The 221183-nt window shown below is 70.7% G+C and carries 233 protein-coding genes, 5 tRNA genes, 1 rRNA gene, 4 pseudogenes and 1 riboswitch (1 of these 244 running past the window's edge); of the genes and pseudogenes, 153 read left to right on the top strand and 90 right to left on the bottom strand.

Annotation, left to right across the window (positions count from 1 at the left end; genetic code table 11):
* A 5S ribosomal RNA gene (rrf, locus tag ABZ893_RS18925) occupies positions 1-76 on the top strand; the annotation flags it as partial.
* A gap of 97 nt (positions 77-173) precedes the next feature.
* On the opposite strand, the gene ABZ893_RS18930 is transcribed toward rrf, so the two are convergent.
* Positions 174-1058, bottom strand: coding sequence for an NAD(P)-binding domain-containing protein (locus ABZ893_RS18930; RefSeq protein WP_361404634.1), 885 nt, complete (start codon positions 1056-1058; stop codon positions 174-176).
* A gap of 49 nt (positions 1059-1107) precedes the next feature.
* Here ABZ893_RS18930 and ABZ893_RS18935 point away from each other — a divergent pair, with 49 nt between their 5' ends.
* Positions 1108-1515, top strand: a complete 408-nt coding sequence (locus ABZ893_RS18935) for a MerR family transcriptional regulator (protein WP_361404637.1) — start codon at positions 1108-1110, stop codon at positions 1513-1515.
* 56 nt (positions 1516-1571) lie between these two features.
* Here the strand turns inward: ABZ893_RS18935 and ABZ893_RS18940 are convergent, their stop codons facing one another.
* Positions 1572-3032, bottom strand: a complete 1461-nt coding sequence (locus ABZ893_RS18940; RefSeq protein WP_361404640.1) for an MFS transporter — start codon at positions 3030-3032, stop codon at positions 1572-1574.
* A gap of 102 nt (positions 3033-3134) precedes the next feature.
* On the opposite strand from ABZ893_RS18940, the gene dusB reads away from it, so the two are divergent.
* Positions 3135-4265, top strand: a complete 1131-nt coding sequence (gene dusB / locus ABZ893_RS18945) for a tRNA dihydrouridine synthase DusB (protein ID WP_361404643.1) — start codon at positions 3135-3137, stop codon at positions 4263-4265.
* A gap of 23 nt (positions 4266-4288) precedes the next feature.
* On the opposite strand, the gene ABZ893_RS18950 is transcribed toward dusB, so the two are convergent.
* Both ABZ893_RS18950 and ABZ893_RS18955 read right to left on the bottom strand, forming a co-directional pair.
* Entirely contained in the window at positions 4289-5677 is a 1389-nt protein-coding gene (locus ABZ893_RS18950; protein ID WP_361404646.1) for a hypothetical protein, read from the bottom strand.
* 245 nt (positions 5678-5922) lie between these two features.
* Positions 5923-6231 (bottom strand): antibiotic biosynthesis monooxygenase, encoded by a 309-nt coding sequence (locus ABZ893_RS18955; RefSeq protein WP_361404649.1) that lies wholly within the window; start codon positions 6229-6231, stop codon positions 5923-5925.
* 520 nt (positions 6232-6751) lie between these two features.
* Between ABZ893_RS18955 and ppdK the strand changes: the two genes are divergently transcribed.
* The 3 genes from ppdK (at position 6752) to ABZ893_RS18970 (ending at position 13133) form a co-directional block, all read left to right on the top strand.
* On the top strand, positions 6752-9469 hold the full coding sequence (gene ppdK, locus ABZ893_RS18960; protein ID WP_361404652.1) for a pyruvate, phosphate dikinase: 2718 nt from the start codon (positions 6752-6754) through the stop codon (positions 9467-9469).
* A gap of 270 nt (positions 9470-9739) precedes the next feature.
* Entirely contained in the window at positions 9740-12127 is a 2388-nt protein-coding gene (locus tag ABZ893_RS18965; RefSeq protein ID WP_361404654.1) for a discoidin domain-containing protein, read from the top strand.
* A 91-nt stretch (positions 12128-12218) separates the two neighbouring features.
* Complete coding sequence (locus ABZ893_RS18970) at positions 12219-13133, top strand: oxidoreductase (RefSeq protein ID WP_361404657.1); 915 nt, start codon at positions 12219-12221, stop codon at positions 13131-13133.
* Positions 13134-13241: 108 nt separating this feature from the next.
* Here ABZ893_RS18970 and ABZ893_RS18975 read toward each other — a convergent pair whose 3' ends face one another.
* Positions 13242-13802: a hypothetical protein gene (locus ABZ893_RS18975; RefSeq protein ID WP_361404660.1), complete on the bottom strand. Its 561-nt coding sequence runs from the start codon at positions 13800-13802 to the stop codon at positions 13242-13244.
* Positions 13803-14041: 239 nt separating this feature from the next.
* Here ABZ893_RS18975 and ABZ893_RS18980 point away from each other — a divergent pair, with 239 nt between their 5' ends.
* Genes ABZ893_RS18980 through ABZ893_RS18990 form a run of 3 tightly spaced genes read left to right on the top strand, consistent with a single transcriptional unit; the run spans position 14042 to position 17099 of the window.
* Complete coding sequence (locus ABZ893_RS18980) at positions 14042-15292, top strand: sugar ABC transporter substrate-binding protein (protein WP_361404662.1); 1251 nt, start codon at positions 14042-14044, stop codon at positions 15290-15292.
* Positions 15293-15324: 32 nt separating this feature from the next.
* Entirely contained in the window at positions 15325-16263 is a 939-nt protein-coding gene (locus tag ABZ893_RS18985) for a sugar ABC transporter permease (RefSeq protein WP_361404665.1), read from the top strand.
* A complete protein-coding gene (locus ABZ893_RS18990; protein WP_361404668.1) occupies positions 16260-17099 on the top strand; it encodes a carbohydrate ABC transporter permease in 840 nt (279 codons plus the stop codon). The genes ABZ893_RS18985 and ABZ893_RS18990 overlap by 4 nt, the downstream gene beginning before the upstream one ends.
* A 16-nt stretch (positions 17100-17115) precedes the next feature.
* On the opposite strand, the gene ABZ893_RS18995 is transcribed toward ABZ893_RS18990, so the two are convergent.
* From ABZ893_RS18995 to ABZ893_RS19005, 3 genes are all read right to left on the bottom strand, one after another.
* Complete coding sequence (locus tag ABZ893_RS18995) at positions 17116-17766, bottom strand: class F sortase (RefSeq protein WP_361404671.1); 651 nt, start codon at positions 17764-17766, stop codon at positions 17116-17118.
* Between the two features lie 177 nt (positions 17767-17943).
* Entirely contained in the window at positions 17944-18465 is a 522-nt protein-coding gene (locus tag ABZ893_RS19000; protein WP_361404674.1) for a hypothetical protein, read from the bottom strand.
* A gap of 334 nt (positions 18466-18799) precedes the next feature.
* Positions 18800-20443: a M4 family metallopeptidase gene (locus ABZ893_RS19005; RefSeq protein WP_361404677.1), complete on the bottom strand. Its 1644-nt coding sequence runs from the start codon at positions 20441-20443 to the stop codon at positions 18800-18802.
* A 159-nt stretch (positions 20444-20602) separates the two neighbouring features.
* Between ABZ893_RS19005 and cutA the strand changes: the two genes are divergently transcribed.
* Positions 20603-20923, top strand: coding sequence for a divalent-cation tolerance protein CutA (cutA, locus tag ABZ893_RS19010; RefSeq protein ID WP_361404680.1), 321 nt, complete (start codon positions 20603-20605; stop codon positions 20921-20923).
* A gap of 7 nt (positions 20924-20930) precedes the next feature.
* Here cutA and ABZ893_RS19015 read toward each other — a convergent pair whose 3' ends face one another.
* Entirely contained in the window at positions 20931-21458 is a 528-nt protein-coding gene (locus ABZ893_RS19015; RefSeq protein ID WP_361404683.1) for a DoxX family protein, read from the bottom strand.
* A 264-nt stretch (positions 21459-21722) separates the two neighbouring features.
* Positions 21723-22397: an ElyC/SanA/YdcF family protein gene (locus ABZ893_RS19020; protein ID WP_361405738.1), complete on the bottom strand. Its 675-nt coding sequence runs from the start codon at positions 22395-22397 to the stop codon at positions 21723-21725.
* A gap of 184 nt (positions 22398-22581) precedes the next feature.
* Here ABZ893_RS19020 and ABZ893_RS19025 point away from each other — a divergent pair, with 184 nt between their 5' ends.
* The 4 genes from ABZ893_RS19025 to ABZ893_RS19040 all read left to right on the top strand — a co-directional run bounded on the left by ABZ893_RS19025 (position 22582) and on the right by ABZ893_RS19040 (position 28615).
* Positions 22582-23919, top strand: coding sequence for a deoxyguanosinetriphosphate triphosphohydrolase (locus ABZ893_RS19025; RefSeq protein ID WP_361404686.1), 1338 nt, complete (start codon positions 22582-22584; stop codon positions 23917-23919).
* Between the two features lie 180 nt (positions 23920-24099).
* Positions 24100-25374: an FAD-dependent oxidoreductase gene (locus ABZ893_RS19030; RefSeq protein WP_361404689.1), complete on the top strand. Its 1275-nt coding sequence runs from the start codon at positions 24100-24102 to the stop codon at positions 25372-25374.
* A gap of 34 nt (positions 25375-25408) precedes the next feature.
* Positions 25409-27304, top strand: coding sequence for a DNA primase (gene dnaG, locus ABZ893_RS19035; RefSeq protein ID WP_361404691.1), 1896 nt, complete (start codon positions 25409-25411; stop codon positions 27302-27304).
* Between the two features lie 102 nt (positions 27305-27406).
* Positions 27407-28615 (top strand): RNA polymerase sigma factor, encoded by a 1209-nt coding sequence (locus ABZ893_RS19040; RefSeq protein ID WP_361404694.1) that lies wholly within the window; start codon positions 27407-27409, stop codon positions 28613-28615.
* A 117-nt stretch (positions 28616-28732) separates the two neighbouring features.
* Here the strand turns inward: ABZ893_RS19040 and ABZ893_RS19045 are convergent, their stop codons facing one another.
* The 4 genes from ABZ893_RS19045 to ABZ893_RS19060 all read right to left on the bottom strand — a co-directional run bounded on the left by ABZ893_RS19045 (position 28733) and on the right by ABZ893_RS19060 (position 34344).
* Positions 28733-30661: an ABC transporter ATP-binding protein gene (locus ABZ893_RS19045; protein WP_361404696.1), complete on the bottom strand. Its 1929-nt coding sequence runs from the start codon at positions 30659-30661 to the stop codon at positions 28733-28735.
* On the bottom strand, positions 30661-32394 hold the full coding sequence (locus ABZ893_RS19050; RefSeq protein ID WP_361405741.1) for an ABC transporter ATP-binding protein: 1734 nt from the start codon (positions 32392-32394) through the stop codon (positions 30661-30663). Before ABZ893_RS19050 ends, ABZ893_RS19045 begins: the two co-directional genes overlap by 1 nt.
* Positions 32395-32539: 145 nt before the next feature.
* A complete protein-coding gene (locus ABZ893_RS19055) occupies positions 32540-33979 on the bottom strand; it encodes an FGGY family carbohydrate kinase (protein WP_361404699.1) in 1440 nt (479 codons plus the stop codon).
* Positions 33980-34035: 56 nt separating this feature from the next.
* The gene (locus ABZ893_RS19060) at positions 34036-34344 is read right to left on the bottom strand and encodes a YtxH domain-containing protein (protein ID WP_361404702.1); all 309 of its coding nucleotides are present in this window, start codon (positions 34342-34344) and stop codon (positions 34036-34038) included.
* A 137-nt stretch (positions 34345-34481) separates the two neighbouring features.
* Here ABZ893_RS19060 and ABZ893_RS19065 point away from each other — a divergent pair.
* From ABZ893_RS19065 to ABZ893_RS19075, 3 genes are all read left to right on the top strand, one after another.
* A tRNA-Asn gene (locus tag ABZ893_RS19065) sits at positions 34482-34554 on the top strand.
* Positions 34555-34559: 5 nt separating this feature from the next.
* Positions 34560-34632: transfer RNA gene (locus ABZ893_RS19070), tRNA-Asn, on the top strand.
* A gap of 186 nt (positions 34633-34818) precedes the next feature.
* Positions 34819-34892, top strand: a tRNA-Ile gene (locus ABZ893_RS19075).
* Between the two features lie 822 nt (positions 34893-35714).
* Here the strand turns inward: ABZ893_RS19075 and ABZ893_RS19080 are convergent.
* Positions 35715-36125 (bottom strand): hypothetical protein, encoded by a 411-nt coding sequence (locus ABZ893_RS19080; protein ID WP_361404705.1) that lies wholly within the window; start codon positions 36123-36125, stop codon positions 35715-35717.
* A 521-nt stretch (positions 36126-36646) separates the two neighbouring features.
* Between ABZ893_RS19080 and ABZ893_RS19085 the strand changes: the two are divergent.
* Together ABZ893_RS19085 and ABZ893_RS19090 are read left to right on the top strand one after the other, a co-directional pair.
* Positions 36647-36872 (top strand): annotated as a pseudogene (locus ABZ893_RS19085) (integrase); the annotation flags it as partial.
* Positions 36873-37549: 677 nt separating this feature from the next.
* A pseudogene (locus ABZ893_RS19090) lies at positions 37550-38281 on the top strand (alpha/beta hydrolase-fold protein); the annotation flags it as partial.
* A 453-nt stretch (positions 38282-38734) separates the two neighbouring features.
* On the opposite strand, the gene ABZ893_RS19095 reads toward ABZ893_RS19090, so the two are convergent.
* The gene (locus ABZ893_RS19095; protein WP_361404707.1) at positions 38735-39727 is read right to left on the bottom strand and encodes a helix-turn-helix domain-containing protein; all 993 of its coding nucleotides are present in this window, start codon (positions 39725-39727) and stop codon (positions 38735-38737) included.
* Between the two features lie 129 nt (positions 39728-39856).
* On the opposite strand from ABZ893_RS19095, the gene ABZ893_RS19100 reads away from it, so the two are divergent.
* Entirely contained in the window at positions 39857-40723 is an 867-nt protein-coding gene (locus ABZ893_RS19100; RefSeq protein WP_361404710.1) for an NAD(P)-binding domain-containing protein, read from the top strand.
* Between the two features lie 389 nt (positions 40724-41112).
* On the top strand, positions 41113-42159 hold the full coding sequence (locus tag ABZ893_RS19105; protein WP_361405744.1) for a cytochrome c oxidase assembly protein: 1047 nt from the start codon (positions 41113-41115) through the stop codon (positions 42157-42159).
* Positions 42160-42358: 199 nt separating this feature from the next.
* Here ABZ893_RS19105 and ABZ893_RS19110 read toward each other — a convergent pair whose 3' ends face one another.
* Positions 42359-43837 (bottom strand): GAF domain-containing protein, encoded by a 1479-nt coding sequence (locus ABZ893_RS19110; protein ID WP_361405747.1) that lies wholly within the window; start codon positions 43835-43837, stop codon positions 42359-42361.
* A gap of 134 nt (positions 43838-43971) precedes the next feature.
* Positions 43972-45009, bottom strand: coding sequence for a rod shape-determining protein (locus ABZ893_RS19115; protein WP_361404713.1), 1038 nt, complete (start codon positions 45007-45009; stop codon positions 43972-43974).
* 206 nt (positions 45010-45215) lie between these two features.
* Here ABZ893_RS19115 and ABZ893_RS19120 point away from each other — a divergent pair, with 206 nt between their 5' ends.
* The 5 genes from ABZ893_RS19120 to ABZ893_RS19140 all read left to right on the top strand — a co-directional run bounded on the left by ABZ893_RS19120 (position 45216) and on the right by ABZ893_RS19140 (position 53051).
* Positions 45216-46493: an MFS transporter gene (locus ABZ893_RS19120; protein WP_361405750.1), complete on the top strand. Its 1278-nt coding sequence runs from the start codon at positions 45216-45218 to the stop codon at positions 46491-46493.
* A gap of 178 nt (positions 46494-46671) precedes the next feature.
* On the top strand, positions 46672-47130 hold the full coding sequence (locus ABZ893_RS19125) for a hypothetical protein (protein ID WP_361404716.1): 459 nt from the start codon (positions 46672-46674) through the stop codon (positions 47128-47130).
* A gap of 12 nt (positions 47131-47142) precedes the next feature.
* Positions 47143-48654 (top strand): hypothetical protein, encoded by a 1512-nt coding sequence (locus tag ABZ893_RS19130; RefSeq protein WP_361404718.1) that lies wholly within the window; start codon positions 47143-47145, stop codon positions 48652-48654.
* Positions 48651-49241: a hypothetical protein gene (locus ABZ893_RS19135; protein ID WP_361404721.1), complete on the top strand. Its 591-nt coding sequence runs from the start codon at positions 48651-48653 to the stop codon at positions 49239-49241. The genes ABZ893_RS19130 and ABZ893_RS19135 overlap by 4 nt, the downstream gene beginning before the upstream one ends.
* 138 nt (positions 49242-49379) lie before the next feature.
* A complete protein-coding gene (locus ABZ893_RS19140) occupies positions 49380-53051 on the top strand; it encodes a S8 family serine peptidase (RefSeq protein WP_361404724.1) in 3672 nt (1223 codons plus the stop codon).
* 418 nt (positions 53052-53469) lie between these two features.
* On the opposite strand, the gene ABZ893_RS19145 is transcribed toward ABZ893_RS19140, so the two are convergent.
* Both ABZ893_RS19145 and ABZ893_RS19150 read right to left on the bottom strand, forming a co-directional pair.
* Positions 53470-54822 (bottom strand): carboxyl transferase domain-containing protein, encoded by a 1353-nt coding sequence (locus ABZ893_RS19145; protein ID WP_361404726.1) that lies wholly within the window; start codon positions 54820-54822, stop codon positions 53470-53472.
* Complete coding sequence (locus tag ABZ893_RS19150) at positions 54815-56263, bottom strand: acyl-CoA synthetase (RefSeq protein WP_361404729.1); 1449 nt, start codon at positions 56261-56263, stop codon at positions 54815-54817. Before ABZ893_RS19150 ends, ABZ893_RS19145 begins: the two co-directional genes overlap by 8 nt.
* A gap of 168 nt (positions 56264-56431) precedes the next feature.
* Between ABZ893_RS19150 and ABZ893_RS19155 the strand changes: the two genes are divergently transcribed.
* The gene (locus ABZ893_RS19155) at positions 56432-57142 is read left to right on the top strand and encodes a FadR/GntR family transcriptional regulator (protein ID WP_361404732.1); all 711 of its coding nucleotides are present in this window, start codon (positions 56432-56434) and stop codon (positions 57140-57142) included.
* A 195-nt stretch (positions 57143-57337) separates the two neighbouring features.
* Entirely contained in the window at positions 57338-58180 is an 843-nt protein-coding gene (locus ABZ893_RS19160; protein ID WP_361405753.1) for a hypothetical protein, read from the top strand.
* A 32-nt stretch (positions 58181-58212) separates the two neighbouring features.
* Here the strand turns inward: ABZ893_RS19160 and ABZ893_RS19165 are convergent, their stop codons facing one another.
* The 9 genes from ABZ893_RS19165 to ABZ893_RS19205 all read right to left on the bottom strand — a co-directional run bounded on the left by ABZ893_RS19165 (position 58213) and on the right by ABZ893_RS19205 (position 69566).
* A complete protein-coding gene (locus tag ABZ893_RS19165; RefSeq protein WP_361404735.1) occupies positions 58213-58827 on the bottom strand; it encodes a hypothetical protein in 615 nt (204 codons plus the stop codon).
* 45 nt (positions 58828-58872) lie between these two features.
* Positions 58873-59094, bottom strand: a complete 222-nt coding sequence (locus ABZ893_RS19170) for a Trm112 family protein (protein WP_361404738.1) — start codon at positions 59092-59094, stop codon at positions 58873-58875.
* Positions 59081-60010 carry a hypothetical protein gene (locus ABZ893_RS19175; RefSeq protein ID WP_361405756.1) on the bottom strand — a complete coding sequence of 310 codons (930 nt, stop codon included), beginning with the start codon at positions 60008-60010 and terminating at the stop codon, positions 59081-59083. Before ABZ893_RS19175 ends, ABZ893_RS19170 begins: the two co-directional genes overlap by 14 nt.
* A gap of 14 nt (positions 60011-60024) precedes the next feature.
* Entirely contained in the window at positions 60025-60756 is a 732-nt protein-coding gene (locus ABZ893_RS19180) for a class I SAM-dependent methyltransferase (protein ID WP_361404741.1), read from the bottom strand.
* Complete coding sequence (locus ABZ893_RS19185; RefSeq protein ID WP_361404744.1) at positions 60753-62039, bottom strand: condensation protein; 1287 nt, start codon at positions 62037-62039, stop codon at positions 60753-60755. The genes ABZ893_RS19180 and ABZ893_RS19185 overlap by 4 nt, the downstream gene beginning before the upstream one ends.
* A 187-nt stretch (positions 62040-62226) precedes the next feature.
* On the bottom strand, positions 62227-66411 hold the full coding sequence (locus ABZ893_RS19190; protein ID WP_361405759.1) for an alpha-(1->3)-arabinofuranosyltransferase: 4185 nt from the start codon (positions 66409-66411) through the stop codon (positions 62227-62229).
* On the bottom strand, positions 66408-67154 hold the full coding sequence (locus ABZ893_RS19195; RefSeq protein WP_361404747.1) for a class I SAM-dependent methyltransferase: 747 nt from the start codon (positions 67152-67154) through the stop codon (positions 66408-66410). The genes ABZ893_RS19190 and ABZ893_RS19195 overlap by 4 nt, the downstream gene beginning before the upstream one ends.
* A complete protein-coding gene (locus ABZ893_RS19200) occupies positions 67151-68329 on the bottom strand; it encodes a glycosyltransferase family 4 protein (protein ID WP_361404750.1) in 1179 nt (392 codons plus the stop codon). The genes ABZ893_RS19195 and ABZ893_RS19200 overlap by 4 nt, the downstream gene beginning before the upstream one ends.
* Positions 68330-68555: 226 nt before the next feature.
* Positions 68556-69566, bottom strand: a complete 1011-nt coding sequence (locus ABZ893_RS19205; protein ID WP_361404753.1) for a DUF3068 domain-containing protein — start codon at positions 69564-69566, stop codon at positions 68556-68558.
* 201 nt (positions 69567-69767) lie between these two features.
* Here ABZ893_RS19205 and ABZ893_RS19210 point away from each other — a divergent pair, with 201 nt between their 5' ends.
* Positions 69768-69923: a hypothetical protein gene (locus ABZ893_RS19210; protein WP_361404756.1), complete on the top strand. Its 156-nt coding sequence runs from the start codon at positions 69768-69770 to the stop codon at positions 69921-69923.
* A 156-nt stretch (positions 69924-70079) separates the two neighbouring features.
* Here the strand turns inward: ABZ893_RS19210 and ABZ893_RS19215 are convergent, their stop codons facing one another.
* Entirely contained in the window at positions 70080-70397 is a 318-nt protein-coding gene (locus ABZ893_RS19215) for a hypothetical protein (protein ID WP_361404759.1), read from the bottom strand.
* A 240-nt stretch (positions 70398-70637) separates the two neighbouring features.
* Between ABZ893_RS19215 and ABZ893_RS19220 the strand changes: the two genes are divergently transcribed.
* Complete coding sequence (locus tag ABZ893_RS19220) at positions 70638-71855, top strand: helix-turn-helix domain-containing protein (protein ID WP_361404762.1); 1218 nt, start codon at positions 70638-70640, stop codon at positions 71853-71855.
* 151 nt (positions 71856-72006) lie between these two features.
* Positions 72007-72696, top strand: a complete 690-nt coding sequence (locus ABZ893_RS19225; protein WP_361404765.1) for a hypothetical protein — start codon at positions 72007-72009, stop codon at positions 72694-72696.
* A 19-nt stretch (positions 72697-72715) separates the two neighbouring features.
* Here ABZ893_RS19225 and ABZ893_RS19230 read toward each other — a convergent pair whose 3' ends face one another.
* Entirely contained in the window at positions 72716-73231 is a 516-nt protein-coding gene (locus ABZ893_RS19230) for a MarR family transcriptional regulator (RefSeq protein WP_361404768.1), read from the bottom strand.
* 87 nt (positions 73232-73318) lie between these two features.
* On the opposite strand from ABZ893_RS19230, the gene ABZ893_RS19235 reads away from it, so the two are divergent.
* The 5 genes from ABZ893_RS19235 (at position 73319) to ABZ893_RS19255 (ending at position 77021) form a co-directional block, all read left to right on the top strand.
* Complete coding sequence (locus ABZ893_RS19235; protein ID WP_361404771.1) at positions 73319-74350, top strand: NADP-dependent oxidoreductase; 1032 nt, start codon at positions 73319-73321, stop codon at positions 74348-74350.
* Positions 74351-74484: 134 nt separating this feature from the next.
* Positions 74485-74907, top strand: coding sequence for an organic hydroperoxide resistance protein (locus ABZ893_RS19240; protein WP_361404774.1), 423 nt, complete (start codon positions 74485-74487; stop codon positions 74905-74907).
* A gap of 79 nt (positions 74908-74986) precedes the next feature.
* On the top strand, positions 74987-75766 hold the full coding sequence (locus tag ABZ893_RS19245) for an EI24 domain-containing protein (RefSeq protein WP_361404777.1): 780 nt from the start codon (positions 74987-74989) through the stop codon (positions 75764-75766).
* Positions 75767-75861: 95 nt separating this feature from the next.
* Complete coding sequence (locus ABZ893_RS19250) at positions 75862-76671, top strand: NAD(P)-dependent oxidoreductase (protein WP_361404780.1); 810 nt, start codon at positions 75862-75864, stop codon at positions 76669-76671.
* A gap of 20 nt (positions 76672-76691) precedes the next feature.
* The gene (locus ABZ893_RS19255) at positions 76692-77021 is read left to right on the top strand and encodes a YrdB family protein (protein ID WP_361404783.1); all 330 of its coding nucleotides are present in this window, start codon (positions 76692-76694) and stop codon (positions 77019-77021) included.
* A 111-nt stretch (positions 77022-77132) separates the two neighbouring features.
* Here ABZ893_RS19255 and ABZ893_RS19260 read toward each other — a convergent pair whose 3' ends face one another.
* Both ABZ893_RS19260 and ABZ893_RS19265 read right to left on the bottom strand, forming a co-directional pair.
* Entirely contained in the window at positions 77133-78125 is a 993-nt protein-coding gene (locus ABZ893_RS19260; RefSeq protein ID WP_361404786.1) for an aldose epimerase family protein, read from the bottom strand.
* Between the two features lie 34 nt (positions 78126-78159).
* Entirely contained in the window at positions 78160-79080 is a 921-nt protein-coding gene (locus ABZ893_RS19265) for an SGNH/GDSL hydrolase family protein (protein ID WP_361404789.1), read from the bottom strand.
* 380 nt (positions 79081-79460) lie between these two features.
* On the opposite strand from ABZ893_RS19265, the gene ABZ893_RS19270 reads away from it, so the two are divergent.
* Entirely contained in the window at positions 79461-79955 is a 495-nt protein-coding gene (locus tag ABZ893_RS19270) for a DUF3145 domain-containing protein (protein WP_361404792.1), read from the top strand.
* A gap of 222 nt (positions 79956-80177) precedes the next feature.
* Here ABZ893_RS19270 and ABZ893_RS19275 read toward each other — a convergent pair whose 3' ends face one another.
* The 5 genes from ABZ893_RS19275 to ABZ893_RS19295 all read right to left on the bottom strand — a co-directional run bounded on the left by ABZ893_RS19275 (position 80178) and on the right by ABZ893_RS19295 (position 85153).
* The gene (locus tag ABZ893_RS19275) at positions 80178-81449 is read right to left on the bottom strand and encodes a beta-ketoacyl-[acyl-carrier-protein] synthase family protein (protein ID WP_361404796.1); all 1272 of its coding nucleotides are present in this window, start codon (positions 81447-81449) and stop codon (positions 80178-80180) included.
* Positions 81450-81532: 83 nt separating this feature from the next.
* Positions 81533-81781 carry an acyl carrier protein gene (locus tag ABZ893_RS19280; protein WP_127827902.1) on the bottom strand — a complete coding sequence of 83 codons (249 nt, stop codon included), beginning with the start codon at positions 81779-81781 and terminating at the stop codon, positions 81533-81535.
* Positions 81782-81849: 68 nt separating this feature from the next.
* Positions 81850-82881: a ketoacyl-ACP synthase III gene (locus ABZ893_RS19285; RefSeq protein WP_361404799.1), complete on the bottom strand. Its 1032-nt coding sequence runs from the start codon at positions 82879-82881 to the stop codon at positions 81850-81852.
* Between the two features lie 17 nt (positions 82882-82898).
* Positions 82899-83849 (bottom strand): ACP S-malonyltransferase, encoded by a 951-nt coding sequence (locus ABZ893_RS19290; protein WP_361404802.1) that lies wholly within the window; start codon positions 83847-83849, stop codon positions 82899-82901.
* An 89-nt stretch (positions 83850-83938) separates the two neighbouring features.
* Complete coding sequence (locus ABZ893_RS19295; RefSeq protein ID WP_361404805.1) at positions 83939-85153, bottom strand: helix-turn-helix domain-containing protein; 1215 nt, start codon at positions 85151-85153, stop codon at positions 83939-83941.
* 97 nt (positions 85154-85250) lie between these two features.
* Between ABZ893_RS19295 and ABZ893_RS19300 the strand changes: the two genes are divergently transcribed.
* Positions 85251-85907, top strand: a complete 657-nt coding sequence (locus ABZ893_RS19300; protein WP_361405762.1) for a pirin family protein — start codon at positions 85251-85253, stop codon at positions 85905-85907.
* Positions 85908-86007: 100 nt separating this feature from the next.
* Here the strand turns inward: ABZ893_RS19300 and ABZ893_RS19305 are convergent, their stop codons facing one another.
* The gene (locus ABZ893_RS19305) at positions 86008-86823 is read right to left on the bottom strand and encodes a serine hydrolase domain-containing protein (protein ID WP_361404808.1); all 816 of its coding nucleotides are present in this window, start codon (positions 86821-86823) and stop codon (positions 86008-86010) included.
* A gap of 182 nt (positions 86824-87005) precedes the next feature.
* Between ABZ893_RS19305 and ABZ893_RS19310 the strand changes: the two genes are divergently transcribed.
* On the top strand, positions 87006-88052 hold the full coding sequence (locus tag ABZ893_RS19310) for an aldo/keto reductase (protein WP_361404811.1): 1047 nt from the start codon (positions 87006-87008) through the stop codon (positions 88050-88052).
* A gap of 69 nt (positions 88053-88121) precedes the next feature.
* Here the strand turns inward: ABZ893_RS19310 and ABZ893_RS19315 are convergent, their stop codons facing one another.
* The 7 genes from ABZ893_RS19315 to ABZ893_RS19345 form a co-directional block, all read right to left on the bottom strand.
* Positions 88122-89342 (bottom strand): acyltransferase, encoded by a 1221-nt coding sequence (locus ABZ893_RS19315; RefSeq protein WP_361404813.1) that lies wholly within the window; start codon positions 89340-89342, stop codon positions 88122-88124.
* Entirely contained in the window at positions 89339-90469 is a 1131-nt protein-coding gene (locus ABZ893_RS19320; protein ID WP_361404815.1) for an alpha/beta hydrolase, read from the bottom strand. Before ABZ893_RS19320 ends, ABZ893_RS19315 begins: the two co-directional genes overlap by 4 nt.
* A 185-nt stretch (positions 90470-90654) precedes the next feature.
* Positions 90655-91332 (bottom strand): response regulator transcription factor, encoded by a 678-nt coding sequence (locus ABZ893_RS19325; protein ID WP_361404818.1) that lies wholly within the window; start codon positions 91330-91332, stop codon positions 90655-90657.
* A gap of 16 nt (positions 91333-91348) precedes the next feature.
* Positions 91349-92713 (bottom strand): sensor histidine kinase, encoded by a 1365-nt coding sequence (locus ABZ893_RS19330; protein ID WP_361404821.1) that lies wholly within the window; start codon positions 92711-92713, stop codon positions 91349-91351.
* Between the two features lie 197 nt (positions 92714-92910).
* The gene (locus ABZ893_RS19335; RefSeq protein ID WP_361404823.1) at positions 92911-93768 is read right to left on the bottom strand and encodes a DUF4429 domain-containing protein; all 858 of its coding nucleotides are present in this window, start codon (positions 93766-93768) and stop codon (positions 92911-92913) included.
* Between the two features lie 75 nt (positions 93769-93843).
* Positions 93844-95052 (bottom strand): alpha/beta hydrolase, encoded by a 1209-nt coding sequence (locus ABZ893_RS19340; protein ID WP_361404826.1) that lies wholly within the window; start codon positions 95050-95052, stop codon positions 93844-93846.
* Positions 95053-95212: 160 nt separating this feature from the next.
* A complete protein-coding gene (locus ABZ893_RS19345; protein ID WP_361404829.1) occupies positions 95213-95857 on the bottom strand; it encodes a TetR family transcriptional regulator in 645 nt (214 codons plus the stop codon).
* A gap of 115 nt (positions 95858-95972) precedes the next feature.
* On the opposite strand from ABZ893_RS19345, the gene ABZ893_RS19350 reads away from it, so the two are divergent.
* Together ABZ893_RS19350 and ABZ893_RS19355 are read left to right on the top strand one after the other, a co-directional pair.
* Positions 95973-97577, top strand: a complete 1605-nt coding sequence (locus ABZ893_RS19350; RefSeq protein ID WP_361404832.1) for an MFS transporter — start codon at positions 95973-95975, stop codon at positions 97575-97577.
* Positions 97578-97783: 206 nt separating this feature from the next.
* Positions 97784-98155 carry a peptidase inhibitor family I36 protein gene (locus ABZ893_RS19355; RefSeq protein WP_361405765.1) on the top strand — a complete coding sequence of 124 codons (372 nt, stop codon included), beginning with the start codon at positions 97784-97786 and terminating at the stop codon, positions 98153-98155.
* A gap of 79 nt (positions 98156-98234) precedes the next feature.
* Here the strand turns inward: ABZ893_RS19355 and aceE are convergent, their stop codons facing one another.
* Positions 98235-100982 carry a pyruvate dehydrogenase (acetyl-transferring), homodimeric type gene (aceE, locus tag ABZ893_RS19360; RefSeq protein WP_361404836.1) on the bottom strand — a complete coding sequence of 916 codons (2748 nt, stop codon included), beginning with the start codon at positions 100980-100982 and terminating at the stop codon, positions 98235-98237.
* A 454-nt stretch (positions 100983-101436) separates the two neighbouring features.
* Here aceE and ABZ893_RS19365 point away from each other — a divergent pair, with 454 nt between their 5' ends.
* The 6 genes from ABZ893_RS19365 (at position 101437) to ABZ893_RS19390 (ending at position 106080) form a co-directional block, all read left to right on the top strand.
* The gene (locus ABZ893_RS19365) at positions 101437-101874 is read left to right on the top strand and encodes a DUF3052 domain-containing protein (protein WP_361404839.1); all 438 of its coding nucleotides are present in this window, start codon (positions 101437-101439) and stop codon (positions 101872-101874) included.
* 235 nt (positions 101875-102109) lie between these two features.
* Positions 102110-102568 carry a peroxiredoxin gene (locus tag ABZ893_RS19370; protein ID WP_361404842.1) on the top strand — a complete coding sequence of 153 codons (459 nt, stop codon included), beginning with the start codon at positions 102110-102112 and terminating at the stop codon, positions 102566-102568.
* Positions 102569-102746: 178 nt separating this feature from the next.
* Positions 102747-103322, top strand: a complete 576-nt coding sequence (locus ABZ893_RS19375; RefSeq protein WP_361404845.1) for a TerD family protein — start codon at positions 102747-102749, stop codon at positions 103320-103322.
* A gap of 94 nt (positions 103323-103416) precedes the next feature.
* The gene (locus tag ABZ893_RS19380) at positions 103417-103992 is read left to right on the top strand and encodes a TerD family protein (protein WP_361404848.1); all 576 of its coding nucleotides are present in this window, start codon (positions 103417-103419) and stop codon (positions 103990-103992) included.
* Between the two features lie 72 nt (positions 103993-104064).
* Entirely contained in the window at positions 104065-105213 is a 1149-nt protein-coding gene (locus tag ABZ893_RS19385; protein ID WP_361404851.1) for a DUF475 domain-containing protein, read from the top strand.
* Positions 105214-105339: 126 nt separating this feature from the next.
* A complete protein-coding gene (locus ABZ893_RS19390; protein ID WP_361404854.1) occupies positions 105340-106080 on the top strand; it encodes a Tellurium resistance in 741 nt (246 codons plus the stop codon).
* 42 nt (positions 106081-106122) lie between these two features.
* On the opposite strand, the gene ABZ893_RS19395 is transcribed toward ABZ893_RS19390, so the two are convergent.
* Complete coding sequence (locus tag ABZ893_RS19395; RefSeq protein ID WP_361404857.1) at positions 106123-107052, bottom strand: TerD family protein; 930 nt, start codon at positions 107050-107052, stop codon at positions 106123-106125.
* Positions 107053-107240: 188 nt separating this feature from the next.
* Between ABZ893_RS19395 and ABZ893_RS19400 the strand changes: the two genes are divergently transcribed.
* From ABZ893_RS19400 to ABZ893_RS19410, 3 genes are all read left to right on the top strand, one after another.
* Positions 107241-108407 carry an HpcH/HpaI aldolase/citrate lyase family protein gene (locus tag ABZ893_RS19400; RefSeq protein WP_361404860.1) on the top strand — a complete coding sequence of 389 codons (1167 nt, stop codon included), beginning with the start codon at positions 107241-107243 and terminating at the stop codon, positions 108405-108407.
* Positions 108408-108590: 183 nt separating this feature from the next.
* Complete coding sequence (locus ABZ893_RS19405) at positions 108591-111155, top strand: phosphoribosyltransferase (protein ID WP_361404863.1); 2565 nt, start codon at positions 108591-108593, stop codon at positions 111153-111155.
* Between the two features lie 77 nt (positions 111156-111232).
* Positions 111233-111979, top strand: coding sequence for an HAD family hydrolase (locus ABZ893_RS19410; protein WP_361405768.1), 747 nt, complete (start codon positions 111233-111235; stop codon positions 111977-111979).
* Positions 111980-112438: 459 nt separating this feature from the next.
* On the opposite strand, the gene ABZ893_RS19415 is transcribed toward ABZ893_RS19410, so the two are convergent.
* The 5 genes from ABZ893_RS19415 to ABZ893_RS19435 all read right to left on the bottom strand — a co-directional run bounded on the left by ABZ893_RS19415 (position 112439) and on the right by ABZ893_RS19435 (position 116975).
* Positions 112439-112663, bottom strand: coding sequence for a zinc ribbon domain-containing protein (locus ABZ893_RS19415; protein ID WP_361404866.1), 225 nt, complete (start codon positions 112661-112663; stop codon positions 112439-112441).
* Positions 112664-113069: 406 nt separating this feature from the next.
* The gene (locus tag ABZ893_RS19420) at positions 113070-114026 is read right to left on the bottom strand and encodes a sugar kinase (RefSeq protein ID WP_361404869.1); all 957 of its coding nucleotides are present in this window, start codon (positions 114024-114026) and stop codon (positions 113070-113072) included.
* A gap of 166 nt (positions 114027-114192) precedes the next feature.
* Positions 114193-114813: a bifunctional 4-hydroxy-2-oxoglutarate aldolase/2-dehydro-3-deoxy-phosphogluconate aldolase gene (locus ABZ893_RS19425; protein ID WP_361404872.1), complete on the bottom strand. Its 621-nt coding sequence runs from the start codon at positions 114811-114813 to the stop codon at positions 114193-114195.
* A gap of 11 nt (positions 114814-114824) precedes the next feature.
* Positions 114825-115460, bottom strand: coding sequence for a DUF4383 domain-containing protein (locus ABZ893_RS19430; protein WP_361404875.1), 636 nt, complete (start codon positions 115458-115460; stop codon positions 114825-114827).
* Positions 115461-115547: 87 nt separating this feature from the next.
* Complete coding sequence (locus ABZ893_RS19435; RefSeq protein ID WP_361405771.1) at positions 115548-116975, bottom strand: hypothetical protein; 1428 nt, start codon at positions 116973-116975, stop codon at positions 115548-115550.
* A gap of 205 nt (positions 116976-117180) precedes the next feature.
* Here ABZ893_RS19435 and ABZ893_RS19440 point away from each other — a divergent pair.
* Positions 117181-117252, top strand: a tRNA-Val gene (locus tag ABZ893_RS19440).
* A 97-nt stretch (positions 117253-117349) separates the two neighbouring features.
* Here the strand turns inward: ABZ893_RS19440 and ABZ893_RS19445 are convergent.
* From ABZ893_RS19445 to ABZ893_RS19455, 3 genes are all read right to left on the bottom strand, one after another.
* Positions 117350-118693 (bottom strand): hypothetical protein, encoded by a 1344-nt coding sequence (locus tag ABZ893_RS19445; protein WP_361404878.1) that lies wholly within the window; start codon positions 118691-118693, stop codon positions 117350-117352.
* 22 nt (positions 118694-118715) lie between these two features.
* Positions 118716-119123: a hypothetical protein gene (locus ABZ893_RS19450; RefSeq protein WP_361404881.1), complete on the bottom strand. Its 408-nt coding sequence runs from the start codon at positions 119121-119123 to the stop codon at positions 118716-118718.
* Between the two features lie 91 nt (positions 119124-119214).
* Positions 119215-119733, bottom strand: a complete 519-nt coding sequence (locus tag ABZ893_RS19455; RefSeq protein ID WP_361404884.1) for a helix-turn-helix domain-containing protein — start codon at positions 119731-119733, stop codon at positions 119215-119217.
* A 215-nt stretch (positions 119734-119948) separates the two neighbouring features.
* On the opposite strand from ABZ893_RS19455, the gene ABZ893_RS19460 reads away from it, so the two are divergent.
* The 37 genes from ABZ893_RS19460 to ABZ893_RS19640 all read left to right on the top strand — a co-directional run bounded on the left by ABZ893_RS19460 (position 119949) and on the right by ABZ893_RS19640 (position 136322).
* Complete coding sequence (locus tag ABZ893_RS19460; protein ID WP_361404887.1) at positions 119949-120155, top strand: helix-turn-helix transcriptional regulator; 207 nt, start codon at positions 119949-119951, stop codon at positions 120153-120155.
* A complete protein-coding gene (locus ABZ893_RS19465; RefSeq protein ID WP_361404890.1) occupies positions 120152-120442 on the top strand; it encodes a hypothetical protein in 291 nt (96 codons plus the stop codon). Before ABZ893_RS19460 ends, ABZ893_RS19465 begins: the two co-directional genes overlap by 4 nt.
* Positions 120443-120538: 96 nt before the next feature.
* Positions 120539-121108, top strand: a complete 570-nt coding sequence (locus ABZ893_RS19470) for a hypothetical protein (RefSeq protein WP_361404893.1) — start codon at positions 120539-120541, stop codon at positions 121106-121108.
* On the top strand, positions 121105-121446 hold the full coding sequence (locus ABZ893_RS19475) for a hypothetical protein (protein WP_361404896.1): 342 nt from the start codon (positions 121105-121107) through the stop codon (positions 121444-121446). Before ABZ893_RS19470 ends, ABZ893_RS19475 begins: the two co-directional genes overlap by 4 nt.
* Positions 121430-121621: a hypothetical protein gene (locus tag ABZ893_RS19480; protein WP_361404899.1), complete on the top strand. Its 192-nt coding sequence runs from the start codon at positions 121430-121432 to the stop codon at positions 121619-121621. Before ABZ893_RS19475 ends, ABZ893_RS19480 begins: the two co-directional genes overlap by 17 nt.
* Positions 121615-121905, top strand: coding sequence for a hypothetical protein (locus ABZ893_RS19485; RefSeq protein WP_361404902.1), 291 nt, complete (start codon positions 121615-121617; stop codon positions 121903-121905). Before ABZ893_RS19480 ends, ABZ893_RS19485 begins: the two co-directional genes overlap by 7 nt.
* Entirely contained in the window at positions 121902-122051 is a 150-nt protein-coding gene (locus ABZ893_RS19490) for a hypothetical protein (RefSeq protein ID WP_361404905.1), read from the top strand. Before ABZ893_RS19485 ends, ABZ893_RS19490 begins: the two co-directional genes overlap by 4 nt.
* Positions 122048-122416 (top strand): hypothetical protein, encoded by a 369-nt coding sequence (locus tag ABZ893_RS19495; RefSeq protein ID WP_361404908.1) that lies wholly within the window; start codon positions 122048-122050, stop codon positions 122414-122416. The genes ABZ893_RS19490 and ABZ893_RS19495 overlap by 4 nt, the downstream gene beginning before the upstream one ends.
* Positions 122413-122979, top strand: a complete 567-nt coding sequence (locus ABZ893_RS19500; protein WP_361404911.1) for a hypothetical protein — start codon at positions 122413-122415, stop codon at positions 122977-122979. The genes ABZ893_RS19495 and ABZ893_RS19500 overlap by 4 nt, the downstream gene beginning before the upstream one ends.
* Positions 122976-123317 carry a hypothetical protein gene (locus ABZ893_RS19505; protein WP_361404914.1) on the top strand — a complete coding sequence of 114 codons (342 nt, stop codon included), beginning with the start codon at positions 122976-122978 and terminating at the stop codon, positions 123315-123317. The genes ABZ893_RS19500 and ABZ893_RS19505 overlap by 4 nt, the downstream gene beginning before the upstream one ends.
* Positions 123314-123703 (top strand): hypothetical protein, encoded by a 390-nt coding sequence (locus ABZ893_RS19510; RefSeq protein WP_361404917.1) that lies wholly within the window; start codon positions 123314-123316, stop codon positions 123701-123703. The genes ABZ893_RS19505 and ABZ893_RS19510 overlap by 4 nt, the downstream gene beginning before the upstream one ends.
* A 65-nt stretch (positions 123704-123768) precedes the next feature.
* Positions 123769-124020 carry a hypothetical protein gene (locus tag ABZ893_RS19515; RefSeq protein WP_361404920.1) on the top strand — a complete coding sequence of 84 codons (252 nt, stop codon included), beginning with the start codon at positions 123769-123771 and terminating at the stop codon, positions 124018-124020.
* Positions 124017-124910 carry a lambda-exonuclease family protein gene (locus ABZ893_RS19520; protein WP_361404923.1) on the top strand — a complete coding sequence of 298 codons (894 nt, stop codon included), beginning with the start codon at positions 124017-124019 and terminating at the stop codon, positions 124908-124910. Before ABZ893_RS19515 ends, ABZ893_RS19520 begins: the two co-directional genes overlap by 4 nt.
* The gene (locus ABZ893_RS19525) at positions 124907-125728 is read left to right on the top strand and encodes a recombinase RecT (RefSeq protein WP_361404930.1); all 822 of its coding nucleotides are present in this window, start codon (positions 124907-124909) and stop codon (positions 125726-125728) included. The genes ABZ893_RS19520 and ABZ893_RS19525 overlap by 4 nt, the downstream gene beginning before the upstream one ends.
* 17 nt (positions 125729-125745) lie before the next feature.
* A complete protein-coding gene (locus ABZ893_RS19530; RefSeq protein WP_361404932.1) occupies positions 125746-126177 on the top strand; it encodes a hypothetical protein in 432 nt (143 codons plus the stop codon).
* On the top strand, positions 126174-126545 hold the full coding sequence (locus tag ABZ893_RS19535) for a hypothetical protein (RefSeq protein ID WP_361404935.1): 372 nt from the start codon (positions 126174-126176) through the stop codon (positions 126543-126545). Before ABZ893_RS19530 ends, ABZ893_RS19535 begins: the two co-directional genes overlap by 4 nt.
* Entirely contained in the window at positions 126542-126787 is a 246-nt protein-coding gene (locus ABZ893_RS19540) for a hypothetical protein (protein ID WP_361404938.1), read from the top strand. The genes ABZ893_RS19535 and ABZ893_RS19540 overlap by 4 nt, the downstream gene beginning before the upstream one ends.
* Before the next feature lie 17 nt (positions 126788-126804).
* On the top strand, positions 126805-127029 hold the full coding sequence (locus ABZ893_RS19545; protein ID WP_361405774.1) for a WhiB family transcriptional regulator: 225 nt from the start codon (positions 126805-126807) through the stop codon (positions 127027-127029).
* Positions 127026-127376 carry a WhiB family transcriptional regulator gene (locus ABZ893_RS19550; RefSeq protein WP_361404941.1) on the top strand — a complete coding sequence of 117 codons (351 nt, stop codon included), beginning with the start codon at positions 127026-127028 and terminating at the stop codon, positions 127374-127376. The genes ABZ893_RS19545 and ABZ893_RS19550 overlap by 4 nt, the downstream gene beginning before the upstream one ends.
* Positions 127377-127427: 51 nt before the next feature.
* Positions 127428-128417 (top strand): mucin-2, encoded by a 990-nt coding sequence (locus ABZ893_RS19555; RefSeq protein ID WP_361404944.1) that lies wholly within the window; start codon positions 127428-127430, stop codon positions 128415-128417.
* Positions 128414-129058: a hypothetical protein gene (locus ABZ893_RS19560; protein ID WP_361404947.1), complete on the top strand. Its 645-nt coding sequence runs from the start codon at positions 128414-128416 to the stop codon at positions 129056-129058. The genes ABZ893_RS19555 and ABZ893_RS19560 overlap by 4 nt, the downstream gene beginning before the upstream one ends.
* Complete coding sequence (locus ABZ893_RS19565) at positions 129055-129867, top strand: hypothetical protein (protein ID WP_361404950.1); 813 nt, start codon at positions 129055-129057, stop codon at positions 129865-129867. Before ABZ893_RS19560 ends, ABZ893_RS19565 begins: the two co-directional genes overlap by 4 nt.
* A 20-nt stretch (positions 129868-129887) precedes the next feature.
* The gene (locus ABZ893_RS19570; RefSeq protein ID WP_361404953.1) at positions 129888-130295 is read left to right on the top strand and encodes a hypothetical protein; all 408 of its coding nucleotides are present in this window, start codon (positions 129888-129890) and stop codon (positions 130293-130295) included.
* A gap of 17 nt (positions 130296-130312) precedes the next feature.
* Positions 130313-130513 carry a hypothetical protein gene (locus ABZ893_RS19575; RefSeq protein ID WP_361404956.1) on the top strand — a complete coding sequence of 67 codons (201 nt, stop codon included), beginning with the start codon at positions 130313-130315 and terminating at the stop codon, positions 130511-130513.
* Entirely contained in the window at positions 130510-130716 is a 207-nt protein-coding gene (locus tag ABZ893_RS19580) for a hypothetical protein (RefSeq protein ID WP_361404959.1), read from the top strand. Before ABZ893_RS19575 ends, ABZ893_RS19580 begins: the two co-directional genes overlap by 4 nt.
* Before the next feature lie 29 nt (positions 130717-130745).
* Positions 130746-131219 (top strand): NUDIX hydrolase, encoded by a 474-nt coding sequence (locus ABZ893_RS19585; RefSeq protein ID WP_361404962.1) that lies wholly within the window; start codon positions 130746-130748, stop codon positions 131217-131219.
* Positions 131220-131296: 77 nt separating this feature from the next.
* Entirely contained in the window at positions 131297-132682 is a 1386-nt protein-coding gene (locus tag ABZ893_RS19590) for a hypothetical protein (protein WP_361404964.1), read from the top strand.
* The gene (locus tag ABZ893_RS19595; RefSeq protein ID WP_361404967.1) at positions 132679-132951 is read left to right on the top strand and encodes a hypothetical protein; all 273 of its coding nucleotides are present in this window, start codon (positions 132679-132681) and stop codon (positions 132949-132951) included. Before ABZ893_RS19590 ends, ABZ893_RS19595 begins: the two co-directional genes overlap by 4 nt.
* Before the next feature lie 20 nt (positions 132952-132971).
* Positions 132972-133259, top strand: coding sequence for a hypothetical protein (locus ABZ893_RS19600; RefSeq protein WP_361404970.1), 288 nt, complete (start codon positions 132972-132974; stop codon positions 133257-133259).
* Positions 133256-133447: a hypothetical protein gene (locus ABZ893_RS19605; RefSeq protein ID WP_361404973.1), complete on the top strand. Its 192-nt coding sequence runs from the start codon at positions 133256-133258 to the stop codon at positions 133445-133447. The genes ABZ893_RS19600 and ABZ893_RS19605 overlap by 4 nt, the downstream gene beginning before the upstream one ends.
* A complete protein-coding gene (locus tag ABZ893_RS19610) occupies positions 133447-133755 on the top strand; it encodes a DUF6011 domain-containing protein (protein WP_361404976.1) in 309 nt (102 codons plus the stop codon). The genes ABZ893_RS19605 and ABZ893_RS19610 overlap by 1 nt, the downstream gene beginning before the upstream one ends.
* Entirely contained in the window at positions 133755-134546 is a 792-nt protein-coding gene (locus tag ABZ893_RS19615; RefSeq protein WP_361404979.1) for a hypothetical protein, read from the top strand. The genes ABZ893_RS19610 and ABZ893_RS19615 overlap by 1 nt, the downstream gene beginning before the upstream one ends.
* A complete protein-coding gene (locus tag ABZ893_RS19620) occupies positions 134543-134719 on the top strand; it encodes a hypothetical protein (protein WP_361404982.1) in 177 nt (58 codons plus the stop codon). The genes ABZ893_RS19615 and ABZ893_RS19620 overlap by 4 nt, the downstream gene beginning before the upstream one ends.
* A 54-nt stretch (positions 134720-134773) precedes the next feature.
* A complete protein-coding gene (locus ABZ893_RS19625; RefSeq protein ID WP_361404985.1) occupies positions 134774-134965 on the top strand; it encodes a hypothetical protein in 192 nt (63 codons plus the stop codon).
* Between the two features lie 47 nt (positions 134966-135012).
* Positions 135013-135231 (top strand): hypothetical protein, encoded by a 219-nt coding sequence (locus ABZ893_RS19630; RefSeq protein WP_361404988.1) that lies wholly within the window; start codon positions 135013-135015, stop codon positions 135229-135231.
* Entirely contained in the window at positions 135231-135590 is a 360-nt protein-coding gene (locus tag ABZ893_RS19635; protein ID WP_361404991.1) for a hypothetical protein, read from the top strand. Before ABZ893_RS19630 ends, ABZ893_RS19635 begins: the two co-directional genes overlap by 1 nt.
* 27 nt (positions 135591-135617) lie before the next feature.
* Positions 135618-136322 carry a hypothetical protein gene (locus tag ABZ893_RS19640; RefSeq protein WP_361404994.1) on the top strand — a complete coding sequence of 235 codons (705 nt, stop codon included), beginning with the start codon at positions 135618-135620 and terminating at the stop codon, positions 136320-136322.
* A gap of 88 nt (positions 136323-136410) precedes the next feature.
* Here ABZ893_RS19640 and ABZ893_RS19645 read toward each other — a convergent pair whose 3' ends face one another.
* Positions 136411-136815, bottom strand: a complete 405-nt coding sequence (locus tag ABZ893_RS19645) for a helix-turn-helix domain-containing protein (protein WP_361404996.1) — start codon at positions 136813-136815, stop codon at positions 136411-136413.
* A 181-nt stretch (positions 136816-136996) separates the two neighbouring features.
* Here ABZ893_RS19645 and ABZ893_RS19650 point away from each other — a divergent pair, with 181 nt between their 5' ends.
* The 44 genes from ABZ893_RS19650 to ABZ893_RS19865 all read left to right on the top strand — a co-directional run bounded on the left by ABZ893_RS19650 (position 136997) and on the right by ABZ893_RS19865 (position 171776).
* The gene (locus ABZ893_RS19650; protein WP_361404999.1) at positions 136997-137386 is read left to right on the top strand and encodes a hypothetical protein; all 390 of its coding nucleotides are present in this window, start codon (positions 136997-136999) and stop codon (positions 137384-137386) included.
* Positions 137383-137700 (top strand): hypothetical protein, encoded by a 318-nt coding sequence (locus ABZ893_RS19655; RefSeq protein WP_361405002.1) that lies wholly within the window; start codon positions 137383-137385, stop codon positions 137698-137700. Before ABZ893_RS19650 ends, ABZ893_RS19655 begins: the two co-directional genes overlap by 4 nt.
* Entirely contained in the window at positions 137700-137858 is a 159-nt protein-coding gene (locus ABZ893_RS19660) for a hypothetical protein (protein WP_361405004.1), read from the top strand. Before ABZ893_RS19655 ends, ABZ893_RS19660 begins: the two co-directional genes overlap by 1 nt.
* Before the next feature lie 52 nt (positions 137859-137910).
* Complete coding sequence (locus ABZ893_RS19665; RefSeq protein ID WP_361405007.1) at positions 137911-139284, top strand: hypothetical protein; 1374 nt, start codon at positions 137911-137913, stop codon at positions 139282-139284.
* Positions 139281-139481: a hypothetical protein gene (locus ABZ893_RS19670; RefSeq protein WP_361405010.1), complete on the top strand. Its 201-nt coding sequence runs from the start codon at positions 139281-139283 to the stop codon at positions 139479-139481. The genes ABZ893_RS19665 and ABZ893_RS19670 overlap by 4 nt, the downstream gene beginning before the upstream one ends.
* Positions 139482-139497: 16 nt before the next feature.
* The gene (locus ABZ893_RS19675) at positions 139498-139785 is read left to right on the top strand and encodes a hypothetical protein (RefSeq protein ID WP_361405013.1); all 288 of its coding nucleotides are present in this window, start codon (positions 139498-139500) and stop codon (positions 139783-139785) included.
* Positions 139782-140360 (top strand): hypothetical protein, encoded by a 579-nt coding sequence (locus tag ABZ893_RS19680; protein ID WP_361405016.1) that lies wholly within the window; start codon positions 139782-139784, stop codon positions 140358-140360. Before ABZ893_RS19675 ends, ABZ893_RS19680 begins: the two co-directional genes overlap by 4 nt.
* Positions 140357-140962 carry a hypothetical protein gene (locus ABZ893_RS19685; RefSeq protein ID WP_361405019.1) on the top strand — a complete coding sequence of 202 codons (606 nt, stop codon included), beginning with the start codon at positions 140357-140359 and terminating at the stop codon, positions 140960-140962. Before ABZ893_RS19680 ends, ABZ893_RS19685 begins: the two co-directional genes overlap by 4 nt.
* Positions 140959-141747 (top strand): hypothetical protein, encoded by a 789-nt coding sequence (locus ABZ893_RS19690; RefSeq protein ID WP_361405022.1) that lies wholly within the window; start codon positions 140959-140961, stop codon positions 141745-141747. The genes ABZ893_RS19685 and ABZ893_RS19690 overlap by 4 nt, the downstream gene beginning before the upstream one ends.
* 79 nt (positions 141748-141826) lie before the next feature.
* The gene (locus tag ABZ893_RS19695) at positions 141827-141976 is read left to right on the top strand and encodes a hypothetical protein (RefSeq protein WP_361405025.1); all 150 of its coding nucleotides are present in this window, start codon (positions 141827-141829) and stop codon (positions 141974-141976) included.
* A 168-nt stretch (positions 141977-142144) separates the two neighbouring features.
* Positions 142145-142900, top strand: a complete 756-nt coding sequence (locus ABZ893_RS19700; protein ID WP_361405028.1) for a DNA methyltransferase — start codon at positions 142145-142147, stop codon at positions 142898-142900.
* Positions 142901-143067: 167 nt separating this feature from the next.
* Entirely contained in the window at positions 143068-143319 is a 252-nt protein-coding gene (locus ABZ893_RS19705; RefSeq protein WP_361405031.1) for a MerR family transcriptional regulator, read from the top strand.
* Positions 143320-143331: 12 nt separating this feature from the next.
* On the top strand, positions 143332-143661 hold the full coding sequence (locus ABZ893_RS19710) for a hypothetical protein (RefSeq protein ID WP_361405033.1): 330 nt from the start codon (positions 143332-143334) through the stop codon (positions 143659-143661).
* 989 nt (positions 143662-144650) lie between these two features.
* Positions 144651-145241: a phage terminase small subunit P27 family gene (locus ABZ893_RS19715; protein WP_361405036.1), complete on the top strand. Its 591-nt coding sequence runs from the start codon at positions 144651-144653 to the stop codon at positions 145239-145241.
* Positions 145213-146952 (top strand): terminase TerL endonuclease subunit, encoded by a 1740-nt coding sequence (locus tag ABZ893_RS19720; RefSeq protein WP_361405039.1) that lies wholly within the window; start codon positions 145213-145215, stop codon positions 146950-146952. The genes ABZ893_RS19715 and ABZ893_RS19720 overlap by 29 nt, the downstream gene beginning before the upstream one ends.
* A gap of 15 nt (positions 146953-146967) precedes the next feature.
* Entirely contained in the window at positions 146968-148389 is a 1422-nt protein-coding gene (locus tag ABZ893_RS19725) for a phage portal protein (RefSeq protein ID WP_361405042.1), read from the top strand.
* Complete coding sequence (locus tag ABZ893_RS19730; protein ID WP_361405045.1) at positions 148373-149359, top strand: hypothetical protein; 987 nt, start codon at positions 148373-148375, stop codon at positions 149357-149359. The genes ABZ893_RS19725 and ABZ893_RS19730 overlap by 17 nt, the downstream gene beginning before the upstream one ends.
* 55 nt (positions 149360-149414) lie before the next feature.
* Complete coding sequence (locus ABZ893_RS19735; RefSeq protein ID WP_361405048.1) at positions 149415-149933, top strand: hypothetical protein; 519 nt, start codon at positions 149415-149417, stop codon at positions 149931-149933.
* Between the two features lie 59 nt (positions 149934-149992).
* On the top strand, positions 149993-150937 hold the full coding sequence (locus ABZ893_RS19740) for a phage major capsid protein (RefSeq protein ID WP_361405051.1): 945 nt from the start codon (positions 149993-149995) through the stop codon (positions 150935-150937).
* A gap of 12 nt (positions 150938-150949) precedes the next feature.
* A complete protein-coding gene (locus tag ABZ893_RS19745; RefSeq protein WP_361405054.1) occupies positions 150950-151330 on the top strand; it encodes a hypothetical protein in 381 nt (126 codons plus the stop codon).
* Between the two features lies 1 nt (position 151331).
* Positions 151332-151547, top strand: a complete 216-nt coding sequence (locus ABZ893_RS19750; protein WP_361405057.1) for a hypothetical protein — start codon at positions 151332-151334, stop codon at positions 151545-151547.
* Positions 151548-151561: 14 nt separating this feature from the next.
* A complete protein-coding gene (locus ABZ893_RS19755) occupies positions 151562-152170 on the top strand; it encodes a hypothetical protein (RefSeq protein ID WP_361405060.1) in 609 nt (202 codons plus the stop codon).
* Entirely contained in the window at positions 152170-152508 is a 339-nt protein-coding gene (locus ABZ893_RS19760) for a hypothetical protein (RefSeq protein WP_361405063.1), read from the top strand. The genes ABZ893_RS19755 and ABZ893_RS19760 overlap by 1 nt, the downstream gene beginning before the upstream one ends.
* On the top strand, positions 152508-152885 hold the full coding sequence (locus ABZ893_RS19765; protein WP_361405066.1) for a hypothetical protein: 378 nt from the start codon (positions 152508-152510) through the stop codon (positions 152883-152885). Before ABZ893_RS19760 ends, ABZ893_RS19765 begins: the two co-directional genes overlap by 1 nt.
* Entirely contained in the window at positions 152885-153067 is a 183-nt protein-coding gene (locus ABZ893_RS19770) for a hypothetical protein (protein ID WP_361405069.1), read from the top strand. The genes ABZ893_RS19765 and ABZ893_RS19770 overlap by 1 nt, the downstream gene beginning before the upstream one ends.
* Before the next feature lie 17 nt (positions 153068-153084).
* On the top strand, positions 153085-153474 hold the full coding sequence (locus ABZ893_RS19775) for a hypothetical protein (RefSeq protein WP_361405072.1): 390 nt from the start codon (positions 153085-153087) through the stop codon (positions 153472-153474).
* 82 nt (positions 153475-153556) lie between these two features.
* Positions 153557-154117: a phage tail protein gene (locus ABZ893_RS19780; RefSeq protein ID WP_361405075.1), complete on the top strand. Its 561-nt coding sequence runs from the start codon at positions 153557-153559 to the stop codon at positions 154115-154117.
* Positions 154118-154194: 77 nt separating this feature from the next.
* Positions 154195-154533, top strand: a complete 339-nt coding sequence (locus tag ABZ893_RS19785) for a hypothetical protein (RefSeq protein ID WP_361405078.1) — start codon at positions 154195-154197, stop codon at positions 154531-154533.
* 29 nt (positions 154534-154562) lie between these two features.
* A complete protein-coding gene (locus ABZ893_RS19790) occupies positions 154563-154952 on the top strand; it encodes a hypothetical protein (protein WP_361405081.1) in 390 nt (129 codons plus the stop codon).
* Positions 154953-154964: 12 nt separating this feature from the next.
* Entirely contained in the window at positions 154965-159500 is a 4536-nt protein-coding gene (locus ABZ893_RS19795) for a hypothetical protein (RefSeq protein ID WP_361405084.1), read from the top strand.
* The gene (locus tag ABZ893_RS19800; RefSeq protein ID WP_361405087.1) at positions 159501-160472 is read left to right on the top strand and encodes a phage tail protein; all 972 of its coding nucleotides are present in this window, start codon (positions 159501-159503) and stop codon (positions 160470-160472) included.
* A 2-nt stretch (positions 160473-160474) separates the two neighbouring features.
* Positions 160475-161632, top strand: a complete 1158-nt coding sequence (locus ABZ893_RS19805) for a siphovirus ReqiPepy6 Gp37-like family protein (protein ID WP_361405090.1) — start codon at positions 160475-160477, stop codon at positions 161630-161632.
* 4 nt (positions 161633-161636) lie between these two features.
* Positions 161637-162575 (top strand): hypothetical protein, encoded by a 939-nt coding sequence (locus ABZ893_RS19810; protein WP_361405093.1) that lies wholly within the window; start codon positions 161637-161639, stop codon positions 162573-162575.
* The gene (locus tag ABZ893_RS19815; RefSeq protein WP_361405096.1) at positions 162575-164545 is read left to right on the top strand and encodes a hypothetical protein; all 1971 of its coding nucleotides are present in this window, start codon (positions 162575-162577) and stop codon (positions 164543-164545) included. Before ABZ893_RS19810 ends, ABZ893_RS19815 begins: the two co-directional genes overlap by 1 nt.
* An 8-nt stretch (positions 164546-164553) precedes the next feature.
* A complete protein-coding gene (locus ABZ893_RS19820) occupies positions 164554-165039 on the top strand; it encodes a hypothetical protein (protein ID WP_361405099.1) in 486 nt (161 codons plus the stop codon).
* A 1-nt stretch (position 165040) separates the two neighbouring features.
* On the top strand, positions 165041-165934 hold the full coding sequence (locus ABZ893_RS19825; RefSeq protein ID WP_361405102.1) for a hypothetical protein: 894 nt from the start codon (positions 165041-165043) through the stop codon (positions 165932-165934).
* Positions 165934-166152 (top strand): holin, encoded by a 219-nt coding sequence (locus ABZ893_RS19830; protein WP_361405105.1) that lies wholly within the window; start codon positions 165934-165936, stop codon positions 166150-166152. Before ABZ893_RS19825 ends, ABZ893_RS19830 begins: the two co-directional genes overlap by 1 nt.
* Positions 166153-166166: 14 nt before the next feature.
* Positions 166167-166490, top strand: a complete 324-nt coding sequence (locus ABZ893_RS19835) for a hypothetical protein (protein ID WP_361405108.1) — start codon at positions 166167-166169, stop codon at positions 166488-166490.
* The gene (locus tag ABZ893_RS19840) at positions 166487-167134 is read left to right on the top strand and encodes a collagen-like protein (RefSeq protein ID WP_361405111.1); all 648 of its coding nucleotides are present in this window, start codon (positions 166487-166489) and stop codon (positions 167132-167134) included. The genes ABZ893_RS19835 and ABZ893_RS19840 overlap by 4 nt, the downstream gene beginning before the upstream one ends.
* Positions 167135-167226: 92 nt before the next feature.
* Positions 167227-167288, top strand: a tRNA-Ser gene (locus ABZ893_RS19845).
* Between the two features lie 358 nt (positions 167289-167646).
* A complete protein-coding gene (locus ABZ893_RS19850; protein WP_361405114.1) occupies positions 167647-169311 on the top strand; it encodes a TROVE domain-containing protein in 1665 nt (554 codons plus the stop codon).
* Positions 169312-169560: 249 nt separating this feature from the next.
* Positions 169561-169731: a hypothetical protein gene (locus ABZ893_RS19855; RefSeq protein WP_361405117.1), complete on the top strand. Its 171-nt coding sequence runs from the start codon at positions 169561-169563 to the stop codon at positions 169729-169731.
* Entirely contained in the window at positions 169728-171191 is a 1464-nt protein-coding gene (locus ABZ893_RS19860; protein WP_361405120.1) for a glycosyltransferase, read from the top strand. Before ABZ893_RS19855 ends, ABZ893_RS19860 begins: the two co-directional genes overlap by 4 nt.
* 228 nt (positions 171192-171419) lie before the next feature.
* Positions 171420-171776 (top strand): DUF6221 family protein, encoded by a 357-nt coding sequence (locus ABZ893_RS19865; RefSeq protein ID WP_361405123.1) that lies wholly within the window; start codon positions 171420-171422, stop codon positions 171774-171776.
* 145 nt (positions 171777-171921) lie between these two features.
* Here ABZ893_RS19865 and ABZ893_RS19870 read toward each other — a convergent pair whose 3' ends face one another.
* The 4 genes from ABZ893_RS19870 to ABZ893_RS19885 are packed head-to-tail and all read right to left on the bottom strand — an operon-like array spanning position 171922 to position 173969.
* The gene (locus ABZ893_RS19870) at positions 171922-172128 is read right to left on the bottom strand and encodes a hypothetical protein (RefSeq protein WP_361405126.1); all 207 of its coding nucleotides are present in this window, start codon (positions 172126-172128) and stop codon (positions 171922-171924) included.
* 41 nt (positions 172129-172169) lie between these two features.
* Entirely contained in the window at positions 172170-172349 is a 180-nt protein-coding gene (locus tag ABZ893_RS19875) for a hypothetical protein (protein ID WP_361405129.1), read from the bottom strand.
* Between the two features lie 54 nt (positions 172350-172403).
* The gene (locus tag ABZ893_RS19880) at positions 172404-172724 is read right to left on the bottom strand and encodes a 4a-hydroxytetrahydrobiopterin dehydratase (protein ID WP_361405131.1); all 321 of its coding nucleotides are present in this window, start codon (positions 172722-172724) and stop codon (positions 172404-172406) included.
* A 3-nt stretch (positions 172725-172727) separates the two neighbouring features.
* The gene (locus ABZ893_RS19885; protein WP_361405134.1) at positions 172728-173969 is read right to left on the bottom strand and encodes a Twin-arginine translocation pathway signal; all 1242 of its coding nucleotides are present in this window, start codon (positions 173967-173969) and stop codon (positions 172728-172730) included.
* Positions 173970-174234: 265 nt separating this feature from the next.
* On the opposite strand from ABZ893_RS19885, the gene ABZ893_RS19890 reads away from it, so the two are divergent.
* The 3 genes from ABZ893_RS19890 to ABZ893_RS19900 all read left to right on the top strand — a co-directional run bounded on the left by ABZ893_RS19890 (position 174235) and on the right by ABZ893_RS19900 (position 175381).
* Entirely contained in the window at positions 174235-174543 is a 309-nt protein-coding gene (locus ABZ893_RS19890; RefSeq protein ID WP_361405137.1) for a hypothetical protein, read from the top strand.
* Between the two features lie 163 nt (positions 174544-174706).
* Positions 174707-175240 carry a hypothetical protein gene (locus ABZ893_RS19895; RefSeq protein ID WP_361405140.1) on the top strand — a complete coding sequence of 178 codons (534 nt, stop codon included), beginning with the start codon at positions 174707-174709 and terminating at the stop codon, positions 175238-175240.
* Positions 175241-175255: 15 nt separating this feature from the next.
* Positions 175256-175381 carry a hypothetical protein gene (locus tag ABZ893_RS19900; protein ID WP_361405143.1) on the top strand — a complete coding sequence of 42 codons (126 nt, stop codon included), beginning with the start codon at positions 175256-175258 and terminating at the stop codon, positions 175379-175381.
* An 81-nt stretch (positions 175382-175462) separates the two neighbouring features.
* Here the strand turns inward: ABZ893_RS19900 and ABZ893_RS19905 are convergent, their stop codons facing one another.
* Positions 175463-175825, bottom strand: a complete 363-nt coding sequence (locus ABZ893_RS19905) for a helix-turn-helix transcriptional regulator (protein ID WP_361405146.1) — start codon at positions 175823-175825, stop codon at positions 175463-175465.
* Positions 175826-176516: 691 nt separating this feature from the next.
* Here ABZ893_RS19905 and ABZ893_RS19910 point away from each other — a divergent pair.
* Positions 176517-176681 carry a hypothetical protein gene (locus ABZ893_RS19910; protein WP_361405149.1) on the top strand — a complete coding sequence of 55 codons (165 nt, stop codon included), beginning with the start codon at positions 176517-176519 and terminating at the stop codon, positions 176679-176681.
* Positions 176682-176702: 21 nt separating this feature from the next.
* Here ABZ893_RS19910 and ABZ893_RS19915 read toward each other — a convergent pair whose 3' ends face one another.
* Positions 176703-177047: a hypothetical protein gene (locus ABZ893_RS19915; protein ID WP_361405152.1), complete on the bottom strand. Its 345-nt coding sequence runs from the start codon at positions 177045-177047 to the stop codon at positions 176703-176705.
* 130 nt (positions 177048-177177) lie between these two features.
* On the opposite strand from ABZ893_RS19915, the gene ABZ893_RS19920 reads away from it, so the two are divergent.
* Complete coding sequence (locus tag ABZ893_RS19920; protein ID WP_361405154.1) at positions 177178-177420, top strand: DUF2277 domain-containing protein; 243 nt, start codon at positions 177178-177180, stop codon at positions 177418-177420.
* 24 nt (positions 177421-177444) lie between these two features.
* On the opposite strand, the gene ABZ893_RS19925 is transcribed toward ABZ893_RS19920, so the two are convergent.
* Positions 177445-178089 (bottom strand): VTT domain-containing protein, encoded by a 645-nt coding sequence (locus tag ABZ893_RS19925; protein ID WP_361405157.1) that lies wholly within the window; start codon positions 178087-178089, stop codon positions 177445-177447.
* A gap of 270 nt (positions 178090-178359) precedes the next feature.
* On the opposite strand from ABZ893_RS19925, the gene ABZ893_RS19930 reads away from it, so the two are divergent.
* Positions 178360-178926, top strand: a complete 567-nt coding sequence (locus ABZ893_RS19930; RefSeq protein ID WP_361405160.1) for a superoxide dismutase family protein — start codon at positions 178360-178362, stop codon at positions 178924-178926.
* Between the two features lie 203 nt (positions 178927-179129).
* Here the strand turns inward: ABZ893_RS19930 and ABZ893_RS19935 are convergent, their stop codons facing one another.
* The 4 genes and pseudogenes from ABZ893_RS19935 to ABZ893_RS19950 form a co-directional block, all read right to left on the bottom strand.
* Positions 179130-179582: a DoxX family protein gene (locus ABZ893_RS19935; protein ID WP_361405163.1), complete on the bottom strand. Its 453-nt coding sequence runs from the start codon at positions 179580-179582 to the stop codon at positions 179130-179132.
* Positions 179583-179642: 60 nt separating this feature from the next.
* Positions 179643-179963: pseudogene (locus ABZ893_RS19940) on the bottom strand (FAD-binding protein); the annotation flags it as partial.
* 74 nt (positions 179964-180037) lie between these two features.
* Positions 180038-181744 (bottom strand): alkaline phosphatase D family protein, encoded by a 1707-nt coding sequence (locus ABZ893_RS19945; RefSeq protein WP_361405166.1) that lies wholly within the window; start codon positions 181742-181744, stop codon positions 180038-180040.
* A 101-nt stretch (positions 181745-181845) separates the two neighbouring features.
* Complete coding sequence (locus tag ABZ893_RS19950; protein ID WP_361405169.1) at positions 181846-182493, bottom strand: HNH endonuclease family protein; 648 nt, start codon at positions 182491-182493, stop codon at positions 181846-181848.
* A 492-nt stretch (positions 182494-182985) separates the two neighbouring features.
* Here ABZ893_RS19950 and ABZ893_RS19955 point away from each other — a divergent pair, with 492 nt between their 5' ends.
* From ABZ893_RS19955 to ABZ893_RS19965, 3 genes are all read left to right on the top strand, one after another.
* On the top strand, positions 182986-183567 hold the full coding sequence (locus tag ABZ893_RS19955; protein ID WP_361405172.1) for a TMEM165/GDT1 family protein: 582 nt from the start codon (positions 182986-182988) through the stop codon (positions 183565-183567).
* Between the two features lie 254 nt (positions 183568-183821).
* The gene (locus ABZ893_RS19960) at positions 183822-184487 is read left to right on the top strand and encodes an HAD-IA family hydrolase (RefSeq protein WP_361405175.1); all 666 of its coding nucleotides are present in this window, start codon (positions 183822-183824) and stop codon (positions 184485-184487) included.
* Between the two features lie 133 nt (positions 184488-184620).
* Positions 184621-186726 (top strand): MFS transporter, encoded by a 2106-nt coding sequence (locus ABZ893_RS19965; protein WP_361405178.1) that lies wholly within the window; start codon positions 184621-184623, stop codon positions 186724-186726.
* A 6-nt stretch (positions 186727-186732) separates the two neighbouring features.
* On the opposite strand, the gene ABZ893_RS19970 is transcribed toward ABZ893_RS19965, so the two are convergent.
* The 3 genes from ABZ893_RS19970 to ABZ893_RS19980 form a co-directional block, all read right to left on the bottom strand.
* Positions 186733-187230, bottom strand: a complete 498-nt coding sequence (locus tag ABZ893_RS19970; protein ID WP_361405180.1) for a GNAT family N-acetyltransferase — start codon at positions 187228-187230, stop codon at positions 186733-186735.
* Positions 187231-187344: 114 nt separating this feature from the next.
* On the bottom strand, positions 187345-187668 hold the full coding sequence (locus ABZ893_RS19975) for an antibiotic biosynthesis monooxygenase (RefSeq protein ID WP_361405183.1): 324 nt from the start codon (positions 187666-187668) through the stop codon (positions 187345-187347).
* 37 nt (positions 187669-187705) lie between these two features.
* Positions 187706-188116, bottom strand: coding sequence for a DUF1992 domain-containing protein (locus tag ABZ893_RS19980; protein WP_361405185.1), 411 nt, complete (start codon positions 188114-188116; stop codon positions 187706-187708).
* Positions 188117-188221: 105 nt separating this feature from the next.
* Here ABZ893_RS19980 and ABZ893_RS19985 point away from each other — a divergent pair, with 105 nt between their 5' ends.
* Entirely contained in the window at positions 188222-188620 is a 399-nt protein-coding gene (locus ABZ893_RS19985) for a hypothetical protein (protein WP_361405188.1), read from the top strand.
* A gap of 13 nt (positions 188621-188633) precedes the next feature.
* On the opposite strand, the gene ABZ893_RS19990 is transcribed toward ABZ893_RS19985, so the two are convergent.
* From ABZ893_RS19990 to ABZ893_RS20000, 3 genes and pseudogenes are all read right to left on the bottom strand, one after another.
* On the bottom strand, positions 188634-189314 hold the full coding sequence (locus ABZ893_RS19990) for an O-methyltransferase (protein WP_361405191.1): 681 nt from the start codon (positions 189312-189314) through the stop codon (positions 188634-188636).
* Between the two features lie 70 nt (positions 189315-189384).
* A complete protein-coding gene (locus tag ABZ893_RS19995; protein WP_361405194.1) occupies positions 189385-190185 on the bottom strand; it encodes a DUF2330 domain-containing protein in 801 nt (266 codons plus the stop codon).
* A 46-nt stretch (positions 190186-190231) separates the two neighbouring features.
* Positions 190232-191395: pseudogene (locus ABZ893_RS20000) on the bottom strand (MFS transporter); the annotation flags it as partial.
* Between the two features lie 430 nt (positions 191396-191825).
* Here ABZ893_RS20000 and ABZ893_RS20005 point away from each other — a divergent pair.
* Complete coding sequence (locus tag ABZ893_RS20005) at positions 191826-193793, top strand: bifunctional glycosyltransferase 87/phosphatase PAP2 family protein (protein WP_361405777.1); 1968 nt, start codon at positions 191826-191828, stop codon at positions 193791-193793.
* A 45-nt stretch (positions 193794-193838) separates the two neighbouring features.
* On the opposite strand, the gene ABZ893_RS20010 is transcribed toward ABZ893_RS20005, so the two are convergent.
* Positions 193839-195083: a cytochrome P450 gene (locus ABZ893_RS20010; protein ID WP_361405197.1), complete on the bottom strand. Its 1245-nt coding sequence runs from the start codon at positions 195081-195083 to the stop codon at positions 193839-193841.
* A gap of 219 nt (positions 195084-195302) precedes the next feature.
* Between ABZ893_RS20010 and ABZ893_RS20015 the strand changes: the two genes are divergently transcribed.
* Positions 195303-196472: a steroid 3-ketoacyl-CoA thiolase gene (locus ABZ893_RS20015; RefSeq protein WP_361405200.1), complete on the top strand. Its 1170-nt coding sequence runs from the start codon at positions 195303-195305 to the stop codon at positions 196470-196472.
* Between the two features lie 68 nt (positions 196473-196540).
* On the opposite strand, the gene ABZ893_RS20020 is transcribed toward ABZ893_RS20015, so the two are convergent.
* The 8 genes from ABZ893_RS20020 to ABZ893_RS20055 form a co-directional block, all read right to left on the bottom strand.
* Positions 196541-197377 (bottom strand): ECF transporter S component, encoded by an 837-nt coding sequence (locus tag ABZ893_RS20020; protein WP_361405203.1) that lies wholly within the window; start codon positions 197375-197377, stop codon positions 196541-196543.
* Complete coding sequence (locus ABZ893_RS20025; protein WP_361405206.1) at positions 197374-199164, bottom strand: ATP-binding cassette domain-containing protein; 1791 nt, start codon at positions 199162-199164, stop codon at positions 197374-197376. Before ABZ893_RS20025 ends, ABZ893_RS20020 begins: the two co-directional genes overlap by 4 nt.
* A complete protein-coding gene (locus ABZ893_RS20030; RefSeq protein WP_361405209.1) occupies positions 199161-200324 on the bottom strand; it encodes a CbiQ family ECF transporter T component in 1164 nt (387 codons plus the stop codon). The genes ABZ893_RS20025 and ABZ893_RS20030 overlap by 4 nt, the downstream gene beginning before the upstream one ends.
* A 4-nt stretch (positions 200325-200328) precedes the next feature.
* The gene (locus ABZ893_RS20035) at positions 200329-201021 is read right to left on the bottom strand and encodes an SCO2322 family protein (RefSeq protein ID WP_361405212.1); all 693 of its coding nucleotides are present in this window, start codon (positions 201019-201021) and stop codon (positions 200329-200331) included.
* Positions 201018-202217, bottom strand: coding sequence for a prenyltransferase/squalene oxidase repeat-containing protein (locus ABZ893_RS20040; protein WP_361405215.1), 1200 nt, complete (start codon positions 202215-202217; stop codon positions 201018-201020). The genes ABZ893_RS20035 and ABZ893_RS20040 overlap by 4 nt, the downstream gene beginning before the upstream one ends.
* Positions 202218-202333: 116 nt before the next feature.
* Positions 202334-202453, bottom strand: a riboswitch (cobalamin riboswitch).
* Between the two features lie 130 nt (positions 202454-202583).
* Positions 202584-203789: an SPFH domain-containing protein gene (locus ABZ893_RS20045; RefSeq protein ID WP_361405218.1), complete on the bottom strand. Its 1206-nt coding sequence runs from the start codon at positions 203787-203789 to the stop codon at positions 202584-202586.
* Positions 203790-203801: 12 nt separating this feature from the next.
* On the bottom strand, positions 203802-204065 hold the full coding sequence (locus ABZ893_RS20050; protein WP_361405221.1) for a hypothetical protein: 264 nt from the start codon (positions 204063-204065) through the stop codon (positions 203802-203804).
* Between the two features lie 102 nt (positions 204066-204167).
* A complete protein-coding gene (locus ABZ893_RS20055; protein ID WP_361405224.1) occupies positions 204168-205217 on the bottom strand; it encodes an MBL fold metallo-hydrolase in 1050 nt (349 codons plus the stop codon).
* A 179-nt stretch (positions 205218-205396) separates the two neighbouring features.
* On the opposite strand from ABZ893_RS20055, the gene ABZ893_RS20060 reads away from it, so the two are divergent.
* Together ABZ893_RS20060 and ABZ893_RS20065 are read left to right on the top strand one after the other, a co-directional pair.
* The gene (locus ABZ893_RS20060; protein WP_361405227.1) at positions 205397-206854 is read left to right on the top strand and encodes an aldehyde dehydrogenase; all 1458 of its coding nucleotides are present in this window, start codon (positions 205397-205399) and stop codon (positions 206852-206854) included.
* Positions 206854-207087 carry a ferredoxin gene (locus tag ABZ893_RS20065; protein ID WP_361405230.1) on the top strand — a complete coding sequence of 78 codons (234 nt, stop codon included), beginning with the start codon at positions 206854-206856 and terminating at the stop codon, positions 207085-207087. Before ABZ893_RS20060 ends, ABZ893_RS20065 begins: the two co-directional genes overlap by 1 nt.
* Positions 207088-207171: 84 nt before the next feature.
* Here the strand turns inward: ABZ893_RS20065 and ABZ893_RS20070 are convergent, their stop codons facing one another.
* Entirely contained in the window at positions 207172-207792 is a 621-nt protein-coding gene (locus ABZ893_RS20070) for a TetR family transcriptional regulator (protein ID WP_361405233.1), read from the bottom strand.
* Between the two features lie 248 nt (positions 207793-208040).
* Between ABZ893_RS20070 and ABZ893_RS20075 the strand changes: the two genes are divergently transcribed.
* From ABZ893_RS20075 to ABZ893_RS20090, 4 genes are all read left to right on the top strand, one after another.
* Positions 208041-209435, top strand: a complete 1395-nt coding sequence (locus tag ABZ893_RS20075; protein ID WP_361405236.1) for a glycosyltransferase family 4 protein — start codon at positions 208041-208043, stop codon at positions 209433-209435.
* Positions 209429-210160, top strand: a complete 732-nt coding sequence (locus tag ABZ893_RS20080) for a class I SAM-dependent methyltransferase (RefSeq protein ID WP_361405239.1) — start codon at positions 209429-209431, stop codon at positions 210158-210160. Before ABZ893_RS20075 ends, ABZ893_RS20080 begins: the two co-directional genes overlap by 7 nt.
* Positions 210157-211227 carry a prenyltransferase gene (locus ABZ893_RS20085; RefSeq protein ID WP_361405242.1) on the top strand — a complete coding sequence of 357 codons (1071 nt, stop codon included), beginning with the start codon at positions 210157-210159 and terminating at the stop codon, positions 211225-211227. Before ABZ893_RS20080 ends, ABZ893_RS20085 begins: the two co-directional genes overlap by 4 nt.
* A gap of 181 nt (positions 211228-211408) precedes the next feature.
* Entirely contained in the window at positions 211409-211960 is a 552-nt protein-coding gene (locus ABZ893_RS20090; RefSeq protein WP_361405780.1) for a hypothetical protein, read from the top strand.
* Between the two features lie 23 nt (positions 211961-211983).
* Here the strand turns inward: ABZ893_RS20090 and ABZ893_RS20095 are convergent, their stop codons facing one another.
* From ABZ893_RS20095 to ABZ893_RS20115, 5 genes are all read right to left on the bottom strand, one after another.
* Positions 211984-212994 carry an LLM class F420-dependent oxidoreductase gene (locus ABZ893_RS20095; protein WP_361405245.1) on the bottom strand — a complete coding sequence of 337 codons (1011 nt, stop codon included), beginning with the start codon at positions 212992-212994 and terminating at the stop codon, positions 211984-211986.
* Between the two features lie 112 nt (positions 212995-213106).
* The gene (locus tag ABZ893_RS20100; protein WP_361405247.1) at positions 213107-213970 is read right to left on the bottom strand and encodes a hypothetical protein; all 864 of its coding nucleotides are present in this window, start codon (positions 213968-213970) and stop codon (positions 213107-213109) included.
* A gap of 147 nt (positions 213971-214117) precedes the next feature.
* Positions 214118-215143, bottom strand: a complete 1026-nt coding sequence (locus ABZ893_RS20105; RefSeq protein WP_361405250.1) for an N-acetylmuramoyl-L-alanine amidase — start codon at positions 215141-215143, stop codon at positions 214118-214120.
* Positions 215144-215165: 22 nt separating this feature from the next.
* Positions 215166-215831, bottom strand: coding sequence for a class I SAM-dependent methyltransferase (locus ABZ893_RS20110; RefSeq protein ID WP_361405253.1), 666 nt, complete (start codon positions 215829-215831; stop codon positions 215166-215168).
* A gap of 334 nt (positions 215832-216165) precedes the next feature.
* Complete coding sequence (locus tag ABZ893_RS20115) at positions 216166-217119, bottom strand: DUF1177 domain-containing protein (protein ID WP_361405256.1); 954 nt, start codon at positions 217117-217119, stop codon at positions 216166-216168.
* A gap of 135 nt (positions 217120-217254) precedes the next feature.
* Between ABZ893_RS20115 and ABZ893_RS20120 the strand changes: the two genes are divergently transcribed.
* Together ABZ893_RS20120 and pepE are read left to right on the top strand one after the other, a co-directional pair.
* Positions 217255-218073 (top strand): IclR family transcriptional regulator, encoded by an 819-nt coding sequence (locus ABZ893_RS20120; protein ID WP_361405259.1) that lies wholly within the window; start codon positions 217255-217257, stop codon positions 218071-218073.
* 28 nt (positions 218074-218101) lie between these two features.
* Positions 218102-218830, top strand: coding sequence for a dipeptidase PepE (pepE, locus tag ABZ893_RS20125; RefSeq protein ID WP_361405262.1), 729 nt, complete (start codon positions 218102-218104; stop codon positions 218828-218830).
* Here the strand turns inward: pepE and ABZ893_RS20130 are convergent.
* On the bottom strand, positions 218793-220553 hold the full coding sequence (locus tag ABZ893_RS20130; RefSeq protein WP_361405265.1) for an MFS transporter: 1761 nt from the start codon (positions 220551-220553) through the stop codon (positions 218793-218795). The genes pepE and ABZ893_RS20130 overlap by 38 nt on opposite strands.
* Before the next feature lie 231 nt (positions 220554-220784).
* Between ABZ893_RS20130 and ABZ893_RS20135 the strand changes: the two genes are divergently transcribed.
* Positions 220785-221183, top strand: the 5' end (the start) of a protein-coding gene (locus ABZ893_RS20135; RefSeq protein WP_361405268.1) for an acyl-CoA dehydrogenase. 1788 nt of this gene lie beyond the right edge of the window; the window shows 399 of its 2187 coding nt (coding positions 1-399); the start codon lies at positions 220785-220787; its stop codon lies off the right edge, out of view.

A 221183-nucleotide genomic window follows, 5' to 3' on the forward strand; every position in this document is an offset into this window, starting at 1 on the left:
GAACCCGGAAGCTAAGCCTCACAGCGCCGATGGTACTGCAGGGGGGACCCTGTGGGAGAGTAGGACGCCGCCGAACTAAATTTAGAGAAAAGCCCGGACAGGAAACCGTCCGGGCTTTTCTGTGTTTGGGCCCAGGAATTGCCTCGATCACGAGATCCCGGTGTCGGGATCGGTCACTCGTCGCGCGGTTTGCCGAACTCTTCGATCAGCACGGCGTACTGCTCCCCGCCGTGTCCGGCGGCGACCGCCCGGTCGGCCATCGCCTTGATCAACTTCGGCAGCTCGGCATTGACACCCACCGCCTCGCTCTCCTCGATCAGGTGTGCCATAGACCGGACATGGGTCTCCAGGGACGCCACCTCGGCAGGGAAGGAGCTGCTGTCGATCTCTTCGGCATACCCCGGCAACCATGCGGCCACCCCGGTGGCCATCTGCTGCGCGAATGGCGCATACGTCACGGCGTCCACGCCTGCAGTCCTGAGCAGGGCTGTGCCCTGGAGCCAAGCGTTCAGGACGCTCCACATCATGGCCAGACCCGCCACGTCGAACAGGGACGCCAGCCCGTGATCCGCGCCGAGGTAGGTGACAGTGCCGAGCGCGTCGAGTGTTGTCTTGTGTGCCTCGAAGTCCGCCTGAGGCCCGCTGTGCAGAATCGCCGCGTCAGCGGTTCCGATCGCCGGCGGGACCGCCATGATGGCGCCGTCCAGGTAACGGGCGCCGCGCTGCTCGGCCCATTGGGCGGCCTCCCGGGCCTGGGCCGAGTCACCCGAGGTCAGGTTCACCAACGTCATGCCGTCCAGCTCGATGTCGTCCGCTCCGAGCAGACCGTGCATGGCCTGGTAGTCGGTGACGCAGACGATCGTCAGGGAACCCGCCTTGAGCGCGTCGCCCACCGTTGGCGCCAGCAGGGCACCCTCGGCCACCAACTGGTCGGCCTTGGAGGCCGTACGGTTCCACACGGTGGTGGGATGCCCGGCTCTGAGGAACGCGCCGGCGAGTGCCTGGCCCATTCGTCCGAGGCCGATGACGGTCACAGGTGTTTCGGTTGTGTTGTTCATGGCAGCATCGTCAACGTTGATACCGGTATGAAGGTCAAGCGAGGTTTCGATGCGGATCGGGGAACTGGGGCGCCGGACTGGCGTCAACGCCCATCAGTTGCGCTACTACGAGGCCCAGGGCCTGCTGGAGGCGGACCGCGGCACGAACGGCTACCGCGAATTCGACGAGAGCGCCGTGCTGCGGGTCAGACAGATCCGACATTTACTTGGTGCCGGTTTGTCCTCAGAGGACATCGCATACGTGCTGCCCTGTGCGGTCGGAGAGGCCCCGCAGCTGCCCGGGTGTCCCGAGTTGGTCGCTGCGATGCGGTCACGGCTGCAGCGACTGGACGAGCAGATGAACAACCTTGTCCAATCCCGCGACGCTCTTGCCAAGTACATCGATGCGGCTGAGCGAATGGGCAGTGAGAGCTATCCGCCCTTTGATGATGCCGACCTGGAGCCCGTCCCCACCTGAGCCGTCGACAAGCCCCGTCGTCCCAGGCCGGGAGCACTCTCCACTCAGTTGCTCAGTTAGGCCCGGGTCGTTCCCGCCGTCGCTTCCTGGATTTCCGGCTGTTCCAGACGCTGTGCTGTGCGCTGAGCAGTGGAGCGCGCCCAGCGGCCGCTTGTCAGGATGCCGACGAGGAGAACAGCGACACCGCAGCCCACGATGATCCACCACGCGGGGCGGCTCGCGCCGACGAACGTGGTTGCGTATGAGGATGTGCTGACACCCGACGCGAGGACCGCGCCGATGACGGCGACGCCCAGGGTTCCGCCGATCTGCCGGCTCGTGGAGGCGACCGCGGCGGCGACGCCGGCCTGGGCGCGCGGCATACCGGAGACGGCCGTGTTGGTGATGGGGGCGTTGACGAAGCCGAAGCCGAGGCCGAACAGGATGTAGCCGATGAGCAGGGTCGTGTTCGACGTCTCCGCGTCGAGCGCGGCGAACAGGACGCCGCTCGCCGTCATCGTGACGCCTGCGACGAGCAGGGAGATCCTCGGTCCGCGGCTGCCGACGATGCGTCCGGACAGCGGCGCGCACAGCAGGGTCATCGCGGCCATCGGCAGCATCCACAGGCCGGCGTCCAGGGCTCTGAGTCCGCGTACGTTCTGCAGATACAGCGTCGACAGGAACAGGAAACCGCTCAGGGCGGCGAACGCGCTGACCGCTATCACCGTGGCGCCGCTGAACGGGGCCGAGCGGAAGAACCGCAGGTCGATGAGGGGTTCAGCGCGGCGAGGCTCGTAAGCGAGGAGTCCGGCGAGAGCCGCGAGTGTGATGGCCGCGCACACGATGATCGTGGGGGACTTCCAGCCCTTGTCGGGTGCTTCGATGATCGCGTAGGTGAGGGAGCCGAGCAGGGCGATGACGAGGAGCTGGCCGATGGGGTCGGGGCGGCGCGGCTTGGGGGCGCGGGACTCGGGGACGTAGCGGATGGTCAGGAGGAGGGCGGCGAGGCCCACCGGGACGTTGATCCAGAATATGGAGCGCCAGCCGACCGAGTCGACGAGCAGGCCGCCGACCAGCGGGCCCGCGGCCATGGAGATGCCGACGACACCGCCCCAGACGCCGATCGCCCGCGCGCGCTCGCGCGGCTCGGTGAACGTGTTCGTGATGATCGACATGGCGACAGGATTGAGCATCGAACCGCCCACCGCCTGGACCATGCGGAACGCGATCAGGGATTCCAGGTTCGGCGCGACGGAACAGAGGACCGAGCCGAGCGTGAAGATCACGAGCCCGAGCTTGAAGACCCTGCGGCGCCCGACCCGGTCGGCCGTCGAGCCCGCGAGCATCAGCAGCGAGGCGAGGACCAGGGTGTACGCGTCGATCGTCCACTGCATACCGGAGACGCTCGCGCCGAAGTCCTTCTGCACGCTCGGCAGCGCGATGTTCAGGACGGTGTTGTCGAGGCTCACGAGCAGCAGGCTCATGCAGCAGATCGCGAGGACGAGCAATCGCCGGCGCTGGGTCAGTGGAGAGGCCATGTATCCGACGGTAGACGGAGTGGGGGACGGAGCGCCTGGCAGGTGAGGGACAATGGATAGCTGTTCCTGTCCGCCGCCGTACGTTTCCGGAGACCCCGCCCGATGTCCCAGCAGCTCACCATCGGTCCGCACCTCGTGCAGCCCCCCGTGGTCCTCGCGCCCATGGCGGGTATCACGAACGCGCCGTTCCGCACCCTGTGCCGGGAGTACTCCGGCGGCAAGGGCCTGTTCGTGAGCGAGATGATCACGACGCGGGCGCTGGTCGAGCGCAACGAGAAGACCATGCAGCTCATCCGGTTCGACGAGAGCGAGAAGCCCCGGTCGATCCAGCTGTACGGCGTCGATCCGGCGACCGTCGGCAAGGCCGTCCGGATGATCGCCGAAGAGGATCTCGCAGACCACATCGACCTGAACTTCGGCTGCCCGGTCCCCAAGGTGACGCGCAAGGGCGGCGGCTCCGCGCTCCCGTACAAGCGGAATCTGCTGCGGGCCATCCTGAAGGAGGCCGTCAGCGGGGCCGGGGACCTGCCGGTCACGATGAAGATGCGCAAGGGCATCAACGACGACCACATCACGTTCCTCGACGCCGGCCGGATCGCCGTCGAGGAGGGCGTCACCGCGATCGCCCTGCACGGACGCACCGCGGCTCAGCACTACGGCGGCACGGCCGACTGGGACGCCATCGCGCGCCTCAAGGAGCACGTCCCGGAGATCCCCGTCCTCGGCAACGGCGACATCTGGTGCGCCGACGACGCCGTACGGATGATGCGCGAGACCGGCTGTGACGGTGTCGTCGTGGGCCGTGGCTGCCTGGGGCGGCCGTGGCTGTTCGGGGACCTCGTCGCCGCGTTCGAGGGGACGGGCAAGCCCGCCGCGCCCGACATGCGCCAGGTCGCCGACGCGATGGTGCGGCACGCCGCGCTCCTCGGGGAGTGGATCGGCGACGAGGCACGGGGTGTCATCGACTTCCGCAAGCACGTGGCCTGGTACCTGAAGGGCTTCTCTGTCGGGTCCGAGATGCGTAAGCGGCTCGCTGTGACGTCGTCGCTCGACGAGCTGCGGGCGGGGCTCGACGAGCTGGACCTCGACCAGGCGTGGCCGGTCGGCGCGGACGGCCCGCGCGGGCGGACCTCCGGCAACAACCGCGTCGTCCTCCCGGACGGCTGGCTGAAGGACCCCTACGACAACGCGGGCGTCAGCGAGGACGCTGAGCTGGACACGTCCGGAGGCTGATCAGGCTCCGGGTGCACCAGGCCTCAGGGCTCCGCGTGCAGCAGATCCAGGGTCAGGGCCGCGCTCCACGAGAAGGCGCGGGCGCCCCGGCCCTGTCCCGTGTACGGGTCCACGTACTCGGCGAAGTCCGTTTCGAGGGCCGTGTCCAGCATCGCCGTACGCAGACGGTCGGCCTCTGTCTGCTCGCCGTGCAGCCGTAGCCCGCGTTCGACCAGCCAGTTCGTGTTGAACCAGGCCGGGCCGCGCCAGTAGCGGTGCGGGTCGAAGGACGGGCCTGTGAGGTCGTAACTCGGGACGAGTCGCACCGTCGGCGAGCCGAGGCCGAAGCGGGGGCCGCGGGCCGTGCTCAGAAGAGCGGTGGTCACGTGGTGGGGGAGCGTCGGCAGGATCAGCGGGATCAGGCCGGTGACGCCGTACTCGGGGATCAGGCTTCCGGGGCCGGGCGCCCGTAGGTCACGGCAGAAGAACATGCCCGTCGTCGGGTCCCACAGGCGGTCCACGAGTGCTGCCGTGAGGCGTTCCGCGCGGGCGTGGCGGGCTGTGGTGGGGGCGCCCAGTTCGGTGGCGATGTGCGCGAGGGCGTGTTCCGAGGCGATCAGGAGGGCGTTGAAGGACGGGTCCTCGACGGCGAACCCGTCGTCTCCGGGCAGATGGTCCGCGTACCGGTTGTCCCGGTAGTCCGTCGCCAGGCGTACGTAGCGGCCGTAGTCGAGGTGGGTGGGGCGGTCGGCGGGGGCTCCGTGGTCCAGGTCGGCGCGGCGGAAGGCGCTCGCGGGGGCCGGGGTGATCCGGCTCAGCGGGGCGTCCCAGCAGGGGCTGTTGTCCATGCCCTGCTCCCAGGGGTGGATGACGGCGGCGAGTCCTCCGCCGCCCAGGTCCCTACGGTGCAGCAGGTAGCGGTGCCAGGCCGCGAGGCGCGGGTAGAGCCGCGAGAGGAACGCGCGGGACCGCGAAAGGCCCGGGTCGGCGCGGTGTACGAGCCATGCGGCCAGGGCGTGCACCGGCGGCTGCACGATGCCGGAGGTCTGCACCGTGTGCGGCGCCCCCGCGGCCCGCCCGGCCGTCGTGGAGCGCCAGAAGTCGGGGCTGGGGAAGTACGCGTCGCGGGGGACCGAGGGGTTGAACACGATGTGCGGCACCCGGCCGTCGCCCCATTGGGCGGCGAACAGGGTCTCCAGCTCCAGTTGGGCGCGCAGCGGCGACACATGGCGCAGCCCGACGGCGATGAATGCGGAGTCCCACGACCACTGGTGCGGGTAGAGGGTGCGGGAGGGGACGGTGGACGCGCCGGTCCAGTTGGTGTCCAGGACCGCTGTGGCGCGCTCACGGAGTACGTGGCGACCCGAGGAAGGGGCGCCTGCGTCGGACGAGCGGCGAGCGTCCGCACCGGTCGCCCGGGTCGTGCGGTCCACAGGAACTCCCACGGTCGGTCGGCCTCGTGGTGCCGAGCATAGGGTCCCGCTCACACGCGCCGGCCGGGCGAGGCCGTGCGGGTCAGCTCACGCGCGCGGGCCGGGCATCGCCGTACGGCGCAGCTCACCCGCACCCGGCCGCGCGACGCCGCACGAGTCAGCTCACCCCACCCACCAAGCGACGCCGCACGAGTCAGCTCACCCCACCCGCCAAGCGACGCCGCACGAGTCAGTTCGTACGCGGCTCACACCTCGCTCATCGCGGCGCGGTGGCTCCTGATGTCGAAGACGGCCAGCTCAGGTTCGGCGCCGACCTCGCGGAACAGCCGGGGTGCCGCCGGGCCCTCCGGGGCTGAGCGCACGGCGTCCAGGGCCGCGCGGTCCCGCCACAGCGACTGGATCCGCCACCGCCCGTCCCGTCCCCTCAGCAGCTCCGTCCGTATCAGCCCGTCGGGCAGGGTGCGGGCGACGAGCTCGCCGTAGGCCGCGACGAGGTCGGCCTCGCGCTCGGGGGCGACGACCCCGCTGACCTCGCTCAATATCTGTCCGGTCATGACGCACACCTCCTGGTTCCACGCTACGCGGCGGGCCTCGGGGGCGCCCGGCACACAGAAGGCCGCCCCGCTCATATGTGCGCGCCACCGTACCCACGTAAGCGCGTGCTCCCCGCGGCCGCCAGAACGGCCCTCCACCGTCCGAATGCTGACATCCGGGTGTCCGAAACCAGCGTGATCCTCGCCACCCCTGATACCCCTTGCGCTCAGATGAGCGGTTTTTAGGCGGATGCACATCTCAAAGGCATGGCACTCAGTGCCACGCTCGATCATTTATGAGTTAAACTCAGGTGAGAAATGAGACTGCTCATGTGAGCGGAATCAGGGGTCTACGGGGGTTGTGGGTTCACGAAGTGAACGCAAACCTCAAGGCCCCGCTATCCATTAGTTACTTTCGATCTAGCGGCGGACGGGTGGTTACGGCCGCATGACGCGCAAGTGGACGTACCCAGATGCCTTCGATCTGGGTATGTTCCTGGCCGTCAGGGCACCCCACCGAGTCATCGAGGAGTCGAGACCCGTGTCGGAAAACAAGGAACCTCAGGTAGCGAAGTTCGTTTACGACTTCACCGAGGGCAACAAGGACCTCAAGGACCTCCTCGGCGGAAAGGGCGCGAACCTCGCCGAGATGACCAACCTCGGGCTCCCCGTCCCTCCGGGCTTCACCATCACCACCGAGGCCTGCAAGGTCTACCTCGACAGCGGCTCGGAGCCGGTGGCACTGCGTGACGAGGTGAGTGCACACCTCGACGCCCTCGAGCAGCAGATGGGCAAGAAGGTCGGCCAGGCCGACAACCCCCTGCTGGTGTCGGTCCGTTCGGGCGCGAAGTTCTCCATGCCCGGCATGATGGACACCGTCCTCAACATCGGACTCTCCGACAAGTCCGTGCAGGGTCTGGCCAAGCAGGCCGGCGACGAGCGCTTCGCCTGGGACTCGTACCGCCGCCTCATCCAGATGTTCGGCAAGACCGTCCTGGACGTCGACGGCGAGCTCTTCGAAGAGGAGCTGGACAAGGCCAAGCGCGCCAAGAAGGTCACGGTCGACACCGACCTGGACGCGGCCGACCTCAAGAAGCTCGTCACCAAGTTCAAGAAGATCGTCAAGGCCGAGGCCGGCCGCGACTTCCCGCAGGACCCGCGCGAGCAGCTCGACCTCGCCATCCACGCGGTCTTCGACTCCTGGAACACCGACCGCGCCAAGCTGTACCGCCGCCAGGAGCGCATCCCCGGCGACCTCGGCACCGCGGTCAACATCTGCTCCATGGTCTTCGGCAACCTCGGCCCCGACTCCGGCACCGGCGTCGCCTTCACCCGCGACCCCGCCTCCGGCCACCAGGGCGTCTACGGCGACTACCTGCAGAACGCGCAGGGCGAGGACGTCGTCGCCGGTATCCGCAACACCGTGCCGCTCGCCGAGCTCGAGTCGATCGACAAGAAGTCGTACGACCAGCTCATGGAGATCATGGAGACGCTGGAGACCCACTACAAGGATCTCTGCGACATCGAGTTCACGATCGAGCGCGGCCAGCTGTGGATGCTGCAGACCCGCGTCGGCAAGCGCACCGCCGGTGCCGCCTTCCGTATCGCGACGCAGCTCGTCGACCAGGGCCTCATCGACGAGGCCGAGGCGCTCCAGCGCGTCACGGGCGCCCAGCTCGCGCAGCTGATGTTCCCGCGCTTCGACGACAAGGCCAAGGTCGAGCTGCTCGGCCGCGGTATCGCCGCGTCGCCGGGTGCCGCCGTCGGCAAGGCCGTCTTCGACTCGTACACCGCCGTCAAGTGGTCGCGTTCGGGCGAGAAGGTCATCCTGATCCGCCGCGAGACCAACCCCGACGACCTCGACGGCATGATCGCCGCCGAGGGCATCCTGACCAGCCGTGGCGGCAAGACGTCCCACGCGGCCGTCGTCGCGCGCGGCATGGGCAAGACCTGTGTCTGTGGCGCCGAGGACCTCGAGGTCGACACCAAGCGCCGTCGTATGACGGTCGGCGGGACGGTCATCGAAGAGGGCGACGTCGTCTCCATCGACGGCTCCACCGGCAAGGTGTACCTCGGTGAGGTGCCCGTCGTCCCGTCCCCGGTCGTCGAGTACTTCGAGGGCCGGATGCACGCCGGTGCCGACGATGCCGACGAGCTCGTCGCCGCCGTGCACCGGATCATGGCGTACGCGGACCGGGTCCGCCGCCTGCGGGTGCGTGCCAACGCGGACAACGCCGAGGACGCGCTGCGCGCCCGTCGCTTCGGCGCCCAGGGCATCGGCCTGTGCCGCACCGAGCACATGTTCCTCGGTGAGCGCCGCGAGATGGTCGAGCACCTGATCCTCGCCGACACCGACGAGGAGCGCGAGAACGCCCTCAAGGAGCTGCTGCCGCTCCAGAAGAAGGACTTCGTCGAGCTGTTCGAGGCGATGGACGGGCTGCCGGTGACGGTGCGCCTGCTCGACCCGCCGCTGCACGAGTTCCTGCCCGACATCACCGAGCTGTCGGTGCGCGTCGCCCTCGCCGAGTCCCGCCAGGACGCCAACGAGAACGACCTGCGCCTGCTCCAGGCCGTGCACCGTCTGCACGAGCAGAACCCGATGCTGGGTCTGCGCGGTGTCCGTCTCGGTCTCGTGATCCCCGGTCTGTTCGCCATGCAGGTGCGGGCGATCGCCGAGGCCGCGGCCGAGCGCAAGAACGCCAAGGGCGACCCGCGCGCCGAGATCATGGTCCCGCTCGTCGGCACCGTCCAGGAGCTGGAGATCATCCGCGAGGAGGCGGACCGGATCATCGCCGAGGTGCAGCAGCAGACCGGCGTCGAGCTCAAGCTCGCCGTCGGCACGATGATCGAGCTGCCCCGCGCCGCCCTCACGGCCGACCAGATCGCCGAGGCCGCGGAGTTCTTCTCCTTCGGCACGAACGACCTGACGCAGACCGTCTGGGGCTTCTCCCGTGACGACGTGGAGGCCTCGTTCTTCACGGCGTACCTGGAGAAGGGCATCTTCGGGGTGTCGCCGTTCGAGACGATCGACAAGGACGGCGTCGGCAGCCTCGTGCGCAACGCCGTCGAGGCCGGCCGCAGGACGCGTCCCGACCTCAAGCTCGGTGTCTGCGGTGAGCACGGCGGTGACCCGGAGTCGGTCCACTTCTTCCACGAGGTCGGACTGGACTACGTCTCCTGCTCGCCGTTCCGCATCCCGGTCGCCCGCCTCGAGGCCGGCCGCGCCGCGTCCACCGCGGTGGGCAGCGACCACCGGTAAGCGCCGGTCCCGCCGGCACTGACCGGCGGAAAAACTCCGGAGCCGTCGCTTGGGTGCCCGACCCTCACGAAAGGCGGCGGCTCCGGTGCACCACAGAGAAAGGGCGGTACCCCTGTGCGGGGGTGCCGCCCTTTCGTGCGCCTGCGTTCGTGGGCCTGCGTTCGTGGGCCCGCTTTCGTGTGCCCCGCTTTCGTGTGCCCGCGGGAGTTGGTGGTTCCGTGATGTCCGTTCCCTTGTGAGGCCGGTGAGGCAAGTGGTGTAGTCCACTCCATGCCTACGAGTAACGGAACGACTCCACCCCGTCTGACACGCCGCTCGTTCGTCACCGCGCTCGCCGTCACCACGGCAGCCACCGCCCTGCCGGTCGGGCTCGGAGCCGGCGCCGCCCGAGCCGCCGACGGCAGCGCGGTCAACGAACGCCCCGTCGTCATCCCCGCCCTTCAGGACTGGACCGGGAGCACCGGCCGTCACCGCCTCGAACCCGGCGCCCCGGTGGTCTTCGAAGCGGCCAGACCTGATCAACTCCTGCCGCTCGCCCGCCAGTTCGCCGCCGAGATAGAAGAGGTCACCGGCATCAGACCCGGCGCCCCGCGTGCCGGCCGCGGAGTACGGGGCGGCCTGCACCTCGTCCTCGACCCGGCCGACCGGCACGCGCCCGGCGGCGACCGGTACGCCGAGGAGGGCTACACCCTCACCGTCACCGCGTCCGCCGTCACGGTCACCGCGCCCACCCGCACCGGCCTCTACTACGGCACCCGCTCCGTCCTCCAGATCCTGCTGCGCTCCGACGGCCGCCGCGAACTGCCCACCGGCACCGCGTACGACTGGCCCGACTACAAGCTGCGCGGCTTCATGCTGGACGTCGGCCGCCGCTACTTCACCCCCGGCTACGTCCGCGACCAGCTGCGCCTCATGGGCTGGTTCAAGCTCAACGACCTCCAGCTGCACCTCAACGACAACGAGATCAGCCCGGCCGGCGGCGACTGGTCCAAGGCCTACGACGCGTTCCGGCTGCGCAGCGACAAGCCCGAATGGGCCGGGCTCGCCGCGGCCGACGGTTCGTACTCGCGCGCCGACTGGGACTCCTTCGAGGACACCGCGGCCGCCCACGCCGTCCAGCTCACCCCCGAGATCGACGCGCCCGCGCACGCCCGCTCCTTCGTCCGCTTCCGCCCCGAACTCGGCCTCAAGGGCGGCAACTCCGACCACCTCGACCTGGCCAAGCCCGAGACGACCGACTTCATGAAGAAGGTCTTCGACGAGTTCGCGCCCTGGTTCCGCAGCCCCGAGATCCACTACGGCGCCGACGAGTACACCGGCCCCGAGTCGCAGTACCGCGGCTACTTCAACGCCATGGCCGCCCACCTCCGTACCCTCGGCAAGCACCCGCGCGCCTGGGGCAGCCTCACGCACATGGCACCCCTCGACACCTCCGGCTACGACCGGGACGTCACCATTCACAGCTGGAACAACGGCTGGTACGGGCCCAAGGCCGCCACCGCAGACGGCTACGAGATCGTCAACACGAACGACGGGCTGCTCTACGTCGTCCCGTTCGCTACCTACTACCACCCGAATGGCCTCGACGGCCCGTACCTCTACGAGAGCTGGGCACCGCACGTCTTTCCCGGCGGCCAGAGCCTGGAGCCGCACCACCCGAAGCTGCGCGGCGCCATGTCCGCCGTGTGGAACGACCTCGTGCACGCCACGTACACCCAGCAGGCCGTCCACGGGCTCGTCGAGAAGACGTTCGGCACGCTCGCGCAGAAGATGTGGAGCGGGTCCGGGGCAGGCCTGAGCTACCGCGACTTCACCGCCGAGCTGCGGCGCGGGATCGCCGGACCCGGGCTCACCACCGTCACCCCGACCCTCGCCGAGCCCGACCAGATCTCCTTCGACGCCCCCGCCACCGCCTCCTCCACGGCCGACGGGTCCCGGCCCGCGTACGCCACCGACGGCAGCCCCGTCACGCGGTGGACCAGCGAGCCGGAGCGGAAACCGTGGCTGGCCGTCGACCTCGGCGAGAGTCGCCCCATCGGGAGCGTGCGCGTCGAATGGGGGCAGGAGTACGCCACCGCGTACGCCGTCGAGGTCTCCGACGACGGTGACACCTGGCGCAGCGTCGCCGAGCGCACCGGCCGCGACCGGGCCGGCTGGGACGAACTCACCTTCCCCGCGACCACCGCGCGCCACGTGCGCGTGCGCGGCCAGGAACGCGGCGAGGTGCGTTACTCGGTATGGAGCCTCCAGGTGTACGACCTCCCCGACCTGGCCCTCGGCCGCCCCACCACCGCGTCCTCCGTCGAGACGTCCACGCTCACCGCGCCCAACGCCACCGACGGCGACCCCGCCACCCGCTGGGCGTCCCTCTACACGGACTCCCAGTGGATCGCCGTCGACCTGGAACAGACCCGTACCGTGCGGCGGATCGTCCTCGACTGGGAGACGGCCGCCGGACGGGACTACGACATCCAGGTCTCCGCCGACGCCACCGGCTCGGACTGGCGCACCGTCGCCGAGCGCCGCGGCCGCACCACGGCGGGCGTCGACGCGATCGACCTCGACGGCGGCGTCGAGGCACGGCGCGTACGGATGCTCGGGCTCAAGCGCCAGACGTCGTACGGGTACTCGCTCTACCGGTTCGAAGTGCGGGGCTGAGCGGGTGGGTACGGGGGTCCGGGGTACCGGGTCTACTGCTCGGTAAGTACAGTCGTGCACCCCCGTACCCCCTCTCCCCTGGAGCGCAGCCATGAGCGGCTGGAACGCCAGCGACATCCCCGACCAGAGCGGCCGCACCGCCGTGGTCACCGGCGCCAACAGCGGCATCGGCTACATCACGGCCCGCGAGCTGGCCCGCAAGGGCGCCCACGTCGTCCTCGCCTGCCGCAGCGAGGCGCGGGGCACGGCCGCAGTCGACCGGCTGCGCGCCGAAGTGCCGGGCGCCCAGGCCGAGTTCGCCGAGCTTGACCTGGGCGACCTGTCGTCGGTACGGAAGTTCGCCGGGGCGTACGGCAGCGGGGGCAAGCTCGATCTGCTGATCAACAACGCGGGCGTCATGGCCCTGCCCGAGGGGCGGACCGCCGACGGTTTCGAGACACAGTTCGGCGTCAACCACCTCGGACACTTCGCGCTCACCGGCCTGCTCCTACCGCGCCTCCTGGACACGCCGGGCGCCCGAATCGTCAGCGTCTCCAGCGGCTTCCACGCCCTTTCGAACATCGACATCACCGACCTCAACAGCGAGCACCGCTACCGGCGCTGGATCGCGTACGGCCGCTCCAAGACGGCGAACCTGCTGTTCGTCCACGAACTCGCGCGCAAGCTCGCGGCACGCGGCTCCGACGTCGTCGCGGCGGCCGCGCACCCCGGTTACGCGTCCACGAACCTCCAGACGGCGGGCGCGCGCATGGAGGGACGCAAGGCCGCCGAACGCGTCATGGAACTCGGCAACCGGATCTTCGCCCAGTCCGCCGAGGGCGGCGCCCTGCCCACGCTCTACGCGGCGACGGCGCCCGGAGTCGGGCCCGACTCGTTCACCGGCCCGTCCGTGATGATGATGCGCGGCGCCCCGGCCAAGTCCTGGCGCGCCCGCTGGACCCTGGACGACGCGTCGGGGGAGCGGCTGTGGGCGGCGTCGGAGCAGCTGACGGGGGTGACGTACTAGCGGGGGGCGTAGTAAAAGGGCCGGCCCCGGTGACGTACTTAAAGGGCCGGCCGGGGTGACGTACGGAAATGGCCGGCCCGGGTGACGTACGGAAATGGCCGGCCGGAGTCAGTCCAGCTCCGACGCCTCGAAGACCGCCCGGCTCGTGTCCCTGTCGATGCGGGCCGCCAGGCGGTCCACGGTGTCCGCGCCGCTGACCAGCAGGCCGGTCGCGCGGGCCCGGTGGGCGCCCGTCTCCAGGCGGTGCCACAGGACGGGGTTGTCGGAGAAGACCTTCGGGTCCACCTCCACGCGGCCGCCCAGCGCGTCCCGCAGGACGAGGCGCGGGGTCACGCCGTCGCTGCGGCGCACCGACGTCAGCAGGTCGGTGCACACGCGCCGGGTGCCCCACACCCCGCGTACGGCGAGCCAGCCGGGGCCCGCGCTGACCAGCGGCGGATGCAGCACGCACTGGAGCAGCGCGGCGAGCCCCGCCCACAGGGCGCCGCGCGCCGGGGTGAGCGTGCCGTTGGCGCCGTCGATCAGCAGGATCAGGCAGTACAGCGTGAGCGAGCAGAACACCGCCACCCGCAGATCGGCCGCCCACCGCCGGTCCCGCACCACCGCGTCGTGCGAGGCCGGAGCGGCAGCCGCCGGCCTCCCGGACCCCGCCCTCGTCTCACGTCCCATGCAGCGCACCGTAAGTCCGCCCACCGCCCCGGGTCAGCCCCCTTGACGTGTCGCTGATCCGGCGGGGCCACACGTTGACGCGACCCTGACGACGCGGGCCCGCACATGGCCGGGCACCTCCTGACCGCCCCGGCCGGCAGATGGCTACACATGGCCGTAGTCCGTCTGTCGTAATCCCCACGCATGGTTGATCGTTGGGCGGTCGGAACACGCCGGACGCCGAGACGGGGGAACGAACCATGACCATCAGCCGCAGGGGACTGCTCGGGACGGGCGCGGCGCTGGGGCTGCTCACCGCGTGCGGGTCCAACACAGGCCGCGACGACGGGAGTTCGGGCGGGACGCCCAAGCTGTCGCAGTGGTACCACCAGTACGGCGAGCAGGGCACCGAACAGGCCGTGAAGCGGTACGCGGCCGCGTACGACAAGGCGCGCGTCACCGTCCAGTGGCGGCCGGGCAACTACGACCAGCAGACCGCCGCCGCGCTCCTCACCGACTCGGGCCCCGACGTCTTCGAGGTCAACGGGCCCACCCTCGACCAGATCCGCGGCAAACAGGTCGCCGACCTCACCGACCTCTTCGAGGGCGTCAAGGACGACTTCAACCCGGCGGTTCTCGCCCCGAAGACGTACGACGGCCGGATCTGGGGCATCCCGCAGACCATCGACATGCAGATGCTCTACTACCGCAAGAGCCTGCTCGACGACGCGGGCGTCAGGCCGCCGACCACCCTTGACGGACTCGTCGACGCGGCGAAGAAGCTCACCACGAAGAAGGCCAAGGGCCTCTTCCTCGGCAACGACGGCGGCGCGGGCGTCCTCGGCGGCACCCCGCTCTACGCGGCCGGCCTCCAGCTCGTCACGGACGACGGCAAGGTCGGCTTCGACGACCCGGCCGCCGCCCGCGCCCTCGGCAAGATCCACCAGCTGTACGCCGACAAGTCGCTGCTCCTGGGCGCGCCCGCCGACTGGTCCGACCCGTCGGCGTTCGTCCAGGGCCTCACCGCCATGCAGTGGTCAGGGCTGTGGGCGCTGCCCGCCGTACAGAAGGAGCTGGGCGACGACTTCGGTGTGCTGCCGTTCCCGAAGGACGGCGCGGGCGCGCCCGCCGTACCGGTCGGCGCGTACGGCGCCGCCGTCTCCACCCGCAGCAAGCACCAGCGGGCGGGCAAGGACTTCCTGAAGTGGCTGTGGATCGACCAGACCCAGTACCAGGAGGACTTCGCCCTCGCGTACGGGTTCCACATCCCGGCCCGCATCTCCCTCGCGAAGAAGGCCGCACGGCTCAAGACGGGCGCCGCCGCCGACGCCGTCCGCTTCACCACCGAACACGGCTTCTCCCAGCCACTCCACTGGACCCCGGGCAGCCAGGCCGCGTACCAGGACGCCCTGAGCCGCATCATCAAGGACGGCGCGAGCCCGGACGCCGAGCTGCGCAAGGTGGTCCGGAAGGTCTCGGCCGAACTCGACCGCGTGAAGAAGAAGGCGTGAGTATCCGTCAGGAGGTCATTCAGCGAACAGATATGAGTGACCATCAAGAGCCAAGCCCGCGCCCGAAGTCGAGGGAACGCAACAGAACCCTGTGGTTCTGGATCTTCGTAGGTCCCTTCTTCCTCGGCCTAGGGATCTTCACCTACATCCCCCTCGGCTGGAGCGTCTACCTCAGCTTCTTCGACGCGCACAACACCGTCACCCCCACCGACTTCGTCGGCCTCGGCAACTACACGGCGATGCTGAGCGACGGCGCCTTCACCGACAGCCTGTGGACGTTCCTCGTCTTCTCGCTCTTCATCGTGCCCGCCACCTACGCGCTGTCGCTCGCCCTCGCCCTGATGGTGAACCGGCAGCGCCGCGCCCGGGCCTTCTTCCGCTCGGTCTTCTTCCTGCCCGCCGCGTGCTCCTACGTCGTGGCCGCCCTGATCTGGAAGATGTCGATCTTCAACGGGGTGCGGTTCGGGCTCGCGAACACGGTCCTCGGCTGGTTCGGAGCCGACCAGATCGCCTGGCTCTCGACGACCGACCCGCCCTGGTACTGGGCCGTCATCGTCACCGTACGGCTCTGGCTCCAGGCCGGTTTCTACATGATCCTCTTCCTCGCCGGGCTCCAGCGGATCAGCCCGACGCTCTACGAGGCGGCGGCCGTCGACGGGGCGCGGCCCGGCTGGCAGGTCTTCCGGCACATCACGTTCCCGCAGCTCAGGGCCACCTCCGTGGCGGTCACCCTGCTCCTCGTCATCAACGCCTTCCAGGCCTTCGACGAGTTCTACAACCTGCTCTCGGACGCCCGCGGCTACCCGCCCTACGCCCGGCCCCCGCTCGTCTACCTCTACTACACGGCCCTCGGCCAGGACCAGAACCTCGGGCTCGGCAGCGCGGGCGCGGTGCTGCTCGCCCTGATCATCGCGGTCGTCACCGTCGGGCAGGCCAAGTGGTTCGGCCTCGGCCGGAAGGAGGCGGCGTGAAGGACGACTCCCGCGTCAGGGCCGGCCGCGCCCTGCGCCTGGCCCTGCTGATCGCGCTCGCCCTCGTGTTCCTCATCCCCTTCTACCTCCTCGTACGCAACGGGCTAGCGGCCGAGAGCGACATCACGTCACCGGAGTGGACGTTCTTCCCGGCCGAGCTGCGCTGGGACAACGTCATGGAACTCTTCGGCGACACGTCCGTCCCGTTCGCCCGCTCCCTGCTCAACTCCGCGCTCATCGCCGTCGCTACGACGCTCGGCACCCTGTTCCTGGCCTCGCTCGCCGGGTACGGCCTGGCCCGCATCCCGTACCGCCACGCGGACAAGGTGTTCTACGCGATCCTCGGCACTCTGATGGTCCCGGCCGCCGTCACCTTCGTCCCGAGCTTCGTGCTCGTCTCGTCGCTGGGCTGGATCTCGACGCTGCGCGGGCTGATCATCCCGACGCTGTTCTCGGCGTTCGCGTGCTTTGTTTTCCGGCAGTACTTCCTTGGATTCCCGGGCGAGTTGGAGGACGCGGCGCGGGTCGACGGGCTCGGGTACTGGCGGACGTACTGGCGGGTGGTGGTCCCCAATTCGCGGCCCGTGTTCGCGGCGGTCGGCACGATCGTCTTCATCGGAGCGTGGAACTCCTTCCTGTGGCCGCTCGTCATCGGGCAGGACCGGAACGCGTGGACCGTGCAGGTGGCGCTTTCGTCGTTCACGTCGTCCCAGGTGATCAGGCTGCACGAGCTGTTCATCGCGGCGGCCGTCTCCGTCCTGCCGCTGCTCGTGGTGTTCCTGTTCTTCCAGCGGTGGATCGTGGCGGGGGTGGAACGCTCGGGCATCGACGACTGAAAGGCGCCTCCGCGACTCACCGGCTGCCCGTCAGATGCGCGAACACGACGACATTGCCCTGGTACCCCGTCTTCTGCGAGTAACCGCCCCCGCACGTGATGACGCGCAGCTCGGGCCGGTCGGCGGCGCCGTACACCTTCTTGTCGGGGAAGGAGCGGGCGTCGTAGACCTCGACGGCGTCGACGGTGAACACGGCGACGGAGCCGTCGCGCCGGTCGACCTCGATGGTGTGGCCCCGGGTCAGGGCGCCCAGGTCGTAGAAGACGGCGGGCCCCTCCATGTTGTCGACGTGTCCGGCCATGATCGCGGTGCCGCGCTCGCCGGGGGTGGTCCCGGCCTCGTACCAGCCGGCCAGGTTCTTGTTCTGCGGCGGCGGTACGTCCAGGCTGCCCTGCGGGGTCAGGCCGAGGCCCATGAGCGGTGCGTTCACGCCGATCGAGGGGATGCGGACGCGGTCCGGCGGCGAGGGGGAGAGCGGGGCGGCGCCGGGCGGCCGGTGGCCGGTGCCGGGGTGCGCGGCCTGCGCGGCGGCCGGCTGCGGCGGCTCGTGCGTCTCGGTGCCCTGGCGGAGCAGCCAGGCGCCCAGGCACAGGGCGACGCCGGTGACGGCCGCTATGAGCAGGTTGCAGACCGCGCGTGGGCGGAACTCCGGCATCTCGGTCTCCATGTCGGAGCGGGTGGTCGGTCGGAACGTGCGGGGTCGGTCGGAACGTGCGGGGCCGGTCGGAACGTGCGGGGTCGCCTTCCTCCTCCGGCCGCGCGAGGGGGAGCGCGGCCGGAGGAGGAGAGGACAAGCGGTACCAGGGGCCGGAGGGGCAGCGGAGGTCGTCCGTCCGGCACCCGTTCAGATCCCTTCGCCTCTCGCCCGGCGGTGCAGGAGCCAGGTACCGCCCGCGGCGGCGACGGCAAGAGCTGCCACCCCTGCCGCGGTCTTCACGGGGTCGGTGCCCAGCGCGCCGCCGACCCCCGTCTTCACATGGCCCCTCGGCTGGACCTGCTCGCGGGACGAGCCGAGGCCGACCATCAGATCGCCGGTGACCTGCCCGCCGCCGGAGCACTTCACGACGATCTCGTACGTGCCGGGCTGCGCGGACGAGGGCACCTGGAACCGCCCCACCGCGTCCTCGGCACGGGCACCCGGCGCGAGGGTGAACGCGTCCCCGCCGACGGCGCTCGCGTCCCCGGTGCCGCCGCGGTGCGCCCCGCACGCGGTGGTGTCGACGGTGACGGTGGCACCCGGCGACGCGTTCGCGGGGTACACCTTGAGACCGCCCGCGCCGCCCTCACCGGCGAACACGGGCGCGGTGGTCAGCGCGACGGCGGCCACGGCGAGCGCGGCTGCGGTCTGCGGACGACGTGTGCGCATCGTGACGTGCTCCTCCGAGGGGGGCGCGGCCCGCGGCGCATCCAAGCGCAGCTGTGTCAGTCACGCCCCTGCTCTACCGAGGTAAGTGGCACTCGCCCCCGGCCGCCTTCTGATGCTCCGTCAGAATGCCGGTGAATGGGTGTCACCTGACAACGCGACAGAGAGCATCAGGCCAGGTCACCGCCGTCTTCACGCAAAGTACCCGCGGGGAGGAGGGGGCACCGATGAATGGGTGACCGGGGGTGCTGAGCCGTCCCGAACGCCGAGGTCCCCCCGGCCGACCGGCCGGAGGGACCCCATGGACGAACTCGAAACCCGAACCCGAACCCGGCGATCAGCCCACCGACACGGCCGACCAGGTGGCCGTCACAGCCGCGTACTCCGCGCTGCCGGCCCCGTACAGGTCCTTCGCCGCGCTGAGGGTCGCCGTACGGGCGGCCGCGTAGTTCGTGGAGGACGTCATGTAGACGGTCAGGGCCCGGTACCAGATCTTGCCGAGCTTGTCCTTGCCGATGCCGCCGAGCGTGGCGCCGTTGCACGTCGTGCCGTTGTGCTGGACGCCGCCGATCACCTTGGGCCCGCTGCCCTCGGCGAGCAGATACGCGAAGTGGTTGGCGACACCCGACGAGTAGTGCACGTCGAGATTGCCGACGGACGAGCTCCAGCAGTCGGCGGACTTCCCGTCCTTGCTGGGCTGGTCCATGAAGCGCAGCGCCGCCTTGCCGAAGCCGGGCTTCACGATCTTCTCGCCGATGAGATAGTCGCCGGGGTCGGAGGCGTTGTTCGCGTAGAACTCGACGAGCGTGCCGAAGATGTCGGAGGTGGCCTCGTTCAGGCCGCCGGACTCGCCGGAGTACGTGAGCCCCGCCGTCTTCGAGGTGACACCGTGCGACATCTCGTGCCCGGCGACGTCGAGCGCGACGAGCGGCCCGAAGGTCGACCCGTCACCGTCGCCGTACGTCATGCAGAAGCAGGTGTCGTCCCAGAAGGCGTTGTTGTAGGCGCTCCCGTAGTGGACCCGGTTGTACGAGCCCTTGCCGTCACCGCCGATGCCGTTCCGGCCGTGGACGTTCTTGTAGTAGTCCCACGTCATGTCGGTGCCGTACTGCGCGTCGACGGCGGCGGAGGCGCGGTCGGCGTTGGCGCCGTTGCCCCAGTGGTTGTCGGCGTCGGTGAACACCACCGCGGGAGCCCGGCTCCAGCAGATGGTCAGGATGCAGCTGTCGGTCTTGTTCTGCGCGTCACCCGAATACGTACCGCCGCGCGTCGCGTCCTTGAGCTGGTACGTGGTCCCGGACTGGGTGGTCTCCAGCGGCACGGTGCCCGAGTACAGGGACTGCCCGTCCCCGGTCACGGTCTCGATGCTGTCCCAGGCGTCGATCTGCTTGCCGGTGAGGGCGTTGGTGAGGACGGTACGGGCGACCGGGTTGCCGAGGGAGTCCTGCCCGGCGGCGTCGGTGCGCCAGGCCAGCTTCGGCGCTCCGTGCAGGGCGTCCACGACGAGCGCGGGCTTGGCGACGACCTTGCGCAGCAGCTCGCCAGGATTGGCGGCACGCAGCGCGGAGGTCGCGAGATCGGCGGCGGCCGGAGCGGGAACCGAGGGCGTCACACTCGGCACGGACAGATCGCCGCGCTCCGCCTTGTCAGCAGACCGATAACGGCCATCACGGTTGAGATGGACGACGAAGTCGCCGCCCAGAACCGGCAGTTGACGGAAGGTGCGGTCGTAGCGCACGTGCTGGGTGCCGTCGGGATCGACGACGACGTCACGCACGGAGGTGCCCTGGGCGCCGGTGAGGCCCAGCTCGGCGGCCTCGGAGGTGAGGGCGGCGGCAGCGTTGCGTACGGCGTCGGCCCGGCTGGGCGGGGCGCCGGAGTCGGCGCCGGCGGTGGGGGAGAGGGCGGCGACCAGCAGGGCGGCGGCCGCCGCGGCTATGCCGGCGGTGCTGAGGCGCGATGTGGTCCGGGGAGGTCTCATCGGGCTCCTAGGGACGGCGCGCGAGAGCGCTGAGGGGGGTCACACTGATGACGCCTCAGATTCAAGAGCCCCAGACATGTCATGTCCATAGCGCAACCGTGCCGGTCCCGTGAACGCGCGTTCACGGCAGAATCGGCACAACCCCTGAAAGGCACGGACATGAACGCACTGGCCCTGACGGTCCTCACGACGACCGACGACGAGACGAAGGCCCGCGACCTGGCGGCGGGCGCGATCGAGGCACGCCTCGCGGCCTGCGCACAGATCACGGGCCCGGTCACATCGGTCTACCGCTGGCAGGGAAAAACAGAGACAGCCCAGGAGTGGCAGGTGCTGCTGAAAACAACACCCGACCACTACGAGGCCCTGGAGTCATGGCTGTTGGAGACCCACGACTACGAAACCCCGGAAGTCATCGCGACACCGGTAACGCACGGCAGCACGGCATACCTGACCTGGATCAACGAAGAAACCAACTGAACAAAAACTACTTCCGCAGCAGCAGAGTCACCCCGGCCACGACCACACCCAGAGCAACGGCGGCGATGCCGTGACCGAGCCGGTGGGAACGCAGCCCCGGCAGAACCCGGTCGACGGCGATACGGCCGGGCCCGGTGAGCGCGAGCGCGACGGCGCCGAGCGCGATGAGGATCTCGTACTCGACACCCTGAGGCGCGAAGAAGCCGCCGCCCCACTTCACGGCGATGGCGTTGACAAGGGTGCCGGCGACGGCGGCGCCGGCCAGCGGGGTGAGCAGCCCGAGTACGAGACCGAGCCCGCCCAGGGTCTCGGTGAGCCCGGCGACGACGGCGAAGGCCTTGGGCGACGGATAGCCGGAAGCGGCGAAGAACTGCCCGGTGCCGTCGATCCCACCCCCGCCGAACCACCCGAAGAGCTTCTGCGCGCCGTGCGCGGCGATGGTCAGACCAAGGGCAAGACGCAGCACAAGAAGGCCGACGTCATAGGTATGGGTGGCGTCCGAAGAACGGGGCTCGCGGAGCTGGGTCGCGGTCACGGTGGGGGGATCTCCTGACTGAACGATTGCTTGAAGTTTCAAGCTACAGTCCACCCTCAAGTATTTCAACTTTGAACCACATGGGAACCCCCGTCCCCAACAGCCGCACGGCGGATCAGCCGCGTACGAACAGAAGGGGACGTGTGGGTGTGTCCGCCCGGAGCACGGATGTGCGGACGCAGGCGGAAGATCCACGTGGCGGAGGTACCGCGATGGCGAGGACGGACACACCCGCGCGGCCCCGCCCCACAGCAGACGAGGCGCTCACGAACCGCCCTTCAGCGCCTCCGAAACCCCAGGCTCCCGAGGCCCGAGAAACCGAGGATCGGGCTTAAAAAGAACATCAACAACAGCCTTCCCGGCGGCGAAGATCTCCCGGGCCCCGCCGTAGTACCAGGTCACGTCATGCTTGGCGTCGACACCAACCCCGTAAGACACGACCCCCGCCGCCTCACACAGGGCAACGGCCCGCCGGATATGAAACCCCTGACTGATGAGCACGGCCCGATCGACCCCGAAGACCTTCTTGGCCCGCACACACGAGTCCCACGTGTCGAACCCGGCGTAGTCCCGCACGACGGCCCGCCCCGGCACACCGTGCCGCGTCAGATAGACCCGCATCGCATCAGGCTCGTCGTAGTCGTCACGACTGTTGTCCCCGGTGACAAGCACGACCCGGACGACACCGTCCCGATACAACCGGGCAGCCGCATCGAGCCGATGAGCGAGATACGGCGAGGGCTCGCCACCCCAGAGCCCGGCCCCAAAGACAACAGCGACATCAGTACGAGGCACATGCCCGCCGGACCGAAGCCGATCCCCGGTCGTGACGAACAACCAGGTGACGGGCAACAGCCCAAGCACACACAAGCCGACCCCCACCCGCACAAGAACCCGCCACCCCCGCCGAGTACGAGGCAACCGCAACGGAACACGCACCACCCACCACCGCCCCTCATCAACAGCCCCCGGAGAGACGACGCGAACGCCCCGGGAACGGTTCGCCGGGAAGCACCCCCGAACCCACACACCCCCGAACCCACCCAGCCACCCCCGACCCCTCACCCACCCCCGACTCGCGCAGACCTGACCGTTTGTCACTGCCTGCGCTTACTGTCGATCCATGGAAGGCAAGGACGAAACCCGAAACGCCCCCACGGACGCCCCGCCCGGCTACGACGCCCCCGCCGCGGAGCGCTACGCGCCGGAGCCCGACAAACGCCCCGGCCGCACCGCCTTCCAGCGAGACCGCGCCCGCGTACTCCACTCCTCGGCCCTGCGCCGCCTAGCCGGCAAGACGCAGGTGGTGACCCCGGGCACCACGAACAGAGCGTGGGACGCCAGCCCCCGCACCCGTCTGACGCACTCGCTGGAGTGCGCCCAGGTCGGCCGGGAGCTGGGCGCAGCCCTCGGCTGCGACCCGGACCTGGTCGAGACGGCGTGCCTGAGCCACGACATGGGCCACCCGCCCTTCGGCCACAACGGCGAACAGGCGCTGAACGAGGTGGCGGAGGACTGCGGCGGCTTCGAGGGAAACGCACAGTCCCTGCGCCTACTGACCCGAATCGAACCGAAACGCTTCGTGCAAAGGGCGAGCCCGGACCCGGACAAGACGGCGGACGAACTGGTGCCCGTGGGCCTCAACCTCACCCGGGCAGCCCTGGACGCAGCGACGAAGTACCCCTGGCCAAGAGGCGCCCACCCCACAGACCCGACGTCACCCAAGTTCGGGGTCTACGAGGACGACCGCCCGGTCTTCGACTGGATCCGCAGCGAGTCCCCGGAGAACAGCACGTGCTTCGAGGCCCAGGTCATGGACTGGTCGGACGACGTCGCGTACTCGGTGCACGACCTGGAGGACGGCCTGCACGCCGGCCACCTGGACCCGAACATGCTGCACGCGGAGCCCGAGCGCCAGGACATCTACACGGTGGCCATCGGCAGATACGTCCCGTCGGGCACGGACCCCGAGGAGCTCGCGGCGGCACTCGACCGCCTGCTCGACCAGGAGTGGTGGCCGCACGGCTACGACGGCACGGCGGTCGCGCAGGCCCGCCTGAAGGACGCGACGAGCCAGCTGATCGGCAGGTTCTGCCTGGCGGCCGAGGGCGCGACACGGGCCCGCCACGGCTCGGGCCGCCTCACGAGATACGGCGCCGAACTGGTCGTCCCGCGAGAGGCCCGCTTCGAGTGCGCGGTCCTGAAGGCGGTCGCGGACCGGTACGTGATGCAGCGCCCACAGCAGGAGCGGCTGCGCGCCGACCAGCGCATCGTCGTCGCGGAACTCGCCGAGGCGCTGACCCGACGGGCGCCCGACGGCCTGGACCCCCAGTTCCGCGCGCTGTTCGACACGGCACCCACGGACCGCGCCCGCAAGCGCGTGATCGTCGACCAGATCGCATCACTGACGGACGCCTCGGCCCGCTCACTCCACGCCCGCCTCACGAGCACCCGCCCCTAGCAGGCGCAACACACAACGGAAGGGAAACGGCCGGCCGACCACTGGGGGTGACGAAAAGATGCCCTGTTCGGGCCGCGCCCCCTTCCCGCATCACGCTCCGTGCGGGACGCTCGCTTAGGGAGCCGCAAACGGAGCCACACAGGGAACCGCTATGGAGCCGTGGCACAGAGGAGGAATCACGTGGTCGACGCGGATCAGACGTTCGTCATTGTCGGTGGAGGACTCGCGGGCGCGAAGGCCGCCGAGACGCTCCGCTCCGAGGGCTTCAACGGCAGAGTGATCCTCATCGGTGACGAGAGGGACCACCCCTACGAACGCCCGCCCCTGTCCAAGGGCTACCTCCAGGGCAAGGAGGAACGGGACAGCGTCTTCGTCCACGAACCCGCCTGGTACGCGCAGCAGGACATCGAGCTGCACCTCGGCCAGACCGTCGTCGCGATCGACCGGGCCGCGAAGACGGTCCGCCTCGGCGACGGCACGGCCATCGGCTACGACAAGCTGCTCCTGGTCACCGGCGCCGAGCCGCGCCGCCTGGACATCCCGGGCACGGACCTCGCGGGCGTCCACCACCTGCGCCGCCTCGCCCACTCGGAGCGCCTCAAGGGCGTCCTGTCCTCCCTCGGCCGGGACAACGGCCACCTCGTGATCGCGGGCGCCGGCTGGATCGGCCTGGAGGTCGCCGCCGCGGCCCGCGAGTACGGCGCGGAGGTCACCGTCGTCGAGCCGCTCGGGAGCCCGCTCCACGCGGTGCTCGGCCCGGAAATCGGCCAGATCTTCGCCGACCTGCACGCGGAACACGGCGTCCGCTTCCACTTCGGGGCGATGCTCACCGGGATCACCGGCCAGGACGGCATGGTCCTGGCCGCGCTCACCGACGACGGCGAGGAGCACCCGGCCCACGACGTCCTCGCCGCGATCGGCGCGGCCCCGCGCACCGGCCTCGCCGAGTCCGCCGGGCTCGACATCGCCGACCAGGCGCACGGCGGCGGCATCGCGGTCGACGCCTCGCTGCGCACCTCCGACCCGGACATCTACGCGGCCGGTGACGTGGCCTCCGTACAGCACCCGCTCTTCGGCACCCGGCTGCGCGTCGAGCACTGGGCGAACGCGCTCAACGGCGGCCCGGCCGCCGCCCGCGCCATGCTGGGCCAGGAGGTGTCGTACGACCGAGTGCCGTACTTCTTCTCCGACCAGTACGACCTCGGCCTGGAGTACTCGGGCTGGGCGCCGCCCGGCAGCTACGACCAGGTGGTGATCCGCGGGGACGCGGGCAAGCGGGAGTTCATCGCGTTCTGGCTGAGCGACGGGCGCGTCCTTGCCGGGATGAACGTGAACGTGTGGGACGTCACGGACACCATCCAGGAGCTCATCCGCTCCGGCGCCCGCCCCGGTGCGGACCGCCTTACGGACCCGTCCGTTCCGCTCAGTGCGCTGCTGGAAGGGGCGGACGGGTGACGTGAGGGCCGGCCGGTCACCGTAGAATCCTTGCGTGGCAGGCAGGATCAATGACGAGGACGTGAAGGCGGTCCGGGACGCGGTCCCGATCGACGCCGTGGTGTCCGAGTACCTGCAACTGCGCAACGCCGGCGGCGGAAACCTCAAGGGCCTCTGCCCCTTCCACGACGAGAAGTCGCCCTCCTTCCAGGTCAGCCCCAGCAAGGGCCTGTTCCACTGCTTCGGCTGCCAGGAGGGCGGCGACACCATCACGTTCGTGATGAAGGTCGACCACCTCTCCTTCTCGGAGGCCGTCGAGCGCCTGGCCGGCCAGGCCGGCATCACCCTGCGGTACGAGGAGGGCGGCTACAACCCCTCCCACCAGCGCGGCGAGCGCATCCGACTGGTCGAGGCGCACAAGGTGGCCGCCCAGTTCTACGCCGACCAGCTGGAGAGCCCCGAGGCGGAGATCGGCCGCGCGTTCCTCGCCGAGCGCGGCTTCGACCAGGCCGCCGCCGCGCACTTCGGCGTCGGCTACAGCCCGGCCGGCTGGGACCACCTCACCCGCTTCCTGCGCGGCAAGGGCTTCTCCGACAAGGAACTGATCACCTCCGGGATCTCCCAGGAGGGGCGGCGCGGCCCCATCGACCGCTTCCGCGGACGCCTCATGTGGCCGATCCGCGACATCGGCGGCGAGGTCGTCGGCTTCGGCGCCCGCCGCCTGCGCGAGGACGACAACGGACCGAAGTACCTGAACACCCCCGAGACCCCGATCTACAAGAAGTCCCAGGTCCTCTACGGCATCGACCTCGCGAAGAAGGAGATCGCCAAGTCGAGCCGCGCGGTCGTCGTCGAGGGCTACACGGACGTCATGGCCTGCCATCTCGCCGGCATCACCACCGCCATCGCGACCTGCGGCACCGCGTTCGGCGGCGAGCACATCAAGATCCTGCGCCGCCTCCTCATGGACAACGGCAGCGCCCGCGTGATCTTCACGTTCGACGGCGACGCGGCCGGGCAGAAGGCCGCCCTGCGCGCCTTCGAGGACGACCAGAAGTTCGCCGCCGAGACGTACATCGCCGTCGCCCCCGACGGCATGGACCCCTGCGATCTGCGCCTCGCGAAGGGCGACGACGCGGTCGCCGACCTGGTCGAACCCCGCACCCCGCTCTTCGAGTTCGCGCTGCGCCACATCGTCTCCCGGTACGACCTGGAGACCCCGGCGGGCCGTGCCGCAGCCCTCGACGAGGCCGCGCCCGTCGTGGCCCGCATCAAGAACAGCGGCGCGCAGCACGAGGTCGCCGTCCAGCTCGCCGGAATGCTCGGCATCCTCGACACCCAGTTCGTCGTCAAGCGCGTCGCCCAGCTCGCCCGCTGGGCCCGCGACCGCGGCGGCAAGGGCCCGGCGCCGGTCCGGGGTCCCCAGCCGCACGACCCCGCCCCCCGCCCCGCGTCGTCCGGCCCGGCGCTCAACCTCCGCAATCCCGTCTACGCCACTGAGCGCGAGCTTCTCAAACTTGCCCTCCAGCGCCCGGAGTTGGTGTCCCCGGCCTTCGACGCGTACGGCGTCGACGAGTTCACCGCCGCGTCCTACGCCGCCGTCCGCCAGGCGATCATGGAGGTGGGTGGAGCTGAGTACGGAATGCAGGACTCGCAGGACTACCTCGTCCGGGTGCGCGAGGCGGCGCCTGACGACGCGGTGCGTGCGATGGTCACGGAGCTGGCGGTCGAGGCGATCATGCGCCGCACGGTCGACGAGAACTACGCGGGCGAGCAACTCGTGACCGTGCGCCGCCGCGCCGTGCATCGCCGTATCCAGGAGATCCAGATCACCGTCAGGCGTTTGGAAGCGGGTGGCGATCCGGCTCAACTGGCCACGATGAAGAACGAACTCTGGGTGCTCCAGCAGTACGACCAGGCGCTGAAGGGCCACGGAGCCGCAGCACTCTGAGCCGACCCGGGTGGCACCACTACCACGTGGTCACGGCCCGATTGCAAAAAGTCACCGCACGCCCCTCGTGGCGGCGATGTGTCGTACAGCACACTGGGTCCGGTGCCTGAGTCCTCGGAGCGCGGCCGGAACCCGGGCAACGGGCCCCCCGCCGCACGCCTCAGCAGCGATCACCTTGGAGGTCGCCCCGTGCAGACCCAGACCCTCGGAGAGAACGACAGCACAGCGCGGTCCGAACCGGCCGTCCCGGTGGACGAGGTGCTTCCCGCGGTACCCGCGCAGAGCCGCGCCGCGCACCACCCCGAGTCGGACGCCGCCCGGCCCCCGCAGGACGAACCGGGCGACACCCTGTCCGACGGCCCGCCCGAGCCGGTGCGCGGCGCCCGGGCCGACACCGGCGGCCCCACATCCGACCTGTTCCGCCAGTACCTGCGCGAGATCGGCCGCATCCCCCTGCTGAGCGCCGCCGAGGAGGTGGAGCTCGCCCGGCGCGTCGAGGCGGGCCTGTTCGCCGAGGAGCGCCTGACCTGCGGCATCGACCTCGACTCCCGGCTCGCCGGCGACCTCGACAGACTCGTCGTCATGGGCCGGATGGCCAAGCGCCGCCTCATCGAGGCGAACCTCCGCCTCGTCGTCTCGGTCGCCAAACGCTACGTGGGCCGCGGCCTGACCATGCTGGACCTCGTCCAGGAGGGCAACCTCGGCCTGATCAGGGCGGTCGAGAAGTTCGACTACGCCCGCGGCTACAAGTTCTCGACGTACGCGACCTGGTGGATCCGCCAGGCCATGTCGCGGGCCCTCGCCGACCAGGCGCGCACCATCCGCGTCCCCGTCCACGTGGTCGAGCTGATCAACCGCGTCGTACGCGTCCAGCGCCGGATGCTCCAGGAACGCGGCTACGAACCCACCCCCGAAGAGGTCGCCGCCCACCTCGAACTGTCGCAGGAGCGCGTCAGCGAAGTCCTGCGCCTGGCCCAGGAACCGGTGTCGCTGCACGCGCCGGTCGGCGAGGAGGACGACGTCGCGCTCGGCGACCTCATCGAGGACGGCGACGCGGCGTCCCCCGTGGAGTCCGCCGCGTTCCTCCTGCTGCGCGAACACCTGGAGGCGGTCCTCTCCACCCTCGGCGAACGCGAACGCAAGGTGGTCCAACTCCGCTACGGCCTGGCAGACGGCCGCCCCCGCACTCTCGAAGAGATAGGCCGCATCTTCGGGGTGACGAGGGAACGAATCCGCCAGATCGAATCAAAAACCCTGAACAAGCTCAGGGACCACGCGTTCGCGGACCAGCTGAGGGGCTACCTGGACTGACCTAAGGGGCTATCTGGATGAGGCTCCGGGAGAGGAGCGCCCCGTCAGGGGCGCGGGGAACTGCGCGACAAGCCACAACGAACCGGCACTCGACAACTCCCCGCACCCCAAAGGCGCCTAGTCGACCTCAGCCACGGCCTGCGCGAACTGAGCTTCGTACAACCGCTGATACGCCCCACCAGAGGCGACCAGCACGTCATGCTGCCCCTGCTCCACAATCGCCCCGTTCTCCATCACCAGGATGGTGTCCGCATCCCGAATCGTCGAAAGACGATGCGCGATCACGAACGACGTCCGCCCATGAGCAAGCTGAGCCATAGCCTTCTGGATCAGCACCTCAGTACGCGTATCGACGGAGGACGTCGCCTCGTCGAGAACAAGAATCACCGGGTCGGACAGGAACGCCCGAGCGATGGTGATCAGCTGCTTCTCACCCGCACTGACCCCTGACCCCTCGTCGTCGATCACGGTGTCGTAGCCGTCGGGCAGCGTACGGATGAACCGGTCCGCGTGGGCGGCCCGCGCCGCCTCCTCGATCTCGGCGCGGGTCACGTCCTTCGACGCGCCGTAGGCGATGTTGTCCGCGATCGAGCCGCCGAACAGCCAGGTGTCCTGGAGCACCATGCCTATCCCGGAACGGAGTTCGTCCCGGGACATCTTCGCGATGTCGACGCCGTCGAGCGTGATGCGCCCGCCGGTGACGTCGTAGAACCGCAGCAGCAGGTTGACCAGCGTGGTCTTGCCCGCGCCGGTCGGGCCGACGATGGCGACCGTGTGGCCGGGCTCCACGGCGAGGGACAGGTCCTCGATGAGCGGCTTGTCCTCCTCGTAGCGGAAGGACACGTGCTCGAAGCCGACGAGCCCGCGCACGTTCTCGGGCCGCTCGCCCGGCACCGGGTCCGCCGCCTGCTCGTCCGCGTCGAGCAGTTCGAAGATCCGCTCGGCGGAGGCAACGCCGGACTGGACCAGGTTCGCCATCGAGGCGACCTGCGTCAGCGGCATGGAGAACTGCCGCGAGTACTGGATGAAGGCCTGCACGTCACCGATGGACAGCGCGCCCGAAGCGACCCGCAGACCGCCGACGACGGCCACCAGAACGTAGTTCAGGTTCGACACGAAGAACATCAGGGGCTGCATCATCCCGCTGTTGAACTGCGCCTTGAACCCGGCCTCGTACAGCGCGTCGTTCTGCTCGGCGAAGGCCTTCGCCGACTCCTCCTGACGCCCGAACACCTTCACCAGGGTGTGCCCGGTGTACATCTCCTCGATGTGCGCGTTCAGCTTGCCGGTGGTCTTCCACTGCTGCACGAACTGCGGCTGCGACCGCTTGCCGACCCGCGTCGCGATCACGAACGACAGCGGAACGGTCACGAGCGCCACCACGGCGAGCAGCGGCGAGATCCAGAACATCACCACGAGGACGCCGACGATCGTGAGCAGAGAGTTGATGAGCTGCCCCATCGTCTGCTGGAGCGTCTGCCCGATGTTGTCGATGTCGTTCGTGGCGCGGCTGAGGACCTCACCGCGCTGCCGCTTGTCGAAGTACGACAGGGGCAGGCGTGACAGCTTCGTCTGGATGTCCTCGCGCATCCGGAAGACGGTCTTGTTGACCGCCCGGTTGGACAGCCGCGTCGTGACGGCCATCAGCAGACCGGCGCCCAGGAACGCGCACAGCGCGAGACCGAGGACCGAGCCGACGGCCCCGAAGTCGATGCCCTTGCCCGGGGTGAAGTCGATCCCGGACAGCATGTCGGCCATCCCGGAGTCACCCTTGGCCCGCAGCCCTTCCAGGACCTGCGCCTTGCTGGCCCCGGCCGGCATCTGGCGTCCCACGATGCCCGCGAAGACGAGGTCGGTCGCCCGGCCCAGGATCTTCGGGCCCAATACGGACAGGCCCACACTCAGGACGGCGCACGCGATCATCGCGAGCATCGTCCCCTTCTCGGGCCGGAACTGGGCGATCAGCCGCTTGCCCGAGCCCTTGAAGTCCATCGAACGCTGGTCGGGGCCGCCCCCGGCCATCATCCGCCCGCCTGGCCCCGCCATCAGGCCGCCTCCGCTTCCGTCAGCTGGGAGAGAACGATCTCCCGGTACGTCTCATTGCCGGCCATCAGTTCGTGATGGGTCCCCGTGCCCACGACATGGCCCTCGTCGAGGACCACGATCCGGTCCGCGTCGCGAATGGTGGAGACCCGCTGGGCCACGATCACCACGGTCGCGTCGGCGGTCTCCTGGGCGAGCGCGGCGCGCAGCGCGGAGTCCGTCGCGTAGTCGAGCGCGGAGAACGAGTCGTCGAACAGATAGATCTCGGGCCGCTGCACCAGCGTCCGCGCGATCGCGAGCCGCTGCCGCTGACCGCCCGACACATTGGTGCCGCCCTGCGCGATGGGGGAGTCGAGCCCGCTCTCCAGCTTCTTCACGAAGTCCTTGGCCTGCGCCACTTCGAGCGCGTGCCACAGCTCCTCGTCGGTCGCGTCCGGATTCCCGTACCGCAGATTCGTCGCGACGGTCCCGGCGAAGAGGTACGGCTTCTGCGGCACGAGTCCGACGGTCCGCGCGAGCAGCGCCGGGTCGATGGTGCGTACGTCGACGCCGTTCACCAGGACCTGGCCGTCGGTCGCGTCGAACAGGCGCGGCACCAGGCCGAGGAGGGTGGACTTGCCGCTGCCCGTCGAGCCGATGACGGCGGTCGTCTCGCCGGGGTGCGCGCTGACCTGGATGGCCTTGAGCACGGGCTCCTCGGCTCCCGGGTAGCGGAAGCCCGCGTCCCGGATCTCGAGATTGCCGTGGCCGAGCATCTTCCGTACGGGTTCCCGCGGCGCCTCGACGCTGGACTCCGTACCGAGGATCTCCTGGATGCGCTCGGCGCAGACCTCGGCGCGCGGCACCATCATGAACATGAAGGTGGCCATCATGACGCTCATCACGATCTGCATCAGATAGGCGAGGAACGCGGTCAGCGCGCCGATCTGCATCCCGCCGCTGTCGATGCGGTGCGCGCCGAACCAGACGACGGCGATCGACGACACGTTCACCACGGTCATGACGATGGGGAACATCAGCGCGAGCAGCTTGCCGGTGCCGAGGGACACCTCGGTCAGCTCGCCGTTCGCCCCGCGGAACCGGCCCTCCTCGTACGGGTCACGTACGAAGGCGCGGATCACGCGGTTGCCGGAGATCTGCTCGCGCAGCACGCGGTTGACCGTGTCGAGCCGGGTCTGCATGGTCCGGAACAGCGGCCGCAGGCGCCGCACGATGAGGCTGACGCTGATCCCGAGGACCGGGACCACGGCGAGCAGGACACCCGACAGCGGCACGTCCTGGCCGAGGGCCATCACGATGCCGCCGACGCACATGATCGGCGCCGAGACCATCAGCGTGAACGTCATGAGCGTCAGCATCTGGATCTGCTGCACGTCGTTCGTCGTACGGGTGATCAGGGACGGCGCCCCGAACTGGCCCATCTCGCGAGCGGAGAAGGACTGCACGCGGTCGAACACGGCGGCCCGGACGTCCCGCCCGAGCGCGGACGCGGTGCGGGCGCCGTAGTACACGGCGCCGATGTTGCAGACCATCTGGACCACGGTGACGGCGATCATGATGCCGCCGAAGGCCAGGATGTAGCCGGTGTCCCCCTTCACGACACCGTTGTCAATGATGTCCGCGTTGAGGGTGGGCAGATAGAGCGAGGCGCAGGTCTGCAGGAACTGCAGCAGCACCAGCACCGCGATGGGTTTCTTGTACGGACCGAGATGGGTCCGCAGGAGTCGTATGAGCACGCTCGGTCTCTCGGAGTCGGCTGTCATGAGGGATGAGTGAGGGTCAGTGATGCACGACCCCCATCGTCCGACACTCCACCCGCGTTACTTCAACCGAATAACCCAAGACAGCACCAAAAAACCCACCTGAAATGGGATGAAACGGTCACACTCCCACGGAATCAAACGCTCCCGGGTGAGCCTGTTCGCGTACGGCGCTGAACTGCTGCCGCACCGCCTGCCCGACCGCGAACTCCTCGCCCGGCTCCAGGACCTGAGCCACCGCGCCCTGCCACCGCGGCAGCTGCCCGCTCAGCGCCCACGCCGCCTGACGCGCCGCACCGAGCGCTGCGTAGTCCGCGGGCTGCGGCACCACGATCTGCGTCCCGAACAGCATCGGCGCCGCGGCCCGCACCGCCGGCAGCTCGGCCGCCGCCCCGAGCAGGAACACCCTCCGCACCGCGACCCCGCGCCCGCGCAGCACGTCGAGCGCGTCCGCGAGCCCGCACAGCATCCCCTCGAACGCGGCCCGCGCGAGATGCTCCGGCTTCATCGACTCCCGCCGCAGCCCGCTCAGGGTCCCCGCGGTGTGCGGCAGGTTCGGCGTCTTCTCGCCCTCCAGATACGGCAGCAGCACCAGGCCGTGTGATCCGGGGGTCGACTTCAGCGCCAGGTCGGACAGCTCCTCGATCCCCGACAGGCCGAGCATGTCGGCGGTGCCACGCAGAACCCGTACCGCATTGAGCGTGTGGACGACGGGGAGGTGCATACCGGTCGCGTCGGCGAGCGAGGTGATCATCCCCGACGGGTCGACCAGCGCCTCGTGGTGCACCGCCATGACCGACCCCGAGGCGCCGAGCGACACCACGGCGTCACCCTCCCGCACCCCGAGCCCGAACGCCGCGGCCATCGTGTCGCCGGTGCCGGCCGAGATGACCAGCCCCTCCGGAGTCTTGCCCGCCGCGTCCCCCGGCCCGAGCACGTCGGGCAGCGACACCTGATGCCCGAGCGCCAGCTCCACCAGATCCGGCCGGTACGAACCGCTCGCCGCCGACCAGTAACCCGTGCCCGAGGCGCCGCCCCGGTCGGTGGTCCGGCGCGCGGGCCGGCCGAGCAGCTGCCACACCAGCCAGTCGTGGGCCTGCATCACGGAAGCGATCCGCTGCGCGGCCTCCGGCTCGTGCTTCGACAGCCAGCGCAGCTTCGTCACGGGATGCGCCGCCTGCGGCACACACCCGACGGCCTGCGCCCACGCCTCGCGCCCGCCGAACCGGTCGATCAGATCCGCCGCCGACGCCTGCGTCCGCCTGTCACCACCCGGCATCGCCGCCCGCACGGTGTTCCCCTGCGCGTCCAGCGGCACCAGCGCGTTCTGCTGCGCGGACACGCCGATGGCCTCCACGCCTTCGAGCAGCCCGCCGCCCGCGGCCTCCCCGAGGGAGAGCAGCCAGGCCTGCGGATCCACGTCGGCAGGGCGGCCGCCGCCCTCGGTGGTCTCCAGCGGGTGCGGCGCGTAGCCCTGCTTGATGACGGCACCGGAGTCCGCGTCACAGACGATGATCCGAGTGAAATCGGGCGAACTGTCCAGCCCGGCGACTATCCCCATGGCTGAATTCTGCCGCACTCCGGGCGGCCCCCGTGCCGGGGGCCGGGGCCCGGGGCTCAGCTGTTGCTGGTGCCCCAGTCGTCCTCGAGCGCGTCACCGGCCTGGCCGCGCTCCCGCAGCGAGCGCACCCGGCCGGACACCGAGTCCGGGACCTTGCTCCCCACCTTGTCGGTCACCGCGTGGACCGCCTTGCCCGCGAACTCGCGGGTCTGGTGGGCCGCCGACTCGGCGGTGTTCCGGACTGCGGGGTTCTGCGCGATCTCGCGCGCGGACTTCTTCAGCTGCTCGTAACGCTCGCGCCCGGCCCGGGTCCCGAGCACGTAACCCAGGGCCAGACCGGCGACGAATGTGAGCCGGTAGCGCATGGCTGTCACCCTTCCCTTGCGATCACCGGGGGAACCGATTGGCAAAGCACCCCCCTGCTTGCGCTAATGTATGTGTCGCAGCGAGCGCACGCCGCCTGGCAACAGCCAAGGTAGGTACGTTCGATGCAACGAGACATTCCCCTGTAGCTCAATTGGCAGAGCAGCCGGCTGTTAACCGGCAGGTTACTGGTTCGAGTCCAGTCGGGGGAGCTCGATCTCCTGTAGCTCAATTGGCAGAGCAGCCGGCTGTTAACCGGCAGGTTACTGGTTCGAGTCCAGTCGGGAGAGCAGAAGGAGAAGACCCCCGGGAAACCCCGGGGGTCTTTTTCGTGTGATCTTCGCTTCAGGGCGGAACCGTCCGCCGACGTGCGCAGTCTTCTACGCCGAGCGAAGCCGATCATCTGGAGCAGGAGATCGTATGAGCGGCTATGCTGCGGCAGACGGCGCGCACACATGTACGCGCCACGCCGTGACGGGGCGGTAGCTCAGCCGGTTAGAGCAGCGGACTCATAATCCGTCGGCCGTGGGTTCGAGTCCCACCCGCCCCACCCAAGAAAAACGTTCTGACCTGCGGAAACGCGGCTGAAGAGGTGTTTTCGCGTGTGGCGTTTGCTTCTCATCGGTTAGGTGAAGCGGGCGCCCGGGGTCTGCCTCACGGGCCCTGCCCCTCTGGAGCTGGGGCTTCAGGCGGAACGTGGGTGTGGGCCCGGGATGATGATCCCACGGCGATCCCGCGACTGCGGTGTGTGACGCGCCCCACATCGCCCGAATGTGTGCGGCTTTGCCGACGCTCCGTCAATCAGGGGGCGGGGGCTTGGTGGTGGGGGTTTCGGTTCGGGGGAGCTTGGCCGGTAGGTAGAACCGGCGCCGTTCTTGATGGCCTGATCTGATTGTTTGTTCGGGAACCACCGCACCTACGTCCGCGGTCTGGGCAGGCTTGTCCGTGATCTGGTGGATGCAGGCAGAAGAGCCGCCGCCCTGGCAGCGGCAGATCGGGCGTCAGCTCCCTGGGGGAGGCGAACCTTGACTTCGCGTCCGTGCGGTTCATGTTCCCGCCCGCCGAGCTGGGGCGCGCACTGGACGTCATGGCCAAACAAAACGTGTAGGGGCGCGTCAGCGCAGCGATAGTGGGGTCCCGGAGTGAGGCCCGTCTCGATCGTCAGTCCGGCTGGAAGACCGGCGCCGTCACCACGGGGTGGGGAGCGGCCCCACGTGCGTGGGGAGCACAAGGGCTCCTTCGCGCACCAGGTCGTTTATGCGGGGCTCTGTCGTCCGTGCCCGGCCAAAGGACCGACACGGACTCGGTTTCCGAGGAACATGCGCAGGCTTTCTGAGAAGGCGCGGGGAAACGCGTGACGCGCAGAGATCGCTCAGGGGGTGTGGCCGTCGCCCGGTTCCGGGGTTCCACGTTCTGTGCGGAGCTTCTTGGCCCGGTACTCGTCGCGGGCCAGGCCGAAGGTGTACCACGCGCCCAGGCCGGCGAACGCCGTCACGAACAGGATTCCCCAGGGGGGCGAGCCGCCGGTGACGGGGAGGAGAAGGACCACCAGGGTTCCGAGGGCGATCGCCACCATGACGCAGAAGATGATGCCCATGCCCCACCAGGTGCTCACCTGGGGGGTTCCGCTGCCGGGAGAGAAGCCGATTTCGTCCGAGGCGTAGCTGTGCAACTCCCCGTCCTTGGTGGTCCTCAGGTAGCGCTTTTCGCCACGGGCGAGCGCGGCCTTGTGCTCGCGAACCACCTCGGCATTGCGGCGCTCGCGGTCACTGTCGAAGGCCATGTCTCAGTCCTGCCTGTCGGGCGTCGTCACGTTCTTTGAGGTCGGCGTTGTGGGCTTCCAACTCCACCGCGCCGGAACCGGAGTTCAGACGTATGCACTTGCCCTTGGGGTTCCTGGCTCCGCGATCAGCCTACTGTTCCGTAGGTCGCGGCTGTCATGACGACCAGCGCATCCGGCGCACTGCTGGTGAGCCACTGCGTCGCGAACCTTCATGACGGCTGATCGTGGTCTGATCGCGTCGTCGGCCGGGTCGTGGTGTGGGGCCGCCGGCCGAGAGAACGGCTCGGCGAACGTCCGGCGCGGACAGTTTGCCGCCCAGAACGCCGGACCGTCAGCCGGATCACAAAGCCCTGCCCAGCGAGCGGAAGGTCTCTCGGCCTGCGCTGACAGCGGTCGTGGACTCGGTCCGAGAAGCGGCCGCGGTCCGGACATGCAGGCCCGGCGGTGCGGCCTCTGCCACCACCTCGACCGTGCCGAACGCGGCCAACCAGCACCATCACCGCCCACCGCCGACCACAGCAGCCCCACGCCGCAGCGGTCTGACGTGGCCCGAGTTCCTGACCGCGCAAGCTGAGGGCATCATCGCCCGCGACTTCGTCCATATCGACCTGGTCGATCTGCGCCGCGTGTACGCGCTCGCGTTCCTCGAACACGGCACACGCCGTCTTCGCGGCCGACGACATCCAAGCTGTGAGGAGCGCGCCGCGGGCCCCTCGGATGAACGCACACTGTGAACGGGGCATCGGCAGGACAGGAGAACACCCACGCGGGACGAGCGACCTCATCCGCACGTGCAACGACGACGGACCGCCCTCATCCCGGTCCACCGCCGGCAACCGCCGCACCGCCGCCGCCCGCTCCAGCCACCAAGACCGCGCGGCGCCGAGGGCGACGCACCCGCTCGCCGACGCCGTCGAACTGGCTGTTGCCGATCGTGGTGCGCGGGCCGGATTCCGGTGAGCCGCGGGTGGGGTTTGGCAATTTCTGGGTAAGTGTCCCCCTCGTCCGTAACCTGCGGCCGGTTGATTCCCTCTAAGAAGGCGTACAGATCGATCCGTCCGTTCGCAGGAAGAAACCAACAGTCGATGAGCCTCACAGGAACGCCGTTCCTCTTCACGTCGATCGTCCTGGTGGCGGTTGCCCTCATCCTGCCGCTGCTCCTGTGGTCCCGGATCCGCGGACCGGTAGTCGTGCGCCACGTCGCCCGGATGCTGATGCTGCTGTTCGCGCAGGCCACGGCGGTCACCCTGGTCTTCGTCCTGGTGAACAACTCCAACAACCTGTACGACAACTGGGCCGACCTGCTGGGCACGGGCAACCATGTGCAGCAGGCCGCCAACCTCGGCAAGGACGGCACGGGCGGGATCCAGATAAAGGCCCTGCCGAAGGTCCGCCAGACCTTCACACAGGCCGACGGGCCAGGTATGCACGCGGCCGGCGGGGTGCGCGTCACCCAGCTCAAGGGCCGGGTGTCGGGCGTCGACGCCGAGGTCTACGTCTGGCTGCCGCCGCAGTACAACGACCCCGCCTACAAGAATAAGAAGTTCCCGGTCGTGGAGCTGCTGTCGGGCTACCCGGGGTCGGCGAAGGCATGGTTCGGCTCCATGAAGGCCCACGAGCAACTGCTGCCGCTGATGCGGAGCGGACAGGTGGCACCGTTCATCCTGGTGGCGCCGCGCACCAATCTCATCGCCAAGGTCGACACGGGCTGCGCGAACATCCCGGGCACCGTGAACGCTGACAGCTGGCTCAGTGTCGACGTGCCCAAGATGGTGACGGACAACTTCCGCGCCCAGCCCGCGCCGGACGGCTGGGCAGCCGCCGGCTACTCCGCGGGCGCGCACTGCGCGGCGAAACTCGTGGTCGCCCATCCCGACCGCTACCGGGCCGCGATCGTTCTGTCCGGCTACAACGACCCGGTCGGCGAACGCGGCTCACTCGCCGCGCGGAGCATCCAGCTGCGGCGGCAGAACAACCCCTACTTCCTGCTGAAGGGCGATCGCACCCCGCCCCGGATCTCGCTCTACCTCTCCGGCGAGTCCGGCGACGGCTACCAGGCGGCCGCTGCGCTGCAGCAGATCGCCAGGCCGCCGACGGTGGTGCGCGCAGTGCTTGTCCCCCGCAGCGCCGGCGGCCACAGCATGGCCGTGTGGCGGCCGCAGATCCCGACAGTGTTCACCTGGCTCAGCCAGCAGATGACCGGTCAGGCGTCGGGATCTCTCCCTCAGCCACATTGGAACGCCGGTTCCAAGCATTCGGCGCTCGCCAGAGGAAGCGTCTCGCGAGCAGGCGCAGTACGAAAGCGGTGACGCCCGCGAGCCCCCGTGACCGAATGATCACCCACGGGGGTTAACGGCTACTTCGCTGACTGGAGAACCGTCGAGCATTTCAAGGACAGCGCGGTATCGCTGCTCTGCCAGCCACGTCGCCGACTGATCGACAACCGCTCGCGGCCCGGCTCGCTGAGCGGCCCGGCATCGAGGTCGTCTGCGATCCGTCGCCCGGCAGCTCGGCATGACCCTCAACACCATCCTGCGCTTCTCCCGCGCCACCACCCCGGGGGAGATGTTCACCGGCCAGTGGCAAAACCGCCCAACCAGGCTCGACGACTACAAGCCCTGCATCGGTGGCCCCGGGGGCCTGAACGACTTGCGGTAGTCGGTGGGGGAGACCCCCACCGTCCGGGCGAAGTGGTGGCGCAGGTTCGCCGCCGTGCCCAGGCCGCTGCGGTCGCCGATCTGCTCCACAGGCAGGTCGGTCGACTCCAGCAGGCTCTGTGCCCGGCCGATGCGCTGCTGCAACAGCCACTGCAGCGGCGTCGTGCCGGTCGCCTCCCGCAGCCGCCGGTAGAAGGTGCGCGGGCTCAGCCCGGCCCGGCGCGCCAGGTCGTCGACGGTGAGCGGCTCGTGCAGCCGCTCGGCCGCCCACTGGAGTACGGGAGCCAGGCCCGCGTCGTCGTCGCGGGGCATCGGCGCCTCGATGAACTGGGCCTGGCCGCCCGAGCGGTGGGCCTGCACGACGAGGCGCCGCGCCAGTTGGTTGGCGACCGAGGCCCCCAGGTCGCGGCGGACCAGGTGCAGGCACAGGTCGAGCGCGGCGGTGGCCCCGGCGCTGGTGAGGACCCCGCCCTCGTCGGTGTAGAGGACCGAGTCATCGACGACCACCTCGGGGTGGCGGGCCGCCAGTTGGGCGGCGTGGCTCCAGTGCGCGGTGGCCCGGCGGCCGTCGAGAAGCCCGGCCGCGGCGAGCGCGAAGGCGCCGGTGCACAGGGAGACTATCCGGGCCCCGGAGGCGGCGGCCTCGCGCAGGGCTGCCACGAGATCGGCCGGGACCTCCTGGCCGTCCTCGACGACCGCGTCGGGCACGGACGGAACGATGACCGTGTCGGCGCCCACGAGCGCGTCCAGGCCGTACTCCGTACGCAGGGATATCGCCCCGGCCGTGGCGTTGCCGCAGAGCCTCAACTCATACCAGGGGTCGGCCAGGTCGGGCTGCGCGATACCGAACACCGCGCAGGCGATGGAGAGTTCGTACAGCTCCCAGAGGGAGACCCCCGAGCGAGGGTCGGGGACGACGGCCACGGCGACGACACCTGTGCTCATTCACCGACCCTAACCCGGCCCGTGGCAGGAATTTTGCGCACATGGTCAGCCCTGCCACTGTCACGGCCCTTCCGCCCCTGCGAGTGTGGATCTTGTTCAAGAACCGCCACAGACAGGGAGTTATCACTCATGAGCGCGCAGAACGTCACCGTCATCGGTCTGGGGCAGATGGGCGCGGCGCTCGCCGGTGCCCTCCTCGACGCCGGGCACAGCACGACCGTCTGGAACCGCAGTCCCGAGAAGGCCGGGCCCCTCGTCGCCCGCGGCGCGGTCCGCGCGGAGACGGTCGCCGAGGCCGTCGCCGCGAGCGACCTGGTCCTGGTCTGCGTCCTCGACTACCCGGCCGTACGCGAACTCCTCGCCCCTGTAGGGGAGTCGTTCCACGGCAAGGCCCTGGTCAACCTCACCTCCGGCTCGCCCGAGCAGGCGCGGGAGGAGGCGAAGTGGGCGGCCGGGCAGGGGATCGCGTACCTCGACGGCGGCATCATGACGACACCGCCCGGCGTCGGCGACAGCGACCACATGTTCCTCTACAGCGGCGCCCCCGAGGTCCTGGCCGCGCACCGCGACACCCTGGCGGCCCTCGGCGCCCCGGTCGCCCTCGGGACGGACCCGGGGCTCGCCTCGCTGTACGACTCCGGACTGCTCGGCCTCATGTGGTCCGTCTTCGGCGGCTGGCTGCACGCCACCGCGCTGGCCGGCGCGGACGGGGTCACGGCGAGGGACTTCACGGCAATCGCCTGCCGCTGGCTGAAGACGGTGTCCTGGTTCATGACCGGGTACGCCGAACAGATCGACGCGGGCGAGTACCCCGGCCACGACGCCACCATCGACGTGCAGGTCGCCGCGATCGGCCACCTGCTGCACGCCGGGGCCGACCGGGGCATCGACCCCCGACTGCCCGAACTGCACCTGGAGTTGATGCGTCAGATGGTGACCGCCGGGCACGGAAGCGACAGCTACGCCCGCGTGATCGACGCCTTTCGTACGAGCTAGGTCGCCACCGCCGCTGCGTCAATGGCAAGGCGGGGAGTCGGGGCAGGCCTTTGAGGCATTTGCTGCGTACCGCGATTTCGGCGCGGAGCTCAGTGTCACGAAAGTGGCATGGGAGACACCGGTTGGGCGACCCAGGCGATCGAGTGCCCTGTACAGGTCCAGAGGGTCGGGGCTGATGTATCGGGCGGACGTGGTGCCGTGGATCTGCGAGCGTGAGCGGAGGGGGCCTCGGCCCTGATCGGTGATGGTCGAGACGGCGGCGACGAGGGGCCGGGGCGCGGTGCGGGGAGTGTGTCGGGAGTGCCCCGCCCGTAGATCATCGGGGGGCGGGTCTAGCGTGGTGGGCTGTGACAGTTTTCCCCCTTGCCGCGGCCGTGGGCGCGGCGCACGTGCCCACCGTCCTCGCGGCCGGGTTGCCCGAGCCGACCGCCGGGAACCTGCTCGAGAGTTGGCAGACCGACCCGTACGCGCTGGCGTTGATCCTCGTCTTCGGCGGCCTCTACGCCTGGGGCGTGGTGCGGCTGGCGCGGCGCGGGGAGCGCTGGCCGGTGGCCCGAACGGTGGCGTTCGCCGGGGTCGGGCTGGGCGCGATCGCGGTGGCGACGATGTCTGGGCTGGCGGTCTACGACCATGAGCTGTTCTGGCCGGCCGCCGTGCAGAACATCGTGCTGGACCTGATCGCGCCGCTGGGCCTGGCGCTGGGGGACCCGCTGTCGCTGGCGCTGCGGGCGCTGCCGCCGGAACGGCGCGCGTCCCGTCTGGTGCGTGCCATGCTCTCCGGCCGGCTCCTCCGCTTCCTGACGTTTCCGCTGGTCAGCACGGTTCTGGTGCTCTCCTCGGAGCTGGCGATCTACTTCACTCCGTACTTCCCGACGGCGCTGCGGCACGGCTCGGTGCATGAGCTGATGTATCTGCAGTTGCTGGTCGTCGGGAGCCTCTTCGTGCTGCCGATGCTGACCCGGGAGGAGCTGCTGCCGTCGTGGTGCAGCCACCCGGTGCGGGCGCTGCTGGTGTTTGTGGACGGTCTGGTGGACGCGGTGCCCGGGATCGTGGTGATGACCAGCGGGACGCTGATCGCCGGCGGCTGGTACGCCTCGCAGCACCGGCCGTGGGACCCGAGCCCGCAGCAGGACCAGATGCTGGGCGGCGGGCTGATGCTGACCATCGCGGAGCTGGTGGGGCTGCCGTTCCTGATCGCGGTGTTCGTGGAGTGGGTGCGCGACGAGCGGCAGAAGACGGTGGTGCTGGACGCGCAGCTCGACCGAGAGATGGCGGTGGCCGCCCCGGCGGCGACTGAGGGCGCGGCCGCGCCCACCGCCGTGCAGGACGAGACGAAAAGCTCCCCTGAACCGGACGCCTCCGGGCCTGAGCTGATGCGCCCCTGGTGGGAGACGGATCAGGGCGAGGTGGGCGAGCGGTTCCGGCGGGGGCGTTAGGTGGTGTCTTCAAATGATCTCGGCTGGTGGATCATGGTCCGGTAATACGCCGCCATGAACTGTCCGACGCTGAGTGGGGTTCGTTCGGCCGCTGCTGCCTGTCTGGCTGCGGGGACGGAACGTCCGATCACCGGGCGCCCGGGGGCGCGGTGTCGACGGCGCCGGGGCCGAGGGCGTTCATCCGGATGCCGGAACCCGGTCAGAGCGGGGACTGCCACGTCAGGGTCGTGCCGGTGGCGCCGTTCTCCGTCTCCCCGTCGTCGTGGACCGTGAGGCGGAGGCCCGGTCTGCCGTTCGGCAGGGTGGTGCGGGCGTCCACCGTGACGTCGATGCGGGAGCAGTGCGGGCGGCGTGAGGCGGTGGCCAGGGCGCGGCGGAGGGCCGCGATGAGCTGGGTGTCCACCGGGTCCGTCACGCGGGCGTCCACGGCCCCCGCGAACCGTACCGACGGCTGGAAGCCGAGCACCGCCGAGGCGCCCGCCGTCTCGCGCAGGACCTTGCCGCGGAACGTCGTGGGGGCCTCGGCCGGCGGCTGCTGGAGCGCGAAGATCGCCGTGCGGACCTCCTGGATCGTCGACTCCAGCTCGTCGACGGCCCGGCCGATGGTGTCGCGTACGTCGTTGCGGCGCGCCCGGCGCTGGGTGGACTCGAGCATCATGCCCGTCGCGAAAAGGCGCTGTACGACCAGGTCGTGCAGGTCGCGGGCGATGCGGTCGCGGTCCTCGCACACCGCCAGCCGCTCCCGGCTCTGCTGGGCGTCGGCAAGGACCAGGGCGAGCGCGGCCTGCGACGCGAACTGCATGGCGAGCAGCCGGTCGACCGACGTGTACGGGCGTCCGCCGCGCTCACGGGGGAGCGCGAGCGTGCCGATCAGGCGGCCGCCGGACTGGAGCGGCAGCATCATGCTCGGGCCGAAGCGGGAGCGCACCCGGGTGGTCATGCGGGGGTCCGTGGCCGAGTCCGCGATGAACACCGGTTCGCCACCGAGGAGTTGTTCCAGGACCGCGCTGCCCGGCTCGATCGTCGCGCCGAGCAGGTCCTCGGGGTCGACCGACGCGGACGCGGCGACGATCTCCATGCCGCCGGCCGGGGTGGGCTGGAGGATCACGCCGGCGGAGGCGTCGGCGAGGAGACGGGCCCGTTCGGCGACCGTCATCAGGGCGTCGGACGCGGGCTCGCCCGTGAGCAGGGCCCGGGTCACGGCGGAGGCGCCCTCGATCCAGCGCTCCCGCTGCCGGGCCGCCTCGCACAGCCGGGCGTTGGCGATGGCGATGCCCGCCTGGGTGGCGAGGGCGCGCAGGAGGTCGTGGTCGTCGGCGCCGAAGCGGGCGCCGGGGCGGTGGTGGGAGAGGCTGAGGCGGCCGGACACGTCGCCGTGCACGCCCACGGGGACGGTGAGGGTGGGGTGCTGTGCGGCGGGGAAGGGGGCGGCGGCCATGTGGGGTTCGCCGGGCTCGCCGCGCGTCTGATCTGCGTAACCCGTCCGGTCCTCCTGGCCCTCCTGGCCCTCCTCGGGTGCGGCCGGCAGGGGGCAGCCGGGCGCCCGGAGGGCAGGCGTGCCCGAGGTGACGCGGAGGACCACCGCGCCGTGGCCCGGGTCGACGACGGCGAGGACTCCGTGGTCTGCGCCCGTCAGCTCGGCCGCGCTGTCCACCACGTGCTGGAGGGTGTCGCGCAGCCCGCGGGCGGACCCGGCGGCGGGGGCCGTGTCCCGTGGGACGGGGACGGGCGGCGCCTCGGAGTCGTCGGCTTCTACGGTCGTCACTCGGCCGGCTTCCCGGTCCCGTACCTCTTCGGGATCTGCCGCCCCCTTCAGCCGGCCAGCGGGTTGAGGGTGAGGGGCTGGATCTTGCCCTCCAGCATCGCCCCGAGGCCGAGGACCGCGCACACGTCCGGGCGTTCGGCGATGTGCACCGGCACCCCCGTGGCCTCGCGGAGCATCTGGTCGAAGCCGGGCAGCAGCGCGCTGCCGCCGACCATCATGATCCCGCGGTCGGCGAGGTCGGCCACCAGATCGGGCGGGCAGTCCCGCAGCACCTTGCCGATGCCGTCGAGGACAGCGGTCAGCGGGGTGTGGATGGCGTTCCGCACGGCCGCCGTGTCGACGTGCACCGAGCGCGCCAGGCCGGTCGCCACGTCCCGGCCGTGGATCTCCGTCGACTCCGGGCCGTGCGGGGTGAGGCCGTTGCCGCTGAGGGCGAGTTGCAAGGGGCGTACGGACTGGCTGGGGAGCATCAGTTCGTGGTGCTGGCGCAGGTGCTGGACCACCGCGTGGTCGATGGCGTCGCCGCCGACCGGGATGCGCTCGGCCGTCACGATCGAGCCCAGCGACAGTACGGCGATCTGCGTCGTCGCCGCACCGCACACGATGATCATCGTGGCTTCGGGGCGCTCGACGGGCAGGCCGCAGCCGACGGCGGCCGCGATCAGGGTGTCGACGAGTTCGACGCGGCGGGCACCAAGGCCGACCAGGGTCTCCACCGCCGCGCGCTGCGCCAGCGGGTCCGCGTCGTGCGGGGTGCAGGCGGCGGCGCGCAGCCGGGGCTTGCGGCGCAGAGTTCTGCGCAGCTTCTCGCCGATGAGGTGACGCAACATGCGCTGCGCCATGTCGATGTCGACGACGGTGCCGCCGGAGACGGGGCGCACGACGCGGATGTAGTCCGGGGTGCGGCCGGTCATCTTCTCGGCGAGCTCACCGACGGCGATCAGGGCGCCGGTGCGGGTGTTGACGGCGGCGGCGCTCGGCTCGTCGACGACGAGGCCCGCGCCCTTCACGAACACCCGGGTCCTCGCGGCCCCCAGGTCGACGGCGAGATGGCAGCGGCGCAACTGCTCCAGACTGACGGTCATGGCAGATCCTCCCGAGAGCGCAGACCGTGACGGGACGCCGGGTGGCGGCCCTCTTGGAATCGTGCGGCGGCGGCGGGCGGCGCGCGCGCTGGAATGCGCCGGGCGGGGTTCCGCCGTACGGGTGGTCTTGCGGGCCGTTGTTAGCATCCCCTGTGACCAGCAACCCCGCATCTCCAGGCAAGACGGACGTCCCCGATACCCCCGGCATATCCGACGCCGGCCCGGCGGAGGGGCAACGAGCGGGCGGGCGGCGCCGGATTCTCGCCGATCTGACCCCGCTGCGTATCTCCGTCGACTACCGGCGTCTGTGGGTCGGCAACACGGTGTCCTGGACGGGCCAGGCGATGACCGCGCTGGCGGTGTCGTTGCAGGTCTACGACATCACGCACTCCAGCTTCTCGGTGGGCCTCGTCGGCCTGTTCTCCCTGGTCCCGCTGGTCGTCTTCGGGCTCTACGGGGGTGCGATCGCGGACACGGTGGACCGCCGAAAGCTCGGGCTGTACAGCGCCTGCGGCTCGTGCGCGCTGTCGGTCGCGCTGGCGGTGGCGGCGCTCGCCGGGTACCACCGGGTGTGGCTGCTCTACGGCGTCGTGGCGCTCCAGGCGGTGTGCGGGGCGCTGAACTCCCCGGCGCGTACGTCGATGATCCCGCGCCTGCTCCCGCCGGAACACCTGCCGGCGGCGAACGCGCTGAACTCCATGACCACCACCTCCGGCACCCTCGTCGGCCCCATGCTGGGCGGCCTCGTCGTCGGCGTGTGGGGCTACCAGACGGCGTACCTGATCGACGCGGTCGCCTTCTCGGCGGCGCTGTACGCGATGTGGCGGCTGCCGGCGATGCTCCCGGACACGCCCGACGGGCAGCGGCGGAAGCGCGCCTCGGTCGTGGACGGCCTGCGGTTCCTGGCCGGGCGGCCCAACCTCCGGATGACCTTCTTCACCGACATGTGCGCGATGGTCCTCGCGCACCCGCGCGCGCTGTTCCCGGCTGTCGCGTTGCTCTGGTACGGCGGTGACGCGCGCACCACCGGCCTCCTCGTCGCGGCGCCGGCGGTGGGCGCGCTGCTCGGCGGGGTGTTCTCGGGGTGGCTGGGCCACGTGCACCGGCACGGCCTGGCGATCGTGCTCGCGGTGTGCTCGTGGGGTCTCGCGATCGCCGTGTTCGGCCTGACCCGGAACCTCTGGCTCGGCCTGGTCTTCCTCGCGCTCGCCGGTTGCGCGGACACGGTCTCGATGGTGTTCCGCGGCACGATGCTTCAGGTGGCGGCGCCGGACGAGATGCGGGGCCGCCTCCAGGGCGTGTTCATCGTCGTCGTCGCGGGCGGCCCCCGCCTCGGCGACTTCATCGCGGGCACGGTCGCCGACCTGTCGTCTCCGACGGTGGCGATCACTGGTGGGGGCGTGGCGTGTGTGGCGGGGGTGCTGCTGCTGGCGGCGCGGTCGCGGAGGTTCTTGAGGTACGACGGGCGGGCGCCGGAGGCGTGAGGAGGGGCGGCGGCGCGGCCGTGCCCGGGTGACCCCGGCTCGTATCCCCTGAGTCCTGAGTCCGTAACGAAGTCCCTTGGTTTGTACGGCACTTGGCAAAGAGTGGGTAAGTTGACGCAGGTCGGAGGCGCGCTCGACCGGCGCGCCCGGAACGGGTGACGTGTGTTACGGGGGATACATGGCCTGGGACGAGTGGCAGCAGAGCAAGGACGCCGTGTCGGAACGGCGGACGGTACGGACACAGCTGAACCAGGCGGAACCCGCGGGCGGCGGTGATCTCGTCGTACGGCAGGACGACCTGGGCGCGGTGGGGCACGAGGCGTTCATCCTTCACGGTGAACTGCGGAAGCGGGCCGACATCGCGGGGGCCGGTGCGGACAAGGACGGGGCCGGGTCCACGATGCGGGCCGCCGCCGCGCTGAAGAGTCACCATTTCGCGCTCGGCTCCGAGCTGGCGACGACGGTGGAGATGTGGACCTCGCAGGTGAAGTCCGTTCTCCAGGCGTGCGGGCACATCTCGAACCACCTGGACTACAGCAAGAAGATGCACGCCCACGACGACGCCCGGATCGCCGCCGATGTCCGTGGCCGGACGGGACCGCTGCCCGTGTCGGCGCTCGACGGCTACTTCAGGTAGGGGGCGGTCTCCATGGCACACCTCTCCTACTCGGACCTCATCTCCATGGACCTGGGAAAGCTGGGCACCGCGGCGTCCGACTGGAAGACGATGGCGGGCGAGCTCGCGAAACTCGCGACCGATGTCCGCGACGGCCTGGTCAAGAAGTCCGACGGGGCGCACTGGCAGGGCGCCAACGCCACCGTGACCAAGGACTTCGTCCGCAAGACGGCCAAGGAGTTCACTGACCTGCACGCCGAGGCCCTGAGCATCGCCAGTGTCCTGACCGACGCGCACAGCGAGTTGACGCACTATCAGCACCGGGCCAAGAACCTCACGGAGTCGGCCGGTAAGGGCGACCCGTCCCGCCAGCCGCCGGACCCCGCGTTCATCGTGACCGACGGGCCGAACGGCACCGTGAAGGTCATGGAGGCGATGTGCACGCCCGAGGGGCCCAACCAGCGCACACGGGACCGCCTCCAGTGGTACGCCGACACACTCACCGGCATCGTCACGCACGCCGCCGAGGTCGACGCCGCCGCGCAGCGCGCCCTGCGCAAGAGCCACGGGAACGATCTACACAACGCGGGGCACGCCAAGTACACGTCGCTAGACGAGGAGCAGCTGCCGCGTGCGATGAAACTCGCCGGGCTCGGCGAGGACGCGAATCCGAAGCAGCGGGCCGAACTGCGACGGCTGTGGGAGTCGCTCAGCCCCGGGGCGCGAGGGCAGCTCTGGCTGGCGCACAAGGACGATCTGATGGCGGCGGGGATCATGAGCACGACGGCGCAGCGGGTCGCCATGGACGCGGGGGCCGGAAAGTACGACTCGGAGTCGGCGGGCTTCGACGAATGGGCCACGAAGCGGAAGATGGAACTGCTCGTGCAGGGGGCGGACATGCAAGGCATGACCGACGCGGCCCGGCACATGTCGCACTACCTGGGCAACACCGGCAATGAGATGAAGCTGCCGGTCGACAAGATGATGGAGGACGTGCCCGAGTTCAACCACTACATCGAGGACATCGTGCGGCACCATCAGGGCGACTGGCGTACAGAGGCCCTCGAAGAGTTCAAGCGGAACGGTGGGAAGCCGGTCGCTCTGCCCGTCCAGGTCAAGGCCGAAAGGGGCTTCTACTTCAGCGAAGACCTGGATCCGAACTGGTACTTCGCCGTGGGCGGCACCAACTCGAACGTGACCGGTGTCGTGACTGCCGTGCCCGATGCGAACGGCAACCCGAAGATTTCCGTCGACTACCAGGCCAACGTCTGGGACCGCTACAACTGGGACGAGGGCAAGGGTGTGGACGTAGGACCGCTGAAGATCCCCGACGGCGACATGGCCAAGCTGCACCGGGCCGGTGAAGCCCAGGAGTTCGACATGCGGGGCAGCAGCACGGTCAAGCACTACGACCTGGGCACGTCGGCGCCCAACAGCGACCCGCTGCCCGGACCCGAGCACGATCGAGCGGACGACCGGCTGGACCCTGGTCGAGAACAGCAGGACCGCACGGGGCTCTCGGACGGATGGGCGGGCGACCGATGACCGGACGGCGTCGGACGTTGATCGCGGCCATCGTGGCCTTCGTCGTGCTGCTCGTCGTCGGGGTGACGGGCTTCTTCTGGCTGCTGGACCGCGCGGCGGACGATGTGATGAAGAGTGAGGATGCTCAGTCCAGGTGGGCCGAGGGGATCACTCCGGACTGGATGGCGGACCAGATGGGGCTCGGCGTGCCCGAGGACGCCACCGACCGGCAGGCCGCGTACCGCGTCAAGTCGCGGTGGGACATCGGGCTGCTCACCTTCACGCTGCCGAGGCAAGAGGCGGACGCCTATCTGGATCCGCTGCGACCCAAGGGCACGGAGATGATCCGTAACTTCCATCCGGCCAAGGACGATTCGCGTCAGGAGGCGAGCTTCGAGCACCTCGGACTGCCCGAGCCGGACACCCTGGTGAAGAACATGCTCATCGGCGGCCTCTGCCCCGGTGACACCAAGGACCCCAACGGCGCGCACCTCAAGCGCTGCGTCGACCTCTACGCCCACCAGTACACCCCCGACCGCACCCGCATCTACGTCCGGTCGCATTTCGAGCCCGGGATCAGCCCGTTGCCGGCCGCGCCGGCCGGCTGAGGTTTCCGGATTTCTGGCGGGAAGGCGCCAGGGCGCCTTCCCGCCAAGTCGCCCCAATTTCCCTGTAACTGTGGGCACTTCACACTCTTCGCAGCGCTCGGGTCACACCCCCGACCGGGCCTGAGAAGAGAGGCGACGATGACCAGAGGACCAGCGAGACGGGGCGCCGCCCTGTTGTCGGCCGGGCTCGCGCTCGCACTGCTTCCGGGTGCGCAGGCGATCGCCGGCAGCAGCGACGGCGCCACCCCTCCCGCCACCGCCACCACACCCGCCGCCCGTGCCGCCCACACCGTCACCCTGGTGACCGGCGACAAGGTGACCGTCACCGATGTCGGAGGCGGCAAGAAGACCGTCACCGTCGACCGGGCCAAGGGCGCCACCGGCGCCGTCAGGACCCAGGTCTCCGACGGCAAGATCACCGTCATACCCGACGAAGCCGCGCCCTACCTGGCCGCCGGAACCCTCGACGCGCGCCTCTTCGACGTGAGCGAGCTGATACGTCAGGGGCTGAGCGACACCAAGGCCGACGCCACGCCGCTCATCGTGTCGTACGGAGGCAGGGCCGCACGCACTCCGAAGGGCGCCGAACACACCCACACCCTGAAGAGCATCGACGGCGCCGCTGTCGACGCGCACAAGGGCCGTGCCTTCTGGAAGGGCGCAACTGCCGCCAAGGGCAAGGGATTTGCCGACGGTATCAGCAAGATCTGGCTCGACGGGCGCGTCAAGGCCGACATGGCGCAGAGCAACGAGCAGATCGGCACCCCGAAGGCCTGGGAGGCCGGGCTCACCGGCAAGGGCGTCAAGGTCGCGATCCTCGACACCGGTTACGACGGCACGCACCCCGACCTCGCGTCCCGGGTCACCGAGTCCAAGTCGTTCATCGCCGGCCAGGAGGTCGCGGACCGCAACGGACACGGCACCCACGTCACCTCCACCGTCGGCGGCAGCGGTGCCGCGTCCGACGGCAAGGAGAAGGGCGTCGCGCCCGGCGCCACCCTCGCCGTCGGCAAGGTCCTCAGCGACCAGGGCTTCGGCAGCGAGTCCGAGATCATCGCCGGTATGGAGTGGGCCGCCAAGGACATACACGCCAAGGTCGTCTCCATGAGCCTCGGCTCGACGGAGCCCAGCGACGGCACCGACCCGATGGCCGCCGCCGTGAACTCGCTGTCCAAGGACACCGGCGCCCTCTTCGTCATCGCCGCGGGCAACTCCGGCTACGCCGGCTCCGTCGGCTCGCCCGGCGCCGCCGACTCCGCCCTCACCATCGGCGCCGTCGACTCCAACGACCAGGCCGCGTACTTCACCAGCAAGGGCCCGCGCTACGGCGACAACGCGCTCAAGCCCGACCTGTCCGCCCCGGGCGTGGGCATCCTCGCCGCCCGCTCCTCGCTCATCCCCGGCAGCGGCTCGTACACCAGCCTGAGCGGTACGTCGATGGCGACGCCGCACGTCGCGGGTGTCGCCGCGCTGCTCGCCGAGAAGCACCCCGACTGGACCGGCGCGCAGCTCAAGGACGCGCTGATGTCGACGTCCAAGCAACTCACCGACTCCGTCTACGACTTGGGTGCGGGACGCGTCAGCGTGCCCGACGCCGTCACCGCCGAGGTGACCGCGACCGGCAGCGCCGACCTCGGCTTCTTCAAGTGGCCGTACGAGAGCAACAAGCCGGTCGCGAAGACCATCACGTACTCCAACTCCGGTGACAGCGCGGTGGAGTTGAGCCTGGCTGCTCAAGGCGCTCCCGACGGCGTCGTCTCGCTCGGCGACAGCAAGCTCACCGTGCCCGCGCACGGCACCGCCTCCACGACCGTCACCGGTGACGGCACCAAGGCCGCCGTCGGGAACACCAGCGGGCAGGTCGTGGCGTCCGTCGCCGGGCAGCCCGTCGCGCACACGGCGTTCGGCATGGTCAAGGAGGAGGAGCGGTACACGCTCACCATCCACGTGAAGGACCGCGACGGCGCACCGACCGCCGCGCACCTCGGCGTGCAGCAACTCACCGCGCGGACCGACCCGTTCCCCGCCACCGTCGGTGAGTCCGGCACCCTCAAGCTGCGCCTCGAGCCCGGCTCCTACTACGTCGAGTCCTACCTCGACGTGCGCGGCAGCCTCGGCAAGGACTCGCTCGGCATCGGCTACCTGGCCGACCCCGGCATCAAGCTCGACCGCGACCGTGAGATCACTCTCGACGGGCGCAAGCTGCGCGAGGTCAAGGCCGACGTCGGCCGGACCACCCAGACCCGGCGGCTCATCATGGAGGCCGACCGCAAGAGCGGCGGCGCGAACTACATGAGCGCCGTCATGGTGCCGCTCATGTACGACAGCATCTTCGCGGCGCCCACGGCGCAGGTCGGCGACGGCAGCTTCGAGTACCGCACCGTGTGGCGGCTCGGCAAGCCGCGGCTCCAGGTCGACGGCGTGCGCGAGGCGTTTCCGCAGGTCGGTACCACGCTGGTCGAGGGCCGCAGCAAGCTCGACCTCGTCGACCTGGGCATCGGCGCCCCCGCCGACTACGTGGGCAAGGACGTGCGCGGCAAGGCCGTCCTGGTGCGCATGAGTGCCGCGCTGACCCCGGCGCAGATGGCCCAGGCCGCCCAGGACGCGGGCGTCAAGGCGCTGTTCGTGACCGATGACGAGCCCGGCCGGCTCAGCGAATGGTTCGGCTTCGACGACAGCATGGACGACCGTCCGTTGCAGGTCGCCTCGGTCGACGCCGCCGACGGTGCCAAACTCGCCGCCGACGCCAAGGCGGGCCGCGGCATCGTCATGACCGGCACGAAGAACACCCCCTGGGTGTACGACCTCACGGACCAGCACAAGGGGGCCGTGCCGCAGGGCAGCCTCACCTACCGGCCCAAGGAGAGTGAACTCGCCACCCTGAACGCCAAGTTCCACTCGGTGGAGCCGCAGCCCGGCGGCGAGTTCCGCTTCTCGCTCACCGACGACTTCCCCGTCGGTCTCGGCTACCTGGAGGCGATCGACTTCCCGGCCGAGCGCACCGACTACGTCTCCACCGGCCCCGGCCAGAAGTGGCACGAGTCCGTGACGACCGGCCAGCTCGAACTGGAGGAGCGCAGCGGCCTGGTCACCTACAAGGGCGGCACGCGTCAGCAGCTGAACTGGTTCAAGCCGGTCTGGCACCCGTGGCTGGGCACCGGTCTCGGCTGGGGCCAGCAGCGCGCCGGCAACCAGCTCCGCTTCAACGTGCCCGGCTGGGGCGACTCGGGCCCCGACCACACCGGCTTCGGCGACGTGTGGAACGACCCGTCCATGAACCAGAACTCCGCCGTGTACGTCGACGGGGTGCAGAAGGACAAGCGGAAGAGCTCGGGCGTGTACGTGTGGGACGCCGACCCGGCCGAACACACCTACAAGGTCGTCACCGACACCACGCTCGACCCGGAGCGCTGGAAGCTGTCGACGAAGGGCCACGCCGAGTGGACGTTCAAGTCCTCCGAGACCCCCAATGACCGGTACACGTTCCTGCCGCTGCTGAACCTCGGCTTCGACGTCGACACCGACCTCGCGGGCAACATCCCCGCCGGGCAGTCGATCCCCGTCGGTATTTACTCCGAGTACGTCAAGGGCGCCCCGGACACCGGGAAGATCGGCGGCGGCAAGCTGGAGGTGTCGTACGACGACGGGCAGACCTGGACGAAGGTCGCGCTCGACGGGACCGGCGCGTCCTGGAAGGGGACGCTCGATGTGCCGGGTGACGCGAAGTTCGTGTCGCTGCGGGCCTCCGCGAGCGATGACCGGGGCGGCTCGGTCACGCAGGAGATCATCCGTGCGGTGGGCGTGAAGTAGGCCCGTAGCAGGGATAGTTGATGCAGAAAGCGGCGGCGCCGCCTCCCCGTGGGACCGGGGGAGACGGCGCCGCTGCTGTGACTCCGCGTGGCTTCGCGGGGTTGGCGTCAGATGAGCCAGCCGAGGAAGTGGGCGATGCCGGCGAGGATGTCGGTGATGATGTTCATGGTGCTGCGTTCTCCTTGCGATGTTGCTGAGTGGGACCAACTCACCGGCCACGTATGGGACATGGACCGGGATTCGCAACTACGGTCTGCAGCCCGTCGCTTGCGCACCGTAAGCATCGTTGGTCACCACGGCCTCATGCAATTCCTGGCGGAACGATCACCTGTTCCAGGGAACAACTGCTCGCCTGTTCGTTTTTGCGTTGTCCCACTGGGGTCCCCACCGGGGTCCCCGCCGACCCTCGCCGGATACCTCAGGGCGCCGTCCCCGCGATGCCCCGCACAGCGCCCAGGTCCTCCAAGTCCTGGGGCCTGACGTGCAGTTGGTCGGCCGTCGCGTCCGTTTCCGCCGGGTCGCGCTTGAGGATCGCGGTGGCGAGTTCGGGCGCGATCACGGAGAAGTAGCTGTCCGGCGTCGCCCATGTGCGGTCCGGCGCGGCGAGCGCGAGCGCACCGCCCGAGCCGCCCTCGCCGACGACCAGCGTCGTCACCGGGACCGGCGACGCGGCGAGCGCCGTGAACAGGTCCGCGATCGCGGCACCCTGCCCCGCTCGCTCCGCCTCCGCGTCATTGGCCGCACCCGGCGTGTCCACCAGCGTCAGCACCGGTACGCCGAGCCGCCCGGCCAGCCGCACCAGGCGCGTCGCCGTCCGGTAACCCGCCGGCCGGGTCGCCGTGCCCGTCTGTGCGGCGTACGCGATCGTCCGCCCGTCCCGCGCGCTCTCCCCGAAGCCGCACAGCATCCCGTCGTCGGTACCGCCGCAACGGTCGCCGCTGACGGCCGCCCGGGACGTGAAGTACGCGTCCAAGTAGGCCTCGGCACGCGGCCGTTCGGCTGCACGGGCACGCCGCACGGCTTCCCGTCCCGTCGCGGGCAGGTCACCGCGGCCGAGCGCGTACGGGACCGGGGCGGGATCGGCGGACGGGCGGGTGAGCAGCCGCAGCCACTGGGCGAGGGTGCCCGCCAGGTCGTCCGGGCGCACCACGGCGTCGACCGCACCGGCCGCGAACTGGCCGCGCGCCGTGTACGCCTCCGGGTCCGCGTCCGCGGGCCTGACCCGCGAGCCCGCGAAGCCCACCTGCGCCCCTTCGAGCGCGACGATCACGTCGGCGCCCGCGCCGAGCGTGGCCCAGCCGCCGCCCGTCGTCGGATCCCGCAGGGCCGCGACCTGGGCGAGCCCGGCCTCCCGTGTGAGCACCGACTGCCGTGCCACACGCTGGAGTTGGGTCAGCGCCCGCATCCCCTCCTGCATCCGGCTGCCACCCGTCGCGACCAAGGGCACGACCGGCAGTCGGTGCTCACGGGCGTAGGTGTACGCGGCCTCTATGCGGTCCCCGGTGCGCTCGCCGAGCGAGCCGCCGAGGAAGCCGAACTCGAAGGACACGAGGACGGCCCGGGTCCCGCCGACGGACGCCGTCCCGCACACCACGGACTCGTCCTCGCCGGTGCGTGCGGTGGCCCGCGCCCGCGCGTCGTCGTAGCCCTCCCAGGCGAGCGGCCCGTCGGGGCCGTACTTGCCCTCGGGGGCGGGCAGTTCGCCGAAGGTGCCGGGGTCCGCGACGAGGGCGACGACCTCGCGGGCGGAGAGCCGCGCGGTGTCAGTCACGGGGCAGCGCCCGCTTCATGATCTTGCCCATGTCGTTGCGCGGCAGCGCCTCCAGGTAGCGCACCACGCGCGGACGCTTGTGCGGCGCGAGGCGGTCGGCGACGTGCGAGGCCAGCACGTCGGCGGCCGGGGGCTGCTCCGGGTCGGCGGGCACGATCCAGGCCACGATGCGCTCGCCCAGGTCGTCGTCGGGCTCGCCGGTGACGGCGGCCTCGCGCACGCCCGGGTGCTCCAGGAGCGCGTTCTCGATCTCGCCCGCGCCGATCTTGTAGCCGCCGCTCTTGATCAGGTCGGTCGCCTTGCGGCCCACGATGCGGACGTAGCCGTCCAGGTCGCGGACAGCCATGTCGCCGGTACGGAACCAGCCGCCCTCGGCGAACGCGCCGGCCGTCGCGTCGGGCCGGTTCAGGTACTCCGTGAACAGGTTCGGGCCCCTGACCTGGATCTCGCCGACGGCCTCCGGGTCGCCGGCCGGGATCTCCGTGACGCCGTCGTCCTCCACCAGGCGCACTGAGACGCCGGGCAGCGGCACGCCGACGGTGCCGGCGCGGGCCTCGCCGTCCGCCCGCACGCTGGTGTTCATCAGGGTCTCCGTCATGCCGTACCGCTCGATGACGCGGCGGCCCGTCGCGGCGGCGATCCGCTCGTGGTCGTGCACCGGCAACGCGGCGGACCCGGACACCAGGAGCCGCGCGCCGGACAGCGCCTTCACCAACTCCGGCTCGGTCGGCAGCGACTCCGCGATGCGGTGGTACATCGTCGGCACACCGAACAGCATGGTCGCCCCGCCGGCCAGCTCGCGCGCCACGCCCTCCGTGCTGAAACGGCCCAGGTGGCGCACCGCGCCGCCGCGCCGCAGCGGGCCGAGAATGCCCAGGATCAGTCCGTGCACGTGGAACAGCGGCAGGCCGTGCACCAGGACGTCGTCGCCGGTCCACTCCCAGGCGTCCTGGAGCGCGTCCAGGGTCGAGGTGACCGCGCGGCGCGGCAGGACCGCGCCCTTCGGCGGGCCCGTCGTGCCGGAGGTGTAGATGACGAACGCGGGCGCGCCGAGGTCCGGCTCCGGCCGCTCGACCGCCGGGCCCGACCCGTTCACGTCGATGCCGATGAAGGTCAGGTCGCCGAGCGCCTCGGGGAGTTCGGTGCCGGGGGCGGCGAGGACGACGCTCGGCGCGCTGTCCCGGACGATGTGCGCCAGCTCGCTGCCGCCCGACTTCGGGTTGATCGGCACGGCCGGAACGCCCGCGAGCAGCGCCGCGACGACGCCGACGGCGGTCTCCAGGGAGGGCGTCGCCCACACGGCGGCCCGGGTCGCGCCGTCGAGACGGGCGGCCAGCGCGCCGGCCGCCGACGCCAGCTCCCCGTAGGTGAGGGAGCGGTCGCCGAAGCGCAGGGCCGGGCGGTCGGGATCTTGGGCCAGGGCGGGGAAGAGGGAAGACACGGGTGGCGCTCCTAGCGGCGGTCGACGGGGGCAGCAGTGGCCAAGTGGCTGAACCAATGTGCGCGCGCTCCGGGCCGCGCGTCAAGGATGCGGAGGAAGATTGGTTCAGCCACTGGGCCAGTCACCAGCCCCGCTGTTACGCTGCGCATCCAGCTAGGAGGACCCCCGATGACCGACGCACTGCGGCCCATGACGGCCAGGCCGCGCCTGTACGAGCAGGTCCTCGACCGGCTGCGCGCCTACGTCGCCGACGGCGGCCTGCGCGCCGGCGACCGCCTGCCGCCCGAGCGCGACCTCGCCGCACGCCTCGGTGTCAGCCGCGCCTCCGTGAAGCAGGCCATCGTCGTCCTGGAGGTCCAGGGCCTCGTCGAGAGCCGGCACGGCGGCGGCACGTACCTGCTGCGCGACAGCCTCGACGCCGAGCCCGTCGAGCGCATGGTCGAGCGCAGGCGCCGGCTGCCCGACGTACTGGAGGCGCGCGAGGCCCTGGAGACCAAGCTCGCCGAGCTGGCCGCCGAGCGCCGCACCGACGAGGACCTGGCCGCGCTGCGCACCGCGCTCGACCGCATGGCCGCCGACATCGACGAGGGCGGCCACGGCGTCGAGGGCGACCGCCTGTTCCACGCGGCGGTCACCGCCGCCGCCCACAGCGCGCTGCTCGCCGAGTTCATGCGGTCCATCGCCGAGCAGGTCACCGAGAGCCGCACCGAGTCCCTGCGCCAGCCCCGCCGCCCCGCCCGCTCCCTCGCCCAGCACCGGGCGATCCTCGACGCCATCGAGTCGGGCCGCCCCGCCCAGGCCGCCGCCGCCATGCGCCGCCACGTACGGACAGTCGCGAAGGTACGGCTCCTGGACTGGGATCCGGAAGAGGGCGCGTAAGCGCCGGGCACGGTTGTTAGCCTGCCGCGGCGGCACTCGTACGAATCGTGGGACGAGCAGTACGCGTACGGGCGCCGCAGCACGCGTACGACGAACACGACGCGTACCAGACCGCACCGAACGCGAGGAGTTCCCGTGGCAGGCACGCCCCAGGCAGGCACGAGCCGGACAGCACTGGTCACCAGCCGGATCGGCATGGAGCAGGACCGGGACCTGCCACTGCTCGTGAACGCGCTGCGCGAGCGCGGCGTGCGGGCCGAGATGGTGCTGTGGGACGACCCCTCGGCCGACTGGGCCGCCTTCGATCTCGCCGTCATCCGCTCCACCTGGGACTACAGCTGGCGCCTCGCCGAGTTCGTGGCGTGGGCCGACCGGTGCTCGGCGGTCACCCGGCTCGCCAACCCGGCCGACGTCGTGCGCTGGAACACCGACAAGCGCTACCTCGGTGAGCTGGCCCGGCAGGGGGTGCCCACCGTCCCCACCCGCTACTTCGCCCCCGGTGACACCCCCGAGCTGCCCGAGAACGGCGAGTACGTGATCAAGCCGACGGCGAGCGCCGGTTCACGGTTCGCCGCCCGCTACGGGTCCGGCGAGCGCGACACCGCCCTGCGCCACCTGGCCCGGATGCACGGCGACGGGATGACCGCGATGGTGCAGCCCTACGTCGCGAACATAGACGTGACCGGCGAGCGCGCCCTCCTCTTCTACGGCGGCCGCTACCTGCACGCCATCCGCAAGGCCGCCGTCCTGGAACCGGGCCTCGCCTACGACGCGGACAAGGTGCCGCACCCGTCCCTGGAGCCCTGGGAGCCCACGGCCGCCGAACTCGACGTCGCCGCACGGGCGTTGGCCGCCGTGCCGGGCGCGCCCGAACTGCTCTACGCGCGCGTGGACCTGGTCGACGGGGACGACGGGCAGCCGTGCGTCATGGAACTGGAGCTGGTCGAGCCCCAGTTGTTCCTGAACGAGGTGCACCCCGAGTCCCTGCCGGTCGTGGCGGAGGCGATCGCGAAGGCGGCGGCTGACGTCAGCCGTTGATCGCCCAAGGGGGCAGCGTCAGCCGGTGACCGTCAGGGGACCTGCGTCACCGTCCACCGCTGGAGCAGCCCGTACGTGAACTCCGCCCGGACCTCCCGCAGCGTTCCCGTCGCGTCCGGGGCCATGAAGGCGAGGCCCCAGCGCGTGGGCGCCGATCCCTCCAGCGGGCGGGCCGGCGGGAACGCGTCGGACACCTCGTCGACCGTGTACGCCCATGGGGCCAGGTCGTCGAGCGTACGGAGTACGGGTGCGGGGGCGTCCGGCGCGCGGATCAGCCACTCGTTCCACACCGCGCCGTTCGGCCCGGTCAGCACTTCGAACAGCAGGTCGGGCCAGAGCGGGACTCGCCACCGCAGGGCTTCGCAGGTCAGGTCGCCGATCTGCCGGGTGACTCGCTGGTCGGGGGCGCCGAGGAACGAGCGGTGGAACGAGCGGCCGGTGGCCGGGCCACGGGCGTGACGCCGGGCCTGGAACCGGCGGTTCGCCTCCCGCATCTGGGCCACCGACACACCGAGGTCCCGGCGGGCGTCCTCCACCAGGTCCGGGTTGTGGTCCGCCATGCGCCGCAGCAGGACCAGCTGGAAGTCGAGGACCGTGAACGGCTCACCGGCGGGGGCGGGCCCGCGTCGCGCTGACATACGGCTCATGCTCGCGCAGGGCGACCCGTTTCTCCCGACACTGGGCCCGTACCGTCAGGACGGCATCCGCCCCACAAGGCGTTCGTGCTCGTCGTCCGGGACCGGTTCGCCCGACGAGGGCAGCAGCTGGGGGATGCCGTCGATGATCGGGTAGCGGCGGCGCAGTCTGGGGTTGTACAGGGCGGGCAGGGCGGTGTCGCCGGGCGCGAGGAGATGCAGCGGGCCCTTGTCGAGCGGGCAGGCCAGGATCTTCAGCAGCGGGTCATCGGACTTCACGGGAGGCCAACTCCTTGGCGGGTGAGGGGGGTTGAGGGGGCGAGTTGTCGTGCTTCGGCATGAGGAGGAGTACGGACACGGCGAGCCCCGTACCGGCCAGGCGCAGGACGAGGGCCACCGGTTCGCGCGGCAGCGACTCGCCGAACGCGAGCGTCCCGAGCACGGCCGTGAACAGGCACGTCACCGTCGTGCACACCGGCACGATCAGCGAGGCGCGGCAGCGCTGGAGCGCCGCCTGTGACATCACGAGCCCGAACCCGCCCGTGCAGAGCAGGAGATACGGATAGGGCGAGGTCAGCAGATGCAGCACCGCCGTGACGGGCCGGTCGGTCGTCAGATAGCCGGCCACCCCCTTGATCGCCAGGGAGCTCACGCCGTAGAGCAGGCCCACCGAGACCCCGTACTCGACCCCGGCCGTCGGCAGGCGGTGGCGGCGGCGGGTCCTGCGCTCGGCGCAGCCGTACACGAGCAGGCCCGTCGCGAGGGTCGGCACGCAGACGCCGAGGATCAGGGCCGGGGGAGCGCCTTTGCTGACGTTGTCCTCTCCCTGGCGCAGGGAGAGGACGACCATGAGGAGCGCGGCGAGGATCGCCGCGATCGCGTACCGCTCCCGGCCCGTCGTCCGTTCGCCGAGCAGCGACGACGACAGGAGCAGCAGCAGGACGAGGCCCGAGACGAAGAGGGCCTGCGCGGCGGCGATGGGAAGCGTTCTGTAGACGGCGAGTTGGGCCCCGAACCCGGCCGCGAGCGCCAGGCAGCCGCCGAGCCACAGCGGGCTGCCCGCGACGAGCCGCAGCAGCCGGGCCGGGCGCCGCACGCTCACCTGGGGCAGGGAAGCGAGGGCCCGTTTCTCCAGGACGAACCCGGTGCTGTAGAGGACGTTGGCCACGAGTGCCGCGCCGACACCCCACCACATCGGGGGCATGTCGATCACGTCTTCCTGGCGTGCAGCAGCAGGATCGACGAGAGGGACGGCGCCGCGCACGCGAGCCGGTCCAGTGGGCGCAGTGGGCGCGGCACCCCGTGGAAGGGCGCGCCCGTGACCCGTACGACGTCGAAGCCCGCCGCCGCCACGAACGACCGGAGCGCGCGGGCCGTGTAGAGGCGGAGATGGCCCACGACCTCCGTGCCGGGACGGCCGTGCACCCCGCGCAGGCTGACCTCCGAGAAGACGGGCTGCACGCCGGCGAGCAGCAGCGCGCGGTTGTACCAGGCGGCGAGGTTCGGCGTGGAGAGCATGAGGTGGCCGCCCGGGCGCAGGATCCGGCGGATCTCGTCGAGCGCGGCGTCGGGGTCGACGAGGTGCTCGATGACCTCGCTGAACAGGACGGCGTCGGCCGATCCTGACGCGAACGGCAGCCCGCTCGCGGTGAGTTCACCCCGTACGACGTGCGGGATATGGGTCGCCGCCCGCTTGAGGGCGTCCTGCGACCAGTCGACGCCGATGACGCGGTGGCCCGCGAGGAACGGCGCCGCGACGGCCGCGGCCTGCCCGTCGCCGCAGCCGATGTCGACGACGACGGAGGGGGTGGGCGCGGGTTTGCCGAGTGCGGCGGCGAGGGCGCGGGCCTGGCGGTGCGAGCGCTGTTCGCCGGAGGCGACCGGGGTGGCCGGGTCCTCGTAGAAGTCCCGCAGTCCCGGCGGGGCGGAGGTGGTGGTCATGGCGTCGCCTCCTGGGTCGCGTGCAGGTAGTGCTCGAACAGGCCGAGGAGACGGTCGCCGTCGCCCGCGCCGAGCAGGGAGCCCGACCAGCGCAGGGCGAGGTGCAGCCGGCCCGCGGTGGACGCGGTCGTCACGGTCAGGCCGCGCGGCATCCGCGCGGGGGCCGAGAACCAGACGGCGTGGGCGCGGCCCGCGTCGCCGAAGTCCAGGGGGTAGGGGACGCGGCCGATGTTGCTGAGCAGCGTCGTCGACGTCCAGGGCCCGGCTGCCTTACGCAGCCCCCGGGTGAGGGCGCGGCGCCAGGCGACGGGGGTCAGTGGGGCGGTGAGGAGGGCGGCGCCGTGGCCGAGCTGGGGCCGGTCGAGGGCCTTGAGGGCGCGGGTGCGGACGGCGGTGCGGTGCAGCAGGAGCGGTACGGCGTCCGCGTCCAACTCGCTTGGATCGAAGGTGACTTCGACGAGCCGCGTGCCGTTGCCGATGGGCATGTCGGCGTCCCGGCTCCGGTCGTCCACCGGCATCGTGACGCGCACGGGACGCGGGCGGGCGCCGTGCTCCCCGTTCCAGTGCGTGATCATCAGAGCGGTGGCGGCCATGAGCTGGTCGTTGACGGTGTACGGGGCACCGGCGGGGCGGCGCGGCAGGGGGAGGTCCGCGACGAGGAGCCCGTTGCCGGGGCGTGGGCCGGGGGCGCCGCGGGCGACTCGGGCGGGCGGCACCCAGGGGGAGGGGACGCGCCGGCCGGGCGAGGGAGGACCGGCCGGCGCGCGCTGTGGGGGTGGTGTGGCCGGTGCGTTGTCCTGGCCTCCGTAGAGTTCGGCGGCCGTGGCGAGGACGCGCAGGCAGGCCGGGCCGTCCAGGGCCGTGTGGTTGACGGTGAGGACGAGGACGGCGCCGCTCTCCTCGTCGGCCCGCGTCACCTCGACACGGATGGGCGGCGACGCGGTCAGCGGCGGGGCGTGGGTGAGCGCGCGGGCCCTGGCGTCCGCGAGCGCGTCAGGGCCGGGCGGCGGGAAGGTGACCACGTCCACGTCCGGGCCGTGGGTCAGCTCCCACTCGTAGCGGCGCCGGTACCAGGGGCCCGGCGTCTCCCGCATCAGAACGCGCGGGTGACGCCGCAGGGCCTCGGTGAACGCGGCCGTCAGACGCGCCGGGTCCGGCACGCCGGGCAGGTGCGCCTCGATGTGGACGGTCTCCGGCTCCTCCTCGCTGAGGCAGTGCCGGGTGACCTCGTCGACCACGGGAAAGGGAACGCGCCGCGACGCGACGGGCGTCGGCACACTCATGCCGATCCTTTCTGCGGGGGGACGGTGGGGGGTGGGGTCGGGTGAGCCACGGCGGCGTGGCGCGGACCTCTGCCGGTCGCGGTGTCCCGTGGGCGTCCGGTGGTGGCCGGGTCTCCGAACAGAGCGCTCGGCGGACGGAGTTGGGCCACCCGACGGAAGCTGCCCGCAGGCGCGTGGGCGGGTTCGCTCATGCCGGTCCCTCCTGCGAGGGGATGGAGGCCGGCCGTGACGGGTCGGCCGCGGCGTGGCGCGGGCCTCTGCCGGTCGCGGTGTCGCGCAGGCCTCTGCCGGGCGCCGTGTCACGTGGTCGTCCCGCCGTCGCCAGTGCCGCGAACAGCGCCACCAGCGCGAGGAGTTGGGCCACCGGGCCGAACGCCCCCGAGGACGCGCGGGCCGGTTCGCCCGCGCCCAGGGCGGCAGCGACCCCCGCCCCCGCCATCGCCAGGAACGCGATCGGGACGAGGAGCGCGTGCCGCCGCCACGCCACGTACGCGAGCGCCGGGACGAGGAGCGCGAGCGGGCCCGCGATGACCACGCCCACCAGCGTGAGCGCCACCGTGCCGAGCAGCAGCCCCGGCTCGGGGGCGGGCGGCACCGGGTCGGTGTTCGCCGCGCGTCGCCGGAACAGCGCGATCCCGGCCAGCGCGAGCACCGCAGCGGCCCCGCCGATCAGACCCGTCTCGTACGTCGTCGCCGGCTCGTACGTCAGCTTCACCGTGCCGCCCGCGCCCTTGGGGACGAGGAAGCCCTGCTGCCAGCCGTCGAGACGCAGCGGCGTCAGCTCCTTGCCGTCGAGCGTGGCCTTCCAGCCGTCGTTGACGTTCTCGAACGTCGTCAGATAGACGGCCGGGCCCGCGCCGACGGTGACCTCCTTGCGGTCGCCCGCCCAGTGGCGTACGCGCAGCTCACGAGTGGTGGGCGGGACGGTGGCCGGTACGTCGGTGCGGGTGAGGACCGCGTCGGTGAGGCGCAGGGGGCCCGTGCCCGACGTGTCCAGGGTGTGGGTGCCCGCGGGCAGCGAGACCGTGTGCGTCCCCGGGACGAGTCCGCACACCGCGACCGTGATCGGGCGCCGCTCCACCAGGTCCCTGGCGGTCCCCTCGGCGCTCGTCGCGTACTGCTTCCCGTCCACGGTCACCTCCGGCCCCTTGCCGCAGGGCAGCCGGAACGCGCTGGTCGGGGAGGGCTGCGGGGTGCGGTACTGGTCGAGGGCGGGGATGTACGCCTCCGTCAGGCCGACCGGAAGCTGCAGATCGGCGTCCGCCACCGGGTTGTGGACGGCGAGGGGCGCGGTCTGAGTGACCGTGATGTCCAGGCGGTCCGTGGTGATCGGGTCGAAGCGGGCGACACCGTTCTCGTCGACGCCCGCGACGGCCGCCCCGTCCGGGGAGCTGATCTCGATCTTCTCGGGCCGGGTGGAGAGCCCGCCCGCCGCCGCGAGGACGATCTCGCCGACCGGCTGCTTGTCCGGCCAGCGCAGATGGATCGTGGGCCGGTTGCCGGCGATCCACGCGGTGGTCAGGTCGCCGTCCGTGAGATTGCGGGCCGACAGGTCGCCGCCGAGCGTCGACGTGGAGTCGGCGGTCGCCGTGATCTGGTTCTTAGGCCCGGGCGCCACCTGGTAGAGCAGCTTGTCGAACGCGTCCCCGGGCGCGGGCCGCGCACTCGCCGTCAGGGTGTACGTGCCGCCCTCGCGTGTGGTGAAGCGGCGCCCGAGTCCCGGCTCGCCGGCCGTCGCGTGGAACGCGAACTGCTGGGCGTTCGCCGAGTCCTGCGGCAGCCGCAGCAGCCGCGTCACCCGCACCCCCGGGATGTCGATACCGGAGAAGCCCGCACCCGTCAGACCCGCGTGCGCACGCTGTGCGTCGAGGATGGTGACCCGCAGCCAACTGGTGCTGCCCGCAGGCGACTTGACGCTCTGCGTCTGCCCGTTCGGCTGGAGGGTCGAGGTCTTCGACCCGCGCTCCGTCTCGATACGGATGCGGGTCGGCGCGGACCGCACCCCGTCCTGCGGCAGCGGCGTCACCTGGAGCGTCCCCGGCACCGGCGTCTGCTGCGAGAACGCGATCCGCAGCCACTGCCCGCGGCCCGAGCCGGGACTGCCCTCCGCCCACGCGGTGTCCGGATCCCCGTCGAACGCGTTCACCGGGTCGAACTGCGGCAGATGGAACAGCCAGTTCCCGCTGGACGAGGCCGTGACCTGCGCGGCCCCACGGATCACGGCCGTCGTCTGATGCCCCGGCCCCTCACCGGGCAGGATCTGCCGCGGCTTCGCCCCCGGATCCTGAACGGCACCCGGCGCGTTCCGCTCCGTCGGCGTGTACGTGTACGAGGTGTTGGCGCCGATCAGCCCGAACCGGGTGTCGGCGCGCCGCAGCCCGTCACCGGCCGTGCGCAGCGCGGGCGTACCGATGCCGGGGTGGTTGTCACCGGCGAGGACGGTGGGCCGGTCGCGCAGGCTCGGGTCGGCGGACAGCGGGAGCAGCGACTCGGGCCCGCCGCTGACCTCGGCCGTCGCGGCCACCGAGAGCAGCTCGGCCTGACCTGGCAGGCGCGCGTCCTTCGGCGCGTAGATCTCCACCGCCCGCTGCCGCGGATACAGCCCCTCGACCTGGAGCGGGGTGCCCTCGGCGATCCGCCCGCCGGTCATCACGGGCCCGAACCCGGTGACCCGCTCGTACCCGGACTGCTCCAGGGTGCGCTTGACGGTCGCGGTCGGTACGTAGCCCAGCTGGTCGGGGTCGAGGTCGTTGCGTACGACGACGTAGTGCAGGCCCGCGCGGCTCAAGTAGTCCTGGAGACCCGGGACTTCCTTGCCCGTGGCCAGGGCCTGCTCGACGGCGTCGAGGGCGCGGCGGTTGCCGGGGGTGCCGAACGGGACGTAGTCGCGCTGGGCCCAGGGCGAGTCGGCGAGCACGTCGAGCGGCTGGTCGATGGGGGAGCCCCAGGTGTAGATGCCGTGCGCGGTCTCGGGGACGACGAGGGCGCGTGAGTCGGGCGAGTTCTTCTTCAGCCAGTGCGCCGTCGTGTCCCAGTAGGCGGGCAGGCCCTGGAACGAACCGGGGTTCAGGATCGAGCCGTTGAGGTAGGGCCAGGCGAGTCCCGGGAGGATCAGGATCGCCGCCAGGGCAGGCGCGTACCGGCGCAGGCGCAAGGGACGGGCGCCGCGTGGCTCGGCCGCGACCGCCGTCAGATGCATCAGGCCGAAGGCCAGGGCGAGCCCCAGGCCCGTCTGGAACTTGTAGATGTTGCGGAACGGCACGATCGGCCCGTTCAGCCAGGACTGCACCGTCGAGTGGAACGGCGCCCCGAGCGCGCCCCCGTACCCGGCGAGCGTGACCAGCGCGACCGAGAGGACCGTCAGGACGAGCCAGCGGCGCTCCGGCAGGTCGCGGCGGGCGAGCCCCGCGAGGCCGAGGGCCGCCGCGAGTGCCGAGCCGACGACGGTGACGGCCGCCGTCGCGACCGTCCAGCCGGCCGGCAGCCAGGCCTCACCGAAGTGCAGATACGCCACCCAGTCACCGGCGCCGCGCAGCGACTCGGCGGCGGACATCGTGCCCGTCGTCGTCTGCGAAGTCTCCACGTACGGAAGGAAGTTCTCGCCGTACACACCGAGCAGGAGCAGCGGCAGGATCCACCATGCCGTCGCCAGGATCACCGCCGGGGTCCACCACGCGATCAGCTTGCGGCGGCGCGGGCCGGCCGGGCGGGACAGCAGATAGAGGCCCACCGGGAGGAGCGAGGCGAGCGTGGCCGCCGCGTTCACCCCGCCCATGAACGGGATGAATAGCGCCGAACGCGTCGCCGCGACGCGCGCGCTCGTCCGCTCGTTCGTGAGCGGCAGCAGCACCCACGGCAGGAACGCGCCGGGCAGCGCGGCCGCCGACGTCGACCCGATGACGATCGTGAACGCCGGCCACAGCGCGTACGCCGCCGCGCCGAGCAGACGCGTGCGCGGGCTGCCGATGCGCAGGCGCTCCGCGAGACGCAGCGCGCCCCAGAACGCCACGGTCACGATGACCGAGAGCCACAGCCGCTCGGCCAGCCACACCGGGAGATGGGTCAGCCGCGCCAGCCCGTAGAACGGCAGCATCGGGAACGCGTAGCCCACGTACTGGTCGAAGATCCCGCCGAAGCCCGCCCGGTCGTGCCACAGGCTGCCCAGGTCGGTGAGGAACTTCCACGGGTCGAGCGCCACGCCCAGCTTCGTGTCGAACGTCATGCGCCCCGGCGAGACCGCCAGGAACAGCACGAACGCCGTGGCCCAGAAGGCCGCGAGCCAGCGCCGCGAGCGCGGCCCCCGCCCGTGTCCTGCCGGGCCGGGGGCGGGGCGCGCCGCCGCCGGGGGCGGCGCCTGGACCGTACTCGTCATGGACACCGCCGGAGGATGAGGAGGAGGTTCCAGGTGGCGAACTCGCGCACCCCCGGCACCTTCGCGACGGCCGCCGCGAGGAACGGCCAGTAGCGGGAGCGGGCGGAGACGACCGTGACGTCGTCCCGGGCCCTGACCTGGCGCAGCGTCGGGCCGATGTGGTGCGCGAACAGGTTCTCGCCCAGGGTGTGCTTGGGCGGCTTGCCGGTGCGCCGCCGGTAGCGGGCGTGGGCCCGGTCGGCGCCCAGATAGTGCCAGGGCGCCCACTCGTGGCCGCCCCACGGGGAGTACCAGTTGGTGAACGACAGATAGATCAGCCCGCCGGGCCGGGTCACCCGTACGAGCTCGCTGAGGAAGGTCTGCGGGTCGTCCACGTGCTCCAGGACGTTCGAGGAGAACGTGACATCGGCCGCGCCCTCCACGAGCGGCAGCAGATAGCCGTCCGCGACGACCGCGGGCGCGGCCGGCCGCTCGCCCAGCTCCCGCAGGTCGGGCTCGAAGAGGAAGGCGTGCGCGCCGCGTGTGCGGAACTCCCGGGTGAAGTAGCCGGATCCGCCGCCCACATCGACGACGACCTTTCCGCGTACGCCGCCGATCACCGCCTCGACCTGGTCGGCGGCGTCACGGGCGAGGAGCGAGTAACAGGCCTCGGGGTCCTGCTGTTCGCGCCGGAACGCGCGGAACAGGGCGATCGAGCGCCTGAGGGACGGGTCGCGCGGGGGCGTCCGGGTGGAGAGCGTCATGACGCGGAACTCCTCACCGCCTCGGCGGCCACGGCTCTGAACTGCCGCACGGTGTTGGCCCAGCGGAACGTCGCGGCCCGTTCCTCCGCGGCCTTCCCCATCAGGCGCCGCCGCTCCCCGGAGAGCGCGAGGGAGCACCACGCGGCGGCGAACGAAGACTCGCCGCGCGCGAGGATGCCGGTGACGCCGTCCTCGACCGAGTCGCGCAGACCCGGAACGTCGAAGCCGATCGCCGGGGTCCCCCGGGCACCGGCCTCCGTGACGACGAGCCCCCAGCCCTCGACCGCGGACGGGTGCAGGAGCAGCCACGCCTCGGACAGCAGCCGGTTCTTCTCGTCCTCGGAGACATGACCCTTGAACTCGACGCCGGGGCCCGCGAGTTGTTCGAGACTCGCCCGCTCGGGCCCGTCGCCGACGATCACGAGCCGGCCGCCGGTGACGGGCCGCACCCGCTCCCACAGCCGCAGGAGCAGATCGATCCGCTTGTACTCGACGAGCCGGCCCATCGCGAGGAAGAGCGGCTCACGGGAGCGCTCGGCGCGCGGGCCGGGCTCCTCCACACCGTTGTGGACGACGCGGATGCGCTCGCGTTCGACGCCGAGTGCCCGCAGCGCGGCCGCCGTGGACGGCGAGACCGCGACCAGCAGGCCCTGGCGCTCGGCGCCGGACAGCGCCCAGTGTTCGAGGCGCCGCCCGAGCCGCGCGGCCGGCGCGAGCGGCCCGCCGAAGCGCATCCGCCACAGGTCGGTGTGGACGTGGTTGACCAGGCGGAGCGTCGGCCCGCGGTGCCACAGCGGCGCCAGGTACGGCATTCCGTTGCAGACCTCCACGAGCAGGTCGCAGTCACCGACCTGGCGGGCGAAGGCGGACCGGGCCCGCACGTAGTGGCCGAGCTCGCTGCCGGCCGACACGACGCGGTAGTCGCGGTACGCGGCCGGTCCGCCGCACAGCAGCGTGACCTCGTGACCGAGGCGGGTCAGCCCGTCGGCCAGCCGGTCGACGAGGAGTTCGGAACCGCCCGCGGCCGGATTGCCGAGGTCGCGGTGGGCGAGGAACACGATCCGGCGCGGCGGCGGGGACGACGCCGGAACCGGATGGGGACGAGCGTGTTCGGACTGAGGATGTGCGTGTTCCGGCTGGGGAGCGCGCAGGGGGGTGGGCACGTGCTGGGGCATGGGTGCTCCAACTCGTCTCGGGGTGCGGAACCTGTGGGGGGCTGAGCGGAGTGACGCAGGCTTGCGGAGCGGGGCCGGGCGGCGGTTCTGGAGGTGCTGTGCCGGGGCTGTGCGGGGGCCGTGCGCGAACTGTGCGGGGGGTGGGGTGGGACAGTTTTCGCCGCACTGTGCGCTGCGGCTACTCACCTAGGTGACAAATTCTCAGCTTTCATCAGCTGACGTCTCATCACATCGTGGAGGGTTCCAGCGCTGTTGGGGACGAATCGGGATTCGAGGGCTCGTTCTCGCCCGTCGCGGCCTGTCCGCCACGGCCCCGTACGACGAGTGCGGCACCCAGTGCCGCGAGGACCAGGCCGACCAGGCCCGCCGCGAGGGGCAGGGTGGTGCCGAGCAGGTGGAGGCGGCCGCCGTCGTACTCGGCCAGCGCCACCTGGGCGCGCTGCGTGGCCGGGGTGAACGCGATGCGCTCGCTGTCCAGGAGCACCGCGGCGTCCTTCGTCGCACCGGGGGCGCGCAGCGTCTTGCGCGGGCCGATCGCCGCGTAGAGGATGCGGCCGGTCTTCGGGTCGGCGACGAGTTCGATGCCGTGGTTCGCGTACCACTCCTCGGCCAGGACCTGATTCCGCTTCGGCTCCCCGACGATCGCCCCGGGCACCAGGCGTGACCCGGTCCTGGTGGCGGGGACGGTGCCGGTGAAGCGGTAGCCCTGGTGGCCCTGGACCGTCTTCGTGCCCTGGTAGGAGAGCGTGACGGTCGCGCCGAGCGTGTCGTCCCACCAGCGGTACGCGCGCCGCTGCACGTCGAAGGGGAACTTGAGGTAGGCCTCGCCCGCGAACGTCGGCGTCTCGCCGCAGCAGTGCACGGGCGCGTTCGTCGCGCGGTCGGTGACCCAGCGCTGCTGGGTCCACTGGAGCGCGTCGTGCGGGTCGGACGCGGGCAGGGTCGCGTCGGTGTCGACGGACGTGGCCGCGTCCCACACCGCCCGGCCGCTCTTCTCGCCGGCGGCCACGTCGCCGCGCACCTGGCGAGTGATGGTGATCCTCTTGCCGTGCACGGTCTTCACGGCGTTGGTGTCGAAATAGCTTCCGGTTCCGGTGAACACGGTCGTGGTGCTCACGTCGAGCGGGGTGCGTTCGGCGCGTGGTTCGACGAACCACGCGAGCAGCGGGGCCAGGGCGAGGAGAAACGCGCCGAGACCGAGGGTGAGGAGGGAGAAGGGTGAGGCGGTACGACGCATCCGGCACTCCTGGGATGTGGGGAGGGAGCTCTGGTGCGGGCGCAGTGCGAACTGGGTCCGGGCCCAGGGCCGGGAACCGTAGGCGCACTCTTGACGGAGTGTCAATGCATTGCCGAGACTGGGCACTTGCCGGATCGGGGCCCGGCAAGCGACGCGGTACGGGTGGGGATTCGACCTCCAGAACGAGAGGCTGACCCTGCGATGAACAGACTGCTCGCCGCCGCCCTGACCGTAGCGGCAGGCGCCGCGCTGGCCCTCGGCGCCGCCTTCGGCGTCCTTACCCTCCTCAGCACGACCCCGGCCCAGCCGAACGTCCCACTCGTGACCTATGAGACGCCTCGGGGCGGGGAGGGCTGAGTGGTGCCGGGCGCTCTGACGGGGCGCGGGGTTGTGGCTGGGGGTAGCCCCGATGGCCCGGGGGCTGGTGCCGGTGATCCCGGTGCCGGTGCTGATCCCTGTCCTGGTGGCCTGGGTTCAGGTGCCGGCGCCGGTGCCGGTCGTGGTGGCCTGGATTCAGGTGCTGGCGCCGGTGCCGGTCCTGGCGGTCGGGGGGGTGGTGCTGAGGGTGCCGGTCCCGGTGGTCGGGGGGCGAGTGCTGGTCCCGACGTTGCCGCCGCCCCTGGGGCCAGCGCTCCCGGCGCCGGTGTCCCACGTGCCGGTGGCCGCCGGTCGACGGCGCGCGGTCCGGGTGACCGTAGTGCCGGTGAGCGGGGCTCGGCGGACCGGAGTGTTGCCGCCGACGGCTCCGCTGCTTCCGGCCTGGCCGTTCGTGGCTCCGCCGACCACGAAGTCGCTGACTCCGGCTCCGTCGCCTCCGGCTCGGCTGCTCATGGAGCCACTGCTCGCGGGGCTACCGCTCAGGTCGCCACCGGCCGAGGCTCGGCCGGTGGCGACGGCTCCGGCTTCCACGGCCAGGCCGATCGCGGCTCCGCCGGCCAAGGGCCCACGTCTCCCGGCTCCGCCGACCACGCTTCGGCGGGCCACGGAACCCCCGACGCCGATCACCCCCTCTCCGCCCGCGCCGCCGGCGCCGGCGGCGGCGCACGGACCGAGCGGTCCGCGTGGCGTGACGTGCCGCGGCTTCAGGTGAAGCGGTTCGCCGGGCTCGCCCTCGCCGAGGCGCCCGCCCTCGCGGAGGACATCCTGCGCGAGATCCGCCTCGAATACCCCCACCTGCCCCTCGTACTCGACGAGTCCGGCGAACCCATGGCGCTCGTCGGCATCCGCCGGGCCATCGAGGGCTTCGTACGGCTCCAGCTCGCCGACGCCGAGGACCGGCCCCGCTCCCACCCGGTCGTCTTCCAGGAGTTCGGCCGCGACCAGAGCCTGCACGGCCGCAGCCTCGACTCGCTCCAGGCCATGTACCGGCTCGGCGTCCGCCTCGCCTGGCGCCGCCTCGCCGAACTCGGCCAGCGCGCCCTCATCCCGCCCCCCGCCATGTACGAACTCGCCGAGTCCGGCTTCGAGTACCTCGACGGACTCGTCGACCAGTCCGTACGCGGCTACGCCGAAGCCGCCGCCCGGCAGGCCGGTGAACGCCTGCGCCTCCAGCGGAGGTTCATCGACCTGCTGCTCGCCGAGCGCCCCGACCAGCCCGAACACCCTGCCCGCGCAGGCAGCGCGCCGCCCGACCCCGCGCGGGCCCTCGCCGAACGCGCCACCAGGATCGGCTGGCCGCTGCCCGACCGCGTATCCGTAGGAGTGCTCCAGCGCCCCGCGCGCGAGGCCGTCGCACCCGCCGTAGGGCAGGGCGTACTCCTCGACATGGAGACCGAGCAGCCCCGCATGGTCGTCCCCGACCCCGACGCGGCCGGCCGCCCCGAACTCCTGCGCCGCGCCATGGCCGGCTGGTCGGGCGCCATCGGCCCGCCCGTACCGCTCCGCGACGCGGCCAAGTCGCTGCGCTGGGCCGAGGCCGCCGTCCAGCTCGTGGAGCGCGGGCTGCTCCCCGGCGGCGAGGTGCTGCACTGCACCGAGCACACCCAGTCGCTCGTCCTGCTCCAGCCCGAGGAACTCATCGACGACCTCGCGCGCCGCGCCCTCGCACCGCTCGCCCACTGCGGCCCCACCCACGCGCGCCGGCTCGCCGACACGCTCCTCGCGTGGCTGGAGACCCGCGGCGGCGCGCCGGAAGTGGCCGCCCGGCTCGGCGTCCACCCGCAGACCGTGCGCTACCGGCTGCGCCAGATACGGGAGTTGTGGGGCGACGAGATCGACGACCCGGACCGCCGCTTCGAGCTGGAGCTGGTGCTGAGGGCGCGACGGCTCAAGGACGAGCGCGGGGGGTGAGGGGCAGGGCGGGGAGGAGGTGCGGAGCGAGGTGCGGAGCGAGACGCTGAACGAGGCGCGGAGCGAAGCGCTTCGGAACGCCCGGTTCCGCACAGAACTTTCACGGCACCGGCTCCCCACCTGCCATCGCGGCGCCTAGCCTCCATGCGTCATGGACTACTGCCACCCGTGCCGCAGGCACCTCAACGGCGCCGTCACCTGCCCGGGGTGCGGCACGCCCGCCGACGTGTGCCGCGCGCACGCGGAGAGCGTCGCGGCACAGGAGGCGGCAGAGAACGCGGACGTCGCCGACAGCGGCGTATCCGAGAAGCCCGGTCCCGCCAGAGGCCCCCGCATCTCCCGCAAGGAGCGCCGCGAGCAAGGCGCCCGCAAGGCGAAGCGGCAGCGGCGCCGACGCAACAAGGTTGTGCTGATCGGCGCCGGCCTCGCGCTCGCCGCGGGCGGTCTCGTCCTCGCGGAACTCGGCACCGATTCATCGGGCGCCCCCGGCAGGCACGGCTCGTCCGCGACCGCCGAGGAGGCCGCCACCCGCGAGTCGACCGCCGCCTCCGCGACCGGCACCCCGGCGACCGAAGCGACAACCGAGGCGTCCCGCTCCTCGGCCTCCCCCTCTGTATCAACGTCGGAGAAGGCGAAGGAGCACAAGAAGAAGGGCACGGCGGAGCCAGGCGCGCCGGCGGACGCGGGCGTCGACCGCGCGACGTCCGCCCCCGCTACCACCCCGACCCGCGACAGCCGCGGCGGCACCGGCACACCACCCCACCGCCCCACCACGAAGCCCCACGTGCCGAGCCCCACCCCCACCAAGACGTGCAACCGCTTCCTCTGGTGGTGTTCGTAAGAGACCCGCGCGGGCGGCGTCAGGCCGCCCCGTCGCCCCCCAGCATCTTGCCGAGCAGCGCCCGCAGCACCGCCCGCTCGGCACCGGTCAGCCCGGCGACGGCCCCCCGCGCGAAGCCCAGATTCCCCTGCACGCCGCGCGCCATCCGTACGCCCTCGTCCGTCGGGGCGGCCAGCTTCACGCGGCGGTCGGCCGGGTCAGGGCGGCGCTCGACGAGGCCGCGCGCCTCAAGGCGGTCGACGAGCCCGGTGATGTTCGACGGCTCGCAGTTCACCCGCTGCGCTATGCGCCGCATGGGCATCGGCTCGTGGGACAGCAGATCGAGCACCCGCGCCTGAGCCGTGGTGAGCCCCTGCCCCCCGGCGGCCTGCTCGTACTCCTTGTAGTGGCGCGCGACGAACGTACCGATCAGCTCGACGAGATCACCGAGATCACCGAGATCACCGAGATCACCGAGATCACCGAGATCGCCAAGGTCGGACGGGTTGCCGGGTTCGGCTGTCGCGGGGTCCGGAACGGAGTTGCTTGCGGCCATACCCCCCAGCGTACCCATTTACTTGACACTATGAAATATCGAGGAGCATGGTTGTTTCAGTAAGTGAAGCAACCAGGAGGCCCGCGCATGTCTGTCGACACCCCTCAGCTCCCCGCCACGAGCCGCGAGTGGCACCTGGTCAGCCGTCCGGTCGGCTGGCCGAAGCCGGAGGACTTCGAGCTCCGAGAGGTGGAGATCCAGCAGCCCGGCCCCGGCCAGGTGCTCGTCAGGAACGTCTACGTGTCCGTGGACCCGTACATGCGCGGCCGCATGAGCGCCGCGAAGTCGTATGTCGCGCCGTACGAGCTCGGCAAGGCGATGCAGGGCGGCGCCGTCGGCGTGGTCGTCGCCTCGGCGGACGAGGGCGTGGCCGTGGGTGACCACGTGCTGCACTTCAACGGCTGGCGCGAGTACGCCACGTTCGACGCCAAGCAGGCCGTGAAGGTCGACCCGGCCGCCGCGCCGCTGTCGGCGTACCTCGGCGTCCTCGGTATGACGGGCCTGACGGCGTACGCGGGCCTGCTGCGCACCCTCTCCTTCGAGGAGGGCGACACGGTCTTCGTCTCCGGCGCGGCCGGCGCGGTCGGCAGCCAGGTCGGCCAGATCGCGAAGCTCAAGGGCGCCGCGCGCGTCATCGCCTCGGCAGGCTCCGACGAGAAGGTCAAGCTCCTCGTCGAGGAGTACGGCTTCGACGCGGCGTTCAACTACAAGAACGGCTCCGTCTACGAGCAGCTCAAGCAGGCGGCCCCCGACGGCATCGACGCCTACTTCGACAACGTCGGCGGCGACCACCTCGAAGCGGCGATCGGCCAGCTCAACCGGGACGGGCGCATCGCGATCTGCGGCGCGATCTCCGTCTACAACGCCACTGAGCCGGCCCCCGGCCCGCGGAACCTCTCCCGCCTGATCCAGACGCGCGGCCGCATCGAGGGCTTCCTGGTCGGCGACCACTACGACCTGCAGCCGCAGTTCGTGCAGGAGGTCGGCGGCTGGGTCCGCTCCGGCGAGCTCAAGTACCGCGAGACCGTCGTCGAGGGCATCGAGAACAACCTGGAGGCGTTCCTCGGGGTCCTGCGTGGCGACAACATCGGAAAGATGGTCGTGAAGCTGGGGGAGTGACCCCGTCCCGGCCTCGGTCCACGGCGAGTGGCCCCGAATCGCTGGGGAGTGACCCCCGTCACCCTCGTTTCTTCCGGGATTCGGTAATATTTTTCCGCCTACCGGATCAGCGTGATCGAATGAGGGAGTACGGGATGCCCATCCAGCAGTCGGACGTCGTCTACACCGCCGTTGCCACCGCGGAGAACGGCCGCGACGGCCGTGTCGCCACGGACGACGGCAAGCTCGACGTCGTCGTGAACCCGCCCAAGGAGCAGGGCGGCAGCGGCAACGGCACCAACCCGGAGCAGCTGTTCGCCGCCGGCTACAGCGCCTGCTTCCAGGGCGCCCTCGCCGTCGTCGCCCGCCAGGAGAACGCCGACATCTCCGGCTCGACCGTGACCGCGCACGTGGGCATCGGCAAGAACGACGAGGGCTTCGGCCTCATCGTCGAGATCTCCGCCAAGATCCCGAACGTGGACGAGGCCACCGCCAAGTCCCTGGTCGAGAAGGCCCACCAGGTGTGCCCGTACTCCAAGGCCACCCGCGGCAACATCACGGTCACGCTCTCCGTGTGACCCCTGCTTGACCGCTGTGCCCCGGTCCGGCCCGCACCCCGCGCGAGGGGTGCGGGCCGGACCTCTTAGGGTGGTGGCCATGCGTGATCTCGGGGCGGGCTTCGGCTACTTGATGAAGGGCCAGCGCTGGGTCGCCCAGCACGGCAAGCAGTTCGGCCTGGGGCTCCTGCCCGGCCTGATCACCCTGATCCTCTACGCGGCCGCGCTCGTCGGCCTCGGCGTGTGGGGCGACGACTTCGTCACCTGGGCGACCCCGTTCGCCGACCACTGGACGTCCCCGTGGGCCGGCCTGTTCCGCGGCTTCCTCACCGCCGTCCTCTTCGCCCTCGTCCTGCTGCTCGCCGTCCTCACCTTCACCGCTGTCACCCTCCTCATCGGCCAGCCCTTCTACGAGTCCCTGTCGGAGCACGTCGACCTCGCCGAGGGCGGCCACGCACCCGAGTCGGGCCTGCCGCTCTGGCGCGAGCTGTGGATCTCCGCCCGCGACAGCCTGCGCATCCTGGTACGCGCCACGCTCTGGGGAGTCCTGCTCTTCGCCCTCGGCTTCCTCCCGTTCGTCGGCCAGACGGCCATCCCCGTACTCGGCTTCTTCGTCACCGGCTTCTTCCTGACGGAGGAACTCACCGCGGTCGCACTCCAGCGCCGCAGCGTCGAACTGCGGGAACGCCTCGCCCTGCTGCGCGCCCGCAAGGGTCTCGCCTGGGGCTTCGGTACGCCGCTCGCGGTCGCGTTCCTCGTGCCGTTCGTCGCGGTGTTCCTGATGCCGGGCGCGGTGGCGGGGGCGACGCTGATGGCCCGCGACCTCCTCGGCGAGGAGCCGAACGCTTCGCGGGGTTCGGGGCAGCCCGCGACGCACTGACTCCGTGGGGCGTGGCGGGCGCCCGCGCGCGTGACTCTCTCGCGTGCTGCGTCCGCATCGCCGCCGGCCGGCCGCCGAAGCACTAGCGTCGGACCATGGAACAGATCGCCTTCCTCGGCCTCGGTCACATGGGGGCGCCCATGGCGCGCCACCTCCTCGACGCCGGACACCCGCTGACCGTCTGGAACCGCACCCCCGCGAAGGCCGCCCCCCTCGTCGAACGGGGCGCCGTGCTCGCGGACAGCCCCGCCGACGCCGTACGCGGCGCGGACGTGGTCATCACGATGCTGGCCAGCCCGGACGCCGTGTCCGAGGTCGCCGACGCCATCGTGCCCGTACTGCCGTCCGGCACGTACTGGGTGGAGATGTCGACCATCGGCCCCGACGCCGTACGGCAGTTGGCGGCGCGGGTCGGAGACGGCGTCACCTTCGTCGACGCCCCCGTCATGGGCAGCACCGACAAGGCCGAGGCGGGCGAACTCGGCATCCTCGCCGGGGGCGACGCGGCCGCCGTCGAAGGGGTGCTCGCCCACATCGGTAAGGTCACCCGGACCGGAGCGATCGGCTCCGGCGCCGCCCTCAAACTCGTCGTCAACACCGCCGTCCTCGGCGGCGTGGGCCTGGTCGCCGAGGCCATGGCACTCGCCGACGCGCTCGGCCTGTCCGAGGACGTGGCGAAGGGCGCGCTCGCCGCGGGCCCGCTCGGCGGAGCCGTCGCACGGGCCTTCGCCCAGGACGTCCACTTCGGCTCGGACCTCGCCGTCAAGGACATCGCCCTGGCGACACAGACCACCGAACTCCCGGCCATGGAAGCCATGTTGGCCCACTTCAAGGCCGTCGCCGCGGACCCCGCCCTCGCCCACGAGGACATCGCGCGGGCCGTCACCCGTATCCGGGAACGGTAGGCCCGGCCCATACTGCGGCCATGAAAACGGCGAACCTGGGCGTCCTCTTCCTGATCGAACTGGCCGCCCTCGCGGCCGTCGGCTACTGGGGCTTCACCCGGGCCGTCGCGACGCCGCTCACCTGGCTGCTCGGCCTCGGCGCGATCGCGGTGATGATCACGCTGTGGGGCCTGTTCGGGTCGCAGAAGGCGCCGCACAAGACGAGGGGCGCGGTCCGGGTCGCGTTCGAGCTGCTCTGGTTCGGGGCTGGCGCGACGGCGTTGGTCCTGGCCGGAGCGGTTGGCTGGGCGATCGCGTACGCCCTGGTGTGCGCGGGGAGCAAGACGCTTGCGGTGATCTGGCGTCAGTAGAGCGGGTGTCCGCCGAGATCTGGCGTCGGTAGCGGGCACCCGTCGTGACCTGGCGTCAGTGGCGGACGCTCGCCCCGTGATCCGGTCCCGGCGGCGGGCGCCCGCCTCGATTCACGCGCGGACCCCGAACGCGTACACCGTCTCCGACCGGAACACCTCACCCGGCCGGAGTTCCGTCGTCGGGAAGTGTGGCCGGTTGGGGGAGTCCGGGAAGTGCTGGGTCTCCAGGGCGATCCCGTCGCCGGGCGCGAACGGCAGGCCGTCGCCCAAGTGATCGGCTGTGTACAACTGCAGCCCCGGCTCGGTCGTCGCGACGGTCAGCGTCCGCCCCGACCCCGGATCATGCAGCCCGGCGACCTCCACCGGAGCCTCGGTGACCCCCTTGTCGAGTACGTAGTTGTGGTCGTGGCCGAGCCCAGGCGTGCGCGCCTGCCGGAAATCGAGGCTGGTCCCCGCCACCTCGGCGAACTCACCGGTCGGGATGAGATCCGCGTCCACCGGGGTGTACCGCGAGGCCGCGATCCGCACCTCGTGCGCACCCGCCGCGTCACCGGAGCCGGCCCCGCCCAGATTCCAGTACGAGTGGTTCGTCAGGTTCACGACGGTCGGCGCGTCGGCCACCGCCTCGTACGCGATCCGCAGCGCCCCGCCCTCGTCGAGCGTGTACGTCGCCGAGACGTCGAGGCGCCCCGGGAAGCTCTCCTCGCCGTCCGGGCTCACCCGGCGCAGGCGCACACCGTGCTCGACCGGTTCCGCGTCCCACACATGCTTGTCGAAGCCGCGCTCTCCGCCGTGCAGCGAGTTCGGCCCGTTGTTCCGCGCCAGCTCGTAGGTCCGGCCGTCGAGCCGGAAGCGGCCGCCCGCGATCCGGTTCGCGTACCGGCCGACCAGCGCGCCCAGGTACGGCTCGGGATGCGCCAGATAGCCGTCAAGCGTGGGAAACCCGAGCACCACGTCCGCCGTCGCACCCGCCCGCCCGGGAACCTCCGCCGACTGCACGATCCCGCCGTACGTCAGGACCCGCACCCGCACTCCGCCACGTGCGAGCGTCCAGCGGTGGACGGGGGTACCGTCGGGGAGCGTGCCGAAGAGTTCGCTGCGCATGATCGAGACCCTACGCGCGGCCCGGCCCCGCGTCTCAGGAGATCGGCTGCTCGGCCGTCACCCGGCGGTACGCCAGGGCCGCGAGCCGCGACTGGCCGTCCTTGCTGGGGTGGAACCAGTCCCACTGGCTCAGCTGCCTGCCGTCGAAGCGGTAGTCGAAGACCGCCCCGCCGTCGTACCGGCACAACCGGTCCTTCGCGCACACGTCCTTGAGCACCTCGTTGTACGCCACCACCCGGTCCTGCACCGACGCCCGGCGCTTCGTGGCCGCCTTGGCGAGGTTGTCTGGGTCGGCCAGCATCGACGAGCAGATGCCGAGCTTCCACACCTGCTTGCCCATCGGACTCGTCCGCCCCTCGGACCACAACCGCTTGAGATCCGGCACGCTCGACACATACACCTGCGCCTTGGGCGCCGCGTGCCGCAATGTGCGCATCGCTTCCCTGAAGTCGTCACGGAACGTGTCCACCGGAGTCATCGAGGCGGGCGTCGTCCGGCACGCGTCGTTCGCCCCCGCCATCACCGTGACGAGACCCGGCGACTCGGCGGCCGCCTGCTCCATCTGCGCCGGAAGGTCAGCCATCCGGGCCCCGGTGCGCGCGTAGTTCCAACTGTGGGTGGCCGCTCGCTGCGCCCCCAGCAACCGGACCGCGAGACTCCGTACCTCGGCGTCGGAACCGGTCGCCCACGACACCTCCGGGCAGTCCGTGAGCACCGAGCAGGCGTCGAAGCCCCGCGTGATGGAGTCGCCCACCGCGGCAACCGAGCGTGGACTCGTGTCCCACGTGGGGGTGGGCTTCGGGGACGGCTTGGCACCGGCCGTATTGCCTCTGGAGGCGGGGGAGTTGCCGCTGGTGGCGTCACACGCTGCGAGGCCCGCGGCGCCGAGGGCGATGGCCGTGGCGCCGGCGACGGTGGCCCGGAGCGCGGCTGACCGGTGGCTTCGCATCCGCATCTCCTTGTCCCTTCCCACCGCTCACGGCCGCTGTGGCCGGCTCCGTCGTCGATCGTCACGCTGTGCACACCCCCACGGTTGAGTCCCCGCGGGTGAAACGTCGGTGTGTATGCGCGCCTGGACCGACGGTACGTCACACTCCGCGCGCCGCCACACGGTAGCCTCGGCCCGAGGCGGCCCGACCACTGCTGAACGGCGGAGGCAGGGCGGTCGGACAACCCGGTGAAACCCCGCTGCACAGCTTCCGCTAAGTTACATCACGTCACATCTGTCCCCTTTTTTCCCGATTCCCCTGCTTCACCTAATCTTTGGGGAAAACTGCTCGGCACGGGCGCGAGGCCGCCGGGGAAGGCGAACCTCGTCCCACACTGGAGGTCCCGGTGACGACACGTGGAGTTCTGTACGTGCACTCCGCGCCGCGCGCGCTGTGCCCGCACGTCGAATGGGCAGTCGCGGGCGTGCTCGGCGCGCGTATCAACCTCGACTGGATCAGGCAGCCCGCGGCGCCCGGCACGTGGAGATCCGAGTTCTCCTGGCGCGGAGAGGCGGGCACCGCCTCCAAGCTGGCGTCCGCGCTGCGCGGCTGGCAGCTCCTGCGCTTCGAGGTCACGGCGGAACCCTGCGCGGCGGCCGAGGGCGAGCGCTACAGCGCCACGCCCGAACTGGGCATCTTCCACGCCGTCACCGGCATCCACGGCGACATCCTCATCCCCGAGGACCGCCTGCGCGCCGCCCTCGCCCGCTCCCAGCGCGGCGAGACGGACCTGGAGGCCGAACTCGCCAAACTCCTCGGCAAGCCCTGGGACGACGAACTCGAACCCTTCCGCTACGCGGGCGAGGGCGCCCCGGTGAGATGGCTCCACCAGGTGGTGTGACGCGCCGTGAGATGTGTGTGCGGGGTTGGCCGGCGTACGCGGGGTTAGCTGGCGCTGCGTGAGATGTGCGCCCCTGAAAGGGGCGCGGGGCTGTGACATGTGCGGCTCCGCCGCGCGGGCGCGACAAGCCCCCACCCACCGTCGGACAAAAACGAGCGGGCCCACCCGGAATCTTCCGAGAGGGCCCCGCCCATTTTCAAAGGCTCGCGGAGCGTCGTCGCGTCAGACGCTACGGAACGCCAGCACCACGTTGTGCCCACCGAACCCGAACGAGTCGTTCAGCGCAGCAATCCGCCCCTCAACGGGCAGCTTCCGCGCCTCGCCACGCACGATGTCGGCGTTGGCCTCGGCCTCAGGGTCAAGGTTGTCGACGTTGATCGTCGGCGGAGCCACCCGGTGGTACAGGGCGAGGACGGACGCGACCGACTCGATACCGCCGGCGCCACCGAGCAGGTGCCCCGTCATCGACTTGGTCGCGGACACCGCCATGTGGTCGGTGTCGTCGCCGAACACCGCGCGCAGCGCCTTGAGCTCCGCCACGTCACCCGCGGGCGTCGACGTCGCGTGCGCGTTCACGTGCACGATCTCGGCCGGGTCCAGGTCGGTGTTGTCGAGCAGGCTCCGCAGGGCCTGCGAGATGCCACGGCCGCCCGGCTCGGGCTGGACGATGTCGTGGCTGTCGGCGGAGATGCCCTGGCCGACCGCCTCCGCGTACACGCGGGCACCGCGCTTGGCGGCGTGCTCGGCGGACTCGAGGACCAGAACACCGGCGCCCTCGCCGAGGACAAAGCCGTCCCGGGCGACGTCGTAGGGGCGCGAGGCACCCTGCGGGTCGTCGTTGTTCTTGGACATCGCCATCATGTTGCCGAAGGCGGCGATGGGCAGCGGGTGGATCGCCGCTTCGGTGCCACCGGCGACCACGACGTCGGCACGGCCGCTGCGGATCATCTCGATCGCGTAGCCGATGGCCTCGGCGCCGGACGCGCAGGCGGAGACCGGAGTGTGCACACCCGCGCGGGCGTTCACGGCGAGACCGACGTTGGCCGAGGGGCCGTTCGGCATGAGCATGGGGACGGTGTGCGGGGAGACGCGGCGAACGCCCTTCTCCTTCAGCACGTCGTACTGGTCGAGCAGCGTCGTCACGCCACCGATGCCGGAGGCGATGACCGCGCCCAGCCGGTCGGGTGCGACGGCGGGGTCTTCACCGGCCTTGTCGGTGAAGCCGGCGTCGGCCCAGGCCTCCTTGGCCGCGATCAGCGCGAACTGCGCCGAGCGGTCCAGTCGGCGGGCCTGCGGGCGCGGGATGACCTCGCCCGGTTCCACGGCGATCTGCGCCGCGATACGGACCGCCTGGTCGGCAGCCCACTCCTGCTCGAGGGGGCGGACACCGGAACGACCGGCGACCAGACCCTCCCAGGTGGACGTCACGTCGCCACCCAGCGGTGTGGTTGCGCCGATACCGGTGACGACCACGGTGCGATTGGTCGAGCTCACAGGAATTCTTTCTCCAACGGATACGAGGGATTCAGCGGCGCCACCGCCGGGTGGCGGAGCGACAGCACTAGGCGAACTGGTGATCAGGCCTGGTGCTCGAGGATGTAGGTGGTGGCGTCACCGACGGTCTTGAGGTTCTTGACGTCGTCGTCCGGGATCTTGACGTCGAAGCGCTCTTCGGCGGCGACGACGACCTCGACCATGGACAGCGAGTCGACGTCCAGGTCGTCGGTGAAGGACTTGTCCAGCTGGACGTCCTCGACCGGGATGCCGGCGATCTCGTTCACGATCTCCGCGAGACCGGCGACGATCTCTTCCTGAGTGGCGGCCATGTTGGCGCTCCTTCTATGTATTCAGAGGGTGTGGCGGCGTCGCGACCGGAGTGATCCGGACGGTCTGCCTAGGGGAGGGTAACGACCGTGGCGGCGTACACGAGACCCGCCCCGAAGCCGATGACGAGGGCGGTGTCGCCGCTCTTCGCCTTCCCGGTCGCCAGAAGCCGCTCCATCGCGAGCGGAATCGAGGCGGCCGAGGTGTTGCCGGTGGTCTCGATGTCACGGGCGACCGTGACATGCTCCGGCAGTTTCAGAGTCTTCACCATCGAGTCGATGATCCGCATGTTCGCCTGGTGCGGAATGAAGACGTCCAGGTCGTCCGCGCTGATTCCGGCCGCGTCCAGCGCCTGCTGGGCAACCTTCGCCATCTCGAACACGGCCCAGCGGAACACCGCCTGGCCCTCCTGCGTGATCGCAGGGAACTTGAGCTCGCCCTTGCTGTCGAGGGGCAGCTTGGACACGTCGCCGACGCGGAACTGGTCCCACGGCACGGTCTGCTTGATGGTCTCGGACTTGTCGCCCTCGGAACCCCAGACGCTGGGGCCGATGTGCGGCTCCTGCGAGGGGCCGACGACGACGGCGCCCGCGCCGTCACCGAACAGGAAGGCCGTAGCGCGGTCTTCGAGGTCGGTCAGGTCGCTCAGCCGCTCCACGCCGATCACCAGCACGTAATCGGCGCTGCCCTCGACGACCATGCCCTTGGCGAGGGTCAGGCCGTAGCCGAAGCCCGCGCAGCCGGCGGAGATGTCGAACGCGGCCGCCTTGGCCGTGCCGAGCTTGTCCGCGATCTCGGTCGCGATGGCCGGCGTCTGCTTGAAGTGCGACACGGTCGACACGACGACGGCGCCGATCTGCTCCGCGTTGATCCCGGCGTTCGCGATGGCCTTGCCGGACGCCTCGATCGACATCGCGGCCACGGTCTCCTCGTCGGAGGCCCAGTGGCGCGTCGTGATGCCCGACCGGGAGCGGATCCACTCGTCCGACGAGTCGATCTTCTCGAGGATCACCTCGTTCGGCACGACCCGGGTCGGCCGGTAACCCCCGACGCCCATGATGCGCGCGTACGGGGCGCCCTTACTGGGCTTGATCTTCGACATGCTCTCGGGGCTCCTTGTCAGGCCGTCTGCGTGTCCGCCGTGGCGGCGGAGGAGTGCTCGGCGATCAGGGCGCGGGCTGCGTCGAGGTCGTCGGGGGTCTTGAGCGCGAGGGTCTTCACGCCGGGCAGCGCGCGCTTGGCGATACCGGTGAGGGTGCCGCCCGGGCACACCTCGATGAGCGCGGTCACGCCGAGCTCCTGGAAGGTCTCCATGCACAGGTCCCAGCGCACCGGGTTGGCCACCTGGCCCACCAGACGCGCCACGACGTCGGCACCCGTGGCGACCGTACGGCCGTCCTTGTTCGAGACGTACGTGACCGTGGGGTCGGCCGGCGTCAGTGCCTTCGCGGCCTCTTCCAACGTCGCCACCGCGGGCGCCATGTGACGGGTGTGGAACGCACCCGCCACCTTCAGCGCCACGACCCGGCGCACGCCCTCGGGCTTGTCGGCCTCGAGCGCGGCGAGCTCCTCGAGCGTGCCGGCGGCCACGATCTGGCCCGCGCCGTTCACGTTCGCGGCGGTCAGACCGAGCTTCTCCAGGTGCGGGACGGTGACTTCGGGGTCGCCGCCGAGCAGGGCGGACATACCGGTCTCGGTCACGGCGGCGGCCTCGGCCATGGCCAGGCCGCGCTTGCGCACGAGTTGGAGCGCGGCGGTGTCGTCGAGGACCCCCGCGAACGCCGCGGCGGTGATCTCACCGACGCTGTGGCCCGCGACGGCGCCCGGAGCGATGTCGGCGATGTCGCCGAGCGCGGCGGCCGACAGCAGTCCGGCAGCGACGAGCAGCGGCTGGGCGACGGCTGTGTCGCGGATCGCGTCCGCGTCGGCCTGTGTGCCGTAGTGGGCAAGGTCGAGCCCGATGGCGTCGGACCACGCGGCGACGCGGTCCGCCGCACCGGGGAGGTCGAGCCAGGGAGTCAGGAAGCCGGGCGTCTGGGCGCCTTGGCCGGGAGCGACGAGTACGAGCACTCTCACACTCTCTCTTGTGGACGGCCACGGCCGCCCGTGGGGACAGGGACGAAGAACCGAAGGGGGAATTGTAGGCCCCCGACAAAAGGCTACGACTGAGGTTCGGCGTCGGCGAGGCGCCCCAGGATCAGCGCGATACGCAGCGTGAATGCCGATCTGACATCAGAGGGTGACCAGCCGGTGACGTCGGTCACACGTCGAAGCCGGTAGCGGACGGTGTTCGGGTGAACGAAGAGCATCCGCGCCGCCCCTTCGAGGCTGCTCGCTTGCTCCAGATAGACGCTCAGCGTCTCCAGAAGAGCGGAGCCGGCCTCCTCCAACGGTCTGTAGATCTCCTCCACCAATTGCTCGCGCGCGGCCGGGTCACCCGCGATGGCTCGCTCCGGAAGCAGATCGTCCGCCAGAACCGGGCGCGGCGCGTCCTGCCAGGCCCCGCACGCCTTCAGCCCCGCGGCCGCGGCTTGCGCCGACCTCGTCGCGGCGAGCAGGTCGGGCACCACCGGGCCGGCCACCACGGCACCCGCCGCGTACGGGCCGATCAGCGACTTCGCGACCTGGAGCGGATTGTTGCTGCCACCGGCGATGACCACGAGCCGGTCCCCGAGAACCCCGGTCAGGACCTGCAGCTTGGCGTGTCGCGCGGCCCGCCGGATCGCCTCGACCGTCAACTCGCTGTCCCCGTCGGGAGCGGTGCCGAGCACCACGCACACATGCTCCGGCGAGTTCCACCCGAGTGCCGCGGCCCGGCTCACGGCGCCCTCGTCGGCCTCACCCGAGAGAACCGCGTTGACCACCAGCGACTCGAGGCGGGCGTCCCACGCGCCGCGCGCCTCCGCCGCCTGTGCGTAGACCTGGGCGGTCGCGAAGGCGATCTCCCGCGCGTACACCAGCAGGGCCTCACGCAGGACGGACTCATCGCCGGGCGCCGCCACTTCGTCGATCGCCGACTCCATGACCTCGATGGTCGTGCGGACCATCTCCACGGTCTGGCGCAGGGTGATGGCCCGGGTCAGCTCACGGGGCGCCGTACCGAAGACGTCCGTCGAGATCGCCTGCGGCGCGTCCGGCTGCCGGAACCACTCGGTGAACGCCGCGATACCGGCCTGCGCGACCAGGCCGATCCAGGAGCGGTTCTCCGGTGGCATCGCCCGGTACCACGACAGCGTCTCGTCCATGCGCGTGATCGCCTGCGCGGCGAGGCTCCCGGACGACTTCTCCAGGCGCTTCAGGGTCGCCGAGTGCGGGTGGGTGTCCGCGCGGCGGTCGCGAGGGTCGTGGGCTTCGTTCGCTGAGGGTTCGGGCACGGGGACAAGACTGCCTTATCGGAACGGCTCAGCGGAGGTGAGGGTGCTCGGACCGCCCACGGACCGCCCCGGCCGGGGGTCTACCGTGTACCGCGTGATGGATGTACGTCGCTCAGGCGACCGGTACCCCGGCGGCGAGCCGGACGCCGGAATCGAGTCGTTCCACGCCTTCTCCTTCGGGCCCCACTACGACCCCGACAACCTCCGCTTCGGGGCGCTCCTCGCCTGCAACGAGGAGCGGCTCGCGCCGGGCGCCGGCTTCGACGAGCACCCGCACAGCCACACCGAGATCGTCACCTGGGTCGTCTCCGGCCGGCTCACCCACCGCGACTCGACCGGGCACGAGTCCGTGGTCGGACCCGGCGACGTGCAGCGCCTCAGCGCCGCCGGCGGCGTCCGCCACGTCGAGCGCAACGACGGCCCCGACCCGCTCGTCTTCGTCCAGATGTGGCTCGCCCCCCTGGAACCGGGCGGCGACCCGGTCTACGAGGTCGTGCGCGGCCTCCCCGACTCCACCCCCTACGCCGTGCCCGAGGCCGGATCCCTCCTGCACGTGCGCCGCCTCGCACCGGGGGAGACCACCGCGCTCCCGGACGCACCCCAGGTGTACGTCCATGTCGTCCGCGGTGAAGTGACGCTCGGCGGCGAGAAGTTGGGGCCGGGCGACTCGGTGAGGATCGACGGGGAATCCGGCCTCGAAGCCGTGGCGTCGGCGCCGGCGGAACTCCTCCTGTGGGAGATGGCCGCCCGCTGACACCCCCGGCACGACCGGCCGCGCCCCTCGCACCTTCATCGCGAACGGCCGCGCCCTCTCACCTCTCCATGGCGAACGGCCGCCCGCCCTCACACCTGACTCACACCTCGGCGAGCACCGCGTCCGTGAACGGGGGCCACACCTCGGCCGCCCACGGTCCGAACGCCCGATCGGTCAGCGCCACGCAGGCCACGCCCGCGTCGGGGTCGATCCACAGGAACGTGCCCGACTGCCCGAAGTGCCCGAAGGTCCGCGGCGACGACGAACCGCCCGTCCAATGCGGCGTCTTGGAGCCCCTGATCTCGAACCCGAGCCCCCAGTCGTTCGGGTTCTGGTGCCCGTAACCCGGCAGCACACCCTTGAGCCCCGGATACTGCACGGTCATCGCCTCGGCGACGGTACGCGGATCGAGCAGCCGGGGAGCCTGCACCTCGGCGGCGAACCGCACCAGGTCGTCCACCGTCGACACCCCGTCCTTGGCGGGCGACCCCTCCAAGGTGGTCGAGGTCATCCCGAGCGGCTCCAGCACCGCCTGACGCAGATACTCCGCGAAAGGGATCTCCGTCGCCTTCGCGATGTGGTCCCCGAGCACCTCGAACCCCGCGTTCGAGTACAGCCGGCGCGTACCGGGTGCCGACGTGGCCCGGTGCTCGTCGAAGGCGAGGCCGGAGGTGTGTGCCAGCAGGTGGCGCACCGTGGAGCCCTCGGGCCCGGCCGGGTCGTCGAACTCGATCGCGCCCTCTTCGTAGGCGACGAGCGCCGCGTAGGCGGCGAGCGGCTTGGTGACCGAGGCCAGCCGGAACGGGTGGGCCGTCGGTCCCTGTACCCCGAGGACCGTGCCGTCAGCGCGGACGACGGCTGCGGCGGCGGTCGGGACCGGCCAGTTCTCGATCATCGCAAGGCTCTGCATGACCACGAGCCTAACGGCCCCGCGAGGCCGTTACAGAGGCGGCCACCGTCCGGAAATCGTTCCCGACGCGGTTGCCTGGAGTGCACTTCAGGGGCCTAGCGTGGAGGCACGCCGAACTTGTCCGCGCTCGACCGCAAGACCGACTTCTATACGGGCGCCCGACGGGCGTCGGAGAGGGTCTGGACCACATGAGCAGCACAGAGCAGACGCAGCACTCGGGGGAGCCGCAGCGGATTTCCACTGTGGAGTTGGGAAACAACGGGCCCGTGGTGGGCGTGCAGGGCCTCGGCTGCATGGGCATGAGCTGGGCCTACGGACCGACGGACACCGACGAGGCGCGGGCCACCCTGGAGCGGGCCCTGGAACTCGGCGTCACCTTGTACGACACCGCCGACGCCTATGGGGGCGGCGAGAACGAGAAGTTCCTGGCTCCTTTCCTCAAAGCGCATCGTGACGAGGTGGTCCTGGCCACCAAATTCGCCCTGGGTGTCGACCCGAGCGACCCCACGAAGCGCACCATCAACAACGACCCCGCGTACATCCGCGCCTGCGTCGACGCCAGCCTCCGGCGCCTCGACGTCGACACCATCGACCTGTACTACATGCACCGCCGCGACCCGAACGTGCCCATCGAGGAGACCGTTGGCGTGATGGCCGAACTCGTCGCCGCCGGCAAGGTCAGGCACCTCGGCCTCAGCGAGGTCACCGGCGCCGAACTGCGCACCGCCCAGGCCGTCCACCCCATCGCAGCCGTCCAGTCCGAGTGGTCTCTGTTCAGCCGCGACATCGAGAAGGAGGTCGTGCCGACCGCCGCCGAACTGGGTGTGGCCCTCGTGCCGTACTCACCCCTCGGACGCGGCTTCCTCACTGGCGCTTTCGTCAGCGCCGACAAGGAGCTCGGCGCGGACGACTTCCGCCGCCAGCAACCCCGCTTCACCGGCGACAACGCCGCCACCAACGCCGCCCTCCTCGACGGAGTCAGGCAGGTCGCCGCAGCCCACGACGCCTCCCTCGGCCAGATCGCGCTGGCCTGGGTCCAGCAGCAGGCGCAGGCCTTCGGACTGCCGGTCGTCCCCATCCCCGGCACCCGCAAGCGCAACCGCATCGAGGAGAACACCGAGGCCACCCGCATCACCCTCACCGACGACGAACTCGCCCTGATCGACCCCATCGCCTCCCGCGTGGCCGGTGACCGCTACGCCGACATGTCCTTCACGTCGGCGGGCCGCGAATAGCCCACCGGCGCTTCCGGCCCGGTCCGTCGCCGTGGGCATCCTCTGTCCCGGCGGCGGCCGCCCGGCCCCTCACGCGAGCCCCAGAGCGAACACCGCGAACCCCGCCGCCAGCACCCCGGCCAGCGCCTTCCGCAGATGTGTCTCCTGCTTCCAAGGAGCCTCGAAGCCCCGCGCGTACCGGCCGATCAGCACGAGCAGCCCCGCGAGAACGGGCAGCCACAGCAGCCTTGCCGCTATCCAGCCCGTCGAGTCCGGGCTCGTCGTCAGGCCCGGTATCGCGCCGGCGAAGGAACCCGGTATCGCCGCCACGAGCAGTGCCGTCTGGTGCCAGCACAGGATCGTCATCGCCGACAGATTGATGACGACGACCGGCGCCCACCACGCGGGCCGTAGCAGCAGCCTGCGGATCCGGTCCCGCAGGAGCATCGCCGCACCGCTCTGCGCGGCTGCCAGAGCCGGCACCAGCAAGGACGGCGGATGGGAGTTTGTCCGCGCCTCGCCGGGCACACCGACCATCGACTCCGGATAGCGGAATGCGAGGAGCAGTGTCGCGAACAAGGCCGCACCGCCGATCAGCAGTCCCCACGCGCCTCGCCGGGAAATCCTCTTCTCGCTCCAGCAGACGCCCAGTTGGTAGGCGAACATCCAGCCCGGAAGCAGATTGAGCAGGCTCAGCCAGGACGGCATGACGTCCGCGTAGGGTCCGTAGCGCAGGAAGTCGATCACGGCGACGGAACCGAGAAGCGGCGCCGCCGCCCACACCCCCAGCTTCCGGGCGGCCCGTACGCAGTACGGCGTGAGCGCGGTGATCACCGCGTAGACGCCCACGAACCACAGCGGCTGTATCACCAGCGTCGACCCCGTGTGCAGCGTCGTCGCCGGTACCCCCAGCGCGTACAGCACAAGGATCACCGCGGCGCACACAGCCGTCACCCCGAGGACGGGACGGCCCAGACGCGCCAGCCGGCCGCGCAGCCAGGCCACGGTCGTACCGCCTCTTTCCACAGCTCTGCGGTACGAGAGGGCGGACGCATAGCCGCCCACCAGGAAGAAGATGCCCAGCATCTGCAGTCCCCAGCTGAGCGGGGCGAGGAACCCGAAGGAGGAGAGTGGGCTCGCGTTGTGCAGCGCGCCCTGGTCGTCGAGGGAGAAGCCGCCGAGCAGCCAGTGGCCCAGTGGCACGGCGAGCAGCGCGAGTGCGCGGAGCCCGTCGATCCCCCGGTCCCGGTGGGCCGGTGTCTTCGCGTCGATGGCGGACGCGCTCGTGCGGAGCTTGGCCACGATGGTCATGACGCGTCTCCCGTCGCGATGCGGGCGAAGGCTCGCAGCGAGTCCGTGCCGGGCACGAAATAGCCGGTGTGGCCCTGGGCGAGGTGGGCGGGTACGCGGCGGGCGCCGAAGGACGGGTCGGTCGGATCGGTGCCGTGGCCCAGGCCGAACAGCTCGACGTTCGGCACGCGGCTGATCCAGTCGGTGTCGTCCCGCGCGGCCCACACCCGTGCCGTGGTGCGGAGTTCGGACACCTTGTCCACCCCCATGCCGGGCGAGCCGAGGACCACGAGGTCGGCGGTGGCCAGCCGCGCGGCGGACAGTCCGCACACCACCGACCCGTAGCTGTGGCAGAAGACGCTGGGCCGCGGCGCTCCCGACGCGATCAAGCCCTGAACGAAGCGGGCCAGCCTGGGTGCTCCTGCCTCGGCGAGCCGGCCGGTGGCGGCGTCGGGCCCCAGACCGACCGGCGTGGTGTATCCGACCCAGGCCACTACAGCGGTGCGGCCACCAGACGCCTCGTACAGCGAACGGGCCATCCCCGCCGGGGTGCCGAAGGGATCTGTGGACCGGTCGAAGGAGCTCAGGTCGATGTCCGAGCCAGGCACGATGACGGACACATGCGACGCGCTGCCCAAGTCCCCGTAGACCTCGGCCACCTGGCCGCGACCACGTGGGTCGAAGGCCAGTATCTGGCGTCCGGGTTCGAGGAGTTCGGTGTATCGGGTGATGAGGGAGCGCGCACGGGCGCGGTCTTCCTGCGTGAGCTCCGGATTCTCCGCGCGAGCTCGGACACGTTCGCGCTCTGCTTTCAGCGCACGGACGTTGGCCTCGTAGCGAAGCTTTACCGGAGCCCCGTCCAGATTGCCGACCACCGTCGGATGCCGTTCGACCAACTCGCGGCGCTGGGCGGCATCCGACCCGCCGAAGAACGCGGCCACCCGGGCCGGGCTCGTGGTCGCCGGATCAGGCAGCCCGAACCCGAGCTCATGGTCCGCTCGCCAGGAAGCCGTCCCGGGCGGCGGACCGGTTGAGGGACGCTGCTCGCTGCCGGTGGCCCAGCCCGCCGTGCCGGCCACGATGGTCGTCGTGAGCGCGGCGGCGACCAGAGTCCTTCGGCCGCGTCGTTCCCATGAGTGCAGGCGCATCACCCGTCTCCCTCCATCCGTTGCTTCGATGAGGGGAAGGTAGGGAGACGACGCCCGACGCCGCGTCACACCGGGGTGCCAACTCCGAGGTGATACCGGGGTATTCGGACCTGATACTCAGGTAGGGGGTGGCGTGAGCTGGACTGCCCTGACCTGCGGCTACGAGAGTGATACCAGAGCCGGGGTTACTGATCGCCGGGTGTGACGAGCCCCGTCTCGTAAGCGAAGATCACCGCCTGGGCCCGGTCACGCAGCCCCAACTTGGCCAGTACGCGACCGATATGGGTCTTCACCGTCTGCTCCGCGAGGACCAGCTTGTCCGCGATCTCCTGGTTGGACAGGCCTCGGGCGATGAGTTCGAGCACCTCGGTCTCGCGCGGCGTCAGACTGTTCAGCTCCGGTGAGCGATTCCTGCGGCCGGACGGGCGCTGCTTCACAATGTCCGCGATGAGCCGGCGCGTGACCGAAGGAGCGAGCAGCGCCTCGCCGGCAGCCACCACCCGCACCGCCGCGATGAGATCGGCCGGCGGCGCGTCCTTGAGGAGGAAACCGGACGCGCCCGCCCGCAGCGCCTCGTACACGTAGTCGTCCACGTCGAACGTGGTGAGCATTAGGACCTTGGGGCGGTGGATCACGCCCGGCGGCGGGTCGAGGAGTGCGCGCGCTGCGGCGAGCCCGTCCATCTCCGGCATCCGCACGTCCATCAGGACGACGTCGGGGTGTGTCGTCCGGCTGACCTCGACACCCTGCTTGCCGTCCGGAGCCTCGCCCACGACGTCGATGTCGCTCTGCGCGGCCAGCAGCGCGGCGAACCCCGCCCGCACCATGGCCTGGTCGTCGACGATGATCACGCGGATGGTCATGCGATGCCGAATTCCTTTACGCCGAAGGGGAGTCGGGATCGGCCAGCGGAAGTCGGGCCGCGACGCGGAAGCCTCCCCCGGGCAGCGGTCCCACGTCGAGTGTGCCGCCGACCAACCGTACGCGCTCGTGCATCCCCACAAGGCCGTGTCCGGTGCCCGTCGTCTCCACGGGTGACGTGTGCTCGCCCGCCGGACCGTTGACCACGATCACCAGAAGGGAGTCCTCGTCCATGGAGACGGAGATCTGGGTCCGGGCTCCTGGGGCGTGCCGCACGACATTGGCCAGTGCTTCCTGCACGATCCGGTACGCGGACAGATCCACCGCGGGCGGCAGGTCCGTCAGCTGACCGACGAGCGTCAGCTCAGGCATCGACAACTCCGCCGGGACACCGCCCCGCACCGTGGCCTCCACCAGTTGCTGAAGCCGGTCGAGACCCGGCTGAGGAGCGCGCTCGCCACCCGGAGCATCCTCGCTGCGGAGCACAGCGAGCAGCCGTCGCATTTCACTGAGCGACTCCCGGGCGCCCGCCGCGATCGAGCCGAACTCCTCGCGTGCTTCGGGCGTCAGGCCTTGCAACCGGTACGGAGCGGAGTCCGCCTGCACCGTGATCACGGACATGTGATGCGCCACGACATCATGCAACTCCCGTGCGATACGGGTGCGTTCCTCGAGGAGCGTGCGCCGGGAACGCTCGGCCTCGTTGATCGTCTCCTGTTCGACGAGTCTGCGCTGTGCCTCACCGCGCTCGCGCAGCAGTCTCCCGAGCAGCAGCACCCCACCGCTGAGCACGACCATGAGCACCGTCGTGTCCTGACTGCCCGCGGGCCGGAACACGTCGAGGACGAGTCCGGACGCAACCGTGACCAGCCAGACCCCCAGGACCGCGCGTCTGCTCTCCCGCACGGACAGGGCGACGCACAGGACCAGATATCCCACGATGACCATGGGCGTCCAGGGCACGGCACGCGGGGACGCCGACCCCAGGGCGACGATCGCTCCCGCGATGTCCGCGACGATCACGATGCCCCAGGCGAGCAGCGGCCGGCTGACGGCGAGCAACAAGGGAGCGGACTGCGCGACTCCCAGCGCGCCGGCGAGCGCACCGGAGATCCCGTAATCGTTCGACAGGACCTCGGTGGTGACAGGGATCAGTGTGGCGACGAAGCCCAACGCGATCACGTAAGGAACCAGCCGCACCCAACCCCTCGACGAGCGGGAGAGCAGAGGCTCGGCCGGTCCCGCCGAAGCGGAGAGGGAGGCCCCGGCGGCCCGCAGCCCGCTGACGACAGCGGCGTACGCACGTCGGCGTCCTTCCCGTGGCGCGGCCTTGCCGTCCGGCGGGAGGGGTTCCTGATCGGGTGGAGTCGATGTGGCGCTCATGGCCCGAACAGCGTAGGCAACGACCACTCGCGCCGTCGTCGTACCGAGGAGCTCACCTCACCCCGTACCCAGGTATGACACGAATCCCGTTCCCTGCGCCCGCCGCCGAAGCCGAACCGGCCTCTGGCCGCGTGGCCCGCAACCACGACAGCAACCGCAGCCGCGCCCGGAGCCCCGACAACCGAGCGCCGAACCCCCTACAGCTCCGCGAGCAGCTCGGCCTTCTTCGTCGTGAACTCGGCGTCCGTGACCAGGCCCGCCTGGTGCAGCTCGCCGAGGTGGCGGATGCGGTCGGCGATGTCGGAGGGGTCACGCCGGGCGGGGGAGGGCGCGGACACAGGCACGGCCGAGCCGGTGGCTCGTACCGCGGCGAGGACCGACGCGGCGAACGGCAGCGACTCGTGCACCGGCCCGTACCCGAGCCCGAAGATCACGGCGGCCGGATCCTGGTCGGCCTGGGCGGGCTGCTCGGACGCGTCGCGGCGCAGCAGCCGCAGATGGCCCTCGAAGACCTCCGGCGAGCGCCATTCGACGCCGCTCAGCTCCGCCACGGAAAAGGTCTTGTCGCCGGCCTTCCACTTTGCGGACGACGCCCCCGTCCAGAACCACCGGAAGGCCACCGACTTCCCGTCGAACGTCGCCTTCGCGTCGTAGGCCTTGAAGCGCAGCGGCGCCTCGGGCGGCGACACCAGGTAGTGGGCCGGCGGTATGCCGTCGTCCAGGGTCGTCACGGCGCGCAGCTCGTCCGCGTAGTACTCGGCGAGCGTTTCCCGCTCGGCGGGCAGCACGAGCCGGTAGGGGTCGGAGACGTCCTTGAGCTGTCCCGCGGCAGCGTCCATCAGGGGATCGGCGCCAGGTCTCGGCACCACGCGCAGAACGACGGTTCCGCGCCTCCCGGGAGTGAGTGTCACCGCCGCGATCGCCTCATGGGGAATGCGGCGCTCACCGAGTGCCTGCAGCAGCTTCGGCGTGCGGATTCCCCGTTCGAAGCGGATGAGCACGGAGTCGGACCCGAACTCCCAGGCGGCATGAAATCCGGCCAGTACGTCACCCATGCGGCTCATCGTATGCGGCACGCGCCCCTCCGTCCCCTTTGCGTCGTGCCCCTGTTCCGCCGATTTCTACGCGCGTCAGGCCGAGGTGCCGCCGGAAGATCCGTCACGGCAGGTGTCGTGTCCATGCGCGCATTGCAGGTCGCCGTACGAACCGACGCCGATGTCGGCGAAGTTGCGGAGGCTCTCCGTGCCCGGCTCGAAGTAGCCGGTGTGGCCGTGGGCGCCCGCCGCCGAGAGGACCCGGGCGCCGAACCCGCGGGAGACCGGGTCGGCACCGTGGCCGAGCCCGCCGACCTCCAGGTGCGGCACGTCCTGAATCCAGTCGTCGGGGTCCCGCATCGCCCACACGCGCGCGTCGGTGCCCAGTTTCGAGGCCTTCTCGGCGCGCATCCCGGGGCTGCCGGCCACCGCTATGTCACTCACCCGCGGGGGCAGCTTGCGCGCGGCGACACCGCACACCACGGAGCCGTAGCTGTGGCAGTACAGGGCGACGGACGAGCGTCCCGGCAGCGCGCGCACGAGGGAGTTGAGCCGGATGGCGCCTTCCTCGGCGCGCATCGCGGTGGCCGCGTCGACGCCGAGGCCCGCAGGTGCCGTGTAGTCGGCCCAGGCGATGACCGCGGTCTTCGCGCCGGGCTTGGCCGAGTGCTCCTCCTTGTACAGGGAGCGAGCCATTCCGACGGGCGCCGTGTACTGGCGGGCGGTGCGCTCGAACGTCAGCACAGTGGTGTCGACACCGGGCACCACGACGGAGACACGCTGAGCCGTGCCCAGGTCTCCGAAGACCTCGGCCACGCGGCCGGAACCCTCGGGGTCGAACGCGAGGATCTTGCGGTCCGGGTTCATCAGGGACGTGTACCGGTTCACATGCTGGGCGGCGTCGAGCTGTCCCGCGGTGGTGAGCCGGTTGTCGTGCGTGCTCTTCTCTGCCACTTCGCGCGCCTGGCCGAGGGCGATGCGGTTGGCGCGGTAGCGCAGTTCGACCGGGGCGCCGTTCATGTTGCCGACGGCGAGCGGGTAGCGGGTCGCGAGTTCGTTGCGCTGCTGACCGGTGAGCGAGGCGAAGAAGTGCGCGAGGCGGGTGGGCGGAGCGTCAGGGTCCGGCAGGGCGCGACCGTTGAGGTCGCCGTGGTGCCAGGCCGTGACGGCGGCGTCGAGCGGCGAGGTGACGCCCTTGTGGCGCACGGCTGTCCAGCCGGTGGTCGCCAGCATGACGAACACGACGGCCAGAGCGAGCAGGGCGCGCCAGACGCTGAGTTGCGGGGAGGAGTCGAAGGAAGTCACTGCGGGACACCCTAGGAGAACGACAGGCCAACCCGCGAAACGCGTGAGGCAGATCACGCCCCTGAGGGGTCAATTGGGGCAAATAGGGCGAGGCTTGAGAACTGTCATCACTCTACGTAGGCGCCGATCGCGCTCAGAGCGCGCACGCGCGTACGGTCCGTCACTCCTTGCGCCACTTTCCGGCCAACACTGGCCCCAGTTGGTCGAGATACGACTCGGTGACCGCGCGGATCGACTCCACGCTGATGTCCTCTCCCGCGCCCCACAGTCGCCCGGCCAGGCGCATCACGCCACTGAACGCGGCCACGGTCACGCGCGGGCGGGGGTCCGTCTCCACGTCGAGCCCCTCGCGTTCGGCGATCACGCGGGCGACCTGCTCCTCCAGTTCCGTGGAGCGGCGCAGGTGGGCGGCGATCAAGGAGGGGGTCGATTCGATCATCTGATAGGTGCGCATGTGGAGTTCGACCGGAACGACCTCCTCGATGGACTCACCGAGGGTGTCCCATGCACAGAGCACGGCGCCGCGCAGGGCCTCGAACGGGCCCTCCGTAGGGGGGCGTTCGCGCAGGATGGTGATGAAGCGCGACTCCACCATGTCCTGGACCGCGAACGCGGTCTCTTCCTTGCTCGTGAAGTACCGGAAGAAAGTGCGCTGCGACACATCGACGGCCTCGGCGATCTCGTCGACCGTCGTGCGGTCGTATCCCTTGGTCGTGAAGAGTTCGAGTGCGGAGTGCAGAAGAGCGTCACGGGTGCGCTGCTTCTTGCGTTCCCGCAGCCCGGAACCCGCTTCCCGCGACTTCACCCTGCGCCCCTCTTTTGCCCGTTTGTCCAGCTCAGCTTACCTGTGAGCGACATGACAGTTACCGACTTGTGAATTGCTTTGTCAACTGTCAGTCGCTGTCACTAGCCTCGGGTGCATGACTAGTCAGATCACGCTCGACAAGGCGGACCGGGCTCCGGAGCCCGCGTCGGCTCCGGCCAAAGGGCTGCGCGGCCACCCCTGGCTGACGCTGTTCTCCGTCGCGATCGGCGTGATGATGGTCGCCCTCGACGGCACCATCGTCGCCATCGCCAACCCGGCCATCCAGAAGGAGCTCGACGCGAGCTTCGCCGACGTGCAATGGATCACCAACGGCTACTTCCTCGCCCTCGCGGTCACGCTGATCACCGCGGGCAAGCTCGGCGACCGGTTCGGCCACCGGCAGACCTTCCTCATCGGCGTGGTCGGCTTCGCGGCGGCCTCGGGAGCCATCGGCCTCTCGGACAGCATCGCTCTGGTGGTTACCTTCCGGGTGTTCCAGGGCCTCTTCGGTGCGCTCCTGATGCCGGCGGCGCTCGGTCTCCTGCGGGCCACCTTCCCGGCCGAGAAGCTGAACATGGCGATCGGCATCTGGGGCATGGTCATCGGTGCCTCGACCGCAGGCGGCCCGATCCTCGGCGGGCTCCTCGTCCAGCACGTCAGCTGGCAGTCGGTCTTCTTCATCAATGTGCCGGTCGGCGTCATCGCGCTCGTCCTGGGGCTCTTCATCCTCAAGGACCACCGCGCCGAGAACGCGCCGCGGTCCTTCGACGTCCTCGGCATCGTGCTGCTCTCCGGCGCGATGTTCTGCCTCGTCTGGGCGCTCATCAAGGCCCCGACGTGGGGCTGGGGCGACGACATGACCTGGACGTTCCTCGCGGCCTCCGTGCTCTGCTTCGCGTTCTTCGCGATCTGGGAGACGCGCGTCAAGGAGCCGCTGATTCCGCTGGCTCTGTTCCGCTCCGTGCCCTTGTCGGCCGGTGTGATCCTCATGGTGCTCATGGCCATCGCCTTCATGGGCGGCCTCTTCTTCGTGACGTTCTACCTGCAGAACGTGCACGGGATGAGCCCCGTCGACAGCGGACTGCACCTCTTGCCGCTGACCGGAATGATGATCGTGGGCTCGCCGCTGGCCGGCGCGATGATCACGAAGGTCGGCCCGCGCATCCCGCTCGCCGGCGGCATGGCGCTCACGGCGGTCGCCATGTACGGCATGTCCACGTTGGAGGCGGGCACGGGCAGCGGCGTCATGTCGCTGTGGTTCGCGCTCCTCGGTCTGGGCCTCGCCCCCGTGATGGTCGGCGCCACGGAGGTCATCGTGGGCAACGCCCCGATGGAGCTCTCCGGCGTCGCGGGCGGCCTCCAGCAGGCCGCGATGCAGATCGGAGGCAGCCTCGGGACGGCTGTGCTCGGTGCCGTGATGGCCTCGAAGGTCGACAACGACCTCGGGGGCAACTGGACCGCCGCCCAGCTTCCCCCGCTCACGCCCTCCCAGCTGGACAAAGCGTCCGAGGCGGTGCAGGTCGGCGTGGCGCCGGTCGCGAAGGGCACCCCGGGGGTGCTCGCCGAGAAGATCACCGCTGTCGCGCACGACACCTTCATCTCCGGCATGAGCCTGGCGTGCCTGGTCGCCACGGGCGTCGCCGTCGTGGCGGTCCTCGTCGCGCTGCTGACCAAGCGCGGGGAGAACGCCGAAGCGGGCGCGGGAGCCGCGCACATCTAGCCCCTCGGGGTAACCCCTAGGCCGCCCCCCATACGACCGCGAACCCACCCCGAAATGCCCTCAGGGAAATCCTGGGGGCATTTCGCTTATCCGGGTGATCCGATCCGTCAGCCCTTCCCGCCTGCTCGTCGAGCGGTCCAGAGTGGCGACAAGTGACCAGCACGACACGGGGGTTGATCGATATGGGTACGAGGATGCGCGCCGCGATGGGGATGACGCTGCCGCTGACGGCCGTGGCGGCACTGGCGGCCGTCCTGCTGACGCCGGCTCATGCGGGGGCGACGGCCCCGCCGACCGGCGGCGACTGCTCGGCGGGGGAGCTGTGTCTGTGGGAGGGGTCCGGCTTCGAGGGGAAGCGGCACGTGTACGAGCTGTCCGGGACCGATATCGAGAGCTGCGTGGCGCTGCCGGAGGGGGTCAGCGCACAGGCTCTCGCCAATCGCACCGGACGGCCCGTCACGGCCTACCAGTCCGCCGAGTGCGCCGAGACAGGGGAGTTCCAGACCTACCCGGGCAGTGGCACGTGGGCGCCCCAATCCCCGTACAAGGTACGGGCGTTCAAGGTCTGGGAGCGCTGACATGAAACGAAGCGAGGCGCGGTGCGGCCTCCGTGGCCGCACCGCACCTCGAACCTCTACGACAGTCCAGGCAGGACCCCTACGCGTCGCCGCCCGCCGCGCCAGGATCGGCCGCTGTGACATCCAGGAGCTGGTAGCGGTCGATCGCCTGCTTCAGGACCGAGCGGTCGACCTTGCCCTCACGGGCCAGCTCCGTGAGCACGCCCACCACGATCGACTGGGCGTCGATGTGGAAGAAGCGACGGGCCGCGCCCCGCGTGTCCGCGAAGCCGAAGCCGTCCGCGCCGAGCGACTGGTACGTGCCCGGTACCCAGCGGGAGATCTGGTCGGGCACCGTCCGCATCCAGTCCGAGACCGCGACGAACGGACCCGCCGAGCCGGACAGCTTCTGCGTGATGTACGGGACGCGCTGGTCCTCCTCGGGGTGCAGCAGGTTGTGCCGCTCCACCTCGACGGCCTCACGGCGCAGTTCGTTCCACGAGGTCGCCGACCAGACGTCCGCCTTGACGTTCCACTCCGAGGCGAGGATCTGCTGCGCCTCCAGGGCCCACGGCACCGCCACGCCCGAGGCGATGATCTGCGCCGGGATGGCGCCCGACGTGCCCGCGCTGTAGCGGTGGATGCCCTTGAGGATGCCCTCGACATCGACGTCGGCGGGCTCGGCCGGGTGCTGGATCGGCTCGTTGTAGACGGTGAGGTAGTAGAAGATGTCCTCGCCGTGCGGGTGCTCGGCGGTCGCGCCGTACATCCGCCGCAGACCGTCCTGGACGATGTACGCGATCTCGAAGCCGAAGGCCGGGTCGTAGGCGACACAGCCCGGGTTGGTCGAGGCGAGCAACTGCGAGTGCCCGTCAGCGTGTTGCAGACCCTCACCGGTCAGGGTCGTGCGGCCGGCGGTCGCGCCCAGGACGAAACCGCGCGCCAACTGGTCCGACATCTGCCAGAACTGGTCGCCGGTGCGCTGGAAACCGAACATCGAGTAGAAGACGTAGACCGGGATCAGCGGCTCACCATGCGTGGCGTACGCCGAACCCGCGGCGATCAGCGACGCCGTACAGCCCGCCTCCGAGATGCCGTCGTGCAGCATCTGGCCCGTCGGCGACTCCTTGTACGCGAGCAGCAGGTCACGGTCGACGGACTCGTACTGCTGGCCGAGCGGGTTGTAGATCTTCGCGCTCGGGAAGAACGAGTCCATGCCGAACGTGCGGTACTCGTCCGGCGCGATCAGCACGAAACGCTTGCCGATCTCCTTGTCCCGCATGAGGTCCTTGAGCAGCCGGACGAACGCCATCGTCGTGGCGATCGCCTGCTGACCGGAACCCTTCTTCACGTTCGCGTACGTCTTGTCCTCGGGGAGCCGCAGCGGCTTCGACCGCACGACGCGGGTCGGCATGTAGCCGCCCAGCGCCAGCCTGCGGTCGTGCATGTACTGGATCTCCTCCGTGTCGCGGCCCGGGTGGTAGTACGGCGGCACGCCGTCCTCGAGCTGCTTGTCGGAGATCGGCAGGTGCAGCCGGTCACGGAAGGCCTTCAGGTCGGAGACCGTCAGCTTCTTCATCTGGTGGGTCGCGTTGCGGCCCTCGAAGTTCGGGCCGAGCGTCCAGCCCTTGACCGTCTGCGCCAGGATGACCGTCGGCTGGCCCTTGTGCTCCTTGGCCGCCGTGAACGCCGCGAAGATCTTCTTGTGGTCGTGCCCGCCGCGACCCAGGTGCAGGATCTGGTCGTCGGTCATGTTCTCGACCATCGCGCGCAGCCGGTGGTCACCACCGAAGAAGTGGTCACGGATGTACGACCCGGGTTCGGTCGCGTACGTCTGGAACTGGCCGTCGGGCGTGATGTTCAGCTTGTTCACCAGGACGCCGTCGCGGTCCTGCGCGAGCAGCGGGTCCCAACTCCGGTCCCAGACCAGCTTGATGACGTTCCAGCCGGCGCCGCGGAACTGGGACTCCAGCTCCTGGATGATCTTGCCGTTGCCGCGCACCGGGCCGTCGAGGCGCTGCAGGTTGCAGTTCACGACGAAGGTCAGGTTGTCCAGGCCCTCACGGGCCGCGATCGACAGCTGGCCGAGCGACTCGGGCTCGTCCATCTCGCCGTCGCCGAGGAACGCCCAGACATGCGAGTCCGAGGTGTCCGCGATGCCGCGGGCCTGGATGTAGCGGTTCATCCGCGCCTGGAAGATCGCACCGAGCGGGCCGAGGCCCATCGAGACGGTGGGGAACTCCCAGAAGTCCGGCATCAGTCGCGGGTGCGGATACGACGACAGGCCGTAGGGCGCCTTCGACTTCTCCTGACGGAAGGCGTCGAGCTGGTTCTCGGTGAGCCGGTCCAGGAGGTAAGCGCGGGCGTAGATGCCCGGCGACGCGTGGCCCTGGAAGAAGATCTGGTCGCCGCCCCGCCCGTCGTCCTTGCCCCGGAAGAAGTGGTTGAAGCCCACGTCGTACAGCGAGGCGGAGGACGCGAAGGTCGCGATGTGACCGCCGACCCCGATACCGGGGCGCTGGGCGCGGGACACCATCACCGCGGCGTTCCAGCGGGTCGCGTTCAGGACCTTGCGCTCGATCTCCTCGTTGCCGGGGAAGAACGGCTCGTCCCTGGTGGCGATCGTGTTGATGTAGTCGGTGCTGCGCATCTCGGGCACGGCCACGCGCTTCTCGCGGGCGCGCTCGATCAGTCGGAGCATCAGGTAGCGGGCCCGCTCCCGCCCGCGCTCGTCGACGGCGGCGTCGAGGGAGTCGAGCCATTCCTGGGTCTCTTCAGGATCGAAGTCCGGGACCTGGCTGGGAAGGCCGCCAATGATGATCGGATTGCGATCGGATCCGGAAGCCACGCTGTTCCTTCACTGTCGGTCGAGCACGGTCGGTCGAGATGTGCAATTGGAGGTGCAGGTGGGGGCTGTGCCGCTCCCCATCGTGTACCTCAAGAGGACAATCGTCATCTGTACCGGGAGGTAATCGGAGTGATTCTCCGGGGTTCCCCGGACGGGTGCTGCCAAATCGCAACGATACGCTCATGTGGTTCGCCCGTTCCGTGAGGCCGTTCGGCCGAGACGGACGACGATCGTCCACGGGGTGGGCAAATCCGGCAGATCGGTGTGGCATACCTCACCGGCCTGCGGGGATCCTTGACAGGAGATGCGGTGAGACCGCCTGGAACGTCACCGTTTCGGCGGTCTCGGGGGCCGGGTACTTGCGCGATCCGCCCCGCCCGTGTGGACTACGGCCAACGCTTCGCGCACGCGCGAAGCCCCGGACAACTTCGTAAACATGATCAGGAGGCAATCCGTGAGCGCGACCGCGGACCACGCGGAGGAGCGGACCAACCTTGCCGCGAGGCTGGGTTTCCAGCCCGAGGAGGTGGTCCAGGAGATCGGCTTCGACGACGACGTCGACCAGGAGCTCCGCGAGTCCATTGAGGAAGTCATCGGCAGCGAGCTCGTCGACGAGGACTACGACGACGTCGCTGACGCGGTGGTGCTGTGGTTCCGCGAGGACGACGGCGATCTGACGGACGCGTTGGTAGACGCCAGCCAGCTGGTCGACGACGGTGCCCCTGTCTGGCTGCTGACCCCCAAGACGGGGCGCGACGGCTACGTGGAGCCGAGCGACATCAACGAAGCGGCACAGACTGCCGGTCTCTCGCAGACCAAGAGCATCAACGCGGGCAAGGACTGGGCGGGCAGCCGTCTCGTCACGCCGAAGGCAGCCGCCAAGAAGCGCTAGCCGACGGAAGACCCCAGCAGACACACCGTGAGGCCCCTGTCGACGCATGACGCGTCGACAGGGGCCTCACGCGTGCACGCGGCCGGCCCGCCACCGCTCCGGGTGCCCGTGCGCCCGGTCCGTGCGTCCAGTGAGGGGGCGCGACCCCCTGACGCGCGGCCCCTGACACGTGGCGTCGCGCTCTGGATCTAGGCTGGGCATCACCCGAAAGGCCCCACGGAAGGAAAGCTTGACCATGACGATCGAGGTCGGCACGAAGGCTCCGGATTTCGAGCTCAAGACGCAGCACGGTGAGACCGTGCGGCTCTCGGACTTCCGCGGCGAGAAGAACGTGGTGCTGCTCTTCTACCCCTTCGCCTTCACCGGCGTCTGCACCGGCGAGCTGTGCGCCCTGCGCGACGAGCTGCCCAAGTTCGTCAACGACGACGTGCAGCTGCTCGCCGTTTCGAACGACTCGCCGTTCAGCCTGCGCGTCTTCGCCGAGCAGGAGGGCCTGGAGTACCCGCTGCTGTCCGACTTCTGGCCGCACGGCGAGGCCTCGCGCGCGTACGGCGTGTTCGACGAGGAGAAGGGCTGCGCGGTGCGCGGCACCTTCATCATCGACAAGGAGGGCGTGGTGCGCTGGACCGTAGTGAACGGTCTGCCCGACGCCCGCGACCTGAACGAGTACGTCAAGGCGATCGACGCCCTCTGACCCTCAGGGGTCACCGGGACGGCTCTGCGCATCTCTCAGGGACATCTCGGGGATGACACCCTGGGATTCTTCGGGTGCGGAGCCTGTGGCCGCCGGGAACCGGTCACTAGGATCCAGACGTTGATCCGATACCAATGCACGACGGGGCTCCCCGCCCCCGACACCAATGGGAGGACTCGTGGGAGTCAGCCTCAGCAAGGGCGGCAACGTATCGCTGACCAAGGAGGCTCCTGGCCTGACCGCGGTCATCGTCGGCCTCGGGTGGGATGTCCGTACCACCACGGGTACGGACTTCGACCTTGACGCCAGCGCCATCCTGACGAACGCGGAGGGCAAGGTCAGCAATGACGCCAACTTCGTGTTCTTCAACAACCTGAAGAGCCCGGACGGCTCGGTCGAGCACACCGGCGACAACATCACGGGTGAAGGCGAGGGTGACGACGAGCAGATCAAGATCAACCTCGCCGGCGTCCCGGCCGATGTGGACAAGATCGTGTTCCCGGTCTCCATCTACGACGCCGAGAACCGCCAGCAGTCGTTCGGCCAGGTGCGCAACGCGTTCATCCGCGTCGTGAACCAGGCGGGCGAGACGGAGATCGCCCGGTACGACCTCTCCGAGGACGCCTCGACCGAGACCGCCATGGTCTTCGGCGAGCTGTACCGCAACGGCGCGGAGTGGAAGTTCCGCGCCATCGGCCAGGGCTACGCCTCGGGCTTGCGCGGCATCGCGCAGGACTTCGGCGTCAACGTCTGAGCCGAGCAGATTGACCAGTCCGGCGCCGCACCCGTGTGCGGCGCCGGACGCGCTCGACAACTCAAGCGACATCAACTCGGGGAGGATCACGATCATGGGCGTCACGCTCGCCAAGGGGGGCAATGTCTCCCTCTCCAAGGCCGCACCGAACCTCACGCAGGTGCTGATCGGGCTCGGTTGGGACGCGCGTTCCACCACCGGCGCCGACTTCGACCTCGACGCCAGCGCGCTGCTGTGCAAGGACGGCCGGGTGCTCGGCGACGAGTGGTTCATCTTCTACAACCAGCTCACGAGCCCCGACGGTTCCGTCCAGCACACCGGCGACAACCTCACGGGTGAGGGCGAGGGTGACGACGAGTCGATCATTATCGACCTGACCAAGGTGCCGGCCTACTGCGACAAGATCGTCTTTCCGGTGTCGATCCATGACGCGGACAACAGAGGCCAGACGTTCGGCCAGGTCAGCAACGCCTTCATCCGCGTGGTGAACCAGGCGGACGGCCAGGAGCTCGCGCGCTACGACCTGAGCGAGGACGCCTCGACCGAGACCGCGATGATCTTCGGTGAGGTGTACCGGTACGGCGGGGAATGGAAGTTCCGGGCCGTGGGACAGGGGTACGCGTCCGGCTTGCGTGGCATCGCTCTAGACTTCGGGGTCAATGTTTCGTAAAGCCGTGCGCGGAGCGGGGGAGCCCCGTCCAACCGGCGCGGGGAGACCCGTACTCACCTGATGGGGTAGCCAGTGGTTTTGAAAACCTTCGGCTGGTCGTTCGCAATCACTGCGCTCGGCCTGGTCGCGGCGGTGTTCTACGACGGATGGACAGCACTCGGGGTCGTCGCGATCCTCGCCGTCCTCGAGATCTCGCTGTCCTTCGACAACGCGGTGGTCAACGCCGGAATCCTGAAGAAGATGAATGCCTTCTGGCAGAAGATCTTCCTCACGGTCGGTGTCCTGATCGCCGTCTTCGGTATGCGCCTGGTCTTCCCCGTCGTGATCGTCGCGATCAGCGCGAAGCTCGGCCCCATCGAGGCGGTCGACCTCGCGTTCAACCAGCCCGACCGTTACCAGCAGCTGGTCACGGACGCACACCCCTCGATCGCCGCCTTCGGTGGCATGTTCCTGCTGATGATCTTCCTCGACTTCATCTTCGAGGAGCGTGACATCCAGTGGCTGCGCTGGATCGAGCGGCCGCTGGCCAAGCTCGGCAAGGTCGACATGCTCTCGGTCTGCATCGCGCTGATCGCCCTGCTCATCGCCTCGGTGACCGTCGCGACCCAGGCCCACCAGCACGGCGGTGTGCACGTCGACAAGTCGGCGACCGTTCTCCTCTCCGGCGTCGCCGGCCTGATCACGTACCTGATCGTCGGTGGCCTCTCCGGCTTCTTCGAGAACCGGCTCGAGGAAGACGAGGAGCGCGAGCACGAGGAGGAGGAAGAGGCCAAGCGGACCGGCAAGAAGAAGCCCGCCATCGTCCTCGCGGGCCAGGCCGCCTTCTTCATGTTCCTCTACCTCGAGGTCCTGGACGCGTCGTTCTCCTTCGACGGTGTCATCGGCGCCTTCGCCATCACCAACGACATCGTGCTGATGGCGCTCGGCCTCGGCATCGGTGCCATGTACGTCCGTTCGCTCACGGTCTACCTGGTCCGCCAGGGCACCCTGGACGACTACGTGTACCTGGAGCATGGCGCGCACTACGCGATCGGCGCCCTCGCCGTGATCCTGCTGGTCACGATCCAGTACGAGATCAACGAGATCATCACCGGCCTCGTCGGTGTCGTGCTGATCGCCTGGTCGTTCTTCTCGTCCGTCCGCCGCAACCAGAAGCTGGCGGCCGCGGAGGGAAAAGTGACAGCCTCGGGCGACAAGGCTGAGGTTTCGTCCGGGGTCTGACCCTCGAACACGCCGAGCGGGGCGGCCGGGCGAGGAGAGATCCTCCCCGGCCGCCCCGTCTGCGTATCCGGCATCCTGGGCATGAACTCAGCAAAGACAGGTCTACGCAGGACACTTGGGGGCGAAATGTCCTTCTGGGACGGACTGTTCCGGGGGCGCGCGGCAGAGTTCGATTCGGGCAGTGCCGCGTCCAACTCGATCGAACTCACCAAGCGGCACCCGGTCGTCTCGCTCTCCAAACAAGGGGCGGCGACCGGAAATCTGCGCATCAACCTGTCCTGGCGGATGCGCACATCGGACATAGGTGGCCCCGAGCGCGAGAGCGTGCTGCGGCACCCCTTCAAGCTGTTCAAGCCGGATGTGGTGCAGGCCCATACGCAGAGCATGGTCAATGTGGACCTGGACCTCGGCTGCCTGTACGAGCTGACCGACGGCGAGAAGGGTGTCGTACAGCCGCTCGGTAATTACCTCGGGGCGCTCAACGCGCCGCCGTACGTGAAGCTCAGCGGGGACGACCGCTTCGGCTCGGCGTCGGGGGAGACGATCTACGTCAATCTCGACCACCGCGAGTCCATCAAGCGACTGCTCGTGTTCGTCTACATCTACGACCAGACACCCGCGTTCGACCGTACGCACGCTCACGTCACGCTCTTCCCGAGCAACGGCCCGCGCGTCGAGATCAGCCTCGAGGAGCGCGCCCCGCAGGCCCGCTCCTGCGCGGTCGTCACGATCGAGAACGTCAAGGGCGAACTGGTCGTGAGACGCGAGGTGAAGTTCGTGTACGGCTTCCAGGCCGAGCTGGACCGGCTGTACGGGTGGGGCCTGCAGTGGGGCCGGGGGTACAAGTCCAAGGTCGGGGAGCGCTGACGCCGTGCGCCGGCTCCCCTAATGGTTCCCCCCGGTTCCGCCCTACTGCGAAATGAACTGCGGCCCTTGCGGCGGCAGGGCGAAGTTCGGGTCGGGCGGTGACTGTACGGGCTGCGGGTAGCCGTACGCGGGCTGCGTAGTGGGCACCGGCATGGCGATCGGCGCGGGCTGCGTGGGCGCCGCGGGCGGATACCCGTACGCCGGCTGAGGCGCGGCGTGAGGCGCCGTCTGGGCCAGCGAGGCGGCGGCCGGCTGCGGGGCGTGCCCTGTCCCGTAAGGGGACGGAGAAGGCGGCTGCTGCGGAGGCGGCGGGAACGACGTCTCGGGGCTCGGCGGCGGGAACGACGCCTGCGGGCCGGGCGAGGTGAAGGGCGGCTCCGGTTCCGGCATCGGGCCGGGCGGAGGCGGCGTCAGGCCCGGCTCCGGTTCCGATTCGTCCACCGAGATGCCGAAGTCGGTGGCGAGGCCGACCAGCCCGTTCGAGTACCCCTCGCCGAGGGCGCGGAACTTCCAGCCCTCGCCGCGCCGGTACAGCTCGCCGCAGATCAGGGCCGTCTCGGCGCCCGTCTCCGGCTTCACGTCGAAGTGGGCCAGCGGCTCGCCGTCCGCCGCCGACGCGTCGTACAGCAGGATCCGCAGGGCGGGGACGCGGTCGAAGGAGACGTCGTCCGCCGAGGCCACGATGAGGACCCGGCCGAACTCTGAGCCGAGGCCCGCGACGTCGGCCTGGATCGTGTCGGTGAGCCCGTCGGCGGCGCGCTTCTTGCCGAGGCGCCAGACCTTGCCCGACGGGTGCCGGGGCTGGTTGTAGAAGACGAAGTCCTCGTCGGACCGCACACGGCCGTCGGGGCCGAGGAGCAGTGCGGAGGCGTCGACGTCGGGCACGCCGGGCCCGGAGGTCCACCGCAGTACGGCGCGGACCGCCGTGGCTTCGAGCGGGACGTTCGACCCCTTCAGCATCGCGTGCGTCATGCGGTCATCCTGCCTTCCCTGTCCTGGCCAGGACAACGCGGGGGCCCGACGCGTCGGGGGTCGGATGGCAAGGTGGACATGGGTGGGTTACCTGAATTTCATGCCACGTGGGAACTCTTGACATGGGTTTTTACGTACTATTACCGGCCACATAATGTCGGCCGGACCGGCAGTACGGGGGAAGTTCCATGCGTCATTTCGGGCATATCGAACCGGAGGTGCGGCAGCGCCTCTTTCATCGCGAACCAGGTGACTTCACCGCGGATTCGCCGCCCCGGATGCTCGCGGCGGCTCTCGGGGCGACGCTCTACAGCCCGGCCACGCGGCCGCGCCTCGCCGACGACGTCCTCAAGCAGGCCGGACGTGGCGTCGTCTCGATGGTGCTGTGCCTGGAGGACTCGATTGACGACGCCGAGGTCGTGGACGCTGAGGAGAACCTGGTCCGCCAGTTCACCGACCTGGCGGCCCGGCCCGACGCGCGGCCGCCGCTGCTGTTCGTCCGCGTCCGCACCCCGGAGCAGATCACCGATCTCGTCCGCCGCCTCGGCTCCGCCGTGCGGCTGCTGTCCGGATTCGTGCTGCCGAAGTTCACCGAGGAGCGGGGCATTCCGTTCCTGGAGGCGCTCGCCGCCGCCGAAGCGGCCGTCGGGCGGCGCCTCTTCGCGATGCCCGTCCTGGAGTCGCCCGAACTCATGCACCTGGAGACGCGCGGCGACACGCTTGCCGGGATCGCCCGCGCCGTCGACAAGTACCGCGACCGGGTCCTGGCCCTGCGCCTCGGCGTGACCGACTTCTGCTCCGCGTACGGGCTGCGCAGGCCGCCGGACATGACCGCGTACGACGTCCAGATAGTGGCCTCCGTCATCGGTGACGTGGTCAATCTGCTCGGCCGCGCCGACGGTACGGGCTTCACTGTGACCGGGCCCGTGTGGGAGTACTTCCGCCACCAGGAGCGCATGTTCAAGCCGCAGCTGCGGCGCAGCCCCTTCCAGGAGGGCCGGGCCGTCGAGCTGCGCCAGGCCCTCATCGAGCACGACATGGACGGCCTGCTGCGCGAGATCGAGCTGGACCGGGCCAACGGCCTGCTCGGCAAGACCTGCATCCACCCGTCGCACGTCATGCCGGTGCACGCGCTGTCCGTGGTCAGTCACGAGGAGTACGGCGACGCTCAGGACATCCTGCGGCCCGAGCGGGGCGGTGGCGGCGTCCTCAGATCCGCGTACACGAACAAGATGAACGAGGTGAAGCCGCATCGGGCCTGGGCCGAGCGGACCCTCCAGCGGGCCGAGGTGTTCGGGGTGGCGCGTGAAGACGTCGGCTTCGTGGAGCTGCTCACGGCGGGGTTGCCGGCGTGACGGGGCGCTGCCGCTGGGCGCCGAGACGGTGGTGGGCGTGAGTGTGGCGGCGCCGGGTGCCAGGGGGAGTGCCGGGCGCGGCGGACACCCGAGCGGTGATCAGCACAGAAGCCAGTACCGGCGCCCAAGTCGTGATGCGCGCGAGCGCCAGATGAGCTCGAGAACCATAAGAACGCAAGGGTCATGATGAATACGAGGAAAAGGGGCGAAGTGGTCTGGTCGGGGACATGGGTCGCGGAGCGGCTCGGCGTCGAGCTCGTCGGTGACGAGGCGCTGGCCGGGCTGCTCGGTCTCGCCCTGCGCCGCAACCCCAAGCGGGCCCACCTGCTCGTGTCGAACGTCCTCGGCAAGCACGTGCCCCAGTCGCCCGACGTCGTCTGGCGCGCCGGATACGACCTCGGACTGCGCGTGCGCGAACTGCTGGGCGAGGCGGAGACGCGGCGGGCCGTCGTCCTCGGGTACGCCGAGACGGCGACCGGACTCGGGCACTCCGTAGCCGACGGAGTGGGCCTCGCGCCCTACCTACACTCGACGCGGCGCCCGGTCGCCGGAGTGGCGCGCGCCGGCGGCTTCGAGGAGTCCCACTCGCACGCCACCTCGCACCTCCTGCTGCCCGAGGACCCCCGCCTCCTCGCCGGCGACGGAGCGCTCGTCCTCGTCGACGACGAGTTCTCCACGGGCAACACGGTCCTCAACACGATCCGCGCCCTGCACGAGCGCTACCCCCGCGAGCGCTACGTCATCGTCGCCCTCGTCGACATGCGCACGCCCGACGACCGCGGCCGCCTGGCCGACTTCGCCCGTGAGATCGGCGCCCGCGTCGACCTCGTCGCGGCGGCGTCCGGCACGGTCGCGCTCCCCGACGACGTTCTCGCCAAGGGGCAGGCGCTCGTGGCCCACCACGAATCCCTGACCACGACACCCGCGCCGCGCGCCGAACCGGGCCTGGTGACCCGCGTGGACCTCGAATGGCCCGCGAACGTCCCCGACGGTGGGCGGCACGGTTTCACGCCGGAGCACCGCGCGGCGCTCGACGCGGCGCTGCCCGGCATGGCCGCGCGCCTCACCCGGGCCCTCAGCCCGGCCCCTACCCCGACCCTCACTCAGTCCCTCACCAGCCCCCGCCGCGTGCTCGTCCTCGGCTTCGAAGAGCTGATGTACGCGCCGCTCGCCCTGGCCCGCGAGGTCGAGAAGGTCACGGAGGCGGAGGTGCGGTACTCGACGACGACCCGGTCCCCGGTGCTCGCCGTCGACGACCCCGGTTACGCGATCCGTACCCGCCTCGTCTTCCCCGCCCACGACGACCCGGCCGACGGCCCCGGCGAGCGCTACGCGTACAACGTCGCGGGTGGCGACTTCGACGCGATCGTCGCCGTCGTCGACTCCACGGCCGACACACCTCAACTGCACGCCCCCGACGGCCTCCTCGCCCGCCTCGCCGAGCACACCGGGCACGTACTGCTCGCCGTCGTGCCGTCGTACGTCCCGGTAGGGGCCGGCCCGCACGCGGGTGCCCCCGAGGGGTCGTACGCCCAGGACGAGGCCGACCCCTACGTGGCTGTCCCCGAAAGGCTCCTCATGCGCGACTCGCTCCCCGAGCCCCTTCGCGGGCCCGCCTTCTCCTCCTACGCGCCCGACGAGGTCGGCTGGCTGCTCCAGGACCTGTCGGACGTCGCGCTCGAGGCGCCCACCGAGGAGCGCGAGGAGGCGATACAGGCCGGCGGCGCGCACTACGCCGAGTCGCTGCCCGTCGAGTACCAGCCGAGCGCCGAGTACCAGGCGCTGTTCCAGTCCGCCCTCGACGTCTCGGCCGCGCGCATCGCGCAGGCCGTGGGCGTCGTGACGGACACCGTGCTCGCCGAGCGGTCCCCGCGGCCCGTACTCGTCTCGCTCGCCCGCGCGGGGACGCCCGTCGGCGTGCTGATGCGCCGCTGGGCCAAGGCGCGACGCGGCCTCGACCTGCCGCACTACGCCGTCTCGATCGTGCGCGGCCGGGGCATCGACGCGAACGCACTGCGCTGGCTCGCCGCCCATCACGACCCGGCCGACGTCGTCTTCGTCGACGGCTGGACCGGCAAGGGCGCGATCACCCGCGAACTGGCGGAAGCACTCAAGGCCTTCCAGCGGGAAGAGGGAGGACCCGGATTCAACCCGGAGATCGCGGTGCTCGCCGACCCGGGTTCCTGCGTGCGCACGTACGGCACGCGCGAGGACTTCCTCATCCCCTCCGCCTGCCTCAACTCCACGGTGTCCGGGCTGATATCGCGGACGGTCCTGCGCGCGGACCTCGTCGGGCCGAACGACTTCCACGGCGGCAAGTTCTACCGCGAGCTCGCGGGCGCGGACGTCTCGACCCACTTCCTCGACACCGTCGAGGCCCGTTTCGACGAGGTCGCCGACGCGGTGGACCTGCAGGTCAAGGAGGTTCTGTCCGCCGACCGCACGCCGACCTGGGAGGGCTGGGCGGCCGTCGAACGGATCAGTGAAGAGTACGAGATCCACGACGTGAACCTCGTGAAGCCTGGTGTCGGCGAGACGACCCGGGTGCTCCTGCGCCGCGTCCCGTGGAAGATCCTCGCCCGCGCGGGCGCCGGCGCGGACCTCGACCACGTACGGCTGCTCGCCGAGCAGCGCGGGGTCCCGGTCGAGGAGGTCGCCGAACTCCCGTACACGTGTGTGGGGTTGATCCATCCCAAGTACACGCGGGGCGCCACCGGCGCGGACGGCAAGGCGGTGGCCGCGAAGTGAGCGCGACACCCGTCACCCTCGTCGCCAGCGACCTGGACCGCACCCTGATCTACTCGGCCGCCGCCCTCGGCCTGACCATGCCCGACCCCGAGGCCCCACGCCTCCTGTGCGTCGAGGTCTACGAGGGCAAGCCCCTGTCCTACGTCACCGAGACCGCGGCCGAACTCCTGGACGACCTCGGCCGCGACGCCGTCTTCGTCCCGACGACCACGCGTACGCGCGAGCAGTACGGCCGCATTCAACTCCCTGGTCCGGCGCCGCGGTTCGCGATCTGCGCCAACGGTGGGCATCTGCTGGTGGACGGGGTGTCCGACCCGGAGTGGCGCGCGGCGGTCGGTGAGCGGATCGCCGCGAAGTGTGCGCCGCTGGACGAGGTGCGGGCGCATCTGGCGCGGACGGCGGACCCGGCGTGGCTCCTCAAGGAACGCGTGGCCGAGGACCTGTTCGCGTACCTCGTGGTCGAACGGGCCTTGCTGCCCGAGGGCTGGGTCAAGGAACTCGCCGTCTGGGCGGAGAGCCGCGGCTGGACGGTCTCGCTCCAGGGCCGCAAGATCTACGCCGTACCGAAGCCGCTCACGAAGAGCGCGGCCATGCGCGAGGTGGCCCGCCGCACGGGCGCGGACCTGTGCCTCGCGGCGGGCGACTCCCTGCTCGACGCGGACCTGCTCACGGCGGCGGATCGGGCCTGGCGGCCCGGGCATGGGGAATTGGCGGACGTGGGGTGGGCGGCGCCGCATGTCACGGCGCTGGAGGCCAGGGGAGTTGCGGCGGGGGAGATGATCGTGCGGGAGCTGGTGGGGGTGGTGCGGGGGAGGACGGGCTGAGGGTTCGGGGGCTCGAGGGTGTGCCGGCGGGGCGTAGGGCTTGGGGGAGTCGTCGCCGGGCCGCTGGGGCGGGGGATCGGAGTGGCCCCGCCGGGATGTTGAGCCTGGGGTAGCGCGTGTGGCGCTTGAGCCGATGGGTTTCTGAGGCCGAGGGCGAGGGCCCGGGGCTGTGTCTTAGAGGGGGCGCTGCCTGGGGGGTGGGGCCGCAAATCACCGCGTGGCCTTCGGGCCTGGGGCCGAGCACGAGAAGTGGGGCATCGGGTTCCGAGGGCTACCAGGAGCCACGTAATCGGCGTTGCGTCTTGGGTCGCATTTGCGAGGGACCGGGCGGCCGGAATCGCCGGCGCGTTATCGGGCCCGGGGGCCAGATGTCAGGCCCGGGTACCCGTAACCGGGCACCCGGGGCCGAGGGTTCGGCCCTCCGAGGGACCGACCGGCGGTCAGCCGCAGGATCGGCGGTCAGCCGCAGCAGCCTCCGCCGCAGCACCCACCGCCGCCTCCGCCACCGGCGGACGGCGTCGGCGCGGACGACGTGGCCGTGCCGCCGACGGCGACCGTGCTCAGGAGCTTCACCGTGTCGGCGTGACCGGCGGGGCAGTCCGCCGGGGCCGAGGACTCGGCCATGGGGCGGCTCAGTTCAAAGGTGTCGCCGCAGGTCCGGCAGCGGTACTCGTAGCGTGGCATGGGCACAGATTACTGGCGCGGGCCTGGTCCGGGTATGCCCCGAGCCCGCTCCGCGAACCGGTGACCTCGCCCGGACGCGCCGGCGGCCCTGGCCTCTGGCGAGCCGGCGGCGCCGCAACAGGGCCGGGCCGGTGACCTCACACCGGCGAACCAGTGGCCTCACGCCGGCGAACCAGTGGCCTCTGCACCCTGACGAGTCGTCCATGCCCCGGGCGCGCCGGCGATCCACTCCTGGCGAGCCGGCGCCGCCCCCCGGCGAACCGGTGGTGACTGCACTCCGACGAGTTCCTGCCCCGCCGCGTCAGCGGCGCCACCGCCGACCAGCCGCCCCGGCCAAGCAACAACCCCCAAACCCGCTACAGCACCCATCACCGAACAACAACCCCCAAACCCACCACAGCACCCCTCACCGAACAACAACCCCCGCCCCCACCCCCAGCAACCCCAACTCCCCCCGAGTAGGCGCCCCCTCCCAGTCACCCACCTGCGCCACCGCGAACGCCCCCGTGGTCACCGCCCGGTCCAGCCGCCCCTCCAAGCCCTCACCGTCGAGCCACGCCGACAGATACCCGGCCACGAACGCGTCCCCCGCCCCCACCGCGTCCACCGCCCGCACCGGCCGCGCCGGAACCCGTAGCTCACCCTCATCGGTGTGACCCACCGCCCCCTCCGCGCCGAGCTTGACCACGACCTCGCGCACCCCGAGTTCGAGAAGCGCCTTGACCGGGTCGGCCTCGCCGGGCGGCGGCGCGCACAGCGGCAGCTCGTCATCGGAGGCGATCAGCAGGTCGACGTACGGCATCCAGCCCCGCAGTTCCTCCGCCGCCGCCGGTGAACTCCACAACTGGGAGCGGTAATTGGCGTCCACGCTGACCAGGACGCCCCGGGCATGAGCGAGGCGAAGCGCCCGTCGGCAGGCGTCCCGTGCGGACGCGCTCAGCGCCGGCGTGATCCCCGTGAGATGCAGAACGCGCGGCGGCGGACCGGCCGCGAAAGCCCGTTCCACCGCCTCGACCGTGAGGCGCGAGCCCGCCGAGCCCGCACGGTAGTACTGCACGCGGGTCACCTCGGGCAGCCGCGGTTCGAAGAGGATCAGGCCCGTCGGGGCGCCGGCGTCCCGGGTGACGTCCGACGTGTCGACCGACTCGGCCCGCAACGTGCGCAGCACCAGCTCACCGGCCTCGTCGGCCCCGACCGAACCCGCCCAGCGGACCCGGTGGCCGAGCCGCGCGAGCCCGATGGCGACGTTCGACTCGGCGCCCGCGACCGACAGGTCCATCGAACCGCCGAGCTTGAAAGGACCGTGTCCGCGCAGCGAGACCATCGTCTCGCCGAAGGTCAGTACGTCGGCGGCCGCACTCACCGGGACGTCTCCACCCTGAGCCCCCCGCTCACCACCCTCACTCACCCGCACACCGCCCTGAGTCGCCCGCACGCCTCCCCGAGCCTCCCGCCCATCACCCTGACTCACCAGCACACCACCCTGAGTCCCCCCAAGCTCTCCTGAGCCCCCCGCCCACCACCCCGACTCACCCGCACACCGCCCTGAACTCAACCGCGCGCTTGGTCAGTTGTTCCAGGTCCCCGCCGTCCGCCGCGTCACCGACGAGCGGCGAGCCGACCCCCACCGCGATCGCGCCGCCCTCCAGATACACGGTCGCCGCCGCCGCGTCGACCCCGCCCACCGGCACGAACGGCGTCTCCGGGAACGGCCCCCGCAGCGCCTTCAGATACGACGGACCGCCCATCGCGGACGCAGGGAAGAGCTTCAACGCCGTCACTCCGGCCGCCTCGGCCGCGATGACATCGGTCGGAGTGAGCACGCCCGCGAGCACCGGCAGCCCCTGCCGCAGCGATTCGTCGACGCCGGCGCCGAGTCCCGGCGTCACGATGAGATTCGCCCCCGCCTCGGCGGCCCCACGGGCGTCCTCCCCCGTGAGCACCGTGCCCGCGCCGAGCCAGGCGTCGTCGCCGAGTTCGGCCCGCGCCCGGCGGATCACGGTGAGGGCGTCACGTCCGCTCAGGGACACCTCCACCAGCAGGATTCCGGCTTCGGCGAGAGCCATCACCGTACGGAAGGACGCGTCCGCGTCGCTCCCCCGGACGATGGCTACGAGGCGCTCGGCACGCAGTGCGGTGGTGAAATCCATGGTGCTCCCAATTATTTGTCGATGACCCCCTGAGGCGTGGACCCTTGGGTGATCGACGACGTGGACCCTTGGGTGACAGACGGAGGCGTGGGGTGAGTCTGGAGGCCGGCCCGGGCGCGGTCCTCGAGGGCGGCGACCTCCGGGTGGCGCGCCCGCCAGTAAGGGTTGTCGTGCGGCAACGTCCCGCTGACGCGCCCGTACATCCCGAACGCCATCAGCATCACGCCTACCACGAAGCTGAACAGCACGTTCTGGATGTGGAAGGCGAGGAAGTTGAAGCGGGTCTGGAGAAGCGCCAGGTTCACGAAACCGCTCAGGATGAACAGGACCCCGAAGACCATGTTGATCGTCGAGGCGACGTTCCTGCCGATGACCGTCCCGGCGAACAGCAGCAGCCCCACGCAGATCGACAGGACGCTGAGGGCACCGTTCGTGTTGAGCCCGGCGACCCGGTCACCACCGGTGTCGAAGAAGCCGATCTCGTCGATGAGCCCCAGGATGCCGAACACGACGAGTACGAGCCCCATGAGGCCCGCGCCGATCCGGTACACCTTGCAGAGCCCGTGATCGACCGGCAGATGATCGTCGAGAACGACGCGCGGATGCCGGAACCGGGACGGGTGGATCCCGGGTACATGCGTGGCCATGTGCGCCTCCCTTGCACGTACGTGCCTCAAGGATCCGCCCGCGCCCCCGACACCGGCAACAGCTCGCGCCAAGGCTCCCGATCCCGTTCAGGCGGGCGTGCCCCGCTCCTCCCGGATCTGAGCGACGACACGGGCCACCGTCTGCCGGACGGCCTCCGTCTCCGTGAGGAAGTGCCAGTAGTCGGGGTGATGCCCCTCGAGACCGGCGACGGCGCGGTCGAGACGCGTCACGGAGTCGTCGAGCGGGCGGGCGTGCCGCGGGTCCGGGGTGCTGCGGCCGGACATCGCGAGCCGCTGCGCGTCCCGGATCGCGAACCGCGTCCGTTCGATCTCCTGCTGCGGGTCCTTCGCCACGGCGTTCAGCCGGTGCAGGCGGTCCGAGGCGGCCGACACGTCCTCGTCCGTCGTGTTCAGCAGGGCCCGGACCGTCGAAAGCAGCGACGTCGCGTCCGGCCACCGCTGCTCGTCCCGCGCGGCCCGCGCCTCGCCCAGCTTCCGCTCCGCCTGCCGTACGTTTTCCGCGGCCTTCTCCGGTACGTGCTGAAGGTCCTGCCAGCACGGCGCCGTGAACCGTCTCCGCAGCTCACTCAGTACGGGCTCGACCTGCCCGGCGCGCGTCGTCAGAGCCTGCGCGCGCGTGCGCAGCGACACGAGCCGGTGGTCGATCTCGGCGGCCCGCTCCGGCAGCCGCTGCGCCTCGGCCCGTACGGCCTCGGCATCCCGCGCGACCCGCTCGGCACGCTCCAGGGTCTCCGGGACGCCGTGCTGCCCGGCGCCCTGATTGAGCCGGGTGAGCTCGGGCCCGAGGGCGGCGAGCCGGGCGGCCAGATCGTCGGCCTTGAGACCGGCGCTGCGCACCGCGTCCAGGGAGTTGCTGGCGGCGAGGAGCGCCTGCCGGGCACGCTCGATCGCGGGGGCGACGCGCGCGAGCTGCGTCTCCGCCTTGCCGAGCAGCGGCCCGAGCCCCTGCGCGAACCGGTCGAGGTCCAGCTTCACCCGGGTCAGCTCGTCCTTGGCACGGGTCAGCTCGGTGCGGGCCCGCGAGACGACCGACGCCTCCAGGTCGTCCCGGTCGAGATCCTGGGCGTCCACGGCGGTGATGTACTGCAGGCTGACCTCGTCGATCCGTCGGCCGAGCTCCTCGAACTGGGACACGGTGCGGCGCGCCGCGGGGGAGTCGTCGACAGCGGTGATGGTCTCGATGGAGATCCGCAGATCCCGCTGCGCGGTGTCGAGTTCGTAGAACGCGGCAGCCGCGGCGTCCTTGGCAGCCTGAGCCTCGGCCCGCTGCCCCTCCCCCCGCCCGAACCACCGCCGCGTACCGCCTCCGGCGAAGGCGGCGGGCGTAGTCGCGAGAGCAACGGCGACGAGGGGTACGGGAAGCAGGACGAGCCCGACGAGATCACGCAGGCCGCTCAGCGGGGCACGCGGTCGTGGTGAACGCAGAGAGACGCGAGCCCACGGCTCCCGCAGCGCGGCGGCGCGAGGCCGCTCGGACGACGCCTTCGGCCGCATCGGTGGTGTCGCCGTCACTACCCTCTCCCGTGCTGCCCTCGGCCGTGCACTGCATCCGCCCTGCCCGGTGTCATTCTCCCACCCGTTACTGACGAACACACGGGCCGGATAGTTCGCGCGCGGCCCACATCCCGCCGCCCGTCGCCCCAGCCCAAACGGGTTTGCGGGGCACCGCCACCGGCAAGGTAGGCTGTCGAATCATCCCGGGCGCGTAGCTCAGCGGTAGAGCGCTGCCCTTACAAGGCAGATGTCGGCGGTTCGAAACCGTCCGCGCCCACCTGGTTTGACCAGCAGCGGAGCCCCTTACCATGATCGGTAAGGGGCTCCGCTGTGATCGTTTAGGAGAATTTTAGGAGATCAACTCCGGAAAGATCTCAACTCGCGGCCTCCAGCGCCACGCGCTGCCCGCGCTGCCAGCGGGCTTCGAGCCGGTCCAGTCGGTGCTTCCGCATCTCCGGCGTGACGTGCTCGTATGTCCCCTCAATATCCTTCGGCACCCAGCCCATCGTCAAGAACCGCAGAGCCCGGTCGACACCGTCGTCCTTCATCCACGTGTCGTGCGTGTGACGCGCCCCACGCATCGTGAAGTCCGGCAGGATCGGATCCCACGCAGCCCGCGGCGCATGTCCCTTGGCGCCGGCATACGCATCACGGCCGCTCGCCGCCGGACGCAGGACACGCCCGAAGTTCCCGCGCCGCCAGAACTGCCCGCCCGGAGTAGAGAACGGATGCTCGTGCGGCCACGCCTCGATGTGCTCCTCGAGGAGCCGCACCAAGAACTCCGGCACGTCCACCTCGCGCGCGCTGTACTTGTTCTTCGGCGGCCCGAGGTACAGCTCGACCACCGCCTTCGGCACTTTGCGGCGCCGAGCCTTCCAGCCCTTCTCCTGACACTCTGCGAGCCTCTTGTCTTCGGCGGCGTGCCAGAGAGCGAGGCGCTCCTCGTCCAGCTCGAACTCGTCCTCGTGCAGCGAGCCGACCCTCGGATCGATCCGGAGCACGTGCCGGACAAACGGCTTCCCGTCGATCCTGTCCTCGCGCTTCAGCAGGCAGTTGTCCCGGTGCAGACCCGTCAACTCGCCCCAGCGCAGACCGAGATAACAGTCCGCCAGGACCATGAGGCCGTGCACACCACCGAGCCGGTCGTACAGGCGGAACGCCTCATCGGGCTGCGCCCACACCTCTTCCTCGTCCTCGGTGTGATGGTCCGCGCCGACGATGATCCGCCGCCCGTACAGCTTGTTCGCCGGGATATACCCCGCGTCCTCCGCGCCGCTGAGGATGGTGCTCAGCAGACTCCGGGCCTGGCTCACCGTTGACGGATGGTGCTGCCCCACAGGCTTCGCGGCGCGCGTCGCCCAGCCCTTCACCGTGAAGACGTTGTTCACTTCGACCAGCGGAGAGTGCTCGAACGCCGGCAGGAGGATCTGGTCGAGCAGATGCCGCCGCCGCGTCACGGTCCCAGGCCGCGGCTTGTTCGCCTTCTTCCAGAGCTCCACCCAGTCGCCGAACTTCGTCTGCGCCTTGGCCGGATCGATCCAGCCGCCGGCGCGGATCGCCGCCTCCTGCTGGTCGCCCCAATCCTCGGCCAGCTTCTTCGTCGGGAACCCGGGCTCGGTGCCCTTACTGCCGTCGGGCTTCTTGTAGCAGGCCCGCCACGTGAACTGCTTGGTCGGCTTCCCGTTGCGGACCTTGAAGACCTTCTCCGCGTATGCCACCGCTCGCCCCCTTGGATCTCAGCTACACGGCCTGGTTCAGGGCCCGTTCGGCGTCAGGGACCCTCTGCCAGTGTGGCGACCGCGCAGTGAGTTGGCGGGAGATTGCCGAAGCCGCATCCTCTTCGATGGCGCTTGCGTCCACGGTGTAGGTGATGGCGTCAGCGCTGTCCTCGAGGTGGAGCGCAAAAGGCTCCGGCAGGTCGTCCTCGCGCTCGATCTGTACGGGAACTGTCTTCCCCCGCGCCATGGTTCGAGCTCGTGGTACCCAGCGCCGTGCCTGCTCGGTCATCGCGGCCGAGAACCAATCGGCGCCCTCTTCCGTGATGTCTTCCTCGTGGAAGTGGAAGGTGCAGCCGGTCGCGTGGTCGACGATGAACGGCGCGAAGTGGTCCCCACCAGAACGCTCAACTTGCATGACCCACATGCTCATTTCCCCGATCCGAGCAGTGCCCCCCTCGGTGACGGTCTGTGCATGTAAGCACACAATGAGGCTGGACGCGCCGACTGGGATGAAAGTTTTCTTACGAGTCTGGTGTGGTTTCTGACTCGTTCGCGACATCCTGCAGATGGCGGCGCGCCTTGCGGTATTGCTGCCACCGCCGGTCGAGTTCCTCCTCGGTCATGTCCTGAGCGCCCTTGAGGATCACGACGATTCGGGTGTCCTCGTCGGCCGGCCCGAGCGGGATGACCATGCTGTCCAGCGTCTGCCCTGAGCGGAGTTCGAGCTCGACCGCCGGCGGGAGGTCGGACTTCGGCCGCTCGGGCGCCGGCGCTGCGGCGGCTGCGGGAATGCGGGTGGGCTCGCCCCCGGCGAGGACGTTGTCGGGGGAGTCGTCGGTCCAGTCCAGGAGGCGCGCGTAAGAGCGCATCGTGTTGGACACCTTGGTGAACGCCTTGCCCTTGCCCTGGCTGCCGCGCTCGATGGCCTGGATCGGAGTGCGGCTGACATGCAGTCGCTCCGCCACCTGGACCTGCGTGAGGCCGAGCGCTTCTCGCGCGTCGGCGAACGCTCGGCCGAGCCGTTCCCAGTCTCGTTCCATGGCTCCTCATCATGCACTAATTCCATGCAACCACCTAGCCGGGTTCCGGCCTTTTGACCTGCGCTTTGGCTCACAAACGGAGCGTTTGGGTTTCATGGGGCGCACTCGTCCCAGGGGTGAATGCGCGCCCCCTGGGGCGCAGGAAGCTCGGAAAACGAGCATTGATGTAGCGCTAGCGCTTGCCTGGCGTGCCTCAGGCGGCTAGCTTGTGATGCGTGAGACCGCACTCCGGCGCTATCCGCTTCAGACGGGAGGCTCTGAAAATGAGCCTTGTTCAGCTCTCTTCCCTGACCGGGATCTCCAAGGGACATCTCTCCTTGGTGCAGAACGGCAAGGCGGGACTGGGCGACGAGAACATTCGTCGCCTCGCGGACGCGCTGGGTGTCACCCCTGCTGACATCACCCACGAGGAGAAGCCGTGACAGCCCCAAGGGCCGCGCACAAGCGCACTCCCGAGATCAGAGAGAACCTGCCCGCCCCCACCACTCCCGAGGGCGAGCTCTTCCACTACACGCCTTACGAGGCCGCCCAGTGGTCGCCCTTCTCGGGCCGGACGCTGGCTGACCTGATCGCCCGCCGAGAGATCGAGTACGTCTTCAACGGCCGCGACAACTACCTGACCGGCCTGCAGATCGTCGCGCTCTCGCGGCGCTACACGGTCGCGCCGTTCTCGAAGCCGGCACGCGCCAAGACCGCGACCGCCGCGTAGTCGAGCCGAACGGCAATGAGGCCGCCCCGTAACCGCCAAGTCCGGGACGACCTCGCGATCCACACGAGTCGAACCTGCAGAACAGGAGCGTGGACCGTGTCCACATCATCCCAGACCCCCCGGCTGAAACAGCCGGAAAGCCTTTCCCCTCTGTCGCCCGTGCAGCGCGAAGCCGTCGCCGCGGCCCTGGGGGACGCTAAGCCCGTCGGCCCGGAGGTCCTCGCCACCCTGGCCCAGGCCACGGCCAACGTCCGCGAGCACGAGCACCCGGAGTGGGAAGACCTCTACTGCTTCAACCTCGTGGCGTACATGGGCGAGCGCATGGCCCCGGTGTTGCGCCGCCTGCTCGACACCGAAGCCCGGGTCGCCGAGCTGGAGGCCGCGCCCACCACGGTCTACCGAGCCGAGCACCAGGACGCCGGCATCACCCTCGGCCACTACGCCACCCAGGCCGCCGCCCGCGCGCACTGCGAGGCCATGGTCCGGCAGGAGGAGCCCGCTGGCTCCATCCGGAACATGAGCTGGTGGGCAGACGACATCGGTGAAGACGCCGTGTACGAGCTGCACTTCACCCCTGCCGAGACTGGCAGCTTGATCCGTGGCACTGGCTACGTCGTGACGCCGCTTGAGGTCGCCTCCGAGCACGACGAGGAGGCCGACGAGTGAAGACGCAGCAGACGATCAGCATCGAGATCGACACCGACCGACTGGCGTCTCACCCGGACTCGCACCTCGCCATGCTGTGGCACGTCGCGCAGGCCAACCCGGCACTGCACGGCGACGTCGCCGCTGGCGAGATCGTCCGCCACGTCGGGTCAGAGATCATCCGCCGCTGGCTCAAGGCCGCGCCGGCCGAGATGTACCACCACCAGGACCGGCACCACTACTGGTCGAACCTGTCCCGTTTCGCCTCGTGGGACGTCGTCCGCCAGGAGTGGACGCTCAACGAGGAGAAGGTCGCCAAGCTCCGCGAGGACGGTGAGCCGCATGGCGACTCCCACTGACGAGCGGCCGCTCGCGGACATCGTCGAGGACGAGCTGCTGCTCGTGGACTCCGCGTTCCGGCGCGCGTTCGGCCAGGACCTCGCCACCTGGGGCCCCGAGACGAGGGCGTTGTTCTACGACGCGAACGGCGAGGTCTACGCCCGGTACGCCGCGCAGGGGGTGCCCGGATGCTGAGCATCTACGACAAGGCCGAGATCCGCGCGAAGCAGTCGGACAACCCTCCGCGCTTCATGGGCCAGTTCATGGGCACCCTCGCGAGCATCGCGCACGGCGACGACGTCGAGCACTGGCGTCGCGACCTGTCCGACCCCATCGTCGTCGCCGCGCAGATCGAGGCACTCGCTGCAGCCCGCATCCACGCCAGCCAGGGCCACAGTGCCCGCTGCGTGTGCCTGCCCTGCCGTGTCCGCCGCAATGACGAGTTCCTCGACGCGATCCGGCAGGAGGTTCACGCGTGAGCACGCCCACGCCGGAACTGCCGGCGCTCGACCCGGACTACGCCGCCTCGCTGCGTGACGGGTTCACCGAGTCGCTCGACGACTTCGACCGCCGCATGGCCGCCACCGAGCAGCAGACCAACACCGCCCAGGGGGACCCGTCATGACGAACGACCTGCACGGAGTACGGCTCGAACCGGACGGCACACAGCGCGACATCATCGTCGCAGCCCACAACCTTCACGACACCCTGCGCCGCGAGCTCGACGGCCCGGTCGAGTTCGGGCACTACGGCACCGTCGAGTCCGCGGTCAGCCTGGCCGTCCACGAGTTCAGTGCGCTCAACGGGTCCCCGGTGAACGGGCCGGCCACCGCGTTCGTCTCGGCGCTCCGCGGGGAGCAGCTCAGCTACTGGCTCCACGGCTCGGTCATCCTGTTCGGCTACGACCCGCAGCGCGGCGACCTGGTCGACCTCAGCGACGAGCAGCGCACCACCCTCAGCAAGATCCCCGCCGTCGGGGGTGCCGCATGAAGTGCGGAGAGGTGAAGCCCGGCGACACCTGGCGGGCCTGTGACCGCGACATCGAGCACAGCGGCGACCACACATACCTGGGCGACCGCTGGCCCCGTCCCGAGCCGGCCGAGCCGGACTGGGACGTGCACGAGTTGCTTGAGGACGCAATCCCCGCGAACGCGTGGGGGATCGAGGAGCGCAGCTACCCGGTCATCGTCACCGAGACCATCACCCGTGTCCTCTGGGTGGATGCCGAGAGCGAGGACAAGGCGCTGACCTACTGGGCCAACGACTACTGCGACATCCCCCTCCGGGACGCCGACGTAATCGATGGCGGCCTGGAGTTCGAGCGGCCGGACCAGTGGCAGCGCCAGGCGGCGTTCAAGCCGAACCGCGCCGTCGCCAAGGTCGGCCCGCTCATCGCGTGCCCGGACTGCGGCAAGGAGGCGTTCCGGCGGTCCTGGATCCACGACCCGTACCGGAAGTGCCACGGCCCGATCGAGTGGCGGATCTCCGGTCTCGGTCGACCGAGGCGCGAGTTTCGCGAGACCCCCGTGCACGCCGAGGCGGTGGCCGCATGAGCGCCATCACGGGACCGCAGCTGCTGGTCCAGATCGACGGCCAGACGCACCCGTTGACGAACTGCACGTGGATCACGTGGGCGCCCTGTGGTTGCCCTTGCGGGGCGATGACCGCAGCGTTCGGTGACGAAGCATTCGCCACCGAGGAGCAGGCGTGGCGAGAGCACTACCCGACGAAGCGCGAGCGCGACAAGTACCGGCGACAGGGCTACCGCATGGAGCTCATGAGCTGGGACCGCTACCGCGCCGATGTCGACCTCGCCGCCCGCTGCCCGCACGGCAAGGGCGATACCACGCAGCAGACGCTCGACGCCGCAGCGACGGGCGGTGCGTCATGAGGAACCCGCTCGCCGCTACCGGCCTTCACCGCTACACGCGCCAGCAGCTGGCCCACGACCGTGACGCGGCCCGCGCTGAGGTGCTTCGTCTCGACGGAGTGATCCGCGGCCTCGACCAGAAGGTCATTGCGCTCGGCAACGAGAACGAGCAGCTGCGCGCGGACGCGGTCGACGTGTCCGTGGAACGCCAGCTGCGGCAGGCCGCCGAGGACAAGGCGAGCCAGCTCGAGGAACAGCTCCGCGCTCTCAAAGCGGCCGACGCGAACCGTAACCGGATCACGGTGCCGCCCGTACCCCGCGACATCGACTCCGACGACAAGGCCACTGTGCCCGCCGGCGTCAACGTCCGCACCCTTCGCGCCGCCTTCAACCCGGCCGTCGCGTAACCCGCTCGCCAGGCGGGCGGTGACCCCTCTCGCCCGCCTGGCGCCCCAACCGTTCGGAGAACAGCATGAGCACCACCGAACCCACCATCACAACGGATACAGCTCGCCACGTCCTGTGGGTCTTCGGCCGTGACGGTGGCTTCCGGCCCGGCACGTTCACCCAGAAGCTGCTCGAGCTCCTCGCCTACGCCGACGAGCAGAACACCTCGAAGATCGCCAGCGCGTACCCCGTCGAGGCTGCTGCGGTCCGCCTCGCCAAGTACGACGAAGCGGGAATCACCACGCTCCAGGCCATCGCCGTCGGGGGCGAGGCGTGAGCGCACCGACTGGCGTGCTGCTCGGCACGTTCGAGCCGGGCACCCCGGAGTGGGAGGAAGCCCGCGCCGGCCTGTGCATCACCGGCACGGAGGTCGCCGCCGTAGTCGGCCTATCTCCGTGGCAGTCCGCGTTCAGCCTCTGGCACAAGAAGGCCGGCCTGCCGCACCCGCCGTTCACCGCCGACCCGGCGATGGAATGGGGCGTCCGCCTGGAGCCCGCCGTCGCCCTCAAGTGGGCGGACGAACACTCCGACTTCGGCGTCGAGACGACCGGCACGTGGCGACATGTCGACCGCGAGTGGCAGCGCGCTACCCCCGACCGGCGCCTCACCCAGCACGGCCGCACCGTCGCGCTCCTCGAGGTGAAGACGTCTCCGCTCGGGGAGAACTGGGGCCCCTCCGGAAGCGACGAGTTGCCCGTCTACTACCGGTGTCAGATCCAGTGGCAGCTCGACACGCTCGGTCTCGACCTCTGCCACGTCGCGCTTCTCGTCGGCGGCTGCGACTACCGCGAGTACGTCGTCGAGTACGACGAGACCGACGCGAAGACGCTGCGCGACGCCGCCGAGACGTTCCTCGACACCGTCCGTCGTGACGAGCGCCCGCCCATCGACGGATCCGACGCCACGTACCAGACGATCCGACTGCAGCACGAAGGCCGCGACGACGTCGACGTCGAGATCTCCGCCGAGCAGGCCGCTGACTACGAGATCGCCCAGCAGAACAACAAGGCCGCCGACCGCGAACTCACCCGAGCCCGAGGCCAGATCCTCGACGCCCTCGGCACCGGCCGATGGGCCGTCCACAGCGGCCGCCGCATCGCCTACCGCACCGTCACCGCAGAGGGCGCCACGCTCGCCCTCCAGCCCGCCAGGAGCCACGCCCCATGAGCGAGATCAGCAAGGCCATCGAGAAGCGCGACAACGGGCCCGCTGCGGTCGTGGAGAAGTACCGCGAGTCTCTCGCCCTCGTCATGCCCAGCCACCTCCAGCAGCGCGTCGGCGCGTGGATCCGCAACACCCAGGGCCTGCTCCGCCGCGACCCGAAGCTGATGGAAGCCGCGCAGAACGACGTCGGCCAGTTCATCGCCGTCCTCATGGACGCCGGACGCCTCGGCCTGGAGCCGGGAACCGAGCAGTACTACCTCGTCCCGCGCTGGAGCAAGAAGAAGCGCTGCACCGAGGTCACGGGAGTCCGCGGCTACCAGGGCGAGATCGAGCTCATGTACCGGGCCGGCGCCGTCTCCTCCGTGATTGTCGAAGTCGTCTATAGCAACGACCAGTTCCAGTTCCGGCCCGGCCGCGACGAGCGGCCCATCCACGACATCGACTGGGACGCCGAAGACCGCGGCCAGCTCCGCCTCGCCTACGCCTACGCCGTCATGAAGGACGGCGCCACAAGCAAGGTCGTCGTCCTCAACAAGGGCCACATCGCCAAGGCCCGCGCCAAGTCCGACAGCGCCGACAAGGACTGGTCGCCGTGGAACACCGACGAGGAAGCGATGTGGCTGAAGACCGCAGCACATCGCCTCGCCAAGTGGGTGCCGACCAGCGCCGAGTACATGCGCGAGCAGATCCGCGCCCAAGCCGTCGTCGACAGCGAACAGCGCCCCGAGCCCCTGCCCGTCACCATCCCCGCGCCGGCCGCCGGGACGGTCGACGACGACTACGACGACAGCCCCATCGACGCCGAGTTCGTCGACGACTGATCTAGGAGACCTCAGCCATGAACAACAACGTCACCATGACCGCCGTCGACGGCACGGACGCGCTCGCCTTCGTCGTCATCCGCCCCGGCAAGACCGAAGGCGGCGTCGAGATCGAGGCCGTTGCCAACGGCATGAGCCAGCCTGGCGCCGCTTACGTCCTGCGCCATGTCGCCAACCAGTGGGACGGCGGCGGGGACGACCCCAGCGCGACCATTAGTTCCCTCAACACCCTCGCCGAGAAGCTCGAAGAGATCGTTGCGCAAGCTCCTCGCCACCCGCAGTGGATGTCTGAGGACCCGCTGTCCCTGTCCGGGCGAACCGAGCACGACCGCGCCGTCGCCTACCGCAACGCAGCCCGAGCGATCCGGCACGTGCTCTGCACCGGCGACCTGCCGGACGACCTTGCAGATGACGCCGACCTTGCGCCCCAGGACGGGGGTGCGTCATGACCCAGCAACTCCAGTTCCCGGAGCCGGTGCAGGGCGTCGTCGACCAGGCGGCTGGCGAGGCGGCGAAGCAGGTCGGCATCGCGCGCGCCACCGAGAACACGGACGTCGACTGGGCGACCGCCTGCCGGGCCGCGATCGAGGTCATGGCCCGCCGAGGCGTCCCGTTCCAGGCCGCCGACCTGATCGCCGAGGGCCTCGTCGACGAGCCGGACCACACCGCCCGCTGGGGCGCAGCGTTCAACGCCGCGGCCCGCGCCGGCCTCATCGAGGAGGCCGGGTTCGTGAAGTCCAAGAGGGCCACCGTCCACAAGTCCATCTGCAAGCAGTGGACCGGCAGCGCCTCGCCCCAGACGGAGGCGGCGGCGTGATCGGCGACCTCATCGCGATCTCCGTGATCCTCGCCGGGGCCTGCGGCGCCGCCTACTGCACCCGCCAGCTGCTCGCCGCGCTCCGCGAGCCGGACCCGCGCGACGCGATCCTCGCCGAGGCCAACCTCCGCATCGCCGCCCTCCGACGCGAGACCGAACCCGGATGCGACCTCGCCCTCCAGGACGAATGCGAACTCATCCTCGCCGCCACCAACGACCCGATCAACAAGGGGGACTCGTGACCGCCAGCTTCGAATGGATGGACGCAGCGCTGTGCGCCCAGACCGACCCCGAGATCTTCTTCCCGGAGAAGGGCAGCTACAGCCGGCCGAAGCGGGTCTGCGCCGCGTGCCCGGTCCAGGAGGAGTGCGGTGAGCACGCCCAGCGCTTCGAGGGGACGGTGTCCCACAGCCTCCGCCACGGCCTGTGGGGTGGCCAGGCCGGCGTGTCCCGGGCCAAGGCCGCTGAGGGGCGCGCGGCATGACCGGGCCCACTCTCACCGAGCTCGTCGCTGCCATCGTCCGGCGCGACGACTGGCGGCACCTCGCCAGCTGCACCGGCTACGACCCGGAGACCTTCTTCCCTGTCGGCACCACGTCCCTCGAGCTGGCCAAGGCCAACGAGGCCAAGGCCGTCTGCCGCCGCTGCCCCGTCCGGGAGCACTGCCTCCAGTGGGCCCAGGAGGCGTACATCGCCGACGGCATCTGGGGCGGTCACACCCCGAAGGAACGCGAGGCGCTCCGCCGACGTGCCGCACGACAGAAGCGATCAGCCGCCAGCGCCGCACCGGCGTCTGAGCCCGCACCCGCTCGGGCCAGCCCCCAGCAGTGACCCGCGCACGAATCCGCACTTCCCACGCCAGCACCAGCCGAAAGAAGCCCGATGTCCTGGTTCAAGGTCGACGACACGGCCCACACCCACCCCAAGCTGCGCGGGGCGGGCACGGCCGCGATCGGTCTCTGGACACTCGGCGGCTCCTACGCCGCGCAGTACCTCACCGACGGCATGGTGCACGCCCACTTCGTGAAGACCACAGCCACCGCTCCGCAACTCGCGAGGCTCGTGAAGGCGGGGCTGTGGCACCCGGCCGGCCACGGCTGCGCGCGCTGCCCGCAGCCCGACTCCGGCGACTACGTCATCCACGACTACCTCGTGTACAACCCGAGCCGCGAGAAGGTCACGACGGAGCGGGAGCGGGCCGCCGAGAAGAAGCGGAAGCAGCGGTCCGGAAGTGAATCGCGGCCGAATCGCGGTGGAAACGAGCGCGATTCGGGCCCGAATCGAGACGGAATCGAAGACGATTCGCGGACGAAAGAAACGCGATTCTCAGACGAGTTCGCAGGTCAGGAAGATGTGTCCCCTGCGGACTCCCTCGGGACCTCGCGCGCGCGCGTTAACCCGACCCGACCCGACCCCCCGTCTCCTACGGAGACGGGGGAACAAGCTAGCTACGGCGGAGAGCTCGCCCGCATCGGCGATCGGCCCCGCATCCCGGCCGCCAGCCAGCCCCTCGTCGAGGCCCTCACCGCCAACGGGATGGTCGTCGGCTGGGACCTCAAGCCTGGCGAGTGGTTCCTCATCGAGGCGCTCATCGCCCGCTGCGGCATCCCCGCCCTCGTCGCCTCCGCCGCCGCCAGCTGGCACGGCTCCCGCACCCGGCCCCGCGCCGGCCGCTACTTCCTCCCCGGCTGGCGCTCCCTCCCCGACGTCCCCGCCGGAACGCCTGACGGCCCGATTGATCGCCTCCCCGCCCACCAAGGCGGCGAAGTCCTCGCCCTCGGCAAATCCCGCCAGCAGCAGGACACCGACGACTGGGCCGACCGCGCCCTGGCCCGAGCGAAAGCCCGCGACGCCCAAGGAGGCACCGCGTGAACAACCAGGAATCCACCATGCTCTGCCGCTACGTGCGCGCCCTCTGCCCGCAGCAGAAGTTCGACGAGTACACGCCCGACGCCTGGCACGACCTCATCGGCGACTACCGCCTCGACGACTGTCGCGCCGCCGCCGCAGCCGTCGCCCGCCGGCAGCCCTTCGTCAGCCCCGCCGAGATCATCGACGAGATCCGCGCCCAACGCGCCACGGCCGCCACTGACTTCCAGGGGCCTGGCCTGTGCGCCGAGGTCCCGGATGCGGACCCCGACGACGTGAAGGCCTACCTCGCCGCGATCCGCGGCCAGCGCACCCGTGCGGGCGACGGGCAGTCACTCCACCGCAGGCCGGTCGCTGAACTCGTCGAGTCCCTCGGCGACCAGCTCCTCGCGGACTACGCCGACACCGTCACCCAGGTCCGCCGGCCGGGCCCGCTCGGAGTCGAGTGCCCCACCTGCAAGGCCGCCATCGGCCGCCCTTGCAAGGCCCCCGCTCGTGACGGGCGTTCGCCCCGCGAGCGTGGCCCGCACTCCGCCCGCCGAACCGCGGCGAAGGGCGAGACCACCGTCCAGGCCGACGACGTCGAAGCGCGCCGTGCCGGCTACCTCCACCAGCTCGAGCAGATGACGGAGCCCACCGCATGACTGACCGTCCGCACGGATACTCCAGGTACCGGCTCGACGGCTGCCGCTGCTACACCTGCGGTTGGGCCGTCGCCCAGTACAACGACGCCCGCGAGCAGGCCATGCGCCTCGGTACCTGGCAGCCCTGGACCGACGCCGAACCCGTCCGCGCCCATCTCCGCAACCTTCAGTCCTGCGACATGGGCCTGCGTGCCATCGCCGCTGCTGCCGGCGTCGACCGCCAGCGACTCAACGCCGTACTCAACGGGCGGCCCGAGCGCGGCACCGGGCCGCAGGAGAAGGTCCGCCCCGAGCTCGCCGCCGCAGTCCTGGCCGTCGAGCCCACCTTGGACAACCTCGCCCCGTCCACGCTCATCAACCCGCTGGGCACCCAGCGGCGCGCTCACGCCCTGGTCGCCGTCGGCTGGCCCCAGCACCATCTCGCCGTCGCGATCGGCATGTTGCCCCGCAACTTCGGCGCCATGCTCCTCCGCCCGAACGTCCTCGCCCGCCGGGCCCGCGAGATGCGCGACCTGTACGCCGCCCGCTGGAACGCCGACCCGGCGGCCTACGGCGCCACCGAGGGCGGCATCAACCGGGCCCGCCGCTACGCCGCCGACCGCGGCTGGGCGCCCGTCGGCGCGTGGGACGAGGACACCATCGACGACCCCGCCGCCGTCCCCGAGTGGACCGGCGTCTGCGGGACCCCCGCTGGCGCCGCAGTGCACTACCGCATCGGAGTGCCGGTCTGCCCGCCCTGCTGCGAAGCCCGAGCCGAAGCCCGCCGCGCCCGCAAACAACTCTGCGCCGCCGACAACGACGCCGCCTGACCACCATGAAGGAGCACACCATGCCTGCGCCCCCACCGCCCCGGCACCCCGTCCCGGACCACATCCCGCCGCACCTGGCCGAGGCGTTCGCCACCGCCAAGGGCAGCCCGATCCGCCCGCACTGCCCCTACCAGCTCGGCGACCCCGTCCAGATGCACGGCTACCAGGGCGAGGTACCCGGGTTCCGCCGCACCGGGTTCCGCGGCTGGGCCATCGCCACCCTCGGCGCCACGATCCTCACCGGCATCACTGAGGACGGCCGCCCGTGGGCTGAGGAGTGGGGCCGCCTCCAGCCCGCCGGCCAGCAGGTCGACCCGTGGGGCTGCTGCACCTGCTGCCGCGAGGAGCGGCTGACGCTCCGCCGCGCCGAGTACGAGCGGCTCCAGGCGCAGCCCGAGCAACTCGACCTCTTCGCCACCATCCCGTGATCACCAAGGAGAACCCCATGACTTACCGCCCCGACATGAACGCGATCGAGCTCGACGAGGCCGACGGCTACCCGCGCCAGGCCGACACCCCTGACCCGTGCACCTGCGACGACGAGAACACCCTCGTGTCCGTCGACATGGGCTACCAGGACGGCGGCGTCGTCGACATGTGTAACGGCTGCTACGCGGAGATGCAGCGCTGCGAGGGCCCGCAGTGACCGCGCACACCCTCGGCGTCGAGATCGCCTGCGACGGGCCAGACGGGTCCCGGGACTGCCCCGAGTCCGCCGCTGTCCGCGCGCGCTTCGCGTCGCTGACGGCCGCGCAGGTCCGAGCGGACGGCCGGTTCGACGGCTGGGCTCGCCGTCGCCGCGGTGGCCGGCTGGTCGACCTGTGTCCCGCCTGCAAGCCCACCCCGTGACTCGCCAACATTCCACGAAGGAGCAGCACATGACCATCACGCCGGATCTCTCCACCTTGGCGCCGCTCGCCCGCGTCATCGCCGACACCGTTCAGCAGACGCCCGTCCGACTCGGCACCCCTGAAGGCGCCGTCGACCTCATCCAGCAGCTGATCCTCAACACCGCCGCGTACATGGGCAGTGAGCTCCCCGACACCCCGGGCCTGGCCCGGCACATGGTCGATCTCGACGCCGAACGGCAGCGGCAGATCGCCAAGTTCGGCGACCAGCGCCACCCCGACGGCACCGGCAGCGTGCACCAGCGGCAGGCCGCCGACCTGGCACGCGCGGAGTGCGAGGACGCATTCGGTGCGGGCTACGGGACTTGGTGCCACGTCCTGTTCGAGGAGGTCCGGGAAGCCCTCGCGGAGAAGTACCGCGCCAAGCTGCGCGCCGAGCTGGTGCAGGTCTCCGCAGTGTGCGCCGCATGGATCGCTGACCTCGACAGCCGGCCCACCCCGTGACCACGCGCACGGCCGCCCCTGCTCGTAACAGGGGCGGCCGGCCCGACCAGTCCACCACACGACACCCCGGAGACGACATGACCGCCGACCAGCCGTTCGACTACCGGTCGTACTCGGAGCCTCGACTCACCGCCCGCCAGCGGATCCTCAACCTGCTGACCGGGCGCGCCGCGTGTCCGGCGCCGCGTCCTGTCGACGAGGCGGAGCAGCTGCTCGACGCCTACCAGACGGAGACGCTCGCCCAGCGCGCTGTCCCGGCGTCTGCTGGCGGGGACCTCCGCGCCCGCATCGCCCAGGCGCTCGAAGAGGCCGACTACCGGATGGACATGCGCCGCGGCGACCTCGCCGACGCGGTGCTGGCCGTCCTCCCGAAGCCCGTCGACCAGACTGCCGAGATCCAGAGGATCCGCGCTGAGCGGGACGAAATGGTCCGGCAGCGCAACCAGATCGCCCTGCACACCATGAAGGCCATCCTCGCGCCCGCCGACGCTCCCGCCGAGCTGGCGCCGATGTTCGAGGGCATCGCCCGCCTGCTCGCCACGAGCCGCCGCGACATGGGGCAGCACTACGCCGACGCCTGGCTGTACGCCATCTTCCTCGGCTGGGACTGCGAGAAGACCGAGCACGACGAGACGTGCGTGCACGGCGCCATGGAGGAGATCGCCGCCGACCACGGATGGGATGCCGCGACGGTGGCGAAGGTCCGCCGCTACCGGGCCGCCGTCCGCCGCACGGTGGACCAGACCGGCACGCCCACGCCCGCGGACCAGACCGCGACGCCCGCGTCCACCGCGCCGCTCGCGGCCGGCCTGCCGCTCGTCAAGGGTCGCTGCCCCGCCTGCGGCACGGCCGGCCTGTTCCTCGGCGACGGCGGGTACGTGACGTGCTCGCTCATCGGCTGCCCGGAGCCGGACGCCGCGACCACCGTCCTGGAGCGCGGCAAGGGCACCGCGCCCGTCGACCGGGCCGCCGTGCTCCGCGAGGCGTACCACGCGATCGCCGCCCTCCCGAAGCCTCCGAATCCGGACGCGGCCGACGGCATGCGGGAAGCCGCCGAAGCGCTCCGCCGCATGGCCGACGAGGCGCAGCAGGCCGAGCTCGAGGCGCCGCGCGTCGCCGAGTGCGCGAACTGTCGGCGCGAGATCGAGAACCGCAGCGAGCCGAACATGGGCGGCCCCGCTCGCGACAACTGGGTTCACCTGCCCGGCGGTTACACCATCTGCCACCCGCAGCAGCCGAACAGCCCGCGCGCCGAGCCCGCAGAGCAGGAGCCGGTCCAGCTTCGGTGGGGACTCGACGACGTCATGTACGGCGACGACGACACCACCGCCGTCATGCTCTCCGGCCCGGCGCGTGAGCCGTACTGGCTGGAGCTCGCCCCCGAGCGCGCCGCCGCCCTCCGTGCCGCGCTCGCCGGACCCGACCGCGCCGAGGAGCGCGCCGAGCCCGAGGAGACGGCATGACCACCGCCCGAGATGCCGCGTTGAAGGCAGCCGAGTGGGCCGCCAAGGCCGACGCAGCAGCGGACGCCGCCGCCGACTGCCGGAAGAAGGCCGCCCACTTCGCCACGCTGCGGAACAACCAGCACCACGCAGCCGAACACCGCGCGGACGCCGACGCCGCCGACGCCCGGCAGCAACGCGCCGCGGCCGCCGCCACCATGTGGGCCGCCGTTGCAGGCGCCCTACACGCCACCGAGGCCGCCGGCCAACTCGCCCTGGAGGACTCGTGAGCCGTCACCAAGGCGCCCCGATGCCGGCCAGCATCCGGCACATCCTGCGGGCCAAAGCGCACCCCGCCCGGTCCGTGCCCTGCCCCAACGAGCATTGCCGCGCCCGCCCTCACCAGTCGTGCATCGTCCGCGTCAACGGCCGAACCCTCGACAAGCCCCACCCGTCCCGCATATCCGCCTGGGCCGTCCTCGTCGCCTGCTGCCCCGAATGCCAGACCACCCCAGGCGTCCCCTGCCACGACGACGGAACGCCCCGGACCGACGTCCACGACCGCCGCATCGAAGACGCGAAAGGAACCCTCGCGTGATCCGCATCGACCTCCCCGACCTCGCCACCGCCGACCGCGTCGTCGAAGCCCTCTACGTCGCCGCCGGCCAACGGCCCGGCAGCAGTCAGGCCAACGAGTGGCACGCCATCGCAGCCGACCTCGAGACCGCGATCGACCACCTCGAGCCGACCTATCCCCTGCAGCCCGTCCACCAGACCGCCGCCTGATGGCCGAGTGGAACAACAACCCGCCCACAGTCCGCACACATCGGGGCCGCCTGGTCGTGGACGTGCTGCTGCCGGGCGACTCCCCGCCGCCGGTCGGAACGGGTCCACGAACGTGCGTGTGTGGCCGTCTGCTGACCGATCCGGTCTCTCGGGCGCGCGGCCTCGGCCCGACGTGCTGGAGGCGACTACGCGGCGACACACCCGCCCGACGAACCCCGGTCGCACCACCCACCACAGCCATCCCCGTCATCGACGGACAGGCCGAACTCCCGCTCCGGGAGCACCAACCCACCCTCTGGAGCCTCTGATGACCACCGACCCGACCGCCGCTGGGTGCACGGACCCGTGCATCGCCTGCATGACCGGCGAGTCCCACGACCCAGCCCCGGCCCAGCCTGTCGAGACTGACGAGGAGCGCGCCGACCGCGAGGAGACCGAACGGGCCCACGCTGAGGGCGAGCACGCGTTCTGCGGCCTTACCTGCGAGACCGAGCTGCCGACGGAGCACCTGCGGAACTTCGTGGTCGCAAAGGGCTATCCGGGCACGAAGGGCGCGCTCGACGAGCTGCTCCGCCGCGCCCGCGCCGAGACCACCGCGCCGTTGGCATCCGCCGACCCGTGCCATTCCTGCGGTTGCCCGCGCCGATTCGACCGCCACGCCGACGGCTGCCCCCTCCGCGATCGCATTGCCGAAGCGCTCGCCACCGCAGACGGCCTCACGTGGGGGCCTGGTCAGGACAGCCAGCCCAGCGGCGTGATCGATGACTACCACCGGCGTGCCGCCGCCGCCCTGGCCGTCCTCCCCGCGCCCGCCGACCGGGCGGCCGTGCTGCGCGAGGCCGCCAATGGGCTCGCCGTGCTCGGACCGGTCGACTCCCTCGTCTCCGCACCCGCCGCCTGGACCGAGGCCATCGAGACGCTCCGCCGCATGGCCGACCAGATCGCCGAGGACGACCTCCGCCGCATGGCCGATGAGGCGCAGCAGCAGGAGCCGCCGTGCTGCTCGGACCCGACCTGTACATGCGTCCAGGTGAACGCGGACGGCCTGTGTGAGTGCGTCAAGTGGGGCGAGGCGCAGCAGGCGGGGGAGGGCCGATGAGCGCGCGCCGTATCGCCGGATGGGCGCTGCTGTCGCTGGTTCCCGCCACGTTCCTAACGTTCGCCGTCCTCGCCGGCCAGCTCGCCGAGGCCCTCGTCGGCATCGCGATCGCCCTAGTCCTTGCAGCCGCCACGATCGGCGGCATCCACCTCCTCACCCGCGACCCCAAGTAGCCGCCCCGGGGCGGCGGTTCCGGCCGCCGCCCCACCCCAACCCAGGAGCAGCACATGACGCATCGCACCGACGCCGAGGCGAGCATCCTCGCCGCCCGCGACACCCTCGCCGAGATCCAGAACCAGCGCACTAGCACCGACATCACCATCGCCAATGCGTCCCGCGCTCAGGCCATCGCGACCGCCGCCGTCGCACAAGCCATCCTCGCCGTCGCCGACGCCATCACCGACCGGAGCGAGCAGTGACCGCGCCGAACAGCCCCCGCCGGCCCTACGCCACCTAGGAGACCGCCGTGCCCGAATCCCGCGTCATCGGCGTCAGCTACTTCATCCAGTCCCGGCCCGCCCCGAGCCAGCCCTGGCAGCACCCGTCCGGGGTCCGCGCCGCATGGGCCGTGAAGGCCACGGCGCTGGAGCGGCTCGCCGAGCGGCGCCGCCAACAGCCGAACTGGGAGCACCGCCTGATGCAGCACAGGACCACCGAGGCACCGGCCGACGAGGCCACCGGCTGATGGGCCGCACCCCGGAAGTGACCGGCCGCCGCAGCGTCAACGAGCTCACCAGCGACCAGCTCGACGACCTGTACCTCCGTGCCGAGCAGGCCGAGGCTGCCGTCACCCGAGCACGGGCCGTCATCGCCGAGAGCCGGGCGCGTGTCGCCGAACTGGAAGCGGATCACGGCGGAAGCCCGCTGCCGATGGGGCACCCGCTCGCAGGGCAGTGCGACGCCATCAGCAACCTCTGCCACGACGTCGAGACCGCGCTCCAGAACTACCCCGCGCCGAGCGGCATTCCGCTGCACGACGAGCAGTCCACCGCCGAGGTCGCCGCCCAAGACCGCGCCTACTGGACCACCCGCTACGACCACTGACCCACCGCACCGCCAAGGAGCACCGCCGTGAACGACGTCGCCTCGCAGATCTCTCCCTGCGCCGCCAGCACCTGCCACCGCGAACTCCGCGACTATGAACTCGCCGGCGCCCAACACATCTGCAGCCCCTGTACGACCGCCATCCACACCTGGCTCCACGAAATCCCCCTGCAGATGATCGTCCTCGGCGGCAGCCGCCAACGCGAAACCACCGGCACCCCGGGCCCCACCGGCACCCGCACCCCGCCACTCCCCGGCCGCGACGACGTCCTCAACCTCGTCGGCCCCGCAGCCTGGACCACCGTCCACGACCCCTACGGCGACCAGCACGGGCCCATCCCCATCGTCGGCACCCTCGGCCAGTGGGTCCGGATCATCTGCGAGGAGCGCCGCTGGAACGGGCCCGACACCGTCACGGCCGAGACGCTCGCCGCGTGGCTCGCCGAGCCCCGCCGCCTCGACTGGGCGTGCCGGCAGCCGTGGGCCGGAGAGATGCGCGACGAGCTGTACAGCCTCATGCGCACCATCCGAGGCATCACCCGCCTCCGCCCCCAGCGCCGGCCGATCCCGCAGCCCTGCCCCCGCTGCGACAGCCTCACCCTCACCGAGACCGACCACCAGCTGTACGTCGACTGCGGCACCTGCGACAGCCTGTTCACCCGGAGCGACCTCGCCCTCGGCGCGGCCGCCACGGCCGCCCGCGTCACTGCCGAACAGCTCAACGTCGCGTAGCTCGGCATGACGAAGGCCCCAACCGCCATGGGCGATTGGGGCCTTGGGCGGTGGTGCTACGGCCGCCACGCCTCGAGCTCATCCAGCGCTACTCCTCCCAGTCGGCAGACACCTCGTGCACGGCCTGCACAACCGCTTCTGCGGCCTGCTCAGCCTCGTCCTTCGACAGGCCGATCTTCTGGGCTGCGACGCCGGTTTGGTAGGACAGCGCGTTCGCCAATCGCTCGCCCTTGGTGAGGTCCGCTTCGGAGTCGCCGGAGGGGCGCAGCTCGATGACGTTCTCAGGTACTCCTCCGGTTCGTGGGGGCAAGTCTGTGCGCTTGCCCGGGCTCGGAGGGTTCGCCGCGAAGAACGCGGCTACCTCGTCAGCCCGGAACCGGGGCCGCGTGCTGCCTTCTCCCTCGACAGGTTTCGGGAAGCCGCCGCGCCTTCGGTACGAGTGCACCGTCTGTCGGCTGACCCCGTGCTCCGCCGCGATCTCGCTGGTGGTCATCAAGCGCGGGCTCCCCTCTGCGTCAGGGCTCTTGGGCACGGCAACATCCTTCCCGAACCTCTTGACGTTGTAAAGAGGTCCTGCCAGTCTGGCACTGCACGACAAAGCCCCCGACCCGGCGCTGGAACGCCATATGGGCCGGGGGCAGACCCACCCACAACCACGACGAAGGAGCAGGTCCGTGACCAACGGTACCGACCAGAAGCCCCGCGCCGAAGCCCCGCCCGCCAGCGAAACGTTCGACCGCGCCGCGCTCGTGGCCCGCGCCCTCGGCTTCCGCAACGGATTGAAGCCCAACGAGTCCCTCGGCGACAGCCTCACCCGCCTCACCGTATGGACGCAGCACGAGCTGAACGCCATCTACATCCGCGCCGGCGGCACCCTGACCACCCGCCCCGTGCAGCGTTCCACCCACGACGGCGAGAGCACGTGGTCCGCCACCGAGATCACGCTCACCGTCCACGTGCCCTCCATCGGCGACGTCCAGGTCGTCACGGACTGGGACGAGGAGTGCGGCGGCCGCGACCTGCCCGTCATGCGAGCCCTTGCGTGCCGCGAGTCGATCGCATGAGCGAGGCCAGGCCCAAGCAGCCCCGGCCCACCCCGATCGACGAAGCCCTGGAGCGCCTCCTCACCGAGCCGAGCTACGCCGCCCAGACGCTCATCGTCACGGCCCGACTCCTCGAGATGGACGCCGCCGAGCCCCTCACGCCCCTCGCGCGGAAGCACGCCCTCACGATCGCCTCCGACGCGATCCTCGCCAAGCTCCCCGACGTCGTCCGCCGCGACAGCATCGACCGCGCACTGGTCGCGATGCCCGACCTCGACACCATCACCCGCGGCGAGTACGCCCTCCGCCTCCGCGACGCCGCGAAGAGCCTGTGATGAGCGAGCCCACCGGCAACCGGATCCTCGACGAGCCCGCCACCCCCGCCGCCTGCGCAGCCGACTACGCGCAGCGCGACCAGGCCGGCGAAGCCGACACCCAGCGCGGCGCCGTCTACGCCGCCGCACAAGACGGCCAGCCCACCACCAGCTCCTGACCACACCCAGCCGAGCCCCAGAGCCCGGCCCCATGCTCCGGAGGAGCACGACGTGACCCCTGACCAGCTCACCCAGTGGGCGGTCGCCAACCCCTGGCCGGCCGCACTCTTCACCGCGGCCGCCCTCGGCCTCACCGCAGTCACCACCTGGGGTGCCGCGCGCGCCCTGAGCCGAATCCAACTCCCGCCCCCGGCCGTCCTCGTCGCCGCGCTCGCCGCCGCCGTCTGCACCGCCTACTCCGCAGACACCAGCTGGGGCTTCGCCCGCGACTGGCTCGACATGCACGGCACAGCCGAGCGCGGCTCCATGTTCGCCGCCGCAGAGATCGCACTCCTCGCGTGCGGCCTCATGGCCCGAGCCAACAAGGCCGCCACCGCCACAGAGACCGAAGCAGGAACGCCAGGCGTCGCCGGAATCCTCATGTGGATCATCACCGGCGTCCAAGTCATCCCCTGCTACGCCCAGTCCGGACTCGTCGGCGGCACCGTCCGCGCCGCGATCGGCCCCGTCCTCGCCGGCCTCCTCTGGCACCTCGCCATGGGCCTGGAGATCCGCGTCATCAAGCCCGACGCCCTCTCCACCGGCCTCGCCGCCCTCATCGGCCGCGAACTCCGCGAACGCCTCCTGTCCCGCATCGGCATCGCGGCCCGGAACCGTACCGCGGAACAGATCACCCGCGACCGGTGGACCGCCCGCGCCGTCGACCTCGCCGCCGCACTCGCCCACCGCCAAGACGGATGGGACTGGTACACGCGCCGACTCCAGCGGCGCCTCGACCGCGCCGTCGGCCGCGCCCAGGTCGGTGCGAACCCCGAGCAGCGCCGTGCGCTCCTCGCCTCCCTCGCAACCCGACTGCACTCGGGTGCGCTCCCCACGCTCGACCTGCCCTCCCCGTGGGAGATGCGCGAGCCCGCCGGCCCGCCCCAGCCCGCACCCGTCGTCGCCTACCGCGAGCTCCGCAACATGAAGCCCGTCGACGCCGTCGTCACCGTCGCGAGTGCGCACCCGCACGCCGACAACGACGAATTGCGCGCCATCCTCGGCGAGCACGGCGTCGTCGTCTCCGACACACAGGTTGGTATGGCGCTCCGCCTCGCCGCATCCGCGCAACCGCCCGCACTCGGACGCGTATCCGCCGCAGGTCAGAAGCTGTTCAAGGTCGACGTCCCGTGGGACGACCCCGACCCTGACGAGCCCTGCGAAGACGCTTCGGATGCGCCCAACCCAGATGCGGATGCAGACGAGCCCGACACGGTTGCAGACCTTGCGCTGCTGCCCGACGCCCGCCGAATCGACGACGACCACCGCGCCCGCTACGGCCGCCCCGCCGGACTGCGCACCCTTCAGACCGGCCTCCGTATCGGCCAGCCCCGCGCGCAACGGATGCGCGCACTCCTCGACTCGAAGGGCCAGATGCAGCCGTGACGTCCGCCGCCGGATTCGTCCTCGCCCTCGTCTGCATGGCGATCGTCGGCCTCGCCGCCGGCGCCGCCCTTGCCACGCTCGGCGACCGCAACTCGCACTGGCTGCTGCCTGTCGCCCGCGCGCTCGCCGTCGTGATCGCCGGAGGCAGCTTCCTGCTCGCCTCCGCGCACCAGCTCGCCCAAGCCCTCACTCCCTGATCGGAAAGCCGCCCTCATGCTGCTCGCCATCTGCCTCGCCGGGCTCCTGCCCGGTATCGCCACCGCGTGGCTGCTACGCGAACGCGGCTGGCTCCTCGCCTCCCTCGCCGGGCTCGGCATCGCCCTGTGGCTGCCCGCCACCTTGGCCGCCACGATGGTCCTGTTCCCGCCGCTCGGCCTGGCGGTCGCCGCCGTCGCGGCCGTCGCCGGACTGCACGCCTTCGACGAGGGCCGCGTCTGGATCGCCACCGCGTGGGCCGCAACCGCCTGCCTCGCCCTCACCTGCGCGGGGGTGGCCCGATGACCACGCCGCCACGCCGCCCGATCACCCCGACCCGCGTCATCCCGGCCGGACAGCCGATGCCCGCCCCCGTCTCCCCGCCGCCCGCGCCCCCGGCTCCGCCGGCGCCACCGGTCGGCCCCCCGGACTGGTGGCGCAGCGGACCCGGACCCTCCGGACCACCGCCGCCCGTCCCCGTGGACGTGCACGTCACCGTCACCATCGACCACGGCGGAGCGCTCGCCGTACCTGAGCCGGAGCCCGGCCCGCGCTGGTGGCAGCGGATCCGCATCGGCTACAACCTCGCGCTCGCCGGACTGTCGCTCGCCCTCGCCGGCCCTTGGGCCGCGCTCCTGACCGCCATCCGCGAGGAGGAATCCCTCGCCGGCGCGTGGGTCGTCGCGCTCGTCCCGCTCACCGTCATCGCGTTCGTCGACAACGCCAAGCGAGCCGAAGCCGCCGGCGCCCACCCCGACCTCTGGCTGCCCAAGTTGCGCGCCGCCGCCGCGCGCCTCGCCCTGTGGGCCGCCGTCCTCGGTACCGCGCTCGCCCTGCCCATCACCACACTCGTCTACATCGCCACCGGAGTCCGCGCATGAGCACCGTCATCCTGGCCGCAGGAGTCGACCAGTTCACCGCCGTCGGTGTCACCACCGCCGGATTCGCCCTCGGGCTCGCCCTGTTCGGCGCCGAGCACTGGCGCTGGTACCGAGGCAGCGCAGGCGCCGCCCCAGCCGCAGGCAAGGGCAAAGGGATGCCCGCCCCGGCCGGCAAGAGCCTCGACCCGAAAGCCATGGTCCCGTTCTGGTTCGGACTGACCTGCGGCATCCTCATGGTCGCCTGCCCCGCCGGCCTGCTCGGCACGATCTCCGAAGCGTTCCGCTGGGCCGGAAACGGCCTCGGCGGACTCGCCATGGACTGGCTCACCGGGCAGAAGGGCGCCGCCCTCGGACAGGGCGGCGCCCCGCAGCTCGACGGCTTCGGCGCGGTCCTCGTCACCGCCCTGTTCATCGCGCTGTTCCTGCTGCGCAAGGTGATTCCCAAGGCCGTGCGCGGCAAATGGTGGAAGGGCGCGTTCACTTCGAGCCTGCTGTGCATCACCACCGGCACCGCGGCCTGGGTCGCCGAGTCGGTCGTCAACGGCACGAACGGGCTGTCCCGGATGATCCTGGACGCAGTCGCCAACGGGACGCTCGTATGAAGGCGCCCACGACGACGCAGTGGATCCGGCGCGCGGCCCAGCGCCTGTCCACCGGGTCCGCGCGCCTCGCAACCCACCTCTCAGGCCGCGCTCTCGGCCAGGGTCGCCGCATCTGGCACCGCTGTTGGTCGTGGCTCGCAGAGGCGTCCGGTGTCGCCTGGCTCCTGCGCCTCGCCGTCCTCCTCGCCGCCGCCTGGATCCTCCGGAAGATCGCCACGACGGTCGCGACCGGCCTTGCCCACACGATCGCTGACCGCCGGCTGCCCTGGCTGATGTGGGGCGCGGCCGTCGCCTGGATCATCGGCGCGTACCGCTACGGGCGCCCCGACTGGGAGCCCAAGACGCCGCCCGCCGAGCCGGAACCGCCAGCCGAACAGGAGCCCACCGCTTCGGCCGGAACTCCGGCTGTCTCCCCGACCGCGCTCGTCGCCACAGTGCGCGACATCGGCACCCCGCACGCACACCTCAAGCCCATCGCCGAGTACCTGCACACGACCACCGACGAGGTGCGTGCGACGGCGGCCGCGATGGGGTGGCCCGTGAAGGACGTCCGGATGCAAGGCCGCTCATCGACCGCCGGGCTCCGCTGGGACGAGGTCCCGCCCCCTCCCGAGACCGACCCCTATCCGGGTGTCGTCGGTGCAGGCCAGCGCGCCGACGACAACGACGACGACAGCGACGGAGCGGAGCCCGAGAAGGGGTTGCGTGTGGTGCGCACCGAAAGCGGGCTGACCGTCTACGACCTCGCCGACACCCACCGCCGACGCGGAACCGTCGGCCACTAAGCCCCGGGGCGGCCGATCGCTGCCAGGCATCCCGGCCGCCCCGGTTCACCCATCCCGATCACGAGACAGGAGCGCCATCATGGCACTGCGCCGAGACATGCCCACCCGCGACCCGAAGCGCGTCGAGGGTGACGAACACGCCACCGAGTACAGCGCCAGCCGCGGCGGTTACTACCCGGTGAAGGACAAGCCCGTCCCGGGCACGCCGAAGCCGAAGGGCCGCAACTGACCTACGCTCAACACAAGGCCCCGCCGCGCATCCCCCGTCGCGGCGGGGCCGCCGCGTGTCGTGACTCGCAACGCACATTTGTTCGAGAGAGTATTGATCGCTCCTCACCAGGTACCGCTAACGACTCGCTCGCGAACACGGCGCAGGCGACCCAGCGAAAGGCTCACGATGCCCGCCTGGACACTGCACACTGGCGACGCCCTAACCACGCTCCCAACCCTGAGCAACCCCATCGACGCAGTCATCTGCGATCCCCCGTACAACAGCGGCGGCCGCACGATGACCGAACGGACCACCCGCACCGCACGGCAGAAGTACATGACGAGCGGAGGCCGAGAACACGGCTTCGACCTCGGCGACTTCACCGGTGAGAATCGCGACCAGCGCTCCTATCTGGCATGGCTCTCCCAGATCCTCGCCCAGTGCCACCGCCTGACCAGACCTGGCGGCGCTGCCCTCGTCTTCACCGACTGGCGCCAACTCCCCACGACCACGGACGCTCTGCAAGCCGCCGGCTTCACATGGCGCGGCATCGCCGTCTGGCACAAGCCTGCGGCACGCCCTCAACCAGGCCGCTTGAAGCAGGACTGCGAATTCATCGTCTGGGGCAGTCGCGGCGCCATGACCCCAGGCAACGCCCCCGTCTACCTCCCCGGGCACTTCAGCGGCAGCCAACCACGAGGGACCGACCGGAAGCACATCACACAGAAGCCCCTCGACGTCATGTGCCAGCTCGCCCGCATCGTCCCGCACGGCGGGACCATCCTCGACCCCTTCACCGGATCCGGAACAACCGGAGTCGCGGCAGTGCGCGAGGGGCGCAACTTCGTGGGCGTCGAGCAGTCCGCCCAGTACGCCGAGGTCGCCCGCTCGCGGCTCGCCGAAGCCGCAGTTGAAGCAGAGTCCGAAGCCCTCTTCGGCTGACCCGCAGATGGCAGGGCTGCTGGTCGACGCGGCGCCGGGCCGCCGGGCGCTGGACACGCGAGCGATCACCGATGCATACTCTGGGATCAGCGCCACCAGTGCGCCCACACGCCACACCAACCCCCGCCACAGCGCGGGGGTTTCTGCATGTCAGGGGGTGAACGCGCGTGCCCCGCAACGGAGACCGCGAAGACGCCCTCGGCCGCGAAGCCGCCGACGGAACCATCTGGTTCACCGTCCGCCAAGCCGCCGCCTTCACCGGCCGCGACCGGCAGACCATCTACAGCTGGGAACGACGCGGACACCTCCGCGACCCCCGCCAGGACGAACACGGCCGGCGCATCTACAGCCAAGCGCAGATCGCCGAAGCCGAACGCACCGCCCGACGCAACGCCGCCGCCACACGCCGCGCAGCCTAAGGAGCTTCGCCCATGCCTCGCGTAGCCATCCCCGTCACTCAGATCACGCGCGCGGGCGTAGCGGCCCCCACCGAGGTCAACGGCGACGCCACGAACAACCACCAGGTCAACAACAACGGCCGCGTCGTCCTCCTCGTCCGGAACGCCGGAACGACCGTCGCGCGCACCGTCACCCTCCGGCTCCCCGGAATGACCGACGGACAGAGCGTCACCCCGAAGACCGTCAGCATCCCCCAGTCCACGAGCCGCTACATCGGCCCGTTCCCCACCGACGCCTACGGCGCGCTGCTCCAGGTCGACGTCGACAACGCCGAACTCAAGCTCCTCGCCCTCGGGGTCTGAACGCGCGCATCACGCACGTGCGCACGGACATGCGCGCGTACACGAGGCCCGAGCGAGTCAGTCCTGGAACGAGCCGTCCCGCCGGCGCTGATGCCTGCCCATCATGTGCTTGCACTGAGGGCAGTTGCGCATGAAGACGGGCTTGATAAGCCAGGCACAGGTGATCAAGTAGAGGGACTTCAAGCCCCATCGGCCCAACAGGCTTTTCGTGCACGTCCTACAGTCACGGCATCCACTGGCCACGTCATACCCCCCTGATATCGGACCAGGCAGGCTAATGCAGGCAAGGTGATCAATGTGCCCAACAGGCTCAAGCCGCCTTGCAGTAAGCCAGGTTGTGACCAATCCAAGCCATGCCCGGAACACGGCAGAGACAACAGAGCACGAGGCACAGCACGCCAACGGGGCTATGGCACAAGGCACGAGCACAGGTTCAGGCAAGGCGTACTCGACGCATATCCCGTATGCGTCATGTGCAGGCAGGCGCCAAGCACAGAGGCAGACCACTGGCCACGCTCACGCCAACAGCTAGAGGCTCAAGGCCTGGACGCCAACGATCCACAGTACGGACGAGGCCTGTGCAAGCCATGCCACAGCGGCGAGACAGCTCGACACCAGCCAGGTGGATGGAACGCCGAGCAGCAGAGGTGATCAAGCCCCGCCATGGCAAGATCCAATACGCCCGAGGCTCGAAGATCATCTATCGCGAGCCCGCAAGGTGATCAAGGGCGATCGGTGAACGCGATCACGAGCGTAAAGATCATTGATCAAGCTAATTGATCACTCAAAACGATCACAAATTGAAGATCGAAAAGGAAAAATCCAAACGATCACTTGGGCCCAAATCCTCGAATTCGATCTCCGATTTGGGAGCCTCGCCGGCGCGGGGGTGGGGGCGCACCCCCGCGCGCGCCCGCGGGGGACCGCCGGGGAGGGAAATTCGTGGCGCCGCGGATCACAGCCTTTTGATCATGGGGGGGTGATCTTGCGTGGCGGTCCCCGGGCGCAAGCCGAAGCCCCCGCTCCAGGTCGTCCGCGAGGGCAACCCCGGCAAGCGGCCGGTGCGCGAGGGCGTGAAGCTCCCGCCGGCCGAGCTCGTCGAGCCAGACTGGTCGGCCTTCTTCCCCAAGATCCGCCTCCCGGCCAAGCCGCGCGCCCCGCGCGGCGCGGACGACGAGGAGCTCAAGGAGTACCGGGCCGAGGTCGCGCACTGGCAGCGGCTCAAGCTCGCCGGTGAGGCCGCCGTGTTCGGGAACGACGTGGCCGGCCGCGAATGGCAGCGCGTCGTGCCGGTGCTCCAGCAGATGGCGGGCCTGTCGGCGGTCGACCGCTCGACGGCGGTGGACTACTGCGTGTGCGTGGCCCGGCTGGAGTGGTGCGAGCGGCAGCTGTCCATCGAGGGCCTGGTGACGATGGGGCAGCGGGGCCCGTGCCGGAACCCGTTGACCACGATCGCGTCGCAGTACCGGACGCAGTTGAAGGCGTACATCGGAGAGCTTGGGCTGTCGCCCAGCGCGCGGGGCCGGTTGACGCCGCCGGAGGGCGGCGACGATGGCGACGAAGACGACCCTTTCGACTGAGCAGCTGTCGGCGGCCGACCGCGAGGACGGACTCCCGGTTCCGAGGGCGGCGCTTCACGAACTCGGCTTCTCCGACGAGGAGATCGCCGATGCGCTGCTGTCGCGGCCGCTGGTGTCGGCGTTCCAGATGCCGGAGCAGGACGGCGCCTGGTTCGACGTGGCGGCGGCCCGGCGGGCGAAGGCAGCGATCGAGTCGTTCAAGCACACGAAGGGCCGCTGGGGTGGCACGCCGCTGAAGCTGGCGCCCTGGCAGTTCGTGTGGGTGATCGCCCCGGTGTTCGGCTGGCTGTGGCATGACCCGGAGCTCGAGCGGGACGTGCGCGTGGTGCGCGCGGTGTGGATCGAGGTGCCCCGCAAGAACGGCAAGTCCACCTTGTCGTCCGGCATCGGCCTGGCGCTGCTCCTCGCGGACCGCGAGACGGGCGCCGAGGTGTACGCGGCGGCCGGCTCCCTGGAGCAGGCGAAGCGCGTGTTCGATGACGCCAAGCGCATGGCGCAGACGTCCAAGGCGGTGAAGGGCCGCGCCGAGGTCCTCACCTCGGTGATCCGCGTACCGCGCACGGGCGGCGTCTTCCGGGCGCTGTCGAGGATCGCGGAGACGGCGCACGGCCTGAACGTGTCCGGGGCGGTCGTCGACGAGGTCCATGTCCACAAGTCGCGCGACCTGATCGACGCGATCGAGACGGGTACCGGCGCGCGTGATCAGCCGCTGATCGTCTTCATCACGACGGCGGATGACGCGCAAGAGGGATCGATCTACGACGAGAAGCACACCTACACGCGCAAGGTCGCCGAGAACATCGTCCAGGACCCTGCCCACTACGGCGTGATCTGGGCGGCGGACGAGACCGATGACCCGTTCGACGAGAAGACTTGGCGCCGGGCGAACCCTGGCTTGGGCACGTCGCCGACGCTGGCCTATCTGCGGCGCGAGGCGAACAAGGCGCAGGCCACGCCGAGTTACTACCCCACGTTCCTGCGGCTGTCGCTGAACATCCGTGAGAAGGCCTCGACGCGCTGGATCGACGTCCGGGCGTGGGACCAGGTCGCCGGGATGGTCGACGAGTCGGCGCTGAAGGGCCGGCGGGCGTGGGGCGGCCTGGACCTCTCCGCGGTCAGCGACCTGTCCGCGTTCGTGTTGGCGGTGGAATCGAAGCAGCCGGGCGTGGAGCTGGAGCTTGTCTCCCGGTTCTGGCTCCCGTCTGAGCGCCTGGAGGACCTGCAACGGCACCTTCAGGTCCCGCTCGCGCAGTGGGCCCGGGAGGGCTTCCTCAGCCTCACCGAGGGCGACGCGATCGACTACGACACGATCGAGAAGCAGGTCATGAAGGACTGCAAGTTCTTCGACGTTCAGTGGCTGGGCTACGACCGGATGTTCGCCGGGCAGCTGGTGCAGAACGTGGACCGCGAGACGAAGCGCGGCGTGAAGGTGACGCCGATCAGTCAGACGTTCCTTGGCCTGTCGCCGGCCTGCAAGGAGATGGACCGACTCCTGCTGGAGAAGGCGTTCCTGCACGGCGGGAATCCGGTGCTGCGGTGGATGGCCGGCTGCGTGGAGACGATCGCGGACGGCAACGACAACTACCGGCCCACGAAGCCGGACCGGAAGAAGTCGCAGGCCCGGATCGACGGGGTCGCGGCGACGGTGATGGGCCTGGACGGATACCTGCGGCGCCCGAAGGCGAAGAGCCGCGTGGCGGTCGGATTCTGATGCGAGGGGGTGCTCGTGGCCCTCGCCAAGAAGCCTGCTGTGGGTGAGCCGTTGTGGTGGCTTGAGCGGCTGTGGACGGAGCTCGAGGAGCGCTGTAAGTACGCCGAGCGGATGCGCTGTTACTACAGCGGCGATCACCCGCTGGCTCTCGTTGCGGACAAGGCCCGGGACGCGTTCCGGCGGCTGCTCAAGCAGGCCCGCTCGAACTATGTCGGCCTGGTGGTCGACGCGACGGCGGAGCGCATTCAGGTCGACGGGATGCGCATCGGCGACAGCCCGGTCGGTGACGAGGAGGCCTGGCGGATCTGGCAGGCCAACAACCTCGACGCCGACGCTGACTTGCTCATCACGGAGGCGGTCAAGGTCGGCCGTAGCTTCGTGCTCGTCGCTCCGAACCCGAACGATGCGTCGACGCCGATCGTCACGGCCGAGGACTGCACCCAGGCGATCGTCGCCTACGTGCCGGGCAGCCGCCGGGAACGAGCCGCGGGCCTGAAGGTGTGGACGGACGACTGGACCGGCGACCTGATGGCGACGGTGTACCTGCCGGGCGGGCTGTTCAAGTACACGGCGCCGAAGCCTCAGCAGGGGATGCGCAAGGAGCCGCAGTGGGCGCCGCGTGAGGTGCCGGGGGAGGCGTGGCCGGCCCCGAACCCGCTGGGCGTGGTCCCGCTGGTCGAGATACAGAACCGGCCGGACCTGCTGGGCGGCTGCATGTCTGAGGTCGAGGACGTCCTCGACATCCAGGACCGCATCAACAAGACGCTGATCGACCGGCTGATGGCGCAGGAATTCTCGGCGTTCCGGCAGCGGTGGATGACCGGCTACGAGGTGCCGACGGACGAGCACGGCCAGCCGATCGAGCCGTTCAAGGCCGCGGTCGACCGCCTGTGGGTGATCGAGGACGAAGGCGTCCAGATCGGCGAGTTCTCGGCGACGGACCTCGGCCCGTACCTGAAGGCGATCGAGGCCGACGTGCGCGACCTCGCCGCGCGTACCCGCACCCCGAGCCAGTACCTGCTCGGCGTCATGGTCAACATTTCCGGTGACGCGCTGAAGGCCGCCGAGTCGGGCCTCGTGTCGAAGGTGCTGCAGAGGCGGCGCCCGTTCGGCGAGGCCATCGAGGAGTTCGTGCGCCTGTACCTGCGGGCCGCGGGCGACACCCGTGACCTGTCGGCCCTCGAAGTCATGTGGCACAACCCGGAGTTCCGCACCGAGGGCGAGCTCGTGGACGCGCTCATGAAGATGAGCACGCTCGGCGTCCCGCGCGAGGCCCTGTGGGAGCGCTGGGGCGCCTCGCAGACCGAGATCGTGCAGTGGCGTGAGCAGGCCGACCAGCAGGCCGCGCGCGTGCTCGGCGGCGACGTGGCCGCCTTGTTCGGTCCGAAGCCGGACCCGGCAGTGACGGCGGGAGCGGCGGATGGCAACTCCGGCTGAGCTCGGTCAGACCCGGTACCGGCAGGTGTCGGCCACGATCCGCGTGATCGTTGACCGGATTCAGCAGCTCTGGCAGGGCCTGTCCGCCGCGTCGATCGAGGACGACCTGGCAGGCCCGGCCGGTGCGGCGATGCTCGCTGCGGTCGCCGAGGGACAGTTCACGGTCGCCGACGCGGCACAGGCGTACATCGCCGCGCAGATGGCCGCCCAGGGCGGCAGCGCACTCGCTGAGGCGACGCTCGTCGCGGGCGCGTTCGCCGGGATCGCCCCGGACGGCGGGCCCCTGGAGACGCTGCTGTTCCTCCCTGCGATCGGTGTACGGCAGCGCCTGGCGGCCGGCCTGACGCCCGATGAGGCGATGCTGGGCGGGCTGGCGGACATGGCCCGCTACGCGTCCACCGCGCTTGCGGACACGGCGCGCTCGGCCGACCAGGTCGGCATGGCCGCGAACCGCAACTGCGTGGCCTACGTGCGGGTTGTGCAGCTGCCGGCCTGCTCGCGCTGCATCGTCCTGTCCGGCCAGATCTACCCGTACTCCGAAGGCTTCCTGCGGCATCCGAACTGCGACTGCCAGACCCTCCCGCTCCGCGAGCACGAGTGGCCCGGTGTCGCGACGCCGCAGCAGCTGTTCGACGGCATGTCGGAACGCGAGCAGCGCCGCACTTTCACGGTGGCGGGCGCGCGGGCGATCCAGGACGGCGCTGACGTGGGGCAGGTCGTGAACGCGAGGCGCGGCATGTCGGCGGCGCACGCCTTCGGCCGGGACCTGCAGGTGACGTCCGAGGGCACGACGAAGCGGGGCCTGTATGGGCAGCGACTGCGGCGTGCCGGTGGCGAGTTCGCGAAGCACCCGGGCCAGAGGTACGGCCGGGCTACGACTCCGCGCCTGATGCCGGAGGAGATCTTCCGCATCGCTGATGACCGGGCTGAGCAGCTGCGGCTGCTGCGCCGCTACGGCTACATCGTCTAGCCGATCTTGAGTTTCCCTGCCGCGAGGGCGGGGCGCATGGAAGGAGTCGGCCGCGATGGCTGACGACAACGGCACCACCACCGACGCCACCGACACGACGGATTCCGCGACGGACTCCGGCCAGCTCGACGACGTCACCGGGCTCGGAGACGGGGGACAGAAGGCCCTGGCCGCCGAGCGCAAGGCCCGTACTGCCGCTGAGAAGACCGCCAGGGCTTCGCAGAAGCAGGCCGAGGACATGGCCAAGAAGCTCAAGGAGTACGAGGACGCGCAGAAGAGCGACCTCGACAAGCTCACCGAGCGCGCGACGTCCGCCGAGACGTCGGCCGCAGACGCGACGGCGAAGCTCCTGCGCTACGAGGTCGCCGCAGCGAAGAAGCTGCCCGCCGAATGGGCGGCCCGCCTTCAGGGCTCCAGCAAGGAAGACCTCGAGGCCGACGCCGACAGCCTCCTTGAGGCCCTGGGCGCGCAGCAGCAGCGGAACACCCCCAGCTACGACGGCGGCGTGCGGCAGTCCGCGTCCGCCCCGACCGACATGAACGCCCTTATCCGCCAGAAGGCGGGCCTGGGCTGACCCCTCTCCGGCGCGGCTCGTTCCGGCCGGGTCTCACCATGCATTGGAGGCACTGAGCCGTGCCGTACAACAACATCACTTCGCGCACCGACGCGTCGGCCCTCATCCCCGAGGAAGTCTCGAACGAGATGCTCGGGAAGGCGACGGAGCAGTCGGCGACCCTCAGCCTGTTCCGTCGCGTGCCGGTCGGCCGGGCGCAGGTCCGCTTCCCGGTCCTCAGCGCGCTGCCCACGGCGTACTTCGTCACGGGTGACACGGGTCTGAAGCAGACCACCGAGGTCAACTGGACGAACAAGTTCCTCAACATCGAGGAGATCGCGGCGATCATGCCGGTCCCGGACAACGTCCTGGCCGACGTGGACGCCAACGTGTGGGACGAGGCCATGCCTCTGATCACCGAGGCGTTCGGGCGCGCGCTCGACGCCGCGGTGTTCTTCGGTACGAACGCCCCGGCGTCGTGGCCGACGAACGTCGGCGCCGCTGCGACTGCGGCCGGCAACGCGGTGACCGCGAACTCGGCGGCCACGGCCGGCGGGTTCTTCGGTGACATCGACAACGGCTACGAGAAGGTCGAGGCCGACGGCTTCGAGGTCGACGGTTTCGTTGGCGCCACCTCGGTCAAGTCCAAGCTCCGCAAGTCCCGTGACTCGCAGGGCAAGAAGCTCGACGAGACCCGCGTCAACGGCGCGCTCACCATGATCGACGGTATGCCGGTCGTGTACCCGATGCGCGGCCTGTTCCCGACTGCCGCGGGCTCGCCTCAGCTGTTCATGGGGGACTGGTCGCAGTTCGTCGTCGGTGTCCGCTCGGACATCTCGATGAAGATCCTCGACCAGGCCGTCATCCAGGACAACACCGGCGCGATCATCTACAACCTCGCCCAGCAGGACATGACGGCGATCCGCCTCACGTTCCGCGTGGGCTGGCAGGTTGCGAACACCATCACCAACGACCAGCCGACCGAGGCCAGCCGCTACCCGGTGGCCCGCCTCGACCTGCCGTAAGGGGGCTGAGTCATGGTCGCAGGGCGCAGCAACGAAGCGCGCACGGTCACGGTCACCACAACCAACGCGAGCACGGCCATCACCGCGGCCGCCGGCACCTTCCACGAGGAGGACGCCGGACGCACGATCACCGGCACCGGCATCCCCGCCGCGGCCACGATCGCGTCGGTCACCTCCGAGACTGCAGCCGTTCTCTCCGCGGCCGCCACCGCCGCCGGCACCCCGTCGGTGACGCTGGGCCGCGCACAGCCGCAGGCCTACGGCTTCGGCGGCTGGTCACCGGAGACCGACAGCGAGTCGGAGACGTACAGCATCGGCGCAGGAGCTGGGGCCTCGGCTCCGGACCGGCTGACGAACAACTACACGGCGGTCACGCAGAGGGCGAGGGGCTGACATGGCTGCACGCAAGGCCGCAACGCCCGCCGTCGAGGACAAGCCGGCGGACGCCGAGGAGGCGCCGCAGGACGAGACCGTGGTGGCCATCGCGGACGAGGTCCACGAGCGCGGCGGCTGGGATGCCGGCTACCGCGGCGACCGCGTCGACCCCGTGGACGACGACGCCTACACGGTGTCCGGAGTCCTGAAGGCCGCCGAGAGCGGCGACGAGTAGACGGGGAGGCCACCATGCCACTGCCTTCGCTGGCTTCGGTGGCCGACCTCGCCACCCTCCTGGGCAGGGTTTTCACCCCGCAGCAGGAGCTGCAAGCCCAGGCCCTCCTGGATCAGGCGTCGAGCATCGTGCGCGCCTACGTCGGACTCGACATCACGAAGGCGACGACGACGGACACGTTCACGATGCGGCGCGTCGACACGCTGCGGTACGGGTGTGCGGGCGCGGTGACGCTCCCGCAGCGCCCCATCGAGTCGGTCACCGCGGTCGAGGTGAACGGCCTTGCCACGGCGGACTGGTGGCTGGACGGCACCGAGCTGCTGCTGCGGGCCTGGGCGTGGGCGCGCCCACCGGCCGCGCACCAGCCTCCGCAGGTCACGGTGACGTACACGCATGGCTGGGACCCGGTCCCGGGCGACATCGCGGCGATCGTGATGCAGGCCGTCAACCGGGTCCTGGTCAACCCGTCGCAGGTGCGGTCGGAGACGGTGGGCGGCGAGTCCGTCACTTACCTGATCCCGACGACTGGTGAGGCGCTCGGCGTGCTCCTGTCCAAGACAGAACAGCGGGTCCTGAACCGGTACCGGCGCACGGCCGGCTCGGTCCGGGTACGGAGCCTGTGATGCTGTACCTGCAGGCGATCGTCATCGTCCGGCCAGGCGTCATCGAGGACGAGTACGGCAACACGAAGGCCGACTGGGGCAGCGGGGCGACCCGCACACCGGTGGGTGGCGTCAACGTCCAACCCGCCGGTGGCTCGTCCGAGGACACCGACGACAAGCAGCTCACGGTCACCGGCTGGCGCCTGTACACGCCCCGCCGGATGGACCTCGACCTGCGGGAGACCGACCGGGTCGAGTTCGACGGCATGACGCTGCAGGTGACCGGCAAGGTCGCCCGCTGGCCCGCACCGGGCGGCGGAGTCCACCACATCGAGGCGGACCTGCAGGAGGTCGACTGATGCCCTCCAGCACCTTCCGATTCGTCCCCAACCCGAACATGTTCAGGGAGCTCGCGCGCTCACCCGGGATGCGCGACATCTTGAAGGAACGGGCCGACCGGGGCGCCGACGTGGGCCGGGCTATCGCCCCGAAATACAGCGGCCCCACCTACGACCCCGGGGTCCAGCGCCACGGCGAGTACGCGGCCAGCATCTACTCCGCCGCGAGTATGCGGCCTAACGGCTGGCGTGCCGAGTTCGGGGCGACGGCGGCCTGGTGGGCGCAGGTCGAGTTCGGTTCGGGCCGCCCGGCCACCACCCGGGACCGCCCGCAGGCGGGCTGGTCCCCGAAGACGCGCACGCTCGGGCGTGCCCTGGACGCACTGAGGAGCGCCTGATGTCCCGCATCGAACTGGCCCACTGGTACCGCGGCCACAAGCCCGGCTCGGAGCTCGACGTCACCGACGTCGAACTGCGCGAGCTGCGTCGCGACGGACGGGTCGCGCGCGTCGTCGACGAGCCGCAGGTCGCCGCCGCGGAGCCCGTGGAGGCGACCGAGACGGCCCGCAAGCGGCGATGACTTTCCAGGCGGTGCCGATGCCGGACGTCGAGCTCGTCACCGTCACCTACCTCCGGTCCGTCCTGCCCACAGGAACCGTGGTCGCCACGGAGTGGCCGGCCAGTGTGGCGCAACACCTGCCGGTCGTCGCGGTCTCGCTCGGCGGCGGAGGGTCGCGCCAGCGCGCCGTGACAGTCGACCGGACCGTCGACATCGACGTCCTGGCCGCGACCAAGGCCCAGGCGCGGCAGCTGGCCGCGGACGTCTCCGCACACCTGATTGCCGCTGCCGGCACCGCGCAGCCCGGCGCCCGGATCTACGGCGTCGAGGAGACCAGCGTGGTGTGGCTGCCCTACGAGCCGTCCGCTGAGACGGACCCGATTCCGCGGTACGTCCTCGTGATGAGCATGGTCGTCCGCCCCGCATAGCTCGCCCAACCCGCGCCCCTCATACCCATTCACCCGTCGGCGTCCTGGCCGCACGGGTCCTCGCTCTGCCTGGAGGCATCCCGTGGCGAACGACGCCAACAATGTGCGGGTCGCACTGACCGGCTCCATCTTCATGGCCCCCAAGGGCACCACCGCCCCGGTGGATCTCGACACCCCGTGGGACGCGGCCTGGCTCGACCTGGGCTACATGTCCGACGACGGCGTGTCCCTCGAATACTCGACGGACACCGAGGACATCAGCGCCTGGCAGTCCCTGTCGCCCGTGCGCCGCATCCTCACCTCGGTCGACATGACGCTCGGCTTCACCGCGATCGAGCTCAAGAGCAGGACGATCACCGCGTATTTCCCGGGCTCGACCATCACCACGGTGTCCGGCGCCGTTCAGCGTCTGGACATCCCGTCCGCGCCCGGCCCGCAGGAGTTCGCGTTCGGCCTCGAGTGGATCGACGGCACGATCAAGAACCGGCTTGTCATCCCGCGCGGCGAGGTCACCGAGCGCGGCGGCATCACCCTGGCCCGCTCCGAGGCGGTCGCCCTGGAGATGACCGTGTCCGCCTACGCCTCGTCCGCGCCCGAGATCGCGACGTGGCTGTCCAACGACCCGGCCTGGGCCGCGGCCTGACCCTCTGACTCCCGGTAGGCGTGCCACGCGGGTCGCGCCTACCGGGTTCAACCCGCCCCACCTGCGAGGAGAACCACATGAGCACCAGCAAGAAGGCCACCGCGGGACGCGAAGTCGTCTCCCTTGACGCGCTCGCCAAGCAGCGCCGCGACGCCCTGCCGGACCCCACGACGTATGAGATGTGGGGCGTCGAGTTCACGCTGCCGCCGATCAAGGCCCTCAGCTTCGAACTCCAGGAACGGGTCGGCGACTTGAACGACTCCGCGGGTGTCCTGAAGGAGATCCTCGGCGAGGCGAAGATCAAGGAGATGTACGCGGCCGGCTACCAGTTCGGCGACATCGAGCTGATCGCCGAGGAGTGGCAGAAGCGCAGCGGCCTGGAGCCGGGGGAATCCGAGGCCTCCACCGTTTCCTGACGGAGCACGGGGAGGCCGTCGAGTGGGACATGGCCCGCTACTGGCCGGGCCGGTCCCTGCTGGAGCTGTACCGCGGGGAGATGTCGTGGCGTGAGCTGCGCGTCTTCCTGCGGTACCTGCCCACGGATAGCGCGACCGCGCGCTCGGTACGCGGCTCCACTGCGGTCGAGGACCAATGGACCCTCGACCGGCACCTGTTGGCGCAGGTCGTCGAGGCGACGCGCGAGAACACGTTCGCCATGGTCAAGCTGCACGGCGACCCGAAGAAGACGCGCCAGCTCAAGCCGCCGGACCCGATCGAACGGCCCGGCGTCGAGGCGCGCAAGCAGAAGAGCAATGTCATCCGCTTCGGAGGCCGCCACGGCTCCGGCGCAGCCCAGTTGGCGGGGGTCTTCGGAGGCCGCGCCGCAACCCAGTGACGGGGGTGTGCGGTGGCTGCTGGCGGTGTGCTCGTCGGACGCGGATACGTCAGCATCAGGCCGGAGTTCGAGGGCGACTGGTCCCGCTCCGTCAACTCCCGTGCCTCCAGCGCGGGCAGGAGCGGTGCAGGCGCCTTCTCCAAGGCGTTTGGCGCGGGCCTCAAGGGCGTCGGCGCTCTGGCCGGTGTCGCGATCGGCGCGAACCTGTCGTCGGCTGCGGCCGGGGCGGCGATGCTCGCGCCGGCGCTCGCCACGGCCGGCGCGGCAGCGGGCGCCCTGAAGCTCGGCATGTCCGGTGTGGGCGCCGCGTTCAAGGCGGCGTTCGCCGACTCGACCAGCCAGGCATCGTCGGCCGCCTCGGCGACGCGCGCCGTGGAGTCCGCACAGCGCGGGCTCGCGAACGCGCAGCGCGCCCTCGCGGACGCGCGCGTGCAGGCAGCCGAGCGGGTGCGCGAGGCGAACCGGGCCGTCGAGGACGCGGAGCGCTCCCTCGCCCGCACGGTCGAGGAGTCCGCGCAGCGCCAGCAGGACGCACAGCGGCAGGTCAAGGAAGCCGAGCGGGACCTGGCCGACGCCCAGCGCGAGGCGGCCAAGGTCCAGGGCACCCTCAACGAGGCGCGGCAGCAGGCCGCACGCGACCTGGAGGACCTGAACAACAAGCTGTCGCAGTCGCGTCTGGACGAGCGCGAGGCGACCCGCAAGCTCGCGGACGCCGAGGCCGCTCTCAAGGCCGCCGAGGAGAAGCCCGGCAACGCGCTCAAGGACATCGAGGAGCTGCGGCTGGCCCGCGACCAGGCCGCCCTCGACCTCAAGGAACAGCAGACCGAGACCAAGCGCCTGGCCCAGGACTCCGCCGCCGCAGACAAGGCGGGAATCGACGGCTCCAAGAAGGTCAAGGACGCCCAGGACCGGATCGCCGACTCGCAGCGCAACGTCGCGGACAAGTCCCGCGCGCTCGCCCGCGCGCAGGAGGACGCGCGGCGCGCGGGCGTGGACGGCGCCCGCGCGGTCGCTGACGCCCAGCGCGGCCTCGCTGACGCTCAGGCCGGCGTCGCGAAGGCGCACGCGGACGGGCAGCGCCAGATCGAGGACGCCCAGCGCGCCGTCGCCGACGCAGCCGCCGCGGTCGCGGACGCGCAGGCCGCGGCCGCCGCGCAGACGTCGGCTGCCGACGCCGCTATGGCCAAGCTCGCACCGAACGCCCAGGCGTTCGTGCGGGCGGTCAAAGGGCTGGCCCCGGCCTGGGACGCGATGCGCCTGTCGGTGCAGAACGAGCTGTTCAAGGGCCTCGACGACACGGTCACCACGCTGGGCCGCGCCACCATCCCGGTGCTCCAGCGGCGCCTGACGGAGACCGCGGGCGTGTGGAACGCGATCGCCAAGAACGCGGCCGGCGCCATCACCGAGATGGCCAAGTCGGGGATGCTCGACAAGATCCTCGCTGGGGCGACGAAGAACCTGGCTGTCTTCGAGAAGACTCCCGGCCAGATCATCACTGCGTTCGGCCAGCTGTCCGTTGCGGCTCAGCCGGCATTCAACAGCCTGCTCACTCAGTTCGCCGGAGCCATTACCAGCTTCACCAACGGGCTCTCCAAGAGTTTCGCCTCCGGTGGTCTCGAGCAGGCCATCACCACGGCGTTCGGGATCCTCTCCCAGTTCGGGACGCTGCTCGGCAACGTTCTCGGCACCGTCTCTCAGATCTTCAAGGCCGCCTCCGATGCGGGCGGCCAGATCGTTGGCGTGCTCGGAAGCGTCTTCGGTGAGCTCAAGAAGATCCTGGCCGGGCCGGAGATGCAGGCTCAGCTCCGCAGCCTGTTCACGTCGGTGGCGCAGATCGTCTCGGCGATCGTCCCCGTGATCGGGTCGATCGTGCAGGCCGTCGTGCCGCTGATGGCCGCGATCGCCGGGCCGATCGCCAACCTTGCGCAGGTGCTGGGCCCGGTGCTGCAGCAGCTCGCATCGACGCTCGGCGCCGCCCTCCTGCCGATCATCCAGGCGCTGACGCCGGTCGTCGAGCAGGTCGGTATCGCGCTCATTCAGATCGTCCAGTCGGTGACGCCGCTGCTCAAGCCGATCGCCGACCTGATCACCGGTGTTATCACCGCGCTGGCCCCTGCCCTGTATCCGATCATCGCGCTCGTCACGCAGGTCGTGGACGCGCTGGTCGGACCGCTGACGCAGGTCGTCAAGGCGCTGACCCCGATCTTCATCCAGCTCGGCTCGGTCATCGCCCAGATCTTCCAGGCGGTGCAGCCGTTCATTGCGCCGCTCGTCGACATGATCGGCCAGGTCGCCGGTCTCGTCGCCGGGGTCCTGGCGCAGGCCTTCAAGCAGCTCATGGGCGCACTGGGTCCGCTGATCCCGATCGGGATTCAGCTGATGCAGGATGTCTTCGCCGCGCTGATGCCGGTGCTTCCGGTGCTCGTCGACGCGTTCGGCGAGATCTCGAAGGCAATGCTCGGGCTGATCGGTCCGATCGGCGGCATCGTCGCCCAGCTCGGCAAGCAGCTCGCGCCCATCATCGCCAACCTCGCGCCCGTGCTGGCCCAGGTCGCGAAGCTGTTCGCGGGCGCGCTCGCCCAGGCGATCCCGCCGCTGGCGACCGCCGTGGTGACGCTGGTCGGCGCCCTTACCCCGCTGTGGCCGCTGCTCGGCCAACTGATCGGGCAGGTCGTCAAGCTCGCCGCCGGCCTCCTCGTGCAGCTGCTGCCGACCTTCCTTCAGCTGGCGCTCGCGATCGTGCCGCTGATCCCGTCGCTGGCGAAGATCGCGGCGATCGTCCTGGAACTGGCCGTCAAGGTGCTGTCCTGGCTGCTGCCCCCGCTGACCCAGCTGGCAGGGTTCCTCATCGGCGTGTTCGCCGGCGCGCTGAAGGTCGCGATCGGCTGGATCACCGGCATCGTCAAGGCGATCTCGTCGCTGGTGAGTTGGGTCGCCGACAAGCTCGGCCCAGTCATGACGTGGCTGAGGGACAAGGTCATCAAGCCCGTCTGGTCGGCGATCAAGACCGCGATCAACGGTGCCTGGACCGGGATCAAGACCATCTTCGGATGGATCAAGACCGGCGTCAGCGCCGTCGGCGACGTCTTCCGATGGCTCCGCGACAAGGTCATCAAGCCCGTCTGGTCCGGGATCAAGTCCGCGATCAGCGCCGTGTACGAGAAGGGCATCAAGCCCATCTTCAGCGCGCTGAAGGGCGCGGTGAAGGCGGTCTCCGACTCCTTCGACACGGCACGCAAGGCGATCAAGACGGCCTGGGACAAGCTGAAGGGCATCGCCAAGGGGCCCGTCAACTTCATCATCGACATCGTCTACAACAAGGGCATCGTCGGCGTCTGGAACAAGATCGCCGGGGCGTTCGGTGCCCCGAAGTTGAAGACGTTCCAGTTCGCGCAGGGTGGTGTCCTGCCCGGCTACACCCCGGGCCGCGACCCCCACAAGTTCTACAGCCCCACCGGCGGCGCGCTCGAGATGAGCGGCGGCGAGGCCATCATGCGGCCGGAGTTCACTCGCGGCGTGGGCAGTGGCTTCGTCTCCTACTTCAACCACCTCGCCAAGTCCGGAGGCGCGAACCGGGTTCGAGAGGCGCTCGCGCCAGTGCTCGGCGGGAACCGGCGCCGCGAGCGCACCGACCGGAGCCTGCGGTACAAGGACGGCGGGATCTTCGGCTGGATCGGCAGCGCCGCCTCGTCAGTGGCCGGCGCCGGATCGGCCGCCTGGAACGGCATCAAGAAGGGAGCCGCCTGGCTGGCCGACACGCTCGAAGCGTCCGCGCGCGCGGGCGTGAAGAACGTCGTCGACCCGCTGCTCAAGTCCTTCCCCGGAATGGACACCGGCATCGGCCAGATGCTGCGCCGCATCCCCACGAAGATCATCGACGCGCTGTTCGGCTACAGCAAGGACGCCGACAGGAAGGGCGGCGGCGGAGTCGGCGGCCCGAAGATCCAGAAGGCGTTGAGCTGGGCCAAGACCCAGAACGGCAAGCCCTACCAGTGGGCCGGAAACGGAAACCCCAGCTGGGACTGCAGCGGATTCATGTCGGCGATCGAGTCCGTCATCCGAGGCCAGAAGCCGCACAGGCGCTGGGCGACCGGCGCGTTCTCCGGGAAGACCGCCCCGCCCGGCTGGGTCCTGCACGGCAACAGCCCGTTCAAGATCGGCATCACGAACAAGGGCGTCGGCCACACCGCCGGCACGCTCGGCAAGACCAACGTCGAGTCCCGCGGAGGCGACGGGGTCATCGTCGGCAAGCGGGCCCGGAGCTACAAGGACCACCTGTTCACGTCCTGGTACGGGTTCCAGCCCGGCAAGTACGACTCCGGCGGCTGGCTCCAGCCCGGACTCACCGCGGCCGTCAACAACACCGGCCGGCCCGAAGCCATCCTCACCGCCCACCAGTGGGACGCGGTATCGAGCCGCGTCACCTCCGACGGCGGCCCCTCCTACGCGTACACGATCAACGCCCGCACCGCTGACTTCACCCTCGCTGACCTGCAACGGGTCCAGCGGGTGCAGGAGGCCCGGGCCAGGGTGGGGAGGCCACGCTAGATGCCCATCATCACCGCCCCTGCACCGCCGGACACGGGCGAACCGCCCGGCGGTGGAGGGACCCCGGTCCCGCTCCCGGAGATCGGGCGGGCCACCGCCACCTACACCGACCCGACTGGCACCGTGTGGCCGCTCACCGACATCGACTCCGACTCCGACATCTTCACCCTCGCCGAGGGCGTGTCAGGGCTGGGAGCGACCGCATATGAACTGACGCAGGACCCCCACCCGCGCGGCGGGGCGAAGTTGCGGCACGCGCAGGCGCAGGCCCGCACGATCGTGTGGCCGCTGTACGTGCAGGGCGCCGACCACACGGCGTTCCTCGCGCGCTGGCGGGCGCTCGCGACCGCGTTCACGCGCACCCTGCGCGAGGGCCCTGGGTGGCTGGAGATCGCCCGGCCGGACGGCGGCAGGCGTCGTATCGCCGTCCACTACCAGGACGGGTTCGAGGGCGAGTCCAAGCAGGGCTACTACCGCTACTCGGATGCGGCGGTGATCAGCCTGTGGTGCGAGGACCCGTACTGGGTCGACCCCGTTCCGCTGACCGTGCACCGCGAGTCCGGATCCGCGTCCAGCTTCTTCACCCCGTACCCGACGGTGTCCTCCTCGCAGGTCCTCGGCGCAACCAGGGTCACCAACCCGGGCGACGTCACCGTGTGGCCGACGTGGACGATCACGGGCCCGGCGTCGGCGATCACGTTCACGCACACCGGAACCGGCGAGTCCTTCACCCTCGACCCCAACGCGGTCGGCCACGGCAACCTCCTCGCCGGGCAGCAGGTCACCATCTCCACCGACCCGCCCCGAGTGCGCTACCAGAACGGCGACAACTGGATCGGCGGCCTCAACTGGCCCACAGCCAGCCTGTGGGGACTGGCCCCCGGCGACAACGACGTCACGTTCACCCTGTCCGGGTCGAGCGCCGGATCCGCTGTCGACCTGTCGTACAACCCCCGCTACGAGACGGCCTGACCATGGCGATCCAGCTCCTCATCACCAACCAGGCCATGACCGTCCAGGGCGACCCCCTAGTCGACTGGACCGGCCTCGACGTCACGAAGAACTTCAACGAGCCCGGCTCCGGGTCGGTGACCCTGCCCGCCCTGCCCGACGTGATGGCGCAGCTCCAGCCCGGCAACAGGGTCGTGGTCATCCGGGACGGAGCGATCTGGCTGGCCGGCCCGATGGAAGTCCCGACCGACTACTCGTGGTCCGTGGACGGGGACCCCGGGCCCGGCCGCGTGCGGGTCGACTTCTCAGACGACCTCGCCACGATCGCCGGGTACCTCACCTGGCCCGAGCCGGCCCTCACATGGGCCGGTCAACACGGCGCGACGTGGCGGCAGTTCGATGCAACGAACAGCGAGACGCTCATCCGCACGCTCGTCAACGAGAACTGCGGACCCGGCGCGATCGCAGCCCGCCGAATCCCGAACCTCGTCCTCGACTCGGTCGCCGGAGTCGGCACCAACACCTCGGCCAAGACACGCTTCGAACCCATCCTCGACGTCTGCCGCAGCGCGGCACTCAGCGGCGGAGCGATCGGGTTCCGCATCCAACAGGTCGGCACGCAACTGCGCTTCGGCTGCTACGCGCCAGCCGACAAGTCGGCCACCGCCCGCTTCTCCGAGGGACTGGGCAACCTGCGCTCGGTCGCCTTCAAGCAGTCCGCACCCGGCCTGACGCACGCCCTGGTGGCCGGCAACGAGACCGAGGGCAACACGATCCGCACCTACGTCGAGGTCCCCAACGCGACCGCGGCCGCGACGTGGTGGCGCGTCGAGCGGTACCTCGACGGCGGCGCCGACAACGACACGAACGGCGAGCTGACCGCCGCTGGCACAGCCGAGATCGCGGACGGCTCCGCACCAATCGAGCTGTCCACGGTCACCGTCGACACCGACGACCTCAAGGCCGGCCGCGACTTCAACCTCGGCGACCGTGTCGCGATTGCCCTCCCGCACGGCCTGCAGGTCACCGACATCGTCCGCTCCATCCATCTGCAGGCCGAACCCGAATCGGGCGAGAGCGTCACCACGCTGGTCGGCTCGCCGGACGCAACGAACGATCCGCAGATGGTGCGGTTCATCCGCACGCTGAGCCGCAGGCTCGGCCGACTCGAAACGAGGTGAGCTGGTGGCACAGGACTCGTGGCCGTCCCCGGCCCACAACGCCCGCGCCGTGACCGACACGGAGTACGAGAAGATCGCCGCGCGCTTCTCCGACGACGGCGTCTGGGGCAATCCGACCGACACAGCCGTCGTCTCGGCGGGCTCCGGCCTGTCCGTCAACGTCCGCCTCGGTGTGTACGGCAACCTGCGCGGCCACGCCTGGTACTCCGGCACCTCAGCCGTGAACCTGACGATCGGCACGAACACCAGCGGCTCGACCCGCGTGGACCGCGTTGTGCTGCGCCTGGACCGCTCCGCGTGGACGGTGCGCGCCGTCGTCAAGGCAGGCACCCCTGGCAGCGGCGCCCCTGCGCTGACACAGCAGACCGGCGACACCGGCGTCTACGAGATCCCGCTCGCCCGGGTCACCGTCCTCAACGGGGCTTCTGCGGTGAGCGTCGCCCGCGAAGAGCTGTACATCGGCACCCGCCTGAGGCCCTGCCTCTCCTCGGCACGCAACCCGAGCCCCGTCCTCGGTGAGGTCGCGTTCGAGACAGACACCGGGCGCCTCATCCTCTGGAACGGCTCCGCCTGGAGCACCGCTTACGACAGCTCGGGCAGCGTGTCAGTCGACTCGCCCCTGGCCGCATGGGAGATCACCGTCGAATCCGTACTCGAGAAGCGCAGCGGCAACGTGCACGTGCGCCTTGGCACGTTCAAGCGCAAGGGCGGTGCCCTCGCCGGGCCCACGGATGCCCGCCTGCCGGTGCTCATCCCGTCCGCCTACCGACACCCCACCCGGAACATGTACACGATGGCGTACATCACCGGCGCCGACATCGGACGCCTCACTATCTACCCCGCGAACCACACGTTGGCCGGGCAGGTCTGGCTCACCCAGAAGCCAGATATCAAGACGGGTGACGACATCCTGCCCGGCACCGTCAGTTGGGTGGTGGACTGATGGCCAGGTCAACCTTCGGCGCCGGCGTGGCCGACTTCGTCGTCCGCCCCAGCGACGGCCTCTGGTCTGTCGCCGCCGGCGCGACCATCACCTTCTGGGACTCCGCTGACGCTGGCACCCAGTACGCCGACCTCCTCGACGCCAGCGGCACCCCGATCACGAAGGTGATCGCGGACGAGTTCGGCGCGCTGCCCCGCTTCTCAGGACCGGACGGCGTGACGGGCATGTGGGCCGACGGGGGCGGGACTTCGCGCGCCTGGATGGATGCCCACGGCGGCGCCACAGGAGGCGGGGGAGGGGGAGCGGCTTTCACCAAGCTGATCCGCGTCGTTGCCTCGGCGACGGCCCCGGCGGACGTGCGGGCCGCGGCGTCGTACCTGTGTGATGGCACCGCGGACCAGGTTCAGATCCAGCAGGCCATTACCGACGCGCAGTCTGAGGGCGGCGGCATCGTGCAGCTCACTGTCGGCGACTACAACCTGGCGACGCCGGTCGAAATTCAGGGCACCGCGAACGTCGACGACCCGCTGACAGTGACCCTTCGAGGCGTCGGCAAGAACGCCACGACGCTACGGCCGGCCTCCGGGCAGAACGGCATCCTGATCTCCAACTGGGCGCAGTTCCACCTCGAGGACCTCGGCGTCGTCATCCAGGGCGCCAGCTCGGGCATCGTGGCCACGTCGGTCACCACGACGACCACGCTGTCGTTCTGGGACTCGTCGATGCGGAACATCCGCATCTCCGGTAGCTACACGCCGACGAACAGCGGCTGGGCCATGGACATGGCCATGCCCTGGCGGTCGACGTTTGACAACATCGAGGTCCAGGGGACCCGGAACGGCATCCGGATCACGAACGATTCGGCCAACCAGAACGCGGGCGACTGCACGTTCAACAGGTTCTTCGTCGAGATTGTTGGCACCGGCGGCTACGCCCTGTACATCGAGTCCATCGACGGCAACATGAACCAGAACGTCTGGACGATGTTCGAGGCCGGGGCCAACTCGACCGGCTGCACGGGTATCTGGCTCGGCGGCGCCGTCGGTACCGCGTCCCAGAAGTTCATCGGCCTGAACCTGGAACAGTTCGAGACGCTGATCAACGTCGCGAACGGTGAGAGCAACGAGTTCTTCTGCAACTACATCACCTGCGACGACGGCGTTGTCACGGACAAGGCGTTCGTCTGCGGCAGCAACAGCTACAACAACACCTTCTCCGCCAAGTGGATCAACATCCGATCCGCAGGCACCCTCAAGATCATTGAGGACAACAACACCACCTCGAACTGCCCGAACATCTTCGAGCGCATCCGCATCGAGAACAACCCGACCGGCACCGTCACCTACACGAAGTCGTCGAGCACGGTCTTCCGGGACATCACGACGTTCAACACGGGCAACGCGCTGCCTGCCGGCCTGCTCCAGTACCCGCTATCGACGGTGAACGACTCAGAGTTCAACCAGACCGACCACGGGTTCCTCTCGTGGACCGCAGACCCAGCGGTCATCTCCGGCTCCGCCGTGCCCCTCACAGCCGGCACGGTCTACCTGTCGAAGCTGAAGATCGTCAACAGGGCCACAGTGGTGTCCAACATCGTCTACTACGTGTCCACCGTAGGGACCGGCCTCACGGCGGGCCAAAACCTGGTCGGCCTGTACGACTCCAGCGGCAACAGGCTGGCCGTCAGCGCAGACCAGACGACCGCGATGGGGACCACCGGCACCAAGACCGCAGCGATCACGCCGCAGACGCTGGCTGTCGGCAACTACTACGTGGCGTTCCTCGCGAACGGCACGACCGTGCCCCAGGTCGGCAGCGCAGGCGGTAACAGCGGGATCAACATCGCCGGTCTCACAGCCAGCACCGCACGGGCCCTGAACACCACCGCCGGCAACACCTCACTTCCCGCGACGATCGCCCTGGGAAGCCAGAGCGCGAACGCTGCAGTCCGCTGGGCCGCCCTCACCTAGGAGGCACCATGACGGTCCTCGTCTGCTCACTGAAGACCGACGTCCCGCAGGCCATCCCGGCCGACGGCCGCTACCACATCGTCCGCTTCCCCTTCGGCGCCGAGTCCTACGACGCGCACGCCATGCACGAGCAGCTCGACCCCAAGGGACACGAGGTGCGGGACTGGAAGCGCGACGACCGGTCCGGCCTCATCTGGCCGGCCGCCGACGGCTGGGGCTCCCTCACCGCGATGATCTATTGGGAGGACGGCGGCTACACGGAGCTCCGCGACCGCTTCGTCCGCGACCCGCTGGGCCTGTCCACCGGCGCCGATTCGACCGCGACGGAACACCGCCCGCCATCCCCCGGGCAGCAGTTCTTCCACAAGGGCCACGAGATGTTCGTGCACCCCGGCACGCCGATCGCCCTGCTCGTTGCCCACAACGACAGCAGGCCGCGACGCATCACCCTTGCCGAGCTCAAGCTCGCCATCCACCACGCAGAAGGGGCCTGACATGGCCAAGACGGGCCCACAGAAGTACCCCGGCGCCAGCACCGCGTACTGGCATCAGAAGACGTGGGGCGGCTCCGCTATGGAGTCGAACGTCGTCGTCTGGCACACCACCGAGGGCACCTCCGTGCCGTCGTACAACGGCGGCCGCGAGGCCCCGAACTTCACCGCCGCCCCGGACTTCAAGGCGAAGAAGCTCCGCTGGTACCAGCACTTCGACTTCGACACCTCGTCCCGCGCGCTCGTCAACAAGAGCGGCGGCGTCGAGACGAACACGCTTAACGCCGTGCAGGTCGAGCTCGTCGGCACGTGCGACCCGAACACCCACAAGCGGTGGGGCAGCACCCCGCACCTGTACTCCGCCGAGCTGCCGGACTGGGTCGTCCGCGACCTGGCAGCCTTCGCGAAGTGGGCGCACGACCAGCACGGCGTGCCGCTCACCGCTCGCCCGGTCTGGCTCGCCTACGGCAAGGACTCCCGCCGGCCCGGGGTTTCCCCGGCCTCCTACGGGGCGAGCCCAGCACGCATGTCGTTCGCCGAGTGGAACGGCTTCAAGGGTCACTGCGGTCACCAGCACGTGCCCGAGAACGACCACGGCGACCCGGGGGCGTTCCCGATGGCCGCGATCCTCGCCGTCACCAAGGGCGGCACCCCGACGACCACGACCAAGGCCACGCCCTCGACGAGCGGAGAACTCGACATGACCCCTGAGCAGGTGCACGCCGCGGTGTGGGGCCGGGACGCCATCCCGTCCCCCACCACGGTCTCCACGCACAAGACGAACCCGACCTGGAAGGCGTCGAGCTACCTGCCCGAGCTCGTCGACCGCATCTCCCGCCTCACCGACAAGGTCGACGCCCTCACCAAGGCCGTCACCGAACTGAAGAAGGGCGCCTGATGGCCGCCCCGGTGGAGAAGAAGGTACAGGCCGCCACCAGCGTCTCGTTCGTGGTCGGCATCCTGATCGCCGTACTTAACGACGTTGTGGCGGACGAGTCGTTGCTCGGACCGCTGCCCGCGTGGCTGCAGTCCCTCGTCCTGGCCACAGGTCCCGGCCTGCTCACGTTCGCGGGCGGCTGGCAGGCAAAGCACACACCCCGCTTGCCTGTCGACTGACCGGGAGGCACCGCGTGGACGTTGCGACGCTCGGCGCTATCGGCACCATCCTGGTCGGGCTCGCAACGGCCGCCGGCGCGGCCATAGGGAAGCGTGGAGAGAACCGTACCGCGCAGGCAGCCGGCGTGTTCGGCGGATACGGGGCACTCGTCGGCGACCTCCAGGAGGAGCGAGACAAACTCCGGGAACGGCTGGCCGACGTTGAGCGGCAGCTCATCGAGGCATTCCGCGAACTCGCAGACGCACGCGCCGAGAAAGCTCAGTTGCTCTCACAGATCCATGACCTCACGGGCGAGCGCGACCGCCTGCTAGCGCAGCTGGGAGGACCCCCGACGTGACGAAACACGCTCAGCCGATGCTTGCCCGACGGTGGCGTTCGCTCATGCTCGCCGCGGTGCTGCTCGTGCTGTCGGGCGCGGTGTTGCTCGTGTGGTTGCGCATCGACGCCGAGGCGCAGCGCGCCGACCAGTTCAGCGCCGAGGCCGAACGGCGCGGCGACGATGTCACCACCCTCGCCGAGGACGTCCGCATACTGCGACGGCAGGTCAAGGCCGAGGGCGGTACCCCGGCGGCCCCGGATCCGTCCAAGGCGGTCGACGACCTGCCGGGTCGTGTCCGCGTACCCGTGCTCGTGCCTGGCCCCCGAGGTCTGCGCGGCCCGTCAGGGAAACCCGCGCCCACCATCACTCCCGCTCCCGGTCGGCCCGGCGCAGATTCCACGGTTCCAGGCCCGCCTGGCGCCGACTCGACCGTACCCGGTCCGTCCGGGCCGCCTGGCCCCGCCGGCGCCGACGGCAAGGACGGCGCTCCGGGGACCACCGATTGCCCCGAGGGCTACTCGTGGCAGGCCCCGGCCGACGACCCGGACGCGCTCGTGTGCCGGCGCGCCGACGCCCAGCCGCCCGCCGAGCCGGATCCGTCCCCGTCAGACAGCCCGGCGCCGCTCGCCGCCGCGCTCGACCCGCAGCGCCGCCTGTACTGATCTCCCCCGCCTCGCGCCAACACGGCGCGCGGCGGGGGTTATTCACGTGCGAACCCGCCACCCTCTGCCTACATTGGGCACTGCCCAGGTGCGAAGGAGCGGGTTACTTCCACTGCTAATGGGGTGGTCGCGGGTTCGAGTCCCGCCCGGTTTCGGCCGGTAGCTCAGTTGGTAGAGCACCTTGTCACCTGCACCGAACTTGATCTCTGGGCACACAACTTCATGCACCTCCCGGTGCGCAGGCTGCGGTTACTTCTTTGGTTGAAGCGCCCTCGGGCGCGCGGGCTCGATACCCGCAGGACCGCCGCCACTTTGATCTCGGGAGGCACAAGCATCGGGGCGGCCGGTGCGCAGGTGATCGATACTTCTCCTTTTCAGAGAGGAACGCGGGTTCGAATCCCGTCGCCAGCCCCAGGGTTGGTGTCGTCCAGCGGCCTAGGACACTGACTCGATCGCCGTCTTGATCTCGGGCGCCCCACGCTTCGCCTCCCCTCCATGTGAGGGGGCTTTTCATGGCACGCTTCAACATCCGCACCGCCCGCCCGGCCGCAGCTTCCCCGGTGAAGTCGACCGGGATACGCACCTCGACCCACGAGCGCGGCGCCGGCTACCTGCGCGACACCAAGTCGGAGCTCTTCCTCCTGGCCGTCAGCAACTTCGTCGGCACGGACACGTTCTACGAGTCCGGCGGCGCACGCGACGACCGCTACACGCAGCTCGTGCGAACCCTCGCGGTCACCGACCCCGCCTGGTGCGTCGACTTCCTCCGCTGGCTGCGGTCGGACGCGAACATGCGCACCGCGTCCCTCGGCGGCGCCGCCGAGTTCGTGCGCGCCCGCCTCGACGCGGGCGCAGGCGACCGAGGCCTCGGCGACCAGGTGGCGATCGAGCAGCAGGACGCCGGCTGGAACCGCCGCGTCATCGACGCCGTCCTCCAGCGCGCCGACGAGCCGGGCGAGATGCTCGGCTACTGGACCAGCAAGTACGGCCGCCGCATCCCCAAGCCGGTGAAGCGAGGCATCGCCGACGCCGTCCAGCGGCTGTACACGGAGCGCTCGCTCCTCAAGTACGACACCGACTCGAAGGGCTACCGCTTCGGAGACGTCCTCAACCTCGTCCACGCCGCACCGGCCACCGACCGGCCCTGGCAGGGCGACCTGTTCCAGCACGCCCTCGACCGGCGACACGGCAGCGCCGAGGAGATCCCGGCCCGCCTGTCCACGATCCTCGCCCGCGAGCAGCTCCTCGCCACTCCCGTCGGTCAGCGCCGCCAGGTCCTCGCCGACCACCAGGAGCTCCTCCAGCGCGCAGGCATGACGTGGGAGGCCCTGGCGGGCTGGCTCCAGGGACCCATGGACAAGGCCGCGTGGGAGGCCGTCATCCCGTCCATGGGATACATGGCGCTGCTCCGCAACCTGCGCAACTTCGACGAGGCCGGAGTCTCCGACGACGTCGCCGATGAGGTCGCGAAGCGACTCGCCGACCCCGAGCAGGTGGCCAACTCCCGCCAGCTGCCCCTGAGGTTCTACGCCGCGTACAACGCCGCGCCGTCGCTGCGCTGGGGACACGCCCTGGAGAAGGCCCTCACTGCGTCGCTCGCGAACATCCCCAAGCTGCCCGGCCGCACTCTGGTGCTGGTCGACACGTCCAGCTCCATGCAGGAGGCGTTCTCGAGGGACGGCTCCCTCATGCGCTGGGACGCCGCGGCCCTTTTCGGGATCGCCCTCGGCCAGCGCTGCGCCCGCGCGGACGTCGTGTCGTTCTCCTCGGCGCGCCGCTACTGGGGCGACGCCGCTGGCGCGAACACGAAGGCGTTCCCCCTCAAGCCCGCCGCGTCGCTGCTGCGCCTGGTCGGCAAGTGGAAGGACGGCGGCTGGTTCCTGGGCGGCGGCACCGACACCGCGCTCGCCCTGCGCGAGGAGTTCGCCGCGCACGACCGCGTCGTCATCGTCACCGACGAGCAGGCCGGCCACGACACCACTGAGGTGACGCGGTCCATCCCGGACTCCGTGCCGCTGTACACGTGGAACCTTGCCGGCTACCAGGCCGGGCACGCCCCGTCCGGCGGGGAGAACCGCCACACGTTCGGCGGACTCACCGACCAGGCGTTCCGCATGATCCCGCTGCTCGAGTCGGGCAGGGACGCGGCCTGGCCGTGGAAGTCCCCTGCGGCCTGACCCAGCAGACTTGCCCCTGCCACGCGCCACCTCGGCGCGTGGCAGGGGCAATTCGCAGTGGTGGGCTGCGTCACCGAGCCCGTAATGGTTGTACGTGCTCCGCGCGTAGATGTTCTACGTCGGGCAGCTCGCGACTTGTCACATGCCGGGCGCAACATGCGGCGAGATCGGCGGTCATCCACCTCATTGGGCGCTCTGACCTGATGCACTCCTCTCTCATCACTTTGTGCAAGACCCTGGGGGGAACTCATGTCAGACCACGGGCAGTTAGCCCAGACCGGCATCGGCACCGTCGTCATCGGCGGCACCGCGTACTACGTCGGCGGCTGGATGATCGCCGCCGCGCTCGGCCTCGTCCTCGCCGGCACGCTCCTCATCCGCCTTCGCTTCCGTCGCGGGCGCAGCGTAGGCGAGGAGTGAGCGGCAGTCGCCGTCGGACCCCGGTGCTGGCCGCGCGCCAGCACCGTTCCGGCACCATCCTCATCGGCATCGTCGTACTCGCCCTCGCCGCCGCGTGGACCGTGCAGCACGCGATGGCCGCCTCCCGCTACGAAGACCACACCACCAGCCGCCTGGCCATGGTGTGGCTCGCCCTGTTCTTCGTCTTCATGGCGCAGACGCTGATGTACCACCTCGAGCGGCCGCGCCGGGTCACGCCCCGGCTGCAGCGCCAGCTCGACGAGCTGCACGTCGCGATCCTCGTGCCCGTCTACAACGAAGACCCCGGCTATCTGCGCCTCGGCCTCGAGTCGTTCCTGCGGCAGACTCGGTTACCCGACAGCGTTCACATCGTCGACGACGGGTCGACGAGCTCCGACTACGCGGATGTGCGCGCCTGGTGGCATCGGGCCGCTGTCGAGGCCGGGGTGTCGAGCACGTGGCAGCGCGTCCCGAACGGCGGGAAGAGGCACGCCCAGGCGGTCGCGGTTCGTGTCAGCCCGGACGCGGACATCTACATCACCTGCGATTCCGACTCGTGTTTCGCCCCGAACGCCGTCGCCGAGGCGCTTGCCCCGTTTACCCGGCCGCGGGTGCAGGCCGTCGCTGGCATCGTCATCGCTACGAACAACCGCGCCAACTTGCTCGCTCGGGTCACGGACTTGTGGTTCACCACCACGCAACTCGTGGACCGCTCAGGGCAGTCCGCGGTCGGGGCTGTGATGGTCAACTCAGGTCCCCTCGCGGCGTATCGGGCGGAGATCATTCGGGACAACCTCGGCAGCTACCTGAACGAGACGTTCATGGGCCGGCCGGTCATGTTCTCCGACGACTCCTTGCTCACTCTCTACGCGCAGGAGCGCGGCCTTACTGTGCAGCAGCCGTCCGCGGTCGTCTTCACCGCGATGCCGGAGAAGTGGTCGCATTTCAGCCGTATGTACCTGCGGTGGATGCGCGGCTCGACGATCCGCAGCGTCTGGCGGATGCGCTACCTGTCGATGGCGCGGCCCGCATTCTGGCTGCACTTGCTGCGCTGGTTCCAGATGTTCCTGGTCCAAATGGTCACCGTGTGGCTGCTGTTCGTCGAGCCGATCGCGTTCGACAACCTGCCGCCGGCGTCGATGGTGTGGGTGCCATTCCTCATCGGCTGGGCGCAGGGGCTGCGCTACCTCGGCGTGATCCGCAGCGACGAGCGGATCCGCTCGCGCGCCCTCACCTGGCTTCTCATGCCGCTCGCCATCGTGATGGCTTGGACTGTGCTGCGGTGGCTACGGTGGTACGGCATCGCGACATGCGCCCGTACTGGTTGGGGTACGCGACAGAACGGCGCAGAAGTCTCGCTCGGGGGAGCGGCCCCAACCGCGGCCCCTGTGGCCCCGCCGGTGGCAGCGCTGTACGACCTGGACGGCCAGACCATTCAGGTCGGCGTGCCCCTCCGGTAGGTCTCCTGAGCGTTAGAGCCCTCGCACCCTTCCCCCAAGGGGCGGGGGCTCTCCTCTGCCTGCCGCCCTGTGGTCCGCTCGCCGACGACACGCACTCCTGACCCCCGGCCGCTGCGGCGGCCCGCCAATACGCTGATCGGAACTATCCGCGTTGCTGGCTCGGATGGCTACTCGGAACGCCCCGCCCCCGAACAGCGCCGGGAGCGGGGCGCTCGACTTGGAGGACCCGTGGACGATCTCGTGCAGTGGCTCGGCGCCCAGCTCGATGAGGACGCAGCCCGCGCAACGCAGTGGCACGACTTGGAGTGCGAGATCCACGCCCACCTCGACGCTGGGCTGCTCGCGTCCGTGGCCGCAGCACGGATGCTGGACGAGGTGCCCGGCGCGGTATGCGACTGCGGAGGCCCTGCGCGGGTGCTGCGCGAGATCGGCGCCAAGCGGGAGAGCATCCGGCAGGCAGATCTGTACTTGTGCGACGCCGGGCCCGGGTGCGGCTACCGCACGAAGCATGGGCACAGCGTGCTGCGCCTGCTCGCCCTGCCCTACGCAGACCGGCCCGGCTACCGCGAGGAGTGGCGGGCGTGACAGATCAACCGACCCGACCCCCGCGCATGAACGTCCGCTCCCCACTGGAGCAGCGGATCGATTCGTTCCTGGAGGTGATCGCTGACGGGTTCCGTCCTCTGCTACACGCCATTGGTGATGCCGTTGCGCAGCTCCGCCGCCCGCGCTAGGCCGCTTCCGGCTCGGGGTGGCGGATGCGCTTCTTCAGTGCCATCTCGACATCGATCCGCGACTGCCCGGTCTCGGCGGCGAAGGCGGTCACGGCTGCCTGCACGGCGCTCGCCGTCTCCACGGTCAGGGCGCCGGCCTGGATCTCAGTCCAGGCGGAACGTTCCAGCTCAATCAGATCGTCGGGGAACTCAATGTCGCTCACGAGCGGATATTACGCTGCCTCCACATCGCCTCCACCTACGGTCACGCCGCCTCAACGACCTCCCGGCGCGTCGCCGCCGACCACTCGGTGAGCAGCTGCTCGTACTCGGCCCGCTCCGCATCCGACAGCCGTGCATCCCGGTGAGACCAGAGCGCACGGATCGCCGCATTCAGCTCCGGGACAGACCGCAGAGCGCCGTCAGGACGGGAAGCGGGAGGCATACGGAGAGCGTAGTTGCCAGGCGCGACGGCGAGCTAGGCATCGTGCGCGGCCGGCTATTCGTTGAGCGGCTCGGCTCCGTGCGCTCGTGCGACCTCGTCGATGCGGCGAGCGAGAGCGAAGTCGGCGACGGTCAGCTTGTGGCCGGCATCGTGCGTCGTGATCCCGAACCGCACCTTTCCCCACCGCAGATCGATGTCCGCGTGGTGGCCGATTAGCCGCTCGACGTCCGCCACGTGCACGATCATCGCCACGCCGCCGTGGTAGCGGATCCCGAACGACCGCGTGATCTCATCCCCCACGCGCCGCCACCCGGGCAGCCCCTCGAGGGCCGTCGCGATCTCGTCATCGGTCAGCGGGATCGGGTTGTCCGCCACGCTCTACTCCTCGTTCACAGGCTCCAGGATCTCGACCAGCTCGCGGCCGATCGGTGCATCCTGCCATGGCCGCATGGCCTGCTGAAGAGTGCCCAACTCCCTGCGCATCCGCGCTGACCGCGTCTCCACCGCGATCTCCGCCACGTTCCGCGCGATGTCGACCGCCTGGTCCGGGTCGCCGGCACCGGCCACTGCGGTCGCTTGCCGCGCCATGTACACGCCGCGGTCCCGGCGCGCGGTCTCGGGCACGACGCTGAGGACTTGGGACCACAGGTCGCCCGCCTCACGGCCGAGTCCAAGCCGTCCGTAGCAGGTGGCCCGCTGCACCTCGAGGTACCCGGGGGTGCGCTTGCACGCGTTACCCCAGGGCAGGTCGTCATCCACCCGTGGCAGCAACGTTCCGGCCTGGTCGATGAGCCGGTCCACCATGCTCCGGTCGCGGGTGAGGCTCGCCCCGTGCGCCTGCTGCTGCATCGCCATGATCCGCACCTTCGGCAGCAGGCTCCGCTCGTCCTCCAGCGCGGCCTCGCACAGGTCGATGACCGCGAACCCGTCGCCCAAGTCAGTGCGCACCTGCGCCTGGTTGACGAGGCTGTACCCGATCAGGTGCGGGTCCCTCGACCGCATCGCGATCTCCTGCGTGATGCCCCGCCAAAAGCTCGCGCCCTGCAAGTCCCCCGCATCCTGGTAGAGCCAGCCGACGAGCGCCGCGTAGGCCGCACCGAGGCGCAGCATTCCCCGACGGGTCTCGCCTGTCGCGGATCGAGTGAGCCGGTCGATCACCTGGTACTGCTCCGACACGGGGCCGATCAGGTCGTAGGGACCGAGGAACATGTCCGCGCGGTAGTGGCCTTCGAGCTGGCTCTGATAGATGTCGATCAGCGCCGGGTCGACGTATTGCGACGCGGTGGGGCCGGGGACCAGGGCCGCAGCCGTGACGGAGATGAGAGCGCGGCGCTTCATCTGCTCCTCTTCATGGTGCTCGGGCCTGACCCACCCCGGTGGGGTGGTGAAACCAAGGTCCTCCGGCCACCGGCCGAGCGCATCGTGAATCACGATCGCCGTTTCCTCGGACGGCCAGCCAGGGCGCGCACCTTCCCAGCGCCGCCACGTCCGCGCGGACACGGTGAACTGATGGTCGTCGAGTAGCCGTTGGCCATGTTCGGCGAGGGCTTCGGCGGCGCGCTCCATGGTTCGCCAGCCAACCCTGAGTCTGGCTGCTCGCAGCGCGTCGTTGCGGCCCACACGTTCAGTCTGAGGTGTCATCGCGCCCGTTCCCGGCCATGGCCGCTACGTGGCCACGCGTGGCCACGCGACGGCCTGGTTCTGTCCTGCCGTGTCTCGACATCATCCAACTGTGAGCATCGGACGCGCATCAAACCGGAGAGAAATCCCCACCACGGATGGAACTTCCCGTGGTCAGGGGGGTGTTGGGGTGCACCACGGCATGGCTGACGAGGAGCCAGTCAACTACGGCCACGTGCGAGCTACCGCGGAGCGGGTTGAAAGCATGGTGCTGGTCGCGACGAACCGCGCCAACCTCGACGAGGACGCCGCTCTGCTTGCGGGGCTGGTGCGGCGCATGATCCGCGCGGACTACCCCAACCGGCTCCCCGCGACGATGGCCGTGTTCCGGGCCGCGTACCGGGTCCTCGACTCACCCGCGAACCCGACGCCGCTCGACAGCGACTACCGCGTGTACTCGCACGTGAAGAACCTCGGCCGCACGGCCAGCGCTCTGGCGGACGTCTTCGACCCGCGGCCGGCTGCCCGGTTCGTCGCGCGACCGGGGCTGCCGCCGGAGCAGCACACCTCCTGAGACCCCCGCTGCCGGGCCGCCTGTACGCGCCTGGCAGCGGGTTGGGCGGTCGCTCGTCCCCCGTCGGGCGGCCGCCCTGTTTCACCTGCCTGGACCGACACCCGACCACGGAACCCCGGCCCAGGCAGGCCACCTGACAGCAACCAGGCACGAGGGAGACTACGTGAGCACATCGAGTGAACCCCAGCCCGTGACCGGCTCGTCGAACGACGGCCACGTCCCGTCCGTACCGGCCATGGCTAGGATGCTGCTGGACGACGCGACGTTCGAGTCCTGCCGTCACACGGTCATGGACGCCAACCCCGATATGTCCGAGGAGATGGCCGGCCGCATCGTCGAGGAGGGCCTGAAGTTCGTCGCGGCCTGCTCCGCGAACCCTGACGTCGGGCTCGCGCCGTCGAGGATCGTGGACGAGGGCTGGCACGCTCTCCTGCTGCACACAGCGAAGTACGCGGAGCTGTGTGAGCAGCTCGGCGGAGGGTTCGTGCACCACTACCCGGGCTACGACCCGACGAACTACGACCCGCCGGTCCTCGACCGCACCCGGGAGAAGATCGCGGGACTCGACTGGGAGGCGGACCCTGAGCTGTGGGGGCCGCCGTCGGACGAGACGCTCGTGTCGGTGGCCGCGAAGTGCCAGCACGCACCGTCGTGTGCGATCCGTCCCATGCCGAAGCCGGAGTGGCCCGTAACCTGAGGGCGGAGGTGACGCATGTCCGAGTGGATCGACCCGCGGTACGCGGAGCTGGTCGCGGCGTGGAAGCGCGCGCAGCAGCCGGAGTCGCGTGACCCACAGCCCAAGCCGGTGAGAGGTTTCCTCGTCCCGTCCAAGGGCTGAGCAACTCCGGCCCGGCTGGTTCTCAGCGACCAGCCGGGCCGTTTGCGCGCTCCTGTGCAGTCGGCGCGCCCAGGCCTCCTGCTACCTGAGGAGGTCGGCAACGAGGACGCCCAGGGCGTGGGCGATGAGTAGCAGGTCCGAGAACTGAGGGTCCCTCTCGGCGTTCTCGTACCGCTGGATGGTGCGTCGGTCCACGCCCACGAGTTTCGCCAGCTGATCCTGTGAGAGCCCGGCCTTCCGGCGGAGCTCGGCGATGCGATGACCGAGCGCGACTCGATGGGGGAGGACCCAATCGGGTCGCGGCGTTCGGCGGGCTGGCACTCGACAAACACAAAGACGGAATCGATCATGTGTCAGTACCCAAGTGGTCGCTATCTGGCGATGGACTGGACGTGATCGAGCCAGGCGGGAGTGGGGGTCGACCCGCCCACCTCTCTGCGGCATATGCCAAACGCCGTAGAGCCGCTACGCTCTGATCTATTCGAACGCATGTTCACTCGAACGGGCGAATGACGCGGAACCTGTGCGTCCACTAGACAGGGGTGAGGGTCGAACCCGAGAACGTGCCGGCCGTCATTGCGGCTGCCCCCCTCTGTGGCGGTCCGGCACGGGGGCGCCCCCGCGCGCGAGTGCGGGGGCGTTCGCGCGCCGTGACCTGCGCAGACAGCTTGATCATTTAGGGGGAATTTAGGAGCCAGGGTCTTGTGGTGCTGTCGTGCACTGCCGTGACACTGGCGCGGCGCTGACGGGACGGTGGCGAGGCCGCATACGCGGATCACGTCTGTGACCTGGCTCTTAGTGCCCGTCACGGCAGGTCGGATCGCTGGCGCCACGGGCCCCCGCGCCACGTACAGCGACTCTTACAAGGCAGATGTCGGCGGTTCGAAACCGTCCGCGCCCACCGGGTTGGCAGCCCCTCGACCGTGATCGGTCGGGGGGCTGCTTGCGTTTTGGGGGCGGGGCAGGGGCGGTAATTGCGCATTAGGAATGGTTTGCGAGATGTGAAGAGAACGTGAAGCTGTCTTCCGTTATGGGGGTGTTCGGGGGGTTGGGGGGAGGGGGTGTCGCGCGGTAACTTCCGTCACTCCGTGGGGGTTTCACGCGACCTTCACGTGCGTGGACGTAGGCTTCACATATGGCCACTACTTCCGAACCCGTGACCGCACGGTCTGCTGCCGAGGTGAATGAGCGAATACGTGCCCTCTGGCTGAGTGCCGGAGGGCGGTTGAGCGCTGAGGAGCGGGTGGAGTACGAGGCGCTCGTGGTCGAGTGGGCCGCCAAGATGCGTGAGGCGGTGTGAAGGTCCCGAAGGGTGCGGGGGCTACTTCGGGTCGGGGGCGGGTTCTTCGGGGGCCCGCTTGAGGTTCATGCGGGCGTCCACCTTGTCCGGGCCCGATACGTCCTTCCAGTAGCGGTGGCACGTCACGAAGACCGCCAATTCGCGTTCCCGTTGGCGGAGCTTTTCGACCTCCGCCTGTTCGTCGGGGGTCCAGCCGGGGGAGGCGGGGCGTTCGCGCTTGCGCCAGCCGTGGTCGTCGCTGAAGCCGTCGAGGGGGTCCACCGACCACGGAAGCCGCTTCAGGAGGGCCAGGAGCTCCGCCCTGACCTGGTGCAGCTCCTCCTGGCCCGCCAGGAGGTCACTCGGGAAGTCATAGGTCGCTGCCACGCCGCAATGATACGTCTGTTCGATTTCTCGAAGCGAGCGTTGCCGGGCGTGTTCATTCGTACGTGTGTTTCGAACGCGCGTTCTTGGTGAAGCCGTGCGCGAGAGGCAGGGAGCGCGCGAGACTGGACGTATGTGCCGCAGCATCAAGACCCTTCGCCCGCCCGTCCTCCCCGAAGAGGCCACCGAGGAGGAGATCCGGGCCGCAGCCCTGCAGTACGTGCGGAAGGTGTCCGGCTTCCGGGCGCCCGCCGCGCACAACAAGGAGGTCTTCGACCGGGCCGTCGACGTCATCGCCCAGGCGACCGCCGACCTGCTCGACGGGCTCGAAGTCCGCGCCCAGGGGCGTCAGTTGGCCCGGGATGCGGCCGTCTGAGTTCGCTGGGGGGCTCCGGGTGGCTCAGGCCGCTCGTTCCGGTGACGGTGATGGTGCCGGTGCCGGGCGCCGTATCAAGTACGCCGCCCCCGCCCCCGCCGCGAACAGCGCGAGCAACGAAACCCCCGTGGCCAGCCAGCTCGCGCCGAGCCACTGGCCGCCGAAGTAGCCGAGGGCCACGCTGTACGCCGCCCAGGCCACGCCGGCGAGCGCCGACCACGGCAGGAACTCGCGGACCCGGCGATGAGCCGTACCCGCCGCGAACGAGACGATCGAACGGCCCGCCGGGGCGAACCGGGCGATGACCACGAGCACCCCGCCGCCGCCCCGGGCGAGCGCCCCGCCGAGACGCTCCTGCGCGCTGGTCAGGCGGCGGGAGCGGGCGATCGCGCGGTCGAGACGTTCGCCGCCCCGCCATGCGAGCCGGTACGCGACCAGGTCGCCGAGGACCGAAGCCGTAGCCGCCGAGAGGGTCAGGGCCAGGATCGACGGGACCTCGTGCGACACCTCCCCGGCCGCCGCGCCCGTGCCGGCCGTCACCGCGGTGGCCGCCGTGATGACCAGGACGCCGCTCGGCAGTACGGGCAGGAACACGTCGAGCAGTACCGAGAGGGACACCACCGCGTAGATCCACGGGCCGCCGCTCAACGACCCCACACTCTCCAGCACCGCGACTCCCCGTCCTCCGTGCTCGTGACTTCCCCGGTCAGCGACTGACGCCGCGTTGTCGCGGGGGGCGGCAGGGGCTGCTGATGACAGCTGTACAGCGTACGCCTCGGTGGTTACCGGAGAGTCGCAAGGGGCTCATGTGTTCTCCAGGTCACGTTCGCCCGGGTGCCGCGTGGCAGGCGGCGTACGGGGCGGAAGTCCCGTACGAACGACGCAGCGGGAGCACCCGGTCCCGGGAGCGAGAGAGCGCGAGAGGTGGAGTGGCGGGCGATGGTGGCTGGAGTGGGAATGGTGGCGGGGATGGCCGCGGCGGCTGTGTTCGCGGCGGGTGGCGGGACGGCGGGGGTGTACGGGGTGCGGAGCGAGGGGCAGTTCTCGCCGCCGAACGCCTTCGTGCCGTCGAGTGCGGTCACGTACGACATGGGCGTCGTGCCGGCCGGCGCGCGGATCGAGGTCACGCAGCGCGGCGGGTACGGGCGGATGGAGGTGAGCGTGCACGTCGACGGGCTGGCGCACGGGCGCGCGTACAGGGCCTGGGTGAGCCGGGGCGAGTGCGGTGGGGGTCCGGGTGCGAACCCCGGGCACTACCAGCACCGTCAGGACCCGGTGCAGCCGTCGGTCGACCCGGCCTATGCGAACCCGGAGAACGAGGTCCGGCTCGACTTCACCACGGACGCGAGTGGCGCGGGGGCGGCAACTGCCCGGCACGCGTGGGAGTTCCGGCCGGGCGAGGCGCGCTCCGTGGTCTTGGATTCGGCGCCGGGCGGAGTCGGCGCACGGGTCGCGTGCTTCACGGTGCCGTTCGAGTCGCCGGGGCGAGGCGCGGGGGAGGGGTGACGGGGAGGGGTGACGCGGACGCCCCCGTTCCAGGCCCTGGGGTGGACCGGAAACGGGGGCGATCGTGAGTGAGTGAGTGAGTGAGTGAGTGAGTGAGTGAGTGAGTGAGTGAGTGAGTGAGTGAGGCGGCGGGCCGGGGTGGCGCTGGGCCGGGGAGCGCCGCTACGTAGGTGAGCCCGGCGCCGCCGTACCCACCCGGCACATCACACCGTCGCAGGCTCCCGCTCCGCCGTCGCAGACGTCTCCGTACGCTCCGCGCCCCCGCCCAACAGCCGGTCCACGCCCAGCGCGCCCGAGCCCGTGAAGACCAGAAGCAGCATCGCCCAGCAGAACATCGCCGAGGACTCGCCGCCGTTCTGGAGGGGCCACAGGGCCTCCGGCTGGTGGACGACGAAGTACGCGTAGGCCATCGAACCGGAGGATATGAAGGCCGCGGCGCGGGTGCCGAGGCCGAGGGCGACCAGGCCGCCGCCGGCGAGCTGGATGACGGCCGCGAACCAGCCGGGCCAGGCGCCGGCCGGGACCGAACCACCGCCCATCGCTCCGCCGAGGACGCCGAAGAGCGAGGCGGCGCCGTGGCAGGCGAAGAGGCCGCCCACGACGATGCGGAAGAGGCCGAGGGCGTAGGGCTGGGCGTTGTCGAGACGTCCAGTCATGAGGGGACTCCTTGAGTTCGTTGGGGGGCGAACCGATGGGAGGCCAAAGGTTAGGTGAGGCTAACCTCTCCTTGCAAGTTCAATATTTGGCCAAGAGTGCTGGTCGGCGCCGGGCTCGCAGGGGTCCGCGTCGGCCGTACACAAGACGGCCCGCGCGACCGCGTCGGCGTCCGACAAGGTCGCCGAACCCACCCCCGGGCGAGCCCCCGCCGCCGTCCCCCAATGCACCCCCTCGGTGAGCACCCCGAACGCGAACCTCCTTGCATGTGGCCTGTCTTGACGGTTGATCAGGCAGTACGGGCGAGGGGTGACATCCAGCCCGCCCGCCACGTACCCGTCGAGCGTGTGCGGCCGTACCTGGCCCGTCTTCAGGAGCCCCGCACCGCCATTCGGCCGGTACGCATTCGCAGAGCACGCGTGCGCCGAGTCCACCGGGCTCGCGCCGAGCCCACCGGTCACCCGGGTTCACTGAGTACGGACTCCGCCGTCTCCCGCAGCTCCGTCGCTCCCTCCCGAGCAGCCCGCGCCTGATGGAGCTGCAGCCGCGCCGCGCGCCCGCGCATGGTCAGCGTCATCAGCTGGTTCCCGAACCAGGGCCCGCCCGTCCTGCGCCACGACACCGGGGGAGTGGCGAGCCGGCCGTGCCGGGCGAACCGCCGTCCCAGGGCACGCCCGAAACGGCTCCAGCCGAGACGGAACCCGGCCTTCATCACCCCGGGGATGGAGTTGTGCACCGGCGAGCACGTCAGCTGGACGACGCGCGCGGCCGGGCCCCGCGCCCCCGCGGGCCACGTGGGTTCGGCGACGTACGCGTGGTGGACGTCGCCCGACAGCACGCACACCGTCGCCGGGGCGCCCGCGCCGCCGCCCGCCTCGGCGATCAGCGCCGTCAGCGCGTCGAACGACGTGGGGAACGCCGCCCAGTGCTCCAAGTCGGCCCGCCTGCGCACCTGTTCACCGAACCCGGCCCAGCGCGCCCCGCGCTCGCCCCGGCACATCGCCGCGTTCCACCCCTCGACGTCATGCACGAGATGCGGCAGCAGCCAGGGCAACGAGGTCCCGATCAGCAGATGGTCGTACGCCCCGGAGGGAGCCCCGGCCGGAGTGCCGGAGGGAGCCCCAGCCGGAGTGCTGGAGGAATCCAGCACCTGCTCCCGCAGCCACCCCGCCTCCCTTTCGTCCAGCATCGACCGCTCCCCGTCCGCCAGGACCCGCGCCGCCCGCGTGTCCACCATCAGCAGCCGTACGCGGCCGAAGTCGCGGCGGTAGCTCCAGCGGACGGACGGCGGGTCGGCGTCGGCGCGGGCGGCGAACTCCCTGAGCGGGTCCGTCCCGTCGGGGTCCGCGCACACCTCGGCGTAGACCGGGTCGGCGGCGAGTTCGGCGGGCGACAGATTGCCCAGGTGCTGATGGACCCAGTACGACATGAGGCCGCTCAGGATCCGCTCGTTCCACCAGTCGGTGGCGCGCATCTCGGCGAGCCACGCGGCGCTCGTGTTCCAGTCGTCGATGACATCGTGGTCGTCGAAGATCATGCAACTGGGCACCGTGGACAGCAGCCAGCGCACTTCCGGGTGGAGCCACGATTCGTAGTAGAGCCGGGTGTACTCCTCGTAGTCCGCGACCTGGGGTCCCGGTGGGTCGCGCAGGTCGCGGCGGGCGCCGAGGTAGCGGCGGGTGGCCGGCGAGGTCTCGTCCGCGTAGACCTGGTCGCCGAGCAGGAGCAGGACATCGGGCGGCTCGGCGCCGGGAGCGGCGGCGAGCTGTCCGGCGAGGGCGCCCAGCGCGTCGGGGCCCACCGGGTCGTGCCCGCCGGCGGGCGGCGCGGCCCACCGGCACGAGCCGAACGCGACGCGGAGCGGGCGTGCCGGATCGTCGTACGCGGGCGTGCGGATCACGCTGGGCGGGAACGGCGAGTCCGCGAGCGGCCACACGCGGGCACCGTCGAGCAGCACCTCGTACGCCGTCGCGCTCCCCGGGGCGAGACCGGTCACCGGGACGAGCGCGTAGTGGTGGCCGCAGATCTGGAACGTGTGGGCGCGCCCCGACGAGCCGTCCGTGCAGCGCACTTCGGCGGTGCACGGACGGCTCGCCTCGACCCAGACGGTCGCCGACGACTCGTCCACGTATCTCAGCAGCGGTCCAAGTCGCAGCTCTGCCACGTGTTTCAGCCTCCTTGATCGCCCCGTACGGTACGGAACGAGGGAGGCGGATGGCGAGGTTCCGGGAACGCAGGCTTCCGCGATCTACCCGTCAGGGGCAGCTAGCAGCCGCTCAGATAAGTCGTCAGCGCACTCTTCTCCGCCGGGTCCACGCTGAGGTTGTAGTAGTGCTTCACCTGCACCCACATCCGGACGTACGTGCACTTGTACGCGGCCCGCGACGGCATCCAGGTGGCCGGGTCCTGGTCGCCCTTGGACTGGTTGACGTTGTCGGTGACGGCGATGAGCTGGGGGCGGGTGAGGTCGTTGGCGAAGGCCTGGCGCTGGGCGGTGGTCCAGGCGTTCGCGCCGGACTTCCAGGCCTCGGATAGCGGGACGACGTGGTCGATGTCGACGTCGGACGAGGCCTTCCAGGTCGCGCCGTCGTACTCGGAGTACCAGGAGCCGGACGTGGCCGCGCAACTGGAGTCGGTCACGACGTTCGTGCCGTCGCGCTTGAGGACGACCTCGCGGGTGTTGCACGTGCCGGACTGCGTGATCCAGTGCGGGAAGAGGGTGCGGCTGTAGCCGTCGGAGGAACCTTCGGCCTTGACCGTGAGCTGGGCGAGGTACGTGCGGGCGGTGGCCCCGCTGACCGGTGTGGGGGGAGAGGCCTGCGCGGCCGGGCCGTTCAGCAGGGTGAGGGCGGAGACGACGACGGCGGTGGCCCCGAGTGCGGCGGCGCGTCGACGCGCGTAGAGCGTGCGCATGTGAACTCCCTTGGCGTGGGGGGAAGTTGGCCTGACGGTTCGGTCATGCTGGCGCTCCGGGGTTTCCGGGAGATGTGCGCCGAGTGACAGGGTCGCGTCAACGTCACGTACACATCAAGGGGGCGTACGGGACTTGTCGCGGGGTGTGCGGGACGTGAGGGGATCTGGTCCCGATCCGGCCTTGCGCGGACCGGAATCGACCGCCGGGCGACCGGGGGTGACGTGGGTCATGCCGGATCGCTCGGGCGTTCGCCTAGACTGGGCGGTGCAGAAGGGGAGTAGCTCTTCGCCGGACCGTCGACATACTGCTCAGCTCGTCTGAGCCGGCGCCCGGAGGCAGGACCCGTACACCGGGGCCGGCCAGCGAGACCTTCGGCAGAGCAGTGCTTCATGTGCGGACACGACTGTGTGCGTACCTGTGCGCTGCCGTGCCGAGGTGTCGTACGCGAATTCCCCTCACTCTCGGCCGGCAGCCCGACCGATTGAGGAATCTTGATCAGCTTCAGCGTGATGGCGGTCGTCTTCGGCGTCATCTTTCTTGCCGAGCTCCCGGACAAGACCGCGCTCGCCGGACTCGTCCTGGGCACGCGCTACCGCGCCTCGTACGTCTTCGTCGGTGTCGCCGCCGCCTTCGCCGTCCATGTCGCGCTCGCCGTCGCGGCCGGCAGTGTCCTGACCCTCTTGCCGCAGCAGCTCGTGCACGCCCTGACCGGTGTGCTCTTCCTCGGCGGCGCGGCGGTCCTGCTGCTGAAGAAGGCCGAGGAGGAGGAAGAGGTCCGCAAGCCCAAGGACCAGAGCTTCTGGAAGGTCTCCGGCGCGGGCTTCATGCTCATCCTGGTCGCGGAGTTCGGTGACCTGACGCAGATCATGACCGCGAACCTCGCCGCCCGGTACAACGACCCGCTCTCCGTCTCTCTCGGCGCGGTCCTCGGCCTGTGGGCCGTCGCGGCCCTCGGCATCGTCGGCGGCAAGGCCCTGATGAAGCGGGTGCCGCTCGCGCTGATCACGAAGATCGCCGCGGTCCTGATGATCGCGCTCGGGGTGTGGAGCCTTTACGAGGCGGTGGCTGCGTAGGCGGCCTGTGTTCGGTGCGGGGGCGGGCCGCGCGCCCGGTGCGGGGTGGGCCATGTGCCGAGGCCTGCGCCGGGCCACGCATCCGCCCTGCACGCCGAGCCGCGCGCCCCGTACACGTACCCGCCCCCCGCTGACCTGCACAGCTGGCGTACCCCCCGCCCCCCTTTGTATGGTCGAGGAACAAAGTGGTTCCGCCCATCTCACCCTGACCGGTGGGCGGGGCCACCTTGGTCTCACTTCTGGAGGACCCGCCGATGACGGCCACCACTGTTCTGTCCGCCCGCGCCCTGCTGCTCGACATGGACGGCACGCTGGTCAACTCCGACGCGGTGGTCGAGCGCTGCTGGCGGCGCTGGGCCGACCGCCAGGGCCTCGACGGCGACGAGGTCGTGAAGGTCGTCCACGGCCGCCAGGGCTACGCGACCATGGCCCTCCTGCTGCCCGGCCGCCCCATGGCCGAGAACCACGCCGACAACGCCCGGATGCTCGCCGAGGAGACCGCCGACGTCGACGGCGTCGTCCCTGTGCCCGGCGCCGCCGAGTTCCTGGCCGCCCTGCGCACCGGCGGCCTCGCGCACGCCCTCGTGACCTCCGCCGACGTCGCCCTCTCCGGCCGCCGCATGGCCGCCGCCGGTCTCCCGCAGCCCGACCTGCGGATCACCGCCGAGAGCGTGGGCGCCAGCAAGCCCGACCCCGAGGGGTTCCTCAAGGCCGCCGCCGAGCTGGGCGTCGACCCGGCCGACTGCGTCGTCTTCGAGGACTCCGAGGCCGGCATCGCGGCCGGCAGGGCCGCAGGGATGCGCGTCGTCGGGGTAGGGCCGCGCGCGGGCGCGCACGCTCCGACGGCACTGGTGGAGGACCTGACGCGGGTGCGGGTCGAGGCGGGCCCGGACGGCGGGATCCTGCTGCACATCGGGTAGTTCGGGCGCGGGAGTCCCCGTACGGGCACCGGTCCCGCCCTCTCCCCGACAGGCCAAATCCGGGCGCACGCACCATCCTGTAGATGGCATAGCCCCGCCGGCGGTGTCCGGCGGGGCTTCTCAGGAGGTGTCCATGACCCAGGACGCTGGCGGGGGACCTCCCCCCACGGACCTGACGCAAGGCCCAGCCGGGGACCACACCGGACCCGCGACCGGTGCCGGGAACGGCCGGCGCGGAGTGCTGGTCTCGATCGGCGCGCTGCTGCTCGGCATGTTGCTCGCGGCCCTCGACCAGACGATCGTCTCGACGGCGCTGCCGACCATCGTCAGCGACCTCGGCGGCCTGGAACACCTGTCCTGGGTCGTGACCGCGTATCTGCTGGCGTCCACGGCCGCCACGCCGCTGTGGGGCAAGCTCGGCGACCAGTACGGCCGCAAGAAGCTCTTCCAGACGGCGATCGTCATCTTCCTGATCGGCTCGGCCCTGTGCGGCATGGCACGGAACATGCCCGAGCTCATCGGCTTCCGTGCCCTCCAGGGACTCGGCGGCGGCGGCCTCATGGTGCTGTCCATGGCGATCGTCGGCGACATCGTCCCGCCCCGCGAACGCGGCAAGTACCAGGGCCTGTTCGGCGCGGTCTTCGGCGCGACCAGCGTGCTCGGCCCGCTGCTCGGCGGCCTGTTCACCCAGCACCTCAGCTGGCGCTGGGTCTTCTACGTCAACCTGCCGATCGGCGTCATCGCGCTCCTGGTCATCGCCGCGATGCTGCACATCCCCGTACGGTCCACGAAGCACACGATCGACTACCTCGGCACGTTCCTGATCGCGTCCGTCGCGACCTGTCTCATCCTGGTCGCCTCGCTAGGCGGGACGACCTGGGCGTGGGGATCGGTGCAGATCATCGGGCTCCTGGTCGTCGGCGTCGTGCTCGGCGTCGCGTTCATCCAGGTCGAGAAGCGGGCGGCGGAGCCGGTTCTTCCGCTGAAGCTGTTCCGCATCCGTACGTTCACGCTGTCCGCCGTCATCAGCTTCGTCGTCGGCTTCGCCATGTTCGGCGCCATGACGTACCTGCCGACGTTCCTCCAGGTCGTGAGGGGTGTCTCGCCGACGTTGTCGGGCGTGCACATGCTGCCCATGGTCTTCGGCCTGCTGCTCTCCTCGACGGCGTCCGGCCAGATCGTCAGCCGCACGGGCCGCTGGAAGGTCTTCCCTGTCGCCGGCACCGGCATCACCGCCATCGGCCTGCTCCTCCTGCACCAGCTCGACGAGCACAGCTCCACCGCCCTGATGAGCACCTACTTCTTCGTCTTCGGCCTGGGCCTCGGCCTCGTCATGCAGGTCCTCGTCCTGATCGTGCAGAACGCCGTCTCGTACGAGGACCTGGGCGTCGCCACGTCCGGTGCGACGTTCTTCCGCTCCATCGGCGCGTCGTTCGGCGTCGCGATCTTCGGCACCGTCTTCGCGAGCCGCCTGGGCGCCAAACTCACGTCCGCGCTCGCCGGCCAGGCTCTCCCACCGGGTGTCAGCGCCAACGCCCTCAAGGCCGACCCGCGCGGCATCCACAGCCTCCCGCCCACCGTGCGCGGCCCCGTCCTGCACGCCTACGCGTCGTCCATCACCGACGTCTTCCTCTACGCCGCCCCGGTCGCCGTCGTCGCCTTCGTCCTGTCCTGGTTCCTGCGCGAGGACAAGCTGCGCGGCTCCGTCACCGCACCCGACGTCACCGAGACCCTGGCCAGCAACCCCGTGGAGCGCTCCTCGCACGACGAGTGCGCGCGGGCCCTGTCCACCCTCGGCACCCGCGAGGGCCGCCGCGAGATCTACGAGAAGATCACCGAACGCGCGGGCTACGACCTGCTGCCCGCGTCCAGTTGGCTGCTCCTGCGCATCAAGCGGTACGGGTGGGCGGAGCCGGCCGTGCTCGCCGAGCGCAGCACCGTACCGCTGCACGTGATCATCGCGGCGGTGCGGCAGGTGGAGGAGCGGCATCTCGTCTGGCGCGAGGGCATCGACCTCATCCTCACGGAGGAGGGCCGCGTGGTCGCCGGCCGCTTGTCCAAGTCGCGCGAGGACTCGCTCGCCGAACTCCTCGGCGACTGGTGGGGCCCGGACCGCCCCACGGACCTCGTCAAACTCGTCGCCGAGCTCAACGAGGAGCTGTGCGGCTCGGACGAGGAACGCCCACACGACGGCCAGCCGTCCCGCCCGCCACGCCCGGGTCTGGCGACCGGCACCTGACGACTCTCAGGCGAGCTGCTTGGCGTACCAGTGCTCCGAGTACGGGTCGTCGTTGTACCGGGCCGTCTCCTCGTAACCGTGCCGCGTGTACAGCGTCCGGGACTCGATCAGGTCGCTGCGGGTGTCGAGGACGAGCCGCTGGGCGCCGAGTTCGCGCGCGGCGCTCTCGGCGCGCGTGAGCAGCAGGGAGGCGCCGCCCTTCCCGCGCAGCTCGGGCCGCAGGAAGACCCGCTTCAGCTCGGCGGTCGACGAGTCGAGCAGCCGCACGCCCGCGGTCCCGGCCGGCTCGCCTCGGTAGCGCGCGACCAGCAGCACCCCGCCCGGCGCGGCGAGATAGTCCCCGGTGTCGGCCGCGACCTCACGCTCCAGCTCACCGGGATCGGTCGCACGCCCCTCGTGCAGCAGGTACCAGCGGTCGCTGACCTCGGTGTAGTACGTGCGCCAGAGCAGCGCGGCGACAGGCGAGTCGAACGGCTCGGGGGCGACGGTCCAGGGCGAGTCCATGACGCATTGTCGACGCGCCCCCGCCGCCCCACGCAAGCGGTTTTGCCCACCCCGCACGCTTCTCGCGAAACGGGCCCACGAATCAGGCCTATGAATCAGGCCCACGAATCAGGCCTACGACTTGGGCGCCGCCTGCTGCACGACCTCGAAGGACCACACCGACGACCCGCTCGCGGCCGGCTTCGGGCGGTCGCCGCCACCCTGGCCACCCTGGTGGGCCGCCTTCATCGGGCCCTCCATCCACGCCTGGAACGACGCCTCGTCACGCCAGCGGGTGTACACCAGGTAGTCGTCCGTGCCCTCGATCGGGCGAAGCAGCTCGAACCACTCGAAGCCGTCGGAGTTCTCCACGGCGCCGGCGCGCGACGCGAACCGCTTCTCCAGGGTCTCCCGCTGCTCGGCCGGGACGGTCAGGACGTTGATCTTCACGATGCTCATGCCGCCCATCCTCGCGCACCCCCGTGTGAGGACGGCGTCAGGTCCCCTGGGGGTGTCGGGTGTGCCAGTCGCGGACGATCTCCTCGACGTCGTACGGCTTGAGGCCGAGTGGTGGGCCGGGTGGGGGCTTGAACATCATGTCGCGGATCTTGACGTTGATCTCGGTGACGATCTTGCGGACGATCCGTTCGGAGGGGGCCCGTGCCGCCTCGGCGAGCGCGTCCTCGGCCTCCTTGCGCAGGGCGAGTGACGGAGGCAGCACCGAGAAGCCCTCGCGGGCCATCTTCCGCTTGATCCACCAGTTCTCGTCGTACGTCGTGTCGTCCGTCACCGGCAGCGGCTTGCCCGCGCCGGGGAGGTGGGAGAAGTCGCCCGCGCGCTCCGCGTCGCGGATCTGCTTGTCGACCCATGACTCGAAGCTGACGTCCGGAGGCTTGCGTTCGGTCATGCCGCCATTGTCCCAGAGGGCGTACCACGGAGGCAGGGCACAAATTAGGATGCGGCCTCGGCGGAACCCGGTTCCGGGGGCCGCGAAGACCGAAGGAGCTGTGCGGTGCTGGAGCTGACCATGGCCTCCGTCGCGGGGGCGGGCGCGGACTCGGCGACGGCCGGGATGCTGATGGCCGACGCGCCGAGCGAGCCGGGAGCCGTACTGCGCGTCGGGCGCGACCGGAACGTGTGCCGGCTCGCGACGCCCGACGACTGGCTGTTCGTGTCCCGCGTCCACCTGGAGTTCCGGTGCGGGCCCGACGGCGCGTGGACCGTGTTCTGGCTGCGCGGCTCGCACGACGAACCCTCCTCCGAGGTACGCCTCACGCTCACCGGCGGAACGCCGCAGTACCTCGTCTACGGGGGCGCCGCGACGCTCGCGCCGGGCGCGTCCGGCGAGGTCGTGGTCCAGGACCGCTCCCAGGACCGCAGCGTGAACGTCGGCTTCTACCACGAGATTTGATCGACCGTCAGAATCACGCGAGTACGCGGGCCAGCGCGAAGCCGTCGTAACCCTTCGCCCCGACCGTCTGGATCGCCGTGCCGTCCAGCTTCGGGTGGTCGGCGATCAGCTGGAGCGCGGCGCGCGTGCCGACGATGTCGAGCGCGGTGCCGGAGTCGTCCGTGACCTGGCCGCCGCGTACGACGTTGTCGACGACGATCACGCTGCCGGGGTGGGTCAGCCGCACCGCCCACTCGACGTAGTTCCCGTTGTTGACCTTGTCGGCGTCGATGAAGACGAGGTCGAACGGGTCGGGGTGGTCGGCCGCGACGACGGGCAGCGATTCGAGGGCGGGGCCGACGCGGACCTCGGCGATCTTGCCGAGGCCTGCGCGGGCGAGGTTGGCGCGGGCCACCTCGGCGTGCCGGGGGTCGTACTCCAGGGAGACGAGGACGCCGTCCGCGGGCAGGGCGAGGCCCAGCCAGATCGTGCTGTACCCACCGAGCGTGCCGATCTCCAGGACGCGGCGCGCGCCCTGGATCCGGGCGAGCAGGTGCAGGAACTTGCCCTGGTTCGGGGCGACGTTGATGTGCGGGAGGCCCGCCGCCTCGCTGGCCGCGAGGGCTTCGGTGAGGGCCTCGTCGGCCGGGGCGAGGAGGCCGGTCAGGTAGTCGTCGACAGCGGTCCACTGGTCTTCGGGTGCGTGCTCAGCCATGGCCCCATGATGAGCGCACCGGGTGGCCGGCCGCGCGCCGATTCGGGAGCCGCCCGGCCCCGCGCCCGATTCAGCCCATCGGCGGCGGGGCGGGCACGGGCCCGCGCGACCGGCGGCGCAGCGCGACGACGACGGCCGCGGCCACCAGCAGGAGCAGCGGCAGGGCCACGGTGAGCAGCCACACCGGCACGCCGCCGACGGTCAGGAGCTCGTCGTTCCACACGACGGTCCGGTACGGTGCGTCGCTCGCGGTGCGCCGCAGCTCGTGGTCGTCGTAGATGCGCGAGGGCTGGGGAAACGCCTGCGTGAGCGCGGTCAGATAGCGCTCGCCGCCGGCGAACTCGGCCAGGGCGCCGCTCGTCCGGGCGGGGATCCGGCCCGCGTATGCCACCTCGGGGGCGTCGCCGCCGATGGACGAGCGCGGCTCCATGCGGTGCCCGGCGAGCACGTAGAGGCGCAGGTGCTGGGTGTTGGCGGCGAGCCGGGACAGCCGCATCGGGTAGACGAGGCCGTCGCTCGCGAAGCTGAGGTGGAGCGGGTCGAGCGTGCCGCCGAGCACGCCGTTCGCGTCGGCGGGGGCGAGGCGGATCGCCACGTACTCCCAGCCCTTGTCGACGTACGGGCGCAGCGCGGTGTCGAGGCGGTCGGGGAGCTGGTAGCCGTTCTCGTGGAGCCAGTCGGCGAGGGCCTTCGGGTCGGTCGCGGTGAGGCGGGCGACGTCGAACGGGCCGAGGTGCTCGCGGTCGACGACGCCGACCGGGCCGCCGGGCCGGGGAGCGGCCGCGACGCCGTCGCCGCTGCCGCCCGCGAGCGGCCAGTCGTCGTCGCCCGGCCAGAAGTGGTGCCGGGTGCGCACGACCGGCTTCGTCACCTCCCGCAACTGCGAGAACAGCCCCGGATCGCCCAGCTCGACGCCCGCGGACCCGGGTCGGGAACAGCGCCGGGAGCGCGGACGGCATCGCCGCCGTGAAGCAGACGAGGAGCAGGCCGAGCGCGCCGAGGCCCAGCGCGACCGCCCACAGGCCACCGTTGCGGATCAGGAGCATGGCCGGGATCGACAGGGCGAAGAAGCCGACACAGCCCGCAGCGATCACCGGACGGCGGCCGAGGCTGTCGGACAGCTTGCCCGCGAACGGCTGGACGATCATCATCAGCGCCATCACGCCGAGGATCAGCAGGAGCCCGTGCGTCTCGTTGTAGTGCAGCTGGCCGGTCAGGTAGCTCGGCATGTACGAGAGCAGCATGTAGTCGGTGACGTTGAAGACGAGGACCAGGCCGATGCACAGGAGCATCGCCTTCCACTGGCCGGTCACCATCTCGCGCACCCGCACCTTGGGGCGGGACTTCTCCGACTTCTCGGCGGCGGCAGCGGCCGCGGCGAACGCCGGGGTCTCCTCGAGACGCATCCGCAGGTAGAGGCCGATGATGCCCATCGGGCCCGCGATCAGGAACGGGATGCGCCAGCCCCAGGCCACCAGGTCGTGCGAGGACAGCAGGGCCGTCATCAGGGTCACCAGGCCCGCACCGCCGATGTAACCGGCGAGCGTGCCGAACTCCAGCCAGCTCCCGAAGAAGCCGCGCTTCTTGTCGGGCGCGTACTCGGCGATGAACGTCGACGCGCCGCCGTACTCACCACCGGTCGAGAAGCCCTGCACCAGGCGGGCCGCGATCAGCATGACCGGCGCCCAGACGCCGATCGTCGCGTACGACGGGATCAGGCCGATGGCGAACGTGCCCGCCGCCATCATGATCATGGTGATGGCGAGGACCTTCTGCCGGCCGACGCGGTCACCCAGCGGGCCGAAGACCATGCCGCCCAGCGGACGGATGAGGAACGCGGCGGCGAAGGCACCGAAGGTCGACAGGAGCTGGGCCGTGGGGTTGCCCGACGGGAAGAAGACCTTGCCGAGCGTGACGGCGATGTAGCTGTAGACGCCGAAGTCGAACCACTCCATCGCGTTGCCGAGTGCCGCCGCCTTGACCGCGCGCTTCACGAGCGCCGGGTCGGTGACGGTGACCTCTGGTGATGACCCCCCGCCGGGGGCCTTGGTCTCGGGTGCGACGGAAAGAGCGCTCGACAAGGGTCTGCTCGCCTGCTTTCAACGGGGACAGGGACACGTCCGGGTCACGGACGAGGCCGCCCACGAGGGGGCGGCCTGAAACCGACCATAGGGGCAGTGCGGATCGTTACGGGTAGTGTTCGCGTCGCTGCGCACAGCGGCAAAAGTGGGTCCGGCCAGGCATGACGCACCGGATCTGACGTGGAGTTATGGGATAAACCTGTGACCTATGTCGCGGCCTCCGGCTGCAACCACGCGGGCCTCACACCATTGTCATCCGGTCAAAATCCGGTGACGGTCAGGTGAATGTGGGGTTGTACGCGTCTGACCTCGGGGGTAATGCGAGCCTCGTGGGACAGACGATTGACGGGAGGGCCGGCGGCGCGTGGCGAACGTGGAGCGGGGAGTGGGCAAAGCGTTGGGGGCGGGGGCCGCGACGGGACGGCTGGGGATGGCCCGGGCGGGCCTCTGGCTGATCGCCGCGTTCCTCGCGGTACGCCAGGTCGTGGCCGTACTGAGCACCCCGAGCGGTGAACGCCTCGCGGATCTGGAGACCTGGATCGGCCCCGAGGGCGTCCTGCATGTGAAGGGCCCCCTCTACGACGCCGGCCAGTTCACCGGTACCCCCTTCGGGGGGCTTGTGCTCAAACCCCTCGCCAGCGGCGCCGAACAGTCGCTCGGCTGGGCCTGGACCTTCGGCACGCTCGGCCTCGTCGTCGTCCTCGGTCTCGTGGCCGCGCGCGCCCTGCCCGCGCCCGTCACCCGGCGCAGCGCCCTGCTCGCCGCCCCCGTCGCGATCAGCCTCCTCATGCTGTCCCTCCCGGTGCGCAACACCCTGCACCTGGGCCAGACCAGCATCATCCCGGTCCTCCTCGTCCTCCTCGGCTGTTTCACCGCGCGCGGCGAGCGCAGCTCGGGGCTGCTCATCGGCCTCGGCGCCGCGCTCCAGCCCGCCGTCCTCGTCTTCGCGCCGCTCCTGTGGTTCACCGGCCGCAGACGGGCCGCCGTGTCCTCCGGCGTCACGTTCGCCGCGTGCACGCTCCTCGCGTGGGCCGCGATGCCGCGCGACTCGTGGACGTACTGGGTGCACCACGTGGCCGGCGCCGGGCTCGGCCCGCACCCCGACGGGCTCGCCAACCAGTCGCTGCACGGCGCGCTCCTGCGCCTCGGCCTGCACGGTCCCCTGGAGATCGGGCTGTTCCTGGTCCTGGGCGCCGTGGTCGCCGTGGTCGGCCTGCGGCGGGCCGTCCACTACGCCGAGGACGGGCAGCTCCTCCTCGCCGTCGCCCTCACCGGCTGTGTCGCCGTCGCCGTGTCGCCCACGAGCTGGCAGCACCAGCTCCTGTGGCTGCTCCTCGCGGTCGTCGGCCGGGTCGGCCGGACGGTGTCCGCCCGCTGGGTGTGGCCGGTCGCGGTCGTCCTGGTGATGACGCTCCCCGCGAGGATGGTGCTGCCGGACGTGACGGTGGCCCACCCCCTGCGGGACAACCTCGTGCTGATCGCCGTGATCGCCGCGGCCACGCTCGTGCCGTTCCTGTCCCGCACGGCCCCCGAGTACCGCGCTCCGATCCCCACCGAGTACGCGCGGCCCGTCCCGGCGCGCTGGTCCTGGGTGCCGCTCGTGCCGGTGTGGCGCCGGGTCCTGACCCGCCCGAACCTGCTGCTCGAACTCCTCCTGATCCGCATCGTCTACACCGCGTACCAGCAGGTCAGACTGGCCGCCACGGGAGGCCGGGCCGTCGCCGAGGCGCACGGCACGCAGATCCACTCCCTGGAGCAGGCCCTCGGCATCGACATAGAACACTGGGCCAACCACGCGGTGGTGAAGGTCCCCTGGCTCCAGGGGTTCTTCGACTTCTACTACGAGTCGTTCCACTTCTTCGTACCGCTGACCGTCCTCGGCGTCCTCTACGTCTGGCGGCCCGCCCAGTACCGCTGGGCCCGCTCCGCGCTCGGCTTCGCCACGCTCCTCGCCCTGATCGGCTTCTGGTTCTACCCGCTCGCCCCGCCGCGCCTGATGCCCACGCTCGGCTTCATCGACACGGTGCACGGCGTCCAGGACTTCTCCAAGCCGGACTACGGCGCGCTGACCGCGCTCACCAACCAGTACGCGGCCATGCCCTCGCTGCACTTCGGCTGGGCCCTGTGGTGCGGGCTCGTCATCGCGATCATCGCCCCGAAGTGGTGGATGAAGGCGCTCGGTCTGATGCACCCTCTGTTCACCGTCTCCGCGATCATCGCGACCGGCAACCACTGGGTGCTCGACGCGGTGGGCGGCGCGACGGTCGTCGGCGCGGGCTTCGCCCTCACGTACGTCCTGTCGGGACCGCGGGCGCGCCCCACGACGGACGTCCGTCCGATGATTCCGCGCCAGGCCGGCGAGCGGCAGACCGCAACGGCAGAACCCCACCGGACGTGAGCAGCCTCGTCCGGTGGGGTGGTCAGCGGGATCGGTGCCCCTGCGTCAGCGGGTGCTGACCTGGAGCTCCTTGACGCCGTTGAGCCAGGCCGAGCGCAGCCGGCGCGGGTCGCCGGTCAGCCGCAGGTCGGGCATCGCGTCGGCCACCGCGTTGAAGATCAGGTTGATCTCCAGGACGGCCAGCGACTTGCCGAGGCAGAAGTGCGGGCCGCCGCCGCCGAAGCCGAGGTGCGGGTTCGGGTCACGGGTGATGTCGAAGACGTCCGGGCGGTCGAACACGTCGGGGTCGTGGTTGGCCGACGAGTAGAAGATGCCGACCCGGTCGCCCTTCTTGATCTGCGCGCCGCCCAGCTCCACGTCCTGGGTCGCGGTGCGCTGGAAGGAGACCACGGGGGTCGCCCAGCGGACGATCTCCTCGGCGGTCGTCTCCGGGCGCTCCCGCTTGAACAGCTCCCACTGGTCGGGGTGGGTCAGGAAGGCGTGCATCCCGTGGGTGATGGCGTTGCGCGTCGTCTCGTTGCCGGCCACGGCGAGCAGGATCACGAAGAAGCCGAACTCGTCCGAGGACAGGTTGCCCTGGTCCTCCGCGGCCACCAGCTGGCTGACGATGTCCTTGGCCGGGCACTCCTTGCGCGCGGCGGCCAGGTTCATCGCGTAGCTGACGATCTCCATCGCCGCCTCGGCGCCGACCTCCTCGGTGATCGCGTACTCCGGATCGTCGTACGCGGCCATCTTGTTGGACCAGTCGAAGATCTTGGTGCGGTCCTCCTGCGGTACGCCGATCAGCTCGGCGATGGCTTGGAGGGGGAGTTCGACGGCGACGTTCGTGACGAAGTCGAAGGAGCCGTCGGACTTCGCGCCCGCCAGGGCCGTCTCGACGATGGAGCGGGCCCGGTCGCGCAGGGCGTCCTCCAGCGAGCGGATCGAGCGGGGCGTGAAGCCGCGCTGGACGATCTGGCGGACCCGGGTGTGCTCCGGCGGGTCCATGTTCAGCATGATCAGCTTCTGGACGTCGATCTGCTCGCGGCTGATCGACTCGTTGAAACGGATGATCGCGGTGTTCAGGTTCGACGAGAAGAGCTCGGGGTGCGTCGAGACGTACTTGACGTCCGCATGTCGCGTCACGGCCCAGTAACCCGCATCCCCGAAGCCGGAGATGTTCTCCGGCTGGGTGATCCAGGTGACCGGTTCCGACTGCCTCAGCTGGGCGAACTCGGGGAAGGGCACGCGGTCTTCGAGCAGGTCGGGGTCGGTGAAGTCGAACCCTTCGGGCAGCGCGGGGCACGGCATGGGCAACTCCCGGTGATGGTCTGACAGGGCGTCAGCTCGTCGGCACGGTAGTAACGGGTTCTACAAGGCGCAATACCCGCGGTAAGCCCGATTGCACGCGCGTTACGTGCACGACCCTTGCGTACTGGGAGTAGCAGCGTCGAGACTGCACGCAGAACTGGTACGCGTTCTAGTTCTGACGTCTTCTGGACGGTCCGAGATGTGTGGAGAGGACGAGCAATGGCCGCGGAACCCGTCATCGTCGAAGCTGTACGTACCCCCATAGGCAGGCGCGGAGGCGCACTCGCCAATCTTCATCCCGCGTATCTCCTCGGCGAGACATACCGCGAACTCCTCGGCAGGACCGGCATTCACGCCGACTGCGTCGAGCAGATCGTGGGCGGCACGGTCACGCACGCGGGCGAACAGTCCATGAACCCGGCACGCACGGCCTGGCTCACCATGGGCCTCCCGTACGAGACCGCCGCGACGACCGTCGACTGCCAGTGCGGCTCCTCGCAGCAGGCCTCGCACATGACCGCCAACATGATCGCCGCCGGCGTCATCGACATCGGCATCAGCTGCGGTGTCGAGGCGATGTCGCGCGTGCCGCTCGGCTCCGGCTCCAAGCACGGGCCGGGCAAGCCGTTCCCCGACGAGTGGAACGTCGACCTGCCCAACCAGTTCGAGGCCGCCGAGCGCATCGCGCGCAAGCGCGGACTGACCCGCGAGAACGTCGACTCGCTCGGGCTCATCTCGCAGGAGCGGGCCGCTGCCGCCTGGGCCGAGGAGCGCTTCAAGCGCGAGACGTTCGCCGTGCAGGTGCCCACGACCGAGGAGGAGCAGGCCGCGGGGCAGGGCATGTGGCGGCTCGTCGACCGCGACGAGGGCCTGCGCGACACGACCATGGAGGGGCTCGCCGGGCTCAAGACGGTCCTGCCGGACGCCATCCACACCGCGGGCAACTCCTCGCAGATCTCCGACGGCGCCGCCGCGATCATGTGGGCGTCCAAGCGGATGGCGCGTGCCCTCAAGCTCAAGCCGCGCGCCCGGATCGTCGCCCAGGCGCTCGTCGGCGCCGACCCGCACTACCACCTGGACGGGCCGGTCGACGCGACCCGCGCGGTCCTCGGCAAGGCCGGCATGTCCCTCAAGGACATCGACATCGTCGAGATCAACGAGGCGTTCGCGTCCGTCGTGCTCAGCTGGGCGCAGGTCTTCGAGCAGGACCTGGAGAAGGTCAACGTGAACGGCGGTGCCATCGCCCTCGGCCACCCCGTCGGCTCGACCGGGGCCCGGCTCATCACCACGGCCCTGCACGAACTGGAGCGCCGGGACAAGGAGTTCGCCCTGATCACGATGTGCGCGGGCGGCGCGGTGGCGACGGGCACGATCATCCAGCGGCTGTAATCCGGCGGCGGATACGACGGAAGCGGCGCCCTCCCACGGGGGGAGGGCGCCGCTTCCGTCGTACGTACCTATGGCTTGGTGTCCCCGAAGGTGACGGGCACCTCGAACGCGGCGCGGCGCGTGGCCCGCCGCAGCGCCCGCAGCAGCGCGGGGCCGACGGTGAGGGTCAGGACGACGGTGATGACCGCGCGTCCCAGGTCCCAGCCCAGCGACGTGGCCATGCAGTAGGCGAGGAAGCGGACCAGGTTCTCGTGCAGCGGGGCGCCCGGCTGGAACGCGACGCTCGACGACAGCGAGTTCAGGAACGGCCAGCCGGACAGATTCATGACCGTGCCGTACGCGAACGCGGCGAAGAACCCGTACGCGGCCAGCATCAGCACCTCGGCGCGGCCGCGCAGCCGGTCCGGGCCCGGCAGCAGGCCCGCGCCCATCGTGAACCAGCCCATCGCCAGCATCTGGAACGGCATCCACGGGCCGACCCCGCCGGTGAGCAGAGCGGACGCGAACATGGTCACCGAGCCGAGGACGAAGCCGAACCCCGGCCCGAGCACCCGCCCGCTCAGCACCATCAGGAAGAACATCGGCTCGATGCCCGCGGTGCCCGCCCCGATCGGCCGCAGCGCGGCGCCCGTCGCGGCCAGCACGCCCAGCATCGCGACCGCCTTCGGCCCGACCCCACCGTCCGACACGGCCGCCGCGACCACACCGACAAGCAGCACGAGCAACCCGGCGAACAGCCAGGGCGCGTCCTGCGCGTGAGCACTGATCTGCGACGACGGCCCGGCAAGCAGCGGCCACCCGAAGGCGGCGACGCCTATGGCGCCGACGAGGAGCAGGGCGATCACGGAGCGGGGGCCGAGCCGGATGGCGCGCGCTTGGGGGTGCGGCTGGGGGTGCGCGGTCATGCGTCGTCCTCCGTCGCGGAGGGGCCGGTCGCGATGTCTGGCGTGGCGGTGGCTTCTGCCTGGGGCTCTTCTGTAGCGGTGGCTTGCGTCCCGGCGGCCTCCGTTGCGGCGGGCGCAGGCTCCTCCGTCGCGGCCAGCGCTTCGCGGATCTGGGTCACCGTCAGCCACTTGCCGGGGGCCAGGATTTTCGCGACCTGGGGTGAGAACGCGGGGGAGGCCACGACCACTTCCGGAGTGGGGCCGTCCGCGACTATCTCGCCGTCGGCCAGGACCGCCACGCGGTGTGACAGTTCGGCGGCCAGTTCCACGTCGTGCGTGGCCAGGACCACGGCGTGGCCCTCCGACGCGAGCCCGCGCAACACCGTGACCAGGCGGGCCTTCGCCGCGTAGTCCAGGCCTCGGGTCGGCTCGTCGAGCAGGAGCAGCGGCGGGCGCGCCGTCAGCACGATCGCCAGCGCGAGCGTGAGGCGCTGGCCCTCCGAGAGGTCACGGGGGTGGGTGCCGTCCGCGATGCCCGGCAGGAGTTGGGAGACCAGCGCCCGGCAGGTGCCCGGATCGGCGCCCGCGTCCTGGTCCGCGGCCGCGCACTCGGCGGCGACCGTGTCCGCGTACAGCAGGTCGCGTGGTTCCTGCGGGACGAGGCCGACGCGGCGGATCAGGTCGCGTGGGCCCGTGCGGTGCGGGACCGCGCCGCCGACCAGGGCCGTGCCGGACGACGGGCGGACCAGACCCACGAGGGTGGACAGCAGGGTCGACTTCCCGGCGCCGTTGCGGCCCATCAGGGCGACGATCTCGCCGGGCGCGACCGACAGGTCCACGCGGCGTAGCGCTTCGACTCGGCCCCGGCGCACCGCGAGCCCGCTGACCTCGGCGACGGAAGTCTCCACGCTCTCGGTCTTACGGGCGCGGCGCAGAAGCGACTTGCGCGGCGCGGGGGAGGGGGCGGGGGTCTCCGGCTCGCGGGGTTCGTGCCCGGCCAGGCGCTCCCGTAGCTCCCCCGACCGCCGCCGCGCGTCCCGCACCGTCAGTGGCAGCGGTGACCAGCCCGCGAGCCGGCCCAGGTCCACCACCGGCGGGAACACCGGGGACACGGCCATGATCTCGGCGGGGGCGCCGAGTCGGAGACGTTCGCCGGGGCCGGGCAGGAGCGCGACCTGGTCCGCGTACTGAACGACGCGTTCAAGCCGGTGCTCGGCCATGAGGACCGTCGTGCCGAGGTCGTGGACGAGGCGCTGGATCACCGCGAGGACTTCCTCGGCGGCGGCGGGGTCGAGCGCGGACGTCGGTTCGTCGAGAACCAGGACGCGCGGGTGCGGGGTGAGGACGGAGCCGATCGCGACGCGCTGCTGCTGCCCGCCGGAGAGCGTCGAGATGGGCCGGTCGCGAAGCTCCGCGAGGCCCAGCAGGTCGAGGGTCTCCTCGACGCGCCGCCGCATCACGGCGGGCGCGAGCCCCAGCGACTCCATGCCGTACGCGAGCTCGTCCTCGACCGTGTCGGTGACGAAGTGGGACAGCGGGTCCTGCCCCACCGTGCCCACCACGTCGGCGAGTTCACGCGGCTTGTGCGTACGGGTGTCCCGGCCGGCCACCGTGACCCGGCCGCTGAGCGTGCCCCCGGTGAAGTGCGGAACGAGCCCGCTCACCGCGCCGAGCAGCGTCGACTTGCCGACCCCCGAAGGGCCGACGAGGAGCACCAACTCGCCCTCGGGCACGTCGAGTTCGACACGGCTGACAGTCGGTGTCGCGGAACCGTCGTACGTCACCGAGACGTCCTCGAACCGGATCATGAGGCCTCCTTCGAGGGCGTTTCGGCGAGCGGCGGCGCGGGCGCCACGAACGCGGGCAGCAGCCCGAGCAGCACCCCGGCCGCCGGCCACAGCGGCAGCGCGGGCGCGGCCAGCGGCACGACACCCGGCGCGAGGGCTCCGGGATCGTAGGAACCGGTCCGGATCATGACGGCGGCGACGGCCGCCCCCGACGCGGCGACGAGCCACGCCCGCACACCCCACGAGTCGGGCCGGTACCGGGTGCGGAGCGAGCGGCGCCCGCCGAGCCAGAGCCCGCCGAGCGCGGCCGCGACCCCGGCGAGCAGCACCGGCATCCCGTACCGCCCGTCCGCGGTGAGCAGCCCGTACGTGCCGGCGCAGACCCCGACGAGCCCGCCGAGCGTCAGGACGGCGGTCGCGCGCCGCACGGCGGGGGACACCTCGACCGTACGGCCGTACCCCCGCGCGTCCATCGCGGCGGCCAGCGCGACCGACCGCTCCAACGCGCCTTCCAGGACCGGGAGTCCGACCTGCACCAGGCCGCGCAGACCGCGGTCGGGCCGGCCCCTCAGCCGACGGGCGGCGCGCATCCTTCGCACATCGGCGATCAGGTTCGGCGCGAACGTCATCGCGACGACGACCGCGACCCCGACCTCGTACAGCGCGCCCGGCAGCGACTTGAGCAGCCGGGCCGGGCTCGCGAGCGCGTTCGCCGCGCCCACGCAGATCAGCAGCGCTGCCAGCTTCAGCCCGTCGTACAGCGCGAACACCAGGCCCTCGACGGTGACCTGGCCCCCGATCCGCACGCCCTGCGCCCACGCGGGCAGCGGCACCTCGGGCAGCGTCACGAGGACGTGCGTGCCCGGGATCGGCGACCCGAGCACCACCGCGAACACCAGCCGGATCACGATCACCGTGAGCCCCAGCTTCACGAACGCCCCGTACGACCGCGCCCACGGCGCCGACGTGCGCCGCACCGCCACCACATACCCGGCCACTCCGACGAGCAGCGCGAGCAGCAGCGGATTCGTCGTCCGGGACGCCGCCGTGCCGAGCCCGAGCGCCCAGAGCCACCACGCGCCGGGATGCAGCGCGTTCGAGCGGTGGGCGCGGGGCGCCGCCAGGGGCAGGGGACGTACGGAAAGCCCCGCGCCCTCGGTCTCCGATCCGGTGCCGCTCATCGGGTCAGCCGCGCCGGCGGCGGGCCTGCCACACGGCGGCCGCGCCGAGCACGACGACGGCGCCACCGCCGGCGATCAGACCGACGGCGGGACCACCGCCGCCCGACTCCGCGACGGTCGCACGCGGCTTCTCGGCCTTCACCGAACCCGTGTCCGCGCCCTTGCCCGCGCCCTTGTCCTTGGACGTGGACACCTGCTCACCGCACCCCGTCTTCGGGTAGCCGGAGATCGCGCACAGCAGGGCCTGGTTGTCGTAGCGCAGCGGTTTCGCGACGGCGGCGAGCGCGTCCGCGGTGGTCGCGTCGTCCGCGACCCGCGCGCACGCGGTACGCGGCTCCGGCGGCGTCTCACCGGACGGCGCGTCCTGCGCGACACCGGGGTCGATGACGAGCGCGACGCGCTTCTCGCCGGCCCGCGCCGGGGTGTCCGCGCAGATCGACGCGAACTTCGCCGTCCCGCGCGGCTTCGCCGCACTCTGCGAGTCCTCGCTCACCGAGAACCGGAACCCCTCGACATCACCGTCCGAGGGACGCGCGGTCGACGGCCCCTGGGTCGCGTAGACCCACTTGTCCCCGTCGCGGTCCCAGAAGGACCAGTAGCGGTAACCGGTTGCCTGGGCCTGGCCCGCGCCGGCCAGGAGCGCGAGCAGCGCTCCCAGGGCGAGGGCCAGGACGGGCAGGCGTCGGCGGCTGCTCACAGCTGCTGCTTCTTGCGGCCGCTGAACAGGAAGCCGATGCCGATACCGGCGACGGCCGCGACGGCGACGATGTACCAGACGCTCAGGCCGCCGCTCCTCTTCTCGTCCTTCTTCGCGGCCTGGGCGTCGGCCTTCGTGACCGGCGCGGGACCGGTCGCGTTCAGGGCCTTCACCAGGTCGGTGCCGCCGAAGTCACGCGGGTCGGCGCCGGCCGCGTGGGAGGCGAGGATCAGCTGGGCGTAGGCGGCCGGGCCGCTCTGCTCGGCCCACTTCGCGGAGTTCTTCTCCAGCCAGGTCAGGGCGCCGGCGGCCTCGTCGTGGTGGCCGGCGGCGGCGAGCGCGGTGACCGCGTCGGCCGTGTTGCCGTAGTCCGGCTGGGCCTCGGCGCCCGGCATCGCGGACATGAGGTGGTGGTCCTTGGCCAGCTCGCCGGTCAGGTAGGCGGCGCCGTTCTCGGCCGCCTGAGCGGCGTCCGGCGTACCGGCCTTGCAGGTCGGGGCACCGGCCGACTTCCCGGCGACCGGCGCCAGGCCCTTGCCGAGACCGCCGAGCACACCGGCCGCCGTGGCGTCCGCGTTGGCCGCGAGCTTGCCCTTCTTGTCGGGCTGGTACGCGAACGCGCCGCTGTCCTTGTCGCCCTTGGTGCAGGGGATCGACAGCTTCACGAGCGCGGCCTGCGCGTCCGTGACCTTCTCGCCGGCGGCGGTGAGCGCGCCGATCACGACGGACGTGGAGTTGGCGTCGGCCGCCCCGCCCGGCATGTAGCCCCAGCCGCCGCCCTTGGCCTCGACGGACTTCAGCCACTTCACGGCCTTGCCTATTTCGGCGTCGTGGCCGCCGAGCGCGGCGAGGGCCTGCACGGCGACGGCCGTGCTGTTGGAGTCGAGGGGCGTCTTGGCGTCGCAGGCCTTGCCGGCGTCGGAGCGGAACGCGGCGAAACCGCCGTTCGCGCACTGCTGCCCGGTCAGCCAGTCGACAGCCTTCGACGCGGGCTTCACGCCCATCGTGTCCTGCGCGAGCAGCGCGAGCGACTGCCGCCAGACACCGTCGTACGTCGGGTCGGAGGTGCCGTAGAGGCCGGACGGGACGACGACCTTGGGGGAGGGCGAGGCGCTGTCCGCGACCGCGGCGGGCGCACAGGCGGCGCCGATCACGACGGTCGCGCCGACGAGCGCGGCGGTGCGGCGAATGTTCATGGTGGGGCGGGTGCCTCTCCCTGCGGGGAGCCGGGCGGCACGGCACACACGGGTACCGGGCGGCTCCGGCTCCGTATGCCTCGACGGTGCCGGCCACCGGCGAGCGCCGATGACACGAGCCGGTCACGCACCGCACGAGGCATTCCGGCTCACCACGAGCGTGGTTCACGGTTGCGGGTCAGCGCCGGATTCGCACCGGCTTCCCCCCGCGCGGGCATGAGGACGACCCGCACACTGTACCGGCACGTATTCCGGCCACTCAGGGGTGCCTCAGGGGTGCCCGAAGGGGGCGGGGCAACCTGTGCCCCGCCCCCTTCGGGACGATCTTCCGGAGGACAGCCGAGACGATCCTCCGGACGGAATCCGCTACCGGATGTCCACCGGCCCGTCGTCACCCGACCGCTTCGTACCGTTCCCGCCGCCGTCGACCGGGCTCGACGCCCCGCCCAGGTAGCGCTGGATCTCGCCGCCCGGCTGCCTCGTCTCGCCGTCGGGCGCGCCGAGGTTGCGGCGGACCGAGTCGAGGATGGTCAGGCCCTGGCCGACGAGCCCGGCCGCGATCTCGCCGAGGCCGTCCGCGCCGTTGAGGACGTTGACGTTGGCGCCCGCGAGACCGCTCGCCGCCTCCTTCACGATCTGCGGCAGCTGGTCGATCAGCATCCGGTCGAGCGCGACCCGGTCGTACGACGCCGCCGCCTCGGCCTGGATCTTCATCCGCTCGGCCTCGGCGATCGCCATCACGCGGATCCGCTCGGCGTCGGCCTCGGCGGGCTTCACGACCTCGGCGACCAGCTGCTGCTGGCGCAGCTCGGCCGCGCGCTCGGCCAGTTCGGTCTGCGCCGTGAGCACTTCCTGCTCGGCGTGCGCCTGCGCGAGCGGACCGGCCTGGGCGGCCGCCGCCTGGGCGCGGTCGATCTCGGCCTTGTACTGGGCCTGGACGACGGCGGTCTGCCGGGCGTACTCGGCCTGGTTGCGCTGGGCCTCCTGCTCGGCCTGGGAAGCGGCCTGGGTGGCCTGCGCCTGGGCGATCTGGGCCTGCCGCTGGATCGCGGCCTTGTGCGGGGCCGACATCGCGTCGATGTAGCCGGTCGCGCCGTCGTCGATGGACTGGATCTGGAGCGAGTCCACGATCAGGCCGATCTTCGCCATCTCGGCCTTCGAGGTGTCGAGCACCTCGGCGGCCAGCTTCTGGCGCTCGGTGACGATCTCCTCGACCGTCATCGAGCCGATGATGGAGCGCAGGTGACCGGCGAAGATCCGCCCGGTGAGGACCGACATCTGGTCCTGGTCGGAGAGGAACCGCTGCCCGGCGTTGACGATGCTCTCCACGTCGTTGCCGACCTTGAAGGCGATGACGGCGCGCACGGTCAGGGAGATGCCCTGCCGGGTCACGCACTTCTCGACGACCTCGGCCTCCGACATGGCCAGGGAGAGGAAGCGGGTCTTGCGGAAGACAGGCAGGACGAACTTCCCGTGCCCGGTCACCACCCGGAACGGCGCTCCCCCAAGTCCCCGCCTGCCACCCGAGATCAGCATTGCCTGATCGGGTGAGGGGACGCGATATCCGAACATCCTTCAGTCTCCTTAGCGGGAGCCGCCGATGCCGCCGGAGCCGTGATCGGGCTCGTCCAGTGACGGATCGGACCAGGGCATGACGACGACCTGGCGGGTGCCGCGCGACTCGATCACCAGAACGGTCGTCCCGCGTCGCAGGGGCTCGTCGGACCAAGCGAAGAACGTCTCGCTGCCGCCCCTGACCCTCACCAGTACCTCGCCCGGTCCCTCCGGTCCTCGCGTGCCGATGATCAGCTTCCCCGTGCAGCCGACCACGGCCTCGTCCGGCGCCATCGGTGGCCGCCCCCTTGTTGTTCCGGTTCTGAGGTGACTGACATTACGCCGGTTGGGACCTGCGGACTATGCGCAGGGCGGCCGCTCGGGTGCGGGGGTGCGTCAGACCGCCACATACGTCATCGGATCGCTCCCGTCCACGGCCTCCACGTGGCCCAGCTTCACCAGCCGGCGCAGATGGGACTCGGCCTCCGAGACGGCGATGGTGCGCGACCCGTAGGGGATCTGTTCCCAGGGCCGGTTCCACTCCATCCGCTCGGCGAGCTGCCACGGGGTGAGCGGGGCGGCGAGCAGCGTGCGCAGGCCCGCGAGGCGCTCCTCGTGGTGGTCGAGCAGTTCCCGTACGCGGGCGGGGGCGTCGGTGAAGGTGTGCTGGTGGGCGGGGAGCACCTCGGCGGGGGCCAGGCGGCCGATGAGTTCGAGGGAGGCCAGGTAGTCGCCGAGAGGATCGGTGACGGTGGCGTCGTCCGGGTCCTCGTAGAGGCCGATGTGCGGGGTGATGCCGGGGAGCAGGTGGTCGCCGGAGAAGAGGCGGCCGTTGCCCTTGAGGCCGGCGGGGTGCTCCTCGTCCAGGTGCAGGCAGACGTGGCCCGGGGTGTGGCCGGGGGTCCAGATCGCGCGGAGCCGGCGGCCCGGCAGGTCGAGCAGGTCGCCGGGGGTGATGGTGCGGTCGGGCAGCGCCGGGTCGAGACCGGGCATGTTGCGGGTGCGGCCGTTGTCGCGGGCCGCGATCAGCGGGGCGATGTGCTCCTCGGGGGCGCCCGCGCCGATGAGCTTGGTGACCATGTAGCCGTACCAGCGCGACGGCGGGTTCTGGCGGGTGCGGCGCACGACGGCCGCGTCCGCCTCGTGCATGGCGATCCAGGCGCCGGACGCCTCGCGCACCTTGGCGGACAGGCCGTGGTGGTCGGGGTGGTGGTGCGTGACGAGTACGCCGGTCAGCTCGCCGACGGACGTGCCGCACGCGGCGAGGCCCGCGGTGAGGGTGTCCCACGACGTCGGGTCGTCCCAGCCGGTGTCGACGAGGACGGGGCCCGCGTCGGTGGCCACGAGGTGGACGAGGGTGTAGCCGAGGGGGTTGTCCGGGATCGGGACCTGGATGCTCCAGACCCCTCCGCCGTGGTCCTTCACCTGGCCGGTCGCCTCAGTCATGGGTCCCCACTTCTCGCGTGCACCGCCGAACACTGTCTTTGAAACTTGTTGCAAGTATCTACCTGATCAACCGTCAGATCCAGAGCCGGCGAACGCGGCGCGACCCTTCCGGATGCGAACTAGAACTGGTATCAGTTCTGAAACGGCGTCAGGTAACGGCCGCAGGAGGCAAGTCAGCCATGACCGAGCTCGTGGAACACGGACAGCTTTTCATCGGCGGGGAGTTGACCGATCCCCTCGGTACGGACGTCATCGAGGTGATCTCCCCGCACACCGGCGAGGTCTTCGGCCGCGTACCGCACGCGGCGCCCGCCGACGTGGACCGGGCCGTCGCCGCCGCCCGCCGGGCCTTCGACGAGGGACCCTGGCCGAGGGCCACCCTCGAAGAACGCATCGCGGTCGTCACGCGCATCAAGGACGCGATCGCCGTACGGCACGAGGAGATCGCCCGCACCATCTCCAGCGAGAACGGCTCCCCGTACTCGTGGAGCGTCCTCGCGCAGGCCCTCGGCGCGATGATGGTCTGGGACTCCGCGATCAACGTCGCGAAGAACTTCACGTACGAGGAGACCCGCGACGGCGCGCTCGGCAAGATACTCGTACGCCGCGAACCGGTCGGCGTCGTCGCGGCCGTAGTCCCGTGGAACGTCCCGCAGTTCGTCGCCGCGGCCAAGCTCGCGCCCGCGCTGCTCGCCGGGTGCACGGTCGTCCTCAAGCCCTCGCCGGAGGCGCCGCTCGACGCGTACCTCCTCGGCGAGATCGCGAAGGAGGCGGGGCTGCCGGAGGGCGTCCTGTCGATCCTGCCCGCCGACCGCGAGACCAGCGAGTACCTGGTCGGGCACCCCGGTATCGACAAGGTCTCCTTCACCGGGTCCGTCGCCGCCGGCAAGCGCGTCATGGAGGTCGCCTCGCGCAACCTCACCCACGTCACCCTCGAACTCGGCGGCAAGTCCGCCGCCGTCGTCCTGCCGGACGCCGACATCGAGACGACCGTCCCCGGCCTCGTCCAGTCCGCCTGGATGAACAACGGCCAGGCCTGCGTCGCCCAGACCCGCATCCTCCTGCCCCGCTCGCGCTACGACGAGTTCGCGGGCGCCCTCACGGAGGCGGCGGCCGCGCTCGTCGTCGGCGACCCGCTCGACCCGGCCACCCAGGTCGGCCCGCTCGTCGCGCAGCGCCAGCAGCAGCGGTCCCTCGACTACATCCGCATCGGCCAGGAGGAGGGCGCCAAGGTCCTCACCGGCGGCGGCCGCCCGGCGGGCCTCGACCACGGCTGGTACGTCGAACCCACCCTCTTCGGCGACGTCGACAACTCCATGCGCATCGCCCGCGAGGAGATCTTCGGCCCCGTCATCTGCCTGCTCCCGTACGGCGACGAGACCGAGGCGGTGAAGATTGCCAACGACTCGGACTACGGCCTCAGCGGCAGCGTCTGGACGGCCGACGTCGCGCACGGCATCGACATCGCGCGCCAGGTGCGCACCGGTACGTACAGCGTGAACACCTTCAGCCTCGACATGCTGGGACCCTTCGGCGGCTACAAGAACTCCGGTCTCGGCCGGGAGTTCGGGCCCGAGGGGTACAGCGCGTACCTGGAGCACAAGATGATCCACCTGCCGGCCGGCTGGGAGGCGTGATGGGGGACCGCTGGCACGTCGAGGTCGACCGGAGCGTCTGCATCGGCTCCGGGATGTGCGTGAACCACGCCCCGGGCGGCTTCCGCCTGGACTCAGCCCGCCAGTCCCACCCGGCGGACCCGGAGACCGACGCCAACGAGAAGGTGCTCACCGCGGCCGAGGGCTGCCCGGTGGAGGCGATCACGATCACGCTGTCCGACAGCGGCGAGGTCGTGTTCCCGCCGGAGGACTAGCCCCCTGAAGACGGGAGCCGGGCCACCTCGGGGGGCCCGGCTCCTCCTCCTGCCTGTACTGACTCCTGCTGCCTGTCCTGCGCGCTACTTGCCGGGGCCGGGCTCCGTGAGGTCGATCAGCCGGCACACCGTCTCGATGTCTATCTTCACCTGGGCGATCGAGGCGCGTCCCGACAGCCAGGTGATGAGGGCCGAGTGCCAGGTGTGCTCGATGACGCGGACCGCGGAGAGCTGCTGCGGGGTCGGGGAGTCGAGGCCCATCGCGTCCAGGATGATCGCCGTCGTCTGCCGGGAGACCTGGTCGACCTCGGGGCTCACGCTGCGGTCGGCGAACGTCAGGGCGCGCACCATCGCGTCGGCGAGGTGCGGCTCGCGCTGGAGCGCGCGGAAGGCTCGCATCAGGGTCTCCGCGACCCGCTCCGACGGGAGGCCCGAGGCGGGCGGGCGCTTACGGACCGTCGTGTGCATGTGCTGGAGCTGGTCCTGCATGGTCGCCACCAGCAGATGGACCTTGGACGGGAAGTAGCGGTACAGCGTGCCGAGGGCGACCTGCGAGGACTCGGCGACCTCGCGCATCTGCACGGCGTCGAACCCGCCGCGGCTGGCCAGCTGGGCGCTCGCGTGCAGGATGCGGCGGCGGCGCGCCTCCTGGCGCTCGGTGAGGGGCGCGGACGCCGGATGTGCTGTCTTCGCTTCCGCTGTCATGGGTCCCGTTCCGTGGCTGTCAGCCGTGTGTCCGGTTTTCTTCCAGGGAGCTCATCATGGCAGGGCCTGTGGGCCTGTCGCAGGCCTCCGTCGTGGCGCGAATCACCTGATCCAGGCGTCACAAGGAAGCTACCTGCCGGTAGATTCTGTGCTCCTCGAACGATCACAGAGTCATCAACTCTGAAACTTGTTCTAGATTACCGCCCACGCGTACTCTCGCGTGAAGTGTTGCGAGAAGGGGGCCATGAGTGACCGCCGAGGCCATGGAAGCGGGTCCCCGAGCGGGGTCGCGCACCGACGGTGACCGTCCGTTGCGCATCGCTCTCCTCACGTACAAGGGGAACCCGTTCTGCGGCGGGCAGGGCGTCTACGTACGCCACTTGTCCCGCGAGCTCGCCCGGCTCGGCCACCAGGTCGAGGTCATAGGCTCCCAGCCCTACCCCGTCCTCGACGAGGGCGAGGACCTCGCGGGCCTGAGCCTCACCGAGCTCCCCAGCCTCGACCTCTACCGCAGCCCGGACCCGTTCCGGACCCCCAAGCGCGACGAGTACCGCGACTGGGTCGACGCGCTCGAGGTCGGCACCATGTGGACCGGCGGCTTCCCCGAACCCCTCACGTTCTCGCTGCGCGCCCGCCGCCATCTGCGCGCCCGGCGCGGCGAGTTCGACGTCGTGCACGACAACCAGACCCTGGGCTACGGCCTGTTGGGCGGCCCGTCGGCGCTCGGCGCGCCCCTCGTCACCACGATCCACCACCCCATCACCGTCGACCGGCAGCTGGAGATCGACGCCGCCGAGACGTGGCAGCAGCGGATGTCCAAGCGCCGCTGGTACGCCTTCACGAGGATGCAGAAGCGGGTCGCCCGCCGCCTGCCGTCCGTCCTCACCGTCTCCGGGACCTCGCGCCAGGAGATCGTCGACCACCTCGGCGTACGGGACGACCGGATCCGCGTCGTGCACATCGGCGCCGACACCGACCTCTTCTCGCCGGACCCGTCGGTCGCCGAGGTGCCGGGCCGCATCGTGACGACGTCCAGCGCCGACGTCCCCCTCAAGGGACTCGTCTTCCTCGTCGAGGCGCTCGCCAAGCTCCGCACCGAGAACCCGGCCGCCCACCTCGTCGTCGTCGGCAAGCGCGCCGAGGACGGGCCCGTCGCCGCCGCCATCGAGCGGTACGGCCTCGAAGGCGCCGTGACCTTCGTCAAGGGCATCACGGACGCCGAACTCGTCGACCTGGTGCGCTCCGCCGAAGTCGCCTGCGTGCCCTCCCTGTACGAGGGCTTCTCGCTCCCCGCGGCCGAGGCCATGGCCACCGGCACCCCGCTCGTCGCCACCACCGGCGGCGCGATCCCCGAGGTCGCAGGGCCCGACGGGGAGACCTGCCTCGCCGTGCCCACCGGCGACGCGGGCGCCCTCGCCGCCGCGCTCGGCCGGCTCCTCGACGACCCCGAGCTGCGGGCGCGCCTCGGCGCCGCCGGCCGCGACCGGGTCCTGCGCAACTTCACCTGGGCCCGCGCCGCGCTCGGCACCGCCGAGCTCTACCGCGAGTCCATCGCCCGCTCGGCCGGCCTGGCCGTCGCAGGCCCCGCCGCCACCACCCACGAACGTGCCGGATCCGACCGCGAAAGCAGGGCCACGTGCTGACCGTCGACTTCACCCGCTTCCCGCTCGCCGCAGGCGACCGCGTCCTCGACCTTGGCTGCGGAGCCGGTCGGCACGCGTTCGAGTGCTACCGGCGCGGGGCCCAGGTGGTCGCCCTCGACCAGAACGCCGAGGAGATCCGCGAGGTCGCCAAGTGGTTCGCCGCCATGAAGGAGGCGGGCGAGGCCCCGGCGGGCGCCACGGCCACCGCCATGGAGGGCGACGCCCTCAACCTCCCCTTCCCGGACGAGTCGTTCGACGTCGTGATCATCTCCGAGGTCATGGAGCACATCCCCGACGACAAGGGGGTGCTCGCCGAGATGGTCCGCGTCCTCAAGCCCGGCGGCCGCATCGCGATCACCGTCCCGCGCTACGGCCCCGAGAAGGTCTGCTGGGCGCTCAGCGACGAGTACCACGAGGTCGAGGGCGGTCACATCCGCATCTACAAGGCCGACGAACTCCTCGGCAAGATCCGCCAGGCCGGCCTCAAGCCGTACGGCACCCATCACGCCCACGCGCTGCACGCGCCGTACTGGTGGCTGAAGTGCGCGTTCGGTGTCGACAACGACAAGGCGCTGCCCGTGCGGGCGTACCACAAGCTCCTGGTCTGGGACATCATGAAGAAGCCGGCGCTCACCCGGGTCGCCGAGCAGCTCCTCAACCCGGTCGTGGGCAAGAGCTTCGTCGCGTACGCCACCAAGCCGCACCTGCCCAAGGCCGAGGCGTGACGAGCCCGGAGAAGACCGAACACCTCGTCCTGCCCGGCGTGCTGACGGCCGGGCAGGCCGCCGTGACGGTCCGCGGCATCCTCGCCGTGCAGCGCGAGGACGGCGCCATACCGTGGTTCCGCGGGCATCACCTCGACCCGTGGGACCACACCGAGGCCGCGATGGCCCTCGACGTCGCCGGCGAGCACGCCGCCGCCGAGCGCGCCTACACCTGGCTCGCCCGCCACCAGAACGACGACGGCTCCTGGTACGCGGCGTACGCCGACGGGGACGCCGCCGACGTCACCGACCGCGGCCGCGAGTCCAACTTCGTCGCCTACATAGCCGTCGGTGTCTGGCACCACTACCTCTCCACCGGCGACGACGCCTTCCTCGACCGCATGTGGCCCACCGTGTTCGCGGCCATGGAGTGGGTCCTGCGCCTCCAGCAGCCCGGCGGGGAGATCGGCTGGAAGCGCGAGCCGGACGGCACGCCGGTCAACGACGCGCTCCTCACCGGGAGTTCGTCCATTCACCACGCGCTGCGCTGCGCACTCGCCATCGCCGAACAGCGCGAAGAGCCGCAGCCGGACTGGGAGTTGGCCGTCGGCAGCCTGCGGCACGCCATCCGGCGGCACCCCGAGCGGTTCCTCGACAAGGACCGCTACTCGATGGACTGGTACTACCCCGTCCTCGGCGGCGCCCTCACCGGCAACGAGGCCGAGAAGCGCATCGAGTCCCTCTGGAACGACTTCGTGGTCCCCGGCCTCGGCGTGCGCTGCGTCGTCCCCAACCCGTGGGTCACCGGCGGTGAGAGCGCCGAACTCGCCCTCGCGCTATGGGCAGTTGGCGAGTCCGACCGGGCGCTGGAGATTCTCAAGTCGATCCAGCATCTGCGTGACCCGGAGTCGGGGCTGTACTGGACGGGGTACGTCTTCGACGACAAGACGATCTGGCCCGAGGAGCTGACGGCGTGGACGGCGGGGTCGGTTCTGCTCGCCGTCGCCGCGCTGGGCGGGGACGAGGCGACCTGCACGGTGTTCGGGGGGCGCCTGCCCGCGGGGTTCGAACCGGACTGCTGCGGCTGAGTTTCTTTTCTGCGGGTCGGTTGTGGCTGGTCGCGCAGTTCCCCGCGCCACTTTCGGGGCGCGTCCGGCGGGGGCGCGCCACTCGTCCGGGCTCGCCCGGGTGGCGCAGCGCTGGGGGCCGGGGGACGTTGGCAGGGATCAGCAGTGCCGTTCCCTGGAGGTCGTCTTGACCTGTTCCGTCATGCCCGTACGCCGCACCTTCGTGGCCCTCACCGTCAGCTCCGCGCTCCTCCTCGGCGGGACCGCGTGCAGCGGAGGCGACAAGGAAGCGGTGACCGCGGCGGCCGTCGCGAAGCCGAGCGCCACCAGCTCCGCCGAACACCAGAAACTCGCCAAGACCCGCTTCGTCGCCAACGCGGGGCTCGCGGCCGGCGCGACCTACCAGTGGATCGTCAAGCCGCTGCGCGCGGGCAAGTTCAAGAAGGGCGCGGGCGGGCGCAAACTCTCCCTCGTCAAGGCGGGCGTCGCGGGCGCGTTCACGTACAACAGGCTCAAGGCGGCCGTGAAGAACGCCGAGGGTGACCCGAAGCTCTCCAAGGCCCTCGCGCCGCTCGCGGCGGGCATCGACTCGCTCAAGAGCCTGCCGTCCAAGCTGCGCAGCGGCGAGGGCACGGACGCCGTCGCGAACGACTTCGGCAAGGTCATCAACTCGGTGAAGGACGCGGGCAAGAGCGCCGGCGCCGAGGTGAAGGACAAGGTTCCGTCGGCCAAGGAACTGGCCTCGGGTTCGTAGCGCTCCCAACCAGGCTTCTAGGCCTACGAGTTGAGTTCGGCGAGCACCCTCAGCGTGTGGGGGTCCGGGGCCAGGACCAGGAGGTCGGTGACCGGGCCCTTGCGCCAGAGTTCCAGGCGTTCGGCGATGCGCTCGCGCGGGCCCACCAGGGAGATCTCGTCGGCGAACGCGTCCGGGACGGCCATGACGGCCTCCTCGCGGCGCCCCGCGAGGAACAGTTCCTGGATGTGGCGGGCCTCGTCCTCGTACCCCATGCGCGCCATCAGGTCCGCGTGGAAGTTGCGCTTGGCGTGGCCCATGCCGCCGATGTAGAAGCCCAGCATCGCCTTCACCGGCAGCAGCCCCTCGGCGACGTCGTCGCAGACCGTGACGCGGGCCATCGGCGCGATCGTGAAGCCCTCGGGCAGGTCCGTGAGGGAGGCCTCGTACGCGTCCGTGCGCGTCGGGGACCAGTACAGCGGTAGCCAGCCGTCCGCGATACGGGTCGTCTGCGCGATGTTCTTCGGCCCCTCGGCCCCGAGCAGGATCGGCAGATCGGCCCGCAGGGGGTGCGTGATCGGCTTGAGCGGCTTGCCGAGACCGGTGCCGTCGTCGCCGCGGTACGGGTGCGAGTGGAAGCGGCCGTCGACCTCAACGGGCCCTTCCCGCCTGAGTACTTGACGTATCGCGTCGACGTACTCGCGGGTGGCCGTCAGCGGGGACCTCGGGAACGGGCGCCCGTACCAGCCCTCCACCACCTGCGGCCCCGACAGGCCGAGCCCCAGCATCATGCGTCCGCCGGACAGATGGTCGAGCGTCAGCGCGTGCATCGCCGTCGTCGTGGGGGAGCGGGCGGCCATCTGCGCGATCGCCGTGCCGAGCCGGATGCGGGACGTGTGCGCCGCGATCCAGGTGAGCGGCGTGAACGCGTCGCTGCCCCAGGACTCGGCCGTCCACACCGAGTCGTACCCCAACCGCTCGGCCTCCTGGGCGAGTTCGAGATGGCGCGGATCGGGCCCGCGCCCCCAGTAGCCGAGCGCGAGTCCGAGCTGCATACCCCACCCCAATCTGACGATCCGTCAGTTCACGTGTAGGGCCCGACTGTACGACAACGGCCCCTCACCCGGAAGACGAGTGAGGGGCCGCTGTACGTGGGGTGCGCGGAGGTCAACCGCGCTGGATCCCGGTCGTGTCCTGAAGGACGCCGCGACGGCCGTCCTGGGTCTGGGCCACCAGGCCCGGACCCCGCTGCTCAACCGCCAGGTACCACGTTCCGGGCGCCAGTTCGGCGATCGGCGTCGGGGAGCCGTCCTCCGCGTACAGCGGACGCGGAACCGGCACGGCGAACCAGAACGGGGAGAAGTCCGCGGCCGGAGCCTGCGCGGCGGCCTGCGGGGCGGGCGCCTGCTGCGCGCCGGCACCGTAAGGCTGACCGGGCTGACCCTGCGGGCCGGGCTGGCCGGGCTGCGCGCCGTACGGCTGCGGCTGGCCGGGCTGCTGCTGGGCGCCCGGGTAGCCGTAGCCACCGGCCGGCTGGGCACCGTACGGCTGCGGGGCCTGCGGGCGCGGGGCGCCGACGAGGGCGGCCTTCAGGGCGGGTACGAGAGGCGTGGCGACGGCGGCACCCGCGAGCACGAGGGTCGCGATGAAGCCGAGGATGACGCCCGCACCGGCGCCGAAGGCGTCCGAGTTCGTGGCGCCGCCGTTGTTGAAGCCGCCCGCCGGGTCGAAGATGTTCCCGAGCGCGCTCCACGCCGAGAACACGGCGAGGGCGACACCGAACTGGCCGAGGTCGAGACCGGCGACCTTCGGCACGCTGGGCAGCCCCCGGGCGACGACGATCATTGCCGCGGCGAAGATCCCCGCGAGGAAGACGCTCATCAGGAGCGGAGCGCTCTCCCAGGCGTTCGGGAGGCTGGCGCTGCTGGAGACCCCGTCGATCGAGTAGATGTCGAGGAACGAGGCGATGAACAGCAACACCGCTGCTCCGATCACCACGCCGTCACCTCGAGTGAGGGAGCGGATATTCACTTCAGGTCCTTCGTAGTCGTCCGGTCGTCGGCGGAGGCGTCGCTGTCGCTGCTGTGGCGTGCGAAGCGCGGGGGTGGCCCCACATCGTAGGGAGACACTATCGTCCGCGCGCGGAGGGTGTCTGCCGTGATCCGGTACCCAGCCCCGCTACTGCCGGAGGAAACTCACGATTCCGTCGGAGATGCCCTGCGCCGCCTTCTGGCGCCACGCGCCGCTCGTCAGGAGGGCGGCGTCCTTGGGGTCACGCATGTTGCCGCACTCGATGAACACCTTCGGCACGGTCGACAGGTTGAGGCCGCCCAGGTCCTTGCGTACGTCGAGGCCGGTGCCGCCGCCGATGTAGTTCGAGGGGGCCGAGCCGGTGTCGCGCAGGAAGTTGCCCGCGACGCGTTCGCCGAGGTCGCGCGAGGGGCCCATGATCGCCGTCGTGTCCGCGGCGCCCGCCTTCACGGATGCGGGAAGGATCACATGGAAACCGCGGTTCCCGACCGCCGAACCGTCCGCGTGCACGGAGATCACGGCGTCCGCGTGCGCCTTGTTGCCGATCTGGGCGCGCTCGTCGACGCACGGGCCCCAGGCGCGGTCACCGTTCTGCGTCAACTCGACGGTGGCGCCCTGCTGTTGGAGCAGGGTGCGCAGGCGGCGCGAGACGTCGAGGCTGAAGTCGGCCTCGGTGTAACCGCCGTTCGTCGACGTGCCGGTCGTGTCGCATTCCTTGCGGTTCGTCCCGATGTCGACGAGCTTGTTGATCTCGGCCGTGTGCCGGAAGTTGTTCGGATTGTGGCCCGGGTCGATGACGACGACCTTGCCCTTGAGGGGGCCGGACGCGGCGGGCTTGGATGCGGAGGTGGGCGCGGAGGCGGACGCCGGGGGCGCGGATGTGGCCGAGGTCGCGCCCGGCGACCCCTTGCCCTTCTTCCCGTCGTCGCCGGACTTCGACGGCGACGGGGTGTCCTGCGGCGCCGTCGACGAATGGCTCGCCGCGGGCAGCGTTCTCGCGGGCTCGCCGTCGCCCGGTCCGCCCGCCACCTGCCAGATCACCCACCCGGCGAGCGCCGTCGGCACGAGGGCGGCGAGCGTCACGGCCAAGGGACCGCCCCTGAACCGGCGCCGCCGAGGGCCCTCGCCGTCGTCGTCGAAGAAACCGTCGCTGTCCGGACCTACGTATGACACGTCTGCGAGCCTAACGCCGAGGTCAGATCCCCGGGCCCGTTCGCCGCAGGACGCGCAGCGAGTCGGTGGCCGAGACCTCCGTGAACGCGCCGGACTCCAGCGCCCTGAGGTAGACGCGGTACGGGGCCTGGCCCGTCCACTCGTCGTGCTTGACCGGGAACACGTCGTGGATGAGGAGCAGGCCGCCGTCGGCGACGTGCGGGGCCCAGCCCTCGTAGTCGGCGGTCGCGTGCTCGTCGGTGTGACCGCCGTCGATGAACACGAGACCGAGCGGGCCGCCCCATGCGGCCGCGATCTGCGGGGAGCGGCCGACCAGCGCGATGACGTGGTCCTCCAGGCCGGCGGCGTGCAGGGTGCGGCGGAAGGTGGGGAGCGTGTCCATGATGCCGAGGGCCGGGTCGACGGTCTCCGGGTCGTGGAAGTCCCAGCCGGGCTGCTGTTCTTCGCTGCCGCGGTGGTGGTCGACGGTGAGGGCGCTCACGCCTGCGCGGCGGGCGGCGTCGGCGAGGAGGATCGTGGAGCGGCCGCAGTAGGTGCCGACTTCGAGGAGGGGCAGGCCGAGGGTGGCGGCGTCGGTGGCCGCCGCGTAGAGGGCGAGGCCTTCGCCGAGGGGCATGAAGCCCTTGGCCGCCTCGAAGGCGGCGAGGATGTCCGGGGCCGGGGTGTGTGCGGCGGCGGTCGTGGTCATGACGACATGCTGCCCTACGCCTGGCGGCGGGGCGCGGCTGGGTTGCGGCTGGGGCTGGGGGGTGACGCTTGCCCCGCGTGGGGGTGCCGCCTTGCCCACCCTGCCGCCCTTGGCGGCAGATTGCCCAAGGCTGGGGTGGAGGGGGAGGGGCGGGGCGGGGCGTGGCTGGGGCCGGGGGTGACGCTCGCCCCGCGTGGGGGTGCCGCCTTGCCCACCCTGCCGCCCCTGGCGGCAGATTGCCCAAGGCTTGGTGGGGTGGGGTGGGGTGGGGTGGGAGCGGCGGGGTGCCCAAGACTGTGCGGGGCGGGGCGGGGCGGCGGGGCGGCAGGGTGCGTCACGGTTTCGACGGGGCGTTGCCCAGGGTCTGTAGGTGGGTCAGGGAGCCGTAGCGGTGGACCAGGGCGTCGAACTCCCTCGCGTCGTGGAAGTTGAGGCGGCCCGCGCCGTATGCCTTGGCCGTTTCGACCGCGAAGCGGGCCGCCGCGGCGATGTCCGTTTCGTGGCTCGCGCCCGTCTGGCAGCCGGGGACCGCTGCGGCCGAGGTGATCGCGAGGCCGACGACCGGGGCGCGGGTCGCCGTGGACGGCTGGAGGATCGAGTTGATGTGGTGTGCCCCGTTGCCGTACGGGGTGATGTCCTGCGTGGTCACGGGGTACGTGACCAGTGGCTCGCCGGTGACGACGGCCAGGAGTTCGCCGAGCTGCTCGCTCACCCGCAGCACCCAGCCCTCCTTGACGGTGGGGGACAGGGCCAGGCCCTTGTGGTTGATGATCCGGTTGCCCTTGGTGGTGTCGATGGAGAGCACGGCCTCCATCTCGCCGGTGACCTCGTGCCGGTTCATCGTGGCGATGTCGACCGGCGAGTCCATGAAGGGGACCGGGTCGTGCGGCGCGGTGGGCGCGTCCGGGCAGATGTGCGTCGCGATGACGACGTCGCCCGGCAGGACGTCGCCCTTGCGGCGCATGTCGAGCAGCTTGGCGGCGGTCGCGAGCGCGGCGGCGGCCCCGTCCGCGTCGGAGACGAGGCCCGTCATCTCGGGCCGGGCGCCGACACCGCCGAGGCGCCCGACCACGCCGAGCGTGCGGGCGCTGCCGCCCCGGCTCCGCCCCTGGGCGCCACGGACGACGACGCGTACGAAGTCGGTCGAGCCGCGCGCGCCCTCCACTGTGGTCACCTCGGCGCCCGAACCCTCCGGGCCTGCGAGCGAGTCCAGGTGGGCGACGACGCGCTTGCCGTCGGCGCGGGGATCGTCCAGAAGATCCAGGACGTCCATGACGTGCTTCAACATGCGGATCCCTCTCACTGCCTCGAAGCCGCTGGTGCTGACAGCAGATTCCGGACCGGCTAGCGTTGTCGGCAACTGTTTCCCGTTATCTGCAATTAGGGTCTGAATGGTGAGATGGACCCCGTAGGAGGTGCCGCGATGAGTGAGATCCCGCTCGACCGGAAGACCCCGGCCGGCGCGCTGCAGACCGTCGACCGGGCCCTGCTCGTGCTGCTCGCCTTCGAGCGGACGCGCCCGGACTGGGGCGTCACCGAGATCGCGGCCGAGTTCGGCTGGGACACCTCGGTCGCGCAGCGCCTGCTGTCCACGCTCGCCGGACGCGGCTTCCTGGTCTCCGACCCGGCCACGCGCCGCTACCGGATGGGCCCCGCCGTCCTCCGGCTCGGCCGCACGTGGGAGCGCTCGGGCTCGCTCGAACTGCTCGCCGCGCCCGTCCTGGAGGAGCTGGGCCGGGCGACCGGAGACACCGTCCTGTTCTGCCTGCCGGACAGCTTCCACATGCGCTGCGTCGCGGCCGTCGAGGGCGAGTCCGGGCCGCTGCGCTACTACCCGCTGGTCGGCGAGCTGTACCCGGCGCACGCCGGAGCCACCAGCAAGTCGTTCTACGCGTTCCTGCCCGACGAGCAGCGCCACCGGCTCTTCCGCGGCCGCCCCATGGCCCGCTTCACCGACCGCACGGTCACCGACCCCGACGAGCTGGAGCGCGAGCTGGTGCGGGTGCGCGCCCAGGGTTACGCCTGGACGGTCGGCGAGTACGACGCCGGGATCGCGACGGTCGCCGTGCCGGTGTTCCTGGGCCGCGAGCCCTACGGAAGCCTGAGCCTCGGCGGTGCCAGGGAGCGCTTCGGTGAGGGGCCCGAGGACCGGCTCGACGCGCTGCGCCAGGCCGCCGGCCTCCTGGAGAAGCGCCTCACACACCCGCCCCAGCGCACCCGCAAGCCGCGCGCCACCCCTTGAATCACACTGAACCCCGAGGAGCCACCCCGTGAATCTCCTGCTGCTCTCCAACTCCACCCAGTACGGCCGCGGTTACCTCGCCCACGCCCTGGACACCGTCACCGGCTTCCTGCCCCCGAAGGCCCGTCTCGCGTTCGTGCCGTACGCCCTCGCCGACCACGACACGTACACGGACCGCGTCCGCAGTGCGCTCGACGGGACCGGGATCTCCGTACGCGGTGTCCACGAGGGCGACGACCCGGTGGCCCAACTCGCGGGCGCCGACGCCGTGTTCATCGGCGGCGGCAACTCCTTCCGGCTGCTGAGCGCGCTCTACCGCACCGGCCTGCGCGACGCCCTGATCAAGGCGGTGGGTGGCGGGCTGCCCTACATGGGCGCGAGCGCCGGCACGAACATGGCCGCGCCCACTCTCCGTACGACCAACGACATGCCCATCGTGCAGCCCCCGTCGTTCGAGGCGCTGGGCCTCGTCCCGTTCCAGATCAACCCGCACTACCTGGACCCGGACCCGGCCTCCACCCACAAGGGCGAGACGCGCGAGGAGCGCCTCGGCGAGTTCCTGGAGGAGAACGACGTGCCGGTGCTCGGCCTGCGCGAGGGCTCCTGGCTGCGCGTGAACGGCGAACGCGCCACGGTCGAGGGCGGGCGTCCTGCCCGCCTCTTCGTCCGTGGCGCGTCCCCGAAGGAGCTGCCGGTGGGTTCCGACGTGTCCGAACTGCTCAGCCGTGAGCCGCGGTTCGACTCTCCGGCGCGCTGAGTTCCAGCGCCAGGTCGACGTCGACCGGGCGGTCCTCGCCGTGGTGCGTCGCGGCCGAGGCGCGCGGGGCGTGTCCGGCGGCGGTCGCGGCGAGGACGTACGAGCCGCCGTCCGGGACCGTGAGGGCGTAGCGGCCCTGGTGGTCGGTGAGCGCGGCGCCCGCCTGGCGGCCGCGCCGGTCGATCAGCGTGACCTTGGCGCGGGCGACGGGCAGGCCCGCCGGGTCGAGCACCCGCCCGCGGAAGGCGGCGAGCAGTTCCTCCGCGCGCTCCAGGACGGCGTCCTCCTCGCTGCTCGCGCGCAGCTGCAGCTTCTCCGCCGACCGCTGCCCCGGCAGGAAGAGGGCGACCAGGACGCCGCCCGCGACCGCCGCGGTGGCGATCAGGAACGCGATCCGGAAGCCGTGCATCGTGGGCAGGGCCACCGGGCCGACGTGGTGCGCGGTGTTGGCGAGGACCATGCCGATCACGGCGCTCGACACCGACGTGCCGATCGAGCGCATCAGGGTGTTCAGGCCGTTGGCCGCGCCCGTCTCGGACGCGTCGACGGCGCCGATGATCAGGGCGGGCAGGGACGAGTACGCGAGGCCGATGCCGGCGCCCACGACCACCGAGATGATGATGGTCTGCCAGGCCGCGTCCATCAGGCCGAGGCCCGCGCCGTAGCCGATCCCGATGATCACCATGCCGATGAGCAGCGTGGTCTTGGGGCCGTACTTCGCCGACAGGCGCGCGTACAAGGGGGCCATCAGCATCATCGCCAGGCCGAGCGGCGCGACGCACAGGCCCGCGACCACCATCGACTGGCCGAGGCCGTAGCCGGTGGCCTTCGGGAGCTGGAGGAGCTGGGGGAGGACCAGCGAGATCGCGTAGAACGCGACGCCGACCATGGCGGAGGCGAGGTTGGTGAGCAGCACCTCGCGGCGGGCGGTGGTGCGCAGGTCCACGAGCGGGGCCTTGACGCGCAGTTCCATCACGCCCCACAGCACGAGCACGACGGCGGCCGCGCCGAACAGGCCGAGCGTCGTCGGGTCGGTCCAGCCCCAGTCGCTGCCCTTGGTGATCGGCAGCAGGAGGAGGACGAGTCCGGCGGACAGGCCGAGCGCGCCGAGAACGTCGAAGGTGCCCTCCGCCTTGACCTGGCTCTCGGGCACGAAGGCGAGGGTCAGCAGGATCGCGACGACGCCGAGGCCCGCCGCGCCGAAGAAGAGGGCGTGCCAGTCGGCGTGCTGGGCGACGAGGGCCGCGCCCGGCAGGGCGAGTCCGCCGCCGACGCCGATGGACGAGCTCATCAGGCCCATCGCGGAGCCGAGCTTCTCGCGCGGCAGCATGTCGCGCATGAGGGCGATGCCGAGGGGGATGGCGCCCATGGCGAAGCCCTGGAGGGCACGGCCGACGATCATGACTATGAGGTCGCTGGTGAATCCGGCGACCAGCGAGCCGACGACCATGACGGCGAGGCTGGCGAGCAGCATCCGGCGCTTGCCGTAGAGGTCGCCGAGGCGGCCCATGATCGGGGTGGAGACGGCGCCCGCGAGGAGGGTCGAGGTCAGGACCCAGGTCGCGTTCGAGGGTGCGGTGCCGAGCAGGACCGGGAGGTCCTTGATCACCGGCACGAGAAGCGTCTGCATCACCGCCACGGTGATGCCGGCGAAGGCGAGTACGGGGACGACTCCGCGTGTGCCGCGTCCCGCGGTCGGCGGCTGTTGGGTCGTCTGCGTCATTGCGTGGGGCCTCCGGAGGCATCGGTGCGGTGGTGCGGGCGGGGGTGCGCGGGCAGGCGGTCCTGCGCGGGTGTGCGCGGGCGCTACGTGGTGGGTGAACCCGTTACCTGGGGCGACTATTCCGACGAGTGTCGTATAAGGGGAACTCTTGACGGTCTTTACCTTTTGATTACACCTCTCGGCCGTCATCTGACCTTCCGTCAGATTGGAACGTGTTCTACCGTGCGCCGCATGGGCATCGCGATCACGCAGGAGCAAGAGGAGTTGGCGGACGCCGTACGCGGCTGGCTCGCGCGGGCCGTACCGCCCGAGGAAGTGCGCAAACTGCTGGACGCCCCCGGCGCCGGCGGCCGCCCAGCCCACTGGGACGGACTCGCCGGCCAGGGCCTGCTCGGCCTCCACCTCCCCGAGGAGTACGGCGGCGGGGGCGGCGACCTCGTGGACCTCGCGGTCGTCCTCGAAGAGGCGGGACGGGCCGCGCTGCCCGGACCCTTCGCGGCCAGCTCCGCCGCATCGCTCGTCCTGCGCCACGCGGGCGCGGCCGAACTCGCCGCGTCGCTCGCGTCCGGCGACCGCATCGGCGCCGTCGCACTCGGCACCGGAACGCTCACCGCCGTCGAAGGCGCCGAC

The sequence above is a fragment of the Streptomyces sp. NPDC046821 genome (assembly GCF_040645335.1).
In the GTDB taxonomy this organism is placed as follows: domain Bacteria; phylum Actinomycetota; class Actinomycetes; order Streptomycetales; family Streptomycetaceae; genus Streptomyces.

What these genes read in the sequence shown, in the direction of transcription:
- ABZ893_RS19410 (WP_361405768.1), top strand. Translation starts at nt 111,233, where the DNA reads ATGCCCGACCCCGAGGCCCCACGCCTCCTGTGCGTCGAGGTCTACGAG.
- ABZ893_RS19735 (WP_361405048.1), top strand. Translation starts at nt 149,415, where the DNA reads ATGGCTGACGACAACGGCACCACCACCGACGCCACCGACACGACGGAT.
- ABZ893_RS19310 (WP_361404811.1), top strand. Translation starts at nt 87,006, where the DNA reads ATGAGCAGCACAGAGCAGACGCAGCACTCGGGGGAGCCGCAGCGGATT.
- ABZ893_RS19975 (WP_361405183.1), bottom strand. Translation starts at nt 187,668, where the DNA reads ATGAGCATCGTGAAGATCAACGTCCTGACCGTCCCGGCCGAGCAGCGG.
- ABZ893_RS18975 (WP_361404660.1), bottom strand. Translation starts at nt 13,802, where the DNA reads ATGGGACGTGAGACGAGGGCGGGGTCCGGGAGGCCGGCGGCTGCCGCT.
- ABZ893_RS19990 (WP_361405191.1), bottom strand. Translation starts at nt 189,314, where the DNA reads ATGGCTGAGCACGCACCCGAAGACCAGTGGACCGCTGTCGACGACTAC.
- ABZ893_RS19350 (WP_361404832.1), top strand. Translation starts at nt 95,973, where the DNA reads ATGACTAGTCAGATCACGCTCGACAAGGCGGACCGGGCTCCGGAGCCC.
- ABZ893_RS19930 (WP_361405160.1), top strand. Translation starts at nt 178,360, where the DNA reads ATGGTGGCTGGAGTGGGAATGGTGGCGGGGATGGCCGCGGCGGCTGTG.
- ABZ893_RS18965 (WP_361404654.1), top strand. Translation starts at nt 9,740, where the DNA reads ATGCCTACGAGTAACGGAACGACTCCACCCCGTCTGACACGCCGCTCG.
- ABZ893_RS19320 (WP_361404815.1), bottom strand. Translation starts at nt 90,469, where the DNA reads ATGCGCCTGCACTCATGGGAACGACGCGGCCGAAGGACTCTGGTCGCC.
- ABZ893_RS19130 (WP_361404718.1), top strand. Translation starts at nt 47,143, where the DNA reads ATGGCACACCTCTCCTACTCGGACCTCATCTCCATGGACCTGGGAAAG.
- ABZ893_RS19625 (WP_361404985.1), top strand. Translation starts at nt 134,774, where the DNA reads ATGACGCATCGCACCGACGCCGAGGCGAGCATCCTCGCCGCCCGCGAC.
- ABZ893_RS19415 (WP_361404866.1), bottom strand. Translation starts at nt 112,663, where the DNA reads ATGCCACGCTACGAGTACCGCTGCCGGACCTGCGGCGACACCTTTGAA.
- ABZ893_RS19285 (WP_361404799.1), bottom strand. Translation starts at nt 82,881, where the DNA reads ATGTCGAAGATCAAGCCCAGTAAGGGCGCCCCGTACGCGCGCATCATG.
- ABZ893_RS19195 (WP_361404747.1), bottom strand. Translation starts at nt 67,154, where the DNA reads ATGACGCTCTCCACCCGGACGCCCCCGCGCGACCCGTCCCTCAGGCGC.
- ABZ893_RS19245 (WP_361404777.1), top strand. Translation starts at nt 74,987, where the DNA reads ATGCGTGATCTCGGGGCGGGCTTCGGCTACTTGATGAAGGGCCAGCGC.
- ABZ893_RS20130 (WP_361405265.1), bottom strand. Translation starts at nt 220,553, where the DNA reads ATGACGCAGACGACCCAACAGCCGCCGACCGCGGGACGCGGCACACGC.
- ABZ893_RS19235 (WP_361404771.1), top strand. Translation starts at nt 73,319, where the DNA reads ATGTCTGTCGACACCCCTCAGCTCCCCGCCACGAGCCGCGAGTGGCAC.
- ABZ893_RS19260 (WP_361404786.1), bottom strand. Translation starts at nt 78,125, where the DNA reads ATGCGCAGCGAACTCTTCGGCACGCTCCCCGACGGTACCCCCGTCCAC.
- ABZ893_RS19135 (WP_361404721.1), top strand. Translation starts at nt 48,651, where the DNA reads ATGACCGGACGGCGTCGGACGTTGATCGCGGCCATCGTGGCCTTCGTC.
- ABZ893_RS19755 (WP_361405060.1), top strand. Translation starts at nt 151,562, where the DNA reads ATGCCACTGCCTTCGCTGGCTTCGGTGGCCGACCTCGCCACCCTCCTG.
- ABZ893_RS20020 (WP_361405203.1), bottom strand. Translation starts at nt 197,377, where the DNA reads ATGACCGCGCACCCCCAGCCGCACCCCCAAGCGCGCGCCATCCGGCTC.
- ABZ893_RS19080 (WP_361404705.1), bottom strand. Translation starts at nt 36,125, where the DNA reads ATGGCCTTCGACAGTGACCGCGAGCGCCGCAATGCCGAGGTGGTTCGC.
- cutA (WP_361404680.1), top strand. Translation starts at nt 20,603, where the DNA reads ATGAACGCACTGGCCCTGACGGTCCTCACGACGACCGACGACGAGACG.
- ABZ893_RS19190 (WP_361405759.1), bottom strand. Translation starts at nt 66,411, where the DNA reads ATGACGAGTACGGTCCAGGCGCCGCCCCCGGCGGCGGCGCGCCCCGCC.
- ABZ893_RS19255 (WP_361404783.1), top strand. Translation starts at nt 76,692, where the DNA reads ATGAAAACGGCGAACCTGGGCGTCCTCTTCCTGATCGAACTGGCCGCC.
- ABZ893_RS20005 (WP_361405777.1), top strand. Translation starts at nt 191,826, where the DNA reads ATGGCCCGGGCGGGCCTCTGGCTGATCGCCGCGTTCCTCGCGGTACGC.
- ABZ893_RS20065 (WP_361405230.1), top strand. Translation starts at nt 206,854, where the DNA reads ATGGGGGACCGCTGGCACGTCGAGGTCGACCGGAGCGTCTGCATCGGC.
- ABZ893_RS19775 (WP_361405072.1), top strand. Translation starts at nt 153,085, where the DNA reads ATGCCGGACGTCGAGCTCGTCACCGTCACCTACCTCCGGTCCGTCCTG.
- ABZ893_RS19555 (WP_361404944.1), top strand. Translation starts at nt 127,428, where the DNA reads ATGTCCTGGTTCAAGGTCGACGACACGGCCCACACCCACCCCAAGCTG.
- ABZ893_RS19530 (WP_361404932.1), top strand. Translation starts at nt 125,746, where the DNA reads ATGAACAACAACGTCACCATGACCGCCGTCGACGGCACGGACGCGCTC.
- ABZ893_RS19215 (WP_361404759.1), bottom strand. Translation starts at nt 70,397, where the DNA reads ATGAGCAGCCGAGCCGGAGGCGACGGAGCCGGAGTCAGCGACTTCGTG.
- ABZ893_RS19600 (WP_361404970.1), top strand. Translation starts at nt 132,972, where the DNA reads ATGCCGGCCAGCATCCGGCACATCCTGCGGGCCAAAGCGCACCCCGCC.
- ABZ893_RS19430 (WP_361404875.1), bottom strand. Translation starts at nt 115,460, where the DNA reads ATGGCCACGCATGTACCCGGGATCCACCCGTCCCGGTTCCGGCATCCG.
- ABZ893_RS19855 (WP_361405117.1), top strand. Translation starts at nt 169,561, where the DNA reads ATGTCAGACCACGGGCAGTTAGCCCAGACCGGCATCGGCACCGTCGTC.
- ABZ893_RS20040 (WP_361405215.1), bottom strand. Translation starts at nt 202,217, where the DNA reads ATGAACATTCGCCGCACCGCCGCGCTCGTCGGCGCGACCGTCGTGATC.
- ABZ893_RS19610 (WP_361404976.1), top strand. Translation starts at nt 133,447, where the DNA reads ATGGCCGAGTGGAACAACAACCCGCCCACAGTCCGCACACATCGGGGC.
- ABZ893_RS19720 (WP_361405039.1), top strand. Translation starts at nt 145,213, where the DNA reads ATGGCGACGAAGACGACCCTTTCGACTGAGCAGCTGTCGGCGGCCGAC.
- ABZ893_RS20070 (WP_361405233.1), bottom strand. Translation starts at nt 207,792, where the DNA reads ATGACAGCGGAAGCGAAGACAGCACATCCGGCGTCCGCGCCCCTCACC.
- ABZ893_RS19595 (WP_361404967.1), top strand. Translation starts at nt 132,679, where the DNA reads ATGACCACCGCCCGAGATGCCGCGTTGAAGGCAGCCGAGTGGGCCGCC.
- ABZ893_RS19140 (WP_361404724.1), top strand. Translation starts at nt 49,380, where the DNA reads ATGACCAGAGGACCAGCGAGACGGGGCGCCGCCCTGTTGTCGGCCGGG.
- ABZ893_RS19525 (WP_361404930.1), top strand. Translation starts at nt 124,907, where the DNA reads ATGAGCGAGATCAGCAAGGCCATCGAGAAGCGCGACAACGGGCCCGCT.
- ABZ893_RS19480 (WP_361404899.1), top strand. Translation starts at nt 121,430, where the DNA reads ATGGCGACTCCCACTGACGAGCGGCCGCTCGCGGACATCGTCGAGGAC.
- ABZ893_RS19505 (WP_361404914.1), top strand. Translation starts at nt 122,976, where the DNA reads ATGAGCGCCATCACGGGACCGCAGCTGCTGGTCCAGATCGACGGCCAG.
- ABZ893_RS19550 (WP_361404941.1), top strand. Translation starts at nt 127,026, where the DNA reads ATGACCGGGCCCACTCTCACCGAGCTCGTCGCTGCCATCGTCCGGCGC.
- ABZ893_RS19790 (WP_361405081.1), top strand. Translation starts at nt 154,563, where the DNA reads ATGGCCCGCTACTGGCCGGGCCGGTCCCTGCTGGAGCTGTACCGCGGG.
- ABZ893_RS19330 (WP_361404821.1), bottom strand. Translation starts at nt 92,713, where the DNA reads ATGAGCGCCACATCGACTCCACCCGATCAGGAACCCCTCCCGCCGGAC.
- ABZ893_RS20045 (WP_361405218.1), bottom strand. Translation starts at nt 203,789, where the DNA reads ATGTTCGGATATCGCGTCCCCTCACCCGATCAGGCAATGCTGATCTCG.
- ABZ893_RS19280 (WP_127827902.1), bottom strand. Translation starts at nt 81,781, where the DNA reads ATGGCCGCCACTCAGGAAGAGATCGTCGCCGGTCTCGCGGAGATCGTG.
- ABZ893_RS20095 (WP_361405245.1), bottom strand. Translation starts at nt 212,994, where the DNA reads ATGCAGCTCGGACTCGCGCTCGGCTACTGGGGGCGCGGGCCCGATCCG.
- ABZ893_RS19785 (WP_361405078.1), top strand. Translation starts at nt 154,195, where the DNA reads ATGAGCACCAGCAAGAAGGCCACCGCGGGACGCGAAGTCGTCTCCCTT.
- ABZ893_RS19965 (WP_361405178.1), top strand. Translation starts at nt 184,621, where the DNA reads ATGACCCAGGACGCTGGCGGGGGACCTCCCCCCACGGACCTGACGCAA.
- ABZ893_RS19325 (WP_361404818.1), bottom strand. Translation starts at nt 91,332, where the DNA reads ATGACCATCCGCGTGATCATCGTCGACGACCAGGCCATGGTGCGGGCG.
- ABZ893_RS19730 (WP_361405045.1), top strand. Translation starts at nt 148,373, where the DNA reads ATGGCAACTCCGGCTGAGCTCGGTCAGACCCGGTACCGGCAGGTGTCG.
- ABZ893_RS19355 (WP_361405765.1), top strand. Translation starts at nt 97,784, where the DNA reads ATGGGGATGACGCTGCCGCTGACGGCCGTGGCGGCACTGGCGGCCGTC.
- ABZ893_RS19240 (WP_361404774.1), top strand. Translation starts at nt 74,485, where the DNA reads ATGCCCATCCAGCAGTCGGACGTCGTCTACACCGCCGTTGCCACCGCG.
- ABZ893_RS20050 (WP_361405221.1), bottom strand. Translation starts at nt 204,065, where the DNA reads ATGGCGCCGGACGAGGCCGTGGTCGGCTGCACGGGGAAGCTGATCATC.
- ABZ893_RS19875 (WP_361405129.1), bottom strand. Translation starts at nt 172,349, where the DNA reads ATGCCTCCCGCTTCCCGTCCTGACGGCGCTCTGCGGTCTGTCCCGGAG.
- ABZ893_RS19700 (WP_361405028.1), top strand. Translation starts at nt 142,145, where the DNA reads ATGCCCGCCTGGACACTGCACACTGGCGACGCCCTAACCACGCTCCCA.
- ABZ893_RS20090 (WP_361405780.1), top strand. Translation starts at nt 211,409, where the DNA reads ATGCCCGTACGCCGCACCTTCGTGGCCCTCACCGTCAGCTCCGCGCTC.
- ABZ893_RS18930 (WP_361404634.1), bottom strand. Translation starts at nt 1,058, where the DNA reads ATGAACAACACAACCGAAACACCTGTGACCGTCATCGGCCTCGGACGA.
- ABZ893_RS19935 (WP_361405163.1), bottom strand. Translation starts at nt 179,582, where the DNA reads ATGACTGGACGTCTCGACAACGCCCAGCCCTACGCCCTCGGCCTCTTC.
- ABZ893_RS19690 (WP_361405022.1), top strand. Translation starts at nt 140,959, where the DNA reads ATGAAGGCGCCCACGACGACGCAGTGGATCCGGCGCGCGGCCCAGCGC.
- ABZ893_RS19160 (WP_361405753.1), top strand. Translation starts at nt 57,338, where the DNA reads ATGGAGCAGGACCGGGACCTGCCACTGCTCGTGAACGCGCTGCGCGAG.
- ABZ893_RS19200 (WP_361404750.1), bottom strand. Translation starts at nt 68,329, where the DNA reads ATGCCCCAGCACGTGCCCACCCCCCTGCGCGCTCCCCAGCCGGAACAC.
- ABZ893_RS19450 (WP_361404881.1), bottom strand. Translation starts at nt 119,123, where the DNA reads ATGAGCATGTGGGTCATGCAAGTTGAGCGTTCTGGTGGGGACCACTTC.
- ABZ893_RS19590 (WP_361404964.1), top strand. Translation starts at nt 131,297, where the DNA reads ATGACCGCCGACCAGCCGTTCGACTACCGGTCGTACTCGGAGCCTCGA.
- ABZ893_RS18980 (WP_361404662.1), top strand. Translation starts at nt 14,042, where the DNA reads ATGACCATCAGCCGCAGGGGACTGCTCGGGACGGGCGCGGCGCTGGGG.
- ABZ893_RS19225 (WP_361404765.1), top strand. Translation starts at nt 72,007, where the DNA reads ATGGACTACTGCCACCCGTGCCGCAGGCACCTCAACGGCGCCGTCACC.
- ABZ893_RS18935 (WP_361404637.1), top strand. Translation starts at nt 1,108, where the DNA reads ATGCGGATCGGGGAACTGGGGCGCCGGACTGGCGTCAACGCCCATCAG.
- dusB (WP_361404643.1), top strand. Translation starts at nt 3,135, where the DNA reads ATGTCCCAGCAGCTCACCATCGGTCCGCACCTCGTGCAGCCCCCCGTG.
- ABZ893_RS19250 (WP_361404780.1), top strand. Translation starts at nt 75,862, where the DNA reads ATGGAACAGATCGCCTTCCTCGGCCTCGGTCACATGGGGGCGCCCATG.
- ABZ893_RS19125 (WP_361404716.1), top strand. Translation starts at nt 46,672, where the DNA reads ATGGCCTGGGACGAGTGGCAGCAGAGCAAGGACGCCGTGTCGGAACGG.
- ABZ893_RS19765 (WP_361405066.1), top strand. Translation starts at nt 152,508, where the DNA reads ATGCCCTCCAGCACCTTCCGATTCGTCCCCAACCCGAACATGTTCAGG.
- ABZ893_RS20055 (WP_361405224.1), bottom strand. Translation starts at nt 205,217, where the DNA reads ATGACTGAGGCGACCGGCCAGGTGAAGGACCACGGCGGAGGGGTCTGG.
- ABZ893_RS19950 (WP_361405169.1), bottom strand. Translation starts at nt 182,493, where the DNA reads ATGCGCACGCTCTACGCGCGTCGACGCGCCGCCGCACTCGGGGCCACC.
- ABZ893_RS19585 (WP_361404962.1), top strand. Translation starts at nt 130,746, where the DNA reads ATGACCATCACGCCGGATCTCTCCACCTTGGCGCCGCTCGCCCGCGTC.
- ABZ893_RS19910 (WP_361405149.1), top strand. Translation starts at nt 176,517, where the DNA reads ATGGCCACTACTTCCGAACCCGTGACCGCACGGTCTGCTGCCGAGGTG.
- ABZ893_RS19655 (WP_361405002.1), top strand. Translation starts at nt 137,383, where the DNA reads ATGAGCGAGGCCAGGCCCAAGCAGCCCCGGCCCACCCCGATCGACGAA.
- ABZ893_RS19000 (WP_361404674.1), bottom strand. Translation starts at nt 18,465, where the DNA reads ATGCGCACACGTCGTCCGCAGACCGCAGCCGCGCTCGCCGTGGCCGCC.
- ABZ893_RS19370 (WP_361404842.1), top strand. Translation starts at nt 102,110, where the DNA reads ATGACGATCGAGGTCGGCACGAAGGCTCCGGATTTCGAGCTCAAGACG.
- ABZ893_RS19820 (WP_361405099.1), top strand. Translation starts at nt 164,554, where the DNA reads ATGACGGTCCTCGTCTGCTCACTGAAGACCGACGTCCCGCAGGCCATC.
- ABZ893_RS20060 (WP_361405227.1), top strand. Translation starts at nt 205,397, where the DNA reads ATGACCGAGCTCGTGGAACACGGACAGCTTTTCATCGGCGGGGAGTTG.
- ABZ893_RS19745 (WP_361405054.1), top strand. Translation starts at nt 150,950, where the DNA reads ATGGTCGCAGGGCGCAGCAACGAAGCGCGCACGGTCACGGTCACCACA.
- ABZ893_RS19510 (WP_361404917.1), top strand. Translation starts at nt 123,314, where the DNA reads ATGAGGAACCCGCTCGCCGCTACCGGCCTTCACCGCTACACGCGCCAG.
- ABZ893_RS19395 (WP_361404857.1), bottom strand. Translation starts at nt 107,052, where the DNA reads ATGACGCACGCGATGCTGAAGGGGTCGAACGTCCCGCTCGAAGCCACG.
- ABZ893_RS19980 (WP_361405185.1), bottom strand. Translation starts at nt 188,116, where the DNA reads ATGACCGAACGCAAGCCTCCGGACGTCAGCTTCGAGTCATGGGTCGAC.
- ABZ893_RS19185 (WP_361404744.1), bottom strand. Translation starts at nt 62,039, where the DNA reads ATGAGTGTGCCGACGCCCGTCGCGTCGCGGCGCGTTCCCTTTCCCGTG.
- ABZ893_RS19535 (WP_361404935.1), top strand. Translation starts at nt 126,174, where the DNA reads ATGACCCAGCAACTCCAGTTCCCGGAGCCGGTGCAGGGCGTCGTCGAC.
- ABZ893_RS19495 (WP_361404908.1), top strand. Translation starts at nt 122,048, where the DNA reads ATGACGAACGACCTGCACGGAGTACGGCTCGAACCGGACGGCACACAG.
- ABZ893_RS19825 (WP_361405102.1), top strand. Translation starts at nt 165,041, where the DNA reads ATGGCCAAGACGGGCCCACAGAAGTACCCCGGCGCCAGCACCGCGTAC.
- ABZ893_RS19770 (WP_361405069.1), top strand. Translation starts at nt 152,885, where the DNA reads ATGTCCCGCATCGAACTGGCCCACTGGTACCGCGGCCACAAGCCCGGC.
- ABZ893_RS19805 (WP_361405090.1), top strand. Translation starts at nt 160,475, where the DNA reads ATGGCGATCCAGCTCCTCATCACCAACCAGGCCATGACCGTCCAGGGC.
- ABZ893_RS18955 (WP_361404649.1), bottom strand. Translation starts at nt 6,231, where the DNA reads ATGACCGGACAGATATTGAGCGAGGTCAGCGGGGTCGTCGCCCCCGAG.
- ABZ893_RS19055 (WP_361404699.1), bottom strand. Translation starts at nt 33,979, where the DNA reads ATGGGGATAGTCGCCGGGCTGGACAGTTCGCCCGATTTCACTCGGATC.
- ABZ893_RS20015 (WP_361405200.1), top strand. Translation starts at nt 195,303, where the DNA reads ATGGCCGCGGAACCCGTCATCGTCGAAGCTGTACGTACCCCCATAGGC.
- ABZ893_RS19890 (WP_361405137.1), top strand. Translation starts at nt 174,235, where the DNA reads ATGGTGCTGGTCGCGACGAACCGCGCCAACCTCGACGAGGACGCCGCT.
- ABZ893_RS19405 (WP_361404863.1), top strand. Translation starts at nt 108,591, where the DNA reads ATGATGAATACGAGGAAAAGGGGCGAAGTGGTCTGGTCGGGGACATGG.
- ABZ893_RS19815 (WP_361405096.1), top strand. Translation starts at nt 162,575, where the DNA reads ATGGCCAGGTCAACCTTCGGCGCCGGCGTGGCCGACTTCGTCGTCCGC.
- ABZ893_RS19205 (WP_361404753.1), bottom strand. Translation starts at nt 69,566, where the DNA reads ATGCGTCGTACCGCCTCACCCTTCTCCCTCCTCACCCTCGGTCTCGGC.
- ABZ893_RS19060 (WP_361404702.1), bottom strand. Translation starts at nt 34,344, where the DNA reads ATGCGCTACCGGCTCACATTCGTCGCCGGTCTGGCCCTGGGTTACGTG.
- ABZ893_RS19335 (WP_361404823.1), bottom strand. Translation starts at nt 93,768, where the DNA reads ATGGGTGACGTACTGGCCGGATTTCATGCCGCCTGGGAGTTCGGGTCC.
- ABZ893_RS19660 (WP_361405004.1), top strand. Translation starts at nt 137,700, where the DNA reads ATGAGCGAGCCCACCGGCAACCGGATCCTCGACGAGCCCGCCACCCCC.
- ABZ893_RS19850 (WP_361405114.1), top strand. Translation starts at nt 167,647, where the DNA reads ATGGCACGCTTCAACATCCGCACCGCCCGCCCGGCCGCAGCTTCCCCG.
- ABZ893_RS19455 (WP_361404884.1), bottom strand. Translation starts at nt 119,733, where the DNA reads ATGGAACGAGACTGGGAACGGCTCGGCCGAGCGTTCGCCGACGCGCGA.
- ABZ893_RS19045 (WP_361404696.1), bottom strand. Translation starts at nt 30,661, where the DNA reads ATGGCGGGGCCAGGCGGGCGGATGATGGCCGGGGGCGGCCCCGACCAG.
- ABZ893_RS19675 (WP_361405013.1), top strand. Translation starts at nt 139,498, where the DNA reads ATGCTGCTCGCCATCTGCCTCGCCGGGCTCCTGCCCGGTATCGCCACC.
- ABZ893_RS19005 (WP_361404677.1), bottom strand. Translation starts at nt 20,443, where the DNA reads ATGAGACCTCCCCGGACCACATCGCGCCTCAGCACCGCCGGCATAGCC.
- ABZ893_RS19095 (WP_361404707.1), bottom strand. Translation starts at nt 39,727, where the DNA reads ATGAGCACAGGTGTCGTCGCCGTGGCCGTCGTCCCCGACCCTCGCTCG.
- ABZ893_RS19175 (WP_361405756.1), bottom strand. Translation starts at nt 60,010, where the DNA reads ATGTGGTGGGGTGTCGGCGCGGCACTCGTGGCCAACGTCCTCTACAGC.
- ABZ893_RS20110 (WP_361405253.1), bottom strand. Translation starts at nt 215,831, where the DNA reads ATGACCACGACCGCCGCCGCACACACCCCGGCCCCGGACATCCTCGCC.
- ABZ893_RS19760 (WP_361405063.1), top strand. Translation starts at nt 152,170, where the DNA reads ATGCTGTACCTGCAGGCGATCGTCATCGTCCGGCCAGGCGTCATCGAG.
- ABZ893_RS19830 (WP_361405105.1), top strand. Translation starts at nt 165,934, where the DNA reads ATGGCCGCCCCGGTGGAGAAGAAGGTACAGGCCGCCACCAGCGTCTCG.
- ABZ893_RS19710 (WP_361405033.1), top strand. Translation starts at nt 143,332, where the DNA reads ATGCCTCGCGTAGCCATCCCCGTCACTCAGATCACGCGCGCGGGCGTA.
- ABZ893_RS18985 (WP_361404665.1), top strand. Translation starts at nt 15,325, where the DNA reads ATGAGTGACCATCAAGAGCCAAGCCCGCGCCCGAAGTCGAGGGAACGC.
- ABZ893_RS19800 (WP_361405087.1), top strand. Translation starts at nt 159,501, where the DNA reads ATGCCCATCATCACCGCCCCTGCACCGCCGGACACGGGCGAACCGCCC.
- ABZ893_RS19570 (WP_361404953.1), top strand. Translation starts at nt 129,888, where the DNA reads ATGCCTGCGCCCCCACCGCCCCGGCACCCCGTCCCGGACCACATCCCG.
- ABZ893_RS19905 (WP_361405146.1), bottom strand. Translation starts at nt 175,825, where the DNA reads ATGCCGCAGAGAGGTGGGCGGGTCGACCCCCACTCCCGCCTGGCTCGA.
- ABZ893_RS19425 (WP_361404872.1), bottom strand. Translation starts at nt 114,813, where the DNA reads ATGGATTTCACCACCGCACTGCGTGCCGAGCGCCTCGTAGCCATCGTC.
- ABZ893_RS19025 (WP_361404686.1), top strand. Translation starts at nt 22,582, where the DNA reads ATGGAAGGCAAGGACGAAACCCGAAACGCCCCCACGGACGCCCCGCCC.
- ABZ893_RS20030 (WP_361405209.1), bottom strand. Translation starts at nt 200,324, where the DNA reads ATGAGCGGCACCGGATCGGAGACCGAGGGCGCGGGGCTTTCCGTACGT.
- ABZ893_RS19970 (WP_361405180.1), bottom strand. Translation starts at nt 187,230, where the DNA reads ATGGACTCGCCCTGGACCGTCGCCCCCGAGCCGTTCGACTCGCCTGTC.
- ABZ893_RS19615 (WP_361404979.1), top strand. Translation starts at nt 133,755, where the DNA reads ATGACCACCGACCCGACCGCCGCTGGGTGCACGGACCCGTGCATCGCC.
- ABZ893_RS18940 (WP_361404640.1), bottom strand. Translation starts at nt 3,032, where the DNA reads ATGGCCTCTCCACTGACCCAGCGCCGGCGATTGCTCGTCCTCGCGATC.
- ABZ893_RS19165 (WP_361404735.1), bottom strand. Translation starts at nt 58,827, where the DNA reads ATGAGCCGTATGTCAGCGCGACGCGGGCCCGCCCCCGCCGGTGAGCCG.
- ABZ893_RS19485 (WP_361404902.1), top strand. Translation starts at nt 121,615, where the DNA reads ATGCTGAGCATCTACGACAAGGCCGAGATCCGCGCGAAGCAGTCGGAC.
- ABZ893_RS19575 (WP_361404956.1), top strand. Translation starts at nt 130,313, where the DNA reads ATGACTTACCGCCCCGACATGAACGCGATCGAGCTCGACGAGGCCGAC.
- ABZ893_RS19400 (WP_361404860.1), top strand. Translation starts at nt 107,241, where the DNA reads ATGCGTCATTTCGGGCATATCGAACCGGAGGTGCGGCAGCGCCTCTTT.
- ABZ893_RS20120 (WP_361405259.1), top strand. Translation starts at nt 217,255, where the DNA reads ATGAGTGAGATCCCGCTCGACCGGAAGACCCCGGCCGGCGCGCTGCAG.
- ABZ893_RS19635 (WP_361404991.1), top strand. Translation starts at nt 135,231, where the DNA reads ATGGGCCGCACCCCGGAAGTGACCGGCCGCCGCAGCGTCAACGAGCTC.
- ABZ893_RS19390 (WP_361404854.1), top strand. Translation starts at nt 105,340, where the DNA reads ATGTCCTTCTGGGACGGACTGTTCCGGGGGCGCGCGGCAGAGTTCGAT.
- ABZ893_RS19695 (WP_361405025.1), top strand. Translation starts at nt 141,827, where the DNA reads ATGGCACTGCGCCGAGACATGCCCACCCGCGACCCGAAGCGCGTCGAG.
- ABZ893_RS19380 (WP_361404848.1), top strand. Translation starts at nt 103,417, where the DNA reads ATGGGCGTCACGCTCGCCAAGGGGGGCAATGTCTCCCTCTCCAAGGCC.
- ABZ893_RS19685 (WP_361405019.1), top strand. Translation starts at nt 140,357, where the DNA reads ATGAGCACCGTCATCCTGGCCGCAGGAGTCGACCAGTTCACCGCCGTC.
- ABZ893_RS19545 (WP_361405774.1), top strand. Translation starts at nt 126,805, where the DNA reads ATGGACGCAGCGCTGTGCGCCCAGACCGACCCCGAGATCTTCTTCCCG.
- ABZ893_RS19500 (WP_361404911.1), top strand. Translation starts at nt 122,413, where the DNA reads ATGAAGTGCGGAGAGGTGAAGCCCGGCGACACCTGGCGGGCCTGTGAC.
- ABZ893_RS19920 (WP_361405154.1), top strand. Translation starts at nt 177,178, where the DNA reads ATGTGCCGCAGCATCAAGACCCTTCGCCCGCCCGTCCTCCCCGAAGAG.
- ABZ893_RS19315 (WP_361404813.1), bottom strand. Translation starts at nt 89,342, where the DNA reads ATGACCATCGTGGCCAAGCTCCGCACGAGCGCGTCCGCCATCGACGCG.
- ABZ893_RS19565 (WP_361404950.1), top strand. Translation starts at nt 129,055, where the DNA reads ATGACTGACCGTCCGCACGGATACTCCAGGTACCGGCTCGACGGCTGC.
- ABZ893_RS19155 (WP_361404732.1), top strand. Translation starts at nt 56,432, where the DNA reads ATGACCGACGCACTGCGGCCCATGACGGCCAGGCCGCGCCTGTACGAG.
- ABZ893_RS19115 (WP_361404713.1), bottom strand. Translation starts at nt 45,009, where the DNA reads ATGACCGTCAGTCTGGAGCAGTTGCGCCGCTGCCATCTCGCCGTCGAC.
- ABZ893_RS19680 (WP_361405016.1), top strand. Translation starts at nt 139,782, where the DNA reads ATGACCACGCCGCCACGCCGCCCGATCACCCCGACCCGCGTCATCCCG.
- ABZ893_RS19265 (WP_361404789.1), bottom strand. Translation starts at nt 79,080, where the DNA reads ATGCGGATGCGAAGCCACCGGTCAGCCGCGCTCCGGGCCACCGTCGCC.
- ABZ893_RS19515 (WP_361404920.1), top strand. Translation starts at nt 123,769, where the DNA reads ATGAGCACCACCGAACCCACCATCACAACGGATACAGCTCGCCACGTC.
- ABZ893_RS19960 (WP_361405175.1), top strand. Translation starts at nt 183,822, where the DNA reads ATGACGGCCACCACTGTTCTGTCCGCCCGCGCCCTGCTGCTCGACATG.
- ABZ893_RS19900 (WP_361405143.1), top strand. Translation starts at nt 175,256, where the DNA reads ATGTCCGAGTGGATCGACCCGCGGTACGCGGAGCTGGTCGCGGCGTGG.
- ABZ893_RS19100 (WP_361404710.1), top strand. Translation starts at nt 39,857, where the DNA reads ATGAGCGCGCAGAACGTCACCGTCATCGGTCTGGGGCAGATGGGCGCG.
- ABZ893_RS19210 (WP_361404756.1), top strand. Translation starts at nt 69,768, where the DNA reads ATGAACAGACTGCTCGCCGCCGCCCTGACCGTAGCGGCAGGCGCCGCG.
- ABZ893_RS19300 (WP_361405762.1), top strand. Translation starts at nt 85,251, where the DNA reads ATGGATGTACGTCGCTCAGGCGACCGGTACCCCGGCGGCGAGCCGGAC.
- ABZ893_RS19230 (WP_361404768.1), bottom strand. Translation starts at nt 73,231, where the DNA reads ATGGCCGCAAGCAACTCCGTTCCGGACCCCGCGACAGCCGAACCCGGC.
- ABZ893_RS20115 (WP_361405256.1), bottom strand. Translation starts at nt 217,119, where the DNA reads ATGTTGAAGCACGTCATGGACGTCCTGGATCTTCTGGACGATCCCCGC.
- ABZ893_RS19645 (WP_361404996.1), bottom strand. Translation starts at nt 136,815, where the DNA reads ATGACCACCAGCGAGATCGCGGCGGAGCACGGGGTCAGCCGACAGACG.
- ABZ893_RS18995 (WP_361404671.1), bottom strand. Translation starts at nt 17,766, where the DNA reads ATGGAGACCGAGATGCCGGAGTTCCGCCCACGCGCGGTCTGCAACCTG.
- ABZ893_RS20025 (WP_361405206.1), bottom strand. Translation starts at nt 199,164, where the DNA reads ATGATCCGGTTCGAGGACGTCTCGGTGACGTACGACGGTTCCGCGACA.
- ABZ893_RS19620 (WP_361404982.1), top strand. Translation starts at nt 134,543, where the DNA reads ATGAGCGCGCGCCGTATCGCCGGATGGGCGCTGCTGTCGCTGGTTCCC.
- ABZ893_RS18970 (WP_361404657.1), top strand. Translation starts at nt 12,219, where the DNA reads ATGAGCGGCTGGAACGCCAGCGACATCCCCGACCAGAGCGGCCGCACC.
- ABZ893_RS19750 (WP_361405057.1), top strand. Translation starts at nt 151,332, where the DNA reads ATGGCTGCACGCAAGGCCGCAACGCCCGCCGTCGAGGACAAGCCGGCG.
- ABZ893_RS19180 (WP_361404741.1), bottom strand. Translation starts at nt 60,756, where the DNA reads ATGACCACCACCTCCGCCCCGCCGGGACTGCGGGACTTCTACGAGGAC.
- ABZ893_RS19435 (WP_361405771.1), bottom strand. Translation starts at nt 116,975, where the DNA reads ATGCGGCCGAAGGCGTCGTCCGAGCGGCCTCGCGCCGCCGCGCTGCGG.
- ABZ893_RS20010 (WP_361405197.1), bottom strand. Translation starts at nt 195,083, where the DNA reads ATGCCGTGCCCCGCGCTGCCCGAAGGGTTCGACTTCACCGACCCCGAC.